Annotated in this window: 147 protein-coding genes, 3 tRNA genes and 2 pseudogenes (1 of these 152 running past the window's edge); 63 read left to right on the top strand and 89 right to left on the bottom strand. The window is 71.0% G+C overall.

Going from position 1 to position 170,656, the window contains the following annotated elements:
* Positions 1–176: 176 nt before the first annotated feature.
* A complete protein-coding gene (locus tag EDF50_RS09005) occupies positions 177–965 on the bottom strand; it encodes an isoprenyl transferase (RefSeq protein WP_233570471.1) in 789 nt (262 codons plus the stop codon).
* Positions 966–1,050: 85 nt separating this feature from the next.
* Here EDF50_RS09005 and EDF50_RS09000 point away from each other — a divergent pair, with 85 nt between their 5' ends.
* Entirely contained in the window at positions 1,051–1,791 is a 741-nt protein-coding gene (locus EDF50_RS09000; protein ID WP_123519215.1) for a hemolysin III family protein, read from the top strand.
* Between the two features lie 58 nt (positions 1,792–1,849).
* On the opposite strand, the gene EDF50_RS08995 is transcribed toward EDF50_RS09000, so the two are convergent.
* Together EDF50_RS08995 and mca are read right to left on the bottom strand one after the other, a co-directional pair.
* A complete protein-coding gene (locus EDF50_RS08995; protein WP_123519214.1) occupies positions 1,850–2,224 on the bottom strand; it encodes a hypothetical protein in 375 nt (124 codons plus the stop codon).
* On the bottom strand, positions 2,221–3,111 hold the full coding sequence (mca, locus tag EDF50_RS08990; protein ID WP_199738691.1) for a mycothiol conjugate amidase Mca: 891 nt from the start codon (positions 3,109–3,111) through the stop codon (positions 2,221–2,223). Before mca ends, EDF50_RS08995 begins: the two co-directional genes overlap by 4 nt.
* Positions 3,112–3,180: 69 nt before the next feature.
* On the opposite strand from mca, the gene EDF50_RS08985 reads away from it, so the two are divergent.
* Together EDF50_RS08985 and greA are read left to right on the top strand one after the other, a co-directional pair.
* Positions 3,181–3,603: a DUF4307 domain-containing protein gene (locus tag EDF50_RS08985; protein ID WP_158612672.1), complete on the top strand. Its 423-nt coding sequence runs from the start codon at positions 3,181–3,183 to the stop codon at positions 3,601–3,603.
* 142 nt (positions 3,604–3,745) lie between these two features.
* A complete protein-coding gene (gene greA / locus EDF50_RS08980) occupies positions 3,746–4,237 on the top strand; it encodes a transcription elongation factor GreA (protein WP_123519212.1) in 492 nt (163 codons plus the stop codon).
* Between the two features lie 394 nt (positions 4,238–4,631).
* On the opposite strand, the gene ilvA is transcribed toward greA, so the two are convergent.
* Positions 4,632–5,870, bottom strand: coding sequence for a threonine ammonia-lyase (gene ilvA, locus EDF50_RS08975; protein ID WP_123519211.1), 1,239 nt, complete (start codon positions 5,868–5,870; stop codon positions 4,632–4,634).
* Positions 5,863–7,044: an AI-2E family transporter gene (locus EDF50_RS08970; protein WP_123519210.1), complete on the bottom strand. Its 1,182-nt coding sequence runs from the start codon at positions 7,042–7,044 to the stop codon at positions 5,863–5,865. The genes ilvA and EDF50_RS08970 overlap by 8 nt, the downstream gene beginning before the upstream one ends.
* 130 nt (positions 7,045–7,174) lie before the next feature.
* Between EDF50_RS08970 and EDF50_RS08965 the strand changes: the two genes are divergently transcribed.
* A complete protein-coding gene (locus EDF50_RS08965; RefSeq protein WP_233570469.1) occupies positions 7,175–8,425 on the top strand; it encodes a winged helix-turn-helix domain-containing protein in 1,251 nt (416 codons plus the stop codon).
* On the opposite strand, the gene EDF50_RS08960 is transcribed toward EDF50_RS08965, so the two are convergent.
* Positions 8,422–9,330, bottom strand: a complete 909-nt coding sequence (locus EDF50_RS08960) for a M48 family metalloprotease (RefSeq protein WP_123519208.1) — start codon at positions 9,328–9,330, stop codon at positions 8,422–8,424. The two genes, EDF50_RS08965 and EDF50_RS08960, sit on opposite strands and share 4 nt — an antisense overlap.
* Positions 9,331–9,355: 25 nt before the next feature.
* Entirely contained in the window at positions 9,356–9,937 is a 582-nt protein-coding gene (locus EDF50_RS08955; protein ID WP_123519207.1) for a LemA family protein, read from the bottom strand.
* Positions 9,938–10,280: 343 nt separating this feature from the next.
* Between EDF50_RS08955 and EDF50_RS08950 the strand changes: the two genes are divergently transcribed.
* Positions 10,281–12,383, top strand: coding sequence for a hypothetical protein (locus tag EDF50_RS08950; RefSeq protein ID WP_148076798.1), 2,103 nt, complete (start codon positions 10,281–10,283; stop codon positions 12,381–12,383).
* A gap of 617 nt (positions 12,384–13,000) precedes the next feature.
* Here EDF50_RS08950 and EDF50_RS08945 read toward each other — a convergent pair.
* The 13 genes from EDF50_RS08945 to EDF50_RS08885 form a co-directional block, all read right to left on the bottom strand.
* Positions 13,001–13,074, bottom strand: a tRNA-Leu gene (locus EDF50_RS08945).
* 79 nt (positions 13,075–13,153) lie between these two features.
* Positions 13,154–14,713, bottom strand: coding sequence for an NAD(P)/FAD-dependent oxidoreductase (locus EDF50_RS08940; protein WP_123519205.1), 1,560 nt, complete (start codon positions 14,711–14,713; stop codon positions 13,154–13,156).
* A 39-nt stretch (positions 14,714–14,752) separates the two neighbouring features.
* Complete coding sequence (locus tag EDF50_RS08935; RefSeq protein ID WP_233570467.1) at positions 14,753–16,000, bottom strand: S8 family serine peptidase; 1,248 nt, start codon at positions 15,998–16,000, stop codon at positions 14,753–14,755.
* Positions 16,001–16,005: 5 nt separating this feature from the next.
* Positions 16,006–16,563, bottom strand: coding sequence for a DUF501 domain-containing protein (locus EDF50_RS08930; RefSeq protein ID WP_123519204.1), 558 nt, complete (start codon positions 16,561–16,563; stop codon positions 16,006–16,008).
* On the bottom strand, positions 16,560–17,117 hold the full coding sequence (locus EDF50_RS08925) for a septum formation initiator family protein (RefSeq protein WP_123519203.1): 558 nt from the start codon (positions 17,115–17,117) through the stop codon (positions 16,560–16,562). Before EDF50_RS08925 ends, EDF50_RS08930 begins: the two co-directional genes overlap by 4 nt.
* Positions 17,118–17,202: 85 nt before the next feature.
* On the bottom strand, positions 17,203–18,483 hold the full coding sequence (eno, locus tag EDF50_RS08920) for a phosphopyruvate hydratase (RefSeq protein ID WP_123519202.1): 1,281 nt from the start codon (positions 18,481–18,483) through the stop codon (positions 17,203–17,205).
* Between the two features lie 102 nt (positions 18,484–18,585).
* Positions 18,586–19,827, bottom strand: coding sequence for a histidine--tRNA ligase (gene hisS / locus EDF50_RS08915; protein WP_123519201.1), 1,242 nt, complete (start codon positions 19,825–19,827; stop codon positions 18,586–18,588).
* A 332-nt stretch (positions 19,828–20,159) separates the two neighbouring features.
* A complete protein-coding gene (locus EDF50_RS08910; RefSeq protein WP_123519200.1) occupies positions 20,160–20,741 on the bottom strand; it encodes a TetR/AcrR family transcriptional regulator in 582 nt (193 codons plus the stop codon).
* A 314-nt stretch (positions 20,742–21,055) separates the two neighbouring features.
* Complete coding sequence (locus tag EDF50_RS08905) at positions 21,056–21,844, bottom strand: MazG nucleotide pyrophosphohydrolase domain-containing protein (RefSeq protein ID WP_158612671.1); 789 nt, start codon at positions 21,842–21,844, stop codon at positions 21,056–21,058.
* Positions 21,845–21,846: 2 nt separating this feature from the next.
* On the bottom strand, positions 21,847–25,458 hold the full coding sequence (gene mfd / locus EDF50_RS08900) for a transcription-repair coupling factor (RefSeq protein WP_123519198.1): 3,612 nt from the start codon (positions 25,456–25,458) through the stop codon (positions 21,847–21,849).
* Between the two features lie 97 nt (positions 25,459–25,555).
* The gene (pth, locus tag EDF50_RS08895) at positions 25,556–26,146 is read right to left on the bottom strand and encodes an aminoacyl-tRNA hydrolase (RefSeq protein WP_123519197.1); all 591 of its coding nucleotides are present in this window, start codon (positions 26,144–26,146) and stop codon (positions 25,556–25,558) included.
* Positions 26,147–26,205: 59 nt separating this feature from the next.
* The gene (locus EDF50_RS08890; RefSeq protein WP_123519196.1) at positions 26,206–26,841 is read right to left on the bottom strand and encodes a 50S ribosomal protein L25/general stress protein Ctc; all 636 of its coding nucleotides are present in this window, start codon (positions 26,839–26,841) and stop codon (positions 26,206–26,208) included.
* Between the two features lie 276 nt (positions 26,842–27,117).
* Entirely contained in the window at positions 27,118–27,651 is a 534-nt protein-coding gene (locus tag EDF50_RS08885) for a gluconokinase (RefSeq protein WP_233570465.1), read from the bottom strand.
* Between the two features lie 199 nt (positions 27,652–27,850).
* Here EDF50_RS08885 and gndA point away from each other — a divergent pair, with 199 nt between their 5' ends.
* Entirely contained in the window at positions 27,851–29,254 is a 1,404-nt protein-coding gene (gene gndA, locus EDF50_RS08880) for an NADP-dependent phosphogluconate dehydrogenase (protein ID WP_233570519.1), read from the top strand.
* Positions 29,255–29,775: 521 nt separating this feature from the next.
* On the opposite strand, the gene EDF50_RS08875 is transcribed toward gndA, so the two are convergent.
* From EDF50_RS08875 to EDF50_RS08855, 5 genes are all read right to left on the bottom strand, one after another.
* Positions 29,776–30,753, bottom strand: a complete 978-nt coding sequence (locus tag EDF50_RS08875) for a ribose-phosphate diphosphokinase (protein ID WP_056048844.1) — start codon at positions 30,751–30,753, stop codon at positions 29,776–29,778.
* 41 nt (positions 30,754–30,794) lie between these two features.
* Positions 30,795–32,228: a bifunctional UDP-N-acetylglucosamine diphosphorylase/glucosamine-1-phosphate N-acetyltransferase GlmU gene (gene glmU / locus EDF50_RS08870; RefSeq protein WP_123519194.1), complete on the bottom strand. Its 1,434-nt coding sequence runs from the start codon at positions 32,226–32,228 to the stop codon at positions 30,795–30,797.
* Between the two features lie 126 nt (positions 32,229–32,354).
* Positions 32,355–32,843: a DUF4126 family protein gene (locus EDF50_RS08865; RefSeq protein WP_158612670.1), complete on the bottom strand. Its 489-nt coding sequence runs from the start codon at positions 32,841–32,843 to the stop codon at positions 32,355–32,357.
* A 308-nt stretch (positions 32,844–33,151) separates the two neighbouring features.
* Positions 33,152–34,366 (bottom strand): hypothetical protein, encoded by a 1,215-nt coding sequence (locus EDF50_RS08860; RefSeq protein ID WP_123519192.1) that lies wholly within the window; start codon positions 34,364–34,366, stop codon positions 33,152–33,154.
* Between the two features lie 124 nt (positions 34,367–34,490).
* A tRNA-Gln gene (locus EDF50_RS08855) sits at positions 34,491–34,562 on the bottom strand.
* A 147-nt stretch (positions 34,563–34,709) separates the two neighbouring features.
* Here EDF50_RS08855 and EDF50_RS08850 point away from each other — a divergent pair.
* Entirely contained in the window at positions 34,710–35,204 is a 495-nt protein-coding gene (locus tag EDF50_RS08850; protein WP_123519191.1) for a MarR family winged helix-turn-helix transcriptional regulator, read from the top strand.
* 65 nt (positions 35,205–35,269) lie between these two features.
* Here EDF50_RS08850 and EDF50_RS17095 read toward each other — a convergent pair.
* From EDF50_RS17095 to glp, 6 genes and pseudogenes are all read right to left on the bottom strand, one after another.
* A pseudogene (locus tag EDF50_RS17095) lies at positions 35,270–36,169 on the bottom strand (ATP-binding cassette domain-containing protein); the annotation flags it as partial.
* Positions 36,170–36,615: 446 nt separating this feature from the next.
* Positions 36,616–37,018: pseudogene (locus EDF50_RS17090) on the bottom strand (ATP-binding cassette domain-containing protein); the annotation flags it as partial.
* Positions 37,019–37,140: 122 nt separating this feature from the next.
* Positions 37,141–37,647, bottom strand: a complete 507-nt coding sequence (locus EDF50_RS08840) for a molybdenum cofactor biosynthesis protein MoaE (RefSeq protein ID WP_123519189.1) — start codon at positions 37,645–37,647, stop codon at positions 37,141–37,143.
* Positions 37,644–38,177, bottom strand: a complete 534-nt coding sequence (locus tag EDF50_RS08835; protein ID WP_199738689.1) for a molybdenum cofactor biosynthesis protein B — start codon at positions 38,175–38,177, stop codon at positions 37,644–37,646. Before EDF50_RS08835 ends, EDF50_RS08840 begins: the two co-directional genes overlap by 4 nt.
* Complete coding sequence (gene moaC, locus EDF50_RS08830) at positions 38,174–38,647, bottom strand: cyclic pyranopterin monophosphate synthase MoaC (protein ID WP_123519188.1); 474 nt, start codon at positions 38,645–38,647, stop codon at positions 38,174–38,176. The genes EDF50_RS08835 and moaC overlap by 4 nt, the downstream gene beginning before the upstream one ends.
* Entirely contained in the window at positions 38,644–39,921 is a 1,278-nt protein-coding gene (gene glp, locus EDF50_RS08825; RefSeq protein WP_123519187.1) for a gephyrin-like molybdotransferase Glp, read from the bottom strand. The genes moaC and glp overlap by 4 nt, the downstream gene beginning before the upstream one ends.
* Positions 39,922–39,959: 38 nt before the next feature.
* On the opposite strand from glp, the gene EDF50_RS08820 reads away from it, so the two are divergent.
* Positions 39,960–40,874, top strand: coding sequence for an MTAP family purine nucleoside phosphorylase (locus tag EDF50_RS08820; protein WP_123519186.1), 915 nt, complete (start codon positions 39,960–39,962; stop codon positions 40,872–40,874).
* A 98-nt stretch (positions 40,875–40,972) separates the two neighbouring features.
* On the top strand, positions 40,973–42,028 hold the full coding sequence (locus EDF50_RS08815) for an NAD(P)-dependent oxidoreductase (protein ID WP_123519377.1): 1,056 nt from the start codon (positions 40,973–40,975) through the stop codon (positions 42,026–42,028).
* 21 nt (positions 42,029–42,049) lie between these two features.
* Here the strand turns inward: EDF50_RS08815 and EDF50_RS08810 are convergent, their stop codons facing one another.
* Positions 42,050–42,469, bottom strand: coding sequence for a type II toxin-antitoxin system VapC family toxin (locus EDF50_RS08810; RefSeq protein WP_123519185.1), 420 nt, complete (start codon positions 42,467–42,469; stop codon positions 42,050–42,052).
* Positions 42,466–42,771 (bottom strand): plasmid stabilization protein, encoded by a 306-nt coding sequence (locus tag EDF50_RS08805; protein ID WP_148076797.1) that lies wholly within the window; start codon positions 42,769–42,771, stop codon positions 42,466–42,468. Before EDF50_RS08805 ends, EDF50_RS08810 begins: the two co-directional genes overlap by 4 nt.
* A 112-nt stretch (positions 42,772–42,883) precedes the next feature.
* Here EDF50_RS08805 and EDF50_RS08800 point away from each other — a divergent pair, with 112 nt between their 5' ends.
* From EDF50_RS08800 to EDF50_RS08790, 3 genes are read left to right on the top strand one after another with little or no spacing between them, the layout of a single operon-like run.
* The gene (locus tag EDF50_RS08800; protein WP_123519183.1) at positions 42,884–43,552 is read left to right on the top strand and encodes a glycosyltransferase family 2 protein; all 669 of its coding nucleotides are present in this window, start codon (positions 42,884–42,886) and stop codon (positions 43,550–43,552) included.
* Entirely contained in the window at positions 43,549–44,235 is a 687-nt protein-coding gene (locus EDF50_RS08795) for a DUF2064 domain-containing protein (RefSeq protein ID WP_123519182.1), read from the top strand. Before EDF50_RS08800 ends, EDF50_RS08795 begins: the two co-directional genes overlap by 4 nt.
* The gene (locus EDF50_RS08790) at positions 44,232–44,936 is read left to right on the top strand and encodes a bifunctional 2-polyprenyl-6-hydroxyphenol methylase/3-demethylubiquinol 3-O-methyltransferase UbiG (protein ID WP_123519181.1); all 705 of its coding nucleotides are present in this window, start codon (positions 44,232–44,234) and stop codon (positions 44,934–44,936) included. The genes EDF50_RS08795 and EDF50_RS08790 overlap by 4 nt, the downstream gene beginning before the upstream one ends.
* Here EDF50_RS08790 and EDF50_RS08785 read toward each other — a convergent pair.
* Positions 44,885–45,391, bottom strand: a complete 507-nt coding sequence (locus EDF50_RS08785; RefSeq protein WP_123519180.1) for a hypothetical protein — start codon at positions 45,389–45,391, stop codon at positions 44,885–44,887. The two genes, EDF50_RS08790 and EDF50_RS08785, sit on opposite strands and share 52 nt — an antisense overlap.
* The gene (locus EDF50_RS08780; RefSeq protein WP_123519179.1) at positions 45,388–46,746 is read right to left on the bottom strand and encodes a molybdopterin-dependent oxidoreductase; all 1,359 of its coding nucleotides are present in this window, start codon (positions 46,744–46,746) and stop codon (positions 45,388–45,390) included. Before EDF50_RS08780 ends, EDF50_RS08785 begins: the two co-directional genes overlap by 4 nt.
* An 85-nt stretch (positions 46,747–46,831) precedes the next feature.
* On the opposite strand from EDF50_RS08780, the gene EDF50_RS08775 reads away from it, so the two are divergent.
* Positions 46,832–48,301, top strand: a complete 1,470-nt coding sequence (locus EDF50_RS08775) for a glycosyltransferase 87 family protein (RefSeq protein ID WP_158612669.1) — start codon at positions 46,832–46,834, stop codon at positions 48,299–48,301.
* Here the strand turns inward: EDF50_RS08775 and EDF50_RS08770 are convergent.
* From EDF50_RS08770 to EDF50_RS08755, 4 genes are read right to left on the bottom strand one after another with little or no spacing between them, the layout of a single operon-like run.
* Entirely contained in the window at positions 48,289–49,350 is a 1,062-nt protein-coding gene (locus EDF50_RS08770; RefSeq protein ID WP_123519177.1) for a sulfate/molybdate ABC transporter ATP-binding protein, read from the bottom strand. The genes EDF50_RS08775 and EDF50_RS08770 overlap by 13 nt on opposite strands.
* Entirely contained in the window at positions 49,347–50,147 is an 801-nt protein-coding gene (locus tag EDF50_RS08765) for an ABC transporter permease (RefSeq protein ID WP_233570463.1), read from the bottom strand. Before EDF50_RS08765 ends, EDF50_RS08770 begins: the two co-directional genes overlap by 4 nt.
* Entirely contained in the window at positions 50,144–50,959 is an 816-nt protein-coding gene (modA, locus tag EDF50_RS08760; RefSeq protein ID WP_123519176.1) for a molybdate ABC transporter substrate-binding protein, read from the bottom strand. Before modA ends, EDF50_RS08765 begins: the two co-directional genes overlap by 4 nt.
* Before the next feature lie 3 nt (positions 50,960–50,962).
* Positions 50,963–51,367, bottom strand: a complete 405-nt coding sequence (locus tag EDF50_RS08755) for a molybdopterin-binding protein (protein WP_123519175.1) — start codon at positions 51,365–51,367, stop codon at positions 50,963–50,965.
* Positions 51,368–51,514: 147 nt separating this feature from the next.
* Here EDF50_RS08755 and moaA point away from each other — a divergent pair, with 147 nt between their 5' ends.
* Positions 51,515–52,609 (top strand): GTP 3',8-cyclase MoaA, encoded by a 1,095-nt coding sequence (moaA, locus tag EDF50_RS08750; RefSeq protein WP_370453987.1) that lies wholly within the window; start codon positions 51,515–51,517, stop codon positions 52,607–52,609.
* 1 nt (position 52,610) lies between these two features.
* Positions 52,611–52,928, top strand: coding sequence for a MoaD/ThiS family protein (locus tag EDF50_RS08745; RefSeq protein ID WP_123519174.1), 318 nt, complete (start codon positions 52,611–52,613; stop codon positions 52,926–52,928).
* An 11-nt stretch (positions 52,929–52,939) separates the two neighbouring features.
* On the opposite strand, the gene EDF50_RS08740 is transcribed toward EDF50_RS08745, so the two are convergent.
* Complete coding sequence (locus EDF50_RS08740) at positions 52,940–54,223, bottom strand: HesA/MoeB/ThiF family protein (RefSeq protein WP_123519173.1); 1,284 nt, start codon at positions 54,221–54,223, stop codon at positions 52,940–52,942.
* On the opposite strand from EDF50_RS08740, the gene EDF50_RS08735 reads away from it, so the two are divergent.
* Entirely contained in the window at positions 54,222–55,895 is a 1,674-nt protein-coding gene (locus tag EDF50_RS08735; protein WP_123519172.1) for a hypothetical protein, read from the top strand. The genes EDF50_RS08740 and EDF50_RS08735 overlap by 2 nt on opposite strands.
* A gap of 27 nt (positions 55,896–55,922) precedes the next feature.
* On the opposite strand, the gene EDF50_RS08730 is transcribed toward EDF50_RS08735, so the two are convergent.
* From EDF50_RS08730 to EDF50_RS08705, 6 genes are all read right to left on the bottom strand, one after another.
* Positions 55,923–56,861, bottom strand: coding sequence for a 4-(cytidine 5'-diphospho)-2-C-methyl-D-erythritol kinase (locus EDF50_RS08730; RefSeq protein WP_123519171.1), 939 nt, complete (start codon positions 56,859–56,861; stop codon positions 55,923–55,925).
* Between the two features lie 13 nt (positions 56,862–56,874).
* Positions 56,875–57,471, bottom strand: a complete 597-nt coding sequence (locus EDF50_RS08725) for a hypothetical protein (protein ID WP_123519170.1) — start codon at positions 57,469–57,471, stop codon at positions 56,875–56,877.
* A gap of 3 nt (positions 57,472–57,474) precedes the next feature.
* Entirely contained in the window at positions 57,475–58,377 is a 903-nt protein-coding gene (rsmA, locus tag EDF50_RS08720) for a 16S rRNA (adenine(1518)-N(6)/adenine(1519)-N(6))-dimethyltransferase RsmA (RefSeq protein WP_123519169.1), read from the bottom strand.
* The gene (locus tag EDF50_RS08715; RefSeq protein WP_123519168.1) at positions 58,377–59,333 is read right to left on the bottom strand and encodes a TatD family hydrolase; all 957 of its coding nucleotides are present in this window, start codon (positions 59,331–59,333) and stop codon (positions 58,377–58,379) included. The genes rsmA and EDF50_RS08715 overlap by 1 nt, the downstream gene beginning before the upstream one ends.
* Positions 59,330–60,898, bottom strand: coding sequence for a methionine--tRNA ligase (gene metG, locus EDF50_RS08710; protein WP_123519167.1), 1,569 nt, complete (start codon positions 60,896–60,898; stop codon positions 59,330–59,332). Before metG ends, EDF50_RS08715 begins: the two co-directional genes overlap by 4 nt.
* Positions 60,899–60,994: 96 nt before the next feature.
* The gene (locus tag EDF50_RS08705) at positions 60,995–61,987 is read right to left on the bottom strand and encodes an NADP-dependent oxidoreductase (protein ID WP_123519166.1); all 993 of its coding nucleotides are present in this window, start codon (positions 61,985–61,987) and stop codon (positions 60,995–60,997) included.
* 293 nt (positions 61,988–62,280) lie between these two features.
* Between EDF50_RS08705 and EDF50_RS08700 the strand changes: the two genes are divergently transcribed.
* Positions 62,281–63,201, top strand: a complete 921-nt coding sequence (locus EDF50_RS08700) for a type IV toxin-antitoxin system AbiEi family antitoxin domain-containing protein (protein ID WP_123519165.1) — start codon at positions 62,281–62,283, stop codon at positions 63,199–63,201.
* A 132-nt stretch (positions 63,202–63,333) separates the two neighbouring features.
* Here EDF50_RS08700 and rsmI read toward each other — a convergent pair whose 3' ends face one another.
* Entirely contained in the window at positions 63,334–64,161 is an 828-nt protein-coding gene (gene rsmI / locus EDF50_RS08695) for a 16S rRNA (cytidine(1402)-2'-O)-methyltransferase (protein WP_123519164.1), read from the bottom strand.
* A gap of 46 nt (positions 64,162–64,207) precedes the next feature.
* On the opposite strand from rsmI, the gene EDF50_RS08690 reads away from it, so the two are divergent.
* From EDF50_RS08690 to EDF50_RS08675, 4 genes are all read left to right on the top strand, one after another.
* A complete protein-coding gene (locus EDF50_RS08690) occupies positions 64,208–65,875 on the top strand; it encodes a dolichyl-phosphate-mannose--protein mannosyltransferase (protein WP_123519163.1) in 1,668 nt (555 codons plus the stop codon).
* Between the two features lie 112 nt (positions 65,876–65,987).
* On the top strand, positions 65,988–67,280 hold the full coding sequence (locus EDF50_RS08685; RefSeq protein ID WP_123519162.1) for an O-acetylhomoserine aminocarboxypropyltransferase/cysteine synthase family protein: 1,293 nt from the start codon (positions 65,988–65,990) through the stop codon (positions 67,278–67,280).
* 6 nt (positions 67,281–67,286) lie between these two features.
* Positions 67,287–67,853, top strand: coding sequence for a CoA-binding protein (locus EDF50_RS08680; RefSeq protein WP_123519161.1), 567 nt, complete (start codon positions 67,287–67,289; stop codon positions 67,851–67,853).
* Between the two features lie 111 nt (positions 67,854–67,964).
* Positions 67,965–68,849, top strand: a complete 885-nt coding sequence (locus EDF50_RS08675; protein WP_158612668.1) for a sulfurtransferase — start codon at positions 67,965–67,967, stop codon at positions 68,847–68,849.
* 64 nt (positions 68,850–68,913) lie between these two features.
* Here EDF50_RS08675 and EDF50_RS08670 read toward each other — a convergent pair whose 3' ends face one another.
* From EDF50_RS08670 to EDF50_RS08655, 4 genes are all read right to left on the bottom strand, one after another.
* A complete protein-coding gene (locus EDF50_RS08670) occupies positions 68,914–70,920 on the bottom strand; it encodes a thioredoxin domain-containing protein (RefSeq protein WP_123519159.1) in 2,007 nt (668 codons plus the stop codon).
* Positions 70,921–70,937: 17 nt separating this feature from the next.
* Complete coding sequence (locus EDF50_RS08665; RefSeq protein WP_123519158.1) at positions 70,938–72,122, bottom strand: bifunctional 2-methylcitrate synthase/citrate synthase; 1,185 nt, start codon at positions 72,120–72,122, stop codon at positions 70,938–70,940.
* Between the two features lie 209 nt (positions 72,123–72,331).
* Entirely contained in the window at positions 72,332–73,453 is a 1,122-nt protein-coding gene (locus tag EDF50_RS08660; protein WP_123519157.1) for a cell wall-binding repeat-containing protein, read from the bottom strand.
* 127 nt (positions 73,454–73,580) lie between these two features.
* Positions 73,581–75,212, bottom strand: a complete 1,632-nt coding sequence (locus tag EDF50_RS08655) for a long-chain fatty acid--CoA ligase (protein ID WP_123519156.1) — start codon at positions 75,210–75,212, stop codon at positions 73,581–73,583.
* A 239-nt stretch (positions 75,213–75,451) separates the two neighbouring features.
* Between EDF50_RS08655 and hrpA the strand changes: the two genes are divergently transcribed.
* The 6 genes from hrpA to EDF50_RS08625 all read left to right on the top strand — a co-directional run bounded on the left by hrpA (position 75,452) and on the right by EDF50_RS08625 (position 85,534).
* Positions 75,452–79,345, top strand: coding sequence for an ATP-dependent RNA helicase HrpA (hrpA, locus tag EDF50_RS08650; protein WP_123519155.1), 3,894 nt, complete (start codon positions 75,452–75,454; stop codon positions 79,343–79,345).
* 26 nt (positions 79,346–79,371) lie between these two features.
* The gene (locus EDF50_RS08645; RefSeq protein WP_123519154.1) at positions 79,372–80,400 is read left to right on the top strand and encodes a LacI family DNA-binding transcriptional regulator; all 1,029 of its coding nucleotides are present in this window, start codon (positions 79,372–79,374) and stop codon (positions 80,398–80,400) included.
* A gap of 134 nt (positions 80,401–80,534) precedes the next feature.
* The gene (locus tag EDF50_RS08640) at positions 80,535–81,920 is read left to right on the top strand and encodes an extracellular solute-binding protein (RefSeq protein ID WP_123519374.1); all 1,386 of its coding nucleotides are present in this window, start codon (positions 80,535–80,537) and stop codon (positions 81,918–81,920) included.
* 112 nt (positions 81,921–82,032) lie between these two features.
* Positions 82,033–83,007 (top strand): carbohydrate ABC transporter permease, encoded by a 975-nt coding sequence (locus EDF50_RS08635; RefSeq protein WP_123519153.1) that lies wholly within the window; start codon positions 82,033–82,035, stop codon positions 83,005–83,007.
* Entirely contained in the window at positions 83,004–83,915 is a 912-nt protein-coding gene (locus EDF50_RS08630) for a carbohydrate ABC transporter permease (RefSeq protein ID WP_123519152.1), read from the top strand. Before EDF50_RS08635 ends, EDF50_RS08630 begins: the two co-directional genes overlap by 4 nt.
* An 83-nt stretch (positions 83,916–83,998) precedes the next feature.
* Positions 83,999–85,534, top strand: coding sequence for an alpha-N-arabinofuranosidase (locus EDF50_RS08625; RefSeq protein ID WP_056048936.1), 1,536 nt, complete (start codon positions 83,999–84,001; stop codon positions 85,532–85,534).
* Positions 85,535–85,600: 66 nt separating this feature from the next.
* Here EDF50_RS08625 and EDF50_RS08620 read toward each other — a convergent pair whose 3' ends face one another.
* Together EDF50_RS08620 and msuE are read right to left on the bottom strand one after the other, a co-directional pair.
* On the bottom strand, positions 85,601–86,005 hold the full coding sequence (locus EDF50_RS08620; RefSeq protein ID WP_148076795.1) for a hypothetical protein: 405 nt from the start codon (positions 86,003–86,005) through the stop codon (positions 85,601–85,603).
* Between the two features lie 56 nt (positions 86,006–86,061).
* Positions 86,062–86,778, bottom strand: coding sequence for an FMN reductase (gene msuE, locus EDF50_RS08615; protein ID WP_123519150.1), 717 nt, complete (start codon positions 86,776–86,778; stop codon positions 86,062–86,064).
* A 72-nt stretch (positions 86,779–86,850) separates the two neighbouring features.
* Here msuE and EDF50_RS08610 point away from each other — a divergent pair, with 72 nt between their 5' ends.
* From EDF50_RS08610 to EDF50_RS08595, 4 genes are all read left to right on the top strand, one after another.
* A complete protein-coding gene (locus tag EDF50_RS08610; RefSeq protein ID WP_199738688.1) occupies positions 86,851–87,645 on the top strand; it encodes a class I SAM-dependent methyltransferase in 795 nt (264 codons plus the stop codon).
* Positions 87,646–87,751: 106 nt separating this feature from the next.
* Positions 87,752–88,921, top strand: a complete 1,170-nt coding sequence (locus tag EDF50_RS08605; protein WP_123519148.1) for an amidohydrolase — start codon at positions 87,752–87,754, stop codon at positions 88,919–88,921.
* Positions 88,918–90,180, top strand: a complete 1,263-nt coding sequence (locus EDF50_RS08600; RefSeq protein ID WP_123519147.1) for a kynureninase — start codon at positions 88,918–88,920, stop codon at positions 90,178–90,180. Before EDF50_RS08605 ends, EDF50_RS08600 begins: the two co-directional genes overlap by 4 nt.
* 32 nt (positions 90,181–90,212) lie before the next feature.
* On the top strand, positions 90,213–92,072 hold the full coding sequence (locus tag EDF50_RS08595; RefSeq protein WP_123519146.1) for a beta-galactosidase family protein: 1,860 nt from the start codon (positions 90,213–90,215) through the stop codon (positions 92,070–92,072).
* A 241-nt stretch (positions 92,073–92,313) separates the two neighbouring features.
* Here the strand turns inward: EDF50_RS08595 and nrdF are convergent, their stop codons facing one another.
* The 4 genes from nrdF to nrdH all read right to left on the bottom strand — a co-directional run bounded on the left by nrdF (position 92,314) and on the right by nrdH (position 96,286).
* The gene (nrdF, locus tag EDF50_RS08590) at positions 92,314–93,315 is read right to left on the bottom strand and encodes a class 1b ribonucleoside-diphosphate reductase subunit beta (RefSeq protein ID WP_123519145.1); all 1,002 of its coding nucleotides are present in this window, start codon (positions 93,313–93,315) and stop codon (positions 92,314–92,316) included.
* Positions 93,316–93,400: 85 nt separating this feature from the next.
* On the bottom strand, positions 93,401–95,506 hold the full coding sequence (nrdE, locus tag EDF50_RS08585; protein WP_123519373.1) for a class 1b ribonucleoside-diphosphate reductase subunit alpha: 2,106 nt from the start codon (positions 95,504–95,506) through the stop codon (positions 93,401–93,403).
* Between the two features lie 32 nt (positions 95,507–95,538).
* Complete coding sequence (gene nrdI, locus EDF50_RS08580; protein WP_123519144.1) at positions 95,539–95,958, bottom strand: class Ib ribonucleoside-diphosphate reductase assembly flavoprotein NrdI; 420 nt, start codon at positions 95,956–95,958, stop codon at positions 95,539–95,541.
* 94 nt (positions 95,959–96,052) lie between these two features.
* The gene (gene nrdH, locus EDF50_RS08575) at positions 96,053–96,286 is read right to left on the bottom strand and encodes a glutaredoxin-like protein NrdH (RefSeq protein WP_043596549.1); all 234 of its coding nucleotides are present in this window, start codon (positions 96,284–96,286) and stop codon (positions 96,053–96,055) included.
* Positions 96,287–96,602: 316 nt separating this feature from the next.
* Here nrdH and EDF50_RS08570 point away from each other — a divergent pair, with 316 nt between their 5' ends.
* The 3 genes from EDF50_RS08570 (at position 96,603) to EDF50_RS08560 (ending at position 99,422) form a co-directional block, all read left to right on the top strand.
* Positions 96,603–97,811: an MFS transporter gene (locus tag EDF50_RS08570; RefSeq protein WP_123519143.1), complete on the top strand. Its 1,209-nt coding sequence runs from the start codon at positions 96,603–96,605 to the stop codon at positions 97,809–97,811.
* A gap of 110 nt (positions 97,812–97,921) precedes the next feature.
* On the top strand, positions 97,922–98,752 hold the full coding sequence (locus tag EDF50_RS08565; RefSeq protein ID WP_123519142.1) for an aldo/keto reductase: 831 nt from the start codon (positions 97,922–97,924) through the stop codon (positions 98,750–98,752).
* 136 nt (positions 98,753–98,888) lie between these two features.
* The gene (locus tag EDF50_RS08560; RefSeq protein ID WP_123519141.1) at positions 98,889–99,422 is read left to right on the top strand and encodes a ribonuclease H; all 534 of its coding nucleotides are present in this window, start codon (positions 98,889–98,891) and stop codon (positions 99,420–99,422) included.
* A gap of 125 nt (positions 99,423–99,547) precedes the next feature.
* Here the strand turns inward: EDF50_RS08560 and EDF50_RS08555 are convergent, their stop codons facing one another.
* On the bottom strand, positions 99,548–100,309 hold the full coding sequence (locus EDF50_RS08555; protein ID WP_123519140.1) for an SDR family NAD(P)-dependent oxidoreductase: 762 nt from the start codon (positions 100,307–100,309) through the stop codon (positions 99,548–99,550).
* Positions 100,310–100,378: 69 nt separating this feature from the next.
* A complete protein-coding gene (locus tag EDF50_RS08550; RefSeq protein ID WP_123519139.1) occupies positions 100,379–102,949 on the bottom strand; it encodes an RNA helicase in 2,571 nt (856 codons plus the stop codon).
* Positions 102,950–103,438: 489 nt separating this feature from the next.
* Here EDF50_RS08550 and EDF50_RS08545 point away from each other — a divergent pair, with 489 nt between their 5' ends.
* Positions 103,439–103,936 carry a flavin reductase family protein gene (locus EDF50_RS08545; RefSeq protein ID WP_123519138.1) on the top strand — a complete coding sequence of 166 codons (498 nt, stop codon included), beginning with the start codon at positions 103,439–103,441 and terminating at the stop codon, positions 103,934–103,936.
* A 25-nt stretch (positions 103,937–103,961) separates the two neighbouring features.
* Here the strand turns inward: EDF50_RS08545 and EDF50_RS08540 are convergent, their stop codons facing one another.
* Positions 103,962–104,144: a hypothetical protein gene (locus EDF50_RS08540; protein ID WP_123519137.1), complete on the bottom strand. Its 183-nt coding sequence runs from the start codon at positions 104,142–104,144 to the stop codon at positions 103,962–103,964.
* A gap of 241 nt (positions 104,145–104,385) precedes the next feature.
* Here EDF50_RS08540 and EDF50_RS08535 point away from each other — a divergent pair, with 241 nt between their 5' ends.
* Both EDF50_RS08535 and EDF50_RS08530 read left to right on the top strand, forming a co-directional pair.
* Positions 104,386–105,288, top strand: coding sequence for an NAD(P)-dependent oxidoreductase (locus tag EDF50_RS08535; RefSeq protein WP_123519136.1), 903 nt, complete (start codon positions 104,386–104,388; stop codon positions 105,286–105,288).
* Positions 105,289–105,401: 113 nt separating this feature from the next.
* Positions 105,402–105,992: a TetR/AcrR family transcriptional regulator gene (locus EDF50_RS08530; RefSeq protein WP_123519135.1), complete on the top strand. Its 591-nt coding sequence runs from the start codon at positions 105,402–105,404 to the stop codon at positions 105,990–105,992.
* A gap of 11 nt (positions 105,993–106,003) precedes the next feature.
* Here the strand turns inward: EDF50_RS08530 and EDF50_RS08525 are convergent, their stop codons facing one another.
* The 6 genes from EDF50_RS08525 to galU all read right to left on the bottom strand — a co-directional run bounded on the left by EDF50_RS08525 (position 106,004) and on the right by galU (position 110,971).
* Positions 106,004–107,602 (bottom strand): methyltransferase, encoded by a 1,599-nt coding sequence (locus EDF50_RS08525; RefSeq protein WP_199738687.1) that lies wholly within the window; start codon positions 107,600–107,602, stop codon positions 106,004–106,006.
* 90 nt (positions 107,603–107,692) lie between these two features.
* Complete coding sequence (locus EDF50_RS08520) at positions 107,693–107,896, bottom strand: hypothetical protein (protein WP_123519134.1); 204 nt, start codon at positions 107,894–107,896, stop codon at positions 107,693–107,695.
* A 195-nt stretch (positions 107,897–108,091) separates the two neighbouring features.
* Positions 108,092–108,167, bottom strand: a tRNA-Ala gene (locus tag EDF50_RS08515).
* A gap of 66 nt (positions 108,168–108,233) precedes the next feature.
* Positions 108,234–109,280 carry a hypothetical protein gene (locus tag EDF50_RS08510; protein ID WP_123519133.1) on the bottom strand — a complete coding sequence of 349 codons (1,047 nt, stop codon included), beginning with the start codon at positions 109,278–109,280 and terminating at the stop codon, positions 108,234–108,236.
* Between the two features lie 130 nt (positions 109,281–109,410).
* Entirely contained in the window at positions 109,411–110,058 is a 648-nt protein-coding gene (locus EDF50_RS08505; protein ID WP_123519132.1) for a GNAT family N-acetyltransferase, read from the bottom strand.
* 16 nt (positions 110,059–110,074) lie between these two features.
* On the bottom strand, positions 110,075–110,971 hold the full coding sequence (gene galU, locus EDF50_RS08500) for a UTP--glucose-1-phosphate uridylyltransferase GalU (protein WP_123519131.1): 897 nt from the start codon (positions 110,969–110,971) through the stop codon (positions 110,075–110,077).
* A gap of 66 nt (positions 110,972–111,037) precedes the next feature.
* Between galU and EDF50_RS08495 the strand changes: the two genes are divergently transcribed.
* From EDF50_RS08495 to mscL, 3 genes are all read left to right on the top strand, one after another.
* Positions 111,038–111,616 (top strand): 5-formyltetrahydrofolate cyclo-ligase, encoded by a 579-nt coding sequence (locus EDF50_RS08495; protein WP_123519130.1) that lies wholly within the window; start codon positions 111,038–111,040, stop codon positions 111,614–111,616.
* A gap of 26 nt (positions 111,617–111,642) precedes the next feature.
* Positions 111,643–112,041 (top strand): FmdB family zinc ribbon protein, encoded by a 399-nt coding sequence (locus tag EDF50_RS08490; RefSeq protein ID WP_123519129.1) that lies wholly within the window; start codon positions 111,643–111,645, stop codon positions 112,039–112,041.
* A 94-nt stretch (positions 112,042–112,135) separates the two neighbouring features.
* Entirely contained in the window at positions 112,136–112,630 is a 495-nt protein-coding gene (gene mscL, locus EDF50_RS08485) for a large conductance mechanosensitive channel protein MscL (RefSeq protein WP_123519371.1), read from the top strand.
* Between the two features lie 106 nt (positions 112,631–112,736).
* Here the strand turns inward: mscL and EDF50_RS08480 are convergent, their stop codons facing one another.
* Together EDF50_RS08480 and EDF50_RS08475 are read right to left on the bottom strand one after the other, a co-directional pair.
* Positions 112,737–112,952, bottom strand: coding sequence for a hypothetical protein (locus EDF50_RS08480; RefSeq protein ID WP_123519128.1), 216 nt, complete (start codon positions 112,950–112,952; stop codon positions 112,737–112,739).
* A complete protein-coding gene (locus tag EDF50_RS08475) occupies positions 112,949–116,716 on the bottom strand; it encodes an ATP-binding protein (RefSeq protein ID WP_123519127.1) in 3,768 nt (1,255 codons plus the stop codon). Before EDF50_RS08475 ends, EDF50_RS08480 begins: the two co-directional genes overlap by 4 nt.
* Positions 116,717–116,991: 275 nt before the next feature.
* Here EDF50_RS08475 and EDF50_RS08470 point away from each other — a divergent pair, with 275 nt between their 5' ends.
* Positions 116,992–117,396 (top strand): hypothetical protein, encoded by a 405-nt coding sequence (locus EDF50_RS08470; protein ID WP_123519126.1) that lies wholly within the window; start codon positions 116,992–116,994, stop codon positions 117,394–117,396.
* Between the two features lie 89 nt (positions 117,397–117,485).
* A complete protein-coding gene (locus tag EDF50_RS08465; protein WP_123519125.1) occupies positions 117,486–117,692 on the top strand; it encodes a DUF1508 domain-containing protein in 207 nt (68 codons plus the stop codon).
* 28 nt (positions 117,693–117,720) lie between these two features.
* On the opposite strand, the gene EDF50_RS08460 is transcribed toward EDF50_RS08465, so the two are convergent.
* A complete protein-coding gene (locus tag EDF50_RS08460) occupies positions 117,721–118,563 on the bottom strand; it encodes a sulfurtransferase (RefSeq protein ID WP_123519124.1) in 843 nt (280 codons plus the stop codon).
* Between the two features lie 179 nt (positions 118,564–118,742).
* Here EDF50_RS08460 and EDF50_RS08455 point away from each other — a divergent pair, with 179 nt between their 5' ends.
* A complete protein-coding gene (locus EDF50_RS08455) occupies positions 118,743–119,450 on the top strand; it encodes a DUF4166 domain-containing protein (RefSeq protein WP_123519123.1) in 708 nt (235 codons plus the stop codon).
* Positions 119,447–120,415, top strand: a complete 969-nt coding sequence (locus tag EDF50_RS08450; protein WP_123519122.1) for an epimerase — start codon at positions 119,447–119,449, stop codon at positions 120,413–120,415. Before EDF50_RS08455 ends, EDF50_RS08450 begins: the two co-directional genes overlap by 4 nt.
* Before the next feature lie 30 nt (positions 120,416–120,445).
* Here EDF50_RS08450 and EDF50_RS08445 read toward each other — a convergent pair whose 3' ends face one another.
* A complete protein-coding gene (locus EDF50_RS08445; protein WP_123519370.1) occupies positions 120,446–120,877 on the bottom strand; it encodes an Lrp/AsnC family transcriptional regulator in 432 nt (143 codons plus the stop codon).
* Between the two features lie 148 nt (positions 120,878–121,025).
* Between EDF50_RS08445 and EDF50_RS08440 the strand changes: the two genes are divergently transcribed.
* From EDF50_RS08440 to EDF50_RS08430, 3 genes are all read left to right on the top strand, one after another.
* Positions 121,026–122,057 (top strand): ornithine cyclodeaminase, encoded by a 1,032-nt coding sequence (locus EDF50_RS08440; protein ID WP_123519121.1) that lies wholly within the window; start codon positions 121,026–121,028, stop codon positions 122,055–122,057.
* A gap of 51 nt (positions 122,058–122,108) precedes the next feature.
* Positions 122,109–123,164: a citrulline utilization hydrolase CtlX gene (ctlX, locus tag EDF50_RS08435; protein WP_199738686.1), complete on the top strand. Its 1,056-nt coding sequence runs from the start codon at positions 122,109–122,111 to the stop codon at positions 123,162–123,164.
* 174 nt (positions 123,165–123,338) lie between these two features.
* Complete coding sequence (locus EDF50_RS08430; protein ID WP_123519120.1) at positions 123,339–124,379, top strand: TerC family protein; 1,041 nt, start codon at positions 123,339–123,341, stop codon at positions 124,377–124,379.
* Positions 124,380–124,572: 193 nt separating this feature from the next.
* Here EDF50_RS08430 and EDF50_RS08425 read toward each other — a convergent pair whose 3' ends face one another.
* A complete protein-coding gene (locus EDF50_RS08425) occupies positions 124,573–126,522 on the bottom strand; it encodes a phosphoenolpyruvate carboxykinase (GTP) (protein WP_123519119.1) in 1,950 nt (649 codons plus the stop codon).
* The gene (locus EDF50_RS08420; RefSeq protein WP_123519118.1) at positions 126,519–128,084 is read right to left on the bottom strand and encodes a glyceraldehyde-3-phosphate dehydrogenase; all 1,566 of its coding nucleotides are present in this window, start codon (positions 128,082–128,084) and stop codon (positions 126,519–126,521) included. The genes EDF50_RS08425 and EDF50_RS08420 overlap by 4 nt, the downstream gene beginning before the upstream one ends.
* A 135-nt stretch (positions 128,085–128,219) precedes the next feature.
* Here EDF50_RS08420 and EDF50_RS08415 point away from each other — a divergent pair, with 135 nt between their 5' ends.
* Both EDF50_RS08415 and EDF50_RS08410 read left to right on the top strand, forming a co-directional pair.
* The gene (locus EDF50_RS08415; RefSeq protein WP_123519117.1) at positions 128,220–129,653 is read left to right on the top strand and encodes a helix-turn-helix domain-containing protein; all 1,434 of its coding nucleotides are present in this window, start codon (positions 128,220–128,222) and stop codon (positions 129,651–129,653) included.
* A complete protein-coding gene (locus EDF50_RS08410) occupies positions 129,643–130,080 on the top strand; it encodes a DUF6314 family protein (RefSeq protein WP_123519116.1) in 438 nt (145 codons plus the stop codon). Before EDF50_RS08415 ends, EDF50_RS08410 begins: the two co-directional genes overlap by 11 nt.
* Here EDF50_RS08410 and EDF50_RS08405 read toward each other — a convergent pair.
* Positions 130,077–130,325, bottom strand: coding sequence for a glutaredoxin domain-containing protein (locus tag EDF50_RS08405; protein ID WP_043594734.1), 249 nt, complete (start codon positions 130,323–130,325; stop codon positions 130,077–130,079). The genes EDF50_RS08410 and EDF50_RS08405 overlap by 4 nt on opposite strands.
* Before the next feature lie 286 nt (positions 130,326–130,611).
* Here EDF50_RS08405 and EDF50_RS08400 point away from each other — a divergent pair, with 286 nt between their 5' ends.
* On the top strand, positions 130,612–132,021 hold the full coding sequence (locus EDF50_RS08400) for an MFS transporter (RefSeq protein ID WP_158612667.1): 1,410 nt from the start codon (positions 130,612–130,614) through the stop codon (positions 132,019–132,021).
* A 45-nt stretch (positions 132,022–132,066) separates the two neighbouring features.
* Here the strand turns inward: EDF50_RS08400 and EDF50_RS08395 are convergent, their stop codons facing one another.
* Entirely contained in the window at positions 132,067–133,536 is a 1,470-nt protein-coding gene (locus EDF50_RS08395; RefSeq protein WP_123519114.1) for an amino acid permease, read from the bottom strand.
* Between the two features lie 243 nt (positions 133,537–133,779).
* Between EDF50_RS08395 and EDF50_RS08390 the strand changes: the two genes are divergently transcribed.
* Positions 133,780–139,215 carry an S-layer family protein gene (locus tag EDF50_RS08390; RefSeq protein WP_123519113.1) on the top strand — a complete coding sequence of 1,812 codons (5,436 nt, stop codon included), beginning with the start codon at positions 133,780–133,782 and terminating at the stop codon, positions 139,213–139,215.
* 289 nt (positions 139,216–139,504) lie between these two features.
* Here EDF50_RS08390 and EDF50_RS08385 read toward each other — a convergent pair whose 3' ends face one another.
* The 5 genes from EDF50_RS08385 to EDF50_RS08370 all read right to left on the bottom strand — a co-directional run bounded on the left by EDF50_RS08385 (position 139,505) and on the right by EDF50_RS08370 (position 150,536).
* Positions 139,505–139,957 carry a hypothetical protein gene (locus tag EDF50_RS08385; RefSeq protein ID WP_148076794.1) on the bottom strand — a complete coding sequence of 151 codons (453 nt, stop codon included), beginning with the start codon at positions 139,955–139,957 and terminating at the stop codon, positions 139,505–139,507.
* A gap of 175 nt (positions 139,958–140,132) precedes the next feature.
* Positions 140,133–140,672, bottom strand: a complete 540-nt coding sequence (locus EDF50_RS08380) for a hypothetical protein (RefSeq protein WP_148076793.1) — start codon at positions 140,670–140,672, stop codon at positions 140,133–140,135.
* Between the two features lie 99 nt (positions 140,673–140,771).
* Positions 140,772–141,323: a hypothetical protein gene (locus EDF50_RS08375; protein WP_123519110.1), complete on the bottom strand. Its 552-nt coding sequence runs from the start codon at positions 141,321–141,323 to the stop codon at positions 140,772–140,774.
* Between the two features lie 1,915 nt (positions 141,324–143,238).
* Entirely contained in the window at positions 143,239–143,790 is a 552-nt protein-coding gene (locus tag EDF50_RS16425; RefSeq protein WP_148076792.1) for a hypothetical protein, read from the bottom strand.
* Entirely contained in the window at positions 143,787–150,536 is a 6,750-nt protein-coding gene (locus EDF50_RS08370) for a PA14 domain-containing protein (RefSeq protein WP_123519109.1), read from the bottom strand. Before EDF50_RS08370 ends, EDF50_RS16425 begins: the two co-directional genes overlap by 4 nt.
* 315 nt (positions 150,537–150,851) lie before the next feature.
* Here EDF50_RS08370 and EDF50_RS08365 point away from each other — a divergent pair, with 315 nt between their 5' ends.
* Positions 150,852–151,238 (top strand): iron chaperone, encoded by a 387-nt coding sequence (locus tag EDF50_RS08365; protein ID WP_123519108.1) that lies wholly within the window; start codon positions 150,852–150,854, stop codon positions 151,236–151,238.
* A gap of 143 nt (positions 151,239–151,381) precedes the next feature.
* Positions 151,382–151,675 carry a hypothetical protein gene (locus tag EDF50_RS08360; protein ID WP_123519107.1) on the top strand — a complete coding sequence of 98 codons (294 nt, stop codon included), beginning with the start codon at positions 151,382–151,384 and terminating at the stop codon, positions 151,673–151,675.
* 119 nt (positions 151,676–151,794) lie between these two features.
* On the opposite strand, the gene EDF50_RS08355 is transcribed toward EDF50_RS08360, so the two are convergent.
* The gene (locus tag EDF50_RS08355; protein ID WP_123519106.1) at positions 151,795–152,205 is read right to left on the bottom strand and encodes an ester cyclase; all 411 of its coding nucleotides are present in this window, start codon (positions 152,203–152,205) and stop codon (positions 151,795–151,797) included.
* Positions 152,206–152,367: 162 nt separating this feature from the next.
* Here EDF50_RS08355 and EDF50_RS08350 point away from each other — a divergent pair, with 162 nt between their 5' ends.
* A complete protein-coding gene (locus tag EDF50_RS08350; protein WP_123519105.1) occupies positions 152,368–153,267 on the top strand; it encodes an SDR family oxidoreductase in 900 nt (299 codons plus the stop codon).
* Positions 153,268–153,348: 81 nt separating this feature from the next.
* Here EDF50_RS08350 and EDF50_RS08345 read toward each other — a convergent pair whose 3' ends face one another.
* Entirely contained in the window at positions 153,349–155,817 is a 2,469-nt protein-coding gene (locus EDF50_RS08345) for an excinuclease ABC subunit UvrA (protein WP_123519104.1), read from the bottom strand.
* A 178-nt stretch (positions 155,818–155,995) separates the two neighbouring features.
* Between EDF50_RS08345 and EDF50_RS08340 the strand changes: the two genes are divergently transcribed.
* Complete coding sequence (locus tag EDF50_RS08340) at positions 155,996–157,042, top strand: hypothetical protein (RefSeq protein WP_123519368.1); 1,047 nt, start codon at positions 155,996–155,998, stop codon at positions 157,040–157,042.
* A gap of 95 nt (positions 157,043–157,137) precedes the next feature.
* Here the strand turns inward: EDF50_RS08340 and EDF50_RS08335 are convergent, their stop codons facing one another.
* From EDF50_RS08335 to EDF50_RS08325, 3 genes are all read right to left on the bottom strand, one after another.
* The gene (locus EDF50_RS08335; RefSeq protein ID WP_233570461.1) at positions 157,138–157,737 is read right to left on the bottom strand and encodes a GIY-YIG nuclease family protein; all 600 of its coding nucleotides are present in this window, start codon (positions 157,735–157,737) and stop codon (positions 157,138–157,140) included.
* A gap of 128 nt (positions 157,738–157,865) precedes the next feature.
* A complete protein-coding gene (locus EDF50_RS08330) occupies positions 157,866–158,099 on the bottom strand; it encodes a PLDc N-terminal domain-containing protein (RefSeq protein ID WP_123519103.1) in 234 nt (77 codons plus the stop codon).
* 34 nt (positions 158,100–158,133) lie between these two features.
* Positions 158,134–158,877 carry an SDR family oxidoreductase gene (locus tag EDF50_RS08325; RefSeq protein WP_123519366.1) on the bottom strand — a complete coding sequence of 248 codons (744 nt, stop codon included), beginning with the start codon at positions 158,875–158,877 and terminating at the stop codon, positions 158,134–158,136.
* Between the two features lie 173 nt (positions 158,878–159,050).
* Between EDF50_RS08325 and EDF50_RS08320 the strand changes: the two genes are divergently transcribed.
* Positions 159,051–159,896: a helix-turn-helix transcriptional regulator gene (locus tag EDF50_RS08320; protein ID WP_123519102.1), complete on the top strand. Its 846-nt coding sequence runs from the start codon at positions 159,051–159,053 to the stop codon at positions 159,894–159,896.
* A 108-nt stretch (positions 159,897–160,004) separates the two neighbouring features.
* Positions 160,005–161,051, top strand: coding sequence for a Gfo/Idh/MocA family protein (locus tag EDF50_RS08315; RefSeq protein ID WP_123519101.1), 1,047 nt, complete (start codon positions 160,005–160,007; stop codon positions 161,049–161,051).
* Positions 161,052–161,162: 111 nt separating this feature from the next.
* On the opposite strand, the gene EDF50_RS08310 is transcribed toward EDF50_RS08315, so the two are convergent.
* Both EDF50_RS08310 and EDF50_RS08305 read right to left on the bottom strand, forming a co-directional pair.
* Entirely contained in the window at positions 161,163–161,966 is an 804-nt protein-coding gene (locus EDF50_RS08310; protein WP_148076791.1) for a hypothetical protein, read from the bottom strand.
* Positions 161,959–162,468: an RNA polymerase sigma factor gene (locus EDF50_RS08305; protein ID WP_233570459.1), complete on the bottom strand. Its 510-nt coding sequence runs from the start codon at positions 162,466–162,468 to the stop codon at positions 161,959–161,961. The genes EDF50_RS08310 and EDF50_RS08305 overlap by 8 nt, the downstream gene beginning before the upstream one ends.
* Positions 162,469–162,725: 257 nt before the next feature.
* On the opposite strand from EDF50_RS08305, the gene EDF50_RS08295 reads away from it, so the two are divergent.
* From EDF50_RS08295 to EDF50_RS08280, 4 genes are all read left to right on the top strand, one after another.
* Positions 162,726–163,460 carry a CHRD domain-containing protein gene (locus tag EDF50_RS08295; RefSeq protein WP_123519098.1) on the top strand — a complete coding sequence of 245 codons (735 nt, stop codon included), beginning with the start codon at positions 162,726–162,728 and terminating at the stop codon, positions 163,458–163,460.
* Between the two features lies 1 nt (position 163,461).
* Positions 163,462–164,103 (top strand): class F sortase, encoded by a 642-nt coding sequence (locus EDF50_RS08290; RefSeq protein ID WP_123519097.1) that lies wholly within the window; start codon positions 163,462–163,464, stop codon positions 164,101–164,103.
* Between the two features lie 68 nt (positions 164,104–164,171).
* Positions 164,172–164,621 carry a Rho termination factor N-terminal domain-containing protein gene (locus EDF50_RS08285; protein WP_123519096.1) on the top strand — a complete coding sequence of 150 codons (450 nt, stop codon included), beginning with the start codon at positions 164,172–164,174 and terminating at the stop codon, positions 164,619–164,621.
* Between the two features lie 144 nt (positions 164,622–164,765).
* A complete protein-coding gene (locus EDF50_RS08280) occupies positions 164,766–165,398 on the top strand; it encodes a Pr6Pr family membrane protein (RefSeq protein ID WP_123519095.1) in 633 nt (210 codons plus the stop codon).
* Between the two features lie 26 nt (positions 165,399–165,424).
* Here the strand turns inward: EDF50_RS08280 and EDF50_RS08275 are convergent, their stop codons facing one another.
* Positions 165,425–165,997: a YdeI family protein gene (locus tag EDF50_RS08275; protein ID WP_123519094.1), complete on the bottom strand. Its 573-nt coding sequence runs from the start codon at positions 165,995–165,997 to the stop codon at positions 165,425–165,427.
* Positions 165,998–166,104: 107 nt separating this feature from the next.
* On the opposite strand from EDF50_RS08275, the gene EDF50_RS08270 reads away from it, so the two are divergent.
* Positions 166,105–167,562: a CDP-alcohol phosphatidyltransferase family protein gene (locus EDF50_RS08270; protein ID WP_123519093.1), complete on the top strand. Its 1,458-nt coding sequence runs from the start codon at positions 166,105–166,107 to the stop codon at positions 167,560–167,562.
* A gap of 34 nt (positions 167,563–167,596) precedes the next feature.
* Here EDF50_RS08270 and EDF50_RS08265 read toward each other — a convergent pair whose 3' ends face one another.
* Positions 167,597–168,241, bottom strand: coding sequence for a LysE/ArgO family amino acid transporter (locus EDF50_RS08265; protein ID WP_123519092.1), 645 nt, complete (start codon positions 168,239–168,241; stop codon positions 167,597–167,599).
* Positions 168,242–168,310: 69 nt separating this feature from the next.
* On the opposite strand from EDF50_RS08265, the gene EDF50_RS08260 reads away from it, so the two are divergent.
* Positions 168,311–169,264 (top strand): LysR family transcriptional regulator ArgP, encoded by a 954-nt coding sequence (locus tag EDF50_RS08260; protein WP_123519091.1) that lies wholly within the window; start codon positions 168,311–168,313, stop codon positions 169,262–169,264.
* 195 nt (positions 169,265–169,459) lie between these two features.
* Here EDF50_RS08260 and EDF50_RS08255 read toward each other — a convergent pair whose 3' ends face one another.
* On the bottom strand, positions 169,460–170,656 hold the 3' portion of the coding sequence (locus EDF50_RS08255) for an NADP-dependent isocitrate dehydrogenase (protein WP_123519090.1). The gene runs 1,014 nt beyond the window's last position; the window shows 1,197 of its 2,211 coding nt (coding positions 1,015–2,211); the start codon falls outside the window, past its right edge; its stop codon occupies positions 169,460–169,462.

Raw genomic sequence — 170,656 nt, 5'->3', positions numbered from 1 at the left:
AGGAGGCGCGGCACCGCCGACCTCCGGAGTCACCGACACCAGCGCGCTCCCCCAATCCAGCCGGCCACCGGCAACTCAGGAGAACGGCACACCCGACCCCCGCCAGGAGGCGCGGCACCGCCGACCTCCGGAGTCACCGACACCAGCGCGGCACCGAGACGGCGACCGCGCCCGCGTCAGCTGCCGTAGCGGCGGTGCCGGAGCGCGAAGTCGCGCACCGCGCGGAGGAAGTCGACCTCGCGCAGGTCGGGGTAGAAGGCCTCGACGAAGTAGAACTCGCTGTGGGCGCTCTGCCACAGCATGAAGTCGCTCAGGCGCTGTTCACCCGAGGTGCGGATGACGAGGTCGGGGTCGGGCTGCCCGCCCGTGTAGAGGTGGTCGGCGATCAGTTCGGGGGTGAGCACCTCGGCCAGGGCGTCGAGCGTGCCCCCGGCGGCGTCGTGCGCCCGCACGATGCTGCGCATGGCATCGGCTATCTCACGGCGCCCGCCGTAGCCGACGGCGAGGTTCACGTGCAGCCCGGTCTTGTCGGCCGTCCGGGCCTGGGCGTCGCGCAGGGCAGAGCAGAGCGTCGGCGGCAGGTCGTCGGTCGCTCCGACGTGCTGCACGCGCCAGTCGCGCTGGTGCGAGAGCTCGTCGGCGACGTCGCCGATGATGCCGAAGAGCTCGGTCAGTTCGTCCGAGTGGCGGTTGCCCAGGTTGTCGGCCGAGAGCAGGTAGAGGGTGACGACCCTGATGCCCAGGTCGTCGCACCAGCCGAGGAACTCGCTGATCTTCGCGGCACCCGCACGGTGCCCGTGCGCGGCCGTCTCGAGCATGCGCTGTTTGGCCCACCGCCGGTTGCCGTCGACGATCATGGCGACGTGGTGGGGCAGCTCTTGACCATCGAGGCTGCGGCGGATGCGGTTCTGGTACAGGCCGTACAGGACTCCCCTGGCGAGGGGAGAGGGACGGCGCTTTTTCACAGGGCTACGGTAGCCCACGGCGGGCCCTCCGCAGAGCCGACAATTCTCAGCCCGCCTTCTCGGACGCTCCCCTAGGCTCGGCCCCATGAGCAGCCCCGCCGACGGTGACCGTGCGACCCTGCGGGCCGACGAGCCCGACATCCCGAACCTGCCGCTGCTCGACGACGTCCTCGCCTACGCCTCGATCGAGCGCAAGCCGACCTGGCGTGGCTGGATCCACGCGGCGACGTTCCCGGTCGCGATCGCGACGGGCATCGTCCTCGTCGTCCTCGCCCAGGGCGTGGCGGCGACCTGGGCCTGCGCCGTCTTCATGACGACGTCGATGCTGCTCTTCGGCATCTCGGCGACGTACCACCGCTTCCCGTGGAGCCCGAACGCCAAACGCTTCCTCAAGCGCCTCGACCACGCCAACATCTTCCTGTTGATCGCCGGCACCTACACCCCGATCGCGGTGATCGCCCTCCCGCCGTCGAAGGGGGTGACCCTGCTCGTGCTCGTCTGGACGGGTGCGGTGCTGGGCATCCTCTTCCGGGTGTTCTTCCTGAACGCGCCACGCTGGTTGTACGTGCCGCTGTACGTCCTGCTAGGAGTCGGCGCGCTGGGGTTCGTCGTCGACCTGCTCGACGCGAACGTCGCCATGATGGTGCTCGTGCTCGTCGGTGGCGCCCTTTATATCGCGGGCGCCGTGTTCTACGGCATCAAGAAGCCGAACCCCGTGCCGGGGCATTTCGGGTTCCACGAGCTCTTCCACACGATGACGGTGCTGGCGTACCTCTGCCACTGGACGGGCATCCTGCTCGTGGCCCTGAACCCGCCGACTTTCTAAGGTGAGGCCACCCGAGCCGAGGAGGCGCGGGTCGCCACCTCGACGCCGGTCGCGCCGGTCACGAGTCGCGCTCGCGCCTCCTGCGGTCGCCGTCGTCGTCGAGGTCGCCCTCGACGGAACGGGCAGGCCGGTCGGCGTCGCCGGGCAGTGCTTCGTCGTCGAGCGCCGCAGCGGCCAGGGTCGCCTCGTCTCGCTCGGCCTGGATACGTTCACGCACCTCGCCGCGGTAGCGGGTGCGGCGCACCCGACGGGTCATGTCGACGACGATCAGCACCGTCGCGACCGCGACGAAGGCGATGGCGACGAAGCCCCAGACCCCAGGCGTGACCGCCTCGTCGGGGATGGTCGACGGCGGCAGGGTCGGGTCGGGCGTCTGCGGCTGGGCCAGCAGACGGGTCGTCACCGTGAGCACCGAGTCGGTGAGCGCGCTCATCTCCGCACCCCCGCGAGGCCGGTGTCGGGGTCGACGACCCCGGCGAAGAGGTCGTCCTCGGGCAGGTCGGACTCGACGTTCGACTCGACCAGTTGGAAGTCCTCGGTGGGCCACGCGGCGACCTGCAGCTCGTGCGGCCAGAAGAAGAACGCGCTGTCGAGCGGTACCTGGCTGGCGTGGGACCGCAGGGCGGCATCGCGCACGGGGAAGAAGTCGGAGACCGGCACACGCGTCGTGGCCAGGTCGGGGCGGTCGCTGAATCGGGCGAGCATCTCGGTCAGGGAGTCGATGAGGGGCGACTCGGGGTCGCTCTCGCGCAGGTGCGTGATCATCGCGCCGATGCGGCCGGCACTGAACATGCGGTCGTAGTAGACCTTGTCGATCTGCCAGGCGTCGCCGGTGGTCGGGTAGCGCGCAGGGTCGGAGGCGGCACGGTAGGCGGCCATCGAGATCTCGTGCGTACGGATGTGATCGGGGTGCGGGTACCCGCCGTTCTCGTCGTAGGTGACCAGCACCTGCGGCTTGAAGCGGCGGATGACGGCGACGAGCGGCTCGGCACTGATCTCGAGCGGGATCGTCGAGAACGAGTTCACGGCGACCGACTCGCCCTCGGCGGGCAGCCCCGAGTCGGCGTAACCCAGCCACAGGTGGTCGATGCCCATGGCCGCCTGGGCCGCGGCCATCTCGTGCACGCGGAGGCCCGCGATGTCGCGTTCGGCGTGGCTTCGCGCCTCGAGCTGCTCGTTGAGGATCGAGCCCTGCTCGCCGCCGGTGCAGCTGACGACGAGCACGTCGACGCCGAGACTGCGGTAGTAGGCGTAGGTCGCCGAGCCCTTGCTGGACTCGTCGTCGGGGTGGGCGTGGATCGCCAGCAGGCGCAGGGTCAATTCTTCCTCGCAATGTGTGCCGGGCAGACGTTGCTACCCTGGGGACAGCTTAATCGGACGGAGATCCGCGTGACGTCCACGCCCCGTGTCACACCACCCTCGTCGCGCCTCGACGCCCGCTACGGGCGCTCCCCGCAGGGTCGGCGTCGGCGTCTCGTCGTGGGGCTGTCGGTGGCCGTCGCCTTCGTCGTCGTCTTCGCCGCCTGGGTGGTCTTCGCCGCGTTCGACGGCACCTCGTCCCAGCTCGAGTCCGCCGACGTGGGCTACCAGGTGACCTCCGACCGGGCCGTCGACGTCCAGTACACCGTCACGGCGGACACGGGCGAGGCGGTCGACTGCGCGGTCGAGGCCCAGAACAGCGGCTTCGCGGTGGTGGGCTGGAAGATCGTGCACCTACCCGCGTCCGAGCAGCGGTCGGTGACGTACACGACCTCGCTCGCGACGTCCGAACGGGCGGTCACGGGCTTGATCTACCGGTGCTGGCTTCCCTAGACTGCTCGAAATCGCACGACGAGACCGGCCACTCGGCCGGTCTCCTTTTTTCGGTGGGCGACCTCGCCCCGGTTCCCGGCACCGCGCCTCCTCGGCTCGACCTGCCCGTCCGGGTTCGGCCGCCGCACGAAACGGAGACACCATGAGCACTGACAACGAGACCACCTGGCTCACGACGGACGCCCGCGACCGTCTGCAGGCCGAGCTCGACACCCTCAGCGGCGAGGGGCGTCGAGAGATCGCGTCACGCATCGAGGCAGCCCGCGAAGAGGGCGACCTGAAGGAGAACGGCGGCTACCACGCCGCGAAGGACGAGCAGGGCAAGATGGAGGCACGCATCCGCACGCTGATCAATCTGCTGAAGCACGCCACGGTCGGCGACTCGACGGCCGCCGACGGCATCGTCGGGCCCGGCACCGTCGTCACGGCGACCATCGCCGGCGACGAGAGCACGTTCCTGCTCGGGAACCGCGAGATCATCGCGGCCGGCAGCGACCTCTCGGTCTACAGCGAGGCCAGCCCGCTCGGTCAGGCCATCAACGGCCTCAAGGTCGGCACGACCACCAGCTACACCGCACCGAACGGCAAGGACATCTCGGTGTCGATCACCAACGTCGAGACCTACCAGCCGTAGGTCAGCCGGCGATGAAGGCCCCTGCTCGACGAGCGGGGGCCTTCGTCGTCCCCGCCACGCCCTGACGCCTGCCGGCATCGGCATCGGCGTAGGCATCGGCAACGGCATCGGCAACGGCAACGGCAACGGCAACTCAGGAGAACGACGGTCGAACCTTCCGTCCAGCACTCCCCCGTCGTCGTTCTCCTGATTTGCCGCCCCGGGCGCTCACCAGGAGGCGCGGGTCACGCCCGGAGGCGCGGGTCACGTCAGGAGGCGCAGGTCACGCCCGGACACGCAGGTCACGTCAGGAGGCGCAGGTCACGCCCGGACACGCAGGTCACGACACAAGGCGCAGGTCACGCCCGGAGGCGCAGGTCACGGCAGGAGGCGCGGTCGCGCCCTGGGAGGCGGCTCAGAAGTCGACGTTGGGCTGGTACCCCGCGTCGCGCAGCCGCTGCAGGACCTCTTCGACATGGTCGGGCCCGCGCGTCTCGACGCTGAGCTCGAGCTCGACCTCACTGATCTGCAGACCTCGTCCGTGGCGGGTGTGCAGCACCTCGACCACGTTGGCGTTGGCGTCGGACAGCACTTCGCTGACCCGGGTCAGCTGGCCCGGGCGGTCGGGCATGCCGATGCGCAGTTTGACGTAACGGGCGGCGGCGGCGAGGCCACGACCGATGACGCGCTCCATCATCAGCGGATCGATGTTGCCGCCGCTGAGGATCACCACGGTCGTGCCGAGGTCGCGGACCTGCTCGGTGAGGATCGCCGCGATGCCGACGGCGCCCGCGGCCTCGACGACGAGCTTGGCGCGCTCGAGGAGCACCAGCATCGCTCGAGCCGTGTCGTCGTCACTGACCGTGACGATCTCGTCGACCGTGTCGCGGATGATCTCGAAGTTGAGCACGCCGGGTTTGGCCACGGCGATGCCGTCGGCGATCGTGGGCTGGGCGTCGATGTCGGTCCGGACGCCGAGTTTCATCGAGACGGCGTAGGGCGCGGCGTTGGCCGCCTGCACGCCGATGATGCGGACGTCACGCCCGGTGAGCGCCGCGCTCTGCTTGAGGGCGCTGGCCACGCCGGCCGCGAGGCCGCCCCCGCCGACGGGCACGATCACCGTGTCGACGTCGGGCACCTGCTCGAGGATCTCGAGCCCCAGGGTGCCCTGACCGGCGACGACGTCGGCGTGATCGAACGGGGGGATGAACACGGAGCCGGTCGTGTCGGCGAACTCTTGCGCGGCTCGGAGCGACTGCTCGACCGTGTGCCCCCGGAGCACGACGTCGGCACCGTAGTGCCTCGTCGCCTGCAACTTGGGCAGCGCGACGCCCACGGGCATGAAGATCGTGGCGGCGATGCCCAGCTCTCGGGCGGCCAAGGCGACACCCTGCGCGTGGTTGCCGGCCGACGCGGCGACGACCCCCCGCGCCTTCTCGTCGTCCGTCAGCTGCGTCAGCCTGTTATAGGCGCCGCGGATCTTGTACGACCCCGTGCGCTGCAGGTTCTCGCACTTGAGGTGCACGCGGGAGCCCAGGACGTCCGCGAGATACTGCGAGGTCTCCATCGGGGTGACGCGGACGACCCGTGAGACCCGCTCTCGCGCCTCCTCGATCTCGACGAGGGTGGGACCGGCCAGGGTGCGTTCAGACATCGGTGAGACCTCCGGCTTGAGTGACGTCGTGTTCGAGGGGCCGCGGCTCGCCGCGCCACGTGCCCCTCGCGACATAGGTGATCATGACGTTGAGCACGGCCACGAACGGAACGGCGAAGAGGGCCCCGGGGATGCCTGCGACCAGGGTGCCGCCCGCGACGGCGAAGACGACGGCCAAAGGGTGCACCTTGACGGCGCTGCCCATGACGAACGGCTGCAGGAGGTGGCCCTCGATCTGCTGCACGAGGATCACGACGGCGAGCATCAGCAGGGCGACGACCCAACCGTTGTAGACGAGCGCGATCACGACGGCGACGGCTCCGGTCGCCACGGCGCCGACGACGGGCACGAACGACCCGAGGAACACCGCGATCGCGATGGGCGCCACCAGCGGCAGACCGAGGAAGAACGCGCCGAGGCCGATGCCCACGGCGTCGACGAACGCGACGAAGATCTGCACCTTGACGAAGTTCGTCAGGGTGAGCCACCCCGCCCGGCCCGCACCGTCGATCGCCGGACGCGAGGCCCGGGGGAAGAGGCGGACGACCCACCGCCAGATCTCGGACCCGCCCACGAGCACGAAGATCGTCGCGAAGAGACCGAGCACGAGCCCGGCCCCCACGTGACCCGCGGTCGATCCGACCGAGAGGGCACCGCGCACGAGTGGTTGGCTGTCCTGCTGGACGGCCGCGATCGCGTCGGACACGTACCCGTTGATCTGGGCCTCGGTGAGATGCAACGGCGACGTGAGCAGGAAGTCCTTGAAGTCGCCGTAGGAGGCGATGGACCGATCACGCAACGTGGGCCAGCCGTCGACGATCTGCAGGACGACGAGCACGACGAGGCCGGAGACCACCACGAGGAACCCCACCAGAACCGACACGACGGCCAGCCACTTGGGCCAGCGATGTCGCTGCAGCCACCCCGAGAGCGGAACGAGCAGGGCGGAGATCAGCAGCGCCACCAGGAAGGGGATGACGATGACCCGCAGCTGGGTGACCAGCCAGACGAAGACACCGGCCACGGCCACGAGCAGCAGGATGCGCCACGACCAGGCCCCCGCGATGACCATGCCCCGGGGCACCGACGGATCGGCGACGGCACCGGCCGTCTGCCCGCTCACCGCGTCGCCCTGCGTCTCGTCGCCGCGCGTGGGGCGGTTCCGCCAGATCATCGCGTCAGTTTATGGCCACGCGGAGCCGGTCACCTACCCGTCCACATGCCGCCGGGCGCATGTGTCGACGGGGACGAGGCGACGTCAGGAGGCGCGGTGCGTGTCGGTGGCCGTCGCTACAGTCGTCCGCGTGCCCCGTCAGCAGCTCTCCCCCGCCCAGGCCCGACGTGTCGCCCTCGCGGCCCAGGGCTTCGGCAACCCCGTCGACGGCCCCGTGCGCCCGGGTACGCGCCAGCTGAACGGCCTCGTCGACCGCCTCGGCCTGTTGCAGATCGACTCGGTCAACGTGTTCGAGCGCAGCCATTACCTGCCTGCGTTCGCCCGCCTCGGCTCGTACGACCGCGCGACCCTCGACCGCCTCACCTTCACCCCCGGCGGCCGGTACGTCGAGTACTGGGCCCACGAGGCGGCCGTCATCCCGGTGTCGACGTGGCCCCTGCTGCGCTGGCGCATGCGCGACTACGACGCGAAATGGCGAGGGGACGACTCGTCGTGGTTGTCGACGAGCCCCCGGATGGAACGCTGGTTGCTCCACGAGATCCGTGACAAGGGGCCGCTGCCGGCCAGCCTGGTCGAGGGCGACGCCGCCGTCTTCCCGCAGCCCGACCGCACCGGCCCGTGGTGGGGGTGGGGCGACGTCAAACGCGGCCTCGAATCACTGTTCCGGACCGGAGCCCTGGTCAGCGCGGGTCGACGACGGTTCGAGCGGGTCTACGCCCTCCCCGAGCAGGTGCTCTCGGCCGAGGTGCTGGCCGTCGACGTCGACCGCCACGAAGCCCACCGTCGCCTCGTCGCCCACGCGGCCCGCGCCTCCGGAGTGGCCACGGCCTCCGACCTCGCCGACTATTTCCGGCTCAAGGCCGTCGACGTCGGGCCCGCCCTGCGCGAACTGCACGACGAGGGTGTCGTCGAGCCCGTGGTCGTGCCGGGCTGGGATTCGACCGCGTGGCTGCACCGGGACGCTCGCGTGCCACGTCGACTCCGGTCGGACGCCGTCCTGTCACCGTTCGACCCCGTGGTCTGGCACCGCCCCCGGGCGGAACGACTCTTCGGCTTCCGCTACCGCATCGAGATCTACACCCCCCGCGAGAAGCGCGTGCACGGTTACTACGTGCTGCCCGTCCTGCAGGACGATCAACTCGTGGGGCGGGTCGATCTGAAGAGCGACCGTCAGGCGGGCGTCCTGCGGGTGCAGTCGGCTTGGCGCGAGCGCGACCTGCCGATCGACGTCGAACGGCTGGCGACGACCCTGCGCCGCGCCGCGGCCTGGCAAGGGTTGGGCACGATCGAGGTCGCCGACCGCGGTGACCTGGCGGGTGCCTTGCGAGCGACCGTGGCCGGTCGCGCGGATGCGGAGGTCGTGACCGACGACGTCGACTAGAAGGTGTCCGCGTTCTGCCGCAGCCGCCGGACGCGGTCGGCGAGCGGAGGGTGCGTGCTGAAGAGCCGGTCCATGACGCCCGGCTTCATCGGATCACTGATCCACAGGTGCGACATCGAGGTGTTCTGCTGGCGCATGGGCCGACCGGACGAACCGAGCTTCTCGAGGGCCCGGGCCAAGCCCTCGGGGTGTCGCGTCGTCAAGGCCCCTGTGGCATCGGCCAGGTACTCGCGCTGGCGCGAGACGGCCGCCTGGACGCCTGCGGCGGCGAGCGGGGCGATGATCATGGCCGCCAGACCGAGCACGAGGAACACGGGGTTTCCCCCGCCCCCGCCGTTGTTGCCGTTCGAGTTGCGGTTGCCCCCGGTCAACGCGCTGAAGAACGACATGCGCAGCAGGATGTCCGCGAGGAACCCCACGGCCACGACGAGGCCGAACACCATCGTCGACACCCGGATGTCGTAGTTCTTGACGTGGCCGAGCTCGTGGGCCATGACACCCTGCAGCTCGGCGTCGTCCATGATCTCGAGCAACCCCGTGGTGGCGGCGACGACGGCGTGGTCGGGATCACGCCCCGTGGCGAACGCGTTCGGGGCCGGATCGACCACCACGTAGACCTTGGGCATCGGCATGCCCATGGTGATGCTGAGGTTCTCGACGGTGCGGTAGAGGCGCGGAGCCGTCGTGCCGTCGACCTGCTGGGCGTTGCTCATCGACAACGCCTGCCCGCTGGCGGCGAAGTACTGGATCAACGCGTAGACCGCGGCGCCGCCGAGGACGAGGAATCCGATCGACCCGTTGTTCCAGATGGCGCTCGCGGCGAAGCCCAACGCCCCGACGATCACGAGGAAGATCAGGACGATGAAGACCGTGTTGCGCTTGTTGCGCGAGATCGCGGAGTACATGGTCTCGAAAGGGAGGCGGGCAGGGTCAGAACTGGACGCGCGGCGGCTCGGCGATGGCCGACGGTTCGGACACCTCGAAGAAGTCCCGCTCGGTGAAGCCGAGACGCTTGGCGAAGAGCGAGTTGGGGAACACGCGGTTCTTGGTGTTGAACTCGCGCACGCCACCGTTGTAGAAGCGACGCGCGGCCTGGATCTTGTCCTCGGTGTCGACCAACTCGGACTGCAACTGCAAGAAGTTCTGGCTCGCCTGCAACTGCGGATAAGCCTCTGCCACGGCGAAGATGCTCTTCAGCGCGGTCTGCATGTGCCCCTCGGCGGCGGACGCCTCGGCCGGCGTGCCGGCCCCGATCGTCTCGGCACGGGCCGCCGTCACGTTCTGGAACACCGACGACTCGTGCGAGGCGTATCCCTTGACCGCCTCGATGATGTTGGGGATCAGATCGGCTCGACGTTTGAGCTGGATCGTGATGTCGCTCCACGCCTCGTCGACGCGCACCTTCAGGGTCACCAACGAGTTGTAGGTGGCCCAGAAATAGATGCCGATGATGACCGCGAGCAGGACGATGATGCCTGCCGCTACCAGGATGCCGATCGTGGCCGGTTGCATGACGTGTCACTCCTTGATGGTGGACCGATGACGGCGGGCGCCGGGTGGTCGCCCGTGACCTGGATCGGGTCGTCGGGAGTCCGATGCACACTATAAATGCGCTGCATGTGGGGTCCCTGCCCACAGGGTGATCTCGGAGCAGAACCCCGACGAGCGGCCGCGGGGGCGACTCCCCCGCGCAACGGATTGACTTGTACCCCGAGAACGTGCTGAATGGGTGACAGTGTTCGAGTCGCCGACCCTGGATCCCACGCGCCCGCCGACGCCCGTCGCCGGACGACGCGTGGTCGCGCCACGACGTGCGCGCCGTGCCCGGCGTGCGTCGTCGACGCTCGTTGCCGTCGTGCTCGGTCTCTCGCTCGCGCTGTCGGTCGGTGTCGGGGCCCGCGCCGCGGGCGACCCCGCGCGCACCCCCACCCCCGCACCGTCGATCGGCCAACCAGGCGCCGACCCGGTCGCGCCCACCATCCGCGACGTCGGCGACCGAGACGTCAACGCCGTCGTGGTCGCCGGTACGGGGTCGGCCGGGGCCACCGTGAGGGTGCTCGACCCCCGCGTGCCCAGCCGCGCCCTCTGTGAGGTGACCCTGCCCTCCGACGAACCGGGCAGCGCCTCCTGGTCGTGCCCCGTGGTGCTCGAGAACGGCGCCGACCAGACGCTGACGGTCCGGGACGTCACGAACTCGGCCGTGGTGGACGACGCGGTCAGCGCTCCGTTCTCGGTGCTCGGCCCGCCGACCGTCCAGGGCGGCCCCGCCGTCGGCGGCAAGCTCGCGGGCACCGCCTTCCCCGGTGCCCGGGTCACCGTCGGTGGAGGCGCGGCACCGGTCTCCGCGACGGCCGACGGCACCGGCGCGTGGTCGGCCCTGCTGCCGTCCTCGACGTGGCCGACGGGCAGGTACACGGTGACGGCGTCGCAGTCCTCGGACTCGGTTCCCGCCGTGCCCCGGTCGGCGACCTCGACCGGGGTCGTCGTCACGATCGACCGGGACGCCCCCGCCGCGCCCGTCGTCACCGCGCCCCGGGCGGGTGAACGCGTCACCACGCAACCGATCATCTTCTCGGGGTCGGGAGAGGACGGCGCCACGGTCACCGCGTACGTCGACAGCACCCCGGTCTGCCAGGCCACGGTTTCCGGTGGCGCGTGGCGCTGCACGTCGTCCGACGCCGCCCTCCCCGAGGGAGGACACGTCGTCCAGGCCGCCCAGATCGACGCTGCGGTGAACGTCGGGCCGCCCAGCGCGGGCATCTCGATCACGGTGGCGTCGACGGCCGCCGCGACCGCGCCTCCTTCTGCCTCTGCAGCACCGACCCCGGGTCCGGGGGCGACCGGTGACCCGGCCGTTCCGGCCGAGCCGCCCGTCGGGGCGTCCGCAGCCCCCGTGCCCGGTGACGGCTCCGGCGGCACACCGGGCGACGAGGGCGGCGGTCCGACCGGCGCGACCACACCGGCGACCGGAAGCTGGGCGGCGGCGACGACCTTCGGTCGCGACCTGCCCACCGTCGGCCAGGCGATGACCGGCACGGGATGGCTTCTCGCCCTCGGCCTCGCGGCCGCGTTCGTCGTGCTCGTCGTCGCACCGACACGTCTGTTGGCCACGGCGTTGACAGGCCGACTGACTCCTCGTGGACCCCGACTCACGGGGCGGAACCGCCGCCGAGAACTCCCGACCTCGTTCTCGACCGCCACCCTCGACCCCCGCGTCGCCGCCGCGCTGACCGTCGCCGCCGGAGCCGCCGTGGTCGGGCTCGCCGCCGGCCTCGACGACGAGGTCCGCTACGCGCGCCTCCTCGCCGGGATCGCGATCGGCGTCGCTCTCGTCAACGTGCTCGCGATCGTGGTCCCCACCCTGCTGGTGGCGCGATCCCGAGGGCGCGGGGCACGCGTCCGCATGTCACCGCGCCTCCTTCTCGTCGCCGTGGTCGCCTGCGCGGTCACTCGGCTGTTCGGCCTCGATCCGCCGCTCGTGCTCGGGGTGGTGCTCGTCGGGAGTCTCGTGACGCCTGGATCGACGGCGCCCCGACGCCGGCCCGGCGAGTCGGACGATCGCGAGGCGGGGATGCCGGCACTTGTCCAGGTCGCCGTTCTGGCGGTCGTGTCGGCCGGCGCCTGGGCCGTCCACGGGGCCCTGCCTGCCACCGGGGGCTTCGTCACCGAACTGGCCCTCGAGACGAGCGCGACGGTCTGCTTGACCGGCCTCGGATCACTCGTGCTCGCGCTCGTTCCGGTGGGCTCGCTGCCGGGTCGCCGCATCTGGGCCTGGTCGCGACCGCTGCACGTCGCGCTCACCGTGGTCGGCGTGGCGGCGGCCGCGGCGGTGCTCACGGGCGGACCGTCGTCGTTCCCCGTCGAAGGGGCCGTCGCCGCCGCCACCGTCACCGCCGGCCTGTGCGTCGCGGTGTGGCTCTGGACGTCGTTCGTCGAGAGGGACACGGACGGCGCCTGACCCGCTCGACAGCGGGCCCCGGCTCGACGCGTGCCCCGGCACAACGCCTGCCCCGGCACGACGCCTGCCCCGGCACGACGTCTGCCCCGGGGACGACAGCTGCCGTCGAGCGCCGTCTCGCCGGGGATGCCTCTGCCGCGGGCTCCTCTGCCGCGGGCTCCTCTGCCGCGATGCCGTACTACCCGCCGGCAACTCAGGAGAACGACCGACGGACGCGCCTCTCAGAGGGCCGTCCGCGTCGATCTCCTGAGTTGCCGACCCGGCGCGTCCGGCGGCCCCGGCGGTCCCGGCGGTCGGACCGGACGCCGGCGCAGGCGGCAACTCAGGAGAACGACCGAACCCTGGGGCGTATCACCCCCGCAACGCGCTGATCTCCTGAGTTGCCGACCCGGCACGGGACGTGACGGGGGGACGTGGCACACCCGACGGCCCGGCGCGCGAAAGCCTCGGGTGAGGCGGCGCGGCCAGGAGGCGCAGCCGCGGTCAGGAGGCGCAGCCGCGGCCAGGAGGCGCGGCCGCGGTCGACCACGCGAGGCTGCGTCCTGCACGTCGTCGCGAACGCCGCCGGGTCGACACGACTCCGAGTCCGGTGTCCGCGCGCCCACGCCGGTGGGAGGTGCCCCCGCAGGGACTCGAACCCTGACTGAAGCGATTTTAAGTCGCCTGCCTCTGCCGATTGGGCTACGGGGGCCCGGACGACCAGCCTACGAGAACACGGACGCCCGCCACGCTGCTCGGCAGCGGGCGGGCGTCACGGACGTGCTCGGGGATCACTCGGAGGCGGGCACCGTGTCTGTCGCGGCAGTCGGGCCGGCGGCCGTCTTCTTCGCGGCGGGCTTGCGGGCCGGAGCCTTGCGCGGAGCCTCGGCAGCTGCCTCGCCCCCTTCGGCCGTGCCCTTCTTTGCCGTTCCGTCGTCTTCGACCGGGTTCGCGTACGCGGGCCCGGCCTCACCGACGGGCTGACCCGCACCCACGGACGCGGGAGCGCTCGCCTCGGCGGGCGTCTCGACGGCGGGCTTCGGACGCGAGGCGAACTCCTCGAAGGCCGCACGGGGACGCTCGCGGTTGTCGAGCGAGACGATGTCGCGCCCCAGCCACAAGTTGTTCCACCAGCCGCCGACGACGCGGAACTTGCGCTCGAAGGAAGGCATCGCCATGCCGTGGTACCCGCGGTGGGCGGCCCAGGCCGGGAAGCCCTTCATGGCGAACTTGCCGCTCTGGAACACCCCGACGTTGAGGCCGAGGCCGGCGACGGCCCCGAGGTTCTCGTGCTTGTAGTCGACGAGCCCTTCGCCGCGGAGCGACGCGACGACGTTCTTCGCGAGGCGCTTGCCCATGCGGACGGCGTGCTGGGCGTTCGGCACGCAGAATCCGCCCACGCCCTTGCCGGTCAGGTCGGGGGTGGCCGCGACGTCGCCGCAGGCCCAGGCGTCGGGGACGACGGTGTCGCCGTCGACGATGCGCAGGTCGGCCTTCACGGTGATGCGACCGCGCTGCTCGAGCGGGAAGTCGGTTCCGCGGACCATCGGGTTGGCCATGACGCCGGCCGTCCAGACGATGAGGTCGGACTCGAACGACTCACCGGTCGAGAGCTCGATCTTGCCCCCGACCGCGGACTGCAGCTGGGTGTCGAGGTGGACGGTGGCGGCGCGTTCCGCGAGGTTCTTCAGCACCCAGTGGCTCGTCTTGAGCGACACCTCGGGCATGATGCGGCCCATGGCCTCGACGAGGTGGAAGTGGGTGTCGTCGATGGTGAGGTCGGGGTAGTTCTTCAGCAGGTCGCTGGCGAAGCTGCGCAGTTCGGCGAACACCTCGATTCCGGCGAAGCCGCCGCCGATGACGACGACCGTGAGGAGCCGGTCGCGCTCGGGACCGGCCGGCAGGTTGGCGGCCTTCTGGAAGTTCGTGAGCACCTTGTCGCGGATCGCGGCGGCCTCTTCGATGGTCTTCAGGCCGATCGCCTCGTCGGCCACGCCCGGGATCGGGAAGGTGCGCGACACGGCACCGGCCGTCATGACGATCTGGTCGTACTGCATCGTCCAGGCGTCGCCCACCTCGGGCGTGATGGTGGCGGTCCTCGAGGCGTGGTCGACACCGGTCACCTTGGCCGTGACGACGTTCGTCTTCTTGAGGTGGCGTCGGAGGGCGACGACCGCGTGGCGCGGCTCGATCGAGCCGGCGGCCACCTCGGGCAGGAACGGCTGGTACGTCATGTAGGGCAACGGGTCGACGATCGTGACCTCGGCCTCACCCGCGCGCAGCCACTTCTCGAGCTTCCAGGCGGTGTAGAAACCGGCGTAGCCGCCGCCGACGATGAGGATTTTGGGCACGGCGAATGTCTCCTTGAGATGGGGGTGTCGCAGACGACCTTACCCCGAGCGCCGCGCGCGCCTGAACTGGCGGACGGCTCCGACGGCGACGAGGACGGCGGCTCCGCCGAAGACCGTGAAGACGATCAACGGGATGCCCGTGGACCGCATGGTCTCGACGGTGGGCAGGAGGACCGCCAACGGCTGCCCCGGATCGGGCACGGGCGTCGGGACGGGGGCCTCGTCCGTGGGGTTGGTCGCCGGGGCCGACGGCGCCGGCACGTCGGCACGTCGGTGCACGCGGATCCACTCGGCCAGGTCGCCCATCGGGTTCGCGGCGACCGCGGGCACCGAGGCGTTCACGGCCGCCGCGGCGTCGACGAGCCCGTAGCCGTACAGAGGGTCCGGCGTCGAGGAGCCCTTGGGGGTCGCCGTCGACACGACGCGGTTGATGACGTCGGCCGCGCCGAGCTCGGGATGGGCGCTGCGCACGAGCGCGACGATGCCCGCGACGAGGGGCGTGGCCCCGCTCGTGCCGCTCCAGCTGTAGTGGACGTCGCCCGGACCGACGCCGACGAGGTCCTCGCTCGGGGCGGCCACGCCGATCGTGATGCCCTGACTCGACGCGTCGAAACTCGCCGTGCCCTGCCGGTCCACCCCGGCGACGGTGAGCACGCCCGGCATCGTCGCCGGGGCGCCCACTTCGGTCGTGCCGCTGCCACGGTTGCCGGCCGCCGCGACGACGACGACGTCGTGCTCCATGGCGTAGAGGAAGGCGTCGTCCCAGCTGGTCGGCCAGTCGAGCGTGTTGCGGGTCAACGACATGTTGATGACGTCGGCCCCCGCGTCGACCGACCACCGCACCGCCCGGGCGATCTGGTCGTCGGAGTCCACGGCCGATGATCCGAAGCCCACCGACACCGAGAGGAGGTCGGCCTCGGGCGCGACGCCGATCACACCGTCGCCCGGACCGGTGCCGCGGCCGGCGACCATCGACCCCACCAAGGTGCCGTGGTTCGGGTCGTCGCCGACCGGAGTCTGACCGTCGGCCGAGCCGAGCCCCGAGACGTCGGTGCCGCCGACGACGACGCCCTGCAGCTCGCGGACGGAGGAGTCGACGCCCGTGTCGATCACGGCGACGGTGGTCCCTGCGCCCCGCGTGGTCTGCCACGCCCGCTGGACGCCGTAGTCGGCGAGCCAGTACTCGGCGTCACGGACCTGGTCGGCCGTCGCGGCCGAGGCCGGCACGACGGCCGCGACGAGGGCCCCCAGCACGATCGCCACCACGAACCCACCGGAACGGCGCACGCGCGTCAGGCTCCCCCGCCGAGCGCAGGAGCGTCGACGAAGGCGCTGTCGTCGGCCAGGTAGTCGGGGCACCGGCACACGTCGGGGCTCCACGCCGCCCGCTCGAGGGCGAGGTCGCCGAACGGATTGACGCCCGGCCCGGCGGCCAGTGCGTGGCCGACCAGGGCGTGCAGGCACTTGATCCGCTCGGGCATACCGCCCGCCGTCACGTGGTCGATCTCGTCGACGTGCTCGATGCCCTCGCGGTCGGCGAGGTAGGCCTCGTGCGCGGCCTGGTACCGGGCCCGCAACTCGGGGTCCGATTCGAGCAGGCCGGTGAACTCGACCATCACGCCGGTGGCTTCGAGGGTCGACACGGCGGCCGTGGCACCGGGGTGGCACAGGTAGTAGAGCGTCGGGAACGGCGTGCCGTCGCCCAGGCGCGGTTTCGTCGCCACGACGGTGGGTGCACCGCAGACGCACCGAGCGGCGATGCCGATCACGTCGCGCGCGGGACGCCCGAGCTGAGCCGTCACGACGCGGACGTCGTCATCGGTCACGGGATCGAAGGGGGGCGTGGTCACGGCGTGCCACCTGTCTGCTCGGAGGTCGGGGCGGGCACCTGGCTGCCGCTGATGTCGGGGGCGACGAGTTCGGTCGCGGGTTCGTCGCTCAGGCCGGCGTCGAGGACCGAGGCAGTCATGGCCGCCACCCAGTCGACCTGGGGCGTCTGCAACGAGTCGCTGATCGTCGTTCCGGTGCCCGGAGCCGTGCCCGAGATCGGAGCCGCGTCGTCGCCCATGACCAGGTAGCTGTACTCGCCGGGGTAGACGTAGAGCAGGCGGTCCCGGGCCTGCGCCTCGATGTACGCCGGGTCGCTCCACCGCGCCACGTCTTCTTTCAACTCGTCGACGGACTCTTCTTGCTGACGGACGTCGTCCTGGAGGGCCGCGATCTGTTGTTGCTGCTGGATCAACGTGCGCAACGAGGGCGCGAGGATGACGACGAACATGACGAGGATCACCAGCATGAGCACGCTGAAGCCCGAGAACCGGATCGTGCGCAGCCAGTGGCCCGTCGGCGTCTCGCCGGCCGGCAGGGTCACCGGCACACGGCGGTTCGAGGTCTCACGGGGCATGCGACGAGCCTAAACGACGTCACTGGGGAACGACGGAGGCCCGCCCCGCACGAGCAGGACGGGCCCCGAGGAGGCGCGGATCGCGTCAGGCGGAGAAGCGCGGGAAGGCGCCGTACCCGGCGTAGACCGCGGCGTCGCCGAGTTCTTCCTCGATGCGGAGGAGCTGGTTGTACTTCGCGACGCGCTCGCTGCGGGCGGGTGCGCCGGTCTTGATCTGGCCCGCGTCGGTCGCGACGGCGAGGTCGGCGATCGTGGTGTCCTCGGTCTCGCCGGAGCGGTGCGAGAGAACCGTCGTGTAGCCGCTGCGCTGGGCGAGCGCCACGGCGTCGAGCGATTCGGTCAGCGTGCCGATCTGGTTGACCTTGACGAGGATCGAGTTGGCGGCGCCGGCCTTGATGCCCTTGGCGAGGCGCTCGGGGTTCGTGACGAACAGGTCGTCGCCCACGATCTGCGTCTTCGAGCCGATCTCGCTCGTGAGGTGGGCCCAGCCCTCCCAGTCGTCTTCGTCGAGCGGGTCCTCGATGGTGACGAGGGGGTACGACGCGACGAGGTCGGCGTAGTAGTTCGCGAGGAAGGCCGAGTCGCGCTTCTCGCCCTCGAAGGTGTAGCTGCCGTCGGCGTAGAACTCGCTCGACGCCACGTCGAGGCCGAGGGCGAGGTCTTTGCCGGGGGTGAAGCCCGCCTTGGTGATCGCCTCGACGAGCAGGTCGAGCGCGGCACGGTTGCTCTCGAGGTTCGGCGCGAAGCCGCCCTCGTCGCCCAGACCGGTCGAGAGACCCTTGGCCTTGAGCTCGCTCTTGAGGGCGTGGTACGTCTCGGCACCCCACTGGAGCGCCTCGGCGAACGAGGAGGCCCCGACCGGCAGGATCATGAACTCCTGGATGTCGACGTTGCTGTCGGCGTGCGAACCGCCGTTGATCACGTTGAGCATGGGGACGGGCAGCGTGTGCGCGTTCGGCCCGCCGAGGTAACGGAACAAGGGCAGGTCGGCCGAGTCGGCCGCCGCGCGGGCCACGGCCAGCGAGACGCCGAGGATGGCGTTCGCGCCGAGGCGCTTCTTGTTGTCGGTGCCGTCGAGCTCGATCATGGCCTGGTCGATGAGGCGCTGGTCGGTGGCGTCGAGACCCTCGACCTCGGGGCCGATCTCGTCGATGACGGCGGCGACGGCCTTGAGCACGCCCTTGCCCAGGTAACGGCTCTCGTCACCGTCACGCAGCTCGTAGGCCTCGAAGGCCCCGGTCGATGCGCCCGAGGGAACGGCCGCACGCGACACCGTCCCGTCCTCGAGCAAGACCTCGACCTCGACGGTGGGGTTGCCCCGCGAGTCGAGGATTTCGCGGGCGCCTACGGCGTCGATTGCTGCCACTGGAGAGCTCCTTAGTAGTCGTTCGTCTGGGGACGCGAGGTCCGCGGCCCAGCTTAGCCGCGCCTCCTGCCCTGGTTCGTGGCGAGGAGCCGTCGGCCACGGTCAACCGATCGTGCGGACCTCGAGGTCGGCGGCCGACTCGCCCCCGCGCACGGTGACGAAACGGGTGAACCCCGCCGCCGCGAGGCCGTCGAGCTGGTTGGTGAAGTTCTTGGCCTTCTTCTCGAGGCGCACACGCCGCTCACCGCCCGCCAACAGTTCACGCTGGAGGGCGAGCAACTCGACCGGTTCGACCTTCTTGTCGTAGACCAGCGCCAGCCCCTCGTCGTCGTCGGTCGCGAGCGTCACCAGGTCGACGAGACGTTCGAACCCCAGCGAGAAACCGGCCGCGGGCACCTCGCTGCCGAGGAAGCGACCGATCATGCCGTCGTAGCGACCACCTCCGCCGAGCGAGTAGGGCACGTCGGGGTGGGCGATCTCGAAGATCGTCCCCGTGTAGTAGCCCATGCCACGGACGAGCGTCGGATCGAACCGCAGGGTCGCACCCGGCAACGCGTCGCGCAGCGCGACCAGGTCGGCGAACGCGGCCCGGTCGAGCCAGGGAGCGTCGTCGCCCTCGCCGGTGGCCCACGAGGCGTCGGCCAGCTGCGCCAGCGCGTCGTCGAGGCCGGGAGTCGTGACGCCGAGGTCGACCAGCTCGGCCACGACGCCGTCGACGCCGACCTTGTCGAGCTTGTCGACGACGATCAGGGCCTGGTCGGTGAGCGCCTCGGGCACGGACCAGTGGGCGAGCATCGCCAGCAGGATGCGTCGGTCGTTCACCCGGATCGTCGTCCCGGTGAGGCCCAGGGCCTCGAGCACGGCGGTGGTGGCCTGGATCAGTTCGATCTCGGCCAGGGGCCCGGCCTCGCCAAGGACGTCGATGTCGCACTGGACGAACTGTCGGTAGCGCCCCTTCTGCGGCCGCTCGGCCCGCCACACCGGGGCGATCTGGACGGAGCGGAAGACCGTCGGCAGCTCGGCCCGGTGCGACGCGTAGAAGCGGGCGAGCGGCACCGTCAGGTCGAAACGGAGCCCCAGGTCGGCCAGACCGAGGACGCTCTCGGCCGACCGCAGGTCGTCGAGGTCGAGGCCCCGTCGGAGGACCGCGAAGACCTGCTTCTCGTTGTCGCCCCCGAGACCCGAATGGAGGCGCGAGCTCTCTTCGACCACGGGCGTCTCGATCTCGTCGAAGCCGTAGGAGCGGTAGACGCCTCGGATGACCGAGAGGACACCCTCGCGGCGCCTCTTGTCGGCGGGCAGGTGGTCGCGCATGCCGCGCGGCGGGTTGACGGGGGTCGGCATGAAGACATCATCCCAGAGCCGCCGACGGTGGACGCCGATTTGCGGACATGTGACATTCCACGCTACGATCCTCACGAGTGATCGGCGCAAATCGGGTTGCGTGCCGATCACACCTCGAGGCCCTCCCTTCCCTGCGGTGAGGGCCCCGGGCCGGGTCGGGCGTTCTGCGCTCGGCCCGGCTCCGCCACTCCCGTCACCCCGGGCGCCCTCCGGACGCGCACCCGTCGCGACACCCTTAACAGCGGGGTCGGCAGCCGGGCAGGGTCAGCAGCAGGGCAGGGTCGGCGTCAGGACAGTGACGCCGCCAGGGCAGGGACGGTGCTGCGGACGGGTCAGCGCTGCGGAGGGCGTGCGACGAGGGTCTCGACCGCCTGCTTATAGGCCGCTGACGCCCGGCGTCCGTCACCCGAGACGATGGCGTCGTACTGCAGGCCGAAGAGCGCGTCGACGAAGACCCGAGCGGAGACCTTGGCCTCGGCCGGCGTGACGCCGTTCGCCGAGACCCAGGCGGCGACGTGGTCGACCCATCGGCCGACCGTCGCACGGGCGGTTCCGTCCGCTTCGCCCGCGACGGTCTCGAGCAGGGCGGCCTCGAGCTCGAGACGGTGCAGATCACGGCCACGCTCGGTGGACACGTCGTGCCAGACCTTCGCGAGGTGCTTCTCGAACGCCTCCCGGTCGAGCTCGGCGACCGCAACGGCGAGTAGCCCGTCGTTGCGAGCGACGACCGCGCGGACGATCTCGGCGATGAGCTCGGCCCGATTGCCGAAGTGGTACACGAAGACGTAGGTGCTGACCCCGAGGGCCTCGGCCAAGGTACGGAACGACACGGTGGCGAGGGAACGACCGCGGAGGTGCTCGAGGATCTGCCCCAGCAACTCGGGCTTGCGAGTGGGATCAGGCTTGCGAGGCATTCTGCCGCTCCTTCGTGCCGACGAGTCGTACTCGCCCTGCGCGGCCGCCGTCGTCGTCGTCGTCGTCGTAGTGGACCATAACAGACGTCTGCCCTGGCCGACCGGCCGGTCGATCGAGGCCTCTGCGGACCGTTCGACACCCCGGCGAGCACGAGATCGACCGACATGTCGGTTTTTGACATGTCAACACTCATCCTCTACATTGAGGACACCACTCGGTCACCGCCGGGCCGGTGCCTTCGGGCCAGCCCCTGGTGCTCGAGCGACGGCCTCGCCGCTCATTCGGGTTGAGCAGGCGACGCCGGGGTGCCCCCTCATTCGGGTTGAGGGGGCACCTGCTCGACACCGTCTCTCGTCGTCGGGCCGGTCTCGTCCCGGCGGAGCAGCGCCTCGCGCTCGCGGACGGCGGCCCGGAGGGCACGCTCGGCGTCGATGCCCCGATCGGTGGCCTCGTCGACCCTGGCGAGCAGCGCCCTGCCCCAGGCGAGCTCGGTCGACGGCGCGTGGGCCTCTGTCTCGCCCGGACCTGACGACACGGTCGACGGCCCGTCCGCCGCGGGCCGGGCGGAGCCCGCCGCGGCCCGACGCGAATCGAGCTTCTGCGCCCTGGCGAGCGCCGGTTGCCCGACGGGGACACCGTCGTAGACGCTCGTCCGGCGCGACTTCTCGTCGGCCTTCGCCGCCGACCAGAGCCGGACGATGTCGTCGACCCCGTCGGCGCGCTCGGCCCCGAACACGTGCGGGTGCCTCCGGACGGTCTTCTCGGCGACGTCGCGGACGACGTCGGCGAGGTCGAACGCCCCCGTGGAGGCGCGCGCGGCCAGGGCGCTGTGCAAGACCACCTGGTAGAGCACGTCCCCGAGCTCTTCCCGGAGGTCGTCCGAGGTGCCGTGCTCGATCGCCTCGACGAGCTCGTAGGCCTCCTCGACCAGATAGGTCACGAGGGACCGAGGAGTCTGTGCGCGGTTCCAGGCGCACCCGCCCTCGTCGGCGAGGAGGGCGTCGACCACGCCGACGAGCTCGCCGAGCCGGGCGCCCGCCCCGGGCTCGTAGCCGCCCCGCGCCTCCTGGTCTCGAGGGCCCTGAGCCCGCCCGGCCGACACGGTCAGCTCGCCGCGGCCGCGTCGGCCGCCGGGCGGGCGACCGGGGCGGAGTAGATCGCCGACAACAGCTGCTCGACCCAGACGATGAGCTCGTCGTCGGTTGGCGCCTGACCGTGGGCACGTGGCAACGGCACGCTGACGGCGTTCGCCTGAGCGAACCAGCGGGCCCCCGGGTACATGCGCTGCAGACGGACCTGCATGCTGTCGGGCAGGTCGATGCCCGCGACCCTCAGGTTGCTGCCCATGACGACGACCTCGCTGAGACCCGCCTTCTGGGCCGCGCGACGCAGGCGGGAGACCTCGATCAATGCCAGCACGGGTGCGGGCGGCTCGCCATAGCGGTCGGTGAGCTCGTCGAGCACCGAGTCGATCTGGTCGTCGGTCGACGTGGGCGCACTCGCCGTCGAGAGCTTCTGGTACGCCTCGAGGCGCAGGCGCTCGCTCTCGACGTACTCTTCGGGCACGTGGGCGTCGACGGGCAGTTCGAGCCGCAGCTCGGTCTGCCCCTCGGCGACGTCCCCGCGGAACGAACTGACGGCCTCGCCGATCATGCGCAGGTACAGGTCGAAGCCGACGCCCGCGATGTGCCCGGACTGTTCACCACCCAGGAGGTTGCCGGCCCCGCGGATCTCGAGGTCTTTCAGGGCGACCTGCATGCCCGCCCCGAGCTCGTTGTTCGCGGCGATCGTCTCGAGCCGGTCTTGTGCGGTCTCGCTGAGCGGCTTGTCGGCGTCGTAGAGGAAGTACGCGTACCCGCGTTCACGGCCGCGGCCCACTCGACCGCGCAACTGGTGCAGCTGGCTGAGACCGTACTTGTCGGCCCGATCGATGATCAACGTGTTGGCGTTGGCGATGTCGAGGCCGGTCTCGATGATCGTGGTCGAGACGAGGACGTCGAACTTGCGCTCCCAGAAGTCGACCATGACCTGCTCGAGGGTCGACTCGGCCATCTGCCCGTGGGCGACCGCGACGCGGGCCTCGGGTACGAGCTCGGCGATCTGGGCCGCGACGCGGTTGATGCTCGCCACGCGGTTGTGCACGTAGAACACCTGCCCCTCGCGCAGCAGTTCTCGCCGGATCGCGGCTGCCTTCTGACGATCGCTCTCGGGGCCGACGAAGGTGAGGATCGGGTGGCGGTCCTCAGGTGGGGTGGCCAGGGTGGACATCTCGCGGATGCCGGTGACGGCCATCTCGAGCGATCGCGGGATCGGGGTCGCCGACATCGCCAGGATGTCGACGTTCGTCTTGAGCTTCTTGAGGGCGTCCTTGTGCTCGACGCCGAAGCGTTGCTCTTCGTCGATGATCACGAGGCCGACGTCCTTGTACGAGAGGCTTTCGCTCAGCAGTCGGTGGGTGCCGATGACCATGTCGACCGTGCCGTCGGCGAGCCCGGCCATCGTCTCTTTGGACTCTTTGGCCGTCTGGAACCGGCTGAGGCTGCGCAGGTGGACGGGGAACCCGGCGAAACGGTCGCTGAACGTGTCGAAGTGCTGCTTCACGAGCAGCGTCGTCGGCACGAGCATCACGACCTGTTTTCCGTCTTGGATGGCCTTGAACGCCGCCCGGACGGCGACCTCGGTCTTGCCGTAGCCCACGTCGCCGGAGAGCAGGCGGTCCATCGGGATCGGACGCTCCATGTCGGCCTTGATCTCGTCGATGGTCGTGAGCTGGTCGGGGGTCTCGGCGAAGGGGAACGCCTCTTCGAGCTCGCGCTGCCACGGGGTGTCGGGCGGGAACGCGTGGCCCTTGCTCGCCATGCGGGCCGAGTACAACTTGACGAGCTCGACGGCGATGTCGCGGACGGCCCGGCGCGCCTTGCCCTTGGCGGCCGCCCAGTCGCCGCCGCCCATCTTGCTGAGCGACGGGGCCTCGCCGCCCACGTACCGGCTGAGCAGATCGAGCTGGTCGGTCGGCACGTAGAGCTTGTCGCCGGGGTAACCGCGCTTCGAGGGCGCGTACTCGAGCACGAGGTACTCGCGGGAGTGCTTGACGGCGTTCTTCCCGCCGCTCGACACCTCGCGACTGGTCAGTTCGAGGAACTTGCCGATGCCGTGGGTCGAGTGCACGACGACGTCGCCCGGTTTGAGCTGCAGCGGATCGACGACGTTCTTGCGCCGGGTGGCGAGCTTCTTGACCTGACGCGAGTCGTAGTTGGCCGAACGCCCGTAGAAGTCGGACTCGCCGAGAACGGCGATCTTGGACTCCATCAGCTCGAAGCCGGCCTCGACCCCACCGGCCACGAGGTGGACGACGCCCGGTTCGAGGGTCTCGGGCAGGGCCTCTTCGAGGCGCGCCGCCACCTCGCGTTCGGCGAGGACGTCGCGAGCCCGCTCGACGAGGCCGATGCCCCGCGCCGTGACGACGACCGCCCAGCCGTCGCGCACGCGCTCGACGACGTGCTCGAGCGCCCCCTCGGCGTGTCCGCTGAAGCTCGGCACGACGGCGGCGTCGACCCGCACGTAGTCGCCCGCCGACGCGACGGCCTCGTCGTCGGAGAGGACCTCGCCGGAGTCGAAGCCGCTCATCGTGAACCAGGCCCGGTCACCGGCCGCCTCGCGCAGGTCGCGCAGGCTGAGGAAGTCACCCGAGTCGAGGTCGATCGGGGCCTCGGCACCGGCGGTGGCGGCGTTCCAGGCGGCGGACAGGAACTCGCGGTTCGTCTCGGCCAGGCTCTGCGCTCGCGACACCACCCGCTCGGGCGAGAGCACGGCGATGGAGGCGCCGGCCGGCAGGTAGTGCGTCACCGGCACCAGCCGGTGCACGAGCGCGGGAGCCAGGCTCTCCATGCCCTCGACCGGGATGCCCTCGGCGATCTTGGCCAGCATCTGGGAGAGGCTGGGGAACTCGTGCTGCATCTCACGCGCACGTTGACGGACGGCCTCCGTGAGCAGCATCTCACGGCTCGGCGGCAATTCGACCGACGTGACCTCGCCGTCGAGGCTGCGCTGGTCGGCCACCGAGAAGCGACGGATCTGGTCGACCTCGTCGCCGAAGAAGTCGACTCGGACGGGGTGCTCGGACGTGGGCGGGAACACGTCGAGGATGCCGCCACGGACGGCGAACTCGCCCCGTCGGGTGACCATGTCGACCCGGGCGTATGCCAGGTCGACGAGATGGACGGCGATGCCCGAGAGATCGTGCCCTCGCTCGCCGACGGTGAGCCGCACGGGGTCGAGCTCGACGAGGTTGTCGCTGAGCGGCTGCAGAGCCGCGCGCACGCCGGCGACGACCACGATCGGTCGCACGGTGCCCGGCGCCTCGGCGGCCTCACGCTGCCAGGTGGCGAGACGCCGCAGGGCGTGGATGCGCTTGCCGACCGTCTCGGCGCTGGGGCTGAGCCGTTCGTGCGGCAGGGTCTCCCACGCCGGGAACTCGATGACCTCGGCCTCGGGCAGGTAGCTGGCGAGCGACCCCCGGACGGCCTCGGATTCGCGGCCCGTCGCCGTCACGACCAGCATCGCCTGCGGGCCCTCGCGACGGTCGAGCAGACCGGCCAGCAACGGGACGCGAAGGCCGTCGACGACGGAGAAGTCGGTGCTGCGTGCGGCCCGGTCGAGGGCGGCAGAGAACGTGGAGGCGCGCGAGAGCGCCTGGATCAAGCCCGCGAGTATCACCCGGACGATGTTACGCGGCACCACCGACACCGCGGCCGGGGTTCGCTGTGGGCGACACCCGTGGCACGCCTGGGCCGTCAGCCCTCGGCGGGACGGGTCAACTCTTCGCCGTGTGGAACCTGAGCTGCGCCGCGGTCAGCCCGTCGGTCGCGATCATCTCGACGGCGTCAGCCGCGTCACCGAGCAGGAACGGCAGCTCTTTGCGCTCGGTGGAGGAGAAGTCCTTGAGGACGAAATCGGCGGCGGGTTGACGGCCGGGCGGACGACCGATGCCCACGCGCACGCGGGTGAACTCGTTCGAACCCGTGGCGGCGATGATGTCGCGGAGGCCGTTGTGACCACCGTGGCCACCGCCGTGTTTGAGCCGCACGACGTCGAAGTCGATGTCGAGCTCGTCGTGGACGACGATCAGACGCGACACGTCGAGATCGTAGTAGCGCAGCAACGCCTGCGTCGGACCGCCCGAGACGTTCATGTACGTCGCGGGCCGGGCCAGCACGAAGCGAGGGCCGCCGGGAGCCGTGCGCCCCTCGGCGACCGTCGCGTTCGTGCGGTGGTTCTTGAAGCCGGCGGACAGACGGTCGGCCAGTTCGGCCAGCACCATCTGCCCGACGTTGTGCCTGTTGCCGGCGTAGCCGGGCCCGGGGTTGCCGAGCCCGACCACGAGCCACTGGTCGTCGAGTGCCATCGTCGTGGTCGTCGTTCTCTCAGTGGGTCTGCGCCGGCAGGGTGTTCGGGTGCGCCGTGTTACTCGGAGCGCTCTTCGTCCTCGATGGACTCGACGTCGCCCTCGGCTTCGGCGGCCTCGCCGTCCTCGTCCGAGACGGCGTCGGTCGTGAGGTCGAGCTGGGGCACCGAGACGGCGAGCACGAGGGTCTCGGGCTCGCTGACCAGGGTGGCGCCCTTCGGCAGCACGAGGTCGGCGGCCGAGACCTGGGCGCCCTCTTCGAGGCCCTCGATCGAGACGACGACGTTCTGCGGGATGTGCGTGGCCTCGACCTCGAGCTCGACGGCGTTGAGCTCGACGACGTGGATCGTGCCGGGAGCCGACTCGCCCTCGACGTGCACGGGCACCTCGACGGTGACCTTCTCGCCCTGACGGACGACGATGAGGTCGATGTGCTCGATGGTCTGCTTGACCGGGTCGCGCTGGATGTCCTTCACCAGGGCGAGCTGGTTCGTGCCCTCGATGTCGAGCGTGATGACGGCGTTGGCGCGACGGGTGATGAGCATCGTCTCGTGACCGGGCAGCGTGACGTGCTGGGGGTCGGTGCCGTGGCCGTAGATCACGGCGGGGATCTGGTCCTTCGCGCGGATCTTGCGGGCCGCGCCCTTGCCGAAGCTGGTGCGCACGAGGGCGCTGAGGGTGTTCTGGTCGGACATGTCGTCTCCTTGCAGGGGCCCGCGAGGGCCCGGGGGTGTGTGGTCGGTGTCAACTCGAACGCGCATCGCGTGAGGAAGGACCCGCAACCCGAGGGGCGTCGCCCGAGGGACGATCACCGCTGCACGAGTGGTGCCTGAGCACCGAGCGCCTGCCTACCGCGTCGATCACGGGTGCCGGAGCACCCCTCGCCGAGGTTCAAATGCCAAGGTTACACGTCGGCCGGGCGTGTCGCCAACCCGCGCCTCCTCGGCTCGGACGCCCGCGAGGGCGCCGGGTCAGTGCCCGAGCTCGCCGTCCCGCACCGCTCGGAGGTGGGCCACGACGGCCGCCACGACGTCGTCGGGCCCGGGGCGCACGTCGACCTCGAATCCGGCCTCGTCGTCGGTCAGCGGCTCGAGGGTGGCGAACTGCGACTCCATCAGGCCGGCCGGCATGAAGTGACCCTTGCGCTCTCGCTGCCGACGCGCGACGAGCTCGCGCACGCCCGTCAGGTGGACGAACCGGAGGCGCGGGTCACCCTCGCGCAGGACGTCGCGGTACGCCTTCTTCAACGACGAGCAGGCCACGACGACCGAGTCGTCGCCCGCCTCGGCGATGCGGTCGGCGACGATGCGCAACCACGGCCAGCGGTCGTCGTCGTCGAGCGGGTGCCCCTCGGCCATCTTGAGCCGGTTGGCCTCGGGGTGCAGGTCGTCGGCGTCGACGAACGGGGTGCCCAGTGTCTCGGCTAGCAACTCGCCCACGGTGGACTTGCCTGATCCGGAGACCCCCATCACGACGACGGGCGGGAAGGGAGCTGCTTCGGTCACGGTGTCCTCGGGGTCGTCTCGGCGGCGGGCGCCGGATCGCGGCACGTGCCCCGCGAGCCTACCCACGACCTCCGGCGCGGCACCTGGACGGCAGCCCGGCCGAGCGGCATATGGTCGGTCCGTTCCCTACCGACAAGGAGGCACCGTGGCTGAACACGGAGGACCACAGGCAAACATCGGAGTCGTCGGCCTGGCCGTCATGGGCTCGAACCTGGCGCGCAACCTCGCCAGCCGCGAGGGCAACACGGTGGCGGTCTACAACCGCTCTCCCGAGCGCACCGACACCCTGATGGACGAGCACGGCGACGCGGGGTTCATCCCCTCGAAGTCGATCGAGGACTTCGCGGCCTCCCTGCAGAAGCCGCGCACCGCCATCATCATGGTGCAGGCCGGTCGCGGCACCGACGCCGTCATCGACCAGCTCGCCGACGCGTTCGACGAGGGCGACATCATCGTCGACGGCGGCAACGCGAACTTCCAGGACACGCGACGTCGCGAGGCCGCCTTGAAGGAGCGCGGACTCAACTTCGTCGGCGCCGGCATCTCGGGTGGCGAGGAAGGCGCCTTGAAGGGACCGTCGATCATGCCCGGCGGCTCGAAGGAGGCCTACGAGACGCTCGGTCCGATCCTGGCGTCGATCGCGGCCGTGGCCGAGGGCGAACCCTGTGTCACCCACGTCGGCGCCGACGGCGCGGGCCACTTCGTCAAGATGATCCACAACGGCATCGAGTACGCCGACATGCAGCTCATCGCCGAGTCCTACGACCTGCTGCGACGCGTCGGCGGCCACGAGCCCGCCGCCATCGCCTCGGTCTTCGAGGAGTGGAACAAGGGCGAGCTCGAGTCGTACCTGATCGAGATCACGGCCGAGGTGCTGCGCCAGACGGACGCCAAGACCGACGGCCCGCTCGTCGACTCGATCGTCGACCAGGCCGGTTCGAAGGGCACGGGCGTCTGGACGGTGCAGAACAGCGTCGGGTTGGGCGTGCCGGTCGGCGGCATCGCCGAGGCCGTCTTCGCCCGCGCCGTGTCGTCGAAGCCGACCCAGCGAGCCGCCGTGCAGAAGACCCTGCAGGGTCGACCCGTGGTCCAGGAGGCCGGCGACGGTTTCGAGGACGACGTGCAGAAGGCGCTCTACGCCTCGAAGATCGTCGCCTACGCGCAAGGCTTCGACGCCATCATCGCCGGCGCCGACGAATACGGCTGGGACATCGACAAGGGCGCCATCGCCAAGATCTGGCGCGGAGGCTGCATCATCCGCGCGCAGTTCCTCAACCGGATCGTCGACGCCTACGAGAAGGACGCGTCGATCGCGACCCTGCTCGAGGACGACTACTTCGCCGCAGCCGTCCGCGACGGCGAGGAGGCCTGGCGCCGCATCGTCGCCAAAGCCGCCCTCTCGGGCATCCCCGTACCCGGGTTCGCGTCGGCACTGTCGTACTACGACTCGCTCGCGTCCGAACGCCTGCCCGCCTCGCTCATCCAGGGGCAGCGCGACTTCTTCGGGGCGCACACCTACCAGCGCGTCGACGAGGAGGGCACGTTCCACACCCTCTGGTCCGGCGACCGGTCCGAGATCGAGACGGAGCCGTCGACCCACTGAGAGCTCGCCCGGGGACGCCCACTGCGCCACCCGGGCTCTGACGGGCCTGCCCGTCGATGCGGTGCCGTTGCGGCGGCCGGCGGCGACGGGCAGGCCCGTCTCGCGTCCGGTCGCAGCTCGTCGCATCCGCTCGACGCCCCTGCATCGGCAACTCAGCAGAACAGCCGACCGGACGGCCCGCAGGAGGCGCGGTGCAACAGAACTCCCGAGTTGCCGACCACGAGGGCGAGCCCGGCACGTGCCACATCCGGCCCGCACGACCCGCACCGACAACTCAGCAGAACAGCCGACCGGACGGCCCGCAGGAGGCGCGGTGCAACAGAACTCCCGAGTTGCCGACCACGAGGGCGAGCCCGGCGGACCGGGTTCAGGTGCGCGAGGCGGGCCCGCGCGGGCGGAAACGCAGGAGGCGCGCGGCGAACGAGAACGCGGGAGGCGCGGCGGACGAGAACGCGGGAGGTGCGGCGGGCGGGAACGGGGGGTGCTGCGGCCGTGGGCTGGTGCGCGGTGTGGCCTGCGGGTCAGGCGGCGCCGTCGAACATCGAGGTGACCGAGCCGTTGTCGAAGACCTCGTGGATGGCGCGGGCGATCAGCGGCGCGATGGGCAGGATCTCGAGCTTGTCGAACTTCTGGTGCTCGGTGAGCGGCAGGGTGTCGGTGACGACGACCGAATCGATGAACTCGCTGTTGAGGATCTCGGGGGCCGGGTCGCTGAAGACCGCGTGGGTCGCGGCGACCACGACGCCGATCGCGCCGTTGGCCTTGAGCGCCTCGGCGGCCTTGACGATGGTGCGACCGGTGTCGATCAGGTCGTCGACCAACAGGCAGACGCGGCCCGAGACGTCGCCGACGATCTCGTGGACGGTGACCTGGTTCGGCACCAGCGGGTCGCGCCGTTTGTGGATGATCGCGAGGGGCGCGTCGAGCTTCTCGCTCCAGATGTCGGCGACCCGGACGCGGCCCATGTCGGGCGACACCACGGTCAGCGTCGTGTTGTCGAGCTTGGCGCGGAAGTGCTCGAGCAGCACGGGCATGGCGAAGAGGTGGTCGACGGGGCCGTCGAAGAAGCCCTGGATCTGCGGGGCGTGCAGGTCGACGCTCATGATGCGGTGCGCGCCGGCAGCCTTGAAGAGGTCGGCGACGAGACGAGCCGAGATCGGCTCGCGACCACGCCCCTTCTTGTCTTGGCGGGCGTACGGGTAGAACGGCGCCACGACGGTGATGCGCTTGGCCGAAGCCCGCTTCAGCGCGTCGACCATGATCAGCTGTTCCATCAGCCATTCGTTGATCGGGGCCGAGTGGGACTGGATGACGAAGGCGTCCGATCCACGGACGCTCTCGTCGAAGCGGGCGTAGAGCTCGCCGTTGGCGAAGGTGCGGGCGTCGGTCGGGATCAGCTCGCTGCCGAGCTCGGCGGCGATCTGGTTGGCCAGTTCGGGGTGCGCACGCCCCGAGATCAGAACGAGTCGATTCTCGCCGGTGATCTTGATTCCGGACACGTCACTCGCTCTCCGGCCCCGAGGGGCCAACCCGACCGGGTTCAGTCGGTCGTTCGTTCGGCACGAGCGGCGGCCTCGGCAGCCGCCGAGCCGGGGCGGTTCGCCTCGACCCATCCGCTCGCATTGCGCTGTGGAGCGATGCTCAAGGCCAGGGCACCGGCCGGTACGTCTTTGCGGACGATCGTTCCGGCGCCTGTGTACGCTCCGTCGCCAATCCTAACGGGGGCGACGAAGACGTTGTGCGACCCGGTTCGGACGTGCGACCCGACCTCGGTGCGGTGCTTGTTCACGCCGTCGTAGTTGGCCGTGATGGTGCCGGCGCCGATGTTGGACCCCTCGCCCACCTCGGTGTCGCCCACGTAGCTGAGGTGCGGCACCTTCGACCCCGCGCCGATCTGCACGTTCTTCGTCTCGACGAACGTGCCGATCTTGCCGTCGGCCGACAGAAGAGTGTTGGGCCGCAGGTACGCGAACGGACCCACGGAGGCGCGGGCACCGATGACCGCGAGGGTCGCGTCGGTGCGCTTCACCGTCGCCCCCTCGCCCACCTCGGTGTCGACGAGGGTGGTGTCGGGGCCGACGACAGCGCCCGGGGCGATGTAGGTCGCGCCGCGCAGCTGGGTGCCCGGCAGCAGCTCGACGTCGGGGCTGAGCGAGACGTCGCGGTCGATCCACGTGGTCTGCGGGTCGACGATCGAGACGCCCTCGCGCTGCCAGTGCTCGACGATGCGGTCGTTCAGGCGACGCGCCGCGGCGGCGAGCTGCACGCGGTCGTTGATGCCCTCGAGGCGCCAGGTCTCGTCGATCGCCCGGGCGGCGACGACCTCACCGGCACCGGTGAGCAGGCCGACCATGTCGGTGACGTACTTCTCGTTCTGCGCGTTCGCCGAGCCGATGCGGGGCAGGTGGGTGCGCAGGGCGGCGACCGTGAAGACGTAGGTGCCCGAGTTGATCTCGCGCACGGCACGCTCGTCGTCGGTGGCGTCCTTGTGCTCGACGATGCGGTCGACGTCGCCCGAGTCGCGACGGACGACCCGCCCGTAGCCGGTGGCGTCGGGCAGCACGGCGCTCAGCAACGTGGCCGAGGCGGAGGCGGCGCGGTGCTGGTCGAGCAGGGCCGTGAGCGTCGCGTGGTCGAGGAAGGGCACGTCGGCGCTGACGACCACGACGTCGCCGGTGAACTCGGCGGGCAGCGCCTCCACGGCTTGTTCGACGGCACGACCGGTGCCGGGCACGTCGTCTTGATCGACCACGAGGGCGTGCGGGGCGGTGTCGAGCACGCTCGCGACGACGAGGTCGCGCTCGTGCCGCACGACGGCGACGAGGTGGTCGGGCTGCAGGGCGCCGGCGCTCTCGAGCACGTGCTGGATCAACGGCAACCCGGCCAGGCGGTGCAGGACCTTCGGGGTCGAGGACTTCATGCGCGTGCCCTGCCCTGCGGCGAGGACGACGACGGCGAGCTGGCGTTCGGGCATGGTGCTCCTTGGTGAGGGGTGGCGCGTGATCTCCGTCGATCCTCCCATGGCAGTCGTCCCGGTCACGGGACGCCCGCCCGGTGTGGGGACGCCGGAGGGCGGGCGGCCGGGTGGGGACGAGTCGAGTCAGCTCGACCGGACGACGGCGACCGAGCCCGAGACGGCGACGGCGTCCTCGACGAGGGCGACGACGACGTCGGGGACGCCGGTCGTCTCGACGACGGCCTTCCGTGCCCGGTAGAAGAGCCAGCTGCCGACGAGGGCGCCGACCGCCCCGGCGAGGGCTGCCTGGACAGGGGTGCCTCGACGGCCGGTGCCGGCCATCGCGATCCCCGCGACGGCGCCGGAGACCGCCCGTCCGAACAGCGGCCCGGCACCGACCCGACTCGGCGTGGCCGGGAGCTTGTCACCGACGAGTTCACCGACGCCGGCGGCCACCAGGGCACCGCGACCGATCGGCGAGCGGAACAGGCGCCAGCGCTGCCACCGGCCCCGCGCCTCCTGGGCGTCGTGGTTCAGGGCGAGGACGGCGAGCGGCGTCGCCGAGCGTGATCCGCTGAGGACGCCGAGCAGGGCGGCACGGAGGAGGGGCGGCACGGAGCTGGTCTTCGACACGGCGGGGTCCTCGTCGTCGGGGCGGACGCCGGGGCGCCCACGGTCAGGGCGGGGCGGGCCCGACGAGTGAACCGCGACCTGCGGCGCTCGGGGGCTCCGCCACCAGGATTCGAACCTAGACCTCACAGCTCCGAAGGCTGCCGTGCTGTCGTGGCGGACCGGGCCTGCGGGCAGGAGAAGGTCGAGTGCTGCAGAGAACGACTCGGGCCCCGGTGCTCAGACTGGTGACGATCTCTGGGACGTCCCCCGTCCGAGGTCAACCGGTCGTCGAGCCAGCTGACGACCGCTCGAAGCTCTGCACAGTCGCTTCACCGGGGTGTCCGCGCGCCGCGGGCATACGAGACGGTCAATGCCACGAGACCGGTACTGAAAAGGAAGTAACCCCCGGCTCCGAAGGGAGGTGCGGCCAGGCGCATCGTAGGAAACGCACCGAGGAGAATGAGGACGTTGGCCGCCAAGAGAATGATCCACAGCATGCTAGACGCGAGCAGGCGCGGGTCGTCGTCTCGCGTCCGCCAGCCCATTCGGACGAAGACCCAGCTGGCCAGTGCAGCCACGGCCACGAGGAAAACGGCGACCGAGACGCCAGATAGTGCTGCGACGGCGACGACCCATCCTTCGGCCGCGGGGGCGATCACAGCGGAAAACGATTCCTGGCCGCTCGAGCCGAAAGCCGGGGCCTGGAGCCAGACACGCTGCCAACCCCGCAACTCCCAGCGTTCGGAGAGATCACCGAATCGGCCAGGCGTGAAGAATCCGACGAGTGTGCCGAATCGATAGCTGCTCGTGACCAGCAGCGAAAGCGTCACGACATAGGCGAGCGCGATGACGATCGTTCGGTACGGCTTGTCTCGTCGACACACTTGCCAGAGAAATCCCGCCACGAACGTCACGGCCACGTTTCCCAAGGTCACCAAGTGATCGTCTGGAAACAGGGTCAGGATGGCGAACGCACAGGTGGCGACACACGACCCCAACCATCCCGGTCGGAACCTCCCGAGTGCGACGAGAAGCGCCACGGGAGTCATGTAAGCAAGCGTCGGTGTCTCCAGCAGCGCACCATGGTGTCGAAAAATGGACTGCACTGCACCGAGAACGGGACTTGCGAGCAGCACGAGGTGCAGACACTTCATGCCGGCCGGCCCGCCCAGGGCGGCCAGCGCGATCAAGCCGGCACCTGCACCGCAGACACCGGCCGTTCGTACCCACTCAGCGGGACTCGGAGTCTGATCGGACAGGTACACCTGTGCGAATTGCAGAAAGACGGAGACAGCCACGAGCAGGAAGACCGAACTCGTACCGACCAGGACCATCCGGTGCGACAAGCCGACGATGGTCGCGCCGGACACGCGGCGCGGACCACGACTGACGAAGGCCACCGCGCGTGATGCGCCATGATCACCGGCCGGACGCTGAGAGGGGGACCGCACGTTCGTGGCCCGTCGCAACGGCCCCGTCGCGGCGAACACGACACCCACCGCGGTGAGGATCGTCTGGACCACTACGAGGATCGTGTCGAACATGGCACCCTCTGGCTAGGTCACGTTTTGCTCACTCTAGGACCAGGGTCGACCGAGGCACCAGACGAGAAGAGACCATTGGCGGCCGTGACCATCCCTCGAAGCCAGGGCACGGGGTGCTCGGGGGCTCCGCCACCAGGATTCGAACCTAGACCTAACAGCTCCAAAGGCTGTCGTGCTGCCGTTACACCATGGCGGACCGCGCGTGCGCGCCGGACCATTCTGCCAGACCGCGGCTCGACCGGGGTGACCGCGAGGGGTGACGTGCCCGCCGGGCCGCACCGCGCCTCCCGCGTCCCGCGTCCCGCGTCCCGCGTCCGACGACGGCCTCGGGCATGATGGGCGGATGCCCGAGCAGGACGAGGTCGACCGGATCGTCGAGGCGTGGCGCCACGAGCGACCCGACCTCGACTTCGCGCCGCTGCACGTGCTCTCGCGCGTGGGCCGCCTGTCGAAGCATCTCGACCGTGCCCGACGTGAGGCGTTCCACGCCAGTGACCTCGAGTCGTGGGAGTTCGACGTGCTCTCGGCGTTGCGCCGTGCGGGCGAGCCCTACCAGCTGAGCCCGAAGACGCTGCTGCAACAGACCCTCGTGTCGAGCGGCGCCATGACCAACCGCATCGACCGGCTCGTGGCCCGCGGCCTGGTGGAACGGCGCACCGACCCCAACGACGGCCGGGGCATCCTCGTCACGATGACCCGCGAGGGGCGACGGGCCGTCGATGCCGCGATCGAACGACTCGTCACGGCCGAGGACGCCCTGCTCAGCGACCTCAGCGACGACGACCGACAGCGGCTGACCGATCTGCTGCGCACGCTCAGCCTGACGCTCGGCGGCTGAGTCGACCGAACCGGCCGAACCGGCTGGACCGGGCGGGTAGGTCGGCCGACCGGCCGCACCAGGCCCTACGCCAGCAGCTCGCTCAGCTCGAGCCAGCGCACCTCGAGTTCGCCCGTCTTGTGGTCGAGCGCCGTCAGCTTGGCCTGCAGCGCGGCGAGACCGTCGAAGTCGGACTGGTCGAAGGAGGCGAACTGCGCCAGCAGGGCCTCGCGTTCGCCGGATGCCTTGGCGAGCTTGCGGTCGATCGACCCGAGCTCTTTCTCGGCGTTGCGCTTCTCGGCACCGGACAGGCCCGACGCGGCGGCCGAGGCCGCGACCGACGCCGAGGCCCCCTGGACGGCCGTCGGGCGGTCGGTCGCGCCTCCTTGGTTCTGGGTCGCCTCGCGACGCAGCTGCAGGTACTGGTCGACCCCGCCGGGTAGGTGGCGGAAGCGGCCCTCGAGCACGGCGTACTGCTGGTCGGTGACGCGTTCGAGCAGGTACCGGTCGTGCGACACGACGAGCAGGGTGCCGGGCCAGCCGTCGAGGAGGTCCTCCATCGCGGCGAGCATGTCGGTGTCGAGGTCGTTGGTGGGCTCGTCGAGGATCAGCACGTTCGGCTCGTTGAGCAGGATGAGCAAGAACTGCAGACGACGCTTCTGCCCACCGGACAGGTCTTTGATCGGGGTCTGCAGCTGGGCGCTCGTGAAGCCGAGGCGCTCGAGCAACTGCCCCGGCGTCATCTCTTTGCCGCCCGTGACGTACGAGGTGCGCTGGCGACCGATGACGTCGTTGACCCGCTCGTGCGCGACCTCGTGCAGGTCGGCGAGCTGCTGGTCGAGGATCGCGAACTTGACCGTCTTGCCCTGCTTGACACGGCCTTCGGTGGGCGCGATGGCCCCGGTGACGACCTTGAGCAGCGTGGACTTGCCCGCGCCGTTGACGCCGAGCACGCCGGTGCGCTCCCCCGGGGCGATGCGCCACTCGACGCCCTGCAGCACCCGCTTGTCGCCGAACGAGACGCCGACCTCGACGAGGTCGACGACGTCCTTGCCGAGCCGCGCGGTCGCCATCTGCGACAGCTGGACGGCGTCGCGCACGGGCGGCTCGTCGGCGATCAGCTCGTTGGCGGCGTCGATGCGGAACTTCGGCTTGGTCGACCGTGCCGGGGCGCCACGACGCAGCCAGGCGAGCTCTTTGCGCATGAGGTTCTGGCGCTTGGCCTCGGAGGCCGACGCCATGCGGTCGCGCTCGACGCGCTGCAGCACGTAGGCCGCGTAGCCGCCCTCGAAGGGTTCGACGATGCCGTCGTGGACCTCCCACGTGTCGGTCGAGACCTCGTCGAGGAACCACCGGTCGTGGGTCACGACGACGAGGGCGCCCGAGTTCGTCGACCACCGACGCGAGAGGTGCTGCGCGAGCCAGGCGACACCCTCGACGTCGAGGTGGTTGGTGGGCTCGTCGAGGAACAGGACGTCCCAGTCGCCGACCAGCAGGGTTGCGAGGGCCACGCGTCGACGTTGTCCACCCGAGAGGTCCTCGACCCGGGCCTCCCACGGGATGTCGGTGGCGAGCCCCGAGATGACGTCGCGGATGCGCGCGTCGCCGGCCCACTCGTGCTCGTCGCGGTCGCCGACGATGAGGCTGCCGACCGTGGCGCCCTCGGGCAGCACGTCGCGCTGGTCGAGCATGCCGATGGTCAGGCCGCGACGGGTCGTCACGCGGCCGTCGTCGGGTTCGAGCCGACCGGCGAGCACCGACATGAGGGTCGACTTGCCGTCGCCGTTGCGGCCGACGACGCCGATGCGGGAGCCCTCGTCGATGCCGAGGGTCACCCCGTCGAGGACGACCTTGGTCGGGAATTCGAGACGGAGGTTTTCTGCGCCGAGTAGATGAGCCACCACAGAAGCGTAGACGGCCCGGGCTGGGCGGCCGACTCGGCGGTGCACAGCCGGTGTCAGCCCAGCGACGCCACCCACTCGTCCGAGCCGTCGGTGAACTCCTGGCGTTTCCAGATGGGGGTGCGGGCCTTGACCTCGTCGACCAGGGCGGCGCAGGCCGCGAAGGCCTCGGCGCGGTGGGCCGACGCCACGGCGCAGGCCAGCGCGACGTCGCCCACGACGAGGTCGCCGTAGCGGTGCTCGACGGCGATCGCGACCTCGGGGTGCGCCTCGGCCACGGCCAGCGCGACCTCGCGGATGACCTCGGTCGCGGTCGGGTGCGCCTCGTAGTGCAAGGCCTCGACGCCGCGTCCCTCGTCGTGGTCGCGGACGACCCCCTCGAAGGTCACGACCGCCCCGGAGGCGCGGCTCGTCACGAGCGCGGAGCACTCGGCCACCGACACGGTCACGTCGACGACGCGCGCCAGCAGCACGCGGTCCGCCGCGGGTGCGGTGCCGCCGGCGGTGGCCGGAGCGGGGTCGTGCCCTCCGCCGGGCAGGAGGGTCGGGTCGTCGTCGGTCATGCTGCCCCCTCGGGACTCGGGTGGCGGTTCTGGGCGTGGTCGACCCCGTGCAGCTGGTCGACCACGTGGTCGAGCACGTCGTCGAGCACGGCGAGCCCGTCGCGCACCCCGCCGCGTGAGCCGGGCAGGTTGACGACGAAGGTGCCGCCGGCCACGCCCGCGAGCCCCCGCGAGAGCACGGCCAGCGGCGTCGAGGCCGCACCGCGACGGCGCAGCTCTTCGGCGATGCCGGGCAGTTCGCGATCGAGCAGCGGCGAGGTCATCTCGGGAGTCGCGTCGGTCGGCGAGACGCCCGTGCCCCCGGTGGTGACGACGGCGTCGACGCCCCACTCGAGCGCGGCCTCGAGCACCGCTCCGACGGGTTCGCCGTCGGCGACGACGACCGGCCCCTCGACCTGCCAGCCGCGCCCGACGAACCAGTCGCGGATCACCGGGCCGGTCGTGTCGTCGGCGGTGCCGGCGGCGGCGCGCGTCGAGGCGACGACCACGACGGCACGCCGGGGCACGAGTTCGGGTGAGGCGCCGCTCATCGCGACCAGTCCCCCGACTTGCCGCCCTGCTTCTCGAGCACCTTGATCTCGCCGATCACGGCGAGCGCGTCGACCGCCTTGATCATGTCGAAGAGGGTCAGGGCGGCGACCGAGGCGGCGGTCAGGGCTTCCATCTCGACCCCGGTGACGCCCCGGGTCGAGACGCGCGCGATCACGGTGACCTGCGCCTCCGTGGTCTCGAAGTCGACGGTGATCGCACCGAGCGGCAGCGGGTGGCAGAGCGGGATCAGCGTCGGCGTCTGCTTGGCGGCCAGGATGCCGGCGATGCGGGCGGTGCCGAGGGCCTCGCCCTTGGGCAGTGTGCCGTCGACCAACCGCGCGACGACGTCGGGCCGGGTGGTCAGCACGGCCTGCGCGGTGGCGATGCGCTTCGTCTCGGACTTGCCCGTCACGTCGACCATGTGGGCGGTGCCGTCGTCGCGGACGTGCGAGAGCGGGGTGTCGGTCATCGGTCGGCCTTCTCGTGGGGGGCGGGGTCGTCGAGCGCCCAGACCTCGACCCGGTCGCCCTCGTCGACGCGGTCGACGCCGACGGGGATCGAGACGAGCACGGTGGCCTCGGCGTGGGCGGCGAGCAGGTGCGAGCTCGACCCGCCGACGAGGTGCGCGCGCCCGTCGACGTCGACGCGTCCGCGGCGAAGCTGATGCTTGCCGACGGGAGAGTCGACGGGGTGCGCCAGGGGAACGGTCCACCGCCGCCGGGGCTGCCCCACGCCCGTGACGTCGTGCAGGGCGGGGCGCAGGAAGGCCTCGAACGACACGAGCGAGCTGACCGGGTTGCCCGGGAAGCAGACGACGGGCAGCTCGCGGTCGTGCACGCGGACGGTGCCCCAGCCCTGCGGACCGCCGGGCTGCATCGCGACCGAGCCGAACGTGACGCCCGAGCCCTCGAACGCGTCGCGCACCACCTCGTAGGCGCCGGCGCTCACTCCACCGCTCGTCAGCACGAGGTCGGTCTCGGCAGCGTGCCGGGCGACCACGGTGAGCAGGGCGGTCGCGTCGTCGGTCACCCGGGCGACCGTGACCTCGACCCCGACCTCGGCGAGCGCCGCGGCGAGCGTGACACCGTTGGCGTCGTGGATCTGGCCGGGCCCGAGCGGGGCACCGGGCGCGGCGAGCTCTTCACCGGTCGAGACCAGCAGGAGGCGCGGGCGGCTGCGCACCTCGACCGCGTCGATCCCGGAGGCGGCGAGCACACCCCACCGGGCGGGCGTCAGTCGAGTCCCTGCCGAGAAGAGCACGGTGCCGGCGGCGACGTCGCTGCCGGCGGCACGGACGAAGGCCCCGGCGACGACGCCGGCCGGCACCTCGACGACCGAGTCGACCCCGACGGGCGGGAACACGTCGGGCGCGACCTTCTCGATCGGCACGATCGCGTCGGCACCGGCGGGGACGGCCGCGCCGGTCATGATCGGGGCGGCCGTGCCGACCACGAGGTCGGGGGCGGCGCGCCCTGCAGGGATGCGCTCGGCGACCCGGAGGGTCGTGGGCCCGGCCGGGTCGAGGCCCGGGGTCGAGACGGCATAGCCGTCCATCTGCGAGTTGGCGAAGGGCGGAAGGTCGATCGGGGCGACGACGTCGACGGCGAGCTCGCGGTCGCGGTACCGGGCGGACCGCGAGACCAGCGCCTCGGGGGTGACGACGAGGGCGTCGACCGGTCGGGACCGCAGGGCGCCCTCGACGAGCGCCGTGACCTCGGCGAGGTGGGTCTCGATGGTGCGCACTCGGTTCCTCTCGGGCGATCGTCAGTAGCGTATCCGGGGTGACCGACCCCGCGACCGAGACCGACGTCCCCCAGCCCACCCGTGCCTCCTCGGGGCCGCCGCCCGTCGACGTGGCCGTCATCGGCGGATCGGGGTTGTACTCCCTGTTCGCCGAGGGCCGGGCCACCCGGCACGTGGTCGAGACGCCCTACGGCCCGACCTCGAGCGAGGTGACGATCGGCGAGCTGGGCGGCAAGCGTGTGGCCTTCCTCACCCGGCACGGCGCGGGCCACGCGGTCGCGCCGCACCTGATCGACTACCGGGCGAACGTGTGGGCCCTCGCGTCGCTCGGCGCCCGGGCCATCGTGTCGTCCTCGGCGGTCGGCGGGGTCAGCCCCGACGTCGCCCCGGGCACCATGGTCGTCACCGACCAGTTCATCGACCGCACCTGGGGACGACGCGACACGTTCTTCGACGTCGAAGGTCAGGTGCAGCACCTCATCGCCGCCGACCCCTTCGATCCCGTCCTGCGGGCGGCCGCGATCGAGGCCCTCGAGACGCAGGGCCAGCCGTTCGCCCCGACGGGCACCTGCGTGGTGATCCAGGGTCCGCGCTTCTCGACCCGGGCCGAGTCGCTCTGGTTCCGTGCCGCGGGGGCGCACACGGTCAACATGACGATGTACCCCGAGATCCCGCTCACCCTCGAACTGGGCATGGGAGCCGTGAACATCTCGTACGTGACCGACAGCGACGCCGGCCTCGCCCCGGCCGAGGGCGACGCCCCGGACGCCGACGCCGTCAGCGCCTCGCTCGTCTTCGAACGGCTCGCGGCCGCCCAGCCACGCATCGTCGCGGCCATCGAGTCCATCGTCGCCGCGATGCCGGACGACTACTCGCCGCGTGAGCTGATGCCGCCCGGGGCGGTGGCCGAGGTGCTCGCGCGGCCCGTCTCGGGACGGAAGGCAGCGCTGTGAACGCGACGCGCGCCTCCTCGTCCGATGCGCTCGACGCGCTCGACGCGTCCGACGCGCCCGACGCGCTCGACGCGCCCGACGCCACCGTCGGACCGGGACTGTTGCTCGTCACCGGCGGGGCCGGCTTCATCGGGTCGGCCGTCGTCGACCTCGCGCTCGACCGGGGCTGGCGGGTGCGCGTGCTCGACTCGCTGCGACCCGACGTCCACGGCGGCGAACCGACGGTCGACCCGCGCGTCGACTTCGTGCACGGCGACGTGCGCGACGCGGACACCGTCGACCGGGCACTCGTGGGTGTCGACGCGGTCTGCCACCAGGCGGCCAAGGTCGGGCTCGGCGTGGACTTCCAGGACGCGCCCGACTACGTGTCGTCGAACGAGCTCGGCACGGCCGTCCTGCTTGCGGCCATGGACCGCGCCGGCGTCGACCGCCTCGTCGTGGCGTCGTCGATGGTCGTCTACGGCGAGGGCAGCTACCGCACCTCGACCGGTGCGACCGAACGCCCGGCACCCCGCCGCATCGCCGATCTCGACGCCGGCGTCTTCGACCCGCGTGACGAGGCGGGCGAGCTGCTCGAGCCTCAGCTGATCGGTGAGGAGGCCCCGCTCGACCCGCGCAACGTCTACGCCATCACCAAGCTCACGCAAGAGCACCTGTCGACCTCGTGGGCGCGCAGCACCGGCGGCAGGGCCGCGGCCCTGCGCTACCACAACGTCTACGGCCCGGGCATGCCCCAGAACACGCCCTACGCCGGCGTGGCCTCGCTCTTCCGTTCGGCCCTCGAACGCGGCGAGGCACCGCGCGTCTTCGAGGACGGCGCCCAGCGTCGCGACTTCGTGCACGTCCGCGACATCGCCTCGGCCAACCTCGCGGCCCTCGACTGGACGGCCGCGCAGCCGGCCGACGCCTTCCGCGCGTTCAACGTCGGCAGCGGCTCGGTGCACACCATCGGCGAGATGGCGGAGGCGCTGGCCCGCGAGGCCGGCGGACCGATGCCCGTCGTCACCGGCGAGTACCGCGCGGGAGACGTGCGGCACGTCACGGCATCGTCGGCCCGGTTGCAGGGCGAGTTGGGCTGGCAACCGAGCGTGACCTTCGAGCAGGGCATGCACGAGTTCGCCACGGCCCCGCTGCGCGCCGCGGTCGTCCGCTAGGCGAAGGCGGGCACCTCGCGGTCACCCGGCCCAGGGGTCGACGAGCTCGAGACCGAGGCCCTCGAAGTCCTTCGTGTTGCGCGTGGCGAGGGAGGCACCGCGGACGAGGGCGTGTGCCGCGATCGTGGCGTCGGCCGTCGCGATCGGACGGCCGGCGGTCCGACGCCGCAGCAGCACCGACGCGTACTCGATCGCCGCGTGCGCGTCGAACGCCAGCACGCGACCGTCGAACTGGTGCTCGAGGATGTCGATCACGCAGTCCTCGACACGGTCACGGCGATGCCCCTCGGGCATGGCCAGGAGCCCGGCCAACATCTCGGCGCCGGTCACGACGCTGAGGTAGAGGCCGTCGAGCGGTTGCCGCTCGAACCAGCCCAGCACCTCGGGGCAGGGACGGGGACGGGCGAGTTCGGACACCACGTTCGTGTCGACGACGATCATCCGAGGTCGACCGATCTCGCCGGGGCCTGCGCCCGCCGATCGCGCTCGAGCCCCTCGACGAACTCGTCGTCGAGGTAGGAGCCCCTCTCGGCCAACCGGCGACGGAAGGCGTGGACCCAGTTCTCGGGCGCCGGTGCCGTCCCGACGGCCGCCGGAGCGTCGACCGGCGCCTCGGCCCCCTGGGCGAGTCGTGTCACCATCAGCCGCACCTCGGCCTCCATCGACCGCCCGTGGCTCGCACTGAGGGCCTTCAGCCCCTCGATCACCTCGGGGTCGAGACCTCGCACCGTCAACGTCGCCACCGGGACCACCTCCGGTCGCCGATGCTAGCAGGATGACAGCACGCCCCCCGTTCGGGGCGCGCACCGCCCGCTCCCATCACCTTCATGGGATCACGTCCGTAGAGTCGAGAGGATGAGCATCCCCCGAGTCGACGTCGTGCTTCCCTGTCTCGACGAAGAAGGCGCGTTGCCCTGGGTGCTCGGCCGTCTGCCCGAGGGCTGGCACGCGATCGTCGTCGACAACGGGTCGACCGACGATTCCGCCCGCGTCGCCGCCGAGCACGGCGCGACGGTGGTGCAGGAGGCGCGGCGCGGTTTCGGTAGCGCGGCCCACGCCGGCCTCGAGGCCGCCACCGCCGACTACGTCGCGTTCTGCGACGCCGACGCCTCGATGGACCCTTCCGACCTCGTCGCCCTCGCGGCCCCCGTGATGGCCGGAGACGCCGACCTCGTCCTCGGTCGGCGTCGCCCGACCACCCGGGGCGCCTGGCCGCTGCACGCGCGCCTCGCCAACCTCGCCCTCTCGCACCTCATGCGACGGGCCAGCGGCGTCGCCCTGCACGACCTCGGTCCGATGCGCGTCGCCCGACGTCGGGCGCTGCTCGACCTCGACCTGAAGGACCGTCGCAGCGGCTACCCGCTCGAGATGGTGCTCCGCGCCAGCGAGGCCGGCTGGCGCATCGTCGAACAGGACGCGCCCTACTCGCCCCGGGTCGGCCGCAGCAAGGTGACCGGCACCCTCCGCGGCACCTCGGTGGCGATCAAGGACATGTCCCGGCTCCTCAGGGAGGTGGGCCGATGACGACCCTCGTGGTGATCGCCAAAGAGACGATCCCGGGCAAGGTCAAGACCCGACTCCACCCCCCGCTCAGCCTCGGACAGGCCGCCGACGTGGCGGCCGCCGCGATCCAGGACACCCTGGACGTCGCCCGCCGGCTGCCGGCCACGCGGCGCGTGTTGCTGTTCGACGGCAACCGCAGGCCCGTCGGCTCCGAAGACTTCGATGTGATCCCTCAGATCGGTGGCGACCTCGACGCACGCCTCGGCGCCCTCTTCGACGAGGTCGACGGGAAGACCGTGCTGATCGGCATGGACACCCCCCAGGTGACGGTCGAGGCGCTCGCCCCGGTCTTCGACGCCTGGACCGACGACGTCGACGCGTGGTTCGGCCCGGCGAACGACGGCGGGTTCTGGGCCCTGGGCCTCGCCCGGCCCACCGGCGACCTCCTGCGCGGCGTCCCGATGTCGCAGGACGACACGGGTGCTCACCAGCTCCGTCGACTCGCCGACGCCGGCCTCACCGTGCGCATGCTGCCCGAGCTCGTCGACGTCGACACCATCGAGGACGCCCGCCTCGTCGCGGCCACCGCGCCCGACAGCCGGTTCGCCGCCGCCCTGCGGCACGCCGAAGCAGCCAACACCCCCACCACCACGAACGGCGTCGCCCGCACGACCGATCCCGCCACAGAAGGGGTCACCCCGTGACCATCGCCCCCGAACAGCCCGCCACCTTCGGATCAGGAGGCGCGGAGCCGTACGCACGCGCCCTGCGTCACGAGGGCCAGCTGCAGCTCGTCCGCGTGGCCGGTGCCACCGATCGGCCCGCGTCGCCCCCCTCGACCGGCGACGGCGACGGGCCCTTCGACGTGGCGCGCTGGAGCGCCGACGCCGACACCGCCGACCTCACGACCCTGGACGACGAGACCGGGCCGGTACTCGACATCGGCTGCGGACCGGCGCGCATGGTGCGTGCCGCCGTCGACCGCGGGCTCACCGTGCTCGGGCTCGACGTCGCACCGACGGCCGTCGCGATGGCCCTCGAGGCCGGCCTGCCCGTGGCCGAGGGCTCGGTGTTCGACCCCCTGCCCCGCGAGGGCGAGTGGAACCTCGCCCTGCTGCTCGACGGCAACGTCGGCATCGGCGGCGACCCGACCGCGCTGCTGACCCGTTGTGCCGAGATCCTCACGCCGAGCGGCTCGATCGTCGTCGAGACCGCCCCCGAGGCCTCGCTCGACGACAGCTACGAGGCCCACGTCGTCGACGACCAGGGTCACGCGAGCGCGACCTTCCCCTGGGCCGAGGTCGGCCGGGAAGGCCTGCAACGCCACGCCCGACGTGCGGGCCTGTGGGTCGCTCAGACCTGGTCGGTCGACGGACGCACCTTCTGCCGCCTGCGCGCCAGGTAGAGCGCGACCAGACCGGCGGTCAGCGCCGCGATCACGAGCCAGAGCACGGCCAGACGCAGACCGTAGTCGAAGGGCAGCACGGTGTCGTTCTTCGGCCCCTTCGCCTTCGCGACGATCTCGGGCACGACGACCAGCGAGAAGATCGCCCCGACGACGACGGCGCCCTGCACGATCCAGAGGACCGCCGGACGGACGCGGCGCCCGGTCCGCCGGACGATCAGCGAGACCACGGCCACCACGGGAGCCAGCACGGCGTCGTGCACGACGACCGATCCGACCAGCCAGAGCAGCAGCCCGCCGTACCGGTTCGGGTTCACCGTGTCGGTGAGCACCCAGCCGCCGAGGCCGATGAGGGCGACTCCGAGCGCGATCAGCACCCCGCGCACGACGCGGACGGTGCGCGACGTGCCCGCGCCTCCTGGGCTCGACACGGCCGACGGCACCCGCGCGGTCACGAGAGCACCTCGATCGAGCTGAGCCACTTGGTCTGCAGCACCCCGGGCCGGCCCGGGGCGATCATGCGCGCCGGGAAGCCGTGGTCGATGCTGAGCGGCTCGCCGTTCAGCTCGAGGGCGACGAGGGTGCGCGGGTCGGAGGCGTACTCGGGGCCCATCTCGGTCACGCGGTAGCCGCCCTTCTTCTCGAGGCTGGTCAGCCGCAGGCGGCGGTCGGCCGGGGCTCCGGCGGCCGCCAACAGGTCGACGAGGCGAACCCCGCGCCAGGCGCCGGTCTGGCTCCAGCCCTCGACACAGGCGATCGGCAGGCGCTCGTCGGCGCCGTCGAACCCGCGCAGCGAATCGAGCGTGAACGAGGTGGCGACACCGCGGACCACGACGTCGAGCCGCCAGTCGGGGTCCATCGCCGTCTCGAGCACCTGGGCCGCGGCGGCCGTGCGGTTGATCGGCAGGTCGTTCGGGCCCAGCCCGCGCTGACGCGGCGCGAAAGCGTTGAGAGGCGAGAGCGGGGCGAACGACTGCCCGGCGGTGAGCGCGACGACTCCCCCGGTGGCGACACCGGCGGCGGTGAAGAAGCCACGCCGCGACACGCGGGCCCGGCCCGGTTCGCGGTCGACCTCGTGCGCGGAGTCGATCCAGCGCATGGCGCGACCGGTGAGCCCGCGGGCCGGAGCAGGAGGCGCGGCGTGCGGGTCGCGGTCACGTCGCGTGACGTCGGCGTCGCGCACCGCACGGAACCGGGCGAGCTCGGCGGTCGCCTCGGACTCGCCGACGAACGCGGCGCGGGCCTCGTCGAGCTCGGCCGACGGCTCGACGACGCGCCCGTCGGCGTCGTAGCTGTCGCGCGCCCGCCAGTAGCGGGTGATCAGCGGCAACTTCACCGCGATGTGGATCGCGAGCGAGCCGATGATCACGAACGACAGCGCGAAGTGCACCTGCTTGAACGGGAACGGCCACGGGTAGTACTGGTACGTGTTGAGCAGCCCGGTGACCAGCTGCAGGATCGTCGTCGCGACGAACAGGGCGATGGAGGCGCGTTCGAGCACGTCGACGGGGTGCTTGATCGGCGGGTACTGGAAGAGCTGCGGGAACACCGAGTGCAGCTTCGCCAGCAGCAGGGGGACGCAGGCGATGCCGGCGGTGATGTGGACGCCCTGGCTCACCTGGTAGAGCCAGACGGGACTCGTCGGGAACCGCATCCCGTCGAGCGGCTCCTGCAGGAAGTGGCTGTACAGGCCGGTCAGCAGGCAGACGACGAACGCGGCGCCGAGGAGGCGACCGAAGACGGTCGCCGACCGGGCGTTGCGGTTCGGCGACGAGGCCGCGCGGCGCGCCTCGTACAGCAGTCGCCTCATGGTGTCGGTCGTCTCATGTGGCTCATCATCTCCGATGCGCACGACTCGGACGGACTCCCAGGGCCGATTCGGCCAGACTGGGGGCGTGCGTACTGTGTTCGCGGCCGTTGCCGTCCTCGGATTGGCCGGGGCGATCGCCTGGGGTGTCGTGAACGTCGGGTTCCTGATGAAAGAGCTGCGCACCGACTTCGTCGTCTGGACCGCCGTCTGCTGGGCGCTCTTCGCCCTGGCGGTCGTGCTGCTGCGTCGGGTGCCCGTGCGACACGTCACGGCCCTCGTGATCGCGGGCACGGCACTGGTCGGCGGCGCGGGCCTGACCGGCGTGCCCAACACGAGCACCGACCCGGCCCGCTACGCCTGGGACGGCATCGTGCAGACCGCCGGCGTCTCGCCGTACGAGTACACGCCCGACGCGGGCGAGCTGCGCGACCTGCGACCCGCGTGGATCTTCCCCGAGTCGACGCCGTTCACCCGCGACGACGGCACGATCGGCGAACGCTGCGGCGAGCCCGACCGACAGGTGCACCGCGCCTACGACAGCCAGACCGGCGACGTCGTCTGCACGCTGATCAACCGGCCCGACGTCCCGACGATCTACCCGCCGACGGCCGAGCTGTACTTCTGGGCGGTGTCGGCCGTGGTCGGCCCCGACGCCGGGTTCTTCCCGCTCCAGGCCATGGGCTTCGTCCTCGTGCTGGGGACGACCCTCGCCCTGCTGGCCACCCTGCGTCGCCGGGGTCTCGACCCCCGCTGGGCGGCGCTGTGGGGTTGGTGCCCGCTCGTGGTCGGCGAGGGCATCACCAACTCCCACGTCGACCTGCTCGGCGCCGTGCTCGTGGTCGCCGCGTCGTTGCTCGTCGCCACCGGTCGGCGCTTCCGCGGCGGCATCGCGCTCGGGGCCGCGATCGCGACCAAGCTCATCCCGGTGATCGCGGCACCCGCCCTGCTGCGCGGGCAGCCCTGGAAGGTGATCAGCGCCTCCGTCGTCACCTTCGCCGTGCTCTACGTGCCCTACGTCGCGATGACCGGGTGGGGCGTGCTCGGGTACCTGCCGGGCTACCTGACCGAAGAGGGCTACGAGGACGGCTCGCGGTTCGTGTTCCTGTCGGCCTTCATGCCCGATGCGTGGACGACCCCGGTCGCCGTGCTGATCGTCGGCGCCACGGCCGTGCTCGTGTGGGTGAAGACACCGGCGCACGACCCGTGGCTCGGGCAGCTCGTGATGATCGGCGTGACGCTCGTCACGGTCAGTCCGCGCTACCCCTGGTACGCCCTGCTGCTCGTCCCGTTCATCGCGCTGACCGGGCGGGTCGAGTGGTTGGCGGTCCCGCTCGCGTTGCTCGTGCGCCAACTCGAGCCGGGCATGGCACTGCAGCGCTCGTCGCTCGCCGCGGCCGTGCTCGTCATCCTGCTCGTGACCCTCCGGCGGGCCGGGCCCGGGTTCGCCGACCGGCTGCTCGACGGGGTCGCGGGCGACGTCGCGCGGGTGCGTCGGGTCGTCGGACGCCGGCCGGTCGGCTCCGGGTCGGGCCCGAGGCCTGCTCAGACGAGGTAGGCGACGGCGTCCCCGGCGTCGAACGAGAACCGGACCGCCGTACCCGGCACGAGGTCGAGCGTGGCGACCGTGCCCGGCAGGACGTCGGCCGACAGGTCGCCGGCGCGGACCCGGACGACGTCGCCGCGGGGTTCGAGATCGGTGACGACGAGGTCGAGGACGTTCTCGGACGGCGTCGCGCCCGACGGAGCCCCGGTCGTCACGCGCACGGCGCTCGGCCGGACCGCCACCGCCGCGGCCGCACCCGACGGGAGCCCGTCGGCGGAGCGGGCGACCAGCACGGTGCCCTCGTCGAGCCGCACACCGCCGTCGGCCGTCGCCGTGCCGGTCAGCAGGTCGAGACCTGCGAGCCCGGCGGCGAACGGCGTGGTCGGCCGTTCGAGCACGCCGCGCGTGGGGCCGGAGTCGACGACGCGGCCGCCCCCGAGCACGACCACCCGGTCGGCCAGGGTGAAGGCGTCGAGGACGTCGTGCGTGACCACGACGGCGGTGCGGCCCGCCAGGACGTCGCGCAGCGTCCGTCGCAGGGCGGGCGCGACCGACACGTCCAGCGCGGCCATCGGCTCGTCGAGCAGCAGCAGGTCGGGTCCCGTCGCCAGGGCGCGCGCGACGGCGACGCGCTGCGCCTGCCCGCCTGAGAGCTGCGCGGGCCGGCGGTCGGCGAGTCCCGTCGCGTCGACCCGGGCGAGCCAGTCGGCCGCGCGACGTGTCGCCTCGTGGCGCGACACCCCGGCGCTCCGTGGGCCGAACGCGACGTTCTCGAGGGCGGTGAGGTGAGGGAAGAGCAGGGCGTCCTGGGCGAGCAGCGAGACGCCACGCTCGTGCGGGCGGAGCGCGGACCCGCGCCCGCGACCGTCGACGTCGAACAGCACCCGGTCGCCCAGACGGGCCGTACCGTGGTCGGGCCGCAGCAGGCCCGCCATCAGCGCCAGCAGCGTCGACTTGCCCGCGCCGTTGGGGCCGAGGACGGCCACCGTCTCGCCCTCGGCGACGGTGAGCTCGACGTCGAAGCCGCGGGACTCGACGACCGCGGCGAATTCGAGCGTCACGACCCGCGCCTCCTCGTGGCGAGACCGGACGACCGGCCAGCCTGGTGCGCGAGGGCGACGACGACGACCGCGACGACGACGAGCACGAGCGACAGCGCCACAGCGGCGTCGGGGTCGGTCTCGCGCTGCAGGTAGATCTCGAGCGGCAGGGTGCGCGTGACGCCCTGCAGCGACCCCGCGAAGGTCAGCGTGGCGCCGAACTCGCCGAGAGCCCGGGCGAACGACAGCACGGCACCCGAGACGAGAGCGGGCAGCACGAGCGGCAGGGTGACACGCCGCAGCACGGTCGTCGGCCGCGCGCCGAGGGTCGCGGCGACGGCCTCGTAACGCGTGCCCACCGTGCGCAGGGCACCCTCGAGGCTCAGCACCAGGAAGGGCAGGGCGACGAACGTCTGGGCCAGCACGACCGCCGTGGTCGAGAAGGCGATGGTCACGCCGAGCGCGTCGAAGGCCTGACCGAGCAGTCCGCGCCGCCCGAAGGTGTAGAGCAACGCGATGCCGCCGACGACGGGCGGCAACACGAGCGGCAGCAGCACGAGCGACCGCAGCACCTTCTGGCCCCAGAACTCGGTCCGGGCGAGCACCACCGCCATGGGCACGCCGAGCACCACGCAGATCAGGGTCGCGACGACCGAGGTGCGCAGGCTGAGCCAGAACGCGGCGACCGACGACCCGGACGTGACCAGCGGCACGAACTCGGCCCAGTCGACCCTCGAGACCATGGCGACGAGGGGCAGCAGCACGAAGGCGGCACCGAGCGCCGCGACGACCGCGACCCAGGCCGGGACCGACCTCACGGTGTGCCGAAGCCTGCGTCCCGGAACACGCCCCGCCCGACCTCCCCGGTGACGAAGGCGACGAACGCCCGCGCGACCTCGGGGTTCGCCGTGTCGACCACGGGGGCGATCGGATACGTGTTGACGGCCTGGTCCGCCTCGGGGAACTCGATGCCCTCGACGCCGTCGCCCGCCGCCGCCACGTCGGTCACGTAGACCAGGCCGGCGTCGGCTTCGCCCGACGTGACCTTGCCGAGCACGTCCGTCACCGACGATTCTTCGCTGACCGGCGAGATCGTCACCCCGGTGGCCTGCTCGACCGCGACGGTCGCGGCGCCGCAGGGCACCTGGGCCGCGCAGGTCACGGTCTTCACGCCGGGCTTCGCGAGATCGGCGAAGTCGGTGACGCCGGCCGGGTTCGACGGCGGCACCGCGATGGTGAGGACGTTGGTCGCGAAGTCCACGGGGGCCGACGGTTCGACGAGGCCGGCGTCGGTCAGCTTGGCCATGTTCTTCTCGTCGGCCGAGGCGAAGACGTCCGCGGGAGCGCCCTCGGTGATCTGCGTGACGAGGTCGGACGAGCCCGCGAAGGTCAGCTCGACCGTCGTGCCGGGGTGGGCCTTCTCGAACTCGTCGGCCAGCTCGGTGAACGTCGTCGTGAGCGACGCGGCGGCGTAGACCGTGATCGAGCCCTCGAGGGCGTCGGTCGACGTGGTCGGGGCCGCACTCGTGGGCGTGTCGCCGGCCGAGCCGGAGCAGCCGGTCAGGGCGAGGGCCGCGGCGAGCACCGTCGCACCGGCCAGGACGGCGACGGTCTTCGGGGTTCGTGTCATGGGTCAGGCCCTCGCGCCGGGGGTCTCGATGATGACCGTCGTGGCCTTCACGACGGCGACGGCGACCGATCCGGGTTCGAGGCCCAGCTCGCGGACGGCCTCGCTGCTCATCAGCGAGACGATGCGGTGCGGACCGCACTGCAGCTCGACCTGAGCCATGACCCGGTCGGCGGTGATCTCGGTGACGACGCCCACCAGGCGGTTGCGGGCCGAGCGCCCCACCTCGGACGGATCGGCGGGCAGCACGGCGTTCTTGCGGGCCAGCGTCGCGAGAGCGAGTCCGTCGACCACGCCGCGCCCGGCGTCGTCCTTGACGCTCTCGAGCAGCCCGAGGTCGATCCAGCGACGGACGGTGTCGTCGCTCACTCCGAGGAACGCCGCGGCGTCCTTGATCCGTATCTGCGACATGAGAGCCACCTTAGTTCCGAAGGCGCGGAGGCGCTCGTCGGATGGCCGTCTCGGGATGCCTCGTGGCGCACGCCGGAGAACGAACGGAGGCGCGGGTCATGAAAGCCGGACACCGCGCGTTCGGCCCCGCGGGCCTAACCTCGACGGATGACCGTCTCGCTCGGACTGCCCACCATGCCCGGCCGGGCCTCCGCCGACGCCCTGCTGCCCCCGCGGCCGACGAACGACGTGGCACCGGGACTGCTCGACCGCTTCGGTCGGACCGCGACCGACCTGCGGGTCTCGCTGACCGACAAGTGCAACCTGCGCTGTACCTACTGCATGCCGGCCGAGGGCCTGCCGGCGCTCCCCCGTGAGCAGGCGCTCGACGCCGACGAGATCGTGCGGCTGGTCGGCATCGGCGTGCGGGACCTCGGCATCCGCCAGGTGCGGTTCACCGGCGGCGAGCCCCTGCTGCGCGCGGACCTGATCGACATCGTGCGACGGGTCGCCGCCATCGAGCCGCGGCCCGAGGTCTCGCTGACCACGAACGCCATCGGCCTGGCGCACCGCGCCCAGGCCCTCGCCGACGCCGGGCTCGACCGGGTCAACGTGTCGCTCGACTCGCTGCACGCCGAGACCTTCATGAAGGTCTCGCGTCGCCCGTTCCTCGACAAGGTGCTCGCCGGCGTCGACGCCGCGGCCGCTGCCGGCCTCACGCCGGTCAAGATCAACGCGGTGCTCCTGCCCGGGGTCAACGACCACGAGGCCCCCGACCTGCTCGCCTGGGCGCTGCGCGGCGGCCACGAGCTGCGCTTCATCGAACAGATGCCGTTGGACGCCGACCGCAGCTGGGACCGCGCCTCCTTCGTCACGTCACGCGACATCCACTCGTTGATCGCCACCCGGTTCGACCTCAGCCCTGCCGACGTCCTCCGCGACGGCGCGCCCGCCGAGCTGTTCGACGCCGTCGGGCGGGGTGACGACGCCGACCTGACCGGCCGGGTCGGCATCATCGCCTCGGTCAGCGAGCCGTTCTGCGCCGACTGCCGCCGGACCCGCATGACGGCCGAGGGCGGCATCCGCAGTTGCCTGTTCAGCGGCGGCGAGACCGGCCTGCGCGATCTGCTGCGCAGCGGGGCGAGCGACCTCGAACTGGCCGACGCCTGGCGCGGCGCCATGTGGGCCAAACCCTCGGGCCACGGCATCGACGACCCCGACTTCGTGCAGCCCGAACGCACCATGAGCGCCATCGGAGGCTGAGATGACGACGACCCACCCCGACACCACCGTCGACGAGGGCGCGTCGGCCCCTGTCTCGGCGACGCTGCGCTTCTTCGCAGCCGCCCGCACCGCCGTGGGCCGCGACGAACAGCGCGTCGACGTCCCCGCCGGCGAACGCCCCACGATCGGGCGCCTCCTGACCGAGGTCCGCCCCGTCGAAGGCGTGTCGGCCGCGGACTTCCGCGACGTGCTGCTGCGCTGCTCGTTCCTCGTCGACGGCCTCACCACACGTGACCGCGAGCAGCTCGTGCCCGACGGCACGGTGATCGACGTCATGCCACCCTTCGCCGGCGGCTGAGGCCTGCCCGCCTAAGGTCGCGTGGGCGTCCCCTGGGCGAGCTGCCACCCGAGCATGCCGCCGTGCAGGACCGACACGTCGAACCCGTCGCCCGCCAGCAGGTCGGCGGCGGCCCGGGCACGCGGGCCCCGGGCGCAGTAGACGACCACCCGGTGCCCCGGATCGAGCTCGGGCCGCTGACGGGTGCGCGTGCCGTAGCCGGGAGCCTGCACGTCACCCGTGATGTGGGCGAAGTCGTGCTCGTCGACCTCTCGCACGTCGAGCAGGGTGAAGGTGGCGTCACCGGCCGCGCGCGCCTCCAGCAGGGTCGACAGCTCGTCGGCGTCGACGTCGGGGCCGACGCCGCGTCCGCGCGACGGCCCCCCGGCGGTGGCCGCCGACGCACCGGCAGCCGAGGACGAGGAGGCGCGGCGCGCGGCGTTCACCGTGGCCCGGGCCTCGACCCGGTGCGCGGCCCGCGCCAGCCGACTCTCGCGCCAGGTGCCGCCCAGGGCGTCGACGGTCACGACCCGGCCGAGCAGGGGCTCCCCGAGCCCCGTGAGCAGCTTCACGACCTCGCCGGCCATGCCCGCGCCCACCGTTCCGCACAGCGGTCCGAGGACGCCGACGTCGGCACAGGACTCGTCCCAGCCCGACGCGGGCGGGGCGGGGTGCAGGTCACGGTAGTCGACCGCCCGGCCGTCGGGGGCGTCGTCCCAGAAGACGCTGAACTGGCCGTCCCACCGGTTGACGCTGCCCCAGACGACCGGCAGGCCCCGCGCGGCCGCCGCGTCCGCCACGAGATAGCAGGTGTCGAAGGAGTCGCTGCCGTCGACCACCAGGTCGTAGTCGTCCAGCAGGTCGGCGGTGCGCTCGCTCAGCCGGACGGGGTGGGCGACGACGGTCACGTCGGGGTTGGCGGCGCGCACCCAGTCGGCGGCGGCGCGAGCCTTGGGGAAGCCCACCTGGTCAGGGCGGAACAGTACCTGGCGTTGTAGGTTCGACAGATCGACGGCGTCGTCGTCGACGATTCCCAGGGTTCCCACACCCGAGGCTGCGAGATATTGGATCACCGGCGCGCCCAGCCCGCCGGCCCCGACCACCAGCACCCTCGACGCCACCAGGCGCCCCTGGGAGCCCAGACCGAACCCCGGCAGACGGACGCTCCGCGAGTAGCGTTCGCCCTCGGCGGGGTCGCCGCCGTGTCCACCGTCGCGCACGTCGGCACCGTGCGCGCCACCGTCGCGCACGGCCGCCCCGGGCGCGTCACCACCGTGTCGCGCCCGAGATCCGCCGAGAGGGGGAAGAGACGACATGACGAACCTCCTGCATCCGGCCGACGGTCGATCGACCGCGCCCACTGTACCCACGACGTCCGACGCCGTGCGGGGCACGACCCTCGCGCGCCTCCGGCACCGGCGTCATCTGGACGCCCTGCTGATCGGCGTGCTGGCGGCCGTCATCTCAGGCGCCTTCCTCTGGGTGCCGTCCGTCTGGTACGACGAGGCCGCGACGGTGATCTCGGCCACGCGCAGCTGGGGTCAGCTCTGGCAGATGATCCAGACCGTCGACCTCGTGCACGCGACCTACTACGCGTTCATGCACCTGTGGTTCGACGTCTTCCCGTACTCGCCGATCTCGCTCCGGGTGCCCAGCACGATCGTCACGGGGCTCGCGGCCGCGCTCACGGTCGTGCTGGCGCGCACCCTGGCCGACCGCCGGACGGCCGTGGTCGCCGGCCTGCTGTTCTGCCTGATCCCCCGCGTGACCTGGATGGGCGGCGAGGGCCGTTCGTACGCCTTCTCGGCGCTGTTCGCCGTCGCCCTGACCCTCGTGCTCGTCACCGCCTCGCGCCGCACCGCCCAGGTGGGCGAGACCCGGACCCGCGCTTCGGCGGTGCGCTGGTGGGTCGCCTACGCCGTGCTCGCCGTCGTCTCGGTGCTGTTCTTCCTGTACGTCGCCTTCGTCGTGGTGGGGCACGGCGTGACCATGCTGGTGCAGTGGCGACGCGAGCGACGCCTCCGCGCCTCCGCCGGGTCGGTGGCGGGGGCGCGTGACGCCCCGGCCCCGGCCCCGGCCCCGCTCGTCGGCGGACCGCACGGTGCGCGCGGCTCGTTCGTCGGCTGGTTCGCCGGTGCCGCCGTCGCCGCTCTCGCGAGCCTGCCCGTCGTGTACTTCACGTCCGAGCAGAGCGGCCAGGTCGGCTGGCTCGACCGACTGAGCTTCGCCACGATCAACCAGGTGCTGACGACGCAGTGGTTCTACCAGAACGACCGTTTCGCCGTGTTCGGCTGGATGCTGGTCGTCGCCAGCCTGGTCGTCGTGGTCGCCGGTCTCGTGCCCCGCGCCCGAGGCCTCGTCGCGGTCGTCCTGCCGTGGATGATCGTCCCCACCGTCGGTCTCGTGGGCGTCTCGCTCGTGACCGAGCCGCTCTACTCGCCGCGCTACCTCACCTTCGGCACCCCGGCCGTCGCGATCATGATGGCCGTCGCGGTCGCCGCCATCCCCTGGCGGCGTGTGATCGCGCTCGTGCTGCTGCTCGCCGTGGTGCTCACCGCCCCGACCTGGGAGCGCCAGCGGCAGCCCGAGGCCAAGGACTCCGCCGCGTGGAACCAGGTGGCCGACCTCGTCCGCGAGCAACGGGCGCTCGAACCCGCCGGCACGGACGAGGGCGTCGTCTTCGGCCCCGTACGTCGGCATCCGAAGGCCACGTCGCGCATCATCGAGAACACCTACCCCGCGGCGTTCGAAGGCATGTCGGACTTCACGCTCGAGACCCCTGCGGCCGAGACGGGCGGCCTGTGGGAGGTCCAGTACCCGCTCGAGGACGTCATCGACCGCACGGACGACCTCGACGTGGTCTGGCTGATCACGAGCGACAAGCAGGACTGGCGCCCCCGCGTCACCGCCGACCTCGCCGCGAAGGGTTTCCACGTCGCCGACGAGTGGCACCTCACCCGCACGAACGTGCTCAAGTACGAGCGCTGAACCCCGCCATGCTGCGGGCCCGAGGCGTCAGTCGGTGACGACGCGGGCGCCGTGCACGGGACCCGTGGCCCGCACGACCGTGAGGCGGGCGGCGCTCAGCGCGATCTGCAGCTCGAGCGCGCCGTCGAGATCGGGTGCGAGGAACGCCACGGTCGGGCCGGAGCCCGACACGATGCCTGCCAGGGCGCCGTTGCCCTCACCGAGCTCGAGGACGTCGGCCAGGCCCGGTTGAAGGTGCAGTGCGGGCGCCTGCAGGTCGTTGTGCATGGTGTCGGCCAGCATGCCCGCATCGCCCGCCCGGAGGGCCTGGAGGACGCCGGCGTCGACGACGGGGTGCCGCACGGACCGGATCTCGCTCTGGTGTCGCAGCCGGTGGGCATCGAGTTCGTCGTAGACGCGGGGAGTCGAGAGGCCGACGTCGGCGACGGCGAGCACCCACTGGAACTGCCCCTTGGCCAGGGCCGGACTGAGTTCGTCACCGCGCCCGGTGCCGATCGCGGTACCACCCGCGAACGCGAACGGGACGTCGGCACCGAGTCGGGCCGAGAGCCGCAGCAGTTCGTCGCGACCGACGCCGGTGCCCCAGAGGGTGTCGCAGGCGAGCAGCGTCGCGGCCGCGTCGGCCGAACCGCCCCCCATGCCGCCGGCGACCGGCACGGCCTTGTCGACGCTCAGCGCGACTCCGCCGGTGTAGCCGGTCGTCTCGGCCAGCAGGCGCGCGGCCTTGATCGCGAGGTTGGACCCGTCGGTCGGCACACCCGACACGTCGATCGACGGACCGCCCGTGACGTCGATGGTGAACCCGTCGGCATGGCGGGCGCGGACGTCTTCGTAGAGGGAGACGGCCTGGTAGGCGGTCGCGAGGTCGTGGTACCCGTCGTCCTGCAGATCACCGACGGCGAGGAAGACGTTGATCTTGCCGGGAGCACGCGTGTGGACCACGATCGGGGCGGCCACGGACGTCATGGTTCCAACCTAGTCAGTTCTGGCGATCGGTCATGACGCCGAACGCTCGCGTCAACCCCTCTTTCACGGGCTGGACGCGTTCGGGCAGCCGGAGGTCGCCCTGCGTCAACGAGACCGAGCACTTCGGCCCCTCGGTCGGCACCACCCGCAGGCGCAGGGACTCGCCGTGCGCGAGGGCCCAGTCGGCGGTCGGCTGGGCGCCCGACCGGGCCACGACGGCGGGCCCTCCACCCGCGTAGCGCGCGAACCGGTCGACCGCGAGGTCGAGCAGCTCGAGCGGGGCGCCCCGCAGACTGCGTCCGACGGTGACCGCGTACGTCCCGTCGGGCTGACGCCCCGGCGGCTCGACGCCGCGTTCTTGCTCGTACCGCACCGTGACGCCCTCGGCCCACCAGGGCGCGACCTCGAACTCGTCGACCAGGAGGCGCGAGATCTGTTCGTGGGACAGGCGCGTCGCCCCGGCGGCGTCGAGCCGTGCGAACCACTCGGCCGCGCTGCGCCCGGTACCCGAGCCGAGTCGCGCGTCGCTGAGCCGCTGCTCGCCGCGTCCGCGATCACTCGCGCCCGAACCGGCGGGCGCGCCGCCGGAGCCGCGCTTGCGTCGAGGCACGACTCAGTCGGCTCCACCCTCGTCGGCGTGCAGCACGGCGGAGACGGACGCCCCGGCGAGGGCCTCGAGGTCGCTGCCTCGTGCCACGGCCAGGAAGTCGTCGACGGTGAGCTGCTCACCCCGCTGCGTCGGAGCGAGGCCGGCGCGTTCGAGAGCCTCGGACGCCGCGGCGGACGACCCGTAGAGCGAGGACAGCGACTGGCGCAGCATCTTGCGTCGCTGCTGGAACGCGGCGTCGACGAGGGCGAACGTCGCCCGACGTTCGAGCTCGTCGCCTCGGGCCGGCTTGCGGTCGAAGGCGACGAGGATGCTGTCGACGTTGGGAACCGGCCAGAACACCTGACGGCTGACCTGACCGGCGGCACGGAACTCGCCGTACCACGCAGCCTTGATGCTCGGGCCGCCGTAGACCTTCGAGCCGGGCTCGGCGGCGAGCCGCAGACCGACCTCGGCCTGCACCATGACCAACCCGTGCTCGAGGCCCCCGAAATGCTCGAGGAAGTGCAGGAGCACCGGCACGCTGACGTTGTACGGCAGGTTCGCGACGAGGTGGGTGGGGTCGTCGGGCAGGGTCGTCACGCGCAGGGCGTCGTCGACGACGACGGTGAGGTCGGCGGCGGGTTGCAGCTGCGCGACGGTCTTCGGCAACTGCTCGGCGAGGCGTTTGTCGATCTCGACGGCCACCACCTTGGCACCCGCCTCGAGCAGGCCCAGGGTGAGCGAACCGAGCCCGGGGCCGATCTCGACGACGGTCATGCCGGCCGAGACGCCCGACGCGGCGACGATGCGACGCACCGTGTTGGCGTCGTGGACGAAGTTCTGACCGAGCTTCTTCGTCGGCTGCACGCCGAGCAGGTCGGCGAGGTCGCGGATCTCGGCGGGGCCGAGCAGCGTGGCGCGCGACATCAGGCCTCGACCGTCACGGGCTCGCTGTCCCAGGTGCCGTAGACCAGCTCGGTCGTGGACGAGATCTGGGCGGCGAGCATCGACACGTCGGTGCCGATCGTCTCGGCCATCGACCGGAGCGTGAAGGGGATCAGGTACGGCGCGTTGGGACGGCCTCGGTAGGGCACCGGCGTCAGGTAGGGGGCGTCGGTCTCGACCATGATCAGGTTGCGTGGCAGCTGCACGAGCGCGTCGCGCAGGGGTTGGGCGTTCTTGAACGTCACCGTCCCGGCGAACGACGCGTACCAGCCGTTCTCGGCCAGGATGCTCGCCAACTCGGGCCCACCGCTGAAGCAGTGGAAGACGGTGCGCTCGGGCGCACCCACCTCGAGCAGCAGGTCGACCACGTCGTCGTGGGCGTCGCGGTCGTGGATCTGCAGGGCGAGGCCGTGACGCTTCGCGATCTCGATGTGGCCGCGGAAGGCCTCGAGCTGGGCCGCGCGACCGTCGGCGCCGGTTCGGAAGAAGTCGAGGCCGGTCTCGCCGACGGCACGCACCCGCGGCCGGGCCGCGAGCCCGTCGAGCTCGGACAGGGCCTCGTCGAGGGTGCCCGCGGCGGCCAGGGCGGGGGCTTCGTTCGGGTGGATCGCGACGGCGGCGAGCACCCGGGGCTCACGACTGGCGATCTCGGCCGACCAGCGGGACGTCTCGAGGTCGGTGCCGACCTGCACGACACCACGCACGCCGACGGCCGAGGCGCGGTCGAGGTGCTCGCGGTAGTCGAGGGGGCCGTCGCCGTCGTCACCGACGCCGTCGGCGATCTCGAGGTGCGTGTGGTTGTCGTAGACCGGCACGACGAGCGGCTGGGGAGGCGCGGGGTAGGTCAGGTCGCGCTTCTGGCCGTCCGCGCCGGACGAGCGGTGTCGGACGTGCGTCGCCGGGTCGCCGACGACGCCACCGACCGTGTCGTCGCTCATGCCGCGGGCTCGGGCTGTTCGATGCGCGGGAAGAGCCCGGCGGCGAGCGGCTGGACCTCGGGCGCGCTGGACCACTCGGCCGCCCGGTCGACGGGCTGGCTGGTCAACTCGCCCTGCCCGATCGACTGCCACAGGGTGTGCGTGGCCGTCGGGATGAACGGCGACAGCAGCACGGTGAGGGTGCCGAGGCCCCGCAGGGCCGTGGCGAGAACGGTGCCGAGGCGTTCACGCTGCGACGCGTCCTTCGCGATGGCCCAGGGCTCTTGCTCGGTGATGTAGCCGTTCAGCTGGTCGACCAACTGCCAGATGGAGGCCAACGCCTCGTTGATCGCGAAACGGTCGATGGCCGCGTCGGCCTCGGCGGTCACGCGCAGCTCGGTCTCGCGCACGGCGAGGTCGGCGTCGGTCAGGTCGCCGGCGACGGGAACGGTGCCGTCGAAGTACCGGGTGATCATGGCCACGACGCGCGACGCGAGGTTGCCGAACCCGTTGGCCAACTCGGCCTGGTAGCGGGCCGCGATGTCCTCCCAGCTGAAGTTGCCGTCCTGGCCGAAGGTGATGGCGCGCATGAAGTAGTACCGGAACGCGTCGGCGCCGAAGACGTCGGTGATCTGCTGCGGGGCGATGCCCGTCAGCTTCGACTTCGACATCTTCTCGCCGCCCACCAGCAGCCAGCCGTGGCCGAAGACGTTCTTCGGCACCGGCAGCCCGGCGGCCATGAGCATGGCGGGCCAGATGACGGCGTGGAAGCGGACGATGTCTTTTCCGACGAGCTGCACGGCCGGCCAGCGGCGCTGGAACTCGTCGTCGTCGACGCCGTAGCCGATGGCCGTGACGTAGTTCAGCAGGGCGTCGAACCACACGTAGACGACGTGCTTCTCGTCCCACGGCACCTTGACGCCCCAGTCGAAGCTCTGCCGCGAGATCGAGAGGTCTCGCAGGCCCTGCTTGACGAACGAGACGACCTCGTTGCGCACCGAGTCGGGCTGCACGAAGTCGGGCTGGGACTCGTACAGGTCGAGCAGGCGCTGCTCGAAGTCGCTCATGCGGAAGAAGTAGTTGCTCTCTTGCAGCACCTCGACCGGGATGCTGTGGATCGCGCAGACCTGCTCGCCCTCGTACGCGCCGGTGCCGGGCACCAGGTCACTCGGCTGCTTGTACTCTTCGCAGCCGACGCAGTAGAAGCCCTCGAACTCGCCCTGGTAGATGAAGCCGTCGTCGTAGAGCTTCTGCAGGAACTTCTGCACGCCGGCCTCGTGCCGGGCGTCGGTGGTGCGGATGAAGTCGTCGTTGGCGATGTCGACCGTCTGCAGCAGGGGCTTCCAGGCCTCGGTGACGAGCTTGTCGGCCCACTCTTGCGGGGTGACGCCGTGGCTCGTGGCCGTGCGCAGGATCTTCTGACCGTGCTCGTCGGTGCCGGTCAGCAGCCAGGCGTCGTCGCCCCGCTGACGGTGCCACCGAGCGAGCACGTCGGCTGCGACCTCGGTGTAGGCGTGACCGATGTGCGGCACGTCGTTGACGTAGAAGATGGGCGTTGCGATGAAGAAGGAGTCGCCGGCGGGCATGGGGACCATCTTAGGTGGGGGCACCGACGTGATGACGCGACCCGCGCCTCCTACGGTCGTCGTCGAGGGCGAGGAGGCGCGGGTCGCGTCGACCGGTCAGGTCGCGTCGTTCTCTTCGGTGCGGTCGTCGGAGCCCGCCCGCTCGCCCGCGTGCTCGCCCGGGTACTCGACGACGTCCATGCCGAGCACGTACTTGCCGCGGGCGTGGCCGTCCTCGAGGTCGCGGTAGGCGTCCTTGACCTCGTCGAGGGGGAAGATGCCGTCGATCGGCACCATGATCTTGTTCGTCGAGATCAGCTCGAGCAGCTCGGACAGGACCGCCTGGCTCGTGGCCTGGGCGCTGCCCTCGGCCTTGACGCCGTGCTCCTCGGCCGCGGCGAAGTCGATGATCGTGTCGATGCGCTGCGGCGCGACACCGAGTTCGAGCGCGTACCCGACGTTGCCGTGGCCGAAGCAGTCGACGTAGGAGTCGACGCCCTGCGGGGCCGCCTCACGGATGCGGTCGACGACGCCGTCGCCGTACTCGACTGGCGTCACGCCGAGCTGCCGCAAGAAGTCGTGGTTGCGCTCGCTCGCGGTGCCGATCACGGTCAGGCCGCCGAGGACGGCGAGCTGCGAGACCATCACGCCGACGCCGCCGGCCGCGGCCGAGACGACGAGCGTGTCGCCCTCGGTCGCCTGCACGGCGCGCAGGGCGGCGTACGCGGTGGGGCCGGTCACGCTGATGCTGCCCGCGACCTCCCACGGAACGTTCTCGGGCTTGGCGACGAGCGCGTCGTGGTCGACGACGACGAACTCGGCGTGCGACGACCGGTTCGCCCATCCGACGACCTCGTCGCCGACCGACCACTCGTCGACGCCCGCGCCGACCTCGTCCACGACGCCGGCGAAGTCGGTCCCCTGCCCCGACGGGAACGCCGCCGGGAACGCGTCGTGCATCAGTCCGGCGCGGATCGCGGCCTCACCCGGGTTCAGGCCCGCCGCCTTGACGGCGACCACGACCTGGCCGACACCCGCCTCGGGCTTCGCCACCTGTTCGACCTTCAGCTCGTCGATGTCGCCGTACTGCTCGAAACGGACCGCCTTCATGCCGTGCCTCCTGCTCGTGGTGGGCCGCGCCTCCTGCGGGCACGTGCCTCCGTCGAGCTTGCACCCGCCGCGCTGCGAGGGGTACGCGACGCCGGTCCGGTCACCTGGCTGTCGGCGGGTTCCTGTCATCGTCGGCGGGTCAGCGCTGACCCGCCGACGATGACGCGAACCCGCCGACATCGATTCTCCTTGCGAGGGGCGCGGCTCGTCCACGAACCGAGGAGGCGCGCGACCATCCACAGGCCGGGTCTCCTCGAAGCAGCGCACGACGCGCCACCGGCCACCGTGGCCGGATGAACCCCTTCGACGTGTCCCTCTCGACGACGGCGCAGCTCAGCCGCAGGGGTGTCGACCGCAACGCGCAGCACCGCCTGACCACCGCCGGTGTCCTGGTGCGGATCACCCCTGGCGTGTACGTCGACGCTTCGGACTGGGCTCTGCTCGACGACCGGGAACGGTTCGTCACCCGGGTGCGGGGTGTCGCCCTGAGCAGACCGACACCGCTGCTGATCAGCCATCGCACCGCGGCGGTACTCCACGGCCTGCCCCTCGTGGGTGGGCTCCCCTCCCGAGTCGACAGCCTTCGAAGCACGGTGAACGGCGGGCGGTCCGAAACGACGATCAGCGCTCACCGGACGTCGCACCTGCCGCAGGTCGGACAGGTGAACGACCTTCGAGTGACGACTGTCAGCAGGACCGTCGTCGACGTCGCCTTGTCGAGTCCGCTCGTCGTCTCGGTCCCGATGGCGGACCACGCGCTGCGCCTGGGCCAGACCACGCACCAGACCCTGCACCACGAGCTCGACGCCCGTCAGCACCACCCCGGCGCACGACGGGCGGCGGCCGCCCTGGGCCTGAGCACACCCGAGTCGCAGTCGCCCTTGGAGTCCATCACCCAGGTACGACTGCACGAAGGCGGCTGGCAGCGGCCACGGCAGCAGGTGCGCCTCCCGCTGCTGCGTGGGGGCGCCGCCCACGTCGACTGCTTCTGGGCCGACATCGACCTCGTCCTCGAGGCGGACGGCCGCTACAAGTACGGTCCGGTCACCGGGTTGCTGAGCGGGGAGGAGTTGTGGGCCGAGAAACGCCGCGAGGACGACCTGCGCGAACAGGGCTTCGACTTCAGGCGCCCCACGTGGGACCGCGTCTGGCGACGGACCGAATTCGAGGCGATGATGCGCGGCACGAGGGTGCCGCGGGCGGCCCGGGGATGAACTCGGGTCGGCGGGTTCCCGTCGGCGTGGGCGGGGCAGCGCTGACCCACCGACACCGACGGAAACCCGCCCCACCTGCGGGATGCGCTCACCATGCAGGGCAGGGGAGCGCAGAGGAAGGCGGGCGACGCCCTACGCGCGGGGCGGGCGCGCCGCGAGGGCGGCCTGATACAGGTCGCGCCTCGACAGGCCCGTGGCGGCGGCCACGTCGGCCGTCGCCTCTTTCAACCGGGTGCCGTCGGCGACGAGACCCTGCACCTGGGCGAGCCCGGCGGCCAGGTCGACGACGCGCTCGGGGGCACCCTCGACCACAATGCAGATCTCGCCGCGGACGCCCTCGGCCGCCCACGCGGCGAGCTCGGCCGCGCTGCCGCGGCGCACCTCTTCGTGCAGCTTGGTCAGCTCGCGGCAGACGACGACGCGCCGCACCGCACCGAGGGCCGTCACGAGGTCACCCAGCGAATCGGCCAGGCGGTGCGGGGACTCGAAGAACACCATCGTGCGGCGCTCGTCGGCGAGCGCCCCCAGGACGCGCAGCCGGTCGCCCTGCTTGCGGGGCAGGAAACCCTCGAAGCTGAAGCGGTCCGTGGGCAGCCCCGACACCGCGAGAGCGGTGAGCACGGCCGACGGGCCCGGGATCGCCGTGACGGTGACGCCTGCGGCCGCCGCGGCCTCGACGAGCGGGAACCCGGGGTCGCTGATGGCGGGCATGCCGGCGTCGGTGAGGACGACGACGTCGGAGGCGCGGGCCAGCTCGACGATCTCGCCCGCCTTCTCGCGCTCGTTGTGCTCGTGCAGGGCGATCAGGCGGGGCCGGTTCTCGACGCCCAGGGCCCGCATCAGGTGGATGGCCGTGCGGGTGTCCTCGGCGGCGACGACCTCGGCGTTCGACAGCGTCTCGATCAAGCGGCGGCTGGCGTCGCCGAGGTTTCCGATGGGGGTGGCGGCGAGCACGATCACCCGCCCATTGTCCCCCGGCCCGGGACCGCACAATTACGATGGCCCGATGACGACCGGGCCCGAGCGCGAATTCGACGCGCTCGTCGACACCGACACCGCGCCTCCTGCCCGGCCGACGGTGATGGACACGGCCGTCGTCCCCGCGCGCGAGGCTCTGCCGACCCGGCTCGACGCCTGGTGGGGACGGGTGCTGCGCACTCCCACCAGGAGGCGCGTCTGGGCCTGGGCCGGCCCCCTCGCGGTCACGCTGCTGGCGGCGGCGCTGCGACTGTGGCACCTGAACTCGCCCGCGACGCTCGTGTTCGACGAGACCTACTACGTCAAGGACGCCTGGTCGTTGTTCAACCTGGGCTACGAGGGGTCGTGGCCGGCCGACTTCGACCCGACCTTCGCCGCCGGTGGGGTCGACGGGTTCCTCGCCGCACCGTCGTTCGTCGCGCACCCGCCCCTCGGCAAGTGGTTGATCGGCCTCGGCATGGCGGCGGTCGGCCCCGAGAACCCGGCGAGCTGGCGGATCAGTACGGCGGTCGTGGGCATCCTCGCGGTCGCCCTTGTCGCGGTCATCGGGTCGCTGTTGCTGCGGTCGACCCTGCTCGGCACGCTGGCGGGGTTCTTCCTCGCGATCGACGGGCACGCGATCGTCATGTCGCGGGTGGCCCTGCTCGACAACTTCGTCATGTTCTTCGGCCTGGCGGCGTTCGGGGCGGTGCTGCTCGACCGCCGGCAGAGCGCCCGGCGGCTCGAGGCCTGGCGGACGAGGAGGCGCGGTGCCGGTCGCGACGTCGCCTGGGGTCCTGCCCTCTGGGCGCGTCCCTGGCTGGTGACGGCCGGGCTGATGTGCGGTCTGGCGACGGCCGTCAAGTGGAACGGCCTGTACTTCCTGGCGTTCTTCGCGGTCTACACGGTCGTGGTCGACGTGCTGGCCCGCCGCCGGGCCGGGGTCGAGTTCTGGCTCTCGGGAACGCTGTTCAAGCAGGCGCCGGTGAGCTTCCTGCTCACCGTGCCGATCGCGGGGGTCGCCTACCTCGCGAGCTGGGCCGGCTGGTTCGTGACCTCGGGCGGCTACTACCGCAGCTGGGTCGAGGACGGCGGCGCGCGGTGGACGGGCGCCCTGGCGTGGGTGCCCGACGTGGTGCAGAACTTCTGGCACTACCAGGCGGGCGTCTACGGGTTCAACGTCGGACTGCACACCCCGCACGCCTACCAGGCGAACCCGCTGACCTGGCTGCTGATGCTGCGGCCGACGAGCATGTACTACCAGGGGTTCGACGAGGGCCAGGGCGGCTGCGACGTGGCCCGGTGCGGCGAGGCCATCACCTCGATCGCCAACCCGCTGATCTGGTACGCGGCGGTCGCGGCCTGCCTCTACCTCGTCTACCGCGTGATCCGGTACCGCGAACGGCGGTACGGGGCGATCCTCGTCGGCGTCGCGGCGGCCTACCTGCCCTGGCTCGCGTTCACCGATCGCACGGTGTTCCAGTTCTACACGATCGCCTTCGAGCCCTACCTCGTACTCGGCCTCGCCGCGGCGCTCGGCATCGTCCTCGGTGGACGCACCGACGACAGGTCCCGTCGACTGAGCGGCATCGGCGTCACGACGATCGTGGTCGTGGTCGCCGTCGCGGTCACGGTCTTCTTCTACCCCCTCTGGACGGCGCAGCTCGAGGACTGGGAGTTCATCCGGTTGCACTACTGGATCCCCAGCTGGAAGTGAGCAGCCGGCCCGCGCCTCGGCGCCTCCTCCCCCGCAGGAGGCGCGGGCCGGCTCTGTTCCGCCGTGTGACGCCCCGGGTCCCCGTGTGACGCCCAGCGGCTAGCGTGGAGTCATGGCAGATCGTGAGTACGGCTTCCGCACGCGGGCGATCCACGCGGGCAACATCCCCGACGCGGCGACGGGGGCGCGGGCGCTGCCCATCTATCAGACGAGCGCCTTCGTGTTCGACGACACCGACGACGCCGCGGCACGTTTCGCCCTGCAGAAGTACGGCAACATCTACAGCCGCCTGGCCAACCCGACCACCGCCTCCTTCGAGGAACGCGTCGCCAGCCTCGAGGGCGGCCTCGGCGCCGTCGCGACGGCGAGCGGGCTGAGCGCCCAGTTCGTCACCTTCGCCTCTCTCGCGGGCGCGGGCGACCACATCGTCGCCAGCGCCAACCTGTACGGCGGGTCGATCACCCAGCTCGACGTCACCCTTCGTCGCTTCGGCGTCGAGACGACCTTCGTGCAGTCCTCCGACCCGGCGGACTACGCCGCCGCGATCCGGCCCGAGACGAAGGTGCTGTTCGTCGAGACCGTCGCCAACCCGTCCGGCGAGGTCGCCGACCTCGAGGGCCTCGCCGACGTCGCCCACGCGCACGGCCTGCCGCTGATCGTCGACTCGACCATCGCCACCCCCTACCTCAACCGGCCGATCGAGTGGGGTGCCGACGTCGTCGTGCACTCGGCCACGAAGTTCCTCGGCGGGCACGGCACCACGCTCGGCGGCGTCGTCGTCGAGTCCGGCCGGTTCGAGTGGGACGGCGAGCGGTTCCCGCTCTTCGACCAGCCCGTTCCGAGCTACGGCGGGCTGAACTGGTCCGGCAACTTCGGCGAGTACGCCTTCCTCACCCGACTGCGGGCCGAGCAGTTGCGCGACATCGGCCCGGCCCTCGCTCCCCACTCCGCCTTCCTGCTCGCCCAGGGCGTCGAGACCCTGCCGTTCCGCATGCAGGCGCACGTCGACAACGCCCGCCAGGTCGCCGAGTGGCTCGACGCCGACCCCCGCATCGAGCGCGTGCGCTGGGCCGGGCTCCCCGGGCACCCGCACCACGAGCGTGCGGCGAAGTACCTGCCGAAGGGCCCCGGATCGGTCTTCACCTTCGAGCTGAAGGGCGGCCGTCCGGCAGGCAAGACCTTCATCGAGTCGGTCGAGCTCGCGAGCCACCTCGCCAACATCGGCGACGCGAAGACGCTCGTCATCCACCCGGGCTCGACCACCCACGCCCAGCTCAGCGAGCAGCAGCTCGTCGACGCGGGCGTGCTGCCCGGCTCGGTGCGCATCAGCGTCGGCATCGAAGACCCCGACGACATCATCCACGACCTCGACCAGGCACTGGCCGCGGCGATGAAAGGCGAGTGACCCGACGTGACCGACACCGTCACCACGCAGCTGACCAACGGGCTGACCTGCGAACTGCCCGCGTCGTCGCCCCTGGCCAAGCTCCTCAGGTCGCAGCGCACGTGGGTGGGACCGTCGGCCCGCGAGCGCCAGGCCATCCTGCGGTCGGCGAAGAGCGTCGCCGTCGTCGGCGCCTCGCCGAACCCGAGCCGGTCGAGCTCGTTCGTCGGCACGTATCTGCAGCAGTCGACCGACCTCCGCGTCTACTTCGTCAACCCCCGCGCCGACACGATCCTCGGCCAGAAGGCTTACCCCGACCTGGCCTCGCTGCCCGAGGTGCCCGACGTCGTCGACGTGTTCCGCAAGGCCTCCGACATCCGGTCGGTCGTCGACGACGTGCTCGCGATCGGCGCGAAGACCATCTGGGTGCAGCTCGGCATCTACGACGAAGAAGCGGCCCGCTACGGCGAGGAGAAGGGGCTCACCGTCGTCATGGACCGCTGCATGAAGGTCGAGCACGCCCGCTTCAACGGCGGGCTGAACCTGATGGGCTTCGACACCGGTGTGATCACCGCGAAGAAGGCCGGTCGCTGAGACGACCGACGGGGGCCGTCCCGGTGTTGCGGGGCGTCTCACGGCAGTTCCTGTGACGCTTCGTTGCGGGCTCACCGGGCGATGTCACCGGACGGCGTTAGCGTGGCCCGCATGGCACCCGTCCTCACCTCACCCGTCGTCTCGGCGCAGTGGTTGGCCGATCACCTCGGCGCCGACGACCTGACGGTCGTCGACGCCACGGTGCTCGTCGACCTCGGTCTCGACGGTGACACGGGCCGCACGTCGGTCGCCTACGCCACCGGTCGTGACGGGTTCGAGCGCGACGGTCACGTGCCTGGCGCCGTCCTGGCCGACCTGCTCGTCGACTTCAGCGACCCGGGGTCCGGTCTGCCGTTCACGCGCCCCGGCGTCGAGCGCTTCCAGGCCGCGGCCGCCGCGCTGGGCGTCTCGAACGACAGCACGGTCGTCGTGTACGACACCGTCGACGGCCGCTGGGCGTCCCGCCTGTGGTGGTTGTTCCGCGCCTACGGGCACGACGCCGTGGCGGTGCTCGACGGCGGCTGGTCGCAGTGGCTCGCGCAGGGCAAGCCGTACGACCTCGGCGACGTCCTGCCGACGCCCGCACGGTTCGTCGCGACCGAACGCCCCGGCCACTGGGTCGACAAGGCATTCGTCGAGTCCGTCGTCGCGGGCGACGAACGAGCCGCCCTCGTCAGCGGTTCGCCCCCCGACGAGTTCGACGGCAGCTCGAGCCCGCTGGCCCGCGCCGGGCACATCCCGGGCAGCGTCAACGTCCCGGCCGAGACCCTGATGGCCGACGACGGCACCCTCGTCCGTGACCCCGTGCTGCGCGACCGCCTCGCCGTCGTGCCCGACGAACCGCGCACCGTCGTGTACTGCGCCTCGGGCGTCTCCGCCAGCGTCGACGCGCTCGCCCTCGCCGTCCTCGGCCGCCCCCACGTCTCGGTGTACGACGGCTCGCTCGCCGAGTGGGTGGCCGACCCGGCGGCACCGCTCGTGCCCGCCGCCGCCTGAGGCGAGCGGGCGACCTCCGTCCGGTGGGCCTTGCGAGACGTCGACGCCCGCCGCGGTCGGGCCGTCAGTCCTCGAGCAGCAGCCCGTCGAGCTCGTCGACGGTCGTGACCGGCAGCCGGCAGACGAAGTCGCGGCACAGGTACGCGGTGGGCACGCGCCCGGGGGCCGATCGACCCGCGAACAACTCGAAGCCCGCGTGCTCGAACGCGACCAGCGCCTCCTCGTTCAGCACGGCGACGACGCTGCCGGGGCGGACGAGCCCCCGCGCGCGTCGCGCCAGGCCGTCGTCTCGGCCGGCGCGATCGACCGCCGACGGCTCGACGACGACGAGTTGGGTCAGCGGGGCCTCGAGCTCGACCATCAGCCCGAAGGCGGCGCCGTACGCGAGCGGATTGTCGAGGGCCGAGCCGGCCACCCCGGCGACGAGCCGCTCGGCGGCCGACCGGTAGCGCGCCTCCCCCGTGAGCTGGTGCAGCGTGAGCGCCGCCGCCGCGACCGCGCTGTGCCCCGACGGGTACGCCCCCTCACTCGGGTCGCTCGACAGGGCCACGCCCTGCGAGACGAGCACCGGGTCGCCGCCCGAAGGAGCCGCGACGATCCTCGGGTCGGCGTCGTCGAGCAGGCAGGCGTCGACGAACGACCGGGCGGCGATCGCGTACCCGGCCTCGCCCGTCGCCAGCGACAGGGCCAGCAGGCCGGAGGCGAACAGGCCGTGGTCCTCAAGGGTCGCCACGGCGGTCGAGACGGTCGACCCCACGGAGGCGCGTAACAGTCGACCGTCGGAGGTCACGTGGCGCTCGAGCAGCAGGTCGGCCGCACCCCGCGCGGTCTCGACCCAGTCGCGGCGGTCGTGCCGCGCGCCCGCCTCGGCGAGGGCCGCGATCGCGAGGCCGTTCCAGCCGGTGAGCACCTTGTCGTCGACGGGCGGCGGGTCGAGGGCCGCCCGGCCCGCCGCGTCCCGCCGGTAGTAGCCGCCCTCGTCGCGGACGCCGTCGATCGTGCTCTCGCTGTCCTGCGCCGAGCCGAAGGCCCCGTCGGCCGTGCGCAGTCGCGAACTCAGGAAATCGGCGACCCCGGTGGCCACCCGGGCCGGATCCGAGCTGATCTCCTGAGTTGCCGACGTCGGCACGGGGCCCGGACCGGCCGCGGGGCCCGGGGTGGTGGCGGACCCCAGATCGGCAGCCGGGACCGGGTCGAGCGCCGAGAGTCGCGAGTAGGCCAGCAGCAGCTGCGCGTTGTCGTAGAGCATGCGCTCGTAGTGCGGCTCGGACCAGTCGCGTCGCACCGCGTACCGGAAGAACCCGCCCTCGACCGGGTCGCGCAGAGGCGACGCGGCCATGCGGGTGAGCGTCCGCGAGACGAGTTCGAGGGCTCCGTCGTCTCCCCCGGCACCGAGGGCGAGCAGTGCCAGCTGGGCCGGTGCGGTGGGGAACTTCGGGGCCCCGCCGAAGCCCCCGTGCTCGCGGTCCTCGTGGGCGGCGAGCCGGGCGACGGCGTGCGCGAGCTCGGGCCGCCCCGGCAGGGCGACCCCGGCACCCTGACCAGGAGGCGCGGTGCCGGTGACCGACGCGGGCGCCGCGGCCAGCGCCTCCTGCACCGCCGACGCGGTCGCGTCGACCTCGGTCCGCCTGGTCGTCCAGGCGTCGGTGACGGCGTCGAGCACCTGGCGGAACGACGGCCGACCCTGCACGGGCACCGGCGGGAAGTACGTGCCGGCGTAGAACGGCCGCCCCTCGGGCGTGACGAAGACGGTCAAGGGCCAGCCGAGCCCCTCGGTGAAGGCCGAGGCGGCGGCCAGGTAGCTGGAGTCGACGTCGGGATGCTCCTCGCGGTCGACCTTGACCGACACGAACCCGGCCGTGAGCTGTGCCGCGACCTCGGGGTCGGAGAAGCTCTCCCGGGCCATGACGTGGCACCAGTGGCAGGTCGAGTAGCCGATCGAGACCATCACGGGCACGTCCCGCTCGACCGCCTCGGCGAACGGCCCCGGACCCCAGGCCCGCCACTCGACGGGGTTGTCGGCGTGTGACCTGAGATAGGGGCTGACGGCGTCTCGCAGCTGGTTCGGCATGCGGGCCACGGTAGGCGTCAGCGCGCGGGGACGTCCCTCAGGGGCGCACCGTCGTACTCGCTCAACGGGCGGATCAACGAGTTGGCCTCGCGCTGCTCGATGACGTGGGCGCTCCAGCCGAGCACCCTCGACGCGACGAACAGCGGCGTGAAGACCGGCGTCTCGAAGCCCATCAGGTGGTACGCCAGCCCGGACGGGTAGTCGACGTTGGGCTTCAGTCCTTTGCGTTCGAACACCGTCGCGGCCACGACGTCGTAGGTCTCCTTGAGCCCGTCGACGCGGTCGTCGCCCTGCTCGCGGGCCCGGTCGACGAGGCGGCCGAGGGCGTCCTCCATCGTGGGCACCCGGCTGTCGCCGTTCTTGTAGACCCGGTGGCCGAAGCCCATGATCTTCTCCTTGCGGGCGAACGCGTCGTCGAGCCAGGCCACGGCCCCCTCGGCCGGGCCGACGCGGTCGAGCAGCTCGAGCGCGGCCTCGTTGGCGCCGCCGTGCAGCGGGCCCTTGAGGGCGCCGATCGCCCCGACGATCGACGAGTGCAGGTCGGACAACGTCGAGGCGATCACACGCGCCGTGAAGGTCGAGGCGTTGAAGGAGTGCTCGGCGTAGAGGGTCATCGAGGTGTCGAACGCGTCGACGTCGAGCGCGTCGGGCTCGCGGTCGAACACCTGGTGCAGGAAGTCGGCGCTGTAGTCGAGGTCGTCGCGCGGCGGCACCGGCGGCAGGTCGTGGCGACGCCGTTGGTCGTACGCGATCACGGCGGGCAGCACGGCGAACAGGTGCGTGGCGAGTCGACGCGTGTCGTCGACGTCGTAGGCGCCCGCGCCCGTGGTCGGCTCGGGCCGGGCCGCGCCGATCGCGCTCACCGCGGTGCGGACGACGTCCATCGGGTGGGCCGAGGTCGGGATCAGGTCGATGAGGTGCTGCAGCCCGGGGGCGAGCGAGCGGTGCGCCCGCAGTTCGGCGTCGAAGTCGCGCCGCTCGGCGGCGGTCGGCAACTCGCCGTGCAACAGCAGCCAGGCGACGTCCTCGACGTCCCGCTCGGCGGCGAGCTGCTGGACCGGGTAGCCGCGGTAGAGCAGCGAATTGCTGGCCGCGTCGACCTTCGAGACCGCCGTCCGGTCGACCGTGACGCCGGCCAGGCCCTTGTGGATCTCGGGGCCGTCGGAGGCGGCCGGGGCGGGTGCGGTGATGGTGTCGCTCATGTCACTCCTTCGTGATGAGGCGGGCCCGCCGGGGCGAGCCGGTCGTGCGGGGCCGGGGCCCGCGACACGATCGTCGAGGCTCCACTCTAGGTGGCGACGGCCCCGCGGCGGGAGGGCCTCGACGACGGACCGCCACCGTGCCCGCCGTGCCCGGGAGGGGCGCGGCGGGCACGATGGCGGTCATCGTGCGACGTCGGCGTCGGAACGCGTCAGCGGCGTGCCGGCTCGGAGCAGTAGTTGAGCGTCGCGGCGTTCTCGGAGACGGCGGCCGGTCCACCGATGGTGACGACCCGCTCGGACGCCAGGCCCGAGATGAGGTCGGCGGCGAAGAAGTTCGTGCACCCGGGCGGCGTGAGCAGCACCGGCGACTTCTCGGCTCCGGCCACGGCCGCGATGGACAGGGCGTCCGGGAAGTTCTGGCCGGACGCCAGGTAGACGGTGCCCGAGTCGTCGGTGCGAGGGGTGTCACCCGTGGCATCGCTGAAGGCGAAGAACGACACGAAGGCCGAGGTCTCGTAGCGGTCCTCGCCGGCGAGCAGCGCGACCTGGTCCGGGAACTGCGCGTCGAGGTCGCGGAGGATGCCGTCCGAGACGGCGGCGGGGCCACCGACGACGGCGACGGTCTCGACGCCGAGGGAGTCGAGCAGCGTCGACGTGGCGTCGTCGACCCCGGAGGCCAGGCCCGGGACGAGCACGACCGCGTCCGGCGCACCGGTCGAGTCGGTGCTGCCGGCACCGGCGGCGGCGCTGGCGCTGATGGCGTCCGGGAAGTTCTGGCCCGAGGTGACGAAGGCACGGTAGACGCCGGTGTCGGCGAAGAAGGCGTCGACGACGGCCCGTGAGGTCGCGTAGCGGTCGGCGCCCTGGACGCGCTCGACGGTCGCACCGGTGATGCGGCCGATCTCAGAGGCGACGGCGGGCGACACGGCGTTGACACCGCCGACGACGACGACGTTCCGCGGCTTGAGGGCGACGAGGCGCTTGGCGACCGACGACGGCAGCGCGGTCGGAGCCGTCAGGAGGAGGGGAGCCTTGATCTTCGCGGCGGCCGGAGCGGCGCTCAGGGCGTCGGGGAACTGCACCCCGTTGGCGATGATGACCGTGCCGGAACCGCCCGGGTAGGCCCGGCCCGCGATGTCGGCGGACGTCGCGAAGCGATCGGACCCCTGGTAGCGGTCGAGGACCGGAGCGGAGGCGACCGCGGCGGCGGCGCCGTCGAACGACCCGGTGGCGGGTTCGGCGGTCGCGGCCGTGACGCCGGCCAGGCTGAGGGCGACGATGCCGCCGACGGCGGCGGTCACGCCGAGGGCTCGGGCGATGTGAGGGTTCACGGGGGTCCTGTCGGATCGGGCTGAGGTTCTGCTGTGAGGCTAGGAGTCCGATCCCGCCTCTGGCAGCCCCCGTCCGGGCAGCCCCCGTCCTGGTGATCCCCGTCCGGGGGGCGTCCCCGGACCTCGCTCAGCGGGCCGTCGCGGCCGCCTCGTCGGCGCCGGTGGTGACCGCCGAGAAGCGGTCGACGAGCTCGCGCTTGAGCACCTTGCCGCTGGGGCCGAGCGGCAGGACGTCGAGGACGTGCACGACGCGGGGGAACTTGTAGGCCGCTATCTCGTCGGCGACGAACGCGACCAGCTCGTCGGGCGTCGCCGTCGCCCCGTCACGGAGGACGACGGCCGCCTCGATCTCTTGCCCGTGCAGCTCGTGCGGCACGCCGAAGACGGCGGCCATCGTGACGTCGGGGTGCTGCGCGAGCACCTCCTCGACCTGGCGTGGGTACACGTTGTAGCCGTTGCGGATGATCATGTCCTTCGTGCGGTCGACGATGGTGAGGTAGCCGTCGTCGTCCTTCGTGCCGAGGTCGCCGGTGCGGAACCAGCCGTCGACGATCGCCGCGGCCGTGTCGTCGGGGCGGTCGAGATAGCCGTTCATCAGGTTGTGGCCCCGGATCACGAGCTCGCCGATCTCGCCGTGCGGCAGCAACACGATCGAGTCCGCGACGTGCTGGTCGGCGATCTCGACGTCGACACCCCAGATCGGCGTGCCGATGGTGCCGGGTCGGGGTGGCACGCCCACGTGGTTGAAGGTCGCGACGGGCGAGGTCTCGGTCAGCCCGTAGCCCTCGTGGATCGGGGCGTGGTAGACCTGCTGGAACTTCTCGAGCACCGCGAGGGGCAGCGACGCCCCGCCCGAGACGGCGTAGCGCAGCGGCGGACGCGCCTCGCTGCGGGTGGCGGCGGCGATGAGGGCCATGTACATCGTGGGCACGCCCATGAACACCTCGCAGCCGTGCTCGACCATGGCGGCGAGCGCGGCGTCGCCGTCGAACTTCGGCAGCATGACGATGGTCGCGCCGACCCGGAACCCGGTGTTCATCGTGCAGGTCTGCCCGAAGGTGTGGAACAGCGGCAGCGCGCCGAGCAGCACGTCGCCCCGGTGCATGTCGAACGTCGTCATCAGGTTGGTGTTGACCTGTTCGATGAGCGCGAGGTGGGACCCTTCGGCACCCTTCGGCTGGCCCGTGGTGCCGCTCGTGTAGAGGATCGTGGCGGTGTCGAACGGGTCGCGGGGCACGTAGGTGTCGAGCGGCTCGGCGTCCGCGGAGAGGTCTTCGAGGCGGTCGGGCGAGGCGGCGGCGTCTGGCGCCGCGCCGTCGGGCGCGTCGCCGGCAGGAGGCGCGAGCACGGTGAGGACGTCGACCCCGGCCAGCTGCGCTCCCGCGCCTCCTTCGCCGAGCAGCGGCGCGGCGCAGACGAGCAGACGGGAGCCGCTGTCGCGCAGCACGTATTCGATCTCGTGCCGCTTGAGGAGGGCGTGCACCGGCACGGCGACCGCCCCGAGGGCGAGCGTGGCGTAGTAGACGCGGGGGAAGTCGGCGACGTTCGGTACGAGCATGGCGACCCGGTCGCCGGGGCCGACGCCGCGGGCGCGGAGGGCACCGGCGTAGGCCAGGGTCTGTCGCCAGAGTTCGGCGTACGTGGTCGAGGTCGGCCCGACGATCACCGCGACGTCGTCGGGGTACCGCGCGGCCGACTCGGCCAGGATGGCCGCGACCGACGCGGTGGCGTGCCCTCGGGGGCTGGGTGCTGATGACATCGTGTCTTCTCCGTCTCCGTCGACGTGCAGTCTGCCGCGATCCTACGACGCGACACCCGGCAGAGCTGGTCGCGTGTGCGAGGCGAGAGGCGTGTCGGCATGAGGCGACGATGACGCCTGACCGACCCGTGTCTCCGTGTCCCCCGGCAAGCCTGTGCACCACGGCCGGAGGGACCTCACCGGGGGCGACACGACGTGCGCGCACCGCCCCGGGCCGGGCGGCTTACGATGGAGGGCTCATGATCCCCACCATCACGTATCCCGCCGAGCTGCCGGTCAGCCAGAGGCGCGACGACATCGCCGCGGCGATCCGTGACAACCAGGTCGTCATCGTCGCGGGCGCCACGGGCTCGGGCAAGACCACCCAGCTGCCGAAGATCTGCCTCGAGCTCGGACGCACCAAGATCGGGCACACCCAACCCCGACGCATCGCGGCCCGCACGATCAGCGAACGCATCGCCGAAGAGCTCGGGGACGAGGTCGGCGGTGTGGTCGGCTACCAGGTGCGGTTCACCGACAAGGTGGGTGCCGACACGCAGATCAAGTTGATGACCGACGGCATCCTGCTCAACGAGATCCACTTCGACCGTGAGCTCGAGCGCTACGACACGATCATCATCGACGAGGCCCACGAGCGCAGCCTCACCATCGATTTCCTGCTCGGCTACCTCAAGCAACTGCTGCCGCGCCGCCCCGACCTCAAGCTGATCATCACCAGCGCCACGATCGACCCCGAGTCGTTCTCGAAGCACTTCGGCGACGCCCCCATCGTCGAGGTCTCCGGCCGCACCTACCCGGTCGAGGTGCGTTACCGGCCGCTCGTCGCCGACGACTCCACGAGCGACGACGACGGCGACCTCGACGACGACGACCGCCCCGCGGGTCGACAGGGCGACCGGCAGGAGGCGCGGGGCGGCGACCGCAGGCAGCGCGCCGACGACAAGGACTACCTCCAGGGCATCAACGAGGCCCTGGACGAGCTCGCGCGCGAGTCGAGCGGCGACGTCCTCGTCTTCCTCAGCGGCGAGAACGAGATCCGCGACGCGGAAGAGAGCATCCGTGGCCGCAACCTGCCGCACACCGAGGTGTTGCCGCTCTACGGACGGCTGAGCGCGGCCGACCAGCACCGGGTCTTCCAGCCCAGCACGACCGCCGGCACGCGGAGGCGCATCGTCCTCGCGACCAACGTCGCCGAGACCAGCCTGACCGTGCCCGGCATCAAGTACGTGATCGACGCCGGCACCGCGCGCATCAGCCGCTACTCGACCCGGGCCAAGGTGCAGCGTCTGCCGATCGAGGCCATCTCGCAGGCGAGCGCCAACCAGCGGTCCGGTCGCTCGGGTCGGACGAGCAGCGGCATCGCGATCCGCCTCTACAGCGAGACCGACTTCGAGAAACGTCCCGAGTTCACCGAGCCCGAGATCCTGCGGACCAACCTCGCTGCGGTCATCCTGCAGATGATCTCGCTGAACCTCGGCGACATCGCCGCCTTCCCCTTCCTCCAGCCGCCCGACTCCCGCGGCATCAAGGACGGCCTCGACCTGCTCCGCGAGCTCGGCGCCGTCACCCAGGGCGGCCAGATCACGCGCGTCGGCAAGCAGCTCACGCGACTGCCGATCGATCCGCGCCTCGCCCGCATGGTCGTCGAGTCGAAGACGCAGGGCACGACGCGCGAGGTGCTCGCCATCGTGTCGGCGCTGAGCATCCAGGACCCCCGTGAGCGCCCCCTCGAGCGACGCGCGCAGGCCGACGAGAAGCACTCGCGTTTCCGCGACCCCAAGGGTGACTTCCTCACCCTGCTCAACCTGTTCGAGTACCTCGAGGACAAGCAGAAGGAGCTCAGCGGCAACGCCTTCAAACGCCTGTGCCGTGACGAGTTCCTCAACTACCTGCGCATCCGCGAGTGGCAGGACGTCTACCGCCAGCTCAGCCGCGCGGCCAGGCCGCTCGGCCTGCACATCGGCGAACGCAGCGCGAACCCCGACGGCGTGCACCGCAGCCTGCTGGCCGGCCTGCTCAGCCAGATCGGCCTGTTCGACCCGCAGAAGAAGGACTTCGTCGGCGCCCGCCAGACGAGGTTCCTGATCTTCCCGGGCAGCAGCCTCGCGAAGAAGCCGCCGGCGGCCGTGATGACCGCCGAACTCGTCGAGACCAGCCGCCTGTTCGCCCGGGTGGCCGGCTCGATCGACCCGGCCTGGGCCGAGCCGCTCGCGCCCGACCTGGTGAAGCGCAGCTACGGCGAGCCGCACTGGGAGAAGAAGCAGGGCGCCGTCGTCGCGTACGAGCGCGTCACGCTCTACGGCGTGCCGATCGTCGAGCGACGGCGCATCCAGTTCTCGCGCATCGACCCCGCCTACGCCCGCGAGCTGTTCATCCGGCACGCGCTCGTCGAGGGCGACTGGGAGTCGCACCAGGCCTTCGAGCAGAAGAACCGGCAGCTGATCCGTGAGCTGACCGAGGTCGAGGAGCGCAGGCGCCGTCGCGACATCCTGGTCGACGGCGACGCCGCGTTCGAGTTCTTCCAACGGCGCATCCCGGCCGACGTCGCCAGCATGCGCGACTTCGAGGGGTGGTGGCGCAAGGCGAAGGTCGACACGCCCGACCTGCTCACCATGACCGCCGCCGACCTGCTCGGGGACGACGAACCCGACGTCGACGAACAGGGCTTCCCGAGCACGTGGCAGCAGGGCGACCAGACGTTGACCCTGCGCTACAAGTTCGAGCCGGGCGCCGACGACGACGGCGTGACCGTGATCGTCCCCCTGCCGCTGTTGCCGCGCCTCCGTCCGGTCGGGTTCGACTGGCAGGTGCCGGGGTTGCGCGACGAACTGGTCACGTCGCTGATCAAATCGTTGCCGAAGCAGATCCGCAAGAACGTGGTGCCCGCCGCCGACTGGGCGTCGAAGATCACCGACGAGCTGCCCGACGCACCGCCCGTCGACGTCGACGAGCCGTTCACGGCGACCGTGGCCGCGGCCATCAAGAAGCTCACCTACGCGCCCGTCTCGACCGACGACTTCGACCTGCACCGTGTTCCCGCGCACCTGCGGGTCACGTACGCGGTGGTCGACGAACGGGGCCGCACGGTCGGCGCCGACAAAGACCTGGACGCCCTGCAGCACCGCCTCCGCGACGCGACGCGGGACAGCGTCGCCCGCGTCACGCAGGGCGGCGGACGCGACGAGCGCGGCCGTGGCCGGGGTCGCGGACGAGGAGGCGCGGGTGGCGACACCACGCCCGTCGCGCCTCGCCCCACGAGCTCGATCGAGCGCGAGGGCCTGACGTCGTGGGACTTCGACGAGCTCCCCGCCGTCGTCGACACGCGCCACGGTGACACGGTGATCCGCGCCTACCCGGCGTTGGTCGACCACGGCGACTCGGTGTCGATCACCCTGATGGCCACGCCGGCCGACCAGGCCCTCGCGACGCCGAAGGGCGTGCGGCGCCTGCTGATGCTGGCGACCCCGTCGCCCGTGGCCTACGTGCAGCAGCACCTGACGAGCGCCGAGAAGCTGATCCTCGCGACCAGTCCGTACCAGAACACGTCGGCGCTCTTCGCGGACTGCCTCGTGGCGGTCGTCGACGACGTGCTGTTCCGCGTGAAGCCCGACGGCATGGTGATGACCAAGAAGGAGTTCCTCTCGACCCGTGACCGGGTCTCGGGGGCCGTGATGGACCAGATGTTCCAGACGGTGTCGCTCGTCGCCCGCACCCTCACCGCGGCCCGCGACGCCGACAAGGCACTCAAGGGCGCGACCTCGATGACCCTGCTCGCGGCGTTGACCGACATGCGGCAGCAACGCGACCGGCTGATCCGTCCGGGCTTCGTGTCGCAGACAGGGCTCCAGCAGCTGCAACGCGTGCCGGTGTACCTCGTCGGCATCACGAAGCGCACGGCGAAACTGCTCGAGAACCCCGGGCGCGACCGCGTCTGGCTGAGCGAGGTGCAGCAGGCGACCGAGCGGTACGAGGCCGCGGGCGGGACGTTCCCGCCGACCGACACCGCGCCTCCTTCGCTCGTCCGCGCCCGCTGGATGCTCGAGGAGTTCCGGCTCAGCCTGTTCGCGCAAGACCTGCGACCGAGCGAGAGCGTATCGCTGCAGCGCATCGTCAAGGTGCTCGCCTCCGCCTGAACGCCGGCCACCACTAGCCTGAACGCATGCGCGCGACCGTGAAGGACGTGGCGGCACTCGCCAGGGTGTCGCCCAAGACCGTCTCGAACGTGATCAACGGCGTCGTGTTCGTGCGGCCCGACACCCGGCACCGGGTCGAGAACGCGCTCGCCGAGCTCGACTACGTGCCGAACCTCAGTGCGCGCGGTCTGCGCACCGGGCGCACCGGGTCGATCGCGTTGGCCTTCCCCGACCTGAGCACCCCGTACAGCGCCGAGATGACGCACTGGTTCGTCGAGCAGGCTCACGAGCGCGGTTGGTCGATCCAGCTCGAGCAGACCGGTTCACGGCCGGAGCGCGAGGGCGAACTGCTCTCGCGGGGCAAGGAGCACCTCGTCGACGGCCTGGTGCTCAACCCGATCACGCTCGACGCCAGCGCCCTGTCGTCCGCCGGCACCGGGGCGGCCGCCGACTCGCTGCCGCCCGTCGTCGTGATCGGTGAGGTCGAACAGACCCTCGTCGACCAGGTACGGGTCGACAGCGTCGCCGCCGCCCGTGACATGACGGCCCACCTCATCGCCGCAGGGCACAGCCGCATCGCGACCCTCGGCGACTCGGCCGGCGAGTTCGACACGGCCACGGCCCGCGCCCGCACCCGCGGCTTCGAGCAGGCCATGGCCGAGGCCGGCCTGCCCCTCGACCGCGCCCTGCAGTACTCGTGCCCCGAATGGACCTCGGCCGACGCCTTCTCGGTCGTCCGGGCAGCCGTCGATCGGGGCGACCGGCCCGACGCGATCTTCTGCTTCACCGACTCCCTCGCCATCGGAGCCGTCAGCGCCCTGACGTCGGCCGGCCTCCGGGTGCCCGGCGACGTCGCCGTCGCCGGCTTCGACGACATCGTCGACGGCAGGTTCTCCGTGCCGCCGCTGACGACCGTCACCTTCGACAAGCGCCTGTTCGTCGACCGCACCCTCGAGCTGCTCGCGGCCCGCATCGCCGACCGGCACGGTGCCGCCGAGCTCGTCCTGATCCCCCACGAGATCGTCGTCCGAGCCAGCAGCGGCTCCCGCGGCTGACACCACGAGACGGGCACGACGCCACGGGAGAGCCTGGCGCCGTGCCCGTGTCCTGACGGTGTGCCGTATGCCCCTTGCGCATCCGTTACAACGATGGAATAGTCGCTCTCGTCACGCATCACAAAGGAGTGAAGATGACCGAGAACGATCGCACGACCCCGGCACCACGATCGGGCACCACCCGGAGCACCATCACCCCCCGAGGCCTCAGCCGCCGCAGCATGTTGCTCGGCTCGGCGGCGCTCGTCGGCGGGGCGTTCGTCGCCACGGGCCTCTCGGGCTGCGCCCCCGGCGCCGTCACCGGCTCGGGCACGGACGTCGCGCAGCTGAAGTTCTGGCACCTGCTGAGCGGCGGCGACGGCATCAAGATGTCGGCGCTGATCGACCAGGCCAACGAGCAGAACCCCGAGTTCCACGCGACGCAGACCGTCCTCGCCTGGGGCACGCCGTACTACACGAAGCTCGCGATGGCCTCGGCCGGCGGCCGCGCCCCCGACGTCGCGATCATGCACGCGTCCCGCGTGCCCGGCTACGCTCCCGGCGGCCTGCTCGACCCGTGGGACGTCGAGAAGCTCGCGTCGTACGGCGTCCGCGAGCAGGACTTCGCCGAGGCGGTCTGGCAGAAGGGTTTCAGCGGCGACGACCTCTACTCGGTCGCTCTCGACTCGCACCCGTTCATCCTGTTGTACAACACCGACGTCGCCGCCCAGGCGGGTGCCCTCGGCCCCGACGGCAAGCTCGTCGAGATCACCAGCCCCGAGCAGTTCCTCGAGGTCGCGAACGCCATGCAGCAGGTCACCGGCAAGCACGGCGCCTCGTGGGGCTACCTCAACGACGGCGCCCAGCTCTGGCGCATGTTCTACACCTTCTACAAGCAGCAAGGCGCCGACATGGTGCTGAAAGAGGGCGGCACGGTCGAGTACGACGAGCAGGCCGCCGTCACCGCGCTCGAGTTCATGCAACAGCTCACCGACGGCACGGCGATGGCCACGGCGAGCGACATCCAGTCGGGCATCGCCGAGTTCGTCAGCGGCGAGAGCGGCATGCTCTTCACCGGCGTGTGGGAGGTCCCGAGCGCCGAGAACGCGGGCATCCCGTTCGACGGCAGCATCATCCCGACGCTGTTCGGCACGCCGGCCGTCTACGCCGACTCGCACGCGTTCGTGCTGCCCCGGCAGAGCGAGGTCGACGTCGTCGCGCGCGAGGACGTCTACAAGATGGTCTCGACCATCCTCAAGGACTCCATCTCGTGGGCGGCCGCCGGCCACATCCCCGCCTACCTGCCGATCGTCGAGAGCCCCGAGTACGCCGAACTCCGCCCGCAGGCGAACTACGCCGAGGCGGCCGACTACCTCAACTACGATCCGCCCGCCTGGTTCACCGGCTCGGGCTCGGACTTCCAGACGTACTTCCTCGACTCGATCCAGTCGGTGATCCTCGCCAAGGACGACGCGGCCGACGGCATGCGGCGGTTCGTCGCGCGCGTGAACACCCAGCTGTCGCGCCCGGCCCCGGTGTGACGGCCATGGGACGCCCCCGCGCCTCCGGCCGACCCCGCCACCCCGCACGCCCGACACCTCTCTCCTCCCCCTCCGCACGACCCGACCATCACGACGACGAAGGAGTCGATCTGTGACCTCCACCACGGTCAAGGCCCCCCGGGCCACCGCCGACCGCGCGCGGTCCGACGCCCGCGCGACGGACGGCAGCCGCGCCTCCCGCAAGCGGACCGGCCCGTCCGACAACCGCATCGGTTGGGGCTTCGCCGCCCCGTTCACCGCGCTCTTCGCGGTGTTCCTGGTCTGGCCGCTGCTGCACGGCTTCTACCTCAGCTTCACCGGCCAGAGCCTCACCGGCCAGGGCGGCGAGCTGATCGGTGTCGCGAACTACGCCGAGGCCTTCGCCGACGGCGACATGTGGCGTTCGATGCTCAACACCCTGTGGTTCACGGTGCTCAGCACGATCCCGCTCGTCGTCGTCGCCCTCGTGCTCGCCATCCTCGTCAACACCGGGCTGCCGGGTCAGTGGCTCTGGCGGCTGAGCTTCTTCCTGCCGTACCTGCTCGCCTCGACGGTCGTCTCGCTGTTCTGGATCCAGCTGTACAGCCCGACCCTCGGCCCGATCAACAACGTCCTCGGCTCGCTCGGGTTGCCACAGCCCGCCTGGCTGCAGGACCCCGACACCGCCATGATCGCCGTGGTCGCGACCACCGTCTGGTGGACGGTCGGCTTCAACTTCCTGTTGTACCTCGCCGCACTGCAGAACATCCCCGACCAGCAGTACGAGGCCGCGTCGCTCGACGGCGCCGGGCGCTGGCGCTCGCTGCTGTCGATCACCATCCCGCAACTCGGGCCGACCACCGGCCTGATCGTCATCTTGCAGGTGCTCGCGTCGCTCAAGGTCTTCGACCAGATCTACCAGATGACCACCGGAGGCCCGGCGGGCAGCACACGCTCGGCCGTGCAGTACATCTTCGACACCGGGTTCACCGGCTACCGATTCGGCTACTCGTCGGCCATCTCGTACATCTTCTTCGCGGTCATCGTCGTGATCTCGATCGCCCAGTTCAGCATCACGGCCCGCAACCGCAAGGGAGCCCAGAAATGACCGCCCCCGCCATCGCCCCCACATCCGACCTGCGCGCACCCACCGCCGCCCGTGGCCGGAAGGGCCACAAGCCCGGCCAGAAGCCGTTCGGCCCGATGGCCGTCCTCAGCGTGGCCATCCTGGTCGTGCTCGCCGCCCTCTGGCTCGTGCCGTTCCTCTGGTCGCTCGCGACCTCGTTCAAGAGCGAGGCCGACGCCGCGGCGACACCGCAGACCTGGATCCCCGCCGGCGGCTTCACCCTCGACGCCTACCGCGGGGTGCTCGAGCAGGGCAACATCCCGGTCTGGCTGTTCAACAGCCTGTTCACGTCGGTCGTCATCACGCTGATCGTCGTGGCGACCTCGGCCCTCGTCGCCTACGCCTTCTCACGCCTGGACTTCCGCGGCAAGAAGTGGCTGTACGTGGCGACGATCGCGTCGATCATCATCCCGCCGCAGGTGTTGATCGTGCCGTTGTTCTACCAGATGCTCGCGTTCGACATGGTCGACACGTACTGGGGCATCATCCTGCCGCAGGCGATCGCACCGGCCATGGTGTTCGTGTTGAAGAAGTTCTTCGACCAGGTGCCGATCGAGCTCGAGGACGCCGCCCGCGTCGACGGAGCCGGACGCATCCGGGTGTTCTTCACCATCCTGCTGCCGCTGTCGCGTCCCATCCTCGGTGCGGTGTCGATCTTCGTGTTCATCGGAGCATGGAACAACTTCCTCTGGCCCTTCATCGTGACGAACGACGCGTCGTTGCTGACGCTGCCGGTCGGCCTGCAGACCATCGAGAGCGCCTACGGCATCCAGTACGCGCAGAACATGGCCGCCGCCGTCCTCGCGGCCCTGCCGCTGATCCTCGTGTTCCTGTTCTTCCAGCGGCAGATCATCAAGGGCATCTCGACCACCGGTTTCGGGGGGCAGTGACCCGATCCGACCGCCCTGCCGCACCGCGCCTCCTCGTCCCCGTTCCGACCACACGCACGCCGTTCCCCTCAGCTAGGAGATCCATGTCCACCGCCCGCATCACCGTCGACCGCGAGTTCACCATCGGCCCGGTCCCTCGCCGCCTGTTCGGCTCGTTCGTCGAGCACATGGGCCGCTGCGTCTACACCGGCATCTACGAGCCCGGTCACCCCACCGCCGACGAGAACGGCTTCCGCCAGGACGTCCTCGACCTGACCAAGGAGCTCGGCGCGACCGTCATCCGCTACCCCGGCGGCAACTTCGTCTCCGGGTACAACTGGGAGGACGGCGTCGGCCCGGTCGACCAGCGCCCGCGTCGCCTCGACGGCGCCTGGCACACCGTCGAGACCAACGCCTTCGGCCTGCACGAGTTCGTCGCCTGGTCGAAGCTCGCCGGCACCGAGGTCATGGAGGCCGTCAACCTCGGCACCCGCGGCGTCGACGCCGCCCGTGAGCTGGTCGAGTACGCCAACCACCCCGGCGGCACCGCGCTCAGCGACCGCCGCATCGCCAACGGGGCGAAGGACCCGTTCGACATCAAGCTCTGGTGCCTCGGCAACGAGCTCGACGGTCCGTGGCAGATCGGCCACAAGACCGCCACCGAGTACGGACGCCTCGCACAAGAGGCCGCGAAGGCCATGAAGTTCGTCGACGACTCGATCGAGCTCGTCGCGGTCGGCAGCTCGGGCCGCGGCATGCCGACCTTCGGCACCTGGGAGCACGAGGTGCTCACGCACGCCTACGACGAGGTCGACTACGTGTCGATGCACGCCTACTACCAGGAGCACGACGGCGACGCGAAGAGCTTCCTCGCGACGGCCGTCGACATGGACGCGTTCATCGAGGAGGTCGTCTCGACGATCGACGGCGTCAAGGCCGCCGGCAAGCACACGAAGCAGGTCGACATCTCGTTCGACGAGTGGAACGTCTGGTACCAGACCGGCCTCGACAGCGACGACCAGCCGCACAACGTGTCGAAGGGCTGGCGCGAGCACCCACGCCTGATCGAGGACCAGTACAACGTCACCGACGCGGTCGTGGTCGGCACGTTCCTCAACTCGCTGCTGCGCCACGGCGACCGGGTCAAGATCGCCAACCAGGCACAGCTCGTCAACGTCATCGCACCGATCCGCAGCGAGGCCGGCGGGCCCGCCTGGCGTCAGTCGATCTTCTGGCCGTTCGCCCGCATGGCGGCGCTCGCGACCGGACAGATCCTGCGCACTCTCGTCACGAGCGACAAGGTCGACACCGAGAAGTACGGCGACGCCGACCTGGTCGACGTCAGCGCCACCTACGACGAGGAGGCCGGCACGGTCGCGTTCTTCCTCGCCAACCGTGGTCTCGACGAGGCCGCCGACGTCGAGGTCGCCCTGCGCGGCTTCAGCGGAGGACGCGTCACCCGCGCCGAGGTGCTGGCCGTGCCCGAGGGCGGCGACCGGTTCTCGTCCAACACCGAGAACGCGCAGGACACGGTGGGACTCGTCCCGCTGACCGGCGTCACGGTCGACGGAGGCACCGCGCGCCTGCGCCTACCCGCCCTGTCGTGGGCCGTCGTCGAACTCGAGGTCGGCAAGGCCTGACCCACGGGCGACCTTCGGGAGGCGCGGTGCCGGTGTCGACCGGTACCGCGCCTCCTGCGTGCGGGCTCAGCGCCGGGGCTTGAAGAGACGAGCGATGCTGTCGCGCACCGACTCCTCGATGGTGTCGGTGAAGCTGTTCGAGAAGCCCAGGGCGTCGTTCGGAGCCGACGAGGCGGTCATCGACTCGACGACCCGCTGGCCGTGGTGGGCGCGCGCCTCACGCACCGAGTCGAAGCCGAGGCCGAGGTCGGCGGCGGCCCGGGCGAGCAACGCCTCGCGGTCGTCGTCGGTGGTGGTCAGCGCCTCGGCGAGCGCGCGCACCGACGGGTCGTCGACGCCGTCGGCCACCCACCGGGCGGCTCGTCCCGGCAGCACCCCGGACGGCAACAGGCCGAGCCGACGCTGAGCCTCGCTGTCGCGGATGCCGGCGTGCGCGACGGACGGGTCACGGTGCGTCGGGTCGAGAGTCACGACGACCACGATACCCGTGGGCATCCTGAGCGGCTGCCCCGCCTTCGGGTCGCGCCTCAGCTGAACAGTCGCGTCGGGGTCGAGACGTCGAGCCCGCTCGCGCGCAGGTCGCCCATCGACAGGTGGTCGTCCGCTCCCCCGTCGTCCAGGCTCCGCTCGATGCGCTCCTTCTCGGCGATGCTCGACCGGATCAGGGGCAGGCCGCGCTGGATCGCGTGGCGGATGCGCTCCTGCAGCAGGGGCGCCGTGACCGCGTACTTCTCCGCGCCTCCGGTCGCCGTGAAGTCGGTCGTGTGCGCGTACACGCCGAGCGGCAGCGTCAGGGCCTGGAAGAACCCGAACAGCGGTCGCAGCGAGTGCTCGATGATCAGCGCGTGCCGTTCGCTGCCACCCGTCGCGGCGAGCAGCACGGGCACGTCGACGAGCGCGTACTGCTCGACGAAGTCGAACAGGTGCTTGAAGAGCCCGGTGAAGGAGGCGCGGTACACGGGCGAGGCGGCGATCAGCAGGTCGGCGGTCTCGATCGCGACCAGTTCGCGCTCGACCCGCTCGTCGAGCTGGTCCCGGGTGAGCGCGCCGGCGAGGAGCGGGCCGAGTTCGCTGACCCGGATGACGTGCGCCTCGACGGGCAGGACGTCGCCCAGCGCCGTCACGATCTCGTGCACGAGGGCATCGGTCTTGGACGGCGTGCTGAGGGTGCCCGACACGGCGACGACCCGCAGGGGCCGGACCGGTCGCGCGGTCGAGGAGGTCGGAGGCAGCGAAGAAGTCATCCCGTCCATGCTGCGCCCGAGACGGACGTAACACGGGGTGTGTGACGCACCGTGACGTGCGACAGTGCTCCGGTGACACATCATCCGACCCACGAGGGGTTCGACCCGACCGCCCACGGCTTCGACCCCGCACGTCCCGATTCCGACCTCGCCGCCTCGTTCGGGCTGGCCGCCGACGTCTACGAGAGGGGGCGCCCGTCGTATCCCCTCGAAGCCGTCGACTGGCTGCTGCCCGAGGGCGCCTGTCACGTGGTCGACCTGGGCGCCGGTACGGGCAAGCTCACCCGCCTGCTGCTCGACCGCGCTCCGTCGGTCACGGCCGTCGAACCCTCGCCCGGCATGCGCACCACCCTCGAGCAGGTCGTCCCCGGGGCGACGTCGGTCGCGGGGTCCGCCGAGAGCATCCCCCTCGGCGACGACTCGGTCGACGCCGTCCTCGTCGCGCAGGCGTGGCACTGGGTCGACCCCGACCGCGCCGTACCCGAGATCGCCCGCGTGCTGCGGCCCGGCGGCACCCTCGGCCTGATCTGGAACATCCGCGACGAGTCGGCGCCGTGGGTGGCCGAGCTCAGCCGGGTGATGCATCAGCCGCGCGAGCGCGACATGGGGTCGGACGCACCCGTCGTGGGTGCGCCGTTCGGCGTCGTCGAGCGACACGACGTCGCGTGGACGCACGAGCTGGGGCGGGACGAGTTCCTCGCGATGATCGCGTCGCGCAGCTACGTCATCACGCTCACGCCCGACGACCGCGCGGCGCTGCTGGGCGACGTCGAGCGGCTGCTCGACACGCACCCGGACACCCGCGGGGTCGACCTGATCCGTCTGCCCTACGTCGCGCGCTGCTCGCGAGTCGTCCTGCCCGGCTAGGTCGCGCCTCCTCGGTTCCTCCCCCGGGCCGCGGGCCCGCCTCGTCGTCCCCGGACGCGGGCGGGCCTGCAGGGCTCCGGCAGCACGCACGAATAGGGTCGGGGTCATGGATCAGGAGGCGCGGCTCGTCACGGTCGACCACGCCTGGTCGGGCCGGTGGTCCGGTCGCAGCGTGTTGCGGCTCGACTCCCACGGCGTCGTCTTCGCCGGGCCGGCCGACGCGCACGACGCCGACACCCCGGCCGGGGCCGGACTGCCGCACGTACCGGGCACCGTGCTCGCGCCCTTCACCGACTCGCACGTCCACCTCGGGCTGATCGACGCGGCACGCCTGCCGGTCGGCGGTATCTCGCGCGTCGTCGACCTCGGCTGGGACCCCGCGGTGGCCCGCGGTTGGCTCGGTCGGTCGGGCCGTGACGGGTGGCCGGAGGTATCCGTCGCCGGCGGCCTGATCACGGCGCCGGGCGGCTACCCGAGCCGGTCGGGCTGGGCGCCGCCCCGCGCCTCCCTCGCGGTCGGCGGCCTGCGCGCCTCGACCCGGCTGCGCCGAGCGGCCCGGCTCGTCGAACAGCAGCACGCCCTCGGCGCATCGGTCGTCAAGGTCACCCTGAACACCGACGCCGGGCCCGTGCTCGACGACGCGACGTTGCGGGCCGTGGTCGACGCGGCACACGGGCTCGACCTGCCCGTCGTCGCGCACGCCCAGGGGGTCGGCCAGGCCGCGCGCGCGGCCGACGCCGGTGTCGACCGGTTCGCGCACACCCCCTTCAGCGAACGGCTCGACGACGACCTGATCGCCCGGCTGGCCGCGTCGACGACGTGGGTGAGCACGCTCGACATCCACGGGCGCGGTGGAGCTCAGGGGGTCGCGAAGCGACCCGCGACCCCAGCGCCGAGGGAGCCTGCGACCGAGGGCCAAGGTCGGTCCGCATTCCTGACGGCCGTCGACAACCTCTCGCGGTTCCGTGCCGCCGGTGGCCGGGTGCTCTACGGCACCGACCTCGGCAACGGCGACCTACCGCTCGGGGTGAACGAGCGCGAGCTGCGCGCGCTGGGTCGGGCCGGCCTCGGGCTGGCGGGGCTGCTCGACGCCCTCGCGCCCGACGTCGCCGAGCCGGCCGACGGTGCGCGGCTGCCCTTCACCCGCGTGACCTGGATCGCGGACGCGCCCCGCGCCTCCGCGTCCTCCGACGAACGGGCGGCCTGGCTCGCCCGCGCGACAGCACTGACCGCCGACGAGCTGCTCGCCGTCGCCCTCGAGGAGAAGACCAGATGACCGATCCGCTCGCCTACCCCGTCGACGCCACCGACCCCGACGAGCAGGCCTCGGCGCATCCCGCCGGGCCGCTCGACGCCGCCGACCCGCTGGCGTCGTTCGTCGACCGGTTCGTGCCGGCCGTCGACGTGGTCTCGTACCTCGACGGCAACTCCCTCGGGCGGCCCGTGGGCGCCACGCTGTCGCGACTGTCCGAGTTCGTCGAGGGCGCGTGGGGCACGCGCCTGATCCGCTCGTGGGACGAGAGCTGGATGTCCCTGCCGACCGAGCTCGGCGACCGCATCGCCGCGGCCTGCCTCGGGGCCGCCCCGGGTCAGACGGTCGTCGCCGACTCGACCACCGTGCTGCTCTACAAGGCGATCCGGGCGGCGTTGCGCGCCCGCCCGGACCGCCACGAGATCGTCATCGACGACGACCAGTTCCCGACCGACCGCTTCGTCGTCGAGGGCATCGCGCGCGAGCACGGGGCCACCATCCGCTGGATCACCGTCGACAAGGCCACCGGCGTGACCGTGTCGCAGGTGCGCGACGTCGTGGGGCCCGACACGGCGCTGCTGCTGGTGAACCACGTGTCCTACCGATCGGGGTGGCTGGTCGACCTGCCCGCGATCACGGCGCTCGTGCACGAGGCCGGCGGTCTCGTGCTGGCCGACCTCTGCCACAGTGTCGGCGTCGTGCCGATGCGGCTCGACGAGTGGGGCGTCGACCTCGCCGTCGGCTGCACGTACAAGTACCTCAACGGCGGCCCGGGCGCTCCCGCCTTCGTCTACGTCCGCGCCTCTCTGCTGCCCGAGCTCGACCAGCCGATCCAGGGCTGGATGGGCGCGGCCGACGTGTTCGCGATGGCCGACGGGTACCAGCCGGCGTCAGGCATCCGGCGGTTCATCAGCGGGACTCCCCCGGTGCTCGGCATGCTCGCGATGCACGACATGCTCGACCTGATCGACGAGGCCGGCATCGACGCGATCCGGTCGAAGTCGCTCGCCCTGACCGACTACGCCTTCGATCTCGTCGACGCCTGGCTCGTCCCGCTCGGCGTGACCGTCGCGACGCCGCGGCTCGCGGCGGAACGCGGCAGCCACGTCACGATCACGCACGAGTCGTTCCGCGCGATCGTCGCCCGGCTCTGGGACGCCGGTGTCGTGCCCGACTTCCGCAACCCGGACGCCCTACGCATCGGGCTGTCGCCGCTCAGCACCTCGTTCGCCGAGGTGCGCGTCGGCATCGCCGCGATCCGGGCGGCGCTGCTCGACGGCTGAGTACGCACCCCCGACCCGACCCGAGAGGCCCCATGCCCCACGACACAGCTCCCTCCAGTACCCGTTTCGTCGTCGGCCCGAAGGACTTCGAACTCGACGGACGCCCGCACCGCGTGATCGCCGGCGCGCTGCACTACTTCCGGGTGCACCCCGACCAGTGGGCCGACCGCATCCACAAGGCCCGGCTGATGGGCCTCAACACCATCGAGACCTACGTCGCCTGGAACGCCCATTCGCCCCGTCGCGGCACCTTCGACACGGGCGCCGGGCTCGACCTCGGCCGCTTCCTCGACCTGGTGGCCGCCGAGGGCATGCACGCGATCGTCCGCCCGGGCCCCTACATCTGCGCCGAGTGGGACGGCGGAGGACTACCCGGGTGGCTGTTCGACGACCCGGCCGTGGGCGTGCGACGCAGCGAGCCACGGTACCTCACGGCGGTCGACGAGTTCCTCCGCACCGTCTACGAGATCGTGGTCCCCCGGCAGATCGATCACGGCGGGCCCGTCGTGATCGTGCAGATCGAGAACGAGTACGGCGCATACGGTGACGACGCCGGGTACCTGAGGCACCTCGTCGACCTGACCCGCGCCTCCGGAGTGATCGTGCCGTTGACCACGGTCGACCAGCCGACCGACGAGATGCTCGCGCGGGGCAGCCTGCCCGAGCTGCACAGGACGGGCAGCTTCGGCTCGCGGGCCACCGAACGACTGACGACCCTGCGACGGCACCAACCGACCGGGCCGCTCATGTGCTCGGAGTTCTGGGACGGCTGGTTCGACCACTGGGGTGAGCACCACCACACGACGCCGGTCGACGACGCCGCGCGCGAGCTCGACGAGCTGCTCGCGGCGGGGGCGTCGGTGAACGTCTACATGTTCCACGGCGGCACGAACTTCGGGTTCACGAACGGCGCCAACCACAAGGGCACCTACCACTCGCACGTCACCTCGTACGACTACGACGCCCCGCTCGACGAGGCCGGCTGGCCGACGGACAAGTTCTTCGCGTTCCGCGACGTCATCGCCCGGCACGCCCCGGTGCCCGACGAGGTGCCGGAGCGCCGCCGCCCCGCCCCGGTGTTGACGACCACGTTCGACCTGGCGGTCCCGCTCGAAGTCCTGCTCGGGTACGACCGCGATCGACTGCTCGGTCCGACCGACCCCGGGTGGGTCCGCACGGGCGGCGTCCCGAGCATGGACGAGCTCGGCACCTACCGCGGGTTCACGCTGCACCGGGTCGCGCTGCCCGCGGGTGCCGAAACCCGCGTCCTGTCGTTCGGCGGCGTGCGCGACCGGGCGATCGTGTCGGTGGACGGCCGCCGGGTGGGTGTCCTGCAGCGCGACCAGCACGAGCGGTCGATCACGGTGCCACCGGGTCACGTGCTCGAGGTGCTCGTCGAAGATCTGGGTCGCGTGAACTACGGCAGCCACATCGGCGAAGCGAAGGGCCTGATCGGCCCGGCGCTGCTCGACGGCCTCGAGCTGACCGGGTGGGAGTCGAGCGTGCTCGGGCCGGACGACCTGCTGGCGCTCGTGGGTCACCTCTCGTCGCTCGCGACCCCCGACGAGGACGCCTGGTCGGGACACGGTGGGGCGCCCATGCCCCCGACCGTCTCGTCGCTCGACGGGCCGGTGTTCGCCCACGCGACGGTGACGCTCGACGCACCGGCCGACCTGTACCTCGACACGCGCTCGTGGGGCAAGGGCGTCGCCTTCGTGAACGGCTTCGCCCTCGGCCGTTACTGGACGCGCGGCCCGCAGCACACGCTCTACGTGCCCGGTGAGCAGCTTCGCGCGGGCGACAACGACCTCGTGGTGTTCGAGACGGGCGCGGCCGGTGCGCCCGTGGTGTCGTTCGTGGCCGAACCCGACCTGGGGCACCTCGAGGAGTAGCCCCGCGCGCGGGCTCGTCTTGTCTGGCTACTACCCCCGAACCAACGCCACACCCGCAGCACCAGGGGTGTAGCGCTTGTTCGGGGGTGTTCCGGCTTCCCCGTTCCACCCTTACAGCACTGGTCGTCACAAAGAAGGAGCGGTGCTGGCTCGCACCAGCACCGCTCGTCCGTGACCGATCCGACCCTGCGGCCGGGGCGCACTTACTTCTTCTTGCCTGACCGGTCGACCAGCGGACTGGCTAGAAGTCCCAGTCCTCGTCTTCGGTGTTGACGGCCTTGCCGATGACGTACGACGAGCCCGACCCCGAGAAGAAGTCGTGGTTCTCGTCGGCGTTCGGCGAGAGGGCCGAGAGGATCGCCGGGTTCACGTCGGTCGCCTCTTTGGGGAACATCGGCTCGTAGCCGAGGTTCATCAGTGCCTTGTTGGCGTTGTAGTGCAAGAACTTCTTGACGTCCTCGCTGAGGCCCACGCCGTCGTAGAGGTCTTGCGTGTACTGGATCTCGTTCTCGTACAGCTCGAAGAGCAGATTGAACGTGTAGTCCTTGATCTCTTGCTTGCGCTCGTCCGAGGCGCCCTCGAGACCCTTCTGGAACTTGTAGCCGATGTAGTACCCGTGCACGGCCTCGTCGCGGATGATGAGGCGGATCAGGTCGGCCGTGTTGGTCAGCTTGGCGCGCGAGGACCAGTACATCGGCAGATAGAAGCCGCTGTAGAACAGGAACGACTCGAGCAGCGTCGAGGCGACCTTGCGCTTCAGCGGGTCGTCGCCCGTGTAGTAGTCGAGGACGATCTGGGCCTTCTTCTGCAGGTTGACGTTCTCGGTCGACCAGCGGAAGGCGTCGTCGATCTCGGGCGTCGACGCGAGGGTCGAGAAGATCGACGAGTAGCTCTTGGCGTGCACCGACTCCATGAACGCGATGTTCGTGTAGACGGCTTCTTCGTGCGGGGTGATCGCGTCGGGGATCAGGCTGATCGCGCCGACGGTGCCCTGGATCGTGTCGAGCAACGTCAAGCCGGTGAAGACCCGCATGGTCATCTGCTGCTCTTCGGGCGTGAGGGTGTTCCACGACTGGACGTCGTTCGACAGCGGGATCTTCTCGGGCAGCCAGAAGTTGTTGACCAGTCGGTTCCAGACCTCGACGTCTTTGTCGTCGTGGATGCGGTTCCAGTTGATCGCGCTGACCGACGTGATCAGCGGGACCGACTTGCCGGTGGCGTGGACCGGATCGGTGAGGGTCATGACGTGCCTTTCAGAAGGGAAGAGTGTGAATTCAGGAGGCGCGGGCCGGGTCTCGAGGCCGGCCCGCGCCGGGTGGCCACAGGGCCTAGAGCATGCAGCTGACGCAGCCGTCGACCTCGGTGCCCTCGAGCGCCAGCTGGCGGAGACGGATGTAGTAGATCGTCTTGATGCCCTTGCGCCATGCGTAGATCTGCGCCTTGTTGATGTCGCGGGTGCTCGCCGTGTCTTTGAAGAAGAGCGTGAGCGACAGACCCTGGTCGACGTGCTGCGTCGCCGCGGCGTAGGTGTCGATGATCTTCTCTGGCCCGATCTCGTACGCGTCGGTGTAGTACTCGAGGTTGTCGTTCGTCATGAACGGCGCCGGGTAGTAGACGCGGCCGAGCTTGCCCTCCTTGCGGATCTCGATCTTCGACGCGATCGGGTGGATCGACGACGTCGAGTGGTTGATGTACGAGATCGAGCCGGTCGGCGGGACGGCCTGCAGGTTCTGGTTGTAGATGCCGTGCTGCATGATGCTGGCCTTGAGCGCACGCCAGTCGTCCTGCGTGGGGATGGCGACGCCCGCGTCGGCGAACAGTGCGGCCGCCCGCTCGGTCTCGGGCTTCCACTCGGTCTCGGTGTACTTGTCGAAGAAGGTGCCCGACGCGTATGTGGAGTCCTCGAAGCCGCCGAAGGTGACGCCCCGCTCGATCGCGATGGTGTTCGAGGCACGCAGGGCGTGGAACAGCACCGTGTAGAAGTAGATGTTCGTGAAGTCGATCGCCTCGGGCGTGCCGTAGTGCACACGCTCGCGGGCCAGGTAGCCGTGCAGGTTCATCTGGCCGAGGCCGATGGCGTGCGACTGGTCGTTGCCGACCTCGATCGAGCGCACCGAGGTGATGTGGCTCATGTCGCTGACCGCGCTGAGACCGCGGATCGCGGTCTCGACGGTCTTGCCGAGGTCGGGGGCGTCCATCGAGAGGGCGATGTTCATCGAGCCGAGGTTGCAGCTGATGTCTTTGCCGATCTCGTTGTACGAGAGGTCTTCGTTGAACGTGGTGGGCGTGTTGACCTGCAGGATCTCGGAGCACAGGTTCGACATGTTGATGCGGCCCTTGATCGGGTTCGCCTTGTTGACCGTGTCTTCGAACACGATGTAGGGGTAGCCCGATTCGAACTGGATCTCGGCGATCGTCTGGAAGAAGTCGCGAGCCTTGATCTTGGTCTTCTTGATGCGCGAGTCGGCGACCATCTCGCGGTACTTCTCGCTGATCGCGACGTCGCCGAAGGGGACGCCGTAGACCTTCTCGACGTCGTACGGCGAGAAGAGGTACATGTCTTCGTTGTTCTTGGCGAGCTCGAACGTGATGTCGGGCACGACGACGCCGAGCGACAGCGTCTTGATGCGGATCTTCTCGTCGGCGTTCTCGCGCTTGGTGTCGAGGAACCGCATGATGTCGGGGTGGTGCGCGCTGAGGTACACCGCCCCGGCACCCTGACGGGCACCGAGCTGGTTGGCGTAGCTGAAGCTGTCTTCGAGCAGCTTCATGACGGGGATGATGCCCGACGACTGGTTCTCGATCTGCTTGATCGGCGCGCCGGCCTCACGGATGTTCGAGAGGGACAGGGCGACGCCGCCGCCGCGCTTCGACAGCTGCAGCGACGAGTTGATGCCGCGCGAGATCGACTCCATGTTGTCTTCGATGCGCAGCAGGAAGCAGCTGACGAGTTCGCCGCGCTGGGCCTTCGCCGTGTTGAGGAAGGTCGGCGTGGCCGGCTGGAAGCGGCCCGCGATGATCTCTTCGACCAGGTCGACGGCGAGCTTCTCGTCGCCCCGGGCGAGGCCGAGGGCGGTCATGACGACGCGGTCTTCGAAGCGCTCGAGGTAGCGCTTGCCGTCGAACGTCTTGAGCGTGTACGAGGTGTAGTACTTGAACGCGCCGAGGAAGGTCTGGAAGCGGAACTTCTTCGAGTAGGCGAGGTCGTTCAGCTTCTCGATGAAGGCGAAGTCGTACCGCTCGATGGTCGCGGCCTCGTAGTACTCGTTCTCGACGAGGTAGTCGAGACGCTCGCGCAGGTTGTGGAAGAAGACCGTGTTCTGGTTGACGTGCTGCAGGAAGTACTGCTTGGCCGCCTCGCGGTCCTTCTCGAACTGGATCTCGCCGGACGGGCCGTAGAGGTTGAGCATCGCGTTCAGGGAGTGGTAGTCCATCCCCGAGCTGAGACCCTGTCCCGGTGCGGCGATCACTTCGAGGTCATCGACTGCTGCGTCCAAAATTCTTCCAATCCTGTGTGTACGGCTTGTACGTCGTCTGGTGTTCCGAAGACTTCGAAACGGTAGAGAAGGGGAACGTCGCACTTGGCCGCGACGATGTCGCCGGCCAAGCAGTAGCCCTCTCCGAAGTTGGTGTTGCCCGCCGCGATCACGCCTCGGATGAGGCGTCGGTTGCCCTCGTCGTTGAGGAACCGGATGACCTGCTTCGGGACGGCGCCTCGGCCCTCGCCGCCGCCGTAGGTCGGCAGGACGAGGACGTAGGGGTCACGGACGTGGAGCGGTGGCTCGGACGGGAACAGCGGGATGCGCCGAGCCGGCAGACCGAGCTTCGTGACGAAGCGGTCGGTATTGCCCGAGACGCTCGAGAAGTAGACGAGTTCATTCGTCACGACGAGACCTCGCCTTCGACGTGGTGGTGGGCCGGACCCCGGGCACGGCCCAAGTGGTCGATCGCAAGCGGTCGGGCGCGGGGCGCCCGGTCGACTAGTCGACCTTGGCGGCCAGCGCGGCGATCTTGTCGGGGCGGAAGCCGCTCCAGTGGTCGTCGTCGGCGATGACGACGGGGGCCTGCATGTAGCCGAGGGCGCGGACCTTCTCGAGGGCCGCGTCGTCGGCGGTCACGTCGAGCACGTCGTACTCGATGCCCTTGTTGTCGAGTGCCCGGTAGGTGGCCGTGCACTGGACGCAGGACGGCTTGGTGTAGACGGTGATGGCCATGGGATCCCCTGTGTTCTGGCCGGCCCCTGAGGCCGGATCGGTGGTTCGTGAGCCTGCGGGGCGTAGTGCCCGTGGCGACTCCTCGATACTACATCTTGTGGCCGACACCGGGGGGCACAACTAGATGCGGTGTTACACGCCTGTAATTATCCACAGGCCCATGCACAGGTTGTGAACAGATCGGGGCCGGTTCTCCCCCGTTTATGGCGGGGTTGTGCACATCCTTCTCCCCACCCCCGACATTCCACGCCCCTGTACCCAATTCGGGCCCCCGGCGTGTCGCGGGGGTCGGTCGCGCTCGTAGACTTGACCCCTCGTGAGCACCTATTCGACCCTGCTGAAGACGCCTGGCGTCTCGCGCATCATCGCGGCCCAGCTGACCGCGCGCTTTCCGTTCGGCATGCTGTCGCTCGCGTTCCTGCTGCACGTCGAGCACGTCCACCACTCGTACGCCGCGGCCGGCCTGGTGCTCGCCGCGACGAGCATCGGCCAGGCGATCTCGGGCCCGCTCACCAGCCGCTGGATGGGCCGCTGGGCGATGCGCCCGGTGCTCACCTTGACCCTGGTGGTCTGCCTGATCACGATGGTCACCTTCACCCTGTACGACTTCTCGGTGCCGGTGTTCATGGCCCTCGGCTTCGTCACGGGCCTCAGCGTGCCCCCGGTGCAGCCGGCCGTGCGCACCATCTACCCCAAGATGGTGACCTCGAACCAGCTCACTCCCCTCTTCTCGCTCGACGCGTCCGCACAAGAGATCATCTGGGTGGCCGGTCCGGTCATCACGACCTTCGTCGGCACACAGGTCGGCACGAGAGAGGCGATCTGGCTCGCCGCGGCGTTCCTCGTCGGCGGCGGCATCTGGTTCATCGCGTCGCCCGAGGTCGGGCGCGTCCGCATCCCCCGCAGCAAGCGGGCCTTCGGCAAGGTGCTCGCCCGGCCGACGGTGTTGCTCGCGACCGTGGCCGGGTTCCTGCTCATCGGTGCCTGCGCCGCGGTCGAGGCGGGCGTCGTGGCGCTCTTCGGCGAGGGCAGCGCCGATTCGGGCATCGCCCTGGCGATCTTCGCCGCGGGGTCGCTGGTCGGCGGCCTCGCCCTCGGTCACGTCCCCGTCGGCCCCTGGGCCCTCGCTCGCCGCATCGCGATCGTCTTCGTGGGCATGACCCTCGCGGTCTTCGCGACGGGTCTCTGGCCCATCAGCATCACGCTGCTGATCGCCGGCGTCGGCATCGCTCCCGCCCTCGCCGTCATGTTCGCGGTCGTCTCGTCGAGCGTGAAGTTCAGCGACACGGCCGAGGCCTACGGCTGGGCCGGAACCGGCCAGCTGATCGGCTCGGCCCTGGGCTCGGCGATCGCCGGCTTCGCGATCGACCACATCGGCGGCCAGGGCGGCCTCGTCGTGGCCGCCTGCTTCGCCTTCGTCGGCATGATCGTGGGCGCCGTCTTCCACAAGGGCTTGCCCGACCTGCGCGGTCGCGACGCGAGCCCCCTGCCCGACACCGAACCGGTACCGGTCCAGACCAGCTGACCCGCGCCTCCGCGTCGGACGGCCGGCCGGCCGGCCAGGCACGCGCCGTTCAGCCGACCGTCACCCGGGCCGTGCGACACGTGTCGGTCTGCCGCTGGCAGAGTGGGGGCATGCCCTCCATCGACGTGCCCCAGATCACCCTCAACGACGGCCGCACGATCCCGCAACTCGGCCTCGGCGTCTACAAGGTCGCCGACGACGAGGCCGAACGCGTCGTCGAGACCGCCCTCGCCGAGGGCTACCGCCACCTCGACACGGCCGAGTTCTACGCCAACGAACGGGGCGTCGGCCGCGCCCTGCGCACCTCGGGCGTGCCCCGGGACGAGGTGTTCCTCACGACCAAGGTCTGGAACACCGCGCAGGGCTACGACGAGACGCTCCGCTCGTTCGACGAGAGCCTGACGAAGCTCGGTACCGACCATGTCGACCTCTACCTGATCCACTGGCCTGCCCCGAAGCAGGACAAGTACGTCGAGACCTACCGGGCCCTCGAGACGATCCGGGCCGAGGGCCGCGCTCTCTCGATCGGCGTGAGCAACTTCCAGGTGGCGCACCTCGAGCGCCTGATGGCCGAGACCGACGTCGTGCCGGCGATCAACCAGGTCGAGGCCCACCCGTGGTTGCAGCAGCACGAGCTGCGCGCCTTCGACGCCGCGCACGGCATCGTGACCGAGGCCTGGTCGCCGCTGGCCCGAGGGCGCATCCTGGACAACGCGGCGCTGGTGCGCATCGGTGCGAAACACGGGGTCACCCCGGCCCAGGTGACGATCCGCTGGCACCTGCAGCAGGGCCTCGTCGTGATCCCGAAGTCGGTCACGCCGTCGCGCATCCGGGCCAACCTCGACGTCTTCGGCTTCGAGCTCGACCCCGGCGACCTCGCCGCCATCGCGGGCATCGAGACCGGCGAGCGCACCGGCTCGCACCCCGACCACAACGGCTGACCCGGTCGGGTGCGGCCCCGACGCGCGGGGATGCGACACCCGGGACGCGATGCCCCCGCAGGAGGCGCGGGTCCGGTCGGGCGCGCCCGGCACGTTACCGTGGACCGGCACCCCGTCGACGCAAGGAGCACCCCGCATGACCATCACCGCCGCAGCAGACGGATCGGCCCTCGGCAACCCCGGCCCGGCCGGATGGGCCTGGTACGTCGACGACGAGCGGTGGGCGGCCGGTGGCTGGCCACGCGCCACGAACAACCAGGGCGAGTTGACGGCCGTGCTCGAGCTGCTGCGCGCCACGGCCGGCACCGACGACGACCTGCACATCCTGTGCGACAGCCAGTACACGATCAAGGCCTGCACCGAGTGGATGCCCGGCTGGAAGCGCAAGGGGTGGCGGAAGGCCGACGGCAAGCCCGTGCTCAACGTCGAGATCCTGAAAGAGCTCGACGCCGCGTTGGCCGGGCGGAAGGTGCGCTTCGAGTGGGTCCGGGGTCACGTCGGCCACGAGATGAACGAGGCGGCGGACGTGCGGGCCCGGGGCGCGGCCACGGCGTTCCAGAACCGCACCGAGGTGCCGTCCGGGCCCGGGTGGCCCGGGGCACCGGTCGCGACGACCGACCCGATCACGGCGCAGGCGACCCCGCCCGCGCCTCCTGCGACGCTGTTCTGATCCCGCAGCGACCGCACGGCACCGCGTGTCGTGCACCGCACCTGATCTAGACGCGGTGCCGTGCACGACACGCGGTGCCGCGCCGTGCCGCGCCGCGCCGCGCCGCGCCGCGCCGCGCCGTGCCGCTACATCGAGGGGTGCGTGCTCGACAGGCCGCCGTCGACGACGAACTGCGCGCCGGTCGAGAAGGCCGAGTCGTCGCTCGCGAGGTGCAGGGCGAGCCCGGCGACCTCGTCGGGCTTGGCCAAGCGGCCCCGCGGGCTCATCGCCCGGAAGGCCTCGAGCACCTGCGGCTGGGCCTCGACCTGGCGGCGGAACAGCGCGGTGTCGGTCGGACCGGGGTGCAGCGAGTTGATGCGGATGTTCCAGCCCTCTTGGGCGGCGTGCGCAGCGCTCGACCGGGTCAGACCGACCAGGGCGTGCTTGCTCGCGGTGTACGCCGCGTCGTCACCGAAGCCGAGGAACGACGTCGCCGGGGCCAGGTTGATGATCGATCCGCCCTCGCCGTCGGGATTCGCGCGCATCTGCTCGATGGCGAAGCGCGTGCCGAGCATGACGCCCGTGACGTTGACGGCGAAGACGCGGTTCCAGCTCTCGAGCTGGGTGACGTCGATCGACTGGCCCGAGACGATGCCGGCGTTGTTGACGAGCACGTCGAGTCGCCCGTAGTGGTCGGCGATGCGGTCCATGACGCGCTTCCAGTCGCCGCCGTTGGCGACGTCGTGCTGCACGAACTCGGCCCCCGTCTCGGCCGCGACGGCCGACCCGTCGACGATGTCGGTCGCGACGACCCGGGCACCCTCGTCGGCGAACCGGCGGACGATCGCCTCGCCGATGCCCGAGGCGGCCCCGGTGACGATGGCGACTTTGCCGGACAGACGAGACATGGCGACCTCTTCGTGGTGGAACGCGGGCGGAGCTGGTCGGCTGCCGGGGTGTGGCACGACCCTACGAGATTACCCCTCGAGGGGTGACGGCCGGCTCCGCTCGGAGGCCGGGCCCACGGCCGTCACGGTCACGACGGCCTCGCCGCGCTCGTCACTCGAGGCCAGGTCGACGACGGCGGAGATGCCGAAGTCGTGGTCGCCCTCGGGGTCGGCCAGGATCTGCCGCACACGCCACACCGTGGGCAGGTGCTCGACCTGCAGCATCTGCGGCCCCCGGGCCTCGGCGTCGGTGCCGATCGAGTCGTACTCGTCGTAGTAGCGGTCGAGCGCCTCGCCCCACCGGTCGGCGTCCCAGCCCGAGCCCGCGTCGAGGGCGCCGAGCGCGTCGGCGTCGTCACGGGCCGCCAGCTCGACGCGACGGAACAGCTCGTTGCGCACCATGATGCGGAAGGCCCGCGCGTTGGCGGTGAGGTTGCGCAGCGTCGGCGGCACGATCTCGTCGTGGGCCTCGACCTCGCGCGGGTTGACCATCTCCTCCCACTCGTCGAGCAGGCTCGAGTCGACCTGCCGGACGAGCTCGCCGAGCCACTCGATCACGTCCACCAGCTCGTCGGTCTTCGCCTCGTCGGGTACGGTCTGCCGCAGGGCACGGAAGGCGTCCGACAGGTAGCGCAGCACGAGTCCCTCGGACCGCGCCAACCCGTAGAAGTTCACGAAGTCGCCGAACGTCATCGCACGTTCGTAGAGGTCGCGCACGACCGACTTGGGGCTGAGCGCGAAGTCGCCGATCCAGGGTTGCGACGCCGCGTAGGTCTCGAACAGGGCGGTGAGCAGCTCGTCGAGCGGCTTGGGCCAGGTGACCTCCTCGAGCAGCTCCATGCGCTGGTCGTACTCGATGCCCTCGGACTTCATCGCGGCGACCGCCTCGCCGCGGGCCTTGAACTGCTGCTGCGACAGGATCGGCCGGGGGTCGTCGAGGGTCGCCTCGACCACCGAGACCATGTCGAGCGCGTAGGTGGGCGACTCGACGTCGAGCACGTCGAAGGTCGCCAGGGCGAAGGGCGACAGCGGCTGGTTGAGGGCGAAGTTCGCCTGCAGGTCGACCGTCAGACGGATCGTCGGGGCGCCGCCGTCGGGTGAGGGCTCTTGCACGACGACCTCGGCGGTGCGCAGCGTGCGGTAGATCGAGACGGCCTGCCGGGCCATGGCGTACTGCTTGGCGAGCGGCTCGTGGTTGTCGAAGACCAACGAGCGCACGTTCGCGAAGACGTCGCCGCCCCGACCGATGACGTTAAGCAGCATCGCGTGGGTCACCTGCATGTGCGAGGTGAGAGCCTCGGGCTCGGCCGCGATCAGCTTGGTGAAGCTGGGCTCGCCCCACGACACGAACCCGTCGGGCGCCTTCTTGCGGACGATCTTGCGCTTCTTCTTCGGGTCGTCACCGGCCCGCTCGATCTGCTTGAGGTTGTCGATCTCGTGCTCGGGGGCCTGCAGCGTGACCGTACCCGAGGTGTCGTAGCCCGCGCGGCCGGCCCGCCCGGCGATCTGGTGGAACTCGCGCGCGCTCAGCTGACGCATGCGGGTGCCGTCGAACTTGGTCAGTGCCGTGAGCAGCACCGTGCGGATCGGGACGTTGATGCCGACGCCGAGCGTGTCGGTGCCGCAGATGACCCGCAGTAACCCCCGCTGCGCGAGTTGTTCGACGAGGCGTCGGTACTTGGGCAGCATGCCCGCGTGGTGCACGCCGATGCCGGAACGCACGAGGCGGTTGAGCGTCTTGCCGAAACCGGTGCTGAACCGGAAGCCACCGATCAGCTCGGCGATCTCGTCGCGTTGCTCCCGGCTGGCGACCTTGATGCTCGAGAGCGCCTGCGCCCGCTCGAGGGCCGCGGCCTGCGAGAAGTGCACGACGTAGACGGGAGCCTCACCGGTCGCGAGCAGCTCTTCGACCGTCTCTTGCACGGGTGTCTGCGCGTAGAAGTAGTGCAGCGGCACGGGACGCTCGACGCCGGTGACCCGTGCGACGGGCCGACCCGTGCGCCGTGCGAGATCGTCGGTGATGCGCGTGACGTCGCCGAGGGTCGCCGACATGAGCAGGAACTGCGCCCGCGGGAGCAACAGCAACGGCACCTGCCAGGCCCAACCGCGCGACTGGTCGCCGTAGAAGTGGAACTCGTCCATGACGACCTGGTCGACGTCCGCGTCGGCCCCGTGCCGCAAGGCCAGGTTCGCGAGGATCTCGGCGGTGCAGCAGATGATGGGCGCGTCGGCGTTCACCGACGAGTCGCCGGTCACCATGCCGACGTTCTCGGGCCCGAAGAGCTCGACCAGGGCGAAGAACTTCTCGCTGACGAGAGCCTTGATCGGGGCCGTGTAGTACGACCGTCCCCCCTGGCTGAGGGCGACGAAGTGGGCACCGGCGGCGACGAGCGACTTGCCGGTGCCGGTCGGCGTGCTGAGGATCACCGACGCTCCGCCGACGAGCTCCATCATGGCTTCGTCCTGCGCCGGGTAGAGCGGCAGACCGCGCGACTCGGCCCACTCGGCGAAGGCCGTGTAGGCGGTGTCGGCGTCGTACGAGTCGGCCCCGGGCGTCGAGGGGAGCAGGGCGGCCAGGGGTGCGGCGGGGGCGGGCGACATGATGAGTCAACCCTGCACCATCGACCGGGTCGCGGGCGACGCCGGATGTCGGGTCGTCGGCCGCGGAGACGACATGGCGCCCCCGCGGCCGACCCCCTGCCTCGTACCCTGAACCTTCACGAGGTGAGAGGACCTCAAGTAAATCACGAGGAGGCGCGGCACGCGACCCCGGGGAGGCGCGGTGGACGACGGGGACGAGAAGAGGGCACGCCCCGGTCGACGAGCAGTGCTCGGACCAGGGCGTACCCACCGGGCCCACGGCCGTGGACCTCACGAAGTCGGATCAGGAGACCACGCTGGGTTCGACAGCCGCTTGTCGGGAACGGGCGCCCCGGTAACCAGCCGGTGAGCGCACTACACCGTACCTCGCCCAGCACCCGCCGTGGTGGGTGACTTGCAGGTGATTGGAAGAACGCGTAATCCGGATGAAACACCTGACGGCTAGCGTCGCGATGAACCACCTGGTTCACATCTCTCGACGGGAGCCCCATGACCCGCACCACATCGCTCGCCCCGGCCGGCCGCTCCGTGTTCGCCGCCTTCCCGAGCGGTGTCGCCGCCCTCGCCGCCTCGGGCGGCGACGGCCCCGACGGCATGGTCGTCTCGAGCTTCACGGTCGGGGCGTCGTTCGACCCGCCGATGGTGACCTTCGCCGCTCGGCAGGACTCGGCGACGTGGGCCCGCCTGCGTGAGGCGCCGAGCCTCGGGGTGTCGGTGCTCGCCGCCGGCCAGGGCCTGCTCTGCCGCCGGCTCTCGTCACGCGACCGCGCCTCCCGGTTCACCGACGTCGACCACGTCGTCACCGGCGACGGCGCCGTCCTGGTGTCGGGAGCCCCACTACGGCTCGAGTGCGTCGTCCACCGCGAGGTCCCCGCCGGCGACCACGTCGTCGTGATCTTGCAGGTGCTCGGAGCCGAGGTCGACGACACGACGGCACCGCTCGTGTATCACGGCGCGACCTTCCACTCGTTGCAGCCGATCGGCTGACACGACGCCGAGCCGGGACCCGGGCTCAGGCGATGCGGCCCGGGCCGCCGAGCAGACCGTCGACCTGGTCGACGGCCCCTTCGACCGCGGCCTCGTCGGCCGGCGACTCGCCGTGCAGCTCGACGGGCTCGGGGCTGTCGCCGTGCACGGCAGCCGGGTCGGTGCGCTCGTCGGCGTCGTGGTTCGCAGGGTTCGTGGGCGTGCTCATGGGTGCCTCTCTCAGGGGGCCGACGCTCGACCCCGGTCAGCCCGAAGCTACCCGGCACGTCCGACACGGCTCCCAGCGGATCAGGACCGGCACCGCGCCTCCCGGGGGTCGGCACGGAGTCGACCGAGCCACCCGCCCGCGTCCGACCACGGACGGCCGCCGACTAGTAGACACGAGGGAGGCGCGCAGCCCGATCCGTGCACCTCCAGACCCGCCGGACTCCCGGCAGAAAGGGCCGACGATGTCGTCTCCCCGCACCCCCACCACCCGAGTCGCCGTCACCGGCGGCAGCGGCAAGCTCGGCCGCGCCGTCGTGCGCGACCTCGCCGAGCACGGCTACGAGGTCGTCCTGCTCGACCGGGTGCCCAGCCCCGACCCCGTCGAGGGCGTCGTGTTCGTCAAGGTCGACCTGACCGACTACGGGCAGGTCGCCCAGGCATTGACCAGCGTCGACGACCGGTACGACCACATCGACGCCGTCGTGCACCTCGGGGCGATCCCGGCTCCAGGCCTGGTGCCGAACGCCGCCCTCTTCACCAACAACGTCACCTCGAGCTACAACGTGTTCGCCGCGGCCCGGGCCGCCAAGATCCGCAACGTCGTGTGGGCCTCGAGCGAGACCCTGCTGGGCATCCCCTTCGACATCGACCCGCCCTACCTGCCGCTCGACGAGGAGTACCCGGTGCGGCCCGAGTCGTCGTACTCGCTCGGCAAGGCCGTCGAGGAGGAGATGGCGCGGCACTTCACCCGGTGGGACCGCCAGCTCAAGCTGATCGGCCTGCGCTTCTCGAACGTGATGGACGACGGCGACTACTCGGAGTACCCCTTCGACGAGACGCCCGAGAAGCGCACCTTCAACCTGTTCTCGTACATCGACGCCCGCGACGGAGCGCAGGCCGTGCGCCGGGCGCTCGAGAGCGACCTCGTCGGCTTCGAGGCGTTCATCATCGCGGCCTCCGACACCGTGATGAACACCCCGACCGCCGTCCTCGCCGAGCAGTACTGGCCGCAGGTCGAGAAGCGCCGGGCCGTCGAGGGCGTCGAGCCGCTGCTCAGCAGCGACAAGGCCCGGGACCTGCTCGGCTTCGTGCCCGAGTACTCCTGGCGCGAGTGGGGCGAGCGCACCGGCAACCACCGCGGCTGACGCGCGACCCTCCGACCGACGACCCGCGCCTCCTGATCCGTCGGACCAGGAGGCGCGGGTCGCATCACGAGGCGCGCCTCACCCCCGATCACCACCGGCGCTAGCCTGGCCGCATGGCACAACGGGGTTCGTACGCGAAGGGTGTCGCCAAGCGCACCGAGATCCTCGACACGGCGCTCGAGGTGGTCGCCCGCAACGGCTTCCGGGGCACATCGGTCAGAGAGCTCGCCGAGTCCGTCGACTTGAGCCAGGCCGGGTTGCTGCACTACTTCGACAGCAAGGACGAACTCTTCACGGCCATCCTCCGCCGACGCGACGAGGTCGACTACGCCCTCGCCGACCCGCACGTCGACATCGTCGAGCAGCTGATCGCGGTCATCCGACACAACGCCGACGTCCCGGGACTCGTCCAACTCTTCGCGAGCATGTCGACGGCCGCGACGAGCGACCCGAGCCACGCGGCCCACGCGTACTTCGTCGAGCGTTACGCCTCGATCCGCGCCCGGGTGGCCGACGCGATCGGCGACCGGCAGGAGCGGGGCGAGGTCCCCGCCGGCCTCGACCCCACCCGCCTCGCGACCGTGCTGCTCGCGGTCAGCGACGGCATGCAGATCCAGTGGATGCTCGACCCCGGGACCGACATGGCCGAGCACGTCGAGCTCGTCTGGCGTCTGGCGCTGTCCGCGGTGGCGACTCCCGCCTGACGCCACCGGGCTCAGGCGCGCAACATGCCCGTCGTCACGAGCTCTCGCACCTGCGGCAGCAGCTCGGCCCGCAGCTCTCGCTCGTCCACTCCGAGCAGCTGGGCGAGCGCGGCGACGATCGCGCCGACGCTCAACTCGCCGTCGCAGGCACCCACCAGCGCCGACAGGGCCGTACCCGAGTCGACCGTCCGGGCGAAGCCGCCGCCCTGCCGCAGCGAGATCACCGTGGGGTCGTCGTTGCCCGGCCAGTAGTGCCGCTCTTCGGTGACGTCGCCCGCGACGACCAGCCGTCGCGCGGCCAGCTGCTCGTCGTCGAGGCCGCGCACCAGGTCGATCGCGTCGAGCGTCCCGAGCAGGTGCGCGCCGAGTCCGACGTCGTTCTGGCCGAGGCCACCGAGGAGGCGCTCCGTGCGCACCACGGGTGGCCTCGTGTCGTCGACGGGCCGACGCACGGTCAGGTACCCGAAGCCGACCTCGACGACGCCGCGGGCCTCGAAGTCACCGAGCCAGGCCTCGTACAGACGCTCGAAGTCGGAGGTGCCGGGTCGGGTGCCGCCGTCCCTGATCCAGGTCTCGGCGTACGCGGTGGGATCTTGAACCTCGCGCTCGACGACCCAGACGTCGACGGGAACGTCGCCCCGGGCCGCCCAGTCGGCGACCGAGTAGGCGCCCTTCTTGCCGGTGACCGCGGCCGCGCCTCCGGACTCCCAGTTGCCCAGCAGTTGACCGACGCCGCCCGGAGCGAGATGACGGCCGAGGCCCTCGACGACCGAGGCGACGAGGTCGTCGCCCACCATGCCGCCGTCGCGGTACTCGTACTCGGGGACGCCCTCGGCCCGAGGCGTGATGACGAACGGCGGGTTCGAGACGATGTGGTCGAAGGTCTCGCCGGCGACGGGCTCGAAGAGGCTGCCCAGGCGCAGCTCGATGCCGTCGACGAGGTTGAGAGCGGCGTTGAACGCGGCGAAGTCGAGGGCCCGTCGAGAGATGTCGGTGGCGACGACGTGCCGGGCGTGCCGGGCCGCGTGCAGCGCCTGGATGCCGCAGCCCGTGCCGAGGTCGAGCGCTCGGTCGACCTGGCGGGAGATCATCAGGCCGGCGAGGGTGGCCGAGGCTCCCCCGACGCCGAGGACGTGGTCCTCGCGCAGCGCACCCTCGACGACGAGCTCGCCGAGGTCGGAGGCGATCCACCAGCCGGCCTCGCCCGAGGCGTCGACGAACGCGTAGGGGCGCAGGTCGATCAGCGCGCGGACCGTGTCGGCCTCTCTCGCGACGAGCCCGAGGGTGACCGCGCCGTCGACGCCCAGGGTCGGCAGCGCCTCGGCGACCGCGTCGACGGTCTGCGAGTAGCCCAGCACGAACGTCAGCGCGAGCGTGGCCGCAGGACGCACCGACGCGTCCCGGGCGGCGCTGCGGGCCAGCGCTCGGCGGGCGGCGACCCGTTCACCACGGAACAGGGCGGCTCCGGCGCGCGACCCCCAGGCGTCGGCACCTTGCAGCCGCTCGACCGTGAACCCGGACGACGCCAGGTCGGCCCTCAGGCGTGCGAGCAGCTCGGGGTCGGTCGAGAGGTGGGGCGTCGAGGGGTCGGTCGGGGTCGTCTGAGGCACCCGTCCATCATGGTGCAGGAGGCGCGGCGGCGGTCACCGAGGACACGTCGCGGGAGGTGCTCGACCGGCGGCCGCGCACCCTGGCGGGGGTCAGGCGGGCAGCACCGAGATCTCGAACTCGCCGTACATGTGGGCGGCGTCACGCAGGTGGTGCAGCGCCTCCTCGGCGTCGAGACGCGAATGGTACGGACCCCGGGCCGGCGCTCCGGGCAGCGAGCGTGCATAGGAGTACTGCAGATACCAGACCGGGTGATCATGTTCGTCGTGCTGCACGATGCTGACTGCGAGTGACATGCCCGGATGCTACGACCGCCGCACCCCGTCCGCCCCCGCTCACAGCGGATCCATCAGCTCGTCCCCGCCGCAGACGCGGCTCGGGCGATGGCCGGCACAACGGTGGCCGGCACAGCGATGGTCGGCACAGCGATGGCCGGCACAGCGGTGGCCGGCACGCGGAAGGCCCGGGTCGTGGTCGACCCGGGCCTTCTCTGGTGGAGCTAAGGGGATTCGAACCCCTGACCTTCTCATTGCGAACGAGACGCGCTACCAACTGCGCCATAGCCCCGGAAACTGCTCTGCCACGATAGCACCTCGACGACGCCCGGATGACCTGAGGCCCCGGGCGCGAGGGTCAGACGGCGCGACGGCGCTGCAGCGCCTCGTCGAGCGAGAAGTCCGACTGCGGCAGATCGTCGATGATGCCCATCCGGGCGAAGCGACTCGGGGGGCGGGGCGGCGCGACCGGCTCGACCCGCGCCTCCTCGGCGGGGACCGCGGCGCCCGCGGGCACGGCGGCGGCGGCAGGAGGCGCGGCGGCGGCCACCTGTGCGTGTCGCGTCGACTGCAGCGCGGCCTCGGCCCGGGCGGCCTCGCGCAGGGCGTCGTGCTGGGCCGAGCGCAGGGACTCGACCGAGCGGCGGGAGTCCTGCTGCAGCTCCGCCGCCGCGGCGTCCGCCGACGATGCCGCAGCGGGACGCTGACGTCCCCGCCGCAGGTAGAGGGGCTTCGGGACGGGCACGGGCGTCCACTGCCGCGACTCCGACGAGGCCTCGTCGTCGCGGAGGACGACACCCTGGCCGAAGACCTGCGAGAAGTCCTTGAGGGGTTGGGCCACGGGAGCGACCACCGCTCGGCGGGCCCGTGCCCGCGACACGGCGGCCAACTGCGTGAGCATCGCGATCGCCCCCGTACCGAAGACGAGACCGGCGACGACGAGCACCCAGGACGACGTCAGGCCCGCGGCGACACCTCCGACCACCGCGACCACGCTCAGCGCGAGCACGACGGTCGAGACCAGGCGGGAGCGTCGCAGCCGGCGCGCGGCGAGGGCGGGGTCGCGGTCGGCGGCCCGCAACACGGGGGCGGCCGCGGCGAGCTCGCGGGTGACGGCGCGCTGACGCGCCGCCTCGTGGGCCCTCCTGAGGGCCTCGCGCCGCGCCTCCTCGTGTCGCAGGATCTTCTGCGCGTCGGCGACCGAGCGGGCGTTCGCCTCGACGCGCACCTCGTCGGGCACCTCGGCGGTCTGGGCGAGGATGCGGAGGGTCTGCTGCAGCCGGACGGCGTTCCGTTCGGTCGCGAGGTACTCGCGTCGCCGCTGCCAGGTGGGCACGAGGTAGACGAGCCAGAGCGCGGCGACGAGAGCGAGGACGACGCCTCCACCCCACGACTCGATGTTCATGGTGACCAAGGTATGAGCGGGCGGGCCCCGGAGGCCGCTGATCGACAGGTGTGTCCGCGTGTCGTGGGACGGATCCGCGCGGAGGACGGACGGACGGCCCCGTGCGGGCCGAGTCGTGAGGGCCGAGCCGTCAGAGCGGCAGCGTGCGTCCGGCTTCGGCCAGAGCCTCGGCCGGGACGCTGCCCTGCCCTGCCGGCACCGTGCCCGTGGTCCAGCGGCGCAGGACTCCCTCGGGCACCTCCTCGGCGACCAGGGCGAAGCAGAAGTGGTCGCGCCACGACCCGTTGATGTGGATGTAGCGACGTCGCAGGCCCTCGTAGCGGAAGCCCAGCTTCTCGACGACACGCAGGCTGGGGGCGTTCTCGGGCCGGATGCAGATCTCCATGCGATGCAGGCCCAGGGCGCGGAAGCAGTGGTCGGTCGCGAGCGCCACCGCGATGGGCGTCGCGTTGTGGCCCGCCGCGCCCTGGGTGACCCAGTAGCCGATGGTCGCCGAACCGAGCGAGCCGTAGGTGATGCCCGAGACGTTCAGCTGGCCGACGAACCGGCCGTCGAGCTCGATGGCGAACGGCAGGCCGAGACCTGCCCGGGCGTTGGTCTGCAGCGAGCGGATGCTGCCGCGCACGTCGTGGCTGGTGAAGCCGTTCGGGTTGGTGGCCTCCCACTGCCGGAGCCAGGACCGGTTCTCCATCAGGGCCTGGTCGAGGTCGCGGGTGTCACGAAGGCGGAGGGCGCGGATGGTCACCGCCCCCTCCGTCAGCGTGGGGATGTTCGTCACGGAACGTGTCGCCTGCTTACTTCTCGAGCCCGGCGGTGAACTCCTTCAACCACGGGCGCAGTTCGCCACCGATGTCGTCCCGGTCGGAGGCGAGCTGCACGATGGCCTTGATGTAGTCGAGTTTGTCACCGGTGTCGTACCGACGACCACGGAACACGACGCCGTACACGCCGCCGGTCCACTCTTCGGCGCCGGCCATCTTCATCAGCGCGTCGGTCAGCTGGATCTCGCCGCCCTTGCCCGGCTCCTGCTTCTCGAGGACGTCGAAGACCTCGGGACGGATCACGTAGCGGCCGATGATCGCCAGGTTCGAGGGCGACTCGCCCTGCGCCGGCTTCTCGACGAGGCCGGTGACCTTGACGACGTCCTCCTCGTCGGTCTTCTCGACCGTGGCGATGCCGTACAGGTGCGTCTGCGAGGGGTCGACCTCGAGCAGGGCGATCACGGTCGCGTTCTTCTGACCCTGCACCTCGACCATGCGCGTCAGCAACGGGTCGCGGGCGTCGATGATGTCGTCACCGAGCAGGACGGCGAAGGGTTCACGTCCGACGTGCATCTTGGCGCGGAGCACCGCGTGACCGAGGCCGAGCGGGTCGCCCTGTCGCACGTAGTGCATGTCGGCCAGGTCGGTCGACTGGTTGACCTTGGCGAGCTTGTCGTGGTCGCCCTTCTTCTTCAGCGTCTCCTCGAGCTCGCTGACGTGGTCGAAGTGGTTCTCGAGCGCGTTCTTGTTGCGGCCCGTGATCATCAGCACGTCGGTCAGGCCCGCGTTGACGGCCTCTTCGACGACGTACTGGATCGCCGGCTTGTCGACGACCGGCAGCATCTCCTTCGGCATTGCTTTCGTGGCGGGCAGGAACCGTGTCCCCAGGCCCGCGGCGGGAATGACTGCTTTAGAAATCGTGAAGCCCATGCGGGTCAGCGTATCCATCCCCGACGTTTCGCGGAGGTTAATAGTCGGACGGTTAAGCTCGTCCTCATGACTGACGACGTCGGCAACGCCAAACGCGCCCTGCGAGCCGAGATCCGCCAGAAGCGCCGCACCCTCGGCGCACACGAGAGGGACCAGACCACCGAGGGCATCACCCGGCACCTCACCGAGTTGGCCACGGCCCTGTCGGTGCGCTCGATCGCCGCCTATCTCTCGACCGACGTCGAGCCCGACACCCGACCGTTCCTCAACTGGGCCTTCGCCCACGACATCCGCGTGCTGTTCCCGATCACCCGCGCCGACGGCCTGCTCGACTGGGCCGTCGGCGACGGCGAGCACGAGACCCGCGGCCTGTTCGACCTGCCGGAGCCCGTCGGCGAGGTGCTCAGCCCGATGGCGATCAACGACGTCGACCTGATCGTCGTGCCCGCCGCGTCCGTCGACCAGGGGGGCATGCGCATGGGCTGGGGTCGGGGCTACTTCGACAAGACCCTCGGCTCGATGGAGCGCCGCCCGCCCGTCTATGCTGTGGTGTTCGACCCCGAGTACGTCGAGTCGGTGCCCCGTGAACGGCACGACCAACCCGTCGACGGCGTCGTCACCCCCTCCGGCATCCACGAGTTCTAGACTCGCCTTCCCTCAGGAGCGCCTCCGTGCCCACCTACTCGTACCGCTGCACCGAGTGCGACAACGCCTTCGACATCGTGCAGTCGTTCACCGACGACACCCTCACGGTCTGCCCGGTCTGCGAGGGCAAGCTCCGCAAGGTCTTCAGCCCCGTGGGCGTGACCTTCAACGGGTCAGGCTTCTACCGCACCGACTCGCGGTCGAAGGGCACGTCGGCCTCGGGGTCGTCCGGCTCGGGCGACAAGGGGTCGTCGTCCGGCTCGTCGGAGAAGAGCTCAGGAGGCGCGAGCGGCTCCGCCACGTCCGGCGCCTCGGGCAGCGGATCGGGTTCGTCCTCGTCCGGCAGCGGCTCGTCGGGCTCGTCGGGCTCCGGCTCGAGCTCGTCGGGCTCGAGCTCGTCGGGCTCTTCCTCCAGCTCGTCCTGACCCGGTCGAGGCGACCGACGGGATCACCCGGGTGCGCCTCCGTGGTTGGCTGTACGTCGAGAATCCCCTCTCGTCGGATCAGAAGGAGTCGCCCATGAAGGGTTTCAAAGAGTTCATCCTGCGCGGCAACGTCATCGACCTCGCCGTCGCGGTCGTCATCGGAGCGGCCTTCACGGCCATCGTGACGTCGCTCGTGTCGAACGTGTTCAACCCGCTCATCGGTGCCGCGTTCAACGCGAGCATGCTGGACGACGCCCTCGTCGTGACGATCCCGACGATCAGTGGCGGCAGCGCGAAGCTGATGTTCGGTGCCGTGATCGGGTCCGCCATCCAGTTCCTGATCATCGCCGCGGTCGTGTACTTCGTGCTCGTCCTGCCGGTGAACAACCTGCTGAAGCGCACCTTCGCCAAGCAGAGGGCCGAGGAGACCCCGGCCGACGTGCCGCCGACCGACGTCGAACTGCTCAGCGAGATCAGGGACCTGCTGCGCGCCCAGGCCGTGCCGGCCCCGGGTTCCGGCTCGCACGCGGCCCCGGTGCTCGAGTCGCGCGACCCGCACAGCGAGAACGGTCCGCTCGGCAGCCGCTGACACCCGGGCGCCCGCTGCCCCATCACCCCGGATGCGAAGACGAACCCCGACGAAACGGGGCTCGTCTTCGCATCCGTGGTTCGTCGCCGCTGAGGCCTTCGGCGGCTCAGCCCCAGTGGGGCGGCACGTCGGCACGCAGTCGCTGGTCGTTCTCGCTCGATCCCTGCCGACCGGGTTCGGGCGCGGGTGTCGGGTCGCTGCCCGGCACCGGGTCGGTGGTCACACGACGCCCGGCCCTCCGTCGGACCACGAGAGGGCGCTGCTCGACCGCCTCGAGGGCGCCACGGGCGTCGCCGTCGGACGCCGCGCCTCCTGACGTCATCGACGGTTGACGTGCTGGCTCGCCGACACGGCCGGCACCTCGTGCGTGTGCGAATCGCCGATCCCGAGCACCTCGGCGACGCGCTCGGCGACGGCGTCGGGATCGGTGAAGAGCTGGAACGCGTGCACGCGGATGTAGTGCCAGCCGAGCCGTCGCAACACCTCGGGTCGCGAGCGCAGCGACTCGCGCAGGCTCGTGCGCGAGAGCGTCGTGTCGGTCTCGATCGTGACGCAGACGCCGTCGTGAGCGGCGACGAGGCCGAGCTTGCCCCGGTGACCGAGGGCGACGGGGATGCCCTTGATCTCGAGCCGGCGGGCCAGGTCGACGAGCATGGGCTCGCTGTCGTCCGGGACGTGTTCGGCCGACGTCCGGGCCTGGACCTCGGTGAGGATCTCGCTGAGCGCGACCGTTCCGTGGCCCATGCGACTCGAGTCGATGTCGCCCGGTTGGAAGCAGGTGACGATGACCATCGACCGGCGCGCACGGGTCATGGCGACCGCGAGCAAGCGCTCGCCGCCCGGCTGGCCGAGCGGACCGAAGTCGCTGAGCACGCGGCCGTGCGGGGTCCGGCCGTAGCCGATCGAGAAGACGACGTGGTCACGGCTCTGCGCGACGCTCTGTTCGAGCGTGGCGACCATGAACGGCTCGCTGCGATCGCCCACCACGAACTCGGTCAGGTTTTTGTGGCCCGAGACCGCGGTGAGCACGGCCTGTTGCACGCGGACGGCGTGCTTGGCCGAGGCCGTCAGCACCATCAGCGACTCACTCGGACGCGTGCGGGCGTGCTCGAGGACGAGGGACACGACGCGGTCGACCTCGGCATCGACGCTCTCGACGGCGCCCGACTCGGGATCGGGGACCGCCGTGCCGCCCGAGACGTAGTCGAGCGCGATGCTGCCGTGGCCGAGGAAGCTGCCCGCCCAGGGCAGGGACTCGATGCGGCCGCCGTAGAAGCGGCGGTTGACCAACTCGGCGAGGTCTTCTCCGCCGGCGCGATAGCTGCGCGTGAGCGAGAGCGTGGGCAGCAGGGTCGCCAGGCGCGCGAGCGCACTCTCGGAGTGGGACGCGGCCAGGGCTTCTTCGTCGGTGTCGACCGGCGGCTTGCCCGGCACGACTCCGATGTCGAACTCGGAGGGCGTCTGGGTCACCGGGTCGCCGAACGCGACCGTCTGTTTTCCGCGACGGATCGCCCCGACGTTCTCGGCCAGGGTCGTGGCCCCTGCGTCGACGAGCACGACCGTGTCGAAGGGAACCGTGTCGGCGATGGTGTGCACCTCGTACGGCGACGCGACCCAGACGGGTGCGATCGCCCGCGACAGGTGCGGGGCCGCGTCGTGCAGCAGACGCGCGGTCAGGTGCCCTTGCCGCAGCAGTCCCTTGAGGGCCGAGGCCTCGTCGGGCCAGTCGACCAACCCGATCTTCCAGTTCTCGGCCAGCAGCCAGGCGAGCAGCTGCGCGCTGCCCGCGGCATGGGCCTCGTCGACGAGGCGGAAGTCTGCTTCGAGCCGGTCGAGCATCGCGGTGTTGGCGCCGAGCAGGGCGCGGTCGGCCTCGAGCAGCGACTCGAGTGCCGAGCGCCACCAGGCGAGCTCGAGTTCGGCGGCGACCTGGTGCTCGGGCACGTGACGGTTGGCCAGGTCGGTGATGAGCGGGGTGAGTTCGAGGTCGCGCAGGGTCGTCATGAGCTCGGTGCGCTCCTGCAGGTTCTGCAGCACGTCGCTCTCGGCGGCGAGGGCCTCGAGCCGCTGCTGCAGCTCGACGACGCCGATCTCGGTCAGCCCGTCGACGCCATCGAGCCCGAGGGGGCCGTCGAGTCGTTCGAGGTCCTGGGACACCTGCTGGTGCAGCACGTGCGTGTCGGCGATGCCCGTCGGCACCTCGGGTGGGGTGCCGGCCGACACGTAGCGCTGCCAGACGACACGTTGCTGTTGGATGCGCTGCAGGGCACCGTGCAGGTCGGCGATGTGCACGCCGGGTCGCACGTACTCGCGAGCGAGCTTCTTGAGGCGTCGGCGGTTGGCGCTCGACATGTCGGGCGCCTCGCGCTTGGGTGCCGTCGCGGCGACCAGTTCGGCGACCGAGCGGTCGAAGACCACGGGCATGAACTTGTCGAGGGTGTCGCGGATCTCGGTGAGCAGGCGCAGGTAGACGCCGAGCTCGGAGACGGTCTCGAACGGGCGCATGCGGGTGCTGCCGATGACGTCCTCGGCCCGCTCGAGGAGGCGGGGAAGGTCGCGGTGGTGCAGGTTCTTGGCGAGCTGGTGGGCGTCTCCGGCCCCGACGCTCTCGGTGAAGCGGGCGCCGTACCAGGGCGAGTCCCCCGGGCCGTACTTGAACTCACCCAGGTTGGCGGCGCCGACCATCGTCTCGGCCACGCGGCCGCGGCCGTCGACCATGGCGGCGATGCTGCGTCGACTGAGCCGGGCGGTGGTCGCCGGGGCGGCAGGCAACAGGGCGAGCCTCGAGAGCTCGGTGAGGCAGTCGAGCACCGAGACGCCGAGTTCGGGGTCACGACGACTGAGGGCGCCGCGGTAGTCGACGAGCACCTTGCGGAGGCGCACGAGGGCGTCGTCGACTTCTCCCATGTGCGGGTGGGTGGCCTTCTCGTTGCGCGAGATGGACCGGATCACGTCACGGCGCAGCGTGGTCGGGCTGACGGCGACGCCCGGCAGGCCGATGTCGGCGAGACGGCTCGTGATGCCCCGCAAGGTCGCCCGGCGGGCGCTGACCACGAGGACGCGCTTGTTCTGCGACACCAGACGACCGACCGCGTTGACGATGGTCTGCGTGCCACCGGTGCCGGGCAGGGTCTTGACGACGACAGAGTTACCGGCGGCGATCTGCGCCACGACGTTCTCTTGTTCGGGGTCGGCGTCGAGGAGCAGGGTGTCGGTCTCGGGACTGCGCTCGTCCTGCGGCGTGGCGGTCGCCGGTCGATGGGCCTCTTCGACCTGGCGGATGGCCATGGGGTTGCCTGCGAGCGCGTCGAGCACCGGGTGGCCCAGCTCGCGGGCGTCGAGGGCCATCTCGGTCGAGACCTCGGCGAACGTCGAGACCACGAGTCGCGGTTGGACCGTGAACCACTCGAGGTGGGCGGTCAGCCCGCGCAGGCGGTCGATGACCGGGTTGGGCGTGAACGATCCCTCGCGACTGGCGAGGGAGACGAAGGACTCGGCGTCGAGCGTGATGCCGAACTGGTCGTGCAGGGCGTCGACCAGCGCCGGGTTGAGGAAGGGCTCGCCGAGCAGCTTGACCTCGAAGTCACGCCCGTGTCGACGGATCGCCAACGGGCGAAGCAGCACGGGGGCCCGGAAGTCTTCTCCGGCGAAGGACCAGGCGGCGACGCCGATGGCCAGGTGCACGGCGTCGATGCCGCGGACCGTGCTCAGTTCGAGCCCCTTCGCGGCGATCTCCCCGGCCGCCGCGCGGGCCGTGCGCAGGGCCAGGTCGTCGCGGATGAGGCTGGAGAGCAGGGTCGTCTTGCCCGTGATGAACTGGGCGAGACCACCCGGGTGGGTCGTGCTCAGCTCGATGCGGGACCGCTGCGAGTCGCCGAAGTGCAGCAGGGTGGACGGGCCGCCGACCCGTCGGAGGGACTCGCGCCAGGTGTTCCACACGGGTTCGGCCACGTTGCCCAGGGACTGCCCCGGGTGACCGAGGCTGACGGCGTGGGGGGAGATCACGCCCGAGGGCGCGCCGGTCGGGACGGCGACGGAGTCGTTCTCGTCGTCATCGTTGCCATGTTGTCTGTCGGCTCGCCACACCCTGACACCTTAAGCGGTCCGCCTCGACAACTGCCGGAGGACGGGCGGTTCCGCCGCGAGTCGCCGAGGCCGGGCCACCCGCACGCCGGTGGACCACTCGGCGACACCTGACGCCCATCGACCGGCGTGTTACAGGGTTCGTCATCATGCGCGACACGATCGGTTACGTGAGTCGTCGTCATAGCCGTGCGCCGACACGTCAACGTACAGTACGGTCATCACGGGGGCTATTCAATGAGCTGACACGACATCGTGTCTCGACATCAGGAGCACACATGCCTTTCGAACAGAAGTACAGCGACGAGACGCGCGAGAAGTCGCTCGCCCGGGTGCTCGAGCGTCGCGAGGCCGAGCCCGGCAACCGGGCCATCATCCGCGAGACCGCGTCCGAGTTCGAGGTGGGCGAGCAGTCCCTCCGTGGGTGGATCCGAGCCCACGAGCGCTCGATCGCCCCCGCGCCGGCACCCGACGACGAGGTCGAGCGAGAACTCGACGCCACCTCGGACGACGACGACGCGGCCGTTCCCGCGACGACGGCCACGCCGCGTCGGGGCCGCCCCCCGGGTTCGGGGTCGGCCGCCACGGCCGAACGAGTCGCCGAACTCGAGGCCGAGGTCGCCAAGTTGCGCCGGGACCGCGAGGCCCTCAAGGGCGCCATGGCCGTCCTGCTGGCCGACTGACGCCGACGGCCACCGGCCCGGGGGTCGGGGCGCGGCCCTATGCTGTCGCCACGCAGAGCGCGCGCACCACTTCGTGCAAGGGGACCCACATGGCAGGCAAGTTCGTCGTCACCCAGGACGCCTCGGGCGAATACCGCTTCGCGCTGACGACCGGCACCGGCGACGTCATCGCCTCGTCCGAGTCCTACAAGCAGAAGGGCTCCGCGATGAACGGCATCGACGCCGTGCGTCGCACCGCCGTCGACGCGGTGGTGGACGACCGCACGACCGCCCCCGTGCCGGGACACGCCGACTGATCGCGGCCCTGGGCCCGCGTCCCCCGCGTCACCCGGGGCGGTCCCCGGTGGCGACGGGCCGCGAGGCGTCGTTCGACCAGGCGCTCCACGACCCGGCGAACAGCACGGGGTCGAACCCGGCGATCGTCGCGGCCAACGCGTTGTGGGTCGCCGTGATGCCCGACCCGCAGTAGAGGGCGACCGGCGTGGCGGGCGTGACCCCCGCCTCCTCGAAGCGGGATCGCAGCACCGCGGCGTCGGCGAACCGGCCGGTGGAGTCGAGGTTGCCCGACGTGGGCAGGTTGACGGCGCCCGGGACGTGATCGGCCCGGGGGTCGACCGGCTCGACGTCGCCGCGGTAGCGCTCGGCGGCTCGGCCGTCGACCAGCACACCGGTCGACGGCCAGGCGGCTGCCGCGTCGGCGTCGATGACGGGCCAGGGGGTGTCGCTCAGGGTGACGTCGCCGGGCACGACGGCCGAGTCGCCCCGTTCGAGCGGCAGCCCCGCCTCGGCCCAGGCCGCGAGACCGCCGTCGAGCAGACGCACGTCGGTGACGCCCGAGGCCCGCAACAGCCACCAGGCGCGTGCCGCCGACTGCCCGCCGAGGTCGTCGTAGACGACGACGGCGTCACCGTCGCGGAGTCCCCACCGCCGGGCGGCGGCCTGCAGCTCGCCACGGTCGGGCAGCGGGTGACGTCCCTCGACGGGCTCGCCGTGCCGGGCGAGCTCGGAGTCGAGGTCGACGTAGACCGCGCCGGGCAGGTGCCCCTCGCGGTACGCAGGGCGACCGTCCGGCCGGTCGAGCCACCACCGGACGTCGAGCAGGCGCACCACACCCCCGCCGGTCACGGTCGCGTCGAGCTCGGCTGCGGTCACGAGGGGATGGGTCATGCCCACGAGGCTAACGGGACGCCCGCCGACCGGACGGGGGTGTGAGCCACGGTCGCGGCCGCGGTCACCCGAGGAGGCGCGAGTCCACCGGACCCCGCCGGTCACGACACACACCTGAGGACTTCTCGATGTCGAGGGACCGCGCGGACGGGGACCGGTCGGTCCCCTAGCGTGAGGTCATGACCGCGGCGCGCTCCCCGTACGAAGCCGCGATGGGTGACGAGCTCGACCGACTGCACCCGCGCCTCCGGACCTACTTCTCGGCCGTGCCGGCGGGCTCGGTCGGCCGCGGGCGGGGCACGTTCGCCGTCGTCGGCACGCCCCGACGGTGGCTCTGGCCCGTGCTCTGGGTGCTCGGTCGCCAGGGCGTGCTGTTCCCCGTCGACCGACGCGACGTGCCGTTCCGCGTCACCAACCGGGGCGTGACCGACGCCACCGGGGCGGTCGCGGTCCACGCCGTGCGCAGCTTCGACTTCGCCGACGGATCGCGTCGCATGGTCGACGCGATCACCGCCCGGGGCGACGGCCTCGAGGACCGCCTCGGCCACCGGCGCCGCTGGTCGGCCCGACTACGCGCCACGGTCGCCGACGGGGCCCTGACGATGACGTCGACGGGAACGGCGCTTCGCGTGGGGCGGGTGCACGTGCCCCTGCCACGCGCCGTCGCCCCGCGGGTGACGCTGCACGAGAGCTTCGACGAGTCGGTCGGCCGCCAGCGGGTGTCGGTCGTGCTCGACTCCCCCGCGCTCGGCCGACTGTACGAATACACCGGTCACTTCGACTACGAGGTCGTCGCCGACGACCGGCCGGGCGGCCGCCACACCGACACCGACCTCCACTCCGACCCCGACCCCGACCCCGACCCCCGACGAGGACCACGCCCATGACCGACCACATCGTCCTCGCCGGAGCCAGCGGCTTCATCGGGCAGCACCTCGCGGCCGCGTTCCGCGCCGAGGGCGCCCGGGTCAGCCTGATCGGGCGGCACGGGCCCGACGCCTCGTGGGGCGACACCGCCGGCATCACCGCCCTGCTCGACGGGGCCGACCTGCTCGTCAACCTCGCCGGCAAGAGCGTGAACTGCCGCTACGGCCCCGAGAACCGTGCCGAGATCGTGCGGTCGCGCGTCGAGACGACCCATGAACTGAAGGAGGCGGTGCTCGCGTGCACCGCGCCTCCTCGGGTCTGGATGAACTCGTCGACGGCGACCATCTACCGCCACGCCGAGGACCGCCCGATGACCGAGTCGGGCGGCGAGATCGGCTCGGGCTTCTCGGTCGACGTCGCCACGGCGTGGGAGGCCGAGTTCTTCGCCGGCGAGCTGCCCGCCACCCGCCGCGTCGCCCTGCGCATGGCCATCGTGCTGGGTGACGGCAGCGCTCTCGTCCCCCTGATGAACCTCGTGCGGGCGGGACTCGGCGGGCCGCAGCTCGACGGCCCCTGGCCCGCCACCCGGGCCCGGCTCGCCGCGGGCACGTACCACCACGAGGGTCGGGGCGGTGGGCGGCAGAAGTTCAGCTGGATTCACGTCGACGACGTGCTCGGGGCGATCCGGTTCGCCCGCGACGACGAGTCGGTCGACGGTGTGCTCAACCTGTCGTCCCCGAACCCGAGCGACAACCGCACCATGATGCGCACGCTCCGTCGCGTGCTCGGTGTGCCGTTCGGTCTGCCCGCCTGGCGCTGGATGCTCGAACTCGGCACGGCCGTGCTGCGCACCGAGACCGAGCTCGTGCTCAAGAGCCGGTGGGTGCTGCCCGAACGCCTCGTCGACGGCGGGTACGAGTTCGTCCACCCACATCTCGACGAGGCCCTGAAGAGCATCGTCGCCGGGAGGCGCGGCGCGGCCTAGCGGCGGACGTCGCGGACCGGGTGCACCGGGTCAGCGCAGCACGGAGCTGAGCAGCAGGCTGGTCTCGCTGTTGACCACGCCCTCGACGCTGCGGATGCGGGCCAGCACGCGGTCGAACTCGCCGAGCGACGACGTGCGCAGCTCGGCGACGAGGTCCCAGCCGCCGTTGGTCGTGTGCAGGGACGCCACCTCGGGGAAGCCCCGCAGCTGGCGGATGACGTGGTCGGTCGAGCGTCCCTCGATCTCGATGAAGCCGATGGCGCGGATCAGGTCGGGATCGTCGGCCTCGCGCACCCGCACGGTGTAGCCGAGGACCGTTCCCGACGCCTCGAGCCGGTCGAGCCGTGAGGTGACCGTCGCCCGGGTCACGCCCAGCCGCCGGGCGAGGCTCGCCGCCGTTTCGCGCGCGTCGACCCGCAGGGCGGCCAGGAGGCGCCGGTCCAGTTCGTCAAGATCCGCCATGCACGAAACGTACAGCACGACCGCGCAGATCACCGGTTCGAGCGTGCGTAATGACGCTCCCTGGTGATTGTGGCTGCACATCGCCCAGTCCTAGCGTGGTGTCACCCGGACGCGACGACCGAGCCGGGCCGAGCAGGAGGAGGTCGCCGTGGTGCGCTTCGTGGACGTGCAGAACATGATCCGATGGGTCACCGACCGCGGCGTCGGCCCGATCACCAGCGGCATGGTGACCGCCCTCGAGCGCGACTTCGCCCGGTGGCCCGCCTTCGACAAGTCGCCCCGCGTCGCCTCGCACAGCCCGATCGGCGTCATCGAGCTGATGCCCGCCAGCGACAGCGAGACCTACGGCTTCAAATACGTGAACGGCCACCCGTCGAACCCCGGCCGCGGCTACCAGACCGTGACCGCGTTCGGCGTGCTCGCCGACGTCGACACGGGCTACCCGACCTTCCTCGCCGAGATGACGATCCTCACCGCGCTGCGCACCGCGGCCACGAGCGCCATGGCCGCCACGCGCCTCGCGCGGGCCGACTCGCGCGTGCTCGCCCTGATCGGTGCCGGCTCGCAGGCCGAGTTCCAGGCGCTGGCGATGCGGGCCGCCCTGGGGCTCGAGACGGTCCGCGTGTTCGACGTCGACCCCCGCGCCACCGCGAAGTTCGTCCGCAACCTCGAGCCGCTCGGCTTCGACATCACGGTGTGCGCGAGCCCCGGCGACGCGGCCGACGGCGCCGACGTGATCACGACCTGCACGGCCGACAAGCAGAACGCCGTCGTGCTGCCCGACGAGGCCGTGCGCCCCGGCGTGCACGTCAACGCGATCGGCGGCGACTGCCCCGGCAAGACCGAGCTCGACCCGGCGACGCTGCGCCGGGCCGACGTCTTCGTCGAGTACCCCGAGCAGACCCGCGTCGAGGGCGAGATCCAGCACCAGGCCGCCGACTTCGCCGTGACCGAACTGTGGCAGGTCGTCGCGGGGCAGCGCCCCGGCCGCACGAGCGACGAGCAGATCACGATCTTCGACTCGGTCGGCTTCGCCATCGAGGACGTCTGCGCCCTGAAGTACCTGCGCGAGGACGTCGTCGGCACCGACTACGCCGTCGAGATCGACCTCGTCGCCGACCCCGACGACCCGAAGGACCTCTTCGGGCTCGTCGCCGCCCGTCGGCCCGTCGGCGTCTGAGTCGTCGGACCCCGGCCCCGCACCCGCCCCCGACGCCGCGCCGAGACCGTCGTGACGATCCTCGACCACCCACCCCGCGCCTCCTCGTCCCCGACGTCGGCACCCCGCGCACTCCGCGCCTCCTCGCGCACCCGAAGCGCCGACGAGGAGGCGCGGCCGACCACGCAGTCCCCCGCCGCGGTCGTGATGGTGCGACCGCACCACTTCACGCCGAACCCTCTGACCGCGGCCGACAACGCGTTCCAGACCGATCCGGCCGAGGTCGACGCGACCCGGACCGAGCTCGCGGCGCGCGCGTTCGACGAGGTGACCCGGGCCGCCGACGCCCTGCGCGCGGCGGGCGTCACGGTGCACCTCGTCGACGACGAGCGGACCGATCGGCCCGACGGGGTGTTCCCCAACAACTGGTTCTCGACGCACGCCGACGGCCGGGTGGTGCTGTACCCGATGCACTCACCGAACCGCCGGGGTGAACGCCGCGCCGACGTCGTCGACCTGCTGCGCGAGCGGTACCTCGTGACCGAGGTGCTCGACCGCTCACCCCTCGAACGGCGAGGGATCGTCGCCGAGGGCACCGGGGCACTCGTCCTCGACCACGTCGAGCGCGTCGCCTACGTCGCGCTCTCGCATCGGGCCGACGAGGCGGCCGTCGCCCTCGTCTGCGACGACCTCGGCTACGAGCCCCTGACCTTCACCGCGACCGACGCCACGGGGGTGCCGATCTACCACACGAACGTCATGATGAGCGTGGCGTCCCGGTTCGCCCTGGTCGGTCTCGAGTCGATCGCCTCACCGGGCGAACGGAGGCGCGTGGTCGAGCGCCTGTCGACGTCGGGACGCGAGGTGGTCGCCCTGACCCGTGCCCAGCTCGGCGAGTTCGCCGGCAACGCGCTCGAGCTGCAGGGGGCCCACGGGCCCGTGCTGGCCGTCTCGGCACGCGGCTGGGCAGCGCTCACACCGTCGCAACGCCGCACGATCTCGCGTCACGCCCGCCCCCTGCCGCTGGAGGTGCCGACGATCGAACTCGCCGGGGGGTCGGTGCGCTGCATGCTGGCCGGAGTGCACCTGCCCGATCTGCCGGGCCTGCCACCGACGCCGCCTCGCTGACGAGGTCGCGACCCTTGCACGCACTGCAGCTTCTCAGCACTGTCACGGTCGCTTGAGGGCACGCCCCCAGCGGACACCCACGTACCGTCTTCTCAGGAGCCTTCTCCGCTGTCCGGCCGCTCGCGCCGCGCAGTTCGACCCGCCTCATCAGCCCGACCCACCCGGAGCACCCCCGTGGACGTCACACTGACCACCTGGCTCATCACCATCGCCGTCACCATCGCGTTCTTCGTGTTCGAGTTCTTCACCCACGTGCGCAAGCCGCACGAGCCCACGATCGGCGAGTCCGCCCGCTGGTCGGCGTTCTACATCGGGCTCGCGCTGCTCTTCGGCGTCGGCATCGGGTTCACGAGCGGCTGGGGCTTCGGTGGCGAGTACTTCGCCGGCTACCTCACCGAGAAGGCGTTGTCCATCGACAACCTGTTCGTCTTCCTGCTGATCATGACCGGCTTCGCCGTGCCGCGCATGTACCAGCAGAAGGTGCTGATGATCGGCATCGTCATCGCACTGATCATGCGCGCCGGCTTCATCGCCGCCGGAGCCGCGCTGATCGAGAACTTCTCGTGGGTCTTCTACCTCTTCGGTGCCCTGCTCTTCGTGCTGGCCTACCAGCAGATCAAGGGCGACCACGGCGGCAACGCCGCCGACAACGCGTTCGTCAAGATCGCCCGCCGCGTGCTGCCCGTCGACGACGAGTTCCACGAGGACAAGTTCACCGTCAAGAAGGGCGGCAAGCGCTTCGTCACGCCGCTGCTGCTCTGCGTGATCGCGATCGGTTTCGTCGACCTGGTCTTCGCCCTCGACTCGATCCCGGCGATCTACGGCCTGACCAACGAGGCGTACATCGTGTTCACGGCCAACGCCTTCGCCCTCATGGGTCTGCGCCAGCTGTACTTCCTGATCGGCGGTCTGCTCGAGCGCCTGGTGTACCTGTCGCAGGGTCTCGCGATCATCCTCGCGTTCATCGGCGTCAAGCTGGTCTTCCACGCCCTGCACGTCAACGAGGTGCCGTTCATCAACGGTGGCGAACCGCTGCTCTGGGTGCCCGAGATCCCGATCTGGTTCTCGCTGCTCTTCATCGGCGCGACGATCACGGTCGCCACGGTGGCCAGCCTCGCCAAGACCCGCGGCGACGCCCAGAAGGCCAAGCGCGACGAGATCGACGGCGAGAAGGTCACGGTCGCCAAGGACTCGGACGACCCGACGCGCCACTAGGCGTCGGCGTCGGCCCGGCCCGGCCCGGCCCGGCCCGGCCCGGCCCGACGACGCACCGCACCGCACCGCACCGCACCGCGTTTCGTGCACGGCACCTCGACTAGTCCGGGTGCGGTGCACGAAACGCGGTGCGGTGTCTTGTGAGGGGCTCCGCGTCCCCACGACGCGGAGCCCCGGGCCCGTCACCCGCTGATCACGGGCGGCGGGAGTCGTCGGCCGCCTCGAGCCGGGCGCGCAGGGCGGCCAGCTCGTGGCGCAGCGCGTCCGGCAGGGTCGACCCGAACCGGTCGAAGAACTCGGCGGTGAGGTCGCACTCGGCGAGCCAGGCGTCCGTGGGCACCGCGAACGACTCGGCCAGCGCCTCCTCGCTGAGGTCGAGGCCGTCGAGGTCGAGGGCTCCGGGTGCGGGGGCGAGGCCGAGCGGCGTCTCGACGGCGTCGGCGGTCCCCGCCAGGCGACCGGCGATCCACGCGATCACCCGCGAGTTCTCGCCGAAGCCGGGCCAGAGGAACGAGCCGTCGCCTCCCTTGCGGAACCAGTTGACCTGGAACACCTGCGGCGCCCGGTCGCCGAGCCCCGCCCCGAGCCGCAGCCAGTGCGCGAAGTAGTCGCCCATGTCGTACCCGCAGAACGGCAGCATCGCGAACGGGTCGCGTCGCAGCTCACCGACGACGCCCTCGGCCGCGGCGGTCTGCTCGGACGCCACCGTCGCGCCGACGAACACGCCGTGTCGCCAGGACCGTGCCTGGGTGACGAGCGGCACGTTGGTCGCGCGACGCCCGCCGAACACGATCGCGTCGAGCGGCACGCCGTCGAACGCGTCCCAGTCGGGGCTGAGCGACGGGCACTGCTCGGCCGGCGCCGTGAAGCGCGAGTTGGGGTGGGCGGCCGGGGACGAGGAGGCGGGGGTCCAGTCGTTCCCCTGCCAGTCGGTCAGGTGCGCCGGCGCTTCGGCGGTCAGCCCCTCCCACCAGACGTCGCCGTCGTCGGTCAGCGCCACGTTCGTGAAGATCGTGTTCGCGTGCAGGGTGCGGACGGCGATCGGGTTCGACGTTTCACCCGTGCCGGGGGCGACCCCGAAGAAGCCGGTCTCGGGATTCATCGCCCACAGTCGACCGTCGGGGCCGGGTTTCATCCAGGTGATGTCGTCCCCGAGCGTCTCGACCTGCCAGCCCGGCAGGGTCGGCCGCATCATCGCGAGGTTGGTCTTGCCGCAGGCCGACGGGAACGCGGCGGCGACGTGGAAGGCCCGCCCCTCGGGGCTCGTGACCCTGATCAGCAGCATGTGCTCGGCGAGCCAGCCCTCGTCGCGTCCCATCGTCGACGCGATGCGCAGTGCGAAGCACTTCTTGGCCAGGAGCGCGTTGCCGCCGTACCCCGAGCCGAACGACCAGATCTCGCGCGTCTCGGGGAACTGGGTGATGTACTTCGTCTCGTTGCACGGCCAGGTCACGTCGTCGCGAGTCCTGGCGTCGACGTCGCGCAAGGGGAAGCCGACGCTGTGCACGCCGCGCACGAAGGGCACGTCTCCGTCGGCGCCCCCGAACGCGGCCAGCGGCTCGGAGCCGACGCGCGCCATGATGCGCAGGTTGAGCACGGCGTAGGCGGAGTCGGTGAGCTGGACGCCGAGCTGCGACAGGGGGCCACCGACCGGGCCCATGCTGAACGGCACGACGAAGAGCGTGCGACCCCTCATCGAGCCGGCGAAGAACGGGCGGAGTTCGCGCTTCATGGCCCCGGCCTCGCGCCAATTGTTGGTCGGTCCGGCGCCCGTCGGGTCGGTCGTGCAGATGAAGGTGCGGTCCTCGACGCGGGCGACGTCGCCGGGGTCGGTCCGGGCCAGGAAGCTGCCCGGGCGCAGGTCGGGGTCCAGAGCGATCAACGCACCGCTTGCGACGAGGTCGGTGGTCAGCCGCTCGGCCTCGGCGTCCGAACCGTCGATCCATCGGACGGCGTCGGGGTCGAGCAGGTCGACCTGCTCGGCGACCCACGCGACGAGCGTGCGGGGAGCCCACGACGGAGCGGGCACGTGGCGGCGGCGCGCGGTGCGCGCCCAGTCGGTGGGCGGGGCCGCGGGCGAGGTCGAGGAGGCGCGGGTCGTGTCGCCGGGGACGCCGGGGTCGAGGGGGCGGGTGGTGATCATCGTGTGGCCTCCAGGGTCAGGTCGAGCAGGTCGTCGTCCGAACGGGACGTGGTGCGGGCGGGGCGTGGCAGGGACGGAGGCGTGCCTCCGGCGAGGTGCTCGAGCAGGCGGACGACCTGGCAGCTGTAGCCGAACTCGTTGTCGTACCAGACGTAGAGCACGACCCGTCGGTCCGAGCCGTCGCCGGACACCACCGTGGCGAGCCCGTCGACGACGCCCGCGTGGCGCGAACCGACGAAGTCCGTCGACGCGACCTCGGGCGACTCGACGTAGTCGATCTGTCGCCGCAGGGGCGAGTCGAGCGAGACCCGACGCAGGTGCGCGTTGAGCTCGTCGCGGTCGACGGCCGTCCCCAGCCGCAGGTTCAGCACCGCGACCGAGACGTCGGCCGTCGGCACCCGGATCGCGCTGCCGGTCAGCCGCCCGGCCAGTCGCGGCAGCGCCTTGGCGACGGCCTTCGCCGCCCCCGTCTCGGTCAGCACCATGTTGAGCGAGGCCGAACGCCCGCGTCGGTCACCGGGGTGGAAGTTGTCGGTCAGGTTCTGGTCGTTCGTCACCGCGTGGACGGTCTCGACGTGCCCGGACTCGACGCCCCAGCGGTCGTCGAGCGCGGCGAGCACCGGCGTGATCGCGTTCGTCGTGCAGGACGCGGCGGCGACCACGACGTCGTCACCCAGCGTCTCGTGGTTGACGCCGAACACGACGTTCGGGATAGCGCCTCCGCCGGGGGCGGTGAGCAGGACGCGCGACGCGCCCCGCGCCTCCAGGTGTCGTCGCAGCGACGGCTCGTCGCGCCACCGACCGGTGTTGTCGACGACGATCGCGTCGCGGATGCCGTACCGCTCGTAGTCGACCGTCGCGGGGTCGTCCGAGTAGATCACCTGGATCGTCGTGCCGTTCGCCACGATCGTGTCGGCGCTCTCGTCGACGACGATGGTGCCGGAGAACGGGCCGTGGATCGAGTCGCGGCGCAGCAGGCTGGCCCGTTTGACGAGATCGTCGGTCGAGCCCCGACGCACGACGACCGCGCGGAGCCGGGCGCCGCCACGCTCGCCGGCGTGCTCGATCAGCAGCCGTGCCACGAGTCGACCGATGCGACCGAAGCCGTAGAGCACGACGTCACGGGGCGCCGGGCCGCCGCCACCGCGACGTCCGACCACCTCGGCGAGCTCGGCGCGCACGACGTCGGCGAGCGACCGGGCGGGCTGCTCACCACGGGCGATCCGGTGCCGGGCGCTCAGCCGGGCGAGGTCGATCGACGCCGGCCCGAGCTCGAGGCCGTCGAGCACCCGCAGCACCGACAGGGTCTGCGCGGGGTCGAGCTCGTGGTCGTCGAGTCGACGGGCGAACCGGTGCAGCTTGAGCACGCCGACGGGCGACCGGTCGAGCAGGCTGCGCCCGTGGATCGACACCACCACGCCGTCACGGCGCCAGAGCCGACCGATCACCGGGATCATCGCCTCGGCGAGGGCGATGCGCTCGGCCCAGGCGGCCTGGCGGGCGTCGTACCGGGCGGCGCCGTCGTCGAGCGACTCCGGGGTCGCGGTGGAGGTCGATGGCATCGTCTCTTCTCTCGTCGTCGAAAGCGGTCTTTCTCCACGATGAAGGCCCGAGACCTTGATCCACGGACGACGGATGCGTAAAGATCGGATGTTCTTTCGCCGCCGTCAAAGAAGACCCTCCGGAAGGGGTGCCCCGTGGTCGATGCCGACCCCCTGCTGCTCGGCCAGGCCGTCCGACACGCCCGCACGGCCCGTGGCCTGACCCTCGACCAGCTCGCCGCACGGGTCGAGGTCAGCGCCAGCCAGCTCTCGCTGGTCGAGACCGGCCGCCGCGAGCCCAGGGTGGGGTTGGTCCGGGCCCTCGCGGCCGCCCTCGACGTGCCGCTCGCGACACTGCTGGCGGCCGAGCCGCCGAGCGAGCGGGCGGCGCTCGAGATCGAACTGGCCCAGGCGCAGCGGGGATCGCTGTACCGCTCTCTCGGCCTGCCCGAGGTGAAGGCGAACAAGGGCATGAGCACGCCGGTGCTGCAGACGATCCTCGGGCTGCACCGCGAGCTCGCCCGTCGGCACAGCGAGGCCAGCGCGACCCCCGAGGAGGCGCGGCGGGCGAACACCGAGCTGCGGCTCTGGATGCGCGGGCACGACTCCCACCTGCCCTACGTCGAGGAGGCGGCGGCCGACCTGCTCCGCACCGTGGGCCACACCTCGGGCGCCCTGTCGCACAGCGGCGTGAGCCGCATGGCTCGCAGCCTGGGACTCGAGATCATGCACGTCGCCGACCTGCCGCACTCGGCCCGGTCGGTGATCGACCTGGCCAACGGGCGCATCTACCTGCCGCCCGCCTCGATCCCGGGCGGTCACGGCCTACGAGCACTGGCCCTCCAGGCGATGGCGCACCGCCTGCTCGGCCACGAACGGCCGTCGACCTACGCCGAGTTCCTGAAGCAGCGGCTCGAGATCAACTACTTCTCGTCCGCCTGCCTCATGCCCCTCGAGGCGGCGGTGGACTCGCTGCAGAAGGCCAAGGCGCAGCGCGACCTCTCGGTCGAGGACTTCCGCGACGGCTTCGGGGTCACCCACGAGGCGGCGGCGATGCGCATGAGCAACCTGCTGACGTCGCACCTCGGCATCCGGATGCACTTCTTGCGGGTCACCGGCGACGGCGCGATCGCCAAGGCGGCCGAGAACGACGGACTGCCCCTGCCGACCGACGTCACCGGAGCGGTCGAGGGGCAGCTGGTCTGTCGGCACTGGGCCGCGCGCACGGCCTTCGCCCGGACGAACCGCACCACCGAGCACTACCAGTACGACGACACCCCGGCCGGCACCTTCTGGTCGGCCTCGCAGACCGGCACGACGGAGCACGACGAGTTCTCGATCACGGTGGGCGTGCCGTTCGCCGACGCGAAGTGGTTCCGCGGACGCGACACCGAACGCCGCGAGGCCTCGACCTGCCCCGACGAGTCGTGCTGCCGTCGTCCGCCGGCCGAGCTGACGGCGAGGTGGCGCGACGCGGCGTGGCCGAGCGCCCGCCTGCACGCCCACGTGTTGGCCCCGTTGCCGTCCGGCACCTTCCCCGGAGTCGAGGACACCGAGGTCTACGAGTTCCTCGACCGGCATGCCGGCTGAGACGCTCGCGCTCCTGCTCGGCCGGTGGGCCGTCACGCGCGAGATCGACGACCACCGCACGGGCGAGCGCGCCCGGTTCGACGGGACGGCGACGATCGAGGAGGCGCGCGCGGACTCCGACCTCGTGGCGACCTACGACGAGGCCGGCGAGCTCGTCGTAGGTGGTCGACGGACGCCCGCCACCCGGCGGCTCGGCTACGCGCCCCGGGGCGACGGCTCGCTCGACGTGCGCTTCGTCGACGGCCGGCACTTCGTCGACCTCGACCTGCGGACGGGCACCTGGGAGGCGCACCACCCGTGCGCCCCGGACCACTACCGGGTCGAGACCCGGGTGCTGTCGCCCACGTCGTTCGACGAACGGTGGACGGTGCGCGGCCCGGCGAAGTCGTACGACGCGCTCACGACCTACGATCGCCTGCCGGCCTAGAGCTTGGCGGCGAGCTCGGCGTCGGTCGGCTCGACCAGGTGGCTGCCGTCGGGGAAGACCACGACGGGGATCTGCGTGCGACCGCTGACCGCGTAGGCGCGGTCGGCACCGTCGGCGACGGCCTCGAGGTCGACGTAGTCGTACGCGACGCCTTCACGGTCGAGGAGCGCCTTCGAGCGGCGGCAGTCACGGCACCATTCGGCGCCGAACATCAGGATGCGGTCGGGGGCGGTGTCGGTGCTCATGGCGACCAGGGTACGCGCGGTGGCGGGCTCCCGGCTCGCGAGGAGCGAACGACGTTCGGTTTTTCGTTCGGGGGCCTTGCGGGCCACGGGGGGTGGCATGTCAGACTGGATGAGCGCCCTCGTCGTGGAGTGGCAATCCCCCAATCCACCCGCCAGCAGCATGGCCCGCGACGAGTGTGCTGCATCGTGCAGATCCGGGGCCGACCACGAGTCGGCCGCCGGCCCCCACGATGCCCCCGACGAGATCATCGTCGTGCGCACGCGCCACGGGCCCGGAGGCAATCCCGTGACCGACACCCTTCAGCGACCGCCCGAGACCTCGAACACGCCCGCCGTGCGCACGCCCGTCGCCGCGCCTCCCACGCGCTCGTCGACCGGGCACCCACGCGACACCCGCCCCACGCCGCAACCGCACCGCCTGACCGCCTCGGGCGTCGTCGGCATCGCCGTGCTCGGCCTGGCGACCTTCTTCGCGATCACCACCGAACTGAGCCCGGTCGGACTCCTCTCGACCATGAGCACGGACCTCGGCGTGAGCGAGGCGCGCATGGGCGTCGTCGTGACGGTCTACGCCGTCGCCGTCGCCGCGCTCGCCCTGCCGCTCACCTGGGCCACCGCGCGCTTCCCCCGCAAGGCCGTGCTCGTCACCACCCTGGTCGGCTACACCGCCTCGAACCTCATGGTGGCGCTCGCGCCGAGCTTCGGGGTGCTGCTGACCGGCCGCGTGGTCGGCGGAATCGCCCACGCGCTGTTCTTCTCGGTGGCCTCGGCCTACGCGACGCGCATCGTGCCGCCGCGCCTGGCGGGCCGCGCGATCGCGTTCGTCTACTCGGGCAGTTCGTTGGGCTTCGTCGTCGGGGTGCCGCTCGCGACGACGGTCGGCGACCAGCTCGGCTGGCGTCCCGCCGTGGGGGCCGTCGCGGTCGCCACGGCCGTGCTCGCCGTCGTCGCCGCCGTCTTCCTGCCGCACGTCCAGGGTGAGTCGTCGCCGCACGTCGGCTCGGTCCGCTCGTGGGCACACTCGGGACTGCTGGCCGTGGTCGTCGCCGACCTCATGCTCTTCGCCGGTCACTACGTCGTCTACACGTTCATCGGCCCGTACCTGACGGGCGCCGGCCTCGGCGAGGACCTCGTCGGCGGCGCCCTGCTCGTCCTGGGCGGCACGGGCGTGGTCGGACTGCTCGCGGCCGGCGCGTTCGTCGACCGCGCACCGCGGCAGACGCTGATCGTCGCCGTCGCGGTGATGATCGGCGCTCTCGCCGCCCTGCCGTTCGTCCACGGGTCGCTCGTCGGCACCTTCGTCGTCGCCGGCCTGTGGATGGCGGCCAACGGCACGACCGGCACCCTCTTCATGGCCGCGGCGATCCGCACCGGCGGGGTGAGCCCCGACATCGCGGGCGCGCTGATCAACGCCGGGTCGAACGTCGGCATCGCGGCCGGTGCCGCGATCGGCGGGCAGGTCTACGGGATGTCCGGCCTCGCCACCGTACCGTTCGCGGCGGCGGCCATCGTCGCGATCAGCCTCGTCGTGATCGTCGCAGGGCGACGCGGGTTCCCGGCGACCGGCCACGCGCAGGCCACGCTCTCGACCTCGTCCCTCGCGGTGATCACCACGTCCGTGGCGGTCGTCACGACGTCGATCCCGACGGTCGGCGCCGGACGCCGCGGGCCTCGCGGGCGCCGCCCCCGTCGCTGAGCACCCGAGGGGGCGCGCGTCGCGTCGACCCCTCGTCCACCTCGCTCAGGAGGCGCGGGTCCCGTCGTCCCCGCGGCCGGCGGCCTTCAGGCGCGGACTGTCGGGATTCATCAGCGAGTGCCGACGTCCGTAGCCGAAGTAGAGGGCGAGCCCCACGGCGAGCCAGATCACGAAGCGCAGCCAGGTCTCCCAGTGCAGCTGCGAGATCAGGAACCCGCTCGCGAGCACGCCGAAGGCGGGCACGAAGGGCATGAACGGCAACCTGAAGGTGCGGGGCGCCTCGGGCTTCTTGTACCGGAACACGATGACGGCGACGCAGACCACGACGAACGCCGCGAGGATGCCGATGTTCGTCAGGTCGGCGACCTCGCGGATCGGGAAGACCCCGGCGAGCAGAGCCGAGGCGACGCCGGCGATCCAGGTCACCCGCTGCGGGACGCCGCGTCGGTCGGTCCGCGCGAACCAGCCGGGAAGCAGGCCGTCGCGGCTCATCGAGAACCAGACGCGCGTGACCCCCAGCAGGAAGGTCAGCATGACCGTGAGGATCGAGATCACGGCGAAGACCGAGATGATCGTGGCGACCATCGGCAGCCCGACGCTCTGGAACGCCGAGGCGAATCCGGCCGCCGGGTCGATCTCGCGGTAGTCCTGCATGCCGGTCAGCACGAGCGTGGCGAGCACGTAGAGCACCATGGCGACGATCAACGACAGGATGATCGCCTTGGGCATGTGCTTCTTCCCGTCGACGCTCTCCTCCGCCGCGGTGCTCATGGCGTCGTAGCCGAAGACGGCGAAGAACACCGTCGCCGCCCCCGTGAACACCGGGCCGAAGCCGTTCGGCACGAACGGTGACCAGTTCTGGGTGTCGATGTGGAACAGTCCGAGCCCGATGATGAAGAGGACCAGCAGCACCTTGAGGCCGACGGCGACGATCTCGAACCGGCCGAAGGCCTTCGACCCCCGACTGAGGATGAACGTCACGAGCAGGCAGACCACGATGGCGGGCACGTTCACGACGCCGCCCTGCCCTTCGTCGGGCGTCGAGGTCATCCAGGTGGGCAGATGCACGCCGAGGCCCGAGAGGAACGCGTCGAAGTACCCCGAGATGCCGATGGCCACGACGGCGACGATCGCGACGTACTCGAGCAGGAGGTCCCAGCCGATGAACCACCCCACGATCTCGCCCAGCGCCACGTACCCGTAGGTGTAGGCCGAGCCGGCCCGCGGCACCATGCCCGCGAACTCGGCGTACGAGAGGGCTGCGGCGGCGGAGGCCAGTCCCGCGATCAGGAACGAGAAGAGCACGGCCGGACCGACGCCCGGGTTCGCGTCGTCGCCGTGCGCGACGAGCCCTGCCAGCGAGAAGATGCCGACGCCGATGATGCCGCCGACGCCGATCGCCGTGAGCTGCCACAGACCGAGGCTCTTGAACAGCCCGCTGCCTCCGACTTCGTCCTCGATCTCGACGATGGGCTTCTTGCGCAACACGGAGCGCGATCCGTCATTGGATGCCATGCGACGAGGGTAGACCTGGGCTTCGCATCCGCACGTCCCCCACAAGGCGGACATCGATGACCCCCGCTCTGGGGACTCCGCTCGACAAGCGAGAAGCTTTATTGTCGAAACATCCACTTCCGTGGAGCCCCCGTACCCGTGGGGGCGACACGCGGGCGCCTGAACCCCCGCGTGTCGAGCAGGACCGACGTCCGGCCGGATCCGACCCGGCCGGACGCCCCCACCCGAGGACACCACCACTCCATGTCGCTTCTCCGCGCCCCCGCGCGCCCCCGCCGTCGCGCCCTCTCGTTCGCTGCCTTCGCCACCGCCTCCCTGCTGGCGGCCGTCGCCGTCACGCAAGCCGTCTCGCCGACGCCGGCGCAGGCCGCCGACTCGCTGTCGTGCGACCAGAACACCCTCTACGCCACGGGGAACGACGGCCAGTTCGTGTCCATCGACGCGACGACCGGTGCGGCGACCCCGGTCCTCGCGGGCACCAACCCGCTCGCGCCCGCCAACAACGCGCTCGGCATCAGCCGGAACGGCATCGACGCCTACGCGATGCAGAACGGTGGGAGCACGCTCGCCCGCTACTCGACCACCTCGGGCATGGTCACCAAGGTGACGGGCGTCGACTCGGCGCAGACCCTGATCCGAGGCGCGGTCAACCCCGCCACGGGCATCTACTACTACGGCAGCAACGGGGCCAGCGCGTCCCTCGGCGCGTACGACCCTGCCGGCACCGGCACGAAGATCGGGCGCGTCGGCACCATCGGTGGGCTGATCGGCGACCGGAACGGCGACTTCGCCTTCAGCACGCGCGGCCTGCTCTTCGTCGTGACCGGCGACCAGGTGCGACGGGTCGACGAGACCACGATCCCCACCAAGAAGGAGGCCGCAGGCGCCCCCGCCCTGGCGACGTCGCTCGTGGCGACCCTGCCCACCAGGACGAACAGCCCCGGCATCGCCTTCACCTCGGACGGCTACCTCTACGTCTCGAGTGACAAGTCGATCATCAAGCTCGACCCGGCCTCGGGTCAGCAGGTGGGGCAGACGATCCCGACGACCGCCGGGTTCGACCTGACCGACCTCTCGAGCTGCAACTACGCCAACACACTCACCGGCGCGGCCGACGTGTCGTCCCGCTGGAAGAGCGGCGACCAGTTCGCCCTCGCCGTCTCGGGCGGCGGCATCGACGAGAGCAACCCCGGCAACCGGACGACCACGACCGGCAAGAAGACGGGTGTCCAGGACCAGGTCGCGGGTGCCGCCCTGACGATCCCCCAGCGCCAGTACACCGTGACGCAGTCCGCGGCGGGCACCACACGCCTCGCGGACTACCGCACGACCTGGTCCTGCGTGAACGTGAACAAGGACTCGGCCACCGACAAGAGCGCGCTCGTCGCCCATGGCGACGGCGACGTCGCCCGGTTCACCTTCCCGTCCGCGACCACCGCCGACGGCACCGACGTCGTCTGCACCTTCACGAACACGGTCGTCGCGACCTCGGCCGCAGCCTCCGACGACACCGGGACCACCGCCTCCGGAACCACCCTGACGGTCGCGGCGCCGGGCGTCCTCTCCGACGACACCGGCACGGACCTCACCGTCACCTCGAACACCCGTCCCGCGAACGGCGAGGCCACCGTGGCGGCCGACGGCTCGTACGTCTACACGCCGGCCACGGGCTTCTCGGGCACCGACACCTTCCGGTACACGACGACCGACGGAGGCGGTGGCACGTCGACCTCGACGGTCACGGTCACCGTCACCCCCACCGGCAGCGACGACGTCGCGACCGCTCGCGCCGGACAGGCCCTCGTGGTCGACGCCGCCTCGGGCGTGCTGGCGAACGACTCGGGCACCGGCCTGACCGCCGCGGTCGCGACCGGCACGAACCACGGCCAGCTCGTGCTCGGCACGGACGGCTCGTACCGGTACGTGCCCGACGCCGGGTTCTCGGGCACCGACTCGTTCACCTACACGGCGACGGACGTCGAGGGCGAGAGCACCACGAGCACGGTGACCATCACCGTGCTGCCCACCGCCGTCGACGACACCGCGAGCGCGGTCGCGGGCACCCCGACGACCATCGTCGGCAGCGCCCTCACCGCGAACGACGACGGCACCGACACGAAGGTCACCGCCGTCTCGACGCCGGGCCACGGCACCGCGTCGGTCACCCCCGCGGGCGACGTGCGCTACACACCGGCGGACGACTTCTCCGGCACCGACACCGTCGACTACACCGTCACCGACGGCCGAGGCGGTACCGACACCGGCACGATCACCGTGACCGTCGCGCCGCGCGCCTCGGCCGACACCGCCGACGCCATCGCGGGCTCGTCCCTCGACGTGCCCGCCGGGCGTGGACTGCTCGCCAACGACGGGGGCAGCGGCCCCCTCGAGGCCACGCTCGCCACGGCTCCCACGAACGGCACCGTCGTCGTCAACCCCGACGGTTCGTACGTCTACACGCCGACGAAGGCCTTCTCGGGCACCGACACCTTCACCTACACCCTGACCGACGCGAACGGCGTCACGAGCACCGGCACGGTCACCGTCGCCGTCGCCCCGAAGGCCGTCGACGACGCCGTCGACGTCCTCGCGGGCGGCGACGCCCACCTCGACGGACCCGGCGTGCTCGGCAACGACCTCGGCACCGGCCTCGGCGCCGCGATCGTGACCGGACCGCAGCACGGCACCGCGACGATCGCCCCGGACGGCGTGTTCGACTACACGCCGACGCCCGGCTTCTCGGGCACCGACACGGTGACCTACCAGGTCACCGACGCCGCGGGCGGCACCTCGACCGCGACGGTGACGATCACCGTGACACCCGTCGCCGTCGACGACGCGGCGACCACGCCGAACGGCACCACGGTGACCACGCCCGCCTCGGCCGGGCTGCTCGGCAACGACCGCGGCACCGGGCTGCGCGTGACGGACCACGGCACGCCCTCGCACGGCACCGTGGCGGTCGACGCCGACGGCACCTGGAGCTACACACCCGACGCCGGCACCTCGGGCACCGACTCGTTCGAGTACCAGGTGACCGATTCGGCCGGGCAGACCGCGACGGCCCGTGCCTGGATCATCGTCGGCGACCTCGCCGTCGAGGACCGCGGCACCGTGACCGCCGGTCGCGACCTGCCCGTCGGCGCGAAGGACGGCCTGCTGTCGAACGACAGCGGCACCGGCCTCACGGCGACGCTCGACGGGACCCCGCGCCACGGCGACGTGACCGTCGCGAAGGACGGCTCGTACGTCTACACCCCGGCGAAGGGCTTCTCGGGCACCGACAGCTTCACCTACACCGCGACCGACGCCGAGAAGCAGACGAGCACGGGCATCGTGACGATCGTCGTGCTCCCCGACGCCGTCGACGACGTCACGTCGACGAAGGCCGGGACGACGGTCACCGTCACCGCCCCGGGCATACTCGGCAACGACCTCGGCACCGACCTGCGCGCCGAGATCGTCGACGCCCCGGCCCACGGCACGGCCACGATCACGGCCGGCGGCACCATCAGCTACACGCCCGTCGTCGGCTTCTCGGGCACCGACCGGCTGACCTACCGCGCCACCGACGGGTCCGACGGCTCGGACGTCGCCACGGTCACGATCCACGTCGGGCCGATGGTGGTCGACGACTCGCCCGTCGGCGGCACCGTCGCCGACCAGCCCCTCGTCGTGGACGCCGCACACGGCGTGCTCACGAACGACACGGGCACCGACCTGACGGCGAAGGCCACCGACCAGCCGAAGGCCGGCACCGTGACGATGGGTCCTGACGGCTCGTACACCTACACGCCGGCGCCCGGCACCTCGGGCAAGGACACCTTCGGCTACGAGGTCACGGACGGCAACGGCCAGAAGGGCGCGGGCACCGTGACCATCGTGGTCGCCCCGAAGGCCCTCGACGACGTCGCCATGGTCGTGGCCGGCGGCCGAGTGACGGTGGCCACACCGGGCGTGGTCGGCAACGACCTCGGCACCGGCCTGACGGTCACCGCGTTCACCCCGGCACCGCACGGCACCGTGACGATCGCTCCGGACGGAACGTTCGACTACACGCCGGCACCCGGGTTCTCGGGCGACGACATCGTGGTCTACACGGTCACCGACCGCGACGGCGGCACCGACACCGCGACGGTCACCGTCACCGTGGCGCCCCGGGCGATCGACGACCGCTACACGACGCCCGCCGCGACCACGCTCACCGTGCCGGCCGCCGGCCTGCTCGGGAACGACCTCGGCACCGGCCTGACCGTGACGGGCGTCGGCACCCCGGCGCACGGCACGATCGCCACCCGCCCGGACGGCTCGTTCGTCTACACCCCGGACGCGGGCTTCTCTGGCACCGACCGGGTCGAGTACACCGCGACCGACGCGTCGGGCCACGCCACGAAGGCCACCGCCACGATCGTCGTCGGTGCCCTCGCCGTGGACGACGCCGGCAGCACCCGCGCCGGCACCGCGCTGACCGTCGACACGGCGCACGGCGTGCTCTCGAACGACTCGGGCAGCTCGTTGACCGCGACGCTCGACGCCGCGCCGACGCGCGGCACGGTCGAGCTCGCTCCCGACGGTTCGTACGTCTACACGCCGACGGCCGGCTTCTCGGGCACCGACTCGTTCACCTACACGGCGACCGACGGTGAGGGACAGACCCGCACGGGAGCCGTGACCATCACGGTGCTGCCGACGGCCGTCGACGACAAGGCCGCGACGCCCGCCGACACGACGCTGACCGTGGACGCCCCGGGCGTGCTGGGCAACGACCTCGGCACCGGCCTGCGGGTCACCACGACGGGCGCCGCGGCTCACGGCACGGTCACGATCGACGCCGGCGGCCGCCTGGTCTACACGCCGACGGCCGGGTACTCCGGTCCGGACGCCGTGTCCTACGGGGTCGCCGACCGCGACGGCGGCACCGCGACCGCCACGGTCACCATCACCGTCGGCGTCAAGGCCGTGGACGACTCGGGCACGACGATCGCCGGAAAGCGACTCGTCTCGGGCACGATCGGCGGCGTCATGCGCAACGACGACGGTTCGGCCCTCTGGGTCGCCCTGGCGTCCGGGCCGGCGCACGGCACCGTGACGCTCGACCGTGACGGTTCGTACGAGTACCTGCCGAACGCCGGGTTCGTCGGGGTCGACTCGTTCGACTACACGGCGACCGATGCCGACGGGCAGACCGCCCGCGCCACCGTCACGATCACGGTGTGGGGAGCGGCCGTCGCGGTCGACGACCAGCAGCGCGGCACGACCGACCACGCGGTCACCGTCGACGTCACGGCGAACGACGCCCCCACCGAGGGTGCGACCTTCGACCGCGGCACCGTCGTGATCGTCGATCCGGCCACCGGTGACGGCGTCAGCACGCTCAGCGTCCCCGACCAGGGCACCTGGACGGTGGCCGACGTGAACGTCGTCTTCACCCCCGCGAAGGGCTTCGACTCGAAGGCCTCGGTGCAGTACCGCGTGACCGACACGGCGGGCGAGACGGTCCAGGCCGTCGTCACGGTGTCGTTCCCGATGATCCTGTCGGCGACGCAGCTCGCCTTCACCGGCAGCGCCTCGGTGCTCGGCATCGCCGCCATGGCCCTGCTCGGGGTCGCCCTCGGCCTGGCGCTGTCGCGTCGCGGTCGTCGCGTGACCGGCCCGATCCGCGGCCGCCGCGCCGAGTAGTCCACCGACGCACGGATGTCCCCGTCCGCTCGCCCCTCGTCCCGAGGCGGCGGACGGGCGGGGACGTCCGTCGTCCAGGAGGCGCGGCGGCGGTCCCCCGGACGGCGACCGGAACAGCCGCGCATTCGCCCGAGTGATCGGCGTACTCATGCGTGGTGGCCCATGGGCCTTGCTCTCGGGCTTCGCTCTCGGGATCTCTGTGGACTCAGCCTGCGAAGCTCATCGCATGAATGCCCTGAACCATAGGCGGTAAGAGAAGCAGAGCTCGGGACCGGGCGCGCCAGAAGCGTTAGCGAAAGCACTTGCTCCACAATGCGTCCGCCTCGGCACCGGAGGGGAGGAAAGTCAGCTCGAAGTCCCGCTGCGCCTCCAGTACTTCGTCTGGATCGGTGGTCGTCAGCAGCACCTCTAGCTCGTGCCCCAGCCGCTCCCCCGGGACAGCTGCGAGGAGGTCGAAAGACGTACGACGCACGAGACGCCTGCTCACGAGAAGTACGACGAAAGCCCCCGCCACGGGCCCCCGGTTTGCTATGCCGACGGAGAAACCAGACCGAAGAGCCTGCAGCTCACCTTGGGACAGCTTGGCGGACCGGGTCCGGACCTCATCCCAGGAGAACAGCTCGGCTTGCTTGCTCAAGCGCATCCGCGAGTGGCGACGACGGCGGTACATCTCAGACGCAGCAAGAAGTATCAGCCCGGCTCCAAGAGCAAGGGCGATGGAAGGCCAATCTGCGTCGCTCATGTGAGGGGCTCCTGAAGGTTTCGTTTCCCGTTCGGTGTTGCGGGTTCAGGCCACTTTCGGGGTGGGCATGACGACCATCCTTCCGTCACAACCGAAACCCTCACAGCGCAGAAGTCAACCGAACCAATGGCAGCCCCCAGACGTGGGTCCAGCCGCTCGGGCATCTGCTGAGGATCTACTTCTTCTGGAACGCCTGCAATGCCTCTTCGGCGCGAGCCGCTCGTCGAGTGACGTTGCGAGTGAAGCCGACACTGCCTCTGAACGCAGAGGACTTGCGTATTCCTTCTGCGTCGTGCTGGAGCTCAATCACTTTCAGGCAGCGACTGCTGCCATCCAGATCGGCATCGTTCAACAGACCTGAATACGGAGCGACTCCCACGCTCACAACGTCCTTGGTCGAAAAACGGCGCGAGATGAACCAAGACCGGACGATCGTTTCTGAGCTGCCGATGACCAGACCCGATGTCAGGCTGCGCCCCGCCAAGAGGAGGGCCAGGAGCACTGCTGCCACGGCAAACGTCACATTCGCTGGTCCGGCGAGTTCACCTGTGGACAACTGCAGAACCACCAACGCCAGCGTCAGGAAGCCGATGGGTAGGGCGAGCATGCGCCCGCCCGCTCCTATTCCTCGAATGCGAACCGCGTTCGACGATTTATCACGCATGATGCCGACGCCTTCCCCGAGCAGGTGCTCGCCACGACGCAAAGACGCCATACCGTCCCTCGCACTTCATGGGCTCTTGAACGCTGGCCGCCAAATCTCCCACAAGGGACAGCCTCTGCATTTCCAGAGATCCGTGCAGCAGCCCCCCGCTCACCTTCGCTTGTTGATCGCCCCTCGCAGCGTCCTCGCTAGGACGACAAGCCTTTGCGGGCGAATGCGCTTGATCAAAAATTCGCTGGATTCCAGAAGGAGCAGATCGAAGACGCGCCCAGCTACTTTGACGCGCAGGACGGGAGCGGGCAAGTGTTCACTCGAAGATGAGCCGTAGAGGTCTTGGATCTCCCTCGTTTCAAGTGATGCAACCACGTGAAGCTTTCGAAACCCCTGCCAGAAGTCGATGCGCTCCCCCCTGACGACGACTACATACGTTCTGATCGAGAAACCGTGGTCGCGCCCCAGTGCCCCCCGGAAGCTTTTCGCGTCCCAGATTCCCTCGAAGATCTCAACTGCGTCACCCGATGTCGCAGTGATTCTCTTCATGCGCCCCGAGCGCAAGGAGCCGTAGACATAGATTCCGCCAATGATCACTGTTGCGCCGAACAGGCGGAGCAAGAGCGTACGGGCCACGTCAGAGCGATCTTCGGTCGGCCCGAATAGCTCTGGGAGCAGGGCAAGGGTTGGAGCCAAACCGATGAGGATCACGCCGTACGTAAGCGCTGAACCAAAGACAGAAGGTGCGGGGGGATTGTCTCTGTCCTGAAGAGGTGCAGGCCACTCCGGGTGCGTCATCTTCGTCTTGTCCAATCAACTCCGGTCCACATCCCACTTACGACGAGTCCAGCCACGGCGCCTATGCGGCCTGGGAACATATTCGTAGCCGCTCCCGTGATGCCTTCGGCCTTGCATCGAGGTGACCAACGCGAACCGATGCAACTAAACAGTGCGGACCCGAGCCCGGTGACGGCTGCCGTTATCCCTAGACCGGCACCAAGATACGGGACCGCTCTCAGGGGAAGGTACGACGCGGTTGCCCATGTCGAGATAGTTCCGAGCCGGCGTCCCGACTTCTTGAAATTAGCTCGTCTCTTTGCGGCGCTGATAGGGGTGAAACACCGCCCTCTGGCGCCCTGAGTCATTCCTGCAGGGCAGGTCGGTTTTTTGTAAGCCCGGGTTTTGGGTCGCGAGCACGACCTTCGGAAGCAGGGCCTGGCCTGACCACTCAAGTCGTAATCGTTGAGAGGGTCAGCGACATACCCGTAGTCGTTGTCGACGCCGCCTTCGACCGGGTCGACTTCGAGGAACCGTCCGAGACCGGCGACGTATGGCCGCGCGCCCATCTCGATGGTGGCGAGGGTGCTGAGGTGCTCGCTGAGCTTCTGGTGTCGGCCGAGCCAGCCGTAGTCGGCGTCACCGGGCTCGTTGTCGGGCCCTGCTTGGTTCGCCGACACCGTACCCAACGCACCCGTCACCGGATCCATGGTCTGGCCGAACGGGTCGTACACGGCAAGCCCAGCAGACCGGGTGCCGGCCTGGTCAGCCGTGACGATGACGTCACCGTGGATGTTCGGGTACGACCACGACTGCGAGCCCACCCCCATCGACACCAACACCGAACCGGGCAGCGAGACCACGGCCGATTGGCTGGCAGCAGCGGAGTGGGGTAATGGCCTCCTGCGGATCGCGGCACGATTAGTCGACTCGAGCAACCGCCAGCAGCGACCGTTTTACAGTGCATCAGGGGCGGGCACGAGCTTTTTGATGGTACGCGCGATGCGCGCACCCCAGTCTCCCGGTATCCAAAACGAGTCTGTCCCCGAGAGATTCACCGCAACCCCATACAAATCTTCAGCTACCGCATCGCTAGGACGTCCATGCTCGAGGGCCACACGGAGGCTGTTCCAATCACGGACAGCACGCCGCGCAACGGGCGACAGTGCTAGCTGGGAGCCATTTCCGACCACATGCCACAAGTCGTCAACAAGCTCCAATGCCCGATCCGGACTGTCGCGTATGCGCAAAATGGCTCTCAGCACTGACAAATCCTCGTCAGAAAAGACATATGACGCGGCATTATTGGGGCACGCTACCGTCATTGTCGAGGGCAACGTGGGCCACATGTTGCCTCCACTGAAAAGTGCGTCGACAATCCAGGCTTCCCCGGATGTCAGGTTCGCGCGGATAGATTCGTCAGAGAAGTCGGGAACGCCGTCAAGCCATATCGGCTTCGGGCCCCATAGCTCATCGAGGAAGTAATCGGGGCCGAAGAGCAGCCGAGTGATTTCGTCGGAATCCCGAGGAGGAGGAACTTTCCAGTCCCTGCGAAGCTCCCTGCGACTCGTGATTGGATCTACCCACAGCATACGACTGTGAAAGAAGTCCCATGGTAGCCATGATGGCCTGAGACCCGGCGAATCGGTCAAAACGTCATCCCGCGCGGAATCAGGCAACATACCAAGAAAAGTCGAACTACCTCGTGCCGAAGAAAAGGCCACACGGGCCTCGGTGAAAGGACGACGACGTTCGCGCCGATCTGCGTTAGTAGTGAAAAACATGAACCGCCCGGCTCCGCCCCTCGGCACCGAAGCAAGAAATGGTAGTCAATTCGCCTTTCAGCTAGCTATCTATTTTCGAAGTCCGCCAAAACGTCGGCACGAAGCCTTGATAATTTTGACAGGCGTAGTCTTATGTCCACCAAGACCCAGACTGCTATCACGGCGAAGGCGACCCCTCCGACAACGTAGCTAAGCATGCTCGCCCCAGCATCCAACCCGAGCATGAAACTGCCGACGGCTAGCCCAACCATTATTACTGAAGACAAGAAGGCAGAACTTATGAGCCTAACGCGCTCAAAGGCGAGAGTCTTTACACACGCATCCTTGTCATAGCCTGCGAGACCCCGATCAAGAATTATAGCATAATGTAGTTCAGAATATGTGACGCAACCCGATCCTTCGCGACGCCGCAGTATTTCATTTTTAATCCACGAGCCTAGAGCAGCGCCCGCAAAACCACTTGTAACGCCAGCTACGGATGTGAGCCCAAGAGAATCGAAGTACAGGGAGGCTACAACGGCACCTGTAATAAAGAATAAAATACCGGCAGCCGTAATCGCAGCCGGACCCGAGAGTCCATGTTTCATTCTACACCCGACATTAACCACAAGTTTCATTTTCGGCGCCCATGCCCTCGTAGCTTCCGCGCCATTGTCACAGCACCTCGATGAGCGAATTTTCCCGTCGATACAAAATATTTAGTCTTCATGGGTTTCATCGCATGCCGCCCTACACCTGTTAGTCCCAGCATGCGCACCTGATCAAGGCCCGCACGTCGCGCTAGGCTACCCAGAGATCCCCCTACTAGGCCGATCTTGGCCCCCTGAGATGCGCCAGAAATTACATGCTTGCTGAACTTCTCCCTTCGGTGATTTGCTGCCCAGTTCGCAGCACCTAGTGCGGCTCCAGTGGCGGCACCGACTACGACGCAACCTACAAGAGTTGCGCACAATGCTGCCGTAGCCAAACCAATTGCAAAGCCTCGTGCCACAGGGCTATCGAGAAGCTTTTTGCCTACTCGACCTGCTGACGACCAGAAGTTTCCCCATTTCGATTCACCTGTAAGGTCAAAATCGTTGACGGGGTCTGTCGGGTAGACGTAGTCGTTGTCGACGCCGCCTTCGACCGGGTCGACTTCGAGGAACCGCCCGAGACCGGCGACGTATGGCCGCGCACCCATCTCGATGATGGCGAGGGTGCCGAGGTGCTCGCTGAGCTTCTGGTGTCGGCCGAGCCAGCCGTAGTCGGCGTCACCGGGCTCGTTGTCGGGCCCTGCTTGGTTCGCCGGAACCGTGCCCAACGCACCCGTCACCGGATCCATGGTCTGGCCGAACGGGTCGTACACGGCAAGCCCAGCAGACCGGGTGCCGGTCTGGTCGGCCGTGACGATGACGTCCCCGTGGATGTTCGGGTACGACCACGACTGCGAGCCCACCCCCATCGACACCAACACCGAACCGGGCAGCGAGACCACGGACGAGGTCACGGCGCCCCGGTCATCGAGTTCCAGATCCGGGCTGTCCCCACCCCCGGAGAAGGAATACGTCGTCGACGTGGACACCCCCGCCTTCGTGGTCTGCGTTCGCTTCACGATCCGATCGGTGGCGTCACGCTGATAGACGACCTTGCTGCCGTCATCCAACACCGTGGTCAGGTGCCGATCAGCACTGTCGTAGGTCATGACCTGATCGGCGAGACGTGTGGTGTTCCCGTGAGCGTCGTAGGTGATCTTCGCTGCCGGTATCGTCTGCACCGTCGGCGTCGCACCCGCCGGAGGCGCGGTCACGGTGGTCGACAAGAGCCGGTCCGAGGTGTCGTAGCACGACGTCGTGACCGACGCCGCGCCTCCGTCCTGGGCGTCCGTCGAGGAGGTCCGGTTGCCGTTCCGCCCGGCCGCTGCGGCACCACAGGTGGCGCTGGCGAAGGAGTACGTCAGCTGGTGCCTCGGGATCGATGCCGTGATCAGCCGGCCAGCGGCGTCGTACCCGTAGGACGACACGTTCGATACAGCCCCCGAGGTCGCGGTGTCGGTCAGGATGCGTCCTGACTGGGACCGGACGACCTGATCGGTCACCGATGGCTGCCCGTTCGGGAACGCCCACGTCAGCCCGGTGAGGGCACCAGCAGCGTTCTTCTGGATGGACTGCAGCACGGACCCGTTGCCGAAGTTCCCTGCACCGGCCGGGTATGACACCGAGACGAGCTCGCCCCGGTCGTAGACCGGGAGCGCCAGGACGGCACCGTCGTAGGTGACCTCCGTGATCCGGCTGTCCGCGTCGTACTCGAACGCCTGCCTGTGAGGCGCCCCCTCGGCGGCCCTGGTGGTGGTCGACCTGACCTTGCCCGTGGGGTCGTAGGCGGTGGTGGTGACGGTGTCCCAGACGTCCCTGTAGCTCACGACCTGGCCGAGCAGATCGATCTCTGTCGTGATGGTGCTGTTCTCGTTGGAACCTGCGACGGAGCCGTCGGAGACGCTCGACTTCAGGGGGTCACCGCCGACGGCGAAGTTCGTTTCGGTCGTTCTGGCGGGGCTGTCTTTCGTAGCGGTGGTCACCGCTGTGGTGGTACGTCCGCGGTCGTCGTAGGTGATGCACGCCCAGCCGGTGTCACCTGTGCGCTGGGTACCGACGACTCGACCGAGGACGTCGTAGACCATGGTGGTCACCATCCCTGCGGCCTGTGTGACGGTCTTGACCGCACCGTACTGGGGCGTTCCGGCAGGCACCTCACAGACATCCGCGAGCGTCTTGTCCCCGTCGTCGTAATACTCGGTTTTCGTCTGTCCAGCCGCGGCCTGAGCCGGCAGCGTGCGTGTCAGGCGGCGGAGGTGACCCTTTCCGCCGACGCTTTCGTAGGTCGTCGCGCTCTTCAGGGCCAGCCCTGCCGGGTCCTCGACGGTCGCGGTCGGCTGGCCGAGCCACGGGTTGGCGTACTCGGTCGTGCTCGTCTGCGACGGCACCTGAGCGCTCGAGATCCCTGCCACACCGGCCGGGGCCGCGTCGTCGGTCGTGCTCGAGGTCGCCAGACCGTAGTCCGGGGTGAGCGCGGTTCCGGGGACGACGGCCTTGGCGGTGCCGGGTCCCGTCCAGAAGAGACCGAGGGTCGCGTTCGCGGTCTTGTCGAGGTAGTGGATGCGGATGCGGGCCTGCTGGTTCGCCGCCGTCGTGGTGATCGTGACACCCGGGGCGTCGTGCACGGCGCCCGGTGCCGGGTCGGCCGGGGACGGGATGTCATCGATCCACACCTGGCTGGCGTCATCGGCGCGGGTGTTCACCGTCCAGGTGCCCGCGGTCGGGAACGTGATCAGCCCCGTCATGCGCAGCGACCAGTCGTCGGCCGGGATGCCCGTCATCGGGGAGTCCATCACCCAGTCCTTGTCGATCGACCCGTCGGTGACACCCGGCAGGCCGAGACTGTAGGCCTTGGGGGCGCCGGCGAAACGGTTGTTGTCGTACCAGACCGCGTTCAGACCCTGGAGACCTCGGTCGTATGCCGTCAACGAGTGTGCCGGCGTGACGGGGCAGGACGGGACCGGTTTCCGATCGCTGCCGAAGCAGGACGCGGGGGCGGGCCCGTAGGTGTCGGTGGGGCGGTCCTGGGCGTTGTAGATCGTGGTGGACATGCGGCCTTGCGCGTCGGTGGAGGACAGTTGCATGTCCTTGCCGTTCCACACCTGACTGCTGGTCAGCCCCGACGGGCTGGTGGAGGTCAGCTGCCGCCACGCATCGTCGTAGGTGACGGTCATCGCGTGGGCACCGGCCGGGACGGTCAGGCCGACGACGTCGACCGTCGCGGTGCCGGCACCGGTGACGGGGCCGTACGCGTAGGTCTTCTGCGGGCGGGTGTCATCGGTCACACCGTCCGGGGCCGGGAGGGTGACGCTCGTCGCGCGCCCCTTGTCGTCGTAGGCGATCTGGGTCTTCACCGTGGGTGCGTCGACCCGACCCGTGTTCGGCACGGCCAGCCAGTCGTTGGCCAGGGAATCCCGCAGCGTGGTGAGCCTGCCGTCCTCGTAGCCGAAGTCGGTGATCTCGTCGCCGGGATCGACGATCCGGGCGAGGTTGCCCTTGGCGTCGTAGAACAGGTCGGTCACCGTGGCGTCCGGGTAGCTGATCTTGCACAGCATCCCCGACGGCGCAGCAGCCAACCCGGACGGAGGCGCGGTGCAGGGGGTACCTGCGGAAGCCCCGTAGGCGAAGGTCACCTGCCGCGTGTACGTCTTCGACGCGGTGTCGTACGAGAGCGGGTCGGACAGGGACTGGATCATCCCGGTCCCACCGACGTAGGCGGCGATCGGGGTGGCACGCTTGACGGCGTCGCCGGGACCGGTGACGGTCTCGACCCGGCCCGAGGCACCGAACACGGTGACCGTGCCGTCGTCCTCGGTGACCGTGACCTTTCCCGTGGCATCCAGAGCGACGACGCCGTACTCGCCCTCGGGCGCTTTGTACCCGGTGGACGCACCCGCGCCACCGGTCTTGGTGTACGTGTGCGCCGTCCCGGTGGTGTCGGTCAGGATCGCGGCGCTGTCGGTCACCTGGACGCTCGACCAATCGCCGGCGTCACCGTTCAACGCGGTCGACGCCGACCAGCCCGCGGGCAGGGTCTCCACCTGGCGGGAGAACCACGAGGAAGGAACGACGTAGGCATCGCCCTTGTCGTTCTTGACCCAGAGCTCGATCCCTGCGGCACCGGTGGCTTCGAAGTAGTCCATCAGGAACGGTGCCGGCTCGGTCGTCAGATCGAGTGTGGAACCCCACTGCGTGGTCTCGCTTCGAGATCCGCGCGTCCAGCCGGAGTCGTAGGCCTTGGTGCCGTTGATCGTGACGCGGGCGCCGTCGTCGCGGTTGACCCCGAAGGTGTACTTCCCGGCCGTGGGCACCTTGATGAAGCCCTTCCAGCGAGCAAGGAAGTGATCGTTCGGGACGGCAGGGCCTGGCGACCCCAGCGCCCAGTCGAACGACACGGCCGGGTCCGTGCGGACGAGCACAGGCGTCTTGCCGGTGAAATCGAATGAAGGCATCTCGCCGGCGGCCGGCGTGACGTCGTAGTACGACCCCGTCAGGCCGCCGACCGTGGGCTTGAGGCTGTTGTAGCTGAACGCCATGCCCATGCTGCCGCCCACGGTCGACACCGTCGGGGACTCGAATCGCAGGCCGACGTTGCCGTTGGCGAGGTTCACCGTCACCGGGCCTGCGGTGTCGACCGGTGCGGGCCCGGACTCACCGATCCGCTGGTTCACCACGAGGGCGTTCCGCCACGACGGCTGCGGCATGTCGTAGCCGTCGTTCGTCCGCACCGACCAGGTGTACCGGCCGCCGTCCTGCAACGTGTTCTCCGGCACCACCCAGGACGGCGATGCCAGCCACCCGGACGACACCACAGCCCCTGTGACACCATCCGTCCCGGTCGCGACCGTGAACTGGTACTGGATAGGGTCACCGTTGGCATCCGTCGACGTCCCCGTCGACAGCGTCGGCGTCAGAGCGGTGATCACGGTCCCATCCGCGATCGACGCACTCGATTGCGGAGGCGTCGGGGCCGGGGTGTTCGTCGAGAACGACCAGGTGGTCGAACCGCGCACGGTGGACGTGCCGAACTGGCCGTCGTACCCGTCACGGACGTACCCCTTCCAGTAGTACGTCTTACCCGGCTGCAGCACGCCCGCCGGAACGGTGGCCTTCGAGGCCCCCTGCCACCCGGAGAGCCACACCGGCGACACGTCCGGGTTCGGGTTCTCACCGATGCGGTACAGGTACTGCAGACCGGTCCGCTCGGGATCGAACGCGTCGATCTTCAGCGTGGGAGTCAGAGACGCCCGGCCACCGTTCGCCGGGGCCGGCGCAAGGGCCCCGCCCGTCTCGGGAAAACTCTTGTAGACGACATGGAGGGCTGAGTTGACGGGCTTGTACGAGTACACCTTCGCGGCCTCATGACCGCGGAGCATGAAGTAGGTACCGCGAGATTTCGCGTTCACCAACGAAGCGATCAGCTGGGTGAGACGGTCATCGTCCACCCCACCCGTGCCGTTGCCCAGATACCAGCTCCCGAGATGGCTGCCGACACCCGTGTAGCTGAAGGCCGTGGCGGCGTGAAGCGTGTTGAGGTACGTCGCCGGCGACCCACCGCCGGGGTAGGCGGTGTCGAGGTAGGCGTCGAGGATCTGCTTGCCGAAGAACTGCTCGTAGTCGTAGTGCTGCACCGTGCGCCAGAACTTGTCGCCACCGTCCCGGGAGTTGCCCACACGGGAGAGCCCGTCGACGCGGCTGACACCGTCGCTCCGGTAGGAGTGGATGTCGTGCATGTACCCACCAGCAGTGGTCGGGTCCACATGCACCGGGTAGACGCGGGCGTCGTCGGTCAACCAGGCGCGTTCCGGCGCGAGGGTGAGGGCCCACCCGGCGGTCGTCTTCTTCAGCGTCAGCGGGACCATCGCCTCGGCGTCGGTCTTCTCCCCCTCGACGCCCGAGGAGTCGTACATCATCGGCGCCGGGATGCCGAACACCGTCGCACCGCTGGCATCGGTGAAGATCACGGCACCGTTGTCGTCGATGCTCGCGTCGAGGCCGGGAGCGCTGATGTTCCACGTCCACGAACCGTTCTTCGCCGAGGGGACCTTCGACAACACGAGCTCTTCTTTGACCGTCCCGCTCGTCACCTGATAGGTCAGGTCGATGCCCGGGAACACGTCCGGGTAGCGCACGAGATCCGCCGGGGTACTCGACCAGGGGAACACCTTGCGGATGGCCCTGGTGTCCGCGGCCCCCACGAGTTGCATGCCCATCGTGTGGCCGTCGCGGGTCACGGTGACGACCGGCCCGTCAGCAGCGGTGTCGGCGAACACCGGTGCGAGGGGATGCGCGCCAGGCTGGATGTCGCCGTCGCGACGCTTGACCAGCGTCGTCTCGACCGGCTCGAACGAACCATCAGCCTGCTCGACGTTCACCGGCTCGGGGCTGATGACCGCCATCTTCGTCCCGTCGTCGCTCTCGTAGACGTCCTGGAACTCCGACTGGTCGACCAACGTCGCCGACTCGATGTCGAAAGCCTCGTCACCCTTCGGCGTGCCCTCCGTCACAGCCTTCGGCGCCTGCCCGATGCGCTGGGGAGCGGTCTCGAAGTCCTCGCCCACCGCCGGGACCGAGTCCCCCTCGGGAACCCTCGGCACAGCCGGGTCGACCGCGTCGGACGAGATCGGCGGAACCGACCCGTGATCCGGTGTCGGCTCGGCCGCCACCGCGGGAACCGCGACCAGCAACTCCGCCAGCAACGCGAACACCGCGACCGAACCCACCACGGCGCCCCGGCGCCCCCGACCAGACAACATCTGCAACCCCAACTCGCACGAGCCTCCGTGACCCATGTCACAACGAGAATAAACGTGACACACGAATGAGAAATACCCATATCGGAGAGGGTCACGCGGAGTCACGTGGGCTGGGGTACATGGGGCGCATCCTTCATGCCGAGAGTTCGGGAACCACAGCCCGTGAGCGACCGCCGGCAGGGGTACACGCCCGAGCAAGCAGTTACAGGACCGTTACCCGCCCGGGTGTCCGAGACGGTCTCGCCGGGAGACGGCGGCAGGCGTGGCCGTCACGAGACGTGGCCGCCGCGAGGGCTGGCGGTCGGGGCCGTTCCGTCGCACACTGGTGCCCAGCGAACGAGAGGACTCGTCATGGCCGACAGCGTGGTCGATCAGTACATCGCGGGGTTCCCGCCCGAGAAGCGCGAAGCCCTCGAGCGGGTGAGACAGGCGATCCATGCGGGGTGCGCCGGCGGTGTCGAGAGCCTGCGCTATGGGATGCCCGCGATCCGATTCGACGGCGGGCCGACGCTGTACTTCGCGGCCTGGAGCCGCCACCTCGGCATCTACCCCGTGCCCCGGTTCGACGAAGCCCTCGAGGGCGACGTGTCCCCGCACCGACGCGCCAAGGACACCGTCGCCTTCGGCTGGGGCCGTCCCGTGCCGGACCAACTGGTCGAGCGGATCAGCCGCGCGATCGCCTGCGGCTCGGCGACGACGGTGGACGCGCCTCCCCCGGCGTTCGCCGTCACGCACTGACGGCTCGGCGCGCGCACCGCGACCGATCCGGCCATGACGATCACCGGGTTTCTCGACGAGCAAGCCGATCACGCGGCCCTCGCGGCCCGAAAGTGGCTAGTTTCGACGAGAAAACCTCACCCCCGATCCCGAGGAGACCCGACATGAGCGACGCCACCCCCTACCCCGGCACCACCGGCCCCGCCACGACCACCAAGAAGACGATGGGCATCCTGTCGCTCGTCTTCGGCATCATCAGCATCGTCTTCTGCCTGTTCCTGCCCGTGCTGTGGATCCTCTTCGCCATCGCGGCCGTGGTGCTCGGCTTCCTGTCGCGCAAGCGCGAGCCCGCCGCGCGCACCCTGGCGACCGTCGGCATCGTGCTGGGCTTCATCGGCATCCTGGCCAACATCGGCTCGATGATCGCCGGCGCGCTGATCATGACGCAGAACTTCTAGCCCCACGTCACGCACGTCGTCGAGTGGTCCCGAACAGTCCTCCGCTGCCGAGCGGACGACTGTTCGGGACCACTCGTTCGTCGTGAGGCCGGGAGGCCGGGAGGCCAGGAGGCCAGACGTCAGGCGAGGCCGAGCTGCTGCAGGATGCCGAGGACGTCCGTCGACCCCCACCGATCGCTGGCCTTCCCGTCGCGGTAGCCGATCACCTGCACGTTGCGCACGGTGAAGCGCCTCCCGGTCGGCGCGTGGCCCATGAACTCGCCGGTGTGCGTGCCCGAGACGTCGCTGATCGTGACGAACTTCGTCGGCGTCGCGATCGTCTCGAGCACGGTGCGGTCCACGTCGCCGAAGGACTCCCCGAACTGCTCCCAGAACCAGGCGATGCCGCCGCCGCCCTCGGGTTGCCCGTCGGCGGGGTCGTGGTCGGTGAAGTCGTCGGTGAAGCGTTCGCCGAGCGGACGCTCCTGGTCGCGCATGCGCTCGACGGCGTCGAGCGTGGCCTGCCCGCCCTCGGTGATCTCGGTCGCCATGGTCGTGTCTCCGTTCCGGCCGCGAGGGTCGCGGCACCCGTCTTGCCTACGCCCGCTCGCCTGCCACTGCCACTGCCACTGCCACTGCCACTGCCGCGGGGTACGCCCCGGAGCCCGCCCGGCGTAGCGTCCAGGGCACCCGCGAACCAGAGAGGACCCCGCATGACCCGCGACCAGTACACCTTCGCCGACCCGCGCTCGCTCTACCCGACGATCAGCCCCGAGGTGCAGCACCAGGACGAGCCCGGCCTGCAGTCGCAGATGACGCCCGTGCCCGACCTCGGCGAGGAGACCTACCGCGGCACGGGACGCCTGACCGGCCGCAGGGCCCTGATCACCGGGGCCGACTCCGGCATCGGTGCCGCCGTCGCGATCGCCTACGCCCGAGAAGGCGCCGACGTCGCCCTGAACTACCTGCCGAGCGAGCAGTCCGACGCCGACCACGTGATCGCGCTGATCGAGGCCGCGGGCCAGAAGGCCGTGGCGATCCCCGGCGACCTGACCAGCGCCTCCTTCTGTCGTGAACTCGTCGAGAAGGCGGTCGACGGACTCGGCGGCCTCGACGCCGTCGTCAATGTCGCCGGCAAGCAGGTCTGGCACGAGGACATCGCCGACATCACCGACGAGCAGTTCGACCTGACCTTCCGCACCAACGTCTACGCGCCGTTCTGGATCGTCAAGGCCGCGGTGCCGCACCTCGCCCCCGGCTCGACGATCATCAACACCGCCTCGGCCGAGGCCCACACGCCCGCCCCCGACCGTCTCGACTACGCGGCGACCAAGGGTGCGATCAACAACCTGTCGAAGGGCATGTCCCAACAGCTCATCTCGAAGGGCATCCGCGTCAACGTCGTCGCGCCCGGCCCGACCTGGACCGTGCTGCAAGTGACCGACGGCGTCGACCCCGAGTCGCTGCCCGAGTTCGGCTCGAGCGAGGCCCCGCTCGGCCGTGCCGGCCAGCCCGCCGAGCAGGCCCCCGCCTACGTGTTCCTCGCCTCGGCCGAGTCGAGCTTCGTCGCGGGCGAGACGCTCAACGTGAACGGCGGCATGGTCTCGCCGTAGGGCTCGTCGAGAGGTCTCGGCAGACGAGAGGACCGAGGAGGCGCGGGTCGACCGGCCCGCGCCTCCTCGGTTCTCGACGCCTCAACCCGGCAGCGCCGTGGCGAGGTACGGCGCCGTGCGGCTGCCGGCCGCCCCGGCCACCTGCTCGGGCGTGCCGACGGCGAGCACGCGACCGCCGGCGTCCCCTCCGCCGGGACCGAGGTCGATCACGTGGTCGGCAGCCGCCACGACGCCCATGTGGTGCTCGACCACGACGACGGTGTTGCCCGCGTCGACCAACAGCTGCAGCTGCACCACGAGAAGTTCGACGTCGGCCGGGTGCAGCCCCGTGGTCGGTTCGTCGAGCAGGTAGAGCGTGTGACCCGTGCGCGCCCGCTGCAGCTCGGTCGCCAACTTGATGCGCTGCGCCTCGCCGCCCGAGAGCTCGGTGGCCGGCTGGCCCAGTCGCAGGTACCCGAGCCCGACCTGCCGCAGCGTCTCGAGCGCCCGGGAGGCGCTTGTCACCTCGCCGAGGAACGTCGCCGCCTCGTCGACGGTCATCGCGAGCACGTCCGCCACGGTCGCGCCGTGCCAGGTGACCTCGAGCGTCTCGTCGTTGTAGCGGGCCCCGTGGCACTCGGGGCACGGTGAGTAGCTGCCCGGCAGGAAGAGCAGCTCGACCGAGACGAACCCCTCGCCCTGGCAGACCTCGCAGCGGCCTCCGGCGACGTTGAACGAGAACCGTCCGGCACCGTAGCCCCGGGCCCTGGCCTCGTCGGTCGCGGCGAAGGCCTGACGCACCGCGTCGAACAGCCCCGTGTAGGTCGCGAGGTTCGAGCGCGGCGTCCGTCCGATGGGCTTCTGATCGACCTGCACGACGCGGTCGACCCGCTCGTGCCCGGTCGCGGTCTCGGCCAGCACGCCGCCGACGAGCGTGGACTTGCCCGAGCCCGACACCCCCGTGACCGCGGTGAGCACCCCGAGCGGCAGGTCGACGTCGACGCCGTCGAGGTTGTTCCGAGTGACGCCGCGCAGCTCGAGGGTGGCGACCGGTTCGCGGCGGACGCGCGGCTCGCCTGGGGCGCGACCGGCGACGGGTGGCTCGAGGAAACGTCGCGTGACCGAGTCCTCGACCCCGGCGAGCCCCGCGACGGGCCCGCTGTAGAGCACCGCGCCTCCTTGGCTGCCGGCGCCGGGACCGACGTCGACGACCCAGTCGGCACGACGCACGATGCTCATGTCGTGCTCGACGACGAAGACCGAGTTGCCGCTCGCCCGCAGCCGCTCGAGCACCTCGACGAGGGACTCGGCGTCGGCGGGGTGCAGGCCGGCGCTCGGCTCGTCGAGCACGTAGACGACGCCGAACAGGCCGGAGCGCAGCTGCGTCGCGATGCGCAGCCGCTGCATCTCGCCCGGCGACAGGGTGGGCGTCGCACGGCCGAGGCTGAGGTAGCCGAGCCCGAGGTCGTCGAGCACGGTCGTGCGGGCCAGCAGGTCGGCGGCGATGCGGACGGCGACCTCGGTGACCTCGCCCGAGGACGCGTTCGACACCGCGGCCGACGCGCTCGTCAGGGTCGCCGTCGGTCGCAGGACGTCGCCCAGCTCGGCGATCGGCAGGGCGTTCAGCTCGGCGATCGTGTGCCCCGCGAAGGTCACGGCGAGCGCCGCCCGGGTCAGGCCGCTGCCACCGCAGAGCGAGCACGGCCCGCTCTCGACGTACCGCAGCACCTTGGTGCGCTGGGTCTCGCTCTGCGAGTCGGCGAGGGTGTGCAGGACGAAGGCGCGGGCGCTCCAGAAGCGGCCCTTGTACGGCTTGGCGACGCGGTCGCGCTGGGGCGTCACCTCGACCACGGGCTGCTCGTCGGTGTAGAGCAGCCAGTCGCGGTCGGTCTGCGGCAGGTCGCGCCAGGGGCGGTCGATGTCGTAGCCGAGCACGCTCGTGACGTCGCGGAGGTTCTTGCCCTGCCAGGCTCCCGGCCAGGCGGTGATCGCCCCGTCGCGGATGCTCAGGCCGGGGTCGTGGACGGCCGACGCCTCGGTCACCTCGTGGGCGACGCCGAGCCCGTGGCAGCGCGGGCAGGCCCCGGCGACGGTGTTCGGCGAGAACGAGTCCGACTCGAGGCGGTCGGCCCCGGCAGGGTAGCTGCCGGCCCGGGAGTAGAGCATCCGCATCGAGTTCGACAGGGTGGTCAGGGTGCCGACGGTCGACCGCGAGCTCGGGGCTCCGCGACGCTGCTGGAGCGCGACGGCCGGGGGCAGGCCCGTGATCTCGTCGACGTGCGGGGAACCACCCTGGGCGATCAGACGGCGCGCGTAGGGGGCGACCGACTCGAAGAAGCGGCGCTGCGCCTCGGCGAAGATCGTGCCGAAGGCCAGCGACGACTTGCCCGATCCCGAGACGCCGGTGAAGGCGACGATGCTGTCGCGCGGGACGTCGACGTCGACCGCGCGCAGGTTGTTCTCGCGGGCGCCGCGGACGCGGACGAAGCCGCGGCCGAGGACGTCGGCGGGGGTGCCGGCGGGGGTGGGCACGTCGGGAGGTGCGATGTCGGGAGGTGCGATGTCGGGCATCCGGTCGATGCTACGGGTGCGCGACGGAGTGGGCCCGCGCCTCCTCGCCCCGACGGGGTGTCGGCGGGTTCCCGTCCTCCGGGGCGGGTCGGCGCTGACCCGCCGGAGAGGACGGGAACCCGCCGACCTGCCACGGGCGGCGAGCCTGAGTGTCGGTGGCCCGTCGTACCGTGTGCGCGTGCCCGAGCCGATCGCCGCCTGGTGGGCGCGACGTCAGACGTCGCGCGGCCTCGCCGTGCCCTACCCCGTGGGCAGCTACCGCGAGGCCTGGGCGTCGTACCCGGTGCTCGTGCGCCAGTACCGCCCCGAGCACAACTCCGGCGTCGTGCTCAGCCAGATCCCGCCCGCGGCCGACGTGTGGCTGTGCTGGCTGTGCGACGCGGGCCACGTGTTCGTCGCCACTCCGGACGAGCAGCGGCATCGGCCCGGGCGCGAGCGACGGCGGTCGTCGTGGTGCCCCGACTGCAGCGAGCTGGCGAAGCCGCGCGCGCTGCCGATGCGTCCCCCGATGGCGCCGGCTGCGGTCGTCCGGGCGCAGGCCGCAGCCGTGCCGGGGCAGACCGCCTGGTCCGATGTCGCCGACGACCGGAGCACAGGAGGTGCGGTGCCGGCAGCCACGACACCCCTGCCCCGGCGTCGCCGCTCCTCGAGCACGGGCCTGCCGTCGACGACGCCCCGGGTGGACGCGCCCCCGGCTTCCGGGCCCGCCGGCGAGGCCCGGCCGACCCGCGCCTCCCGGCCGACCCGCGCCTCCCGGCCGGTGTGCGACAAGACGCCGATGCTGACGACTGGCACCCCGTTCGTCAGCACGTGTGCGCCGAAGCCGGCGTCGGCGGTCGAGGCCGAGCTGCGCGCCGAGCTGAGCGCACGACTCGAGTTCGAGCCCGGGCTCAACGCCGTCCGTGTCGGGCGGCCGTTCTTCGACCACGTCGAGGTGTGGCCCGACATCGTGCTGAGCGAGCTGCGGGTCGCGATCGAGTACGACTCGACCGGGCGACACGGGCTCGAACACGTCGGGCATCGCGAGACCGCCGACCGCCGCAAGGACGCAGCCCTTCGTGCCGCCGGATGGCAGGTGGTGCGGCTGCGCACCGGCAAGCTGCCCTCGCTCGGGCCGCACGACCTGCAGCTCTCGGGGCTGACGCGGCAGACGGTGCCCCGGCTGCTCGACGAGCTGCGTGCCATCCGCGGCCCCCTGCTCGTCGACGCGTACCTCCGCCGCTGACCCTCGCCCGTCCCGGTGTCGCGGCAGGCCGCAGGCGGCGGGCGCCAGGCCGCAGGCGGCGGGCGCCAGGCCGCAGGCCGCAGGCGTCAGCCGGGTCAGCCGCGCAGGGCGAGCGCCTCGCTGCGCCAGCGGGCGTAGCGCTGCCACGGGTCGTCGACGCCTGCGGCCAGCGCCGCCACGTGGGCGTCGAGCTCGGCGCTCTGCGCGAACCACTCGGTGCGCCCGAACCTCGTCGCCGAGAACTGCCCGTGCCGCCGCCGTTCGACCAGGCGGTCGCCGCGCTCGAAGGCGAGCAGCTCGTCGTGCCAGAGCGTGCCCAGTCGCTGCCGGGGGTTCGACGACGTGCCGATCTTGATGCGGTCGTCGAACCGGATGTAGTAGACGACGTCGACCCGCACGACCCCGAGCTCGCCGTCGGGCACGTCGCCCTGGCGCCACTCGCAGACGGCGCAGAGCCACCCCGACGGCCAGTGCACGCCGAGCCGCGACCCGCACGCCAGGCAAGGAGATGGCAGCAGGTCGGTCACTCCCTCGCCGGGACCCTCGAGCGTGGCCACCCAGTCGGCGGCGATGGCGAGGTGGCGGTCGCAGAGCGGCACGGGTGACGCGGGAGCGACCGGACGACCGCAGGCGGCCTCGTCGTGTCGACCCGCGCCTCCTCGGCAGCCGTCGGGTCGGGATGTCGGGCGGGTCATCCCCGCAGGCTAGGTGCGGCCACCGACACCCGGTCTGCCTGTCGAGATGTCACGGCTTGCCGCTCATCTCTGGAGGTGAGCGGCACGTCGTGACACCTCGCCACGACCGGAGATGGGCCGGGTGGGCCCTAATCCTGCTCGTGGTCGATGCGCAGCCCGAGCGGGTGCGGCCCGAGCAGCAGCCAGACCGCGCCGGCGCCGAGCGGGAAGAGGACGGCCGCGACCGTCCAGACCGTGCGCTCGAGTTGCGTCGTGTCGGCCCGACGCCGCACCGCCCGCACGATGCTGACGACGATCACGAGGTACACCACCGCCACGACGATCGCCACCACCGCCGGACCCCAGTCGCCCCATGCACTCATCCGCCCAGCCTAGGGCGCTGCCCCCAGCCCGGCCTCAGTGCCCGCTCAACAGCGCGAGCACCGCGTCGTACCGCCCCTCGGCCTCAGCGTTGCGCAGGAACTTGACGCGCTCGACCAGGATCTCGTGGGCGTCGGGCTGCGCTTCGAGCAATGCCATCGTCTCGTCGAGGTACTCCTCGAGCGGCATGGCCGACGGGTCGTCCTGCTGGCCGAGCAAGGTGGTCTGCACGGCCGGCGGTACGAGCTCGACGACCTGCACGCTCGTGTCGGCGAGCTGCACACGGATGCCCTCGCTGAAGGAGTGGATGGCGGCTTTGGTCGCGTTGTAGGTCGGCGTGATCGGCAGCGGCACGCTCGCGAGCCCCGACGACACGGTCACGAACGAGGCGGCGGGCTGCGTCTGCAGGAACGACGTCCATGCGGCGATGAGGCGGATCGGACCGAGCAAGTTGGTCGTGACCGTCGACTCGGCGGTGGCGAGGAAGTCGCCGGTCGTGACGTCCTCGGTCTGCATGATGCCGGCCATCGCGACGACGACGTTGGTCTCGGGCCAGCGGCGCTGCACCTCGGCCGAGACGTCCACGACGGCCTGCGGGTCGGTCATGTCGAGCTCGACGGCCTCGAGGCCCGGGTGGTCGCGGACGATCTCGTCGAGCAGCGCCCGGCGTCGGCCTGCCACGACGACGGTGTTACCGGCGGCCTGCAGGCGCAGCGCGAGGCCCAGGCCGATGCCGGACGTGGCTCCGGGGATGAACACGGTGTTGCCGCTGATCTTCACGGTTGCTCCTTCGGGTGTGCCGCGCGGGGCGCGGCCGGTGGTGGTCGTCGCGCCGACGGTGGTCGGGGTGACGACCACCACTCTGACCCGCGGAGGCGCGGTGCGGCAGAGAGCGCTCGTCCAGGGATCGGTGCTCCCTGGCTGGCGCGTGCCGCGGCTGACAGCATGGAGCCATGGACCGCGCCGAACTCGCCGACTTCCTCCGCCACCGCCGCGAGACGCTGCGGCCGTCCGACGTGGGGCTGCCCGAGGGTGTGCGGCGACGCACCGCCGGGCTCCGTCGTGAAGAGGTGGCAGGGCTCGTCGGCATGTCGACCGACTACTACGCGCGGCTCGAGCAGCAGCGCGGCCCCCAGCCGTCCGAGCAGATGCTCGTGGCTCTCACCCGGGCGCTGCGGTTGAGCCTCGACGAACGCGACCACCTCTACCGCCTGACCGGTCACCATCCGCCACGCCGGACGCGTGGTGGCGACCACGTGAGTCCTGCCCTGCTGCGGGTGCTCGACCGCCTGGTCGACACCCCCGCGCTCGTCCTCAGCGACCTGGCCGAGACGCTCGCACAGAACCGGCTCGCGGTCGCCCTGCTCGGCGACCAGATGCGGTACGAGGGGTTGGACCGCAGCGCGTTCTACCGATGGTTCATCGACCCGGCCGAGCGCGCCTCCTACCCAGTCGAGGACCACCCTCACCAACTCGAGTTGCAGGCATCGGGGCTGCGCGCGGCGCTCAGCCTGGCGGGCGGCGGCGGGCGATCACGCGAGCTGGTGGAGGCGCTGCTCGCGTCGAGCGAGGAGTTCGCGACGATCTGGAGCAAGCACACGGTGCACCAACGCTTCGACGACCGCAAGACGCTGCTCCACCCGGAGCTCGGTCGCATCGAGGTCGACTGCCAGGCGCTCTTCACCGAAGACCAGTCGCAGACGCTGCTCGTGCTGACGGCGACGCCCGGGTCCGACGACGACGCCAAGCTGCGGTTGCTCGACGTGATCGGTGCAGGACGGTTCGCCGAGCAGGGCTGACTCGTCGGCGCACGCGCACCCGCACCAGCACCCGCACCAGCACCCGCACCCGCACGCACACCCGCGAAGATGGACGCACGCACGACGACGTGACCCCGAGGAGACCGCATGGCCACGCAGACCCCGAGCACCCCGAGCACCCCGAGCTTCCCCGCCGCGACGGCCGTCCCGTTGCGGGGCGGTCCGACCCTGCGCTGGGGCGTGATCGGCCCGGGCGAGATCGCCGGCGACTTCACCGACGCCCTGCACGCGCACACCGACCAGCGCGTGGTCGCCGTGGCCTCCCGCAGCTTGAACCGGGCCGAGGCGTTCGCCCGCGCCCACGGCGTCGACACGGCGTACCGAGAGAACGAGGCGCTGGCCGCCTCCCCGGACGTCGACGTCGTCTACGTGGCCACGCCCCACACCCGCCACCTGCCGGACGCCCTGACCGCGATCCGGGCCGGCAAGCACGTCCTGATCGAGAAGCCCATGGCGACCAGCACGGCAGAGGCCGACGAGATCGCCACCGCGGCGAGCGCCGCCGGGGTCCTCGCCATGGAGGCGCTCTGGACGCGCTACCTGCCGCACACCACCGTCATCGCCGAGTTGCTCGCCGCGGGCGCGATCGGCGACGTGCGGCTCGCGACCGCTGACGTCGCGTGGGCCAACGACCTTTCGGCCGGCGGACGCATGACCGACCCGGCGCTCGGCGGCGGTGCGCTGCTCGACATCGGCGTCTACGCGTTCTGGTTCACCCAGTTCGCGACCGGTCACCCCGTCGAGTGGCACGCCACCGGCTCGACCCGGGCCGACGGCGTCGACCTCGACGCGGCCGTCGTCACCCGCACGGCCGACGGTGTGCTCGCGACCGCGGCGACAAGCCTGCTCACGACGTCACCCGGGCTCGGCACGATCGCGGGCACGACCGGGTCCCTCCGCACCCTGCAGAACCTCGTCTTCCCGGCGACGTTCGAACTGACCACGGGCAGCGGGTCGGCCGTCTGGAGCGACCCGACCGTGCCGACCGGTCGTCAGGGGCTCGCCTACCAGGCGACCGCCCTCGCGTCCTACGTGGCCGCCGGGCTGCGCGACTCGCCCCTGCACTCCCTGGCCGACTCGAGGTCGTTGCTGGCGACGATCGAGGCGACCCGCGCCTCCTTGACCGTCGTCTGAGCCCGCCGAGATGTCACGACTCGCCGCTCACGTCCAGAGGCGAGCGGCACGTCGTGACATCTCGGCGGACGAGAGCCGGAGGCGCGGGTCAGCACGGCAGGATGGCGCGGCTCAGCTCGCGACCGGAGGCACCGACGCGACGGCGATGTCGTGGCCGTCCGCCGCACGGATCTCGACCGATGCGACCTCGGACCGCAGCACGGCGGCGTTCAACCGACAGTCGACGCGCACGTCCGACCCGAGGAACGCACCGGACTCGTACTCGCGCCCGTCGCCGCCGACCACCACGACCGTGAACGCCGAGCCCCTCGGGAGGCCGTCGACGCTGAGGACGGTCTCGGTTCCCCACGTGTGGGCGACGAGATCTCCGTCGAGGTCCACCCCGGCGGGCTGACCGACGAAGTCCACGTGCTCGACGGCGCCGAGGGTGCCGGCGGGACCGGCCACCACCGTGTCGCGGGGCGTCGCGAGCAGGGCCCCACCCCCGGCACCGACCGCCAGGCACGCGGCGGCGGCGACCGCGATCAGCAGCGGGCGTCGGCCCCGCCCCGAGCGTGCCGCGGCGACGTGGGGTCCGATGTGCGTGACCGGCACACCGTCGGGCGCGGTGCCGGCGTCGAGAGGGACGTCGGTGCCGCGAGGGGCCGGGGCCTCGGCGACGTGTCCGATGGCGTCGACGTGCTCGCGCAGCCGGTCGCTCGGGGCCACGTCGTCCCAGCGACCGAAGTCCGACAGTCCCACGACCACGACCCCGAACGACGTCAGCTCGGCGTCGATCGACGGGTCGGCAGCCCGCAGCTCGTCGAACTCCACGCGTTCGCTCGGCGAGAGGTCGTCCGCGAGCGCCGCGGCCACCAACTCGTCGCGACGGGCGTCACCGTCACCGGCCCCCATCCCTGGCGTGCGGTCAGTCATCGGTCGTCTCCTGGTCGTCGAGGTGGGTGCGAAGGGCGCGCAGCGCGTGGAACACGCGGGTGCGGAGCGTCGCGACGGGGACGCCCGTGCGGTCGGACACCTCGCGGTAACTCAGGCCCTCGAGGTGGACGGCCACGACGGCGGCCCGGTGGTCGTCGCTCAGGCGGGCGAGCCCCTCGGCCATGCCCAGCCGTTCGAGGGGGTCACGCACGCTCGCGACGGGGTCGGGGGCGTGCTCGAGCGGCACCACCGACGGTGTGCGCGTGCGTGCCCGGTACACGTCGAGCACGACGCGGCGCTCGATCGCGAACAGCCAGGTGCGGACGCTGCCGCGGTCGGCGTCGAACGAGTCGCGGGCACGCCAGGCGCGCACGAAGGTCTCTTGCACGCAGTCCTCGGCCAGCGCCCGGTCGCGGAGGGCGTTGACGGCGAAACCGAGCAGCGACGAGCCGTGCTCGACGAACGCGGCGCGGACGTCGAGGTCGGACGACCCCTCGCTCATCGGGCTCCGATCTGCCACGCGGACCGGGACGGGCCCCGCGCGACCCATGACGGCGATCATCCGCCTGCCCTCCAGCCTATCCGCGCCGGTCGCGGATGCCGACGGGGTGTACGTCCGCCGCGCCTCCCGCGTTCATCGGACCGGGCACGAACTTTCTCGTGACGGTCGTGAACGGATCGGCCCGGCCCGACGTAGGCCCTGTCGAGCGGCACCCGCCCGGGTGCCGCCCCGTCGAGAGGACCCGGAGCATGCCGAAGATGACGCGCACGACCAAGAAGACCGCCATCCGTACCCTGACGATCGGTGGTGCCGCCGCGACCGCCGTCACCCTGTTCGGCGTGACGCCCGCGTTCGCCGAGACCGAGGTGCCCGAGCCGTCGACCTTCACGAGCGCCTACACGGTGATGGCGACGCCCGACCAGGTGATCAACAACGACGGGGTCGCCACCCCGGGCGAGCCCGGTGCGACCGGCACGTTCGACTTCCGCGTCAACAGCGACACCGAGGTCATCTGCTACGACATCACCCTGCGCGGCGTGACCGGCGACTACCAGAGCCCGGCCAAGACGGCGACGCACATCCACGAAGCGGCGCAGGGCCAGGCCGGCCCGCCGCGGATCGCGTTCCCGAACCCGGTCGACCGAGGTGACGGCACGCGCACGAGCAGCGGCTGCCTGCAGGGCCCCTTCACCACGGGTGTGATGAGCGCCGCCGGTGCCGACACGGGCGCCGGTTTCAGCCTGAAACAGCTCGAGGCGAACCCGGCCGGCTTCACGGGCGACTCGCACACGGCCTCGTTCGCGGCCGGCGTCGTCCGCGGCCAGCTGACGCAGGTGCCCGTCGGCGGCGTCGACACCGGACTCGGAGGCGCGGCCGGCGAGAGCGCGTCGGCCGGCGGTCTCGGCCTCGCGGCCGGCGGCGTCGGGGCGCTGGCCCTGCTCGGTGCCGGCGCCTACGTCCTGACCCGTCGTCACCGCTCGACGCAGGCCTGACGTGGGACGCTCCTTGCTCCCGGTGGTCGTCGTCGCCGTCGTCCTTGCCCTGACCGGGTGCGCGTCACCCGGGACGGTCGCACCGACGACGGCGCCGACCCCGGGGGCGGGGGCGACCACCCCGACGACCGGGGCTCCGACGGCGACCGACACCGCGCCTCCTGCAGTCGGGGAGGGCGTCGGGGAGGGCGTCGGGGAGGGCGTCGCCCCGGCCGCCGTCTCGGTGCCCGCGATCGGGCTCGACGCCCCGTTGGTCGACCTCGGCATCGCCGACGACGGCGCCATGGAGGTGCCGGTCGACGCGGACGACGTCGGCTGGTTCACCGGTGGCGGCAAGCCCGGCGGGCGCGGGCCGACCGTCATCGCGGCACACGTCGACTCGGCCTCGGGTCCGGCGGTGTTCGCCCGGCTCGACGAGGTCGTGCCCGGTGACCGCGTCGACGTGACGACGATCGACGGGGGCGTCGTCGGCTACGTCGTGACCGACGTGGTCGACGTGCCCAAGGCCGAGTTCCCGACCACGCGCGTCTTCGGCGCCCAACCGACCGACCAGCTGCGGTTGATCACCTGCGGCGGCGTCTTCGACCGTGCGTCGGGCCACTATGACCAGAACCGGGTCGTGTTCGCCGAGCCGGTCGCCTGACAGTCGTCCCAGGTCGCGAGGCCACTCTCGGACCCACGATTTCCGTACGTTCGAGAGAGGGCCGATCCGTGGCCGACCAGAAGAAGCTCAAGAAGTCCGCCGCCAAGGCCTACGACAAGGCCGAGGACGCCGTCACCGACGCCCGGGCCGCCGTCGCCGAGGCCAAGCGTCGGGCGAAGAAGCTCGCCAAGAAGTCGCGCCCGTCGGTGAAGCCGCTCGAGAACGCCCTCGACGACGCCGCGTCCGGGCTGAAGGACGCGAAGAAGACGGCCAAGGGGGCCGGGCAGGCCACGAAGAGCTCGACGACGACCACGCCGGCCGAGCCGCGCTCGATCTACACCCCGCCGCTGCCCGACATCGACGAGACCAGCGTGCAGCTGCCCGACGGGCACGACGCCCACGTCGACCTGCACGCGCAGACCCTCGTCGCCCTGCGCGCCCTCGCCCGCACCAAGGGCGTCACGAACGTCTCGCGGTACACCAAAGCCGCCCTGATCGAGAAGATCGAGCAGGCCTGACCCCGGGGGCGCCGGCCCCCGACCCTGTTCGCTCCTGGCCGGCTCGTCAGACGGGGTGCTCCCACATGACGAGGGCAGCCAGACGGCGCGACGCGGCGCAGAGAGCGTCGTCGCCCTGGCCCGCAGCCTCACTAGGGTGAGGACATGACGCGCGCTCAACTGATGGTCCCGTACCGGTTCGTGTTCGCGGCACTCGCGCTCGCGGCGGTTGGTGCGCAGTTCGCCGTGCATCTCGAGAACCACTTCAGCGTCGTCAACTTCTTCTCGTACTTCACGAACCTCAGCAACCTGTTCGCCGTCGTCGTGTTCGTCGTCGGCGGCGTCCGGACGCTGCGGCGCCGCCCCGGCAGCCGCGCCTGGGACACCGTGCGGCTCATCTCGGTCGTCGACATGGTCTTCGTCGGGATCGTCTTCAACGCCCTGCTGACCGAGGTCAGCGGTGCCGTGCTGCCCTGGGTGAACGTGATCGTGCACATGGTGATGCCGATCGCCGTGCTGGTCGACTGGCTGGTGCTGCCGGTCGGGCGACGCCTCCCCTGGGGCGCAGCGGCGATCGGCCTCGTCGTGCCCGTCGTCTACAGCGTCTACTCGCTCGTCCGCGGTCCGCTCACGTCGTTCTACCCGTACCCCTTCTACGACCCGGAGGCGCTGGGCGGTTACGGCCCCCTGGCGGTCTACATGGTCGTGCTGCTCGTCGCCCTCGCCGTGTTGTCGGTCGCGCTGGTGGGTCTCGCGCGGGTGGCCGGCCGCTTCTGGAGACGACGCTCGCGTCGCTGACGTGACCCGCGCCTCCTGGGCTCGGCTCAGCGGTAGTGCTGCTCGCCCCGGGCGGCCGCGGCGACCACGTCGCGGACACGCGCCGCACGGGTCTCGGGTCGCTTGAGCGCGGCCAATCGGAAGTACACCCGGAACCGCTCGGTCTTCGTCAGTGACGCGAAGTGCGCGGCCGCCGCCGGATCGGCGTCGAGCGCGGCCTGCAGGTCGTCGGGCGGCACGGCGTCCTTCTGCCGGTAGGCGGCGTCCCAGCGACCGTCGGCCTTGGCCCGGTCGACCTCCGCCTGCCCCGCGGGGGTCATGCGGCCCTCGGCGACCAGGCGTGCCACGTGGTCACGGTTCACCTGCGACCACGGGCTGTCCTTCCGCCTCGGCTGGAAGGCCGTGAGCGTGAAGTCGTCGTCGAGCCGGCTCGTCTGGCCGTCGATCCACCCGTGGCAAAGGGCCACGTCGAGCGCCTCGGGCCAGGTCATGCCCGGCACCGTCGACCGCACCTTCCGGAGCGTCAGTCGCACACCACCCCCGTCGGGGTCGCCCTCGAGGTACTCGCGCCACTGCTCGACCGTCACGTCGAGCACGGGTTTGTCGGCGAAGCTGACCATGCCGCGACCCTACCGACTCGCGACGGACGCGACCCCGTCTCCGGGACCGACCCGCCTGGCGTCCCCCGGCCGACGCCCCCTCAGCAGCGCTCCCCTAGCCTGGCGGGATGGACATCATCGGGTGGATCACCGACGTCGGCTCGTCGCTGCCGACCCCGCTCGTCTGGGCCTTGGGTGCGCTGTTCTCGTTCACCGAGTCGGGGCTCGGCCTCGGCGTCTTCGTGCCGGGCGAGACGATCGTGCTGCTGCTCGCCGCGACCTTCGACAGCCCGTGGCCGGCGGTCGCCTTCTTCGTCTCCGTGGCGATCGGCGGCTCGCTCGGCGACCACGTCGGCTACCTGCTGGGTCGCCGCTTCGGCACGGGGTTCCGTGACACGCGCGTGATCCGCAAGATCGGCGTGGACAGCTGGGACCGCGCCGTCGCCGTCCTCGAGCGACGAGGGGCCGCCGCGGTCTTCCTCACTCGCCTGGTGCCCGTGGTCCGTACCCTCACGCCCGCGGCGGCCGGGGTCGCGAAGGTGCCCTATCGCTCGTTCCTGCCCGCGTCCTTCGGCGGGGCACTGACCTGGGCCGCCGTCTACGTCGGCATCGGGTTCCTGCTGCGGTCGTCGCTCGAGGCGGCGCAACGGTACCTCGGGCAGTTCTCGTCGTGGGCGTTGGTCGGGGCGGCCGTCATCGTGGCGATCGTCTTCGTCGTGCGTCTCGTGCGTCGTCGCCGGGCCGCGGCGGCCGACGGCGTGGCGGGCGCGTCGACCGGCGCCGTCGACGAGACCGTCGCGGCCGACGACAGGGCGGCCCGCGCCGACGAGGCGCAGGCCGAGACATCGGACGAGGAGGCGCGAGCCGACGACCGCGGGCCCGTCTCGTCCGTCGTCCACGCGGCCGGGCACGCCGTGGCCGATCCCGTCGTCGCGGGAGCGTCCGCCTCGGGCGAGTTCATCACTGGGCACCTGTCGTCCCGCCGACTCGGCGCCCTCCGCCACCGCCTCTTCGAGGTGGACGACTGGCGGACCGTGCCGAACGCGATCACGGCCGCGCGCCTCCTGCTGTTGCCGGTGTTCGCCGGCCTGCTCGTCGCCGAGCTCTGGTGGCCGGCCCTCGTCGTGATCGGGGTCGTGTTCGCGACCGACTGGCTCGACGGGTTCGTGGCCCGGCGCACCGACTCGGTCTCGGTGCTGGGGTCGTGGCTCGACCCCGTGGCCGACCGGCTGACCGTCGTGGTGGTGGCCGTGGCGTTCGCGACCGCCGACGTCTTCGGCTGGCAGGAGGCCGTGCTGCTGCTCGTGCCCGACGTGCTGCTCGCGGTCGGTGCCGTCCTGGCGTTCCGCGGCGATCCCGCCGTGCCGGTGTGGTGGGCGGGCCGCCTCCGCACGGGCCTCTGCTTCGTCGGTCTCGCGGTGCTGCTGCTCGGCGTGGCACTCGCCGGGCCCGAGTGGACGAGCGTGATCGGCGTGGGCTACCTGGTCTTCCTGGTCGGCCTCGTCTTCCATTACGTCTCGGCGGTGCACTACGCGCGTGTGATGCTCGTCCGCTGGCAGCGCGCGATCGCCGAGCGCCCGGCCTGACGCCGGCGGGGCCGACCGCGACCGACCACGGGCCTCAGATGCCCGTGAGCAGCCGCAATCCGAGGGCGACCATCACGACGGCGATGACCGCGTCGAGCACGCGCCAGGCGCCCGGCTTCGCGAACATTGGACGCAGGAGGCGCGCGCCGAACCCCAGCGCCGAGAACCACACGAAGCTGCCCGTGATCGCCCCCGCGGCGAACCACCAGCGCAGCTCGGGTGATTGGTGGTTCGCGACCGAACCGAGGAAGACGACGGTGTCGAGGTAGGTGTGCGGGTTCAGCCAGGTGAACGCGAGGGCGCCGAGCACGGCCGGGACGGTCCGGGCGGGTGCCGTCGGAGACGAGCCGTCGACGTCGACCGTCAGTGCGCCCGTCGGCCGGATCGCCCGCTTCGCGGCGAGGGCGCCGTAGACCAGCAGGAATCCCGCGCCGACGAGCTGCACCACGAGCACTGCCTGCGGGGCCGCCTCGACCAGGGCTCCGACCCCGGCCACCCCGGCGCTGATCAGCACGGCGTCACTCACGGCGCAGACCACGACGACCGGCAGGACGGCACGGGTCACCGCCTGCAGCCCGACGCGCAGCACGTAGGCGTTCTGAGCGCCGATCGCGACGATCAGGGCGAGGCTCGTGCCGAAGCCGAAGAGGACGGCGGGCAGCACGGTCACGACGGTCATGCCGCCACGCTAGGACCATCCCGCGTCATCGCGCCAACTCATGTTCTCGATGCTGCATAAGCTCTGCTCATGACCCGGTTCGCACTCGATCAGCTCGACACCTTGCGCGCGATCGTCGACGAGGGCACCTTCGAGGCGGCCGCACGACGCCTGCACGTGACGCAGTCCGCGGTGTCGCAACGCATCAAACAGCTCGAACGTGCGGCCGGGCAGGTGCTGTTGCGTCGCTCGACCCCGGTCGAGACCACCGCGGCCGGCGACGTCCTGTTGCGCCATGCCCGGCAGATCGACCTGCTCACCTCGGACGCCCTCGCCCGGCTCGGCACCGGCCGTCGCGACGGGAACGACGCCGCGTCGGACGACCCCGCGCCCACGACCCTGCCGATCGCGGTCAACGCCGACTCGACCGCGACCTGGTTCCTCGACGCGCTGGCCGCCGTCCCGCCGACCGTTCCGGTGGTCTTCGACCTGCGCAGGGCCGACCAGCAGCACACGGCCGAGCTGCTGCGGTCGGGGGATGTGCTCGCCGCGGTCACCGCGACCCGGGAGCCCGTGCAGGGCTGCAGCTCCGAGCCGCTCGGCGTCATGCGGTACCGAGCCGTGGCGAGCCCTGGTCTCGTCGAACGCTGGCTGGCAGGCGGGCCCCGCGGCCCGGAGGAACCCGGTCTCGGCAGGCTCGACCTCGCACCCCTCGACCGGGCCCCGATGGTCGTCTTCGACCGTACCGACGCCTTGCAGCACGACTTCGTCAGGCGCCTCACCGGTCACGAACCGCTCTCGCCCCGACACCACGTGCCCGCGTCGGCCGACTTCGCCCGGGCCGTCGTCCTGGGCCTCGGCTGGGGCATGCTGCCCGAGGCCCAGGCCACCCCCGAGCTCGACGCCGGTCGCCTGGTCGAACTGGCCCCCGACGACCCCGTCGACGTGCCGCTCTTCTGGCAGCGTTGGACCCTCGCCTCACCGCTGCTCGACGCCGTCACCGTGGCCGTCCGCACCACCGCCCGCCGCGCCCTGCACCCCTGACGCCGACCCGCTCCGTCCGCCCTGCACAGGGCGCCGAGTGGGCGGAAGATCTTGCTCGACGGCCCGCGAGGAGCATCTCTCGCCCACTCGACCCCGACGGTGGCACCCGGGCCCGCCACCGGACCGGGGCCCGCAGACGACAGGAGGCGCGGTGCCAGCCGGCACCGCGCCTCCTGCTCTCGAGGGCTTCGCGCCCTACAGCGTCGCGAGCGCCTCGTTGAGCGTGTGCGACGGGCGCATCACGGCCTCGGTCTTCGCGGCGTCGGGGTGGTAGTAGCCCCCGATGTCGACGGCGGTGCCCTGGGGCTCGATCAGCTCGGCGACGATCGTCTCTTCGGCCCCGCCGAGGGTGGCGGCCAGCCCGGCGAAAGCGGCGGCGAGTTCGGCGTCGTCGGTCTGGGCGGCGAGCTCGTCGGCCCAGTACTTGGCCAGGTAGAAGTGGCTGCCGCGGTTGTCGATCGAGCCGAGCTTGCGGCCCGGCGACTTGTTCTCGTCGAGGAACGTGCCGGTGGCGCGGTCGAGCGTGTCGGCGAGGATCTGTGCCCGCGCGTTGCCCGTCTGCGTCGCCAGGTGCTCGAAGCTGACGGCGAGGGCGAGGAACTCACCCAGGCTGTCCCAGCGCAGGTAGTCCTGCTCGACGAGCTGCGAGACGTGCTTCGGAGCCGAACCGCCGGCGCCGGTCTCGAACAGGCCACCACCGTTGATCAGCGGCACGACCGAGAGCATCTTGGCCGACGTGCCGAGCTCCATGATGGGGAACAGGTCGGTCAGGTAGTCGCGCAGCACGTTGCCGGTGACCGAGATGGTGTCGTCGCCACGGCGGATGCGCTCGAGCGAGAACGCCATCGCGTCGACCGGCGACATGATCTCGATCTGCAGGCCCTCGGTGTCGTGCTCGGCGAGGTAGGTGCGGACGAGCCCGATCAGGGTGGCGTCGTGGGCGCGGGTCTCGTCGAGCCAGAACACGGCGGGCGTCTGGCTGGCGCGCGCCCGCGTGACGGCGAGCTTGACCCAGTCGCGGATCGGGACGTCCTTCGTCTGGCAGGCGCGCCAGATGTCGCCCGTGGCGACCTCGTGCTCGATCAGCGTCTCACCCGCCTGGTTCACGACGCGGACGAGTCCGTCGCCGGGCACCTCGAAGGTCTTGTCGTGCGAGCCGTACTCTTCGGCGGCCTGGGCCATCAGGCCGACGTTCGGCACCGAGCCCATGGTCGCGGGGTCGAAGGCGCCGTTCGCGCGGCAGTCGTCGAGCACGGCCTGGTAGATGCCGGCGTAGCTCGAGTCGGGGATGACCGCGAGGGTGTCGTGCTCGTCGCCGTCGGGGCCCCACATGTGACCCGAGGTGCGGATCATGGCGGGCATCGAGGCGTCGACGATGACGTCGCTCGGCAC

Source organism: Frigoribacterium sp. PhB24 (assembly GCF_003755185.1).
Classification (GTDB): Bacteria; Actinomycetota; Actinomycetes; order Actinomycetales; family Microbacteriaceae; genus Frigoribacterium.
This window is presented reverse-complemented; position numbering and strand designations above follow the sequence as displayed.

Bases quoted from the DNA above. Each gene is read 5' to 3' on its own strand.
- EDF50_RS08740 (WP_123519173.1), bottom strand. From the start codon at position 54,223: ATGTCGTCTCTTCCCCCTCTCGGCGGATCTCGGGCGCGACACGGTGGT.
- metG (WP_123519167.1), bottom strand. From the start codon at position 60,898: ATGCCCGCCGGCGACTCCTTCTTCATCGCAACGCCCATCTTCTACGTC.
- EDF50_RS08565 (WP_123519142.1), top strand. From the start codon at position 97,922: ATGCCCTCCATCGACGTGCCCCAGATCACCCTCAACGACGGCCGCACG.
- EDF50_RS08735 (WP_123519172.1), top strand. From the start codon at position 54,222: ATGACGAACCTCCTGCATCCGGCCGACGGTCGATCGACCGCGCCCACT.
- EDF50_RS08645 (WP_123519154.1), top strand. From the start codon at position 79,372: ATGCGCGCGACCGTGAAGGACGTGGCGGCACTCGCCAGGGTGTCGCCC.
- EDF50_RS08860 (WP_123519192.1), bottom strand. From the start codon at position 34,366: ATGTTCGACACGATCCTCGTAGTGGTCCAGACGATCCTCACCGCGGTG.
- hisS (WP_123519201.1), bottom strand. From the start codon at position 19,827: ATGCCGACCCCCGTCAACCCGCCGCGCGGCATGCGCGACCACCTGCCC.
- hrpA (WP_123519155.1), top strand. From the start codon at position 75,452: ATGATCCCCACCATCACGTATCCCGCCGAGCTGCCGGTCAGCCAGAGG.
- EDF50_RS08705 (WP_123519166.1), bottom strand. From the start codon at position 61,987: ATGAAGGCGGTCCGTTTCGAGCAGTACGGCGACATCGACGAGCTGAAG.
- EDF50_RS08605 (WP_123519148.1), top strand. From the start codon at position 87,752: ATGGATCAGGAGGCGCGGCTCGTCACGGTCGACCACGCCTGGTCGGGC.
- ilvA (WP_123519211.1), bottom strand. From the start codon at position 5,870: ATGTCTGAACGCACCCTGGCCGGTCCCACCCTCGTCGAGATCGAGGAG.
- moaA (WP_370453987.1), top strand. From the start codon at position 51,515: ATGACCGTCTCGCTCGGACTGCCCACCATGCCCGGCCGGGCCTCCGCC.
- nrdF (WP_123519145.1), bottom strand. From the start codon at position 93,315: ATGACCCTCACCGATCCGGTCCACGCCACCGGCAAGTCGGTCCCGCTG.
- EDF50_RS16425 (WP_148076792.1), bottom strand. From the start codon at position 143,790: ATGAAACTTGTGGTTAATGTCGGGTGTAGAATGAAACATGGACTCTCG.
- EDF50_RS08365 (WP_123519108.1), top strand. From the start codon at position 150,852: ATGGCCGACAGCGTGGTCGATCAGTACATCGCGGGGTTCCCGCCCGAG.
- EDF50_RS08280 (WP_123519095.1), top strand. From the start codon at position 164,766: ATGACGCGCGCTCAACTGATGGTCCCGTACCGGTTCGTGTTCGCGGCA.
- EDF50_RS08810 (WP_123519185.1), bottom strand. From the start codon at position 42,469: ATGATCGTCGTCGACACGAACGTGGTGTCCGAACTCGCCCGTCCCCGT.
- EDF50_RS08450 (WP_123519122.1), top strand. From the start codon at position 119,447: ATGACCGACCACATCGTCCTCGCCGGAGCCAGCGGCTTCATCGGGCAG.
- EDF50_RS08305 (WP_233570459.1), bottom strand. From the start codon at position 162,468: ATGAGCGAGGGGTCGTCCGACCTCGACGTCCGCGCCGCGTTCGTCGAG.
- EDF50_RS08795 (WP_123519182.1), top strand. From the start codon at position 43,549: ATGACGACCCTCGTGGTGATCGCCAAAGAGACGATCCCGGGCAAGGTC.
- EDF50_RS08925 (WP_123519203.1), bottom strand. From the start codon at position 17,117: ATGCCCCGTGAGACCTCGAACCGCCGTGTGCCGGTGACCCTGCCGGCC.
- EDF50_RS08425 (WP_123519119.1), bottom strand. From the start codon at position 126,522: ATGATCACCACCCGCCCCCTCGACCCCGGCGTCCCCGGCGACACGACC.
- EDF50_RS08370 (WP_123519109.1), bottom strand. From the start codon at position 150,536: ATGGGTCACGGAGGCTCGTGCGAGTTGGGGTTGCAGATGTTGTCTGGT.
- EDF50_RS08730 (WP_123519171.1), bottom strand. From the start codon at position 56,861: ATGACGTCCGTGGCCGCCCCGATCGTGGTCCACACGCGTGCTCCCGGC.
- EDF50_RS08455 (WP_123519123.1), top strand. From the start codon at position 118,743: ATGACCGCGGCGCGCTCCCCGTACGAAGCCGCGATGGGTGACGAGCTC.
- EDF50_RS08670 (WP_123519159.1), bottom strand. From the start codon at position 70,920: ATGCCGAACCAGCTGCGAGACGCCGTCAGCCCCTATCTCAGGTCACAC.
- EDF50_RS08330 (WP_123519103.1), bottom strand. From the start codon at position 158,099: ATGAGTGCATGGGGCGACTGGGGTCCGGCGGTGGTGGCGATCGTCGTG.
- EDF50_RS08380 (WP_148076793.1), bottom strand. From the start codon at position 140,672: ATGGCGTCTTTGCGTCGTGGCGAGCACCTGCTCGGGGAAGGCGTCGGC.
- EDF50_RS08755 (WP_123519175.1), bottom strand. From the start codon at position 51,367: ATGTCGCAGATACGGATCAAGGACGCCGCGGCGTTCCTCGGAGTGAGC.
- EDF50_RS08715 (WP_123519168.1), bottom strand. From the start codon at position 59,333: ATGAGCGACGACACGGTCGGTGGCGTCGTCGGCGACCCGGCGACGCAC.
- glmU (WP_123519194.1), bottom strand. From the start codon at position 32,228: ATGCCCGAACGCCAGCTCGCCGTCGTCGTCCTCGCCGCAGGGCAGGGC.
- moaC (WP_123519188.1), bottom strand. From the start codon at position 38,647: ATGACCGACACCCCGCTCTCGCACGTCCGCGACGACGGCACCGCCCAC.
- EDF50_RS08470 (WP_123519126.1), top strand. From the start codon at position 116,992: ATGCCTTTCGAACAGAAGTACAGCGACGAGACGCGCGAGAAGTCGCTC.
- EDF50_RS08350 (WP_123519105.1), top strand. From the start codon at position 152,368: ATGACCCGCGACCAGTACACCTTCGCCGACCCGCGCTCGCTCTACCCG.
- EDF50_RS08390 (WP_123519113.1), top strand. From the start codon at position 133,780: ATGTCGCTTCTCCGCGCCCCCGCGCGCCCCCGCCGTCGCGCCCTCTCG.
- EDF50_RS08320 (WP_123519102.1), top strand. From the start codon at position 159,051: ATGGACCGCGCCGAACTCGCCGACTTCCTCCGCCACCGCCGCGAGACG.
- EDF50_RS08465 (WP_123519125.1), top strand. From the start codon at position 117,486: ATGGCAGGCAAGTTCGTCGTCACCCAGGACGCCTCGGGCGAATACCGC.
- msuE (WP_123519150.1), bottom strand. From the start codon at position 86,778: ATGACTTCTTCGCTGCCTCCGACCTCCTCGACCGCGCGACCGGTCCGG.
- EDF50_RS08345 (WP_123519104.1), bottom strand. From the start codon at position 155,817: ATGCCCGACATCGCACCTCCCGACATCGCACCTCCCGACGTGCCCACC.
- gndA (WP_233570519.1), top strand. From the start codon at position 27,851: ATGGGCTCGAACCTGGCGCGCAACCTCGCCAGCCGCGAGGGCAACACG.
- EDF50_RS08550 (WP_123519139.1), bottom strand. From the start codon at position 102,949: ATGTCGCCCGCCCCCGCCGCACCCCTGGCCGCCCTGCTCCCCTCGACG.
- EDF50_RS08910 (WP_123519200.1), bottom strand. From the start codon at position 20,741: ATGCCTCGCAAGCCTGATCCCACTCGCAAGCCCGAGTTGCTGGGGCAG.
- EDF50_RS08595 (WP_123519146.1), top strand. From the start codon at position 90,213: ATGCCCCACGACACAGCTCCCTCCAGTACCCGTTTCGTCGTCGGCCCG.
- EDF50_RS08970 (WP_123519210.1), bottom strand. From the start codon at position 7,044: ATGATCTGGCGGAACCGCCCCACGCGCGGCGACGAGACGCAGGGCGAC.
- EDF50_RS08840 (WP_123519189.1), bottom strand. From the start codon at position 37,647: ATGACCGACGACGACCCGACCCTCCTGCCCGGCGGAGGGCACGACCCC.
- EDF50_RS08625 (WP_056048936.1), top strand. From the start codon at position 83,999: ATGTCCACCGCCCGCATCACCGTCGACCGCGAGTTCACCATCGGCCCG.
- EDF50_RS08560 (WP_123519141.1), top strand. From the start codon at position 98,889: ATGACCATCACCGCCGCAGCAGACGGATCGGCCCTCGGCAACCCCGGC.
- galU (WP_123519131.1), bottom strand. From the start codon at position 110,971: ATGGGCTTCACGATTTCTAAAGCAGTCATTCCCGCCGCGGGCCTGGGG.
- EDF50_RS08835 (WP_199738689.1), bottom strand. From the start codon at position 38,177: ATGAGCGGCGCCTCACCCGAACTCGTGCCCCGGCGTGCCGTCGTGGTC.
- EDF50_RS08630 (WP_123519152.1), top strand. From the start codon at position 83,004: ATGACCGCCCCCGCCATCGCCCCCACATCCGACCTGCGCGCACCCACC.
- EDF50_RS08405 (WP_043594734.1), bottom strand. From the start codon at position 130,325: ATGAGCACCGACACCGCCCCCGACCGCATCCTGATGTTCGGCGCCGAA.
- pth (WP_123519197.1), bottom strand. From the start codon at position 26,146: ATGGCACTCGACGACCAGTGGCTCGTGGTCGGGCTCGGCAACCCCGGG.
- nrdE (WP_123519373.1), bottom strand. From the start codon at position 95,506: ATGGACTACCACTCCCTGAACGCGATGCTCAACCTCTACGGCCCGTCC.
- EDF50_RS08665 (WP_123519158.1), bottom strand. From the start codon at position 72,122: ATGAGCGACACCATCACCGCACCCGCCCCGGCCGCCTCCGACGGCCCC.
- EDF50_RS08260 (WP_123519091.1), top strand. From the start codon at position 168,311: ATGACCCGGTTCGCACTCGATCAGCTCGACACCTTGCGCGCGATCGTC.
- EDF50_RS08745 (WP_123519174.1), top strand. From the start codon at position 52,611: ATGACGACGACCCACCCCGACACCACCGTCGACGAGGGCGCGTCGGCC.
- EDF50_RS08315 (WP_123519101.1), top strand. From the start codon at position 160,005: ATGGCCACGCAGACCCCGAGCACCCCGAGCACCCCGAGCTTCCCCGCC.
- EDF50_RS08955 (WP_123519207.1), bottom strand. From the start codon at position 9,937: ATGCAACCGGCCACGATCGGCATCCTGGTAGCGGCAGGCATCATCGTC.
- EDF50_RS08395 (WP_123519114.1), bottom strand. From the start codon at position 133,536: ATGGCATCCAATGACGGATCGCGCTCCGTGTTGCGCAAGAAGCCCATC.
- mscL (WP_123519371.1), top strand. From the start codon at position 112,136: ATGAAGGGTTTCAAAGAGTTCATCCTGCGCGGCAACGTCATCGACCTC.
- EDF50_RS08690 (WP_123519163.1), top strand. From the start codon at position 64,208: ATGACGACCGGGCCCGAGCGCGAATTCGACGCGCTCGTCGACACCGAC.
- EDF50_RS08540 (WP_123519137.1), bottom strand. From the start codon at position 104,144: ATGAGCACGCCCACGAACCCTGCGAACCACGACGCCGACGAGCGCACC.
- EDF50_RS08360 (WP_123519107.1), top strand. From the start codon at position 151,382: ATGAGCGACGCCACCCCCTACCCCGGCACCACCGGCCCCGCCACGACC.
- modA (WP_123519176.1), bottom strand. From the start codon at position 50,959: ATGACACGAACCCCGAAGACCGTCGCCGTCCTGGCCGGTGCGACGGTG.
- EDF50_RS08410 (WP_123519116.1), top strand. From the start codon at position 129,643: ATGCCGGCTGAGACGCTCGCGCTCCTGCTCGGCCGGTGGGCCGTCACG.
- EDF50_RS08685 (WP_123519162.1), top strand. From the start codon at position 65,988: ATGGCAGATCGTGAGTACGGCTTCCGCACGCGGGCGATCCACGCGGGC.
- EDF50_RS08385 (WP_148076794.1), bottom strand. From the start codon at position 139,957: ATGAGCGACGCAGATTGGCCTTCCATCGCCCTTGCTCTTGGAGCCGGG.
- EDF50_RS08420 (WP_123519118.1), bottom strand. From the start codon at position 128,084: ATGCCATCGACCTCCACCGCGACCCCGGAGTCGCTCGACGACGGCGCC.
- rsmA (WP_123519169.1), bottom strand. From the start codon at position 58,377: ATGTCGCGCGCCACGCTGCTCGGCCCCGCCGAGATCCGCGACCTCGCC.
- EDF50_RS08265 (WP_123519092.1), bottom strand. From the start codon at position 168,241: ATGACCGTCGTGACCGTGCTGCCCGCCGTCCTCTTCGGCTTCGGCACG.
- EDF50_RS09000 (WP_123519215.1), top strand. From the start codon at position 1,051: ATGAGCAGCCCCGCCGACGGTGACCGTGCGACCCTGCGGGCCGACGAG.
- EDF50_RS08495 (WP_123519130.1), top strand. From the start codon at position 111,038: ATGACTGACGACGTCGGCAACGCCAAACGCGCCCTGCGAGCCGAGATC.
- nrdH (WP_043596549.1), bottom strand. From the start codon at position 96,286: ATGGCCATCACCGTCTACACCAAGCCGTCCTGCGTCCAGTGCACGGCC.
- EDF50_RS08890 (WP_123519196.1), bottom strand. From the start codon at position 26,841: ATGTCCGACCAGAACACCCTCAGCGCCCTCGTGCGCACCAGCTTCGGC.
- EDF50_RS08445 (WP_123519370.1), bottom strand. From the start codon at position 120,877: ATGGCGGATCTTGACGAACTGGACCGGCGCCTCCTGGCCGCCCTGCGG.
- EDF50_RS08270 (WP_123519093.1), top strand. From the start codon at position 166,105: ATGGACATCATCGGGTGGATCACCGACGTCGGCTCGTCGCTGCCGACC.
- EDF50_RS08640 (WP_123519374.1), top strand. From the start codon at position 80,535: ATGACCGAGAACGATCGCACGACCCCGGCACCACGATCGGGCACCACC.
- EDF50_RS08520 (WP_123519134.1), bottom strand. From the start codon at position 107,896: ATGTCACTCGCAGTCAGCATCGTGCAGCACGACGAACATGATCACCCG.
- EDF50_RS08960 (WP_123519208.1), bottom strand. From the start codon at position 9,330: ATGTACTCCGCGATCTCGCGCAACAAGCGCAACACGGTCTTCATCGTC.
- EDF50_RS08655 (WP_123519156.1), bottom strand. From the start codon at position 75,212: ATGTCATCAGCACCCAGCCCCCGAGGGCACGCCACCGCGTCGGTCGCG.
- EDF50_RS08700 (WP_123519165.1), top strand. From the start codon at position 62,281: ATGAACCCCTTCGACGTGTCCCTCTCGACGACGGCGCAGCTCAGCCGC.
- EDF50_RS08295 (WP_123519098.1), top strand. From the start codon at position 162,726: ATGACGCGCACGACCAAGAAGACCGCCATCCGTACCCTGACGATCGGT.
- EDF50_RS08545 (WP_123519138.1), top strand. From the start codon at position 103,439: ATGACCCGCACCACATCGCTCGCCCCGGCCGGCCGCTCCGTGTTCGCC.
- EDF50_RS08310 (WP_148076791.1), bottom strand. From the start codon at position 161,966: ATGACTGACCGCACGCCAGGGATGGGGGCCGGTGACGGTGACGCCCGT.
- EDF50_RS08460 (WP_123519124.1), bottom strand. From the start codon at position 118,563: ATGACCCATCCCCTCGTGACCGCAGCCGAGCTCGACGCGACCGTGACC.
- EDF50_RS08480 (WP_123519128.1), bottom strand. From the start codon at position 112,952: ATGACGTCAGGAGGCGCGGCGTCCGACGGCGACGCCCGTGGCGCCCTC.
- EDF50_RS08275 (WP_123519094.1), bottom strand. From the start codon at position 165,997: ATGGTCAGCTTCGCCGACAAACCCGTGCTCGACGTGACGGTCGAGCAG.
- EDF50_RS08600 (WP_123519147.1), top strand. From the start codon at position 88,918: ATGACCGATCCGCTCGCCTACCCCGTCGACGCCACCGACCCCGACGAG.
- EDF50_RS08530 (WP_123519135.1), top strand. From the start codon at position 105,402: ATGGCACAACGGGGTTCGTACGCGAAGGGTGTCGCCAAGCGCACCGAG.
- EDF50_RS08355 (WP_123519106.1), bottom strand. From the start codon at position 152,205: ATGGCGACCGAGATCACCGAGGGCGGGCAGGCCACGCTCGACGCCGTC.
- EDF50_RS08995 (WP_123519214.1), bottom strand. From the start codon at position 2,224: ATGAGCGCGCTCACCGACTCGGTGCTCACGGTGACGACCCGTCTGCTG.
- EDF50_RS08510 (WP_123519133.1), bottom strand. From the start codon at position 109,280: ATGAACATCGAGTCGTGGGGTGGAGGCGTCGTCCTCGCTCTCGTCGCC.
- greA (WP_123519212.1), top strand. From the start codon at position 3,746: ATGAGCACTGACAACGAGACCACCTGGCTCACGACGGACGCCCGCGAC.
- EDF50_RS08675 (WP_158612668.1), top strand. From the start codon at position 67,965: ATGGCACCCGTCCTCACCTCACCCGTCGTCTCGGCGCAGTGGTTGGCC.
- EDF50_RS08335 (WP_233570461.1), bottom strand. From the start codon at position 157,737: ATGACCCGCCCGACATCCCGACCCGACGGCTGCCGAGGAGGCGCGGGT.
- EDF50_RS08780 (WP_123519179.1), bottom strand. From the start codon at position 46,746: ATGAGGCGACTGCTGTACGAGGCGCGCCGCGCGGCCTCGTCGCCGAAC.
- EDF50_RS08555 (WP_123519140.1), bottom strand. From the start codon at position 100,309: ATGTCTCGTCTGTCCGGCAAAGTCGCCATCGTCACCGGGGCCGCCTCG.
- EDF50_RS08850 (WP_123519191.1), top strand. From the start codon at position 34,710: ATGCCCGAGCAGGACGAGGTCGACCGGATCGTCGAGGCGTGGCGCCAC.
- EDF50_RS08535 (WP_123519136.1), top strand. From the start codon at position 104,386: ATGTCGTCTCCCCGCACCCCCACCACCCGAGTCGCCGTCACCGGCGGC.
- EDF50_RS08800 (WP_123519183.1), top strand. From the start codon at position 42,884: ATGAGCATCCCCCGAGTCGACGTCGTGCTTCCCTGTCTCGACGAAGAA.